This is a genomic window from Bacillus sp. NMTD17, assembly GCF_002998735.1.
Lineage (GTDB): Bacteria > Bacillota > Bacilli > Bacillales > Bacillaceae > Bacillus.
Genome location: NZ_PVRH01000002.1, coordinates 517,920 through 748,605, shown reverse-complemented (window position 1 = coordinate 748,605; position 230,686 = coordinate 517,920). Strand labels below are relative to the sequence as shown.

238 protein-coding genes, 1 tRNA gene, 5 pseudogenes, 3 riboswitches and 1 other annotated feature (2 of these 248 only partly in view) are annotated in these 230,686 nt (G+C 41.2%); of the genes and pseudogenes, 161 read left to right on the top strand and 83 right to left on the bottom strand.

Annotated features, from left to right (window positions below; all coding sequences use genetic code 11):
• Positions 1-918 carry the 3' portion of a lysine N(6)-hydroxylase/L-ornithine N(5)-oxygenase family protein gene (locus C6347_RS08950; RefSeq protein ID WP_106071590.1) on the top strand. It extends 357 nt beyond the left edge of the window, so 918 of the gene's 1,275 nt are visible here — the last part of the coding sequence; its start codon lies beyond the left edge, outside the window; the stop codon is at positions 916-918.
• Between the two features lie 36 nt (positions 919-954).
• Here the strand turns inward: C6347_RS08950 and C6347_RS08945 are convergent, their stop codons facing one another.
• Together C6347_RS08945 and C6347_RS08940 are read right to left on the bottom strand one after the other, a co-directional pair.
• Positions 955-2,178, bottom strand: a complete 1,224-nt coding sequence (locus tag C6347_RS08945; RefSeq protein WP_106071589.1) for a cation:proton antiporter — start codon at positions 2,176-2,178, stop codon at positions 955-957.
• Positions 2,179-2,181: 3 nt separating this feature from the next.
• Positions 2,182-2,679, bottom strand: coding sequence for a cation:proton antiporter regulatory subunit (locus tag C6347_RS08940; protein WP_034663613.1), 498 nt, complete (start codon positions 2,677-2,679; stop codon positions 2,182-2,184).
• A 569-nt stretch (positions 2,680-3,248) separates the two neighbouring features.
• Between C6347_RS08940 and C6347_RS08930 the strand changes: the two genes are divergently transcribed.
• Positions 3,249-4,022 (top strand): enoyl-CoA hydratase, encoded by a 774-nt coding sequence (locus C6347_RS08930; RefSeq protein WP_081311426.1) that lies wholly within the window; start codon positions 3,249-3,251, stop codon positions 4,020-4,022.
• A gap of 31 nt (positions 4,023-4,053) precedes the next feature.
• On the opposite strand, the gene C6347_RS08925 is transcribed toward C6347_RS08930, so the two are convergent.
• Positions 4,054-4,242: a YhzD family protein gene (locus C6347_RS08925; protein WP_034663606.1), complete on the bottom strand. Its 189-nt coding sequence runs from the start codon at positions 4,240-4,242 to the stop codon at positions 4,054-4,056.
• 172 nt (positions 4,243-4,414) lie between these two features.
• Here C6347_RS08925 and C6347_RS08920 point away from each other — a divergent pair, with 172 nt between their 5' ends.
• The 4 genes from C6347_RS08920 (at position 4,415) to C6347_RS08905 (ending at position 9,789) form a co-directional block, all read left to right on the top strand.
• Complete coding sequence (locus C6347_RS08920) at positions 4,415-5,629, top strand: metallophosphoesterase family protein (RefSeq protein WP_060595911.1); 1,215 nt, start codon at positions 4,415-4,417, stop codon at positions 5,627-5,629.
• A 16-nt stretch (positions 5,630-5,645) separates the two neighbouring features.
• Positions 5,646-8,435 (top strand): ATP-binding protein, encoded by a 2,790-nt coding sequence (locus C6347_RS08915; protein ID WP_106071588.1) that lies wholly within the window; start codon positions 5,646-5,648, stop codon positions 8,433-8,435.
• 62 nt (positions 8,436-8,497) lie between these two features.
• A complete protein-coding gene (gene yhaM / locus C6347_RS08910; RefSeq protein ID WP_034663598.1) occupies positions 8,498-9,445 on the top strand; it encodes a 3'-5' exoribonuclease YhaM in 948 nt (315 codons plus the stop codon).
• A 116-nt stretch (positions 9,446-9,561) separates the two neighbouring features.
• Positions 9,562-9,789: a sporulation YhaL family protein gene (locus C6347_RS08905; protein ID WP_034663596.1), complete on the top strand. Its 228-nt coding sequence runs from the start codon at positions 9,562-9,564 to the stop codon at positions 9,787-9,789.
• 53 nt (positions 9,790-9,842) lie between these two features.
• Here the strand turns inward: C6347_RS08905 and C6347_RS08900 are convergent, their stop codons facing one another.
• Positions 9,843-10,727, bottom strand: coding sequence for a peptidylprolyl isomerase (locus tag C6347_RS08900; RefSeq protein ID WP_003211354.1), 885 nt, complete (start codon positions 10,725-10,727; stop codon positions 9,843-9,845).
• A 161-nt stretch (positions 10,728-10,888) separates the two neighbouring features.
• On the opposite strand from C6347_RS08900, the gene C6347_RS08895 reads away from it, so the two are divergent.
• Positions 10,889-10,975 carry a YjcZ family sporulation protein gene (locus C6347_RS08895; protein WP_106071587.1) on the top strand — a complete coding sequence of 29 codons (87 nt, stop codon included), beginning with the start codon at positions 10,889-10,891 and terminating at the stop codon, positions 10,973-10,975.
• Between the two features lie 145 nt (positions 10,976-11,120).
• Entirely contained in the window at positions 11,121-11,210 is a 90-nt protein-coding gene (locus C6347_RS08890) for a YjcZ family sporulation protein (protein ID WP_017360317.1), read from the top strand.
• Positions 11,211-11,263: 53 nt separating this feature from the next.
• On the opposite strand, the gene C6347_RS19435 is transcribed toward C6347_RS08890, so the two are convergent.
• Positions 11,264-11,449, bottom strand: a complete 186-nt coding sequence (locus C6347_RS19435) for a hypothetical protein (protein WP_072368131.1) — start codon at positions 11,447-11,449, stop codon at positions 11,264-11,266.
• An 82-nt stretch (positions 11,450-11,531) separates the two neighbouring features.
• Complete coding sequence (locus C6347_RS08880) at positions 11,532-12,050, bottom strand: DUF3267 domain-containing protein (RefSeq protein WP_060595916.1); 519 nt, start codon at positions 12,048-12,050, stop codon at positions 11,532-11,534.
• A 233-nt stretch (positions 12,051-12,283) separates the two neighbouring features.
• Between C6347_RS08880 and C6347_RS08875 the strand changes: the two genes are divergently transcribed.
• Entirely contained in the window at positions 12,284-12,628 is a 345-nt protein-coding gene (locus tag C6347_RS08875; protein ID WP_034663590.1) for a YhaI family protein, read from the top strand.
• On the opposite strand, the gene C6347_RS08870 is transcribed toward C6347_RS08875, so the two are convergent.
• Positions 12,606-13,226, bottom strand: coding sequence for an HTH-type transcriptional regulator Hpr (locus tag C6347_RS08870; RefSeq protein ID WP_034663587.1), 621 nt, complete (start codon positions 13,224-13,226; stop codon positions 12,606-12,608). The genes C6347_RS08875 and C6347_RS08870 overlap by 23 nt on opposite strands.
• 187 nt (positions 13,227-13,413) lie before the next feature.
• Positions 13,414-13,770: a YtxH domain-containing protein gene (locus C6347_RS08865; RefSeq protein WP_034663584.1), complete on the bottom strand. Its 357-nt coding sequence runs from the start codon at positions 13,768-13,770 to the stop codon at positions 13,414-13,416.
• 128 nt (positions 13,771-13,898) lie between these two features.
• Here C6347_RS08865 and yhzF point away from each other — a divergent pair, with 128 nt between their 5' ends.
• Positions 13,899-14,090, top strand: coding sequence for a membrane protein YhzF (yhzF, locus tag C6347_RS08860; RefSeq protein WP_003211362.1), 192 nt, complete (start codon positions 13,899-13,901; stop codon positions 14,088-14,090).
• A gap of 48 nt (positions 14,091-14,138) precedes the next feature.
• Here the strand turns inward: yhzF and C6347_RS08855 are convergent, their stop codons facing one another.
• From C6347_RS08855 to C6347_RS08845, 3 genes are all read right to left on the bottom strand, one after another.
• Entirely contained in the window at positions 14,139-14,657 is a 519-nt protein-coding gene (locus tag C6347_RS08855; protein WP_024425455.1) for a tryptophan transporter, read from the bottom strand.
• A 125-nt stretch (positions 14,658-14,782) separates the two neighbouring features.
• Positions 14,783-15,862, bottom strand: a complete 1,080-nt coding sequence (gene serC, locus C6347_RS08850; protein ID WP_060595918.1) for a 3-phosphoserine/phosphohydroxythreonine transaminase — start codon at positions 15,860-15,862, stop codon at positions 14,783-14,785.
• 159 nt (positions 15,863-16,021) lie between these two features.
• Entirely contained in the window at positions 16,022-16,450 is a 429-nt protein-coding gene (locus tag C6347_RS08845; protein ID WP_034663580.1) for an HIT family protein, read from the bottom strand.
• 486 nt (positions 16,451-16,936) lie between these two features.
• On the opposite strand from C6347_RS08845, the gene C6347_RS08840 reads away from it, so the two are divergent.
• From C6347_RS08840 to C6347_RS08830, 3 genes are read left to right on the top strand one after another with little or no spacing between them, the layout of a single operon-like run.
• Positions 16,937-17,677: an ABC transporter ATP-binding protein gene (locus C6347_RS08840; protein ID WP_003212171.1), complete on the top strand. Its 741-nt coding sequence runs from the start codon at positions 16,937-16,939 to the stop codon at positions 17,675-17,677.
• Positions 17,670-18,890 (top strand): ABC transporter permease, encoded by a 1,221-nt coding sequence (locus C6347_RS08835; RefSeq protein WP_060595920.1) that lies wholly within the window; start codon positions 17,670-17,672, stop codon positions 18,888-18,890. Before C6347_RS08840 ends, C6347_RS08835 begins: the two co-directional genes overlap by 8 nt.
• Positions 18,891-18,943: 53 nt before the next feature.
• The gene (locus C6347_RS08830) at positions 18,944-19,651 is read left to right on the top strand and encodes an EcsC family protein (RefSeq protein WP_060595922.1); all 708 of its coding nucleotides are present in this window, start codon (positions 18,944-18,946) and stop codon (positions 19,649-19,651) included.
• Positions 19,652-19,877: 226 nt separating this feature from the next.
• Here the strand turns inward: C6347_RS08830 and C6347_RS08825 are convergent, their stop codons facing one another.
• Positions 19,878-21,065 (bottom strand): M20 family metallopeptidase, encoded by a 1,188-nt coding sequence (locus tag C6347_RS08825; protein WP_060595923.1) that lies wholly within the window; start codon positions 21,063-21,065, stop codon positions 19,878-19,880.
• Between the two features lie 283 nt (positions 21,066-21,348).
• Here C6347_RS08825 and C6347_RS19430 point away from each other — a divergent pair, with 283 nt between their 5' ends.
• Positions 21,349-21,501, top strand: a complete 153-nt coding sequence (locus C6347_RS19430) for a hypothetical protein (protein ID WP_223249501.1) — start codon at positions 21,349-21,351, stop codon at positions 21,499-21,501.
• A 64-nt stretch (positions 21,502-21,565) separates the two neighbouring features.
• On the opposite strand, the gene C6347_RS08815 is transcribed toward C6347_RS19430, so the two are convergent.
• Positions 21,566-22,051: an antibiotic biosynthesis monooxygenase family protein gene (locus C6347_RS08815; RefSeq protein WP_060595924.1), complete on the bottom strand. Its 486-nt coding sequence runs from the start codon at positions 22,049-22,051 to the stop codon at positions 21,566-21,568.
• Positions 22,052-22,178: 127 nt separating this feature from the next.
• Here C6347_RS08815 and C6347_RS08810 point away from each other — a divergent pair, with 127 nt between their 5' ends.
• The 7 genes from C6347_RS08810 (at position 22,179) to C6347_RS08780 (ending at position 32,235) form a co-directional block, all read left to right on the top strand.
• Positions 22,179-24,314 carry a transglycosylase domain-containing protein gene (locus C6347_RS08810; RefSeq protein ID WP_060595925.1) on the top strand — a complete coding sequence of 712 codons (2,136 nt, stop codon included), beginning with the start codon at positions 22,179-22,181 and terminating at the stop codon, positions 24,312-24,314.
• A gap of 124 nt (positions 24,315-24,438) precedes the next feature.
• Positions 24,439-25,497, top strand: coding sequence for a uroporphyrinogen decarboxylase (hemE, locus tag C6347_RS08805; protein WP_106071586.1), 1,059 nt, complete (start codon positions 24,439-24,441; stop codon positions 25,495-25,497).
• Positions 25,498-25,529: 32 nt separating this feature from the next.
• On the top strand, positions 25,530-26,468 hold the full coding sequence (gene hemH, locus C6347_RS08800; protein ID WP_034663560.1) for a ferrochelatase: 939 nt from the start codon (positions 25,530-25,532) through the stop codon (positions 26,466-26,468).
• A gap of 22 nt (positions 26,469-26,490) precedes the next feature.
• Positions 26,491-27,903: a protoporphyrinogen oxidase gene (gene hemY, locus C6347_RS08795; RefSeq protein ID WP_106036611.1), complete on the top strand. Its 1,413-nt coding sequence runs from the start codon at positions 26,491-26,493 to the stop codon at positions 27,901-27,903.
• A 174-nt stretch (positions 27,904-28,077) separates the two neighbouring features.
• Entirely contained in the window at positions 28,078-28,656 is a 579-nt protein-coding gene (locus C6347_RS08790) for a TetR/AcrR family transcriptional regulator (protein ID WP_034620016.1), read from the top strand.
• A gap of 64 nt (positions 28,657-28,720) precedes the next feature.
• Positions 28,721-31,030 carry a YhgE/Pip domain-containing protein gene (locus C6347_RS08785; RefSeq protein ID WP_060595928.1) on the top strand — a complete coding sequence of 770 codons (2,310 nt, stop codon included), beginning with the start codon at positions 28,721-28,723 and terminating at the stop codon, positions 31,028-31,030.
• A 143-nt stretch (positions 31,031-31,173) separates the two neighbouring features.
• Entirely contained in the window at positions 31,174-32,235 is a 1,062-nt protein-coding gene (locus C6347_RS08780; RefSeq protein WP_066031081.1) for a M42 family metallopeptidase, read from the top strand.
• Between the two features lie 17 nt (positions 32,236-32,252).
• On the opposite strand, the gene C6347_RS08775 is transcribed toward C6347_RS08780, so the two are convergent.
• Positions 32,253-33,542 carry a glutamate/proton symporter GltT gene (locus C6347_RS08775; RefSeq protein WP_034663550.1) on the bottom strand — a complete coding sequence of 430 codons (1,290 nt, stop codon included), beginning with the start codon at positions 33,540-33,542 and terminating at the stop codon, positions 32,253-32,255.
• A gap of 339 nt (positions 33,543-33,881) precedes the next feature.
• Entirely contained in the window at positions 33,882-34,019 is a 138-nt protein-coding gene (gene yhfH, locus C6347_RS08770) for a protein YhfH (protein WP_008359029.1), read from the bottom strand.
• 156 nt (positions 34,020-34,175) lie between these two features.
• Here yhfH and C6347_RS08765 point away from each other — a divergent pair, with 156 nt between their 5' ends.
• From C6347_RS08765 to C6347_RS08755, 3 genes are all read left to right on the top strand, one after another.
• On the top strand, positions 34,176-34,919 hold the full coding sequence (locus tag C6347_RS08765) for an MBL fold metallo-hydrolase (protein ID WP_181185453.1): 744 nt from the start codon (positions 34,176-34,178) through the stop codon (positions 34,917-34,919).
• Between the two features lie 2 nt (positions 34,920-34,921).
• Positions 34,922-35,911 (top strand): lipoate--protein ligase, encoded by a 990-nt coding sequence (lplA, locus tag C6347_RS08760; RefSeq protein ID WP_060595930.1) that lies wholly within the window; start codon positions 34,922-34,924, stop codon positions 35,909-35,911.
• A 171-nt stretch (positions 35,912-36,082) separates the two neighbouring features.
• Positions 36,083-37,636 (top strand): fatty acid--CoA ligase family protein, encoded by a 1,554-nt coding sequence (locus C6347_RS08755; RefSeq protein ID WP_060595931.1) that lies wholly within the window; start codon positions 36,083-36,085, stop codon positions 37,634-37,636.
• A 114-nt stretch (positions 37,637-37,750) separates the two neighbouring features.
• Here C6347_RS08755 and C6347_RS08750 read toward each other — a convergent pair whose 3' ends face one another.
• Complete coding sequence (locus C6347_RS08750) at positions 37,751-38,158, bottom strand: YhfM domain-containing protein (RefSeq protein WP_066031080.1); 408 nt, start codon at positions 38,156-38,158, stop codon at positions 37,751-37,753.
• Positions 38,159-38,335: 177 nt separating this feature from the next.
• On the opposite strand from C6347_RS08750, the gene C6347_RS08745 reads away from it, so the two are divergent.
• On the top strand, positions 38,336-39,619 hold the full coding sequence (locus C6347_RS08745) for a M48 family metallopeptidase (protein ID WP_034663538.1): 1,284 nt from the start codon (positions 38,336-38,338) through the stop codon (positions 39,617-39,619).
• Between the two features lie 43 nt (positions 39,620-39,662).
• On the opposite strand, the gene C6347_RS08740 is transcribed toward C6347_RS08745, so the two are convergent.
• The 5 genes and pseudogenes from C6347_RS08740 to C6347_RS08725 all read right to left on the bottom strand — a co-directional run bounded on the left by C6347_RS08740 (position 39,663) and on the right by C6347_RS08725 (position 44,761).
• The gene (locus tag C6347_RS08740) at positions 39,663-40,808 is read right to left on the bottom strand and encodes a serine alkaline protease SapB (protein ID WP_106048745.1); all 1,146 of its coding nucleotides are present in this window, start codon (positions 40,806-40,808) and stop codon (positions 39,663-39,665) included.
• A gap of 387 nt (positions 40,809-41,195) precedes the next feature.
• On the bottom strand, positions 41,196-41,780 hold the full coding sequence (locus C6347_RS08735; protein ID WP_066031078.1) for a histidine phosphatase family protein: 585 nt from the start codon (positions 41,778-41,780) through the stop codon (positions 41,196-41,198).
• A gap of 61 nt (positions 41,781-41,841) precedes the next feature.
• Positions 41,842-42,357, bottom strand: coding sequence for a methyl-accepting chemotaxis protein (locus tag C6347_RS19705; protein WP_407707228.1), 516 nt, complete (start codon positions 42,355-42,357; stop codon positions 41,842-41,844).
• A gap of 240 nt (positions 42,358-42,597) precedes the next feature.
• Positions 42,598-43,137, bottom strand: a pseudogene (locus tag C6347_RS19700) (protoglobin family protein); the annotation flags it as partial.
• Positions 43,138-43,228: 91 nt separating this feature from the next.
• Positions 43,229-44,761, bottom strand: coding sequence for an FAD-dependent oxidoreductase (locus tag C6347_RS08725; RefSeq protein ID WP_106071585.1), 1,533 nt, complete (start codon positions 44,759-44,761; stop codon positions 43,229-43,231).
• A gap of 145 nt (positions 44,762-44,906) precedes the next feature.
• On the opposite strand from C6347_RS08725, the gene C6347_RS08720 reads away from it, so the two are divergent.
• Positions 44,907-45,767: an SDR family oxidoreductase gene (locus C6347_RS08720; RefSeq protein WP_106061818.1), complete on the top strand. Its 861-nt coding sequence runs from the start codon at positions 44,907-44,909 to the stop codon at positions 45,765-45,767.
• 56 nt (positions 45,768-45,823) lie between these two features.
• Here the strand turns inward: C6347_RS08720 and C6347_RS08715 are convergent, their stop codons facing one another.
• Complete coding sequence (locus C6347_RS08715; protein WP_060595937.1) at positions 45,824-46,060, bottom strand: IDEAL domain-containing protein; 237 nt, start codon at positions 46,058-46,060, stop codon at positions 45,824-45,826.
• Positions 46,061-46,349: 289 nt separating this feature from the next.
• On the opposite strand from C6347_RS08715, the gene C6347_RS08710 reads away from it, so the two are divergent.
• From C6347_RS08710 to C6347_RS08700, 3 genes are all read left to right on the top strand, one after another.
• Complete coding sequence (locus tag C6347_RS08710) at positions 46,350-46,928, top strand: competence protein ComK (protein WP_060595938.1); 579 nt, start codon at positions 46,350-46,352, stop codon at positions 46,926-46,928.
• A 168-nt stretch (positions 46,929-47,096) separates the two neighbouring features.
• Positions 47,097-48,203, top strand: a complete 1,107-nt coding sequence (locus C6347_RS08705; protein ID WP_066031076.1) for a D-TA family PLP-dependent enzyme — start codon at positions 47,097-47,099, stop codon at positions 48,201-48,203.
• A 354-nt stretch (positions 48,204-48,557) separates the two neighbouring features.
• Complete coding sequence (locus tag C6347_RS08700; RefSeq protein ID WP_066031075.1) at positions 48,558-49,040, top strand: hypothetical protein; 483 nt, start codon at positions 48,558-48,560, stop codon at positions 49,038-49,040.
• A gap of 32 nt (positions 49,041-49,072) precedes the next feature.
• On the opposite strand, the gene pdxR is transcribed toward C6347_RS08700, so the two are convergent.
• Entirely contained in the window at positions 49,073-50,512 is a 1,440-nt protein-coding gene (gene pdxR, locus C6347_RS08695) for a MocR-like pyridoxine biosynthesis transcription factor PdxR (RefSeq protein ID WP_106036674.1), read from the bottom strand.
• A gap of 145 nt (positions 50,513-50,657) precedes the next feature.
• On the opposite strand from pdxR, the gene C6347_RS08690 reads away from it, so the two are divergent.
• From C6347_RS08690 to C6347_RS08660, 7 genes are all read left to right on the top strand, one after another.
• On the top strand, positions 50,658-51,827 hold the full coding sequence (locus C6347_RS08690; RefSeq protein WP_106036675.1) for an MFS transporter: 1,170 nt from the start codon (positions 50,658-50,660) through the stop codon (positions 51,825-51,827).
• A 64-nt stretch (positions 51,828-51,891) separates the two neighbouring features.
• Positions 51,892-52,167, top strand: coding sequence for a barstar family protein (locus C6347_RS08685; RefSeq protein WP_060595943.1), 276 nt, complete (start codon positions 51,892-51,894; stop codon positions 52,165-52,167).
• A 165-nt stretch (positions 52,168-52,332) separates the two neighbouring features.
• Positions 52,333-53,283 carry an ABC transporter permease gene (locus C6347_RS08680; protein WP_066031073.1) on the top strand — a complete coding sequence of 317 codons (951 nt, stop codon included), beginning with the start codon at positions 52,333-52,335 and terminating at the stop codon, positions 53,281-53,283.
• Positions 53,276-54,226 carry an iron chelate uptake ABC transporter family permease subunit gene (locus tag C6347_RS08675; protein ID WP_106071584.1) on the top strand — a complete coding sequence of 317 codons (951 nt, stop codon included), beginning with the start codon at positions 53,276-53,278 and terminating at the stop codon, positions 54,224-54,226. Before C6347_RS08680 ends, C6347_RS08675 begins: the two co-directional genes overlap by 8 nt.
• The gene (locus tag C6347_RS08670) at positions 54,217-54,975 is read left to right on the top strand and encodes an iron ABC transporter ATP-binding protein (RefSeq protein WP_106071583.1); all 759 of its coding nucleotides are present in this window, start codon (positions 54,217-54,219) and stop codon (positions 54,973-54,975) included. Before C6347_RS08675 ends, C6347_RS08670 begins: the two co-directional genes overlap by 10 nt.
• A gap of 22 nt (positions 54,976-54,997) precedes the next feature.
• A complete protein-coding gene (locus C6347_RS08665; protein ID WP_095284990.1) occupies positions 54,998-55,942 on the top strand; it encodes a siderophore ABC transporter substrate-binding protein in 945 nt (314 codons plus the stop codon).
• A 137-nt stretch (positions 55,943-56,079) separates the two neighbouring features.
• A complete protein-coding gene (locus C6347_RS08660; RefSeq protein ID WP_106036676.1) occupies positions 56,080-57,036 on the top strand; it encodes an LCP family protein in 957 nt (318 codons plus the stop codon).
• Positions 57,037-57,104: 68 nt separating this feature from the next.
• Here the strand turns inward: C6347_RS08660 and C6347_RS08655 are convergent, their stop codons facing one another.
• The gene (locus tag C6347_RS08655) at positions 57,105-57,467 is read right to left on the bottom strand and encodes a YhjD family protein (protein ID WP_060595947.1); all 363 of its coding nucleotides are present in this window, start codon (positions 57,465-57,467) and stop codon (positions 57,105-57,107) included.
• 156 nt (positions 57,468-57,623) lie between these two features.
• Here C6347_RS08655 and C6347_RS08650 point away from each other — a divergent pair, with 156 nt between their 5' ends.
• Complete coding sequence (locus C6347_RS08650) at positions 57,624-58,241, top strand: TVP38/TMEM64 family protein (protein WP_034663493.1); 618 nt, start codon at positions 57,624-57,626, stop codon at positions 58,239-58,241.
• A complete protein-coding gene (gene lepB, locus C6347_RS08645) occupies positions 58,241-58,753 on the top strand; it encodes a signal peptidase I (protein ID WP_034663490.1) in 513 nt (170 codons plus the stop codon). Before C6347_RS08650 ends, lepB begins: the two co-directional genes overlap by 1 nt.
• Positions 58,754-58,787: 34 nt before the next feature.
• On the opposite strand, the gene C6347_RS08640 is transcribed toward lepB, so the two are convergent.
• Entirely contained in the window at positions 58,788-59,933 is a 1,146-nt protein-coding gene (locus C6347_RS08640) for an AbrB family transcriptional regulator (RefSeq protein WP_060595948.1), read from the bottom strand.
• A 266-nt stretch (positions 59,934-60,199) separates the two neighbouring features.
• On the opposite strand from C6347_RS08640, the gene C6347_RS08635 reads away from it, so the two are divergent.
• Genes C6347_RS08635 through C6347_RS08625 form a run of 3 tightly spaced genes read left to right on the top strand, consistent with a single transcriptional unit; the run spans position 60,200 to position 61,922 of the window.
• A complete protein-coding gene (locus C6347_RS08635) occupies positions 60,200-60,622 on the top strand; it encodes a BlaI/MecI/CopY family transcriptional regulator (RefSeq protein WP_024425495.1) in 423 nt (140 codons plus the stop codon).
• Positions 60,615-61,454, top strand: coding sequence for a M56 family metallopeptidase (locus C6347_RS08630; RefSeq protein WP_060595949.1), 840 nt, complete (start codon positions 60,615-60,617; stop codon positions 61,452-61,454). The genes C6347_RS08635 and C6347_RS08630 overlap by 8 nt, the downstream gene beginning before the upstream one ends.
• Before the next feature lie 57 nt (positions 61,455-61,511).
• Positions 61,512-61,922: a DoxX family protein gene (locus C6347_RS08625; RefSeq protein WP_034663477.1), complete on the top strand. Its 411-nt coding sequence runs from the start codon at positions 61,512-61,514 to the stop codon at positions 61,920-61,922.
• Positions 61,923-62,118: 196 nt separating this feature from the next.
• Here the strand turns inward: C6347_RS08625 and C6347_RS08620 are convergent, their stop codons facing one another.
• Positions 62,119-62,565 carry a ferritin-like domain-containing protein gene (locus C6347_RS08620; RefSeq protein ID WP_034663474.1) on the bottom strand — a complete coding sequence of 149 codons (447 nt, stop codon included), beginning with the start codon at positions 62,563-62,565 and terminating at the stop codon, positions 62,119-62,121.
• A 167-nt stretch (positions 62,566-62,732) separates the two neighbouring features.
• On the opposite strand from C6347_RS08620, the gene addB reads away from it, so the two are divergent.
• From addB to C6347_RS08595, 5 genes are read left to right on the top strand one after another with little or no spacing between them, the layout of a single operon-like run.
• On the top strand, positions 62,733-66,242 hold the full coding sequence (gene addB, locus C6347_RS08615) for a helicase-exonuclease AddAB subunit AddB (RefSeq protein ID WP_106036678.1): 3,510 nt from the start codon (positions 62,733-62,735) through the stop codon (positions 66,240-66,242).
• Positions 66,220-69,924, top strand: coding sequence for a helicase-exonuclease AddAB subunit AddA (gene addA, locus C6347_RS08610; RefSeq protein WP_106071582.1), 3,705 nt, complete (start codon positions 66,220-66,222; stop codon positions 69,922-69,924). Before addB ends, addA begins: the two co-directional genes overlap by 23 nt.
• A 26-nt stretch (positions 69,925-69,950) precedes the next feature.
• Complete coding sequence (sbcD, locus tag C6347_RS08605) at positions 69,951-71,126, top strand: exonuclease subunit SbcD (RefSeq protein ID WP_060595952.1); 1,176 nt, start codon at positions 69,951-69,953, stop codon at positions 71,124-71,126.
• Positions 71,123-74,518, top strand: a complete 3,396-nt coding sequence (gene sbcC, locus C6347_RS08600; protein ID WP_106071581.1) for an exonuclease subunit SbcC — start codon at positions 71,123-71,125, stop codon at positions 74,516-74,518. Before sbcD ends, sbcC begins: the two co-directional genes overlap by 4 nt.
• Before the next feature lie 19 nt (positions 74,519-74,537).
• Positions 74,538-74,837 (top strand): hypothetical protein, encoded by a 300-nt coding sequence (locus tag C6347_RS08595; protein WP_060595954.1) that lies wholly within the window; start codon positions 74,538-74,540, stop codon positions 74,835-74,837.
• A 46-nt stretch (positions 74,838-74,883) separates the two neighbouring features.
• On the opposite strand, the gene C6347_RS08590 is transcribed toward C6347_RS08595, so the two are convergent.
• The 8 genes from C6347_RS08590 to C6347_RS08555 form a co-directional block, all read right to left on the bottom strand.
• Complete coding sequence (locus C6347_RS08590) at positions 74,884-75,102, bottom strand: spore germination protein (protein ID WP_003211468.1); 219 nt, start codon at positions 75,100-75,102, stop codon at positions 74,884-74,886.
• 22 nt (positions 75,103-75,124) lie between these two features.
• Positions 75,125-75,556 carry a spore germination protein GerPE gene (locus tag C6347_RS08585; protein ID WP_060595955.1) on the bottom strand — a complete coding sequence of 144 codons (432 nt, stop codon included), beginning with the start codon at positions 75,554-75,556 and terminating at the stop codon, positions 75,125-75,127.
• A complete protein-coding gene (locus C6347_RS08580) occupies positions 75,556-75,732 on the bottom strand; it encodes a hypothetical protein (RefSeq protein ID WP_060595956.1) in 177 nt (58 codons plus the stop codon). The genes C6347_RS08585 and C6347_RS08580 overlap by 1 nt, the downstream gene beginning before the upstream one ends.
• Entirely contained in the window at positions 75,729-76,343 is a 615-nt protein-coding gene (locus tag C6347_RS08575; RefSeq protein ID WP_066031066.1) for a spore germination protein GerPC, read from the bottom strand. The genes C6347_RS08580 and C6347_RS08575 overlap by 4 nt, the downstream gene beginning before the upstream one ends.
• Before the next feature lie 31 nt (positions 76,344-76,374).
• A complete protein-coding gene (locus C6347_RS08570) occupies positions 76,375-76,608 on the bottom strand; it encodes a spore germination protein GerPB (RefSeq protein ID WP_060595958.1) in 234 nt (77 codons plus the stop codon).
• 14 nt (positions 76,609-76,622) lie between these two features.
• Complete coding sequence (locus C6347_RS08565) at positions 76,623-76,844, bottom strand: spore germination protein (RefSeq protein ID WP_003211745.1); 222 nt, start codon at positions 76,842-76,844, stop codon at positions 76,623-76,625.
• Positions 76,845-76,971: 127 nt separating this feature from the next.
• The gene (locus C6347_RS08560) at positions 76,972-77,133 is read right to left on the bottom strand and encodes an aspartyl-phosphate phosphatase Spo0E family protein (protein WP_012009503.1); all 162 of its coding nucleotides are present in this window, start codon (positions 77,131-77,133) and stop codon (positions 76,972-76,974) included.
• A 122-nt stretch (positions 77,134-77,255) separates the two neighbouring features.
• Positions 77,256-78,350: a CotH kinase family protein gene (locus tag C6347_RS08555; protein WP_066031065.1), complete on the bottom strand. Its 1,095-nt coding sequence runs from the start codon at positions 78,348-78,350 to the stop codon at positions 77,256-77,258.
• A gap of 205 nt (positions 78,351-78,555) precedes the next feature.
• Here C6347_RS08555 and C6347_RS19695 point away from each other — a divergent pair.
• The 4 genes and pseudogenes from C6347_RS19695 to C6347_RS08540 form a co-directional block, all read left to right on the top strand.
• Positions 78,556-78,630: pseudogene (locus C6347_RS19695) on the top strand (CotG/ExsB N-terminal domain-containing protein); the annotation flags it as partial.
• 232 nt (positions 78,631-78,862) lie between these two features.
• Positions 78,863-79,201, top strand: a complete 339-nt coding sequence (locus C6347_RS19690; protein WP_181185448.1) for a hypothetical protein — start codon at positions 78,863-78,865, stop codon at positions 79,199-79,201.
• 41 nt (positions 79,202-79,242) lie between these two features.
• Complete coding sequence (locus C6347_RS08545) at positions 79,243-80,148, top strand: fumarylacetoacetate hydrolase family protein (protein ID WP_060595961.1); 906 nt, start codon at positions 79,243-79,245, stop codon at positions 80,146-80,148.
• 92 nt (positions 80,149-80,240) lie between these two features.
• Entirely contained in the window at positions 80,241-80,609 is a 369-nt protein-coding gene (locus C6347_RS08540) for a YisL family protein (RefSeq protein ID WP_066031063.1), read from the top strand.
• 38 nt (positions 80,610-80,647) lie between these two features.
• On the opposite strand, the gene C6347_RS08535 is transcribed toward C6347_RS08540, so the two are convergent.
• Positions 80,648-81,175, bottom strand: coding sequence for a DUF2777 family protein (locus tag C6347_RS08535; protein WP_066031062.1), 528 nt, complete (start codon positions 81,173-81,175; stop codon positions 80,648-80,650).
• Positions 81,176-81,331: 156 nt separating this feature from the next.
• Here C6347_RS08535 and asnB point away from each other — a divergent pair, with 156 nt between their 5' ends.
• The 4 genes from asnB (at position 81,332) to C6347_RS08515 (ending at position 87,142) form a co-directional block, all read left to right on the top strand.
• Complete coding sequence (asnB, locus tag C6347_RS08530; RefSeq protein ID WP_106071579.1) at positions 81,332-83,173, top strand: asparagine synthase (glutamine-hydrolyzing); 1,842 nt, start codon at positions 81,332-81,334, stop codon at positions 83,171-83,173.
• Positions 83,174-83,320: 147 nt separating this feature from the next.
• Positions 83,321-84,838: a phytoene desaturase family protein gene (locus tag C6347_RS08525; RefSeq protein ID WP_106031482.1), complete on the top strand. Its 1,518-nt coding sequence runs from the start codon at positions 83,321-83,323 to the stop codon at positions 84,836-84,838.
• The gene (locus C6347_RS08520) at positions 84,835-86,310 is read left to right on the top strand and encodes a phytoene desaturase family protein (protein ID WP_106071578.1); all 1,476 of its coding nucleotides are present in this window, start codon (positions 84,835-84,837) and stop codon (positions 86,308-86,310) included. The genes C6347_RS08525 and C6347_RS08520 overlap by 4 nt, the downstream gene beginning before the upstream one ends.
• On the top strand, positions 86,303-87,142 hold the full coding sequence (locus C6347_RS08515; protein WP_060595965.1) for a phytoene/squalene synthase family protein: 840 nt from the start codon (positions 86,303-86,305) through the stop codon (positions 87,140-87,142). Before C6347_RS08520 ends, C6347_RS08515 begins: the two co-directional genes overlap by 8 nt.
• A gap of 25 nt (positions 87,143-87,167) precedes the next feature.
• Here the strand turns inward: C6347_RS08515 and C6347_RS08510 are convergent, their stop codons facing one another.
• Positions 87,168-88,544, bottom strand: coding sequence for an MATE family efflux transporter (locus tag C6347_RS08510; RefSeq protein WP_060595966.1), 1,377 nt, complete (start codon positions 88,542-88,544; stop codon positions 87,168-87,170).
• 113 nt (positions 88,545-88,657) lie between these two features.
• On the opposite strand from C6347_RS08510, the gene C6347_RS08505 reads away from it, so the two are divergent.
• The 3 genes from C6347_RS08505 (at position 88,658) to C6347_RS08495 (ending at position 90,470) form a co-directional block, all read left to right on the top strand.
• Complete coding sequence (locus C6347_RS08505; protein WP_060595967.1) at positions 88,658-89,524, top strand: AraC family transcriptional regulator; 867 nt, start codon at positions 88,658-88,660, stop codon at positions 89,522-89,524.
• 14 nt (positions 89,525-89,538) lie between these two features.
• Positions 89,539-90,096 (top strand): GNAT family N-acetyltransferase, encoded by a 558-nt coding sequence (locus tag C6347_RS08500; RefSeq protein ID WP_106031485.1) that lies wholly within the window; start codon positions 89,539-89,541, stop codon positions 90,094-90,096.
• 113 nt (positions 90,097-90,209) lie between these two features.
• The gene (locus tag C6347_RS08495) at positions 90,210-90,470 is read left to right on the top strand and encodes a hypothetical protein (protein WP_044139886.1); all 261 of its coding nucleotides are present in this window, start codon (positions 90,210-90,212) and stop codon (positions 90,468-90,470) included.
• Here C6347_RS08495 and C6347_RS08490 read toward each other — a convergent pair.
• Positions 90,465-91,001 (bottom strand): serine O-acetyltransferase, encoded by a 537-nt coding sequence (locus C6347_RS08490; protein ID WP_034663405.1) that lies wholly within the window; start codon positions 90,999-91,001, stop codon positions 90,465-90,467. The genes C6347_RS08495 and C6347_RS08490 overlap by 6 nt on opposite strands.
• Positions 91,002-91,386: 385 nt before the next feature.
• On the opposite strand from C6347_RS08490, the gene C6347_RS08485 reads away from it, so the two are divergent.
• The 6 genes from C6347_RS08485 to C6347_RS08460 are packed head-to-tail and all read left to right on the top strand — an operon-like array spanning position 91,387 to position 99,697.
• Positions 91,387-92,733: an aspartate aminotransferase family protein gene (locus C6347_RS08485; RefSeq protein WP_034663402.1), complete on the top strand. Its 1,347-nt coding sequence runs from the start codon at positions 91,387-91,389 to the stop codon at positions 92,731-92,733.
• Positions 92,720-94,216: a pyridoxal phosphate-dependent decarboxylase family protein gene (locus tag C6347_RS08480; RefSeq protein WP_106071577.1), complete on the top strand. Its 1,497-nt coding sequence runs from the start codon at positions 92,720-92,722 to the stop codon at positions 94,214-94,216. The genes C6347_RS08485 and C6347_RS08480 overlap by 14 nt, the downstream gene beginning before the upstream one ends.
• Complete coding sequence (locus C6347_RS08475; RefSeq protein ID WP_066031055.1) at positions 94,213-95,994, top strand: IucA/IucC family protein; 1,782 nt, start codon at positions 94,213-94,215, stop codon at positions 95,992-95,994. The genes C6347_RS08480 and C6347_RS08475 overlap by 4 nt, the downstream gene beginning before the upstream one ends.
• Positions 95,991-96,545, top strand: a complete 555-nt coding sequence (locus tag C6347_RS08470; protein WP_060595973.1) for a GNAT family N-acetyltransferase — start codon at positions 95,991-95,993, stop codon at positions 96,543-96,545. The genes C6347_RS08475 and C6347_RS08470 overlap by 4 nt, the downstream gene beginning before the upstream one ends.
• A complete protein-coding gene (locus tag C6347_RS08465; protein ID WP_106071576.1) occupies positions 96,520-97,869 on the top strand; it encodes a lysine N(6)-hydroxylase/L-ornithine N(5)-oxygenase family protein in 1,350 nt (449 codons plus the stop codon). Before C6347_RS08470 ends, C6347_RS08465 begins: the two co-directional genes overlap by 26 nt.
• A 13-nt stretch (positions 97,870-97,882) precedes the next feature.
• Positions 97,883-99,697 (top strand): IucA/IucC family protein, encoded by a 1,815-nt coding sequence (locus tag C6347_RS08460; protein ID WP_106071575.1) that lies wholly within the window; start codon positions 97,883-97,885, stop codon positions 99,695-99,697.
• 41 nt (positions 99,698-99,738) lie between these two features.
• Here the strand turns inward: C6347_RS08460 and C6347_RS08455 are convergent, their stop codons facing one another.
• The 4 genes from C6347_RS08455 to C6347_RS08440 all read right to left on the bottom strand — a co-directional run bounded on the left by C6347_RS08455 (position 99,739) and on the right by C6347_RS08440 (position 106,734).
• Complete coding sequence (locus tag C6347_RS08455; protein WP_106071574.1) at positions 99,739-100,596, bottom strand: GNAT family N-acetyltransferase; 858 nt, start codon at positions 100,594-100,596, stop codon at positions 99,739-99,741.
• 114 nt (positions 100,597-100,710) lie between these two features.
• Positions 100,711-104,139 carry a methionine synthase gene (metH, locus tag C6347_RS08450; protein WP_106071573.1) on the bottom strand — a complete coding sequence of 1,143 codons (3,429 nt, stop codon included), beginning with the start codon at positions 104,137-104,139 and terminating at the stop codon, positions 100,711-100,713.
• Positions 104,123-105,964 (bottom strand): bifunctional homocysteine S-methyltransferase/methylenetetrahydrofolate reductase, encoded by a 1,842-nt coding sequence (locus C6347_RS08445; RefSeq protein ID WP_106071572.1) that lies wholly within the window; start codon positions 105,962-105,964, stop codon positions 104,123-104,125. Before C6347_RS08445 ends, metH begins: the two co-directional genes overlap by 17 nt.
• A 78-nt stretch (positions 105,965-106,042) precedes the next feature.
• A riboswitch (SAM riboswitch) is annotated at positions 106,043-106,161 on the bottom strand.
• Between the two features lie 81 nt (positions 106,162-106,242).
• Positions 106,243-106,734, bottom strand: coding sequence for a YajQ family cyclic di-GMP-binding protein (locus C6347_RS08440; protein ID WP_034663377.1), 492 nt, complete (start codon positions 106,732-106,734; stop codon positions 106,243-106,245).
• A gap of 237 nt (positions 106,735-106,971) precedes the next feature.
• Between C6347_RS08440 and C6347_RS08435 the strand changes: the two genes are divergently transcribed.
• The 3 genes from C6347_RS08435 (at position 106,972) to C6347_RS08425 (ending at position 110,677) form a co-directional block, all read left to right on the top strand.
• Entirely contained in the window at positions 106,972-107,820 is an 849-nt protein-coding gene (locus C6347_RS08435) for a CvfB family protein (RefSeq protein WP_060595980.1), read from the top strand.
• 233 nt (positions 107,821-108,053) lie between these two features.
• Positions 108,054-109,031, top strand: coding sequence for a BMP family lipoprotein (locus C6347_RS08430; RefSeq protein ID WP_060595981.1), 978 nt, complete (start codon positions 108,054-108,056; stop codon positions 109,029-109,031).
• Positions 109,028-110,677: a methyl-accepting chemotaxis protein gene (locus tag C6347_RS08425; protein WP_060595982.1), complete on the top strand. Its 1,650-nt coding sequence runs from the start codon at positions 109,028-109,030 to the stop codon at positions 110,675-110,677. The genes C6347_RS08430 and C6347_RS08425 overlap by 4 nt, the downstream gene beginning before the upstream one ends.
• A gap of 48 nt (positions 110,678-110,725) precedes the next feature.
• Here C6347_RS08425 and C6347_RS08420 read toward each other — a convergent pair whose 3' ends face one another.
• Entirely contained in the window at positions 110,726-111,583 is an 858-nt protein-coding gene (locus C6347_RS08420) for a DegV family protein (RefSeq protein ID WP_106071571.1), read from the bottom strand.
• Between the two features lie 140 nt (positions 111,584-111,723).
• On the opposite strand from C6347_RS08420, the gene C6347_RS08415 reads away from it, so the two are divergent.
• Together C6347_RS08415 and C6347_RS08410 are read left to right on the top strand one after the other, a co-directional pair.
• Positions 111,724-112,566 carry a YitT family protein gene (locus C6347_RS08415; protein ID WP_034663360.1) on the top strand — a complete coding sequence of 281 codons (843 nt, stop codon included), beginning with the start codon at positions 111,724-111,726 and terminating at the stop codon, positions 112,564-112,566.
• Positions 112,567-112,580: 14 nt separating this feature from the next.
• On the top strand, positions 112,581-113,036 hold the full coding sequence (locus tag C6347_RS08410) for a BsuPI-related putative proteinase inhibitor (protein ID WP_060595983.1): 456 nt from the start codon (positions 112,581-112,583) through the stop codon (positions 113,034-113,036).
• Between the two features lie 60 nt (positions 113,037-113,096).
• On the opposite strand, the gene C6347_RS08405 is transcribed toward C6347_RS08410, so the two are convergent.
• The 3 genes from C6347_RS08405 to C6347_RS08395 all read right to left on the bottom strand — a co-directional run bounded on the left by C6347_RS08405 (position 113,097) and on the right by C6347_RS08395 (position 114,338).
• Entirely contained in the window at positions 113,097-113,288 is a 192-nt protein-coding gene (locus tag C6347_RS08405) for a DUF3813 domain-containing protein (protein ID WP_024425070.1), read from the bottom strand.
• Positions 113,285-113,437 carry a competence protein gene (locus tag C6347_RS08400; RefSeq protein ID WP_106055886.1) on the bottom strand — a complete coding sequence of 51 codons (153 nt, stop codon included), beginning with the start codon at positions 113,435-113,437 and terminating at the stop codon, positions 113,285-113,287. Before C6347_RS08400 ends, C6347_RS08405 begins: the two co-directional genes overlap by 4 nt.
• An 88-nt stretch (positions 113,438-113,525) precedes the next feature.
• The gene (locus C6347_RS08395; RefSeq protein ID WP_012009535.1) at positions 113,526-114,338 is read right to left on the bottom strand and encodes a Cof-type HAD-IIB family hydrolase; all 813 of its coding nucleotides are present in this window, start codon (positions 114,336-114,338) and stop codon (positions 113,526-113,528) included.
• A 136-nt stretch (positions 114,339-114,474) separates the two neighbouring features.
• Between C6347_RS08395 and C6347_RS08390 the strand changes: the two genes are divergently transcribed.
• The 11 genes from C6347_RS08390 (at position 114,475) to C6347_RS08340 (ending at position 126,931) form a co-directional block, all read left to right on the top strand.
• The gene (locus C6347_RS08390; protein WP_106061801.1) at positions 114,475-115,260 is read left to right on the top strand and encodes an alpha/beta fold hydrolase; all 786 of its coding nucleotides are present in this window, start codon (positions 114,475-114,477) and stop codon (positions 115,258-115,260) included.
• A 45-nt stretch (positions 115,261-115,305) separates the two neighbouring features.
• Entirely contained in the window at positions 115,306-115,614 is a 309-nt protein-coding gene (locus C6347_RS08385) for a metal-sulfur cluster assembly factor (RefSeq protein WP_024425066.1), read from the top strand.
• Positions 115,615-115,846: 232 nt separating this feature from the next.
• Positions 115,847-116,884, top strand: a complete 1,038-nt coding sequence (gene argC / locus C6347_RS08380; RefSeq protein ID WP_060595988.1) for an N-acetyl-gamma-glutamyl-phosphate reductase — start codon at positions 115,847-115,849, stop codon at positions 116,882-116,884.
• Positions 116,885-116,904: 20 nt separating this feature from the next.
• Positions 116,905-118,125 (top strand): bifunctional ornithine acetyltransferase/N-acetylglutamate synthase, encoded by a 1,221-nt coding sequence (gene argJ / locus C6347_RS08375; protein WP_106061800.1) that lies wholly within the window; start codon positions 116,905-116,907, stop codon positions 118,123-118,125.
• A 14-nt stretch (positions 118,126-118,139) separates the two neighbouring features.
• Positions 118,140-118,916 carry an acetylglutamate kinase gene (argB, locus tag C6347_RS08370; RefSeq protein ID WP_034663330.1) on the top strand — a complete coding sequence of 259 codons (777 nt, stop codon included), beginning with the start codon at positions 118,140-118,142 and terminating at the stop codon, positions 118,914-118,916.
• Entirely contained in the window at positions 118,913-120,064 is a 1,152-nt protein-coding gene (locus C6347_RS08365) for an acetylornithine transaminase (protein WP_060595989.1), read from the top strand. Before argB ends, C6347_RS08365 begins: the two co-directional genes overlap by 4 nt.
• Positions 120,065-120,133: 69 nt before the next feature.
• Positions 120,134-121,195: a carbamoyl phosphate synthase small subunit gene (locus C6347_RS08360; protein ID WP_066031043.1), complete on the top strand. Its 1,062-nt coding sequence runs from the start codon at positions 120,134-120,136 to the stop codon at positions 121,193-121,195.
• On the top strand, positions 121,188-124,268 hold the full coding sequence (locus tag C6347_RS08355) for a carbamoyl-phosphate synthase (glutamine-hydrolyzing) large subunit (protein ID WP_106071570.1): 3,081 nt from the start codon (positions 121,188-121,190) through the stop codon (positions 124,266-124,268). The genes C6347_RS08360 and C6347_RS08355 overlap by 8 nt, the downstream gene beginning before the upstream one ends.
• A complete protein-coding gene (gene argF, locus C6347_RS08350) occupies positions 124,265-125,215 on the top strand; it encodes an ornithine carbamoyltransferase (RefSeq protein ID WP_060595992.1) in 951 nt (316 codons plus the stop codon). Before C6347_RS08355 ends, argF begins: the two co-directional genes overlap by 4 nt.
• Positions 125,216-125,317: 102 nt before the next feature.
• Positions 125,318-125,497, top strand: coding sequence for a YjzC family protein (locus C6347_RS08345; protein ID WP_034663316.1), 180 nt, complete (start codon positions 125,318-125,320; stop codon positions 125,495-125,497).
• A gap of 168 nt (positions 125,498-125,665) precedes the next feature.
• Positions 125,666-126,931, top strand: coding sequence for an MFS transporter (locus C6347_RS08340; RefSeq protein ID WP_106071569.1), 1,266 nt, complete (start codon positions 125,666-125,668; stop codon positions 126,929-126,931).
• A 118-nt stretch (positions 126,932-127,049) separates the two neighbouring features.
• On the opposite strand, the gene C6347_RS08335 is transcribed toward C6347_RS08340, so the two are convergent.
• Complete coding sequence (locus tag C6347_RS08335) at positions 127,050-127,244, bottom strand: YjzD family protein (protein WP_003211779.1); 195 nt, start codon at positions 127,242-127,244, stop codon at positions 127,050-127,052.
• A 211-nt stretch (positions 127,245-127,455) separates the two neighbouring features.
• Between C6347_RS08335 and C6347_RS08330 the strand changes: the two genes are divergently transcribed.
• The 4 genes from C6347_RS08330 to C6347_RS08315 all read left to right on the top strand — a co-directional run bounded on the left by C6347_RS08330 (position 127,456) and on the right by C6347_RS08315 (position 130,105).
• Positions 127,456-128,196: an alpha/beta fold hydrolase gene (locus C6347_RS08330; protein WP_060595993.1), complete on the top strand. Its 741-nt coding sequence runs from the start codon at positions 127,456-127,458 to the stop codon at positions 128,194-128,196.
• Between the two features lie 75 nt (positions 128,197-128,271).
• Entirely contained in the window at positions 128,272-128,844 is a 573-nt protein-coding gene (locus tag C6347_RS08325; RefSeq protein ID WP_106041568.1) for a nad binding enzyme, read from the top strand.
• 90 nt (positions 128,845-128,934) lie between these two features.
• On the top strand, positions 128,935-129,897 hold the full coding sequence (locus C6347_RS08320; protein ID WP_034663299.1) for a BMP family ABC transporter substrate-binding protein: 963 nt from the start codon (positions 128,935-128,937) through the stop codon (positions 129,895-129,897).
• 10 nt (positions 129,898-129,907) lie between these two features.
• On the top strand, positions 129,908-130,105 hold the full coding sequence (locus tag C6347_RS08315) for a ComZ family protein (protein ID WP_003211983.1): 198 nt from the start codon (positions 129,908-129,910) through the stop codon (positions 130,103-130,105).
• 9 nt (positions 130,106-130,114) lie between these two features.
• Here the strand turns inward: C6347_RS08315 and C6347_RS08310 are convergent, their stop codons facing one another.
• Positions 130,115-130,348 (bottom strand): hypothetical protein, encoded by a 234-nt coding sequence (locus C6347_RS08310; protein ID WP_034663296.1) that lies wholly within the window; start codon positions 130,346-130,348, stop codon positions 130,115-130,117.
• A 169-nt stretch (positions 130,349-130,517) separates the two neighbouring features.
• On the opposite strand from C6347_RS08310, the gene C6347_RS08305 reads away from it, so the two are divergent.
• From C6347_RS08305 to C6347_RS08265, 9 genes are all read left to right on the top strand, one after another.
• A complete protein-coding gene (locus tag C6347_RS08305; protein WP_012009552.1) occupies positions 130,518-131,456 on the top strand; it encodes a beta-ketoacyl-ACP synthase III in 939 nt (312 codons plus the stop codon).
• A gap of 21 nt (positions 131,457-131,477) precedes the next feature.
• Positions 131,478-132,719, top strand: a complete 1,242-nt coding sequence (gene fabF / locus C6347_RS08300) for a beta-ketoacyl-ACP synthase II (protein WP_106048727.1) — start codon at positions 131,478-131,480, stop codon at positions 132,717-132,719.
• A gap of 77 nt (positions 132,720-132,796) precedes the next feature.
• Positions 132,797-133,591: a DUF2268 domain-containing putative Zn-dependent protease gene (locus C6347_RS08295; RefSeq protein ID WP_034663290.1), complete on the top strand. Its 795-nt coding sequence runs from the start codon at positions 132,797-132,799 to the stop codon at positions 133,589-133,591.
• Positions 133,592-133,759: 168 nt separating this feature from the next.
• Positions 133,760-134,740, top strand: a complete 981-nt coding sequence (locus C6347_RS08290) for an ABC transporter ATP-binding protein (RefSeq protein WP_045210037.1) — start codon at positions 133,760-133,762, stop codon at positions 134,738-134,740.
• Entirely contained in the window at positions 134,737-135,759 is a 1,023-nt protein-coding gene (locus C6347_RS08285; RefSeq protein ID WP_034663288.1) for an ABC transporter ATP-binding protein, read from the top strand. The genes C6347_RS08290 and C6347_RS08285 overlap by 4 nt, the downstream gene beginning before the upstream one ends.
• Before the next feature lie 83 nt (positions 135,760-135,842).
• Complete coding sequence (locus C6347_RS08280; protein ID WP_060595998.1) at positions 135,843-137,477, top strand: peptide-binding protein; 1,635 nt, start codon at positions 135,843-135,845, stop codon at positions 137,475-137,477.
• 225 nt (positions 137,478-137,702) lie between these two features.
• The gene (locus tag C6347_RS08275; RefSeq protein ID WP_060595999.1) at positions 137,703-138,653 is read left to right on the top strand and encodes an ABC transporter permease; all 951 of its coding nucleotides are present in this window, start codon (positions 137,703-137,705) and stop codon (positions 138,651-138,653) included.
• A gap of 33 nt (positions 138,654-138,686) precedes the next feature.
• Complete coding sequence (gene opp4C / locus C6347_RS08270) at positions 138,687-139,586, top strand: oligopeptide ABC transporter permease (protein ID WP_081311422.1); 900 nt, start codon at positions 138,687-138,689, stop codon at positions 139,584-139,586.
• A 178-nt stretch (positions 139,587-139,764) separates the two neighbouring features.
• A complete protein-coding gene (locus tag C6347_RS08265) occupies positions 139,765-140,517 on the top strand; it encodes a YjbA family protein (protein ID WP_060596001.1) in 753 nt (250 codons plus the stop codon).
• Positions 140,518-140,552: 35 nt separating this feature from the next.
• On the opposite strand, the gene trpS is transcribed toward C6347_RS08265, so the two are convergent.
• On the bottom strand, positions 140,553-141,548 hold the full coding sequence (gene trpS / locus C6347_RS08260) for a tryptophan--tRNA ligase (RefSeq protein ID WP_060596002.1): 996 nt from the start codon (positions 141,546-141,548) through the stop codon (positions 140,553-140,555).
• Positions 141,549-141,601: 53 nt separating this feature from the next.
• Positions 141,602-141,820, bottom strand: a binding site (T-box leader).
• A gap of 481 nt (positions 141,821-142,301) precedes the next feature.
• On the opposite strand from trpS, the gene C6347_RS08250 reads away from it, so the two are divergent.
• The 8 genes from C6347_RS08250 (at position 142,302) to spxA (ending at position 149,632) form a co-directional block, all read left to right on the top strand.
• Positions 142,302-143,939: a peptide ABC transporter substrate-binding protein gene (locus tag C6347_RS08250; RefSeq protein WP_034666712.1), complete on the top strand. Its 1,638-nt coding sequence runs from the start codon at positions 142,302-142,304 to the stop codon at positions 143,937-143,939.
• Positions 143,940-144,055: 116 nt separating this feature from the next.
• Entirely contained in the window at positions 144,056-145,000 is a 945-nt protein-coding gene (locus C6347_RS08245) for an ABC transporter permease (protein WP_060596003.1), read from the top strand.
• Positions 145,001-145,003: 3 nt separating this feature from the next.
• Entirely contained in the window at positions 145,004-145,921 is a 918-nt protein-coding gene (locus C6347_RS08240; RefSeq protein ID WP_034663265.1) for an ABC transporter permease, read from the top strand.
• 12 nt (positions 145,922-145,933) lie between these two features.
• A complete protein-coding gene (locus C6347_RS08235; RefSeq protein WP_374955728.1) occupies positions 145,934-147,013 on the top strand; it encodes an ABC transporter ATP-binding protein in 1,080 nt (359 codons plus the stop codon).
• A 1-nt stretch (position 147,014) separates the two neighbouring features.
• Positions 147,015-147,935 (top strand): ABC transporter ATP-binding protein, encoded by a 921-nt coding sequence (locus C6347_RS08230; RefSeq protein ID WP_034663259.1) that lies wholly within the window; start codon positions 147,015-147,017, stop codon positions 147,933-147,935.
• A gap of 105 nt (positions 147,936-148,040) precedes the next feature.
• A complete protein-coding gene (locus C6347_RS08225; RefSeq protein WP_060596004.1) occupies positions 148,041-148,328 on the top strand; it encodes a hypothetical protein in 288 nt (95 codons plus the stop codon).
• A 136-nt stretch (positions 148,329-148,464) separates the two neighbouring features.
• On the top strand, positions 148,465-149,043 hold the full coding sequence (locus C6347_RS08220) for a GNAT family N-acetyltransferase (protein ID WP_060596005.1): 579 nt from the start codon (positions 148,465-148,467) through the stop codon (positions 149,041-149,043).
• A 193-nt stretch (positions 149,044-149,236) separates the two neighbouring features.
• Positions 149,237-149,632: a transcriptional regulator SpxA gene (gene spxA, locus C6347_RS08215; RefSeq protein WP_003211421.1), complete on the top strand. Its 396-nt coding sequence runs from the start codon at positions 149,237-149,239 to the stop codon at positions 149,630-149,632.
• A gap of 39 nt (positions 149,633-149,671) precedes the next feature.
• Here spxA and C6347_RS08210 read toward each other — a convergent pair whose 3' ends face one another.
• Entirely contained in the window at positions 149,672-150,337 is a 666-nt protein-coding gene (locus C6347_RS08210; RefSeq protein WP_060596006.1) for a TerC family protein, read from the bottom strand.
• A gap of 175 nt (positions 150,338-150,512) precedes the next feature.
• Between C6347_RS08210 and C6347_RS19640 the strand changes: the two are divergent.
• The 5 genes and pseudogenes from C6347_RS19640 to pepF all read left to right on the top strand — a co-directional run.
• A pseudogene (locus C6347_RS19640) lies at positions 150,513-150,633 on the top strand (hypothetical protein); the annotation flags it as partial.
• The gene (gene mecA, locus C6347_RS08205) at positions 150,600-151,265 is read left to right on the top strand and encodes an adaptor protein MecA (RefSeq protein WP_012009573.1); all 666 of its coding nucleotides are present in this window, start codon (positions 150,600-150,602) and stop codon (positions 151,263-151,265) included. The pseudogene C6347_RS19640 and the gene mecA, both read left to right, overlap by 34 nt.
• Positions 151,266-151,350: 85 nt before the next feature.
• Positions 151,351-152,871: a cardiolipin synthase gene (gene cls / locus C6347_RS08200; RefSeq protein ID WP_106071567.1), complete on the top strand. Its 1,521-nt coding sequence runs from the start codon at positions 151,351-151,353 to the stop codon at positions 152,869-152,871.
• A 161-nt stretch (positions 152,872-153,032) separates the two neighbouring features.
• Entirely contained in the window at positions 153,033-154,193 is a 1,161-nt protein-coding gene (locus C6347_RS08195) for a competence protein CoiA (RefSeq protein WP_060596008.1), read from the top strand.
• A 214-nt stretch (positions 154,194-154,407) separates the two neighbouring features.
• On the top strand, positions 154,408-156,234 hold the full coding sequence (pepF, locus tag C6347_RS08190; protein ID WP_282959334.1) for an oligoendopeptidase F: 1,827 nt from the start codon (positions 154,408-154,410) through the stop codon (positions 156,232-156,234).
• A 103-nt stretch (positions 156,235-156,337) separates the two neighbouring features.
• On the opposite strand, the gene C6347_RS19425 is transcribed toward pepF, so the two are convergent.
• From C6347_RS19425 to C6347_RS08170, 5 genes are all read right to left on the bottom strand, one after another.
• On the bottom strand, positions 156,338-156,511 hold the full coding sequence (locus C6347_RS19425) for a hypothetical protein (protein ID WP_034663238.1): 174 nt from the start codon (positions 156,509-156,511) through the stop codon (positions 156,338-156,340).
• A gap of 296 nt (positions 156,512-156,807) precedes the next feature.
• Positions 156,808-157,719 (bottom strand): ClpXP adapter SpxH family protein, encoded by a 912-nt coding sequence (locus C6347_RS08185; protein WP_034663234.1) that lies wholly within the window; start codon positions 157,717-157,719, stop codon positions 156,808-156,810.
• Complete coding sequence (locus C6347_RS08180; RefSeq protein WP_008355333.1) at positions 157,716-158,114, bottom strand: globin domain-containing protein; 399 nt, start codon at positions 158,112-158,114, stop codon at positions 157,716-157,718. The genes C6347_RS08185 and C6347_RS08180 overlap by 4 nt, the downstream gene beginning before the upstream one ends.
• Positions 158,115-158,390: 276 nt before the next feature.
• Positions 158,391-159,158 carry a lytic transglycosylase domain-containing protein gene (locus tag C6347_RS08175; protein WP_106048720.1) on the bottom strand — a complete coding sequence of 256 codons (768 nt, stop codon included), beginning with the start codon at positions 159,156-159,158 and terminating at the stop codon, positions 158,391-158,393.
• A gap of 21 nt (positions 159,159-159,179) precedes the next feature.
• Positions 159,180-159,758, bottom strand: a complete 579-nt coding sequence (locus tag C6347_RS08170) for a CYTH domain-containing protein (RefSeq protein WP_106048719.1) — start codon at positions 159,756-159,758, stop codon at positions 159,180-159,182.
• Positions 159,759-159,994: 236 nt separating this feature from the next.
• On the opposite strand from C6347_RS08170, the gene C6347_RS08165 reads away from it, so the two are divergent.
• From C6347_RS08165 to C6347_RS08150, 4 genes are all read left to right on the top strand, one after another.
• Positions 159,995-160,360 (top strand): UPF0738 family protein, encoded by a 366-nt coding sequence (locus tag C6347_RS08165; protein ID WP_034663228.1) that lies wholly within the window; start codon positions 159,995-159,997, stop codon positions 160,358-160,360.
• Between the two features lie 33 nt (positions 160,361-160,393).
• Positions 160,394-161,023 carry a GTP diphosphokinase gene (gene yjbM, locus C6347_RS08160; RefSeq protein ID WP_003211990.1) on the top strand — a complete coding sequence of 210 codons (630 nt, stop codon included), beginning with the start codon at positions 160,394-160,396 and terminating at the stop codon, positions 161,021-161,023.
• Positions 161,024-161,088: 65 nt separating this feature from the next.
• Entirely contained in the window at positions 161,089-161,889 is an 801-nt protein-coding gene (locus C6347_RS08155; protein ID WP_060596013.1) for an NAD kinase, read from the top strand.
• Positions 161,890-161,906: 17 nt separating this feature from the next.
• Positions 161,907-162,800 carry an RluA family pseudouridine synthase gene (locus tag C6347_RS08150; RefSeq protein WP_181185451.1) on the top strand — a complete coding sequence of 298 codons (894 nt, stop codon included), beginning with the start codon at positions 161,907-161,909 and terminating at the stop codon, positions 162,798-162,800.
• Between the two features lie 42 nt (positions 162,801-162,842).
• On the opposite strand, the gene prpE is transcribed toward C6347_RS08150, so the two are convergent.
• A complete protein-coding gene (gene prpE, locus C6347_RS08145) occupies positions 162,843-163,586 on the bottom strand; it encodes a bis(5'-nucleosyl)-tetraphosphatase PrpE (protein ID WP_034663218.1) in 744 nt (247 codons plus the stop codon).
• 162 nt (positions 163,587-163,748) lie between these two features.
• Here prpE and C6347_RS08140 point away from each other — a divergent pair, with 162 nt between their 5' ends.
• The 10 genes from C6347_RS08140 (at position 163,749) to C6347_RS08095 (ending at position 172,805) form a co-directional block, all read left to right on the top strand.
• A complete protein-coding gene (locus C6347_RS08140; RefSeq protein WP_066031033.1) occupies positions 163,749-165,590 on the top strand; it encodes a monovalent cation:proton antiporter family protein in 1,842 nt (613 codons plus the stop codon).
• A 59-nt stretch (positions 165,591-165,649) separates the two neighbouring features.
• Positions 165,650-165,759: riboswitch (TPP riboswitch) on the top strand.
• Positions 165,760-165,837: 78 nt separating this feature from the next.
• Positions 165,838-166,548 carry a thiaminase II gene (gene tenA, locus C6347_RS08135; RefSeq protein ID WP_066031032.1) on the top strand — a complete coding sequence of 237 codons (711 nt, stop codon included), beginning with the start codon at positions 165,838-165,840 and terminating at the stop codon, positions 166,546-166,548.
• A complete protein-coding gene (tenI, locus tag C6347_RS08130) occupies positions 166,523-167,140 on the top strand; it encodes a thiazole tautomerase TenI (protein WP_106061792.1) in 618 nt (205 codons plus the stop codon). Before tenA ends, tenI begins: the two co-directional genes overlap by 26 nt.
• Positions 167,124-168,236: a glycine oxidase ThiO gene (thiO, locus tag C6347_RS08125; protein ID WP_106071565.1), complete on the top strand. Its 1,113-nt coding sequence runs from the start codon at positions 167,124-167,126 to the stop codon at positions 168,234-168,236. Before tenI ends, thiO begins: the two co-directional genes overlap by 17 nt.
• Positions 168,233-168,436, top strand: coding sequence for a sulfur carrier protein ThiS (gene thiS / locus C6347_RS08120; RefSeq protein ID WP_034663206.1), 204 nt, complete (start codon positions 168,233-168,235; stop codon positions 168,434-168,436). The genes thiO and thiS overlap by 4 nt, the downstream gene beginning before the upstream one ends.
• A gap of 4 nt (positions 168,437-168,440) precedes the next feature.
• On the top strand, positions 168,441-169,208 hold the full coding sequence (locus C6347_RS08115; RefSeq protein ID WP_066031031.1) for a thiazole synthase: 768 nt from the start codon (positions 168,441-168,443) through the stop codon (positions 169,206-169,208).
• Positions 169,205-170,218 (top strand): thiazole biosynthesis adenylyltransferase ThiF, encoded by a 1,014-nt coding sequence (locus tag C6347_RS08110; protein WP_034663202.1) that lies wholly within the window; start codon positions 169,205-169,207, stop codon positions 170,216-170,218. The genes C6347_RS08115 and C6347_RS08110 overlap by 4 nt, the downstream gene beginning before the upstream one ends.
• 16 nt (positions 170,219-170,234) lie before the next feature.
• Complete coding sequence (gene thiD, locus C6347_RS08105) at positions 170,235-171,041, top strand: bifunctional hydroxymethylpyrimidine kinase/phosphomethylpyrimidine kinase (protein WP_106071564.1); 807 nt, start codon at positions 170,235-170,237, stop codon at positions 171,039-171,041.
• 150 nt (positions 171,042-171,191) lie between these two features.
• Positions 171,192-171,968, top strand: a complete 777-nt coding sequence (gene fabI / locus C6347_RS08100; RefSeq protein ID WP_003211867.1) for an enoyl-ACP reductase FabI — start codon at positions 171,192-171,194, stop codon at positions 171,966-171,968.
• 114 nt (positions 171,969-172,082) lie between these two features.
• The gene (locus tag C6347_RS08095; RefSeq protein WP_106071563.1) at positions 172,083-172,805 is read left to right on the top strand and encodes a CotO family spore coat protein; all 723 of its coding nucleotides are present in this window, start codon (positions 172,083-172,085) and stop codon (positions 172,803-172,805) included.
• A gap of 35 nt (positions 172,806-172,840) precedes the next feature.
• Here the strand turns inward: C6347_RS08095 and C6347_RS08090 are convergent, their stop codons facing one another.
• From C6347_RS08090 to C6347_RS08070, 5 genes are all read right to left on the bottom strand, one after another.
• A complete protein-coding gene (locus C6347_RS08090; RefSeq protein WP_034663193.1) occupies positions 172,841-173,284 on the bottom strand; it encodes a CotY/CotZ family spore coat protein in 444 nt (147 codons plus the stop codon).
• Positions 173,285-173,490: 206 nt separating this feature from the next.
• Positions 173,491-173,982 carry a CotY/CotZ family spore coat protein gene (locus tag C6347_RS08085; RefSeq protein ID WP_060596022.1) on the bottom strand — a complete coding sequence of 164 codons (492 nt, stop codon included), beginning with the start codon at positions 173,980-173,982 and terminating at the stop codon, positions 173,491-173,493.
• 146 nt (positions 173,983-174,128) lie between these two features.
• On the bottom strand, positions 174,129-174,635 hold the full coding sequence (locus C6347_RS08080; RefSeq protein WP_095285024.1) for a spore coat protein: 507 nt from the start codon (positions 174,633-174,635) through the stop codon (positions 174,129-174,131).
• Positions 174,636-174,723: 88 nt separating this feature from the next.
• Complete coding sequence (locus C6347_RS08075; protein ID WP_066031768.1) at positions 174,724-175,059, bottom strand: spore coat protein; 336 nt, start codon at positions 175,057-175,059, stop codon at positions 174,724-174,726.
• A 43-nt stretch (positions 175,060-175,102) separates the two neighbouring features.
• Positions 175,103-175,489, bottom strand: a complete 387-nt coding sequence (locus tag C6347_RS08070) for a spore coat protein (RefSeq protein ID WP_034663185.1) — start codon at positions 175,487-175,489, stop codon at positions 175,103-175,105.
• Between the two features lie 177 nt (positions 175,490-175,666).
• Between C6347_RS08070 and C6347_RS08065 the strand changes: the two genes are divergently transcribed.
• From C6347_RS08065 to spoVIF, 5 genes are all read left to right on the top strand, one after another.
• Positions 175,667-176,017: a DUF1360 domain-containing protein gene (locus C6347_RS08065; protein WP_034620057.1), complete on the top strand. Its 351-nt coding sequence runs from the start codon at positions 175,667-175,669 to the stop codon at positions 176,015-176,017.
• 71 nt (positions 176,018-176,088) lie between these two features.
• Positions 176,089-176,217 carry a hypothetical protein gene (locus tag C6347_RS19420; protein WP_258182060.1) on the top strand — a complete coding sequence of 43 codons (129 nt, stop codon included), beginning with the start codon at positions 176,089-176,091 and terminating at the stop codon, positions 176,215-176,217.
• Between the two features lie 86 nt (positions 176,218-176,303).
• Positions 176,304-176,525: a hypothetical protein gene (locus tag C6347_RS08060; RefSeq protein ID WP_060596024.1), complete on the top strand. Its 222-nt coding sequence runs from the start codon at positions 176,304-176,306 to the stop codon at positions 176,523-176,525.
• An 84-nt stretch (positions 176,526-176,609) separates the two neighbouring features.
• On the top strand, positions 176,610-176,747 hold the full coding sequence (locus C6347_RS08055) for a YjcZ family sporulation protein (protein WP_003212017.1): 138 nt from the start codon (positions 176,610-176,612) through the stop codon (positions 176,745-176,747).
• A 138-nt stretch (positions 176,748-176,885) separates the two neighbouring features.
• Positions 176,886-177,143 carry a sporulation-specific transcription regulator SpoVIF gene (gene spoVIF / locus C6347_RS08050; protein WP_003212292.1) on the top strand — a complete coding sequence of 86 codons (258 nt, stop codon included), beginning with the start codon at positions 176,886-176,888 and terminating at the stop codon, positions 177,141-177,143.
• Between the two features lie 16 nt (positions 177,144-177,159).
• On the opposite strand, the gene C6347_RS08045 is transcribed toward spoVIF, so the two are convergent.
• A complete protein-coding gene (locus C6347_RS08045) occupies positions 177,160-179,472 on the bottom strand; it encodes a UvrD-helicase domain-containing protein (protein WP_106071562.1) in 2,313 nt (770 codons plus the stop codon).
• A 126-nt stretch (positions 179,473-179,598) separates the two neighbouring features.
• Here C6347_RS08045 and C6347_RS08040 point away from each other — a divergent pair, with 126 nt between their 5' ends.
• A complete protein-coding gene (locus C6347_RS08040; RefSeq protein ID WP_034663177.1) occupies positions 179,599-179,856 on the top strand; it encodes a hypothetical protein in 258 nt (85 codons plus the stop codon).
• A gap of 79 nt (positions 179,857-179,935) precedes the next feature.
• On the opposite strand, the gene C6347_RS08035 is transcribed toward C6347_RS08040, so the two are convergent.
• The 3 genes from C6347_RS08035 to C6347_RS08025 are packed head-to-tail and all read right to left on the bottom strand — an operon-like array spanning position 179,936 to position 181,685.
• A complete protein-coding gene (locus C6347_RS08035) occupies positions 179,936-180,370 on the bottom strand; it encodes a GNAT family N-acetyltransferase (RefSeq protein ID WP_058014269.1) in 435 nt (144 codons plus the stop codon).
• 6 nt (positions 180,371-180,376) lie between these two features.
• Positions 180,377-180,892 (bottom strand): YjcG family protein, encoded by a 516-nt coding sequence (locus C6347_RS08030; protein WP_034663172.1) that lies wholly within the window; start codon positions 180,890-180,892, stop codon positions 180,377-180,379.
• A 52-nt stretch (positions 180,893-180,944) separates the two neighbouring features.
• Positions 180,945-181,685, bottom strand: a complete 741-nt coding sequence (locus C6347_RS08025) for an alpha/beta hydrolase (protein ID WP_066031027.1) — start codon at positions 181,683-181,685, stop codon at positions 180,945-180,947.
• 221 nt (positions 181,686-181,906) lie between these two features.
• A riboswitch (SAM riboswitch) is annotated at positions 181,907-182,028 on the top strand.
• 77 nt (positions 182,029-182,105) lie between these two features.
• Between C6347_RS08025 and C6347_RS08020 the strand changes: the two genes are divergently transcribed.
• The 3 genes from C6347_RS08020 (at position 182,106) to C6347_RS08010 (ending at position 184,601) form a co-directional block, all read left to right on the top strand.
• A complete protein-coding gene (locus tag C6347_RS08020; RefSeq protein ID WP_106071561.1) occupies positions 182,106-183,224 on the top strand; it encodes a methionine biosynthesis PLP-dependent protein in 1,119 nt (372 codons plus the stop codon).
• On the top strand, positions 183,221-184,399 hold the full coding sequence (metC, locus tag C6347_RS08015) for a cystathionine beta-lyase (protein WP_066031025.1): 1,179 nt from the start codon (positions 183,221-183,223) through the stop codon (positions 184,397-184,399). The genes C6347_RS08020 and metC overlap by 4 nt, the downstream gene beginning before the upstream one ends.
• Before the next feature lie 129 nt (positions 184,400-184,528).
• A tRNA-Val gene (locus C6347_RS08010) sits at positions 184,529-184,601 on the top strand.
• 255 nt (positions 184,602-184,856) lie between these two features.
• On the opposite strand, the gene C6347_RS08005 is transcribed toward C6347_RS08010, so the two are convergent.
• The gene (locus C6347_RS08005; RefSeq protein ID WP_066031024.1) at positions 184,857-185,843 is read right to left on the bottom strand and encodes a YhdH/YhfP family quinone oxidoreductase; all 987 of its coding nucleotides are present in this window, start codon (positions 185,841-185,843) and stop codon (positions 184,857-184,859) included.
• Between the two features lie 112 nt (positions 185,844-185,955).
• Here C6347_RS08005 and C6347_RS08000 point away from each other — a divergent pair, with 112 nt between their 5' ends.
• Both C6347_RS08000 and C6347_RS07995 read left to right on the top strand, forming a co-directional pair.
• Positions 185,956-186,375: a MarR family winged helix-turn-helix transcriptional regulator gene (locus C6347_RS08000; RefSeq protein WP_060596031.1), complete on the top strand. Its 420-nt coding sequence runs from the start codon at positions 185,956-185,958 to the stop codon at positions 186,373-186,375.
• Between the two features lie 182 nt (positions 186,376-186,557).
• Positions 186,558-186,719 (top strand): annotated as a pseudogene (locus C6347_RS07995) (porphobilinogen synthase); the annotation flags it as partial.
• A 200-nt stretch (positions 186,720-186,919) separates the two neighbouring features.
• On the opposite strand, the gene C6347_RS07990 reads toward C6347_RS07995, so the two are convergent.
• Positions 186,920-187,861 carry an acetyl-CoA carboxylase carboxyltransferase subunit alpha gene (locus C6347_RS07990; RefSeq protein WP_066031023.1) on the bottom strand — a complete coding sequence of 314 codons (942 nt, stop codon included), beginning with the start codon at positions 187,859-187,861 and terminating at the stop codon, positions 186,920-186,922.
• 32 nt (positions 187,862-187,893) lie between these two features.
• The gene (locus C6347_RS07985) at positions 187,894-188,340 is read right to left on the bottom strand and encodes a MarR family winged helix-turn-helix transcriptional regulator (protein WP_060596033.1); all 447 of its coding nucleotides are present in this window, start codon (positions 188,338-188,340) and stop codon (positions 187,894-187,896) included.
• A 273-nt stretch (positions 188,341-188,613) separates the two neighbouring features.
• Here C6347_RS07985 and C6347_RS07980 point away from each other — a divergent pair, with 273 nt between their 5' ends.
• Together C6347_RS07980 and hag (C6347_RS07975) are read left to right on the top strand one after the other, a co-directional pair.
• A complete protein-coding gene (locus C6347_RS07980) occupies positions 188,614-188,799 on the top strand; it encodes a hypothetical protein (protein WP_060596034.1) in 186 nt (61 codons plus the stop codon).
• Positions 188,789-189,742, top strand: a complete 954-nt coding sequence (gene hag / locus C6347_RS07975) for a flagellin Hag (protein WP_106071560.1) — start codon at positions 188,789-188,791, stop codon at positions 189,740-189,742. Before C6347_RS07980 ends, hag (C6347_RS07975) begins: the two co-directional genes overlap by 11 nt.
• A 228-nt stretch (positions 189,743-189,970) precedes the next feature.
• Here hag (C6347_RS07975) and C6347_RS07970 read toward each other — a convergent pair whose 3' ends face one another.
• The 3 genes from C6347_RS07970 to C6347_RS07960 form a co-directional block, all read right to left on the bottom strand.
• On the bottom strand, positions 189,971-190,159 hold the full coding sequence (locus C6347_RS07970) for a hypothetical protein (RefSeq protein ID WP_059377832.1): 189 nt from the start codon (positions 190,157-190,159) through the stop codon (positions 189,971-189,973).
• Between the two features lie 50 nt (positions 190,160-190,209).
• Positions 190,210-190,716: a hypothetical protein gene (locus C6347_RS07965; RefSeq protein WP_060596045.1), complete on the bottom strand. Its 507-nt coding sequence runs from the start codon at positions 190,714-190,716 to the stop codon at positions 190,210-190,212.
• Between the two features lie 461 nt (positions 190,717-191,177).
• Positions 191,178-191,597 (bottom strand): hypothetical protein, encoded by a 420-nt coding sequence (locus C6347_RS07960; protein WP_060596046.1) that lies wholly within the window; start codon positions 191,595-191,597, stop codon positions 191,178-191,180.
• 166 nt (positions 191,598-191,763) lie between these two features.
• Here C6347_RS07960 and C6347_RS07955 point away from each other — a divergent pair, with 166 nt between their 5' ends.
• The 5 genes from C6347_RS07955 to C6347_RS07935 all read left to right on the top strand — a co-directional run bounded on the left by C6347_RS07955 (position 191,764) and on the right by C6347_RS07935 (position 195,790).
• Complete coding sequence (locus tag C6347_RS07955; protein WP_106047662.1) at positions 191,764-192,594, top strand: sialate O-acetylesterase; 831 nt, start codon at positions 191,764-191,766, stop codon at positions 192,592-192,594.
• A gap of 112 nt (positions 192,595-192,706) precedes the next feature.
• The gene (catA, locus tag C6347_RS07950; RefSeq protein WP_060596047.1) at positions 192,707-193,366 is read left to right on the top strand and encodes a type A chloramphenicol O-acetyltransferase; all 660 of its coding nucleotides are present in this window, start codon (positions 192,707-192,709) and stop codon (positions 193,364-193,366) included.
• A gap of 199 nt (positions 193,367-193,565) precedes the next feature.
• The gene (locus C6347_RS07945) at positions 193,566-194,684 is read left to right on the top strand and encodes a Rap family tetratricopeptide repeat protein (RefSeq protein ID WP_060596048.1); all 1,119 of its coding nucleotides are present in this window, start codon (positions 193,566-193,568) and stop codon (positions 194,682-194,684) included.
• A complete protein-coding gene (locus C6347_RS07940; RefSeq protein WP_060596049.1) occupies positions 194,674-194,850 on the top strand; it encodes a hypothetical protein in 177 nt (58 codons plus the stop codon). Before C6347_RS07945 ends, C6347_RS07940 begins: the two co-directional genes overlap by 11 nt.
• Positions 194,851-194,959: 109 nt before the next feature.
• Positions 194,960-195,790 (top strand): SMI1/KNR4 family protein, encoded by an 831-nt coding sequence (locus tag C6347_RS07935; protein WP_106071559.1) that lies wholly within the window; start codon positions 194,960-194,962, stop codon positions 195,788-195,790.
• Positions 195,791-195,832: 42 nt separating this feature from the next.
• Here C6347_RS07935 and C6347_RS07930 read toward each other — a convergent pair whose 3' ends face one another.
• A complete protein-coding gene (locus C6347_RS07930) occupies positions 195,833-196,081 on the bottom strand; it encodes a DUF2651 family protein (protein WP_060596051.1) in 249 nt (82 codons plus the stop codon).
• Between the two features lie 597 nt (positions 196,082-196,678).
• Here C6347_RS07930 and C6347_RS07925 point away from each other — a divergent pair.
• Positions 196,679-197,575 (top strand): macrolide 2'-phosphotransferase, encoded by an 897-nt coding sequence (locus tag C6347_RS07925; RefSeq protein WP_060596052.1) that lies wholly within the window; start codon positions 196,679-196,681, stop codon positions 197,573-197,575.
• A gap of 45 nt (positions 197,576-197,620) precedes the next feature.
• On the opposite strand, the pseudogene C6347_RS07920 reads toward C6347_RS07925, so the two are convergent.
• From C6347_RS07920 to C6347_RS07910, 3 genes and pseudogenes are all read right to left on the bottom strand, one after another.
• Positions 197,621-198,496, bottom strand: a pseudogene (locus tag C6347_RS07920) (LysR family transcriptional regulator).
• A 23-nt stretch (positions 198,497-198,519) separates the two neighbouring features.
• On the bottom strand, positions 198,520-199,218 hold the full coding sequence (cuyB, locus tag C6347_RS07915) for a cysteate racemase (RefSeq protein ID WP_060596053.1): 699 nt from the start codon (positions 199,216-199,218) through the stop codon (positions 198,520-198,522).
• 202 nt (positions 199,219-199,420) lie between these two features.
• The gene (locus C6347_RS07910; protein ID WP_106031527.1) at positions 199,421-200,311 is read right to left on the bottom strand and encodes a LysR family transcriptional regulator; all 891 of its coding nucleotides are present in this window, start codon (positions 200,309-200,311) and stop codon (positions 199,421-199,423) included.
• 127 nt (positions 200,312-200,438) lie between these two features.
• Here C6347_RS07910 and C6347_RS07905 point away from each other — a divergent pair, with 127 nt between their 5' ends.
• From C6347_RS07905 to hag (C6347_RS07855), 10 genes are all read left to right on the top strand, one after another.
• Entirely contained in the window at positions 200,439-201,596 is a 1,158-nt protein-coding gene (locus C6347_RS07905) for an MFS transporter (RefSeq protein WP_106071558.1), read from the top strand.
• Positions 201,597-202,012: 416 nt separating this feature from the next.
• Positions 202,013-202,534: a ClbS/DfsB family four-helix bundle protein gene (locus tag C6347_RS07900; protein ID WP_060596056.1), complete on the top strand. Its 522-nt coding sequence runs from the start codon at positions 202,013-202,015 to the stop codon at positions 202,532-202,534.
• Between the two features lie 244 nt (positions 202,535-202,778).
• Positions 202,779-203,912 (top strand): Rap family tetratricopeptide repeat protein, encoded by a 1,134-nt coding sequence (locus tag C6347_RS07895; RefSeq protein WP_106036712.1) that lies wholly within the window; start codon positions 202,779-202,781, stop codon positions 203,910-203,912.
• Between the two features lie 224 nt (positions 203,913-204,136).
• A complete protein-coding gene (locus tag C6347_RS07885; protein WP_106071557.1) occupies positions 204,137-204,370 on the top strand; it encodes a hypothetical protein in 234 nt (77 codons plus the stop codon).
• Between the two features lie 228 nt (positions 204,371-204,598).
• Complete coding sequence (locus C6347_RS07880) at positions 204,599-205,057, top strand: AraC family transcriptional regulator (protein WP_106071556.1); 459 nt, start codon at positions 204,599-204,601, stop codon at positions 205,055-205,057.
• Positions 205,058-205,200: 143 nt separating this feature from the next.
• Positions 205,201-205,821, top strand: coding sequence for a hypothetical protein (locus C6347_RS07875; protein ID WP_106071555.1), 621 nt, complete (start codon positions 205,201-205,203; stop codon positions 205,819-205,821).
• Between the two features lie 167 nt (positions 205,822-205,988).
• The gene (alr, locus tag C6347_RS07870; protein WP_106071554.1) at positions 205,989-207,170 is read left to right on the top strand and encodes an alanine racemase; all 1,182 of its coding nucleotides are present in this window, start codon (positions 205,989-205,991) and stop codon (positions 207,168-207,170) included.
• A gap of 98 nt (positions 207,171-207,268) precedes the next feature.
• Positions 207,269-208,810, top strand: coding sequence for a Kelch repeat-containing protein (locus C6347_RS07865; protein ID WP_106071553.1), 1,542 nt, complete (start codon positions 207,269-207,271; stop codon positions 208,808-208,810).
• Between the two features lie 228 nt (positions 208,811-209,038).
• Entirely contained in the window at positions 209,039-209,950 is a 912-nt protein-coding gene (hag, locus tag C6347_RS07860; RefSeq protein WP_106071552.1) for a flagellin Hag, read from the top strand.
• A gap of 398 nt (positions 209,951-210,348) precedes the next feature.
• Positions 210,349-211,269 (top strand): flagellin Hag, encoded by a 921-nt coding sequence (gene hag, locus C6347_RS07855; protein ID WP_099727518.1) that lies wholly within the window; start codon positions 210,349-210,351, stop codon positions 211,267-211,269.
• Between the two features lie 31 nt (positions 211,270-211,300).
• On the opposite strand, the gene C6347_RS19415 is transcribed toward hag (C6347_RS07855), so the two are convergent.
• The 3 genes from C6347_RS19415 to C6347_RS07845 all read right to left on the bottom strand — a co-directional run bounded on the left by C6347_RS19415 (position 211,301) and on the right by C6347_RS07845 (position 213,183).
• A complete protein-coding gene (locus C6347_RS19415; protein ID WP_258182059.1) occupies positions 211,301-211,807 on the bottom strand; it encodes a hypothetical protein in 507 nt (168 codons plus the stop codon).
• 150 nt (positions 211,808-211,957) lie between these two features.
• Positions 211,958-212,641 carry an NAD(P)/FAD-dependent oxidoreductase gene (locus C6347_RS19410; RefSeq protein ID WP_258182058.1) on the bottom strand — a complete coding sequence of 228 codons (684 nt, stop codon included), beginning with the start codon at positions 212,639-212,641 and terminating at the stop codon, positions 211,958-211,960.
• Between the two features lie 170 nt (positions 212,642-212,811).
• Positions 212,812-213,183, bottom strand: coding sequence for a DUF5412 domain-containing protein (locus C6347_RS07845; RefSeq protein WP_034663103.1), 372 nt, complete (start codon positions 213,181-213,183; stop codon positions 212,812-212,814).
• Between the two features lie 247 nt (positions 213,184-213,430).
• Here C6347_RS07845 and C6347_RS07840 point away from each other — a divergent pair, with 247 nt between their 5' ends.
• Entirely contained in the window at positions 213,431-214,054 is a 624-nt protein-coding gene (locus tag C6347_RS07840) for a poly-gamma-glutamate hydrolase family protein (protein ID WP_034663100.1), read from the top strand.
• Positions 214,055-214,078: 24 nt separating this feature from the next.
• Here the strand turns inward: C6347_RS07840 and C6347_RS07835 are convergent, their stop codons facing one another.
• The gene (locus tag C6347_RS07835) at positions 214,079-214,627 is read right to left on the bottom strand and encodes an ImmA/IrrE family metallo-endopeptidase (protein WP_060596065.1); all 549 of its coding nucleotides are present in this window, start codon (positions 214,625-214,627) and stop codon (positions 214,079-214,081) included.
• Between the two features lie 310 nt (positions 214,628-214,937).
• Here C6347_RS07835 and C6347_RS07830 point away from each other — a divergent pair, with 310 nt between their 5' ends.
• The gene (locus tag C6347_RS07830) at positions 214,938-215,837 is read left to right on the top strand and encodes an N-acetylmuramoyl-L-alanine amidase (protein WP_060596066.1); all 900 of its coding nucleotides are present in this window, start codon (positions 214,938-214,940) and stop codon (positions 215,835-215,837) included.
• 220 nt (positions 215,838-216,057) lie between these two features.
• Here the strand turns inward: C6347_RS07830 and C6347_RS07825 are convergent, their stop codons facing one another.
• The 5 genes from C6347_RS07825 to C6347_RS07805 form a co-directional block, all read right to left on the bottom strand.
• The gene (locus C6347_RS07825; protein ID WP_012009650.1) at positions 216,058-216,228 is read right to left on the bottom strand and encodes a type II toxin-antitoxin system SpoIISB family antitoxin; all 171 of its coding nucleotides are present in this window, start codon (positions 216,226-216,228) and stop codon (positions 216,058-216,060) included.
• Positions 216,203-216,973: a type II toxin-antitoxin system SpoIISA family toxin gene (locus C6347_RS07820; RefSeq protein WP_106071551.1), complete on the bottom strand. Its 771-nt coding sequence runs from the start codon at positions 216,971-216,973 to the stop codon at positions 216,203-216,205. Before C6347_RS07820 ends, C6347_RS07825 begins: the two co-directional genes overlap by 26 nt.
• A 146-nt stretch (positions 216,974-217,119) precedes the next feature.
• Positions 217,120-218,118, bottom strand: a complete 999-nt coding sequence (locus C6347_RS07815) for an inorganic phosphate transporter (protein ID WP_034663089.1) — start codon at positions 218,116-218,118, stop codon at positions 217,120-217,122.
• A 15-nt stretch (positions 218,119-218,133) separates the two neighbouring features.
• Entirely contained in the window at positions 218,134-218,751 is a 618-nt protein-coding gene (locus tag C6347_RS07810) for a DUF47 domain-containing protein (RefSeq protein WP_003212390.1), read from the bottom strand.
• Between the two features lie 206 nt (positions 218,752-218,957).
• Positions 218,958-219,416 (bottom strand): ASCH domain-containing protein, encoded by a 459-nt coding sequence (locus C6347_RS07805; RefSeq protein ID WP_060596067.1) that lies wholly within the window; start codon positions 219,414-219,416, stop codon positions 218,958-218,960.
• 227 nt (positions 219,417-219,643) lie between these two features.
• On the opposite strand from C6347_RS07805, the gene ggt reads away from it, so the two are divergent.
• From ggt to C6347_RS07750, 11 genes are all read left to right on the top strand, one after another.
• Positions 219,644-221,395, top strand: a complete 1,752-nt coding sequence (ggt, locus tag C6347_RS07800) for a gamma-glutamyltransferase (protein WP_106061921.1) — start codon at positions 219,644-219,646, stop codon at positions 221,393-221,395.
• Between the two features lie 494 nt (positions 221,396-221,889).
• Positions 221,890-222,357, top strand: a complete 468-nt coding sequence (locus C6347_RS07795; RefSeq protein ID WP_060596068.1) for a PTS sugar transporter subunit IIA — start codon at positions 221,890-221,892, stop codon at positions 222,355-222,357.
• 54 nt (positions 222,358-222,411) lie between these two features.
• A complete protein-coding gene (locus tag C6347_RS07790) occupies positions 222,412-223,785 on the top strand; it encodes a PTS galactitol transporter subunit IIC (protein WP_106071550.1) in 1,374 nt (457 codons plus the stop codon).
• A gap of 19 nt (positions 223,786-223,804) precedes the next feature.
• Positions 223,805-224,083, top strand: coding sequence for a PTS sugar transporter subunit IIB (locus C6347_RS07785; protein ID WP_003212259.1), 279 nt, complete (start codon positions 223,805-223,807; stop codon positions 224,081-224,083).
• Positions 224,084-224,144: 61 nt separating this feature from the next.
• Entirely contained in the window at positions 224,145-224,591 is a 447-nt protein-coding gene (locus C6347_RS07780) for a hypothetical protein (protein WP_003211419.1), read from the top strand.
• Positions 224,588-225,619: an alcohol dehydrogenase catalytic domain-containing protein gene (locus tag C6347_RS07775; RefSeq protein WP_060596070.1), complete on the top strand. Its 1,032-nt coding sequence runs from the start codon at positions 224,588-224,590 to the stop codon at positions 225,617-225,619. The genes C6347_RS07780 and C6347_RS07775 overlap by 4 nt, the downstream gene beginning before the upstream one ends.
• A 180-nt stretch (positions 225,620-225,799) precedes the next feature.
• A complete protein-coding gene (locus C6347_RS07770; RefSeq protein ID WP_066031003.1) occupies positions 225,800-226,783 on the top strand; it encodes a thiamine pyrophosphate-dependent dehydrogenase E1 component subunit alpha in 984 nt (327 codons plus the stop codon).
• Between the two features lie 31 nt (positions 226,784-226,814).
• Positions 226,815-227,795 (top strand): alpha-ketoacid dehydrogenase subunit beta, encoded by a 981-nt coding sequence (locus tag C6347_RS07765; RefSeq protein WP_034620051.1) that lies wholly within the window; start codon positions 226,815-226,817, stop codon positions 227,793-227,795.
• Positions 227,796-227,812: 17 nt separating this feature from the next.
• Entirely contained in the window at positions 227,813-229,135 is a 1,323-nt protein-coding gene (locus C6347_RS07760; protein ID WP_106071549.1) for a dihydrolipoamide acetyltransferase family protein, read from the top strand.
• A 12-nt stretch (positions 229,136-229,147) separates the two neighbouring features.
• The gene (gene lpdA / locus C6347_RS07755) at positions 229,148-230,530 is read left to right on the top strand and encodes a dihydrolipoyl dehydrogenase (protein ID WP_106071548.1); all 1,383 of its coding nucleotides are present in this window, start codon (positions 229,148-229,150) and stop codon (positions 230,528-230,530) included.
• A gap of 25 nt (positions 230,531-230,555) precedes the next feature.
• Positions 230,556-230,686: the start of an SDR family NAD(P)-dependent oxidoreductase gene (locus C6347_RS07750; RefSeq protein WP_223250447.1), read on the top strand. The gene runs 571 nt beyond the window's last position; only the first 131 of its 702 coding nucleotides appear in the window; it begins with the start codon at positions 230,556-230,558; its stop codon lies beyond the right edge, outside the window.

Here is a 230,686-nt window from a genome sequence, read left to right as displayed (position 1 = left end):
ACGGACTGCCAAGGTGGTTATCTTGTGAAAGTCCGGCGATTGAAGGATGGATCGCTCTCTGAGTATCGGGCAAAGCATGTCGTGCTTGGAACAGGGAGCAAACCGATGATTCCTGTCGATGTGCCTGATGCTGCACTGCCATATGTGACACATAGCAGCCGTTATTTAGACCAGCAGGAAGAACTTCATGAAGCTGAGTCGGTGACGGTGATTGGCTCTGGGCAGAGTGCAGCCGAAATCTTCTTAGACCTGCTTCAGCATCAAAAGAAAGGACAGCAGCTTTCGTGGTTTACGCGATCTAGTGAATTTAGAGAGCTGGAGACGGCAGAGCTTGGCCAGGAGCTATTTACACCGAAGTACGTCGAATATTTCCATTCGCTTCCTTATGAAGAACGAATGAACACATTGCCTAGGCTGACTGGATTAAGAAATGGTATAGATACATCGACGCTCTCGCGTATTTATCAGGAATTGTATCATCGGTCTGTTACAGGTGAAGAGCCATCTGTGGTGATTCAGCCAATGACCGAGCTTGAAGCGATTCAGGTGGAGGAGAATCAGTCCCTGAAGCTGCACCTAAAGCAGTGGCAGCTAAAGAAAGAAAAGAGCATCACAGCTGATCGTGCCCTATTGGCTACAGGGTACACTCCGAATATCCCGGCGTGGTTTAGTGCGTATGAACCTTTGATTGAATGGGAAAGTGAAGAGCATTTTAAAGTGACAGAAGACTTCAGGCTTGTGTTCAAAGACAAGCGCCCTCATCATTTCTTTACATTCACGCATCTTGATCACTCTCATGGAACAGCGGCGACCAATTTAAAACTATCCATCTACCGCAACCAGAAAGTGATTCAAACGATTCGCGGGATGAAAGAAGCGTCAGTCAAGCAAGAAACAGCCTTTCAGCAATTTGAATAAGAGATAAAAAGGGCCCAAGTATAGGGCCCTTTTTCATTAGATTGTCGTTTCTTTTTTCACTTTTGGTTTTTCTGTTTGCCATTTGAACATTTTGTTCAGAATTTGATAAATTCGCTTAGATTCCTTCGTCACAAGCGGTCCTAAAATCGCAAGGATTAAGACGTACAATGCAGCAAATGGCTTCAAGGTAGCGGCAAGTCCGCCCGCAATACCGAGCTCGGCTACAATGATTGAAAACTCTCCTCGTGATACGATGGTTAATCCAATATTAGAAGAGGCTTTATGAGAAAATCCAGCTCTTCTTCCAGCGAACATTCCAGCAGTGAAGTTCCCAATGAAGGTGAGAATCACAGCGCCGATCGCAAGCCAGAAGGCATCATCTAATGTAAATGGATCAATGCTGAGACCGAAGCTGAAGAAGAACATGGCCCCGAAGAAATCTCTAAATGGAACCACAAGATGTTCGATGCGGTCAGAGTGCTCTGTTTCTGAGAAAACAAGACCAAGTAAGAGTGCCCCAATGGCCTCTGCTACATGGATTGTCTCTGAGAAACCAGCGACAAAGAATAAAGCCGCAAAAATCACAATGATGAACACTTCGTTCGAACGGATATCGAACAACTTGTTTAATCGTTTTGGCAGCTTACGTGCGATGATAAAGAAAAGCATCATATAACCAAAAGCAATGAAAATGGATAATAAGGCACCGCTAACCGTTGTGGCATCTCCAAGGACAAGACCAGATACGACGGATAAATAAACAGCGAGGAAAATATCCTCAAACATAATGATCCCAAGAATTAACTCAGTTTCAGGGTTCGCAGTCCGTTTCAAATCAACAAGGACTTTGGCCACAATGGCACTGGATGAAATCGTGATAACTCCTGCCATAATGAGAACCTCAAGGAACCCAAACCCTGTGATAAAACCGTAAAGCAGTCCTAAGCTGAAGTTAATCAAAATATAAATAGATCCGCCGACAGCAATGGATTTGCCCGATTTAATAAGCTTTCCGACAGAGAACTCAAGTCCAAGATAGAAAAGAAGGAACAAGACGCCCATTCTGCCAAAAAACGAAATAATTTCGGTGCTTTCGATAAATTTTAGATCAATAATCCCGATGGTTGGAGCATGCGGCCCAACGATCATACCGAGGACAATGAGAAAAGGGATGATAGAGAATTTCATTTTATTGGCGATTAAGCTGGCGATGGCGATGAGAATCAGCGCCGTCCCAACTTCAAAGACTAAATGATCCATTCATCACTCTCCCCCTCTAGAAAGAAAATCACGTATCAATCGCTTTAAGTGTTTTCTTTCGCCTGAAATGACCATCGTATCATTTGCTTCAATAATCGAATCGGCACCAGGGTTCAGTAATTTTTCATTTGTATGTTTAATGATCGCAATGACGGTGACTTCATAGTTTTGCCGCACATCTAAATCACCGAGTGTATGTCCAACCGCTTTTGCGCCTTTTTCCACCTTAAACCATTCAATCATCAAGTCATTGAAGGCCATTTCAATGGTTTCAAGTGCCTGCGGTTTATACACCATGCCGCCGATAATCGCAGCGATTTGCCTTGATTCAGCATCATCGAGAGAAATGGTGGACAGCACTTCATCTGGATCATCATCGTCAAAACGATAAATCTCCCGTCTGCCATCATCATGAATCACTATCGTCATTTTTTCTCTATTTCTCGTTTCAATTTCAAATTTCTTTCCGATCCCAGGAAGATCATTTTCTTTAATATTCATTTTATCCCTCCGAATATGATAGGTTGTGTTTTTCATATAGTAATACGGATGAAATAAAATGAATCAGTAGAGGTAATTTGATTGACACATAATGGGGATCGCACACTTCATTTCCAAAAAACATAGATCAATGGATAACGCAGCTGATGGAGCAGGCTTGAGTAGAAAAACCTTTGAATCAGCCAGTGATAATCTGTTCTTTAACAGAATAGAGGAGGCATGTTTTTTTGAAAATGGAGGTGTCTTCACAGCTTGAATTTCTTCATCGTAGATGGATGGAGAAATAAGACTAGGTGCACTCGCTTCTGCCTGTGGAGCAAAAACGACATTTGAAAAAGGAGAAAACATGACGATGAAACTAACCAATATGAATATGGAACACCTTATCAATCATCCTCCCCCTTTCAAAATCATTTCTTTCTTCATTTACTATATAAAAATATATTTCTTGTTTCAACAATTATGCTTATTTTAGTATCAATTGATCTTGAAATTTTTCATGCAGAGGAAAAGGAATTATTCGGGTTGAAATGGAATTAAGTCATGAGTTTAAAAGAAAAGGGGGATGGATGATGACATATATCAATTGTCAGTTAAACGGGGATATTTTTGAAATCGTTTTCAACAGGCCTGATGCTTATAATTCATTTCATGTGGACATGTTTGCTGAATTCAAAGAGGCATGTGATGCAGCGGAAGAAAGCAGTGCAAAAGTCGTTGTGATCAAGGGAGCGGGGAAAGGGTTTTCTGCAGGCGGAGATATTGGCATGATGCTTAAGCAGGAAAGTGAAGAAGATTTCCATCGTGTGATGGATTTGATCGAGGGAATTACACTTTCTCTAGCCGGTATGAAAAAAGTGACGATTGCCCTTGTCCACGGGTCAGCGGCAGGCCTTGCTTTTAGCTTTGCTTTAAGCTGTGACTACTTGTTTATGCATCAGGATGCACAGCTCGCCATGAATTTTAATGGAGTAGGATTAATTCCAGATGGCGGAGGGCATTTTTTTCTCACAAAAAGAGTCAGTGAACAAACCGCGAAACAATTGATTTGGAGCGGACAAAAGCTGCCGGCTGAAGAAGCGTTAAAACTGCGCCTTGCAGACGGGGTGTTTCAGGATGAAGTCGATGCGTATCAAAAAGTATGTGTGAAGCCGTTTATGAACATGCCGCTTCAAGCATTTGTCGAAACAAAGCTGATCTATTTTCAGCAGTCAGAACCTGAGCTGCTAGCCGTTCTTCAAAAGGAGAGGGCAGCACAGGCAAGACTGAGGCAAAGTCATGATCATAAGGAAGGCATTCAGGCCTTTTTAGAAAAAAGACGACCTGTGTTTCAGAACGTATAAACGAATGTGAGACCGGCGAATGCCGGTTTTTTTAACGTTCAAATAAAAGAAGCTTGCCTGCATCATCAACGAGCCGGTGGGAATGCTTCGTGTATTGCTGTTCGATTAAGCGATGGCGCCCTAATTCCTTTGCCTTTTCATCACTATCCGTTGTGATTTTTTCATTTAATAAGGTCTCACCCGACCGGTCAAATACAGTTAAAAAGTATGTCTTCTCCATTCCTCATCTCCCTTTCCTCTGCTTTTCTATGTAATTAAACAATGAATAAGACAAAACCTCTTTTTTAACTCTTAAAAATGTGTTTTTTAGAATGAAAGCGATAGAACGTGCATTCGTAAAAATGGCATGATAAAATATGGACAATGACAGTATCGGACAAGGAGATAGACGTTTGACTAAGCTTACCTTTATTCATGCCGCAGATTTACATTTAGACAGTCCATTTGCAGGAATGTCGAATATCCCTAGCTTACCATTTAAGCGGCTCAAAGAAAGTACATTTCAAAGTGCGAAGAATATGTTTGATCTCGCCATTGCTCGATCAGTAGACTTTGTGCTGCTGAGCGGAGATTTATTTGACGAATCAAATCGCAGTCTGAAAGCACAGCTGTTTTTAAGAAATCAGTTTCTAAGACTGCAAACTCAAGGGATTGACGTCTTTATTATTTATGGTAATCATGATCATTTAGGCGGTGAATGGACACCGATTGAGTGGCCTGAGAATGTGCACGTTTTTTCAAGCAGTACACCAAATGAGCAATCCTACTATAGAGGGGGGCAGCTTGTTGCAAGTATTTATGGGTTTAGCTACAAAGAGCGGGCTGTCTATGAAAATATGACATCTCATTATGTCAAAACGACAGATGCTGCCTATCACATTGCGATGCTTCACGGTACATTAGCCGGACAAGAAGGGCATGATGCGTATGCACCATTTCAGCTTGAGCAGCTTCTTTCACGGGATTTCGATTATTGGGCGCTTGGACATATACATAAGAGAGCCCTTCTGCATGAAGACCCGTTGATTATTTACCCTGGTAACATGCAGGGCAGACATATAAAAGAAACAGGAGAGAAAGGCTGTTACGTTATTCAACTCTCCGAGGATTCTGAGACAGCGGAATTTATTAGCTGTGCGGATGTGATGTTTGAGACACTTGCAATAGACATGACAGAAACGGTTCATATGACGGATCTTGTGACACTTGTGGATAGCAAAATCAGTGAGCTGAAAGAGGAGGGCGTCCCTCATTTTGTGAAAATTGAATTGACGGGTGATGCTCCTCCTTACTTTGAGCGTACTCAGCTTGAGGTTCTTGAGGAGCTGTTGACCGTTCTTCATGAACAGGAAGAAGATGAAGAGGTATTCGTTTGGGTGATATCGATTGACTGCCGAACAAACGAGGATGTGATCTATTTAGAAGATTCTTTTTTGAAGGAACTCACTGCTGAAATTTCACAGTTTGAGGCATATGAAGAGCTGTTATCACCGATCAAGCGTCACCCAACCTATAGAAAATCAGGAAAAGCTCTCACAAAAGAGGATGAAGTGGATATAAAAGAAGAAGCACAAAGGCTGCTGACAGAACAGCTAAAGCAATTATGAGAAAAGGAGAGGCACAATGAAAATACGTTCACTCCATATCGCCCATTTCGGGAAATTTTCAAATCGGACCTTTCACTTTTCTGATGACGGTTTTCAGCTAGTTTACGGCCTGAATGAATCGGGGAAAACGACATTGAAAACGTTTATTGAATCGATGTTATTTGGTTTTCCGAAAAACAAGATGTACAAGACGAAACAGGGTTCTTTTTATGGTGGTTCCCTCACTTGCCAAGATGACGAGTTAGGCGTTATTCATATTGAAAGAACGTCCGATCGAGGTGGTCAAGCACAGGTGTTTTTACCGAATGGTGAAGTGAAAGACGAAGTTTTTCTACAGACACTTTTAAAGGGAACGGATCGCAGGTTATATCAATCAATCTATTCATTTGATGTGTTTGGACTGCAAAATGTCCAAGCCTTAAACCAGGACCAAATAGGCGAATTTCTACTTTTCTCAAGTTTATTTGGCTCGGATGCAGCCACCAAGATGGATAGCAGGCTGCTAAAGCAGCAGGAGCAGCTGTTTAAACCAAATGGACGCAAGCCGGAATTAAATCAGCAGCTTGATCGTTTAAAAGAGCTGACAGGTCAGCTGAAACAAGCCAAATTGGTAGAAGGCCGTTATACCGAAAAGAAACGGGAGCAATCTGAATTAACGGAGACGATCGAAATGCTTCAAAATGAAATGAAGCAAGCTGAGGAACACATTCAGAAACTGGCTGAATCCATTCAAGTTTATCCCATGATCGAGAGAAAAGTGGAATTAAAAAAGGAATTAGCCCGCTATCCAGACCGAGTCAAACGTTTTAGAGCAGAAACAGAGCATGAGCTGGATAAACTAGAATCACACCTTCACCCGAAAAAGGCTCAATTGACTGCACTGAAGCAGAAGTTAGCCCATTTGCAAACCTCACTTGTACAAGTTCAACCGCTCTATGACAAGGATACCATAATGGAGATGAAACGAGTCGTAGATGAAGCATCTGATGCTGAGCCTGTGAAAAAGCGCATAGCAGAGTGTCGAGCAAACCGTGATTCATTGAAACAAAAAATAGACGAAGCGGTAGCAAAGCTAAAGTGGGAGTACCCGATAAAGTTCGAACAAATCGACGATTCGCTTGAATTTGAGTGGGAATTAAAGGAGACTGTCACTCAATACGTTCGTCTCATGGATAGAAAAGCGCAGTTAGATGAACGATTTGATCACGCAAGACATGAGCTGGACGAAGCAGAAGCCGCTCTAAAAGGATTAAAGGAACAGCAAGTCAGACAGCACGGAGCAGAAGACGATGCGAAGGGGACAAGATCGAAAAAGAAACCGATTCATTCCCGGGCGTTGTTATTCCGAGGCTTGATCGCATTTGATGTGGTGCTTCTGCTTGTTCTATTCTTTTTAACAGAGTGGTGGATCACGCTCTTGTTTGCGGGATTTTCTGTTTTTCTCTTCTTTCTCATTTACCCATTCAGTCAAATGAGCCCGATGAAACAAAGAAGCGGCGAAGGGGCCTTTGATTCATTTCAAGTGCAGGCAGCTTCAGCTGAAACACTTATGAGGCAGAAGGAGCTTCTGTACGAAAGAATCATTCGGCAATATGAAGACTGGGAGCTAGAGCTGGAACCTGTCCAGCAGCAAGTAGAGGAAAAGAAGAGACAGCTTGGCTTGTCGTCTGAGCTTTCTTTCCTAGTAGAGGCCTTCCATATCCTAAAACAATTAAAAATGAATACAGCGGCATATGAGGAGCTTCATCGTGAAATAGGCGTGCTTTCCGATCAGCAATCGATTTATGAGCGCAGGGTTTCAGCGTTAAGCAGTATCCTTCAAAAAAAGGAAGGAACCATTCAGGAGAATATCTCAGCTTTTCAAGAGATATTGAAAGATGAGGCGAGAAGAGAAAAAGAACGCCAGACATTGCACGTATCCATTCAACATGCGATCCAGCAGCTCACGACACTAGAAGGGGAAATTCAATATTACGAAAAACAAACTGACGAGCTTTTTCGTCAAGTAGAAGCAGAGTCCAAAGAAGATTACCAAGTGCTTTCTCATCTATCTAAAGAATACCGGGAACGGCTTTCCCATTTGCAGCAGCTGAATCAAGAGCTTCATAGAAGCGGTTGTTTTGATGAGGAGGAATGGATTGTTCGCAAAGGATTACCTCTCCTTGAAGAGGAGTGTGCAGAAGCAAAGCAGCACCTTCATGACGTTCAATTGAATGCGGAGAATATGGAAAAACGTTTAGCAGAACTAGCGGTGGAAATCCGGCAAATAGAAGCTTCTGGAACGGTGTCTGATTTGACTCATCAGCTTGCCGCAGAGCAGGAGCATGCGAAGCACCTCGCAAAAAAATGGGCGGCAATTCAGCTTGTCCGCTCCGTCATACGAGAAAAATTGAATGAGCATAAAGAAACAAGGCTGCCTGCATTGCTTCAAACAGCCTCAAGTTTTATTCAACCGTTAACAAATGATCGTTATGAAGCGATTTTATTTTCACCTGAAGATGACTTGCTGATGGTGAAAAGAATGGATGGACGAATATTCCGTCCAGAGGAGCTTTCACAGGCAACGTGTGAACAGATCTATCTGGCGATTCGTTTTGCGCTCGCTTTGTCTCATCAGCAAGATTGTCAGCTTCCGTTTATGATGGATGACAGCTTCGTTCATTTCGATCACGTTCGTCTAGGAAGAGTGCTGGAGATGATGAACGAGCTCACACGTTTTGAAACACAGCTGTTTTATTTCACCTGTCATGAGCATATGAAGCAAGCAGCAGAAGATGGACAGATTACGAGTTTAGCAGTTGAATGATTGACAAATAATGACTTATGTTATACTTATATGAGCAGAAACATGGAAGGAGCTTTTATTGAATGGCTAAAGGGATCATGACCTATGATGTCGGCGAACAAGTTGACCTGCATTTATTAATTAAATCATCTACTAAAGGGATTGCGAGTAATGGCAAACCATTTTTAACGTTAATTCTTCAAGATCAAAGTGGAGATATTGAGGCGAAACTATGGGATGCAAAGCAGAATGATGAACAAACCTATGCCGCGCAAACCATTGTGAAGGTAGTAGGCGATATTCATCATTATCGCGGGAGGAATCAGCTGAAACTTAGGAATATACGCCCTGTTGCTGAAAATGAGCAAATTCGAATTGATGATTTTCTCGAAACAGCTCCTATTCCAAAACATGATATGATGGATACGATTATGCAATATATCTTTGATATGAAAAACCCTAATATACAGCGTGTTACAAGGCATTTGCTGAAAAAATATGGACAGGAATTCGCTGACTATCCAGCAGCGACAAAAAACCATCACGAATTTGTCTCTGGTCTTGCTTATCACGTGGTGTCCATGCTGCATTTGGCTAAATCAATTGTTGACCTATATCCATCATTAGATCGAGATCTTTTATATTCAGGCATCATTCTTCATGATTTAGGGAAAGTCAAAGAGCTTTCGGGCCCAGTCTCAACCACCTATACGGTGGAAGGGAATTTAATTGGTCATATTTCGATTATGGTGACAGAAATTGCGAAAGCTGCAGAAGAGCTTGGCATTGATTCAGAAGAAATTCTGATTTTACAGCACTTAGTACTGAGTCATCACGGAAAAGGAGAGTGGGGCAGCCCGAAACCACCAATGGTGAAGGAAGCCGAAATACTCCACTATATTGATAATTTAGATGCGAAGATGAATATGATGGATCGTGCGCTTGAGCATGTGAAGCCAGGAGAATATACAGAACGTATTTTTGCGCTAGAGAATCGTTCATTTTATAAACCAACCTTTCATCACGAATAACCATGTCAAAACGTCCGTTTATTGCGGGCGTTTTTTTCATAACTTGTCTTCTTTTCGCATAAGCATGTAACACAAAGGAAGAGAGAGCTGTTCTGAAAAAAGGAGGCGATGAAAAAATGTTGTTTTTTCCATGGTGGGTGTATGCATGTATCATTGGCATTATTTTCTGTGCGTATAAATTAATGACAACGGCCAAAGAGGAGCAAGAGATTGATCAATCCTTTATTGAAAAGGAAGGAGAAATTTTTATCGAGCGAATGGAACAAGAAAGAGAGCGTAGACGTCAGGATCAGCAAGTGAAAAGATCACATGATACGGCGGCACATGAAGACTCGATTGCTTAATCAGGTCATATAAAAACCCCTCTGCACGATCACGGCAGAGGGGTTTTTTGTGATTACTGGTTTTGTTGAGGTTGTTGATTTTGTGCGGGTTGTTGAGACTTTTCTTTGAATGTGTTTTCAAGTTCTTTATCTTTTACTTTCACATCGGCATCTTTCACCAATTTGTTTAAGATCGTTTGGATTTCATTTGTGTCTGCTTGTTTTTGATTAAGCAGTTCTTTTTTCAAGTCTGCTTTCATGTCATCGTATTTACCGCGTTCTTCGGTCTTTTTAATGATATGGTAGCCGAATTGTGATTTCACTGGTTTGCTGATTTCATTCACTTTTAGTTTGAAAGCAGCTTTACTGAAGTTCTCGTCCATTTGGCCTTCTTTTGCGAACCAGCCTACATCGCCGCCTTGTGCTGCTGAAGCGGTATCAGTTGAATATTCAGACACAACGGCATCCCATTTTTCACCTTTATCTAATTTCTTTTCCACTTCGTCAGCTGTTTTCTTATCAGCTACTAAAATGTGGCTTGCGCGGATTTTCCCTTTTAGGTCATCGTAATACGCTTTTACTTCTTTATCAGTGATTTTGATGTTAGCTTTGGCAGCCTTTTGAGTCAGCAGCTCATATTTCACTTGATCTTTGATGTAATCTTTTCCGAATTCATCTTGAAGTTGTTTTAAACGATCTTCACCAAGTGTCTTTTTATATTCTTCCATTTTCTTATCAATTTCTTTATCAGATACTTTGTATTTGTCAGCAAGAACCTTTTGTTGAACAAGTAGATTTAAAGCATCTCCACCTGCTTGTTTCTTAAGAGTTGTATAAAGCTCTTCTTTTGTGACATCTCCTGATTTTGTTGTTGCGATGACATCTTTATCACCGCTACTGCATGCGCCAAGAGTTAAAACACTAACTGCTGTTACAGCTGCTAAAGCCATTTTTTTCATTCAAAAAACACTCCTAATCTTTCCAATTTATTTATCATTGCTTGTATCATAACATATTGTGACACGCTGTAAAAAGAAATGCAAATGGGAGGGCATTCGTCTAGTCAAAAATTTGCGCGCGACATACACATATAGTGATCACAAAAAGGAGGCTGAATTATATGGGAGCAGGATATTCTAATGGGTTTGCTTTATTGGTCGTGCTATTCATTTTGCTGATCATCGTTGGTGCAGCATATATTTACTAATTAAATCGCTGTGACAGAAAGGAGCCGTCCTGCCATGCGTGCGGGCGGTTCTTTTTTCAAACGATGACAGGTGCCTAAACGTTTTCATTTTTTTTGCATACACTGAGCTTAGAACAGAGCAAGAACTGGCAGGAGGTGTTTTTACATGGGAGGAGAAGTCTTTGCTGGCGGTTTTGCACTAGTCGTCGTGTTATTCATCTTATTGATCATTATCGGTGCATCTTGGATTTGCTAATCAATCAATATACACAAAAAGCTGCCCTCAAACTGGCAGCTTTTGCTTTGATCTTAAATAGAAATGGTAATTTCAACAAATGATGAGATCAGTAAGATCAGTATCGATACATTGATAAAGCGAAACACCTTATCTTGCCGTTCTTCAGGAATCTCTCTGACAAGGCATAATGTATTAGTAAGCCTGTTTATTGAATACACAATAAACGCGGCAAAGACGATGAAGTAAAATAAAACTATCGGAGATCCCCCCTCTCTATGCTATTCCCATACTACATTACCAAATTTTTTATGAAAAAGATAGAAGTTGGCTTTAAAAACCTCATGATGAGGAAGTTTGGTCAACTAAAATATCAAACTCGTCTTGGGCTTGATCGATGATGCAGGATTTAGGTGCTTTGAGCAGTTTCCATGCAAATAAAAAGTCAGGCAAACAATAGCCTGCATGAATACTTGCGATGATGATAAAATAGTGTGCATACATTGGAAACGCCACGCCTAACACAAAGTAAAGCAGTGAAATCAAACAAAATGGACTGAGAAGTGAATAAAGCATTACTTTCTTTGGCACACGCTTCCAGCAATTTCGTTTAAATAGCGTCATTTTTTTCTTGTTTTTCATCACTGGGATCAAGTGAACCACACGGTGGACAAGCAATGTCACAAGTAAAAGCACAGCAAAAAGCGGTGCGTTGTGGCTGCTTAGTCTCGTTTCAGGATGAGTCAGTTGAAAACATAAAAAAGCCATAATGAAAAAAAGTATAGCAAGACTTATGGCTGAAATCAGCAGTCTCGTATAACCATAATCCTTTTCAAGATTAATGGTCTTCCAACAATTCATTTTTCATCCTTCCAATCTTAAAAAACTAATTGAATATCTCAAGATAATTTACTCTTCCTGAGGATAAAAATCAATGGTTTTGTTGAAAAAAAATAAAATGTTGCCTTCATATGGAATAAAGAGAGGAAACTTTGGGTTTTTCAAGAAAAAAAGACAGAAGAGGGAGGTTCGTCTCTTTCGTCAATGAGTAATTTCGGCTAAAATAGAAAGACTAAGAGAAAGAGGGAACGTACATGAGTATTGAGGAACGAATGAGCCAGCTCGAATATTATATGGAACTTTTGCTGACGGCGACCGATATGAGCCGTTATCCATATTATGCATTATTGATCAGGCAGCGGGTATCGAAAGAAGAGGCGAAGGAAATTGAGCGTATTTGTGCTGAGCTTTCAGAGGAAATGGACAAGCAAAAAGCACAAGGCTACGTCATGTTTGACGATATGCTTGCGCTTTTTGCAGGACAGTTAATTGAAAAGCTGGATGTGCATGAGACGATATTTGCATTGCATGATCAAGGGCTGTTTCAGCCGTTAATGAATGAATTTATAAAGATCATTAAACAATTTGATTTGCTTTAGCCGCTTTTTCTGCTGCATCAGCTGAGTCTTCAAGTTCCTCAGGCTTTTTCGTGACTTTTCCTCGCTCATTCAAAAAGTCCTTCTCAATGTTTGAAAACGATTTCTCAAAAATCTCCATGAAATCCTCACCATAGATGTTTCGGATAATACACATCATTTCTAAAATCTCAGGGAACTTTCCGTAAATGTCATGAAGCGGCTGTGCGCCTTTGACAATACCAGTTCGTGCCGGGTCATAATCTTCAAGTAGTTTATGGAATGTCTCTTCGCCTTTTGGCGTTAGCTCAATATACGTATTGCGTTTATCGTTTAACTTTTTAGAAAATTTTAAAAATCCTCGTTCCTCCAGTTTCTTGGAGAAGTTAAACGCCGTTGATACATGCATGACGCCAAACTTTGCAATTTCTGATATTGAAGCTCCTTTTAATTGATACGCAATCCACAAAATATGATGTTCATTGATATTTAGGTTATACGGTTTGATCCACTGCTGCCAGTCCTTTTCAATGGATTTCCAAAGAGCTTTGCTCAATTGGGCCATTCTTTGACTGAATAAAAGTGCTTCTTTTACATCGAAAGGCTGTTCCGAATGATTCATCCATTTCACCTACTTCTCTTTTTCTTGTAATTCTATTATGCCAATAAAATAAAGATTAATAAAGCTGAAAATTCAAGAATTTTTAAAACTCATGAAAAACATTGACAAAATAACCTTTTTTCAACAAAAAAAGTGCGGGATACGCACCCCGCACACTTTTGTAAACGAATATTTTTTCGTGAGTATATTAGTTTTGTAAGGTTTTCTCCAGTTGTTTGAGCTTTTCCTCAATTTCCTGAATTTCCTTTTGCAAGTCCTGCTGGTGAGGTTTGATTTCTTCGCGCCATTGCTGAATCGATGCTTGTAATTCAGTTCCGACTTCTTTAATGACCTCTGCGCTTTCTTTTGCTGTTTCAACAATTTGCTCTTTTAAAGCTTGTCCATCTCTTTTTAATCTTGTCAGCGTATCTTCGAATTTGTCATAGCCGTCTTTCATCTTTCCGCGCACATCTCTGCCAGAAGAGGGAGTCGTCAGGAGCACTGCCGCACCTCCGAGGAGACCGCCTACAAATAATCCTGTTAATAAAGAACGTCCACTAGCCATTCAAATCACCTCTAGTCAAATTTTACACATTCGCATGTTCTCTCTGAGCTGACGATCAGCTTCATTGAACTTCCATACATAGCTTGCTTTATTTTAGCATACTTTTGAAGAAAAGGGAGGGGAGAAGGTTGTCTGTCTTTCTGTTCGTTTTTACGTGTATCGGTGTCGTTTTTACAGGTGGTTCTATTCATTATGCAAGACAGCTGGGGTATGCAGGGTCTTATCCGCCAAAACATGTATTAAAGCAAAAAGCACTTGTGTGTGCGGCAGGTGCAGGGATTTCGCTCCTCATTTTGCTGCTGACCCTTTTTCTTTTATAAAAGCATGAAAAAACCTCTTCATCTATTATGAAGAGGTTCGATTATTCGTTAAGCAACTTCTATCATTCTTGCACGCCTTAGAATGGACTGAGCAATTGGGAAGACAAATACCATGGCAATGGTATTAATCACGGCTGCTGGAAGGACAACGCCCACAAGAAGTGCCGGTAATGCAGCTGGCAGTCCAGTAATCAGTAAAGCGGCAGATAGGAAAATCACGCCGGATACGATGGTTCCAATCGCAGTTAACACAGCGGTCAGCACCACTTTGTTCTTTATCTTCAAGCAAGATAAGAAAAGGGCTAGGAAGATAAAGGCTGTCACTGGTTTATCAATCATATTTGGAATTTGTCCGCCTGGGAAACCCGTTGTTAATGCAGAAATGACGCCAGTCACTAGGGCAATAACCACTACATGCTGTACCTTTGGGAAAAGGATGATGCTTAAAAACATCATGACCAGCATCATATCAGGTTTCATTCCGAAAAAGATGGGCGGGAAAATCGTATGCAAAACAGCTCCCATTGCTGCAAGCAATGACATAATCACTAATTCTTTTGTTTTCATTTCTATGCTCTCCTCTGCTAAGCTCTTAGGACTCTTCAATAATATGGCTCATCATTTATTGCAAGAGTCATCACTTTATATTTCTCGTTATTATAACAAATTTATTTCTCTATAGAAAAGCTTTTTTACTCATTTTCTTGCTGGAACTTTTTCATAAAGTCCGCAAGCTTTTGGCAGTCTTCAATCGATACCGCATTGTAAATAGATGCTCTGCATCCACCGACAGAACGGTGGCCGGCAAGTCCAACCATTTGTTCCTGCTTTGCTTTCTCTACAAAGGAAGCAGTGAGCGCATCATCACGAAGGGTAAACGTGACATTCATATGCGAACGGCTGTCAGTGCGTGCGTGTCCTTTGTAAAAACCGCCGCTTTGATCAATTGTGTCGTAGAGAATGCCTGCTTTTTGTTCATTGCGTTTTTCCGCTGCTTCTACGCCGCCAGCCTGTTTGACATGCTCAAGGACAAGAGACAGCATATAAATCGCAAAAGTCGGTGGTGTGTGATAAAGAGAGTTGGCTTTTGCGTGTGTTGAATATTTTAATATTTTCGGTGTGCTGCTTTTCTCTTTCTCTAATAAACGTTTGCGCGCGATCACAATCGTGATACCAGAAGGCCCTAAGTTTTTTTGTGCCCCAGCATAAATGAAATCAAATTGAGAAACATCGATTTTTTTGCTGAGAATATCACTGGACATATCTGCAATAAGCGGTAATGATGTACCAGGGAACGTTTTCCACTGAGTGCCGAAGATCGTATTGTTTGATGTGATGTGTAAGTAAGCGCCATCTGTTAAACCGGAGGCATCTACTTCTGGAATATACGAGTAGTTGTCGTCTTCACTTGAAGCAAACACAGATGTTTCACCAAACCCTTTTGCTTCTGATAATGCTTTTTCTGACCAAGCGCCTGTTTGAATGAAATGAGCCGTTTCGCCTTCATGTAAGAAGTTCATAGGAATCATCGCAAATTGAAGACTAGCTCCGCCCTGTAAAAAGAGGACTTCGTAATCTTCTGGAATGTCCATCAGTTCCACCAACAGTGCTTTTGCCTTATTGTGGACTTCTTCATATTCACCGCTGCGATGAGACAGCTCCATCACAGACATCCCAGTTTGTTTAAAATCAACAAGTTCTTCCTGTGCTTTTTGAAGCACTTCTAGCGGCAGTGCCGCCGGACCAGCATTAAAATTCGTCGTTCGCTTCATCACAATCTCTCCCTATTTCTCGCGTTAATGGATCAAAAGATAAAACCATCCTATCACAAATTTGAAGCAATTGGACGAAAAATTTGAATCGTTTTAAATATCTTACTATTAAGAGTTGAAAGCGATAAAAAGGGGCAGAAATAAGAAAAACCTCATCTATTAAGATGAGGTAAGCCGCGTGTGGATGGCAGAAGAAATATCTTTTAAATCCTCTGACGTGTATTGCTCTTGATGTGATTTCCATACAGCACCAAAGCCATCGCCTTTTCCGTAGCGCGGAATGATATGCATATGGTAATGGAACACAGATTGTCCGGCTTTTTCGCCGTTGTTGTTTAGAAGGTTTAACCCAATTGGTTCAAATTCCTGTTTGATTGCTCTTGCAATTTTCGGAATCGCTTGGAAGTAGTGATTAGACACTTCTGGTGTCATCTCGTAGATATTTTCTTTATGTATTTTCGGGATTACAAGGGTATGTCCTTTTGTTACTTGGCTAATATCTAGAAAAGCCAATACATGCTCGTCTTCATATACTTTTGCACATGGAATGTCTCCATCAATGATCTTGCAAAAAATACAATCGCTCACGTCATGTCACTCCTCATTCATTTTCCTTCATCGTATCACAAAAAGAAGCAAAAAAGAAAACAGGACAAGCGAACTCCTTTGGTCGCTCATCCTGCTCCTGCAGAAGAAATGCTGATGCTTTCATTCGATATGCCTTTTGAATTCTCTATTTACTGAAATAAAGAATTCGTATGCCTGCTATTTCTGCCGTAAACACCTCATTTGACGTTTTGGTTTGTCGTATACATATTGTATAGGACACAAAAATCAAGAATCAGTGAAGCAAAACAGAAGCTAAGGTTTTTAGATGAAAAACCAACTTGTCATGCGGTTCTTTGCCTTTAACAAACACCTCATTTACTTATTGGTCATCAAGTTCATTTCTTCTACATACATTATGATGACCAAAGCGCCTATTTTTTATTCATGCCGCGATTAAGGTAAACATTTCAAATTACCTTTCGTTTTTGTTACTATAAAGGAAAAAAGAAAGAAAGGAACGAATTCATGTCCCTTCTCACTGTAAAAGATGTAACGGGTGGATATACGAAGAATCCCGTTCTAAAAAATATCTCATTTGAATTAGAAAGAAATCAAATCGTCGGTCTCATCGGCTTAAACGGGGCGGGGAAAAGCACAACCATTCGCCATATCATCGGGCTCATGAAACCGCATAAAGGTGTCATTGAATTGAATGGACGAACTCTTCAAGACGATCAAGAGGCGTATCGTTCGCAATTTACGTTTATTCCAGAAACACCTGTATTATATGAAGAATTAACCTTAAAAGAGCATTTAGAGCTGACAGCGATGGCTTACGGTCTGTCAAAGGAACAATTAGATGAACGTCTGCCGTCATTGCTGAAAGAATTTCGAATGGAGAAACGTTTGAAATGGTTCCCTGCTCATTTTTCAAAAGGAATGAAACAGAAGGTCATGATTATGTGTGCATTCCTTGTTGAACCAGAACTGTATATCATCGATGAACCGTTTTTAGGGCTTGATCCTCTTGCGATTAATGCACTTCTTGAACGGATGAATGCTGCGAAGAAAAACGGCGCAAGTGTCCTGATGTCGACGCATATTTTGGCGACAGCTGAGCGCTATTGTGATTCCTTTATTATTTTGCACGAAGGGGAAATCAGAGCGAAAGGAACACTGACAGAGCTGAGAGAACAGTTCAATATGAGAGATGCGACACTCGATGATCTTTATTTGGAATTAACAAAGGAAGAAAGCTATGAGTAAAATGACGCAAACCATTTGGAAATCCCGATTAGAGGAACACATGCAAGATACAAGAAAATATTTAAAATACATGTTCAATGATCATCTTGTCATTGTGCTCATTTTTTTTCTTGCAGGCGGAGCGAGCTGGTATAGTAACTGGCTCAAACAGATTCCGGCTCACTTCCCATCCTACTGGGTCATGGCAGTTGTTTTTTCATTGGTGCTGACAAGCTCTTACGTGCGTACGTTGATCAAAGAAGCAGATCTCGTGTTTTTGCTTCCCTTGGAAGGGAAGATGGAGCCTTATTTAAAACAAGCTTTTAATTTTAGCTTCATTTCTCAGCTGTTTCCTCTTATTGCCGTATCCATTGTTGCACTTCCGCTTTATTCTGCGGTGTCTTCAGGCGGCCTCAAGATGTATGTGCTGATATTGGCGCAAATGATTTTGATCAAGGGTGTGAATACAGCAATTCAATGGAGGATCACTTATTTTCAAGGAAAACAGATCAGATGGCTTGATGCAGTCCTTCGTTTTCTATTGAATATGATTTTGGTATATACCGTTTTACAGGCATCCTATGCAATCGCAATCGTTTTTTATCTGATCTATGGTGTCTATCTCGTTTACTTAACCAATGCAGTAAAAAAACAGCCTTTTCAATGGGAATTGCATATTTCTGACGAATTAAAACGAAAACAGCGCTTTTATCGTCTGGCAAACTTATTTACAGATGTGCCTCATTTAAAGAAACAGGTGAAAAGAAGAGCATACATGGACTGGCTCTTGCAGTTTGTTCCGTATGACCAGCGTAAAACTTTTTCTTACATGTATGTGAGGGCGTTTTTACGTTCAAATGACTATTTTGGTCTCGTGTTTAGGCTAACCGCCGTGTTTGTGCTGATTATTTTGTATACAGGTGCAGCAGGCTGGGTGGGTGCGCTGCTTGTCTTGTTCACCGTGTTTATCACAGGTGTACAGCTTGTGCCGTTAACGAAGCACTTTTCCCATCTTTCATTACAGGCACTTTATCCAGTTGCTCAGCAAGAAAAGGATCGGAGCTTTTTTGTTCTCGTTCGTAATGTGCTTATTATTCAATCGATATTGCTGAGCTGTGCAGTACTCCCGGCAGGAGGATGGCAGGGAAGTGGACTTGCCCTTCTGATTTCGCTGGCATTTGTACTTGTCCTCTTCAAGCCTTACGTACTCAGTCGATTAAAAAAGATGAGATAAGCGGAGATATGTTTCTGACAGCAAGCGTATGATGACATCAAGGAGGGGTCCGGATGAATGCAGCTGAACGGGAGTTGTATGAAGAAGCCATTTTTTTTCAAACGCGTTTTTTAAGAAAACCTTCGAAGATCGAACGGTTTTCAAAAGGAGTTCAGCAGCAGGTGAACCGCCGAATCCCTGCTCGATTTCATCAAGTCATCACAAGTGCGGTCAAAACAATGGTTGAATCCACCGTATCAGGATCGCACTTCACTTCATTTTCGGTGATTGATGAGCAATTATCTATCATCGAGCGAAATGAACTGGCAAAGGAGAAAGTGAAGTACTATCAAAAGGCAGCTGCGATCGAAGGAATTGGAACAGGTGCAGGTGGTATATTGCTCGGTATGGCAGACTTTCCGCTGCTGCTTAGCATTAAGATGAAATGTCTTTATGAGCTGGCATGTATTTATGGCTTTGATTTGTCTCAAAAAGAAGAAAGACTCTTTTTGCTCTGTATATTTCAACTCGCCTTTTCCGGCAGTGCACATCGTCAAAAAATGATGAACATCATAGATGATTGGGAAACGAGCTGCGAGGAAATGGATTGGTACAGCTTTCAGCAGGAGTATCGAGATTACATTGACCTAGTGAAGCTATTTCAATTAATGCCGATCGTCGGAGCCGCTGTTGGCGGTGTGGCAAATCATCAGCTGACAGGACAGCTCGGAGATGTCGCTCGTCATGTGTTTCACTTACGAGTGTTGAAAGAAATGAAATAGAAAAGCCGCTGGCGACAGCGGCATCAGCGTGTAGACAAACCCTCGCATTCGTTGTCAGGGCTGCGTTCCGGTGCTCACGAATGTTCAATTCGCTCCGCTCCGGTACTCGTCCTTCCTAGACTTCAAAGGTTTTCTATCACACTGAAAAGAAGACAAAGGGCTAAAATAAAAATCATTTTAGCCCTTTGTCAATAATCTAAAGCCGCTGGCGAGAGCGGCTTTTTTTTCATTCATCGTAGGAAAGGACGGCACGGGCGAGTACCTTTGCTGCGACAGGCATTGCTTTTTCGTTGATATCAAATTTTGGGTGATGATGGGGATACACGTCTTGGCTGTTTTCAGGCATGGCGCCTGTGTAAAAGAAGGTACCAGGGACATGCTGAAGGTAGTAAGCAAAATCTTCTCCACCCATTTGGGTTTCCGCTTCTTTTACTTCTGTGACACCTTCTGTCTGTTTTGCGATGTCAGCAATATATTCAGTCGGCTTTGGATGATTTTTAACAGCAGGATATCCTCTCACATATTCATATGTGTAGTCGGCATCATGCATGTCGCACACCCCTTTCACGACCTGTTCAATTTCTCGTTCGATGGTGTGTCGTGCACTTTCTTCAAAGGATCGTGCAGTACCAGTTAAAACAGCTGAATCTGCAATGACGTTAAAAGCATTCTCTGCCACAAAACCTCCAACAGATACAACAGCAGAATCAACTGGATTGACTTTACGGGCAACGACTTGCTGCAGGTTTGCGACGATTTGTGAACCGATGAGTACGGCATCTTTCGTTAAGTGAGGCTGTGCGCCGTGTCCGCCTTTCCCCTGAACTCGAATAGAGAAGCGGTCGGCGGCTGCCATAAAGTTCCCGCTTTTATAAAGAACGGTGCCACAAGGCTCTGGAGACCAAAGGTGCGTACCGAATATGACATCGACACCGTCTAAGCAGCCGTCTTCAATCATTGGTTTTGCACCGCCTGGCGCATATTCTTCTGCGTGCTGATGAATGAGGACGATTTTCCCTTTTAATTGATCGCGGTGCTCATTCAAGATTTTCGCTAAGACAAGTAGTGTCGCTGTGTGCCCATCGTGCCCGCATGCATGCATCACACCTGGCTTTGTTGATTTGTAAGGCACTTCCTTTTCATCATGGATGGGAAGTGCATCAAAATCAGCCCTGAGGGCAATCGTCGGCCCCGGAGAAGCTCCTTCGATAAAGGCGAGTACACCATGGCCGCCCACCTGTGTACGTGTTGGTATATGTAATGTGTCATAGTAGTTGGCGATGAAAGCGGCTGTTTCTTCTTCCTGGAAAGAAAGTTCAGGATTCATGTGGAGATGGCGTCTAATTTCAACCATTTCCTCATAATGTTCATCAAGACGTTCATTAATGCTTTTTTGTAAAGTGGATATTGTCATTGAGTCGAAAACCTCCTTCATGCTCTTTTACTGATTGTATGGTAATTGTTAGAATCTTTCAACAGAAGAGGATTTCGCATGCTGCATCAAAAGGTCATTTTACATAAAAGTCGAAGTTGATATGAAGCGGGGAAAGGGAGGAATCGTGTTGGGAAGCTGTCCAAATTGTTCAAAAGCATTTTCTTTCGTTGAAAAGTTTCAATTATCACATACGAAAATGATGATGTGTCCAAGCTGTCGTCATCAAGTCAAAGAAACCTTTGTCTCCAAGATGAGTTTTTTCATGATCTGCTTGATTCCGCTATTGGTGATGCTCATTCAATTGAAAGGTGCTTCACCTATGTTGAAGTGGCCGATCTTATTAGGATGGATACTATTGAATTTTTATGTGCTTCAGCCGATCATTCATCGGTACGAGCTGACATCACGACGATAAAATGAAAAGCCCAGCTATTGGGCTTTTTTTCATGAAAAAAAGAAGTGCTGCTTTCAGCACTTCCTTAATTGTCTGTAACGGCATGATAGGATGTGAGAAAAGCAGGACGAGAGAAGATGGAGCCAGTATCCTCGTTTGGCTGAAAGAACGCTTCTGATTCTTGAAAGTCTTCAAATAAGTCCTCTGATTCCCAAAGTGTCATAATCAAATACACTTCTTCATCTTTTTTCGGTCTTAACACTCGAAGAGCCTGGAAGCCCCGCTGATGTTCCGAGATGTTCGTCTTCTTCTGAAAAGTAGATTCAAAAAGTGCTCTGCTTTCAAGCTTCACAGGGATATGATTCAAGGTGACGAAGCCAGATTGGACTAGCTCACCTTTCGCATAAATCACATCATAGGCATGAGGGGCTTTAAAAACAGTCTCGCCCTCCGTCTCATGGAAAAGAGCTGCTTGTTCTTTTCCGACCATATAAAGCAGATTTTCCTGATCGTGTTTCTTTGTGATTTTATGCAAGAAATCTGCTGTTCCATATGTGATATAGACATTCATCTAAACCGCCTCCTGCTTGATAGTATAACAAAAGAATGATATATAATTCTTTGGTAGTCAATCCATAAAACATATTATGAAGCAATACATCCCATACTATCCGTATAAAGGAATGAGGTGACCTAATTTGAAGAAAAAGAAGATAATCATTCCATTAGTCATTGCAGGAAGTACCATCGTACTTTCATTTATTGGCTATCTGACCATTTTATTTTTAGGACATTATGTCATAGATGAAAAGAAGCTTGTTTTTCACGCTTCATCCCAAATCATTGATCAGAATGGAAAAGAACTTACAAGTATGTATTCAGAAAATCGGGACCCTGTCTCATTAAAGGAGGTACCTGATAAAGTAGCGAAAGCTTTTGTGGCTGTCGAGGACAAACGATTTTATGAGCATCATGGTATTGATGCACAGTCAATTTCAAGGGCGGTTTATCGAGATATATTAGCAGGAGGAAAGGTAGAGGGCGGCAGTACAATCACTCAGCAGCTCGCAAAAAATATTTTTCTCACAAATGACAAAACCTTTCTTCGAAAAACAAAAGAAGTCATTATTGCCATTAATTTAGAAAGAGATTATTCAAAGGATAAACTGCTCGAGATGTATCTGAATCAGCTTTACTTCGGTCATGGCGTCTACGGTATTCAGGCAGCAGCCAATTATTACTTTAGTAAAGATGTGAAAGATTTAACTGTCAGCGAAGGGGCTACACTCGCTGCGATGCCAAAAGCGCCGTCTACTTACTCGCCTGTTTTACACCCTGATAAAAATAAACAAAGGCGGGACACCATCCTTAATTTAATGAATGAGCAAGGATATTTATCATCAACAGAAACAGTAGAAGCAAAAGGGAGAACACTAGGCATTCATTTGAAAAAGAAATCAGAAACGCCTTGGGTCGACAGCTATGTCGATCTCATCATTAAGGAGGCAGAATCAGAGTATGCCATTTCACATGAGCAATTGCTTCAAGGTGGTTATACCATTACAGTTCCGATCGATATGAATCTGCAAAAGGTCGCTTACGATGCGATGAAAAACAACCGTTATTTCCCGGGAAAAAGCGGTTCTCCTGAAAGCAGTGCCATCTTTATTGATAATGAGTCTGGCGGAGTAAAAGCAGCGATTGGAGGACGAGAATATCAAGCGAGGGGCTATAACAGGGTGACCGCTGTTAGACAGCCTGGATCTGTTTTCAAGCCGATCGCGGTATATGGTCCGGCAATGCAGGAGAAAAAATTCCGACCTTATTCCCTGCTTGAAGACAAAGAAAAAAGCTATGACGGCTATTCACCAAAGAATTACGATGGGCAGTATGAAGGCAGGGTCACAATGGTGGATGCGCTCATGAAAAGTAAGAATACAGCTGCGGTGTGGACATTAAGCGAGCTTGGTATTGATACCTCGAAATCATATCTCGAGAAAATGGGAATGGAGATTTCGGATAAAGGACTTGCCATGGCACTTGGCGGCTTAGAAAAAGGGGTTTCTCCACTTCAAATCGCTGGAGCTTTCCACACATTTGCAAATGAAGGCGTATATAAAAAGCCTTTCTTCATTCAAAAAATCACCAATGATGAAGGAGAAACGGTAGAGAAGAATCGCAGTAAGCCAGAACGAGTGTTTAGCGTGCAGAATGCTTGGAATATGACAAGAATGCTGCAGCAAGTCGTCAAAGGCGGAACAGCCCAGAGCGGTTCATATGCTGGAGATTTAGCAGGTAAAACAGGCACGACCACATATTCAGGTGTGAAAGGTGCAACAAAAGATGCTTGGTTTGCCGGCTATACGCCTAGTACAACGGGTGCGATCTGGATGGGGTATGACACAACCGATAACAGTCACTATTTAACTGGCGGCAGTCAATACCCAGTGCAGCTGTTTAAAGATATTTTAACGACAGCCCAAATCACCAATGAAACGTTTGAAAAACCAGAGGGAATTAAAGAACTTCAATCGCCAATCCATTTAGAGGGACTTTCAGGATTTGAAGCCCGCTATGCGTTTAAAATCAAAGGATTGTTTACATTAGAGCTTTCTTGGGACAAGCAGGAGGATAAACGGGTTGAATACCGTATTTATGAGAAGAGAAATGGAAACGAGACGCTGATCGATTCAGTGACAGGCGTGGGCAGCTACACAATGCCGTATGCCAACGTGTTTTCAGATGCGGAGTATAAGGTTGTTCCATATAATACCCAAACGCAAGAAGAAGGAGAAGGCAGTCCGTATGTCAAGCCAGAGGCTTTTGGACGTTAATATTCGGCGAATTTTTGAACATTGAGCCGCTTTAGTATACCGTGCCTTGAAAAAGCGGTATAGTAAAAGCAGTGTTTGAGCCTTATACAAAGAGCGTGTAAGGCGAAAGGTGGAATGAAAGGTAATGGGAAAAACGAAGGCTTTTAATGACACGTTCTTAAAGGCGTGCAAAGGGGAAAAAACAGACCATGTACCAGTTTGGTATATGAGACAGGCAGGACGCTCACAGCCTGAATATCGTGCCCTTAAAGAAAAATACGGGCTATTTGAAATTACGCATCAGCCAGAGTTATGTGCTTATGTAACAAGACTTCCTGTAGAACAATATGGTGTAGATGCCGCTATTTTATATAAAGATATTATGACCCCGCTTCCGGCTATTGGAGTGGACGTTGAAATTAAAAATGGAATTGGACCTGTGATTGATTCACCGATTCGGACAAAAGCAGATATTGAACGTCTTGGGGAGCTTCATCCTGAAGAAGACCTGCCATATGTGCTTGATACCATTCAGCTTTTAACGAAGGAGCAGCTGAATGTACCGCTCATTGGTTTTGCCGGTGCACCATTTACGATGGCAAGCTATATGATTGAAGGCGGCCCATCTAAAAACTATCATAAAACAAAAGCGCTGATGTACAGTGAGCCTGAGACATGGATGCTGCTCATGAACAAATTAGCTGATATGACGATCACGTACATACGTGCGCAGGTAGAAGCAGGGATCAGTGCGTTTCAAATCTTTGACTCATGGGTTGGTGCTTTAAATGCAGCAGATTACCGGACATTCATTAAACCTGTCATGCAGCGAATTTTCACAGAGTTGAAGAGTGAAAATGTACCAATGATCATGTACGGAGTTGGGGCAAGCCATCTGGTGAAAGATTGGCATGACCTGCCGCTAGATGTCGTTGGACTGGATTGGCGTATGAGTGTAGACGAGGCTCGAAAAGAAGGGCTCACAAAAACGTTACAAGGGAATCTTGATCCAACGATCTTACTTTCTCCTTGGGAAGTCATTGAAGAGAGAGCAAAAGATATTTTAGATCAAGGGATGAAATCAGATCACTTCATCTTTAACTTAGGTCATGGGGTATTTCCAGATGTTTCACCAGATACGTTAAAGAAGCTGACCGATTTTATTCACGACTATTCAGCTAAACATAAAAAAACATCCATCTAAACTATTTCAAATGATCTGAAGGAGTGTTGGTTGTGGAGAAAAAGAAAATGGGGCTTCTTGTCATGGCATATGGCACCCCATATAAAGAAGAAGACATTGAGCGTTATTATACACATATTCGTAGAGGCAGAAAGCCGGAGCCAGAAATGCTGCAAGATTTAAAGGATCGCTACAAGGCAATCGGCGGTATTTCTCCTTTATCAAAAATTACAGAGCAGCAGGCAAATGGTTTGTGTGAGCACTTGAATGACATTCAAGACGACATTGAATTTCATGTCTACATTGGCTTAAAACATATCGAGCCTTTCATTGAGGATGCAGTTGCTGAAATGCACAAGGACGGCATTACAGAAGCTGTGAGTATCGTTCTTGCGCCGCATTTCTCAACCTTTAGTGTGAAATCGTATAACAAACGTGCACAAGATGAGGCAGACAAGCTGGGCAATTTACAGATTACGTCTGTTGAAAGCTGGTACGATGAGCCGAAGTTTGTGGACTATTGGGTGAAACAAGTGAAGGATACGTATGCATCAATGAGTCAAGAGGAACGAGATTCCGCGGTACTTATTGTGTCTGCACACAGTCTGCCTGAAAAAATTATTGCAGCAGGAGATCCATATCCTGATCAGCTCGCACAATCGGCCAAAATGATTGCGGAAGGTGCGGGAATTGAACACTATGAAATTGGCTGGCAAAGTGAAGGCAACACGCCGGATCCATGGCTTGGACCAGACGTGCAAGACTTAACGCGGGATTTATTTGAACAAAAAGGCTACCAAACATTCGTGTATGTGCCTGTTGGTTTTGTCGCTGATCATCTTGAAGTGTTATACGACAACGATTATGAATGTAAAGTCGTGACAGATGAAATTGGTGCAGCCTACTATCGTCCAGAAATGCCAAATGCGAAACCAGCATTTATTGATGCTCTGGCAACAGTCGTATTAAAGAAGCTTGACGAAAGCAAGTAATCATATAAAAGAAGGCGATCCTATGTATGACAATCAAAAACACCTTGTCATCATTGGCGGTGGCATCACTGGTTTAGCCGCCGCCTTCTATTTGGAAAAGGAAGTCGAAGAAAAAGGTCTTCCGATTCAAATATCTCTTATTGAAGCGAGCCCTAGGCTAGGTGGAAAAATACAAACATTATATAAAGACGGCTACATCATCGAACGTGGACCTGATTCATTTTTAGAAAGAAAAGTCAGTGGACCGCAGCTGGCTAAGGATGTCGGTCTGTCCGATCAGCTCGTCAATAATGAAACTGGGCAAGCGTATGTACTAGTCAACGAAACCCTTCATCCGATGCCAAAGGGTGCTGTGATGGGTATTCCAACTCAAATCAGCCCATTTATTACAACTGGTCTTTTTTCAGTTGCGGGAAAAGCGAGAGCGGCGATGGATTTCGTGTTGCCAAAAAGCAAGCAGACCGAAGATCAGTCGCTTGGTGAATTTTTTAGAAGACGTGTGGGTGATGAGGTCGTTGAGAATTTAATCGAGCCGCTTCTATCAGGCATTTACGCAGGGGATATTGACCGCCTGAGCTTAATGTCCACCTTCCCGCAATTTTATCAAACAGAACAGCAGCATCGCAGTTTGATTCTTGGGATGAAAAAATCACAGCAGCATGCGAAAGCACAGCAAGTGACTGCGAAAAAACAAGGACAGTTCCAAACGATCAATCAAGGACTGCAGTCGCTTGTGGAAGCAGTAGAAAGTAAGCTCAAGCTGACAACGGTGTATAAAGGGACAAAAGTGAAGCAGATTGAAAAAACAGAGGGAGGCTATGGTGTGCAATTAGACAGCGGTCAAACGCTTTTTGCCGATTCAACCATTGTCACGACTCCGCATCAATCGATCTATTCCATGTTTCCTAAAGAAGCAGGGCTTGAGTATTTGCATGACATGACCTCTACTTCTGTTGCAACGGTAGCACTCGGTTTTAAAGAAGAGGATGTTCATAATGAATATGACGGCACTGGTTTTGTCATCTCAAGAAACAGTGATTTCTCTATTACGGCCTGTACATGGACAAACAAAAAATGGCCGCATACAGCTCCGAAAGGAAAAACGCTATTGCGTGCGTATGTCGGAAAAGCTGGCGACGAATCGATTGTCGAGCAGTCAGACAGTCAAATCGTCAGCATCGTGCTTGAAGATTTAAAGAGAATCATGGATATTAAAGCAGATCCAGAATTGACGACAGTGACTCGCTGGAAGACCAGTATGCCGCAATATCACGTCGGTCATCAAAAAGCTATTTCGAACATGCGAGAAACGTTTAAGCAATCATATCCTGGTGTTTATATCACAGGTGCTGCTTTTGAAGGTGTTGGAATCCCTGATTGTATTGATCAAGGAAAAGCCGCCATCTCAGAAGCTGTATCGTATCTATTTTCATAAAAAACAACTCCCTTTTCTGTCATGGAAAGGGAGTTTTTCATGTTCGAATCATTCGAAAAGAGTTGGGAATCATAAATGTGAACAAAGTTGTTGCATCCGGGGAAAGGGATATGGTATATTACTTTCTGTACTTAATGACCAAAACGTTCAAATAGTCATTTCGGGAGTGAGATCATGAGTGTTGATAGGAGACAAATGATTTTAGATGGTGCGACGAAGGCATTTACTCAATTCGGGTATAAAGCGACCACAATGGACCTCGTGGCGAAGCTTGCCAACGTCGGGAAAGGTACCATTTATACATTTTTCAAAAACAAAGAAGAGTTGTTCGATGAAATTTTCACATCCCTTTTACTAGAGATGAGGAAAATTGCGGATGAGGCGATTGATGAGAAGAATAGTTTCTCTGAAAACCTTCACTTAGCACTCTTTGCAATTTTAGAATTTCGAAAAAACCACCAGCTCACAATTAAGATTTTTCAGGAAAATGCGGAGCTTGGCACGTCAGCGGTCAAGGAAATGATCGAAAAGATGGAGCAGATGATCATTCGCTATATCAAAATGAAAGTACAAGAAGCGATGGATAAAGGCGACATTAAGCCTTGTGATCCTGAATTGACTGCATTTGTGATGGTGAAACTATATATTGCACTGATTTTTGATTGGGAAAAGCGATACGAGCCTTTAACAAAAGAAGAGGTAGCCGAATCGCTGGAGCTTTATGTCTTAAAAGGACTATCTGCAACAACATAATTTTTTTTGAGTTCATATGACCAAATTTTATATTTAGTCATTCATCTATGGGAGGAAAACAGCAATGAATTTAATTCGGAATCAATGGAAAGACATTGTAACGAGCAAAAAACTACTGATCCCGATTTTAGCTGTCTTATTTATTCCGCTGATTTACAGTGGTGTATTTTTAAAAGCATATTGGGATCCATATGGTACAGTTGATCAACTGCCTGTAGCGGTTGTCAACTTGGATGAAGGCAGTCATTATGACGGGAAAACCCTTCATGTCGGCGATGATTTAGTGAAGGAATTAAAGAAAAACGATAATTTCAAATGGAATTTTGTCGATAGTGAAGAAAAGGCCGTAAAGGGATTAAATAACGAGGATTATTATCTCGTTGTGGAAATACCAAAAGACTTCTCGAAAAATGCAAGTACAGTGTTAGATAAACATCCGAAAAAATCGAATCTGAAATATTATACGAATCCAGGCGCAAACTATGCGGCGTCACAAATTGCGAATAATGCCATTATCAAATTAAAAGATTCGGTTTCAAAGGAAGTCACAAAAAATTACGCCGAGGTCATCTTTGATAACTTCAAAACGATTGCAAAAGGATTAGATCAAGCAAGCGATGGCGCGAAGAAAATTGATGACGGAACAAAAAGCGCAAAAGATGGCAGTACAAAGTTAAAAGACAACTTAGCCAAATTGGCTGAAGGTACGTTAACCTATAGCGAAGGTGTTCATCAGTTCGCAGGGAAAATGGGTGAACTGAACACAGGCATACAGTCTCTAGACAGTGGGCTCGGTCAGCTCTTAACAGGCTATCAAACCATTGATCAGAAATTTGGAGATCTTGGTACAGGAATTGATACATTAACCGAAGGATTAAACACAAGCCGTGAAGGACATCAGCAGCTCGCTTCTAAAATGCCGCAATTCACAGCGGGCATTGAGCAGCTAAACAATAAAGCACAATCCTTTTCAGAAAAAATTGCAGCAGTAGAAAAAGTCTTATCGTCACCAGAATTAGCGAATCTTGAAAAGATGGCGCCTAAACTCGATCAGGTGAAAAAAGACGCAAAAACGTTCAGTACAAAACTTGCTTCATTAAAAGAAGCATTATCAAATCGAGATGCTAAAGTAAAAAGCATTATCCAAAACAGCTCCATGACAGATGAAGAGAAAAAGGCGGCAATGGATCAGCTGAACAGTCTGCCTAAAATCGAACTGCCTGATCTGTCTGGACTCGAACAAAGCTTAGCGGCCTTGCAGGAACTGCCTGATGCAAGTGAGGTACAGTCTGCGGTTGCATCTGCAAAAGCTCAGCTGCAGCAAGTCAAACAGCTGCCAAAGAAAACAGAACAGCTGTACACGTCTACAGTCGCGATACAAAATGCGATCGACCAAATGACATCTGGTACGAATAAATTATATCAAGGTGCATTGAAGCTTCAAACAGGTCAAGGCCAATTACAAGATGGCCTGCAAACAGCAAATGGAAAGCTTGATACGGCGAAAAGCGGAGCGGATAAGCTTGCAAATGGATCAAGCCAGCTTAGCGCAGCGTTAAATAAGCTGGAAAGTGGTTCAACAAATATCCAAAGCAATACATCTAAGCTTGCCGAAGGCTCAAAATCGCTTGATAAAGGATTGGGAGATTTAAAGAGCGGTACAGGTAAGCTGTCCAATAAATTGAAAAGCGCCGCTGATGAAACAGGGGAAATTGATGCAAATCAAGACAATTACAATATGATTGCAAGCCCTGTTAAAACAGAGAATGATACAGCGAAAAAGATTGATAATTATGGAACAGGGCTCACGCCTTATATTTTATCCATGGGACTCTTTGTTGGGGCTCTGATGCTCACCGTTGTATTCCCAATGAAAGACCCTGCTGGACGCCCTAGAAATGCGTTTGAATGGTTTGTCAGCAAATATAGCGTGCTTCTGCTTGTCGGTATCCTGCAAGCAGTCATTGCAAGTACGATGCTCATCTTTGGGCTTGGTCTTGAGGTGGAAAGCCTCTGGCGCTTCTATCTCTTTGCAATCATCGTCAGTCTGACATTCTTAGCGATCATTCAGCTGCTAGCGACAACAATGGGGAACCCAGGACGCTTCATTGCCGTCATTATCTTAGTTCTTCAGCTCGCAGCAAGTGCTGGTACATTCCCGCTTGAGCTTGTCCCTAAATTCTTCCAAGTCATTCATAGTCTGCTTCCAATGACGTATACAATCAATGGATTTAGAACGATCATTGCAAGCGGTGATGACAGCTATTTATGGCACCAAGCAGCGATTCTTGGAACAGTTGCGATCATCATGATGGCGGCAACAACAGCTTACTTTGCTTGGAACGTAAGAAAAATGAAACAAGACGAAGCTTAATCAAGAAATCCTTTCTCTTTATAGAGGAAGGATTTTTGATTTGAAATTAGACATCTTGAACCCGAAGCGATATATTTTAAGAAGGGATGCTATAAAAGGCATACATGGAAGGAATTGCTTTCAGACAAAGGAGGAAATGCCGAATGACAACTGAAGTAAACGAAACCGTTCAGCTGATTCAAAAGCTCGTATCGATCCCAAGTCCGTCAGGGAATACAGAAAAGGTGATTGGCTTTGTTGAACGCTTTTTACAGGATGTAAATATTGAGACAAAACGAAATCGAAAGGGCGGCTTAATTGCCACTATTAAAGGAACCGATGATAAGGAACACCGCATGCTGACAGCACATGTCGATACGCTTGGTGCGATGGTAAAGGAGATTAAATCAAATGGACGGCTTCGTCTTGCACTCATTGGAGGCTTTCAGTATAACTCAATCGAAGGTGAATACTGTGAAATTGAAACCGCTTCAGGCCATACATACACAGGAACCATTCTCATGCATCAAACGTCAGTTCATGTCTATGCGGATGCGGGAAAAGCAAAACGAAACCAAGAGAATATGGAGATCCGACTCGATGAAAAGGTGCAAAATGCAGACGATGTCAAAGCACTTGGCATTCAAGTAGGGGACTTTATCTCATTTGATCCTAGAGTGGAAGTGACGTCTTCAGGTTTTATTAAATCAAGACACCTTGATGACAAGGCAAGTGTGGCGCTCTTGCTGCGACTCATCCACCGCATTCAAAAGGAAAACATCACATTGCCGCATACGACGCACTTCTTAATTTCCAATAATGAAGAGATTGGCTACGGTGGAAATTCCAATATTCCAGAAGAAACGGTGGAATACCTCGCTGTCGATATGGGAGCTATCGGCGATGGTCAATCAACAGATGAATACAGTGTGTCTATTTGTGTGAAGGACTCAAGCGGTCCTTATCATTATGGATTACGCAAGCATTTAGCCGCGTTAGCAGAGGAGAACAATATTGATTACCGTCTAGATATTTACCCTTATTACGGCTCTGATGCATCAGCAGCCATTAGAGCAGGATATGATATCATTCATGGACTGATTGGTCCTGGCATAGATTCCTCGCATGCATTTGAACGAACACATGAAGATTCTCTCGTCCATACAGCGAATCTCCTTTATCACTATGTTCAATCAGAATTAATCACGAAAAAAGAACCCCGATAGATGGGGTTCTTTTTTCGTTAGCTTGAAAGCTGTGTCGGTTCAGGTACTTCTTGTCCAGTCATCACGCGATGTCCTTTTTCAGGGTCATATTGTCCTTCCCATTTAGACATCACAACAGCTGCAAGTGCATTTCCTGTTAAGTTAACAACTGTTCGCGCCATATCCATGATACGATCCACACCTGCAATAAATGCAAGACCTTCAGCAGGTACACCGATCGTTCCTAATGTTGCGAGTAATACAACAAAGGAAGTGCCAGGAACGGCAGCCATTCCTTTAGATGTCACCATCAGTACAAGAACAAGTGTGAGCTGCTGGACGATCGTGAGGTCAATGCCATATACCTGTGCAAGGAAAAGCGCAGCAATAGCTTGATACAGTACGGAGCCGTCTAGGTTAAACGTATAACCGATTGGGATAACGAAAGAAACAATTCCCTTCGGACATCCAATGCGTTCCATTTTATCCATGACTCTTGGTAAAACTGTTTCAGAGCTGGATGTACTAAAGGCAAGAAGCATTTCGTCTTTCATGTAAGCAAGAAATCTGAAAATATTGACGCCAATCATCTTTCCAATAATTCCGAATACAACGATAAGGAAGAGAGCGAGCGCAAAATAAACAAGACCTACAAGCTTACCTAATGAAATAAGAGATTCAAGACCAAATTTTGATACAGTCACACCAATGAGTGCGAAGACACCAAATGGTGCGGCTTTCATCACAACATTGACGACATGGAACATGGCGTGTGATACACCTTCGAAGAAGGCGAGCACTGGTTTGCCGCGTTCACCAATGGCTGAAACGCCAAGAGCAAATAACACAGTGAAGAAAATAATCGCAAGCAAATCACCTTCCGCCAATGATTGGAAGAAGTTCGTTGGAACGATATGAAGGAACGTATCAGCAACTGATTTGCTGCTTTGCTCTTTTTCCGTTTCAACATACTGGCTAATATCTTGTTTTTCCGTATTTCCAAAGTCAACGCCTGCACCAGGTTGAACAAAGTTTGCAAGCGCAAGACCAAGAATAATCGCAAATGTTGTGATAATTTCAAAATAAAGAATAGTTCTAAAACCAAGTTTCCCTACTTTTTTACCATCACCGGCACCTGCAACACCTAAAATTAAGCTAGATACGACAATTGGTATAACAATCATCTTAATGAGTCTTAAGAAGAAGTCTCCAATTGGTTTTAAATAAGTCTCAACGCCTGGGTTACCGAAAAAGATTGCCCCAACAACGACACCGAGAATAAGACCGATTAGGATTTGTGTAGCTAATCCAAATTTTAATTTTTTCATAGATTTCCTCCCTAACATATTCATTAAAGGAATATTCCCATCATATTAAGTTTTAATATATGAATTAAAGTATAACTAAAATTAAAGAGGCTCGTCCACGATTAAATTATATTAAGAAAATACAAAATTGTTTGAAAAAATGAACATTTAGAACCTCCTTTATTAATTCAAGTCAATAAAAAGTGTCTTCAGAACTAAAACTCATCATATGAAAATACTAAAAAACCCTTTTAGGACAAGGGTTTTACCTTTTTACCTATTTTTTAGAAAAAATAAAAAGCACTTTTGACTCCAACTGACGATGGAGGAAAAAAGTGCTTTTTAATTCAATTTTTTACCTTATTTAAGATAACTTACTTGTGAGCATTCCTCACATTCATTACCGTAACACTCGTGTTGTTCCATTAAATCATTTCCACATTTTGTGCATTTCTTTGAGGGCAAATTTCTAAAAAACTCAGTGATTTTTCCTAGCATTTGTCATCCTCCAATACATTTTGTTGCTATTATTGTATTATAACAGATTGATAATTGTCAATCTGTTTTGCAACAATAGGCAAGAAGAATGCTTTTTTCATGAAAAATGGGTATATTGTAAGAAGGGGATTTTTAGAAAAGGAGGGAAAAATGACGATGAAATTAACTGTCATTGGATGCTACGGAGGGTTTCCGGCCGCTGGTGAAGCGACGTCAGGGTACCTTTTTGAATCAGATGGCTTTCGTCTGCTTGTAGACTGCGGGAGCGGTGTTCTTTCCAAACTGCAGCAATACATGGATATAGAAGAACTAGATGCTGTTCTCCTTTCTCATTATCACCACGATCATATTGCGGATATCGGACCACTCCAATATGCGAAGCTAGTGGGATATCATTTAGGAAAAAGCAGCGGTCCGCTTCCGATCTATGGACATACGGGTGATCAAAAAGCATTTGGGCGACTTGCGGATGATGTACATACTAAGGCAGAGGCTTATCAGCCAGAAGAGGGTATTCAAATTGGTCCATTTCAAATTGATTTTTTGAAAACGGTTCATCCGGCAGAATGCTATGCTATGAGAATTCAGGCAGGGGATGCTGTGGTGGTGTATACAGCAGACTCAAGTTATCAGGACGCATTTATCCCATTTAGCAAGGATGCAGATCTACTGATTGCTGAAAGCAATTTTTATGCTGGACAGGACGGATCGGGTGCAGGACATATGAACAGTACAGAGGCGGGCAAGCTTGCAAGGGAAGCAAATGTTGGGGAACTCATCATCACGCATTTGCCCCATTTTGGTCGTCATAAAGACCTAGTCAATGAAGCACAGGCGTTATATACTGGCAATATACAGCTTGCCCATTCAGGGCTTAGATGGAACAAGGAAGGAAGATAGAGATGCTGTTTATCGATAACGAACAACATTATGATCCAATGATTAATTTGGCAATAGAAGAGTATTGCTTAAAATATTTAGATCCTGATGAAACGTATTTGCTGTTTTACATCAATCAGCCGTCGATTATTATTGGAAAGAACCAAAATACAATAGAAGAAATCAATACGAAGTATGTGGAAGACAACGGCATCAAAGTTGTCCGCCGCCTGTCCGGTGGTGGTGCAGTTTACCATGACAAAGGAAACTTAAACTTCAGTTTTATCACAAAAGATGATGGGGACAGCTTCCATAACTTCAAAAAGTTCACCGAGCCAGTCATCAAAGCGCTTGAAAAGCTTGGTGTCAAAGCGGAATTAAGCGGGAGAAATGACATTATGGCAGATGGACGAAAAATTTCTGGAAATGCCCAGTTCGCTACAAGAGGACGTATTTTCAGCCATGGCACGCTGCTATTTGATTCAGAAATCGAACATGTCGTTTCGGCTTTAAATGTGAAAAAAGAAAAGATTGAATCAAAAGGCATTAAATCCATTAGAAGCAGGGTTGCCAATATTAGTGAATTGATGGATCAAAAGATGACAACAGAAGAATTTAGAAAAATTCTTTTAAGCTACATTTTCGATACGAATGGGGATGTCCCTCAATATCAGTTGACTGAGAAGGATTGGGAAAAGATTCACGAGATTTCTCGGGATCGATATCAAAAATGGGAATGGAACTACGGCCGTTCACCGAAATTTAATTTACAGCATTCTAAAAGATTCCCAGCAGGCTCCATTGATCTTCGATTAGAAGTGAAAAAAGGCATCATCCAAGACTGCAAAATCTTTGGTGATTTCTTTGGTGTAGGGGATATTGCTGATATTGAAAAAAGACTCATTGGGCAGCAATATGATCGCAAAACGATCAGCGACGTATTAGAAGATATGGATATGCGCCACTACTTCGGCAACGTATCAAAAGAGGATTTTCTTGATTTGATTTATTAAAAGGGACAAGCACGGCTAGAGATAGCGGTGCTTTTTTGATTGAAAGAAATGAAAGCGATTCACATTTGATCTTGTGGATTTTTTCGATTGTCTATTATAATAGAAAGGAGGAATGTTTGGCCATAAAATGAATGGCTATTCATTCATTAATGACGTGTAAGGGGTGGGAGAATGGATTTGATCAAAAATCTAGAGCAGACGGCGATGACGAAAGGAGAAAATATCGCACTGATCTTTGAAGGAAATAAGTGGACCTATCGAGAGCTGATGACAAGTATCGAGCGATTTGCAGATGGATTAGTCAACGAAGGGTTTCAAGCTGGGGACCATATCGCGCTTATTTTAGGAAATTCACCGCATTTTGTCATTTCTTTTTTTGGTGCCTTAAAGGCAGGACTTGTCGTAGTACCAGTCAATCCAACATACACGCCTAGTGAAATTGGCTATATGCTGATTACAGGTGATGTAAAAGGCATTGTTGCCCCTGAACAGCTACTGCCAGTGTACGAGCAGGTGTACGAACAGCTTCCGTCTATTGAACGAGTGATTATTTGTGCAGAAAATGAATCTGCATGCAGATCAAGTTTTAAGGAAGTATCTGATCGTCTTGTCTTCTTTGGAAAGCTTGTGTCTGGTCATGCGAAAGAGAACGTGCATCCTTCTATTCATCAGGATGATACGGCAGTTATTCTATTTACATCTGGCACGACAGGAAAACCAAAGGGTGCGATGCTGACTCATTTCAACCTTTATTCAAATGCCAGAGACGTCGCTGAGTACCTATCCATTGATGAAAAGGACAAGGTCATCGCCGCTTTGCCGATGTTCCACGTATTTTGTTTAACGGTTTGTATGAATGCACCATTGATTCATGGCGCGACCATTTATGTCATGCCGCATTTCAGCCCATCGGAGCTTTTGCGTATGATGGAAAAAGAGAAGCCAACGTTATTTGTTGGTGTTCCCACTATGTATAACTATTTGTACTGCCAGGAAGGGCACGAGGAAGCGATGTCCTCAGTGAGGATTTGTATATCTGGCGGTGCCTCAATGCCTGTTGCCTTACTTCACGGTTTTGAGAAAAAATTTGGTGTCACGGTGCTGGAGGGCTACGGATTATCAGAGGCTTCCCCAGTAACTGCATTCAATCCTCTTGATGGAAAAAGAAAACCCGGTTCAGTTGGGACCGACATTATGAATGTGAAGAATAAGATCGTGAATGAACTGGGAGAAGAAGTCGGTCCAAATGAAGTCGGAGAGCTGATAGCAAAAGGACCAAACATTATGAAAGGCTACTATCAAATGCCAGAAGATACTGAAGCTGCACTAAGAGGCGGCTGGCTGTATACCGGTGATTTAGCGAGAAGAGATGAAGAAGGATACATTTATATTGTCGATCGGAAAAAGGATATGATTCTCGTTGGCGGGTATAATGTTTATCCAAGAGAAGTAGAAGAAGTGCTTTATCAACATGAAGCTGTAGCAGAAGCCGTCGTCATCGGTGTGCCAGACCCGAACACCGGAGAAGCTGTCGTCTGTTACATTTCCCCTAAGAAACATGCTCACATCAATCAAGAAGACATCATCACACATTGTTCACGCTTTTTAGCGAAATATAAGCAGCCCCAAACGATCCATTTCATAGATGATATTCCAAAGAACACAACAGGTAAAATTTTAAGAAGAGCACTAAAGGAAAAGTATCAAGCAGAGGAAAGTAAATAAAAAAAGGGAGTCTCTTATGAGGAGGCTCCCTCAGCGTGTAGACAAACCCTCGCATTCAGGTCTGAAAAGGTTTTCTATCACGCTGAAAAGAAGACAAAGGGCTAAAATAAAATTTTAACTCTTTTGAATCGCTTCTTTTAGCTGTTTCTGAAAAGAATTAGACTGTTTTTGATTCAGTTCATAATAAGTCCCATCTACTAAAAAAACGACCTGTGATCGGCTCGTCCAGAGCTGAAAGGTGGTGCCGTTTGTTCGGCCGTACATCACCTTGGCGATATAATCTGGTTCCTTTAAATTTTTCTTAAGATGATTGCTTGTTTGTTTGCCTTTGTTTAATTCTTCTATTAAATCTTCTGCTGTGTCCTTATCATCTATTTCATAAGAAGTGGACTCGTTTGCAGGTGAAAGCAGCAATTTTTCTGCTCGATTCTCATCAAAGATTTCGCTCGTCCGGCTGAACACATAAAAGAAGGTAATGAGTAAAAGTCCAAAGATCACAACTCCTGCAAGGATTTTCTTCATTTTAATCCTCCAACTCTCTGTTTTATATGTAGCATCTCCGATTTTCGAGTAGCATAATCATTTTTTTCGCGAAAGCTTTTTCAGATGGGGCATGCTATGATGGAGCCACATGAGACAGGTTCTAAACAAAAAAATGGTTGATTAGAATAGAGAGAGGGATGGAAAGGAGGCTGACCAGTGCGAGTACGTAAATGGGTAGCTCTTGCAACGGTAGCTTACATATTGTACGGTCTTTTTATTTATTCTTATTTGTTTCTATTTGGGGATTCATCGGTTCCTGAAAGTGTAAAAGGAACAAGTGCAGATCCGCATACCTTTATGACAAGCCATGAACTTGTCATCAGCGAGAATTTCTCGAACATACGTAATCTGCTGTATTTCATGACAATTCCATTAGATTGGTATGTTTTTTTTCTTCTGCTCATTTCAGGGTTTTCACGAAAAATAGCAGACTGGAGCCTGGCAGCAGCTCGTTTCACATTTTTAAGCAAACTTGTATATGTGTTTGTGTTGTCGCTTTTGACAATGCTGATTTCATTGCCCATTAAGTGGATTGGCTATCAGCTGTCTTTGCACTACGGAGTATCTGCTCAAAGTACGGCAAGCTGGTTTAAAGATCAAATACTGGATTTCTGGATTCAATATCCACTTCTTGCCCTATGTGCTATTGTATTCTTTTGGCTCATTCAAAAAAGAAGAAAGCGTTGGTGGCTGTATGCTTGGTGTTTGACAGTCCCCTTCACGCTATTTCTCTTCTTTATACAGCCGGTCGTCATTGATCCGTTATATAACAATTTTTATCCACTAAAGGATCAAGCTCTTGAGAACAAGATCTTAACGCTTGCAGACAAAGCACATATCCCGGCAGATCATGTATATGAGGTCAATATGTCTGAGAAAACGAATACAATGAATGCTTATGTCACAGGGATTGGTGAAAATAAGCGTATTGTGTTATGGGATACGACACTGCAAAAGCTGAAAGATCGCGAAATTTTATTTATTATGGCACATGAAATGGGACATTACGTCATGAAGCATGTCTATATAGGATTAGCAGGATATCTAGTGCTGTCACTTGCCGGATTTTTTGCGATTGACCGTCTCTATTTTTATTTTTATCAAAAGGGAGCAGTTCCATTTCGGCTGAGGGTGTCAAACGACATCGCTGCTCTTCCGCTTCTTCTCATTATCGTATCGATGCTGTCATTTGCAGCTTCACCTTTTACAAATGCAGTTTCAAGACATCAAGAACGAGCAGCTGACGAATATGCGGTAAACCTGACAAAAGACGGAGAGGCAGGGGTGACGTCTTTTCAAAAGCTTGCAAAATCAGGGCTGTCTCAGGTGAATCCACCGCTTTTAGTGAAGGTCTTCCGCTATGGACACCCAACCATGATGGAGAGAATCATGGAGATGGAAAATGCAGCGGAAAAAGAGGAAACGTCGAGGAAGCAATAAATAAAAAAACCGGCTGGATCAGCCGGATTTTTTTCGCGCTTGTTTAGTTAGAAGCCGCTTGAGCGTTGATTAACCCTTTGCCGTAATAGAAGGAGTTACCAAGCGGTGTTGCCGTGTTTTCTAAGCGCTGGCGAACCTGTGAATTTGATAGGTTCGGATTTTTAGAAAGAATAAGCGCTGCTGCTCCTGCTACATGAGGAGACGCCATAGAAGTTCCAGTATAAGATGTGTATCCACTGCTTGGTACTGTACTTAAAATAGAAGTACCAGGTGCAGAAACATCTAATTCAGGACCTGCGCTGGAAGACGAGTTTCTGACATTGCTGCTGTTTACATTGGCAACGGCAATTGTAGAATCATATTTTGCTGGATAGCCAACTGTACTTGTAGAGCCAGTGGAACCTGAATTACCTGCGGCCGCCACAACAACGACTCCGCGGTTATTTGCTGTATCAACGGCATTTTTAAGCGCTGTTGAACCGTTTGGTCCACCTAAGCTCATATTGATGACATCCATGTTATTGGCTACAGCCCATTCAATACCGCTAATGATCCAGCTGTATTGTCCGTCGCCATTGCGGTCTAATACTTTAACAGCATATAGGGAAGCACTTGGAGCGACCCCAAGAACACCAATTGTGTTATCAAGGGCAGCAATGGTTCCGGCTACGTGAGTTCCATGTGATTGAAAGTCTTGGGTGGCATTTGGCTCTGAAGGGACGAAGCTGGCACCGCCTGCAACATTTAAGTCAGGATGTGCAGCGTGGATTCCAGTATCAAGGACAGCTACTTTGACATTAGAACCTTTATAACCTTGAGCGTGTACAGCTGGAGCTTTGATTTGAGGGATTCCATAAGGGACGGTTTGTGCATATGCTTCTGCTTTGTGGTCTTCTTCTACGTAAGCAATGCTAGGGTCATGTTCAAGTTTTTTTGCGGCTTGTTCGGACATCTTTACTTGTGCGGCATTAATAAGACGATATTGCTTTTCTAGTTTTCCGCCATTTTGAGTGACGGCTTGTTTCTTAGAGCTGTTTGTGGTGGCAGAGGCTTTAAAGCCAACAATATAGCTCTTTTCACTATCTGACTTTGAGACCGTCTCGGCATTTGCCATGGAGCCTCCAAACCCTGCTGAAAACAGAAGAGGGACAGCCAATATAACACTTGTCATTACATTTTTCTTTTTCACGCACAATCCACATCCCTTTTTTCTTATTTCAGAATAATCATTCGTAGTCTATAAGAATGATTCGTTTGATTATTCTGTATATTCAGTTTAAGGGAAGTAGGCAAATAAGAGTAGACCCGAATTTTTGTGAAAGTCCTAGCGAAAATTGGGGAATTAAGTCACTTGGAAACGTTGGGAAAATATGTTTGTTCTACTGTTTCAGCGGTTATCTATTAAAAAGGAAGTGTGCTTTTTTTCTTATGATCCATTTTCGGACAAATATTCGATACCCGAAAAGCCTTAAAATAGGTAGAAACGTCTAGCATCTATTTCGAATTTCGATATAAAAAAATATTATTTTATTTTGTTTTTGTCGTTTAAAAAGAACCTGTTACAATAACAGGTTCTTTAAGAAGGGGAGGATTGAGTTAAATGGCTGACCACGTTGTAATCAAGGACCTTCCATTCACCATCTTTCCATTCCACATAATTTAAGCAAGCATTGACAAGTCTCGTGTTCTCTAGACCCAGATGTTCATCCGCTAAGGTGGTAAGTAAAGCATGGATAGCAGCGCCGTGTGCCACGATCAGGACTTGTTGATTTGGATAGGCTGCTCTGACTTTCTCAATGCCTTCTACCATTCGATCTTGAATCGCCTCAAGCGGCTCCATGTTTGGATACTGTTTATCTGGAAACAGCTTTTGGCGCTCCTCAAGCGACATGCCTTCAGCGTCACCATAATCACGTTCAATGAAATCATCCATGATGACAAGAGGCGCATCTACATGTTTTAAAATCAAGTGAGCCGTTTCTTTTGCCCTTGTGAGTGGACTGGAAATGACAACATCCCAATGGACATTCTTTAAGTAAAGTCCCGTTTGTTCAGCCTGCCATTTACCAGTGTCGTTTAAAGGGATATCTGTTCGTCCTTGAATTCGTTTCGCTGCATTCCAATCTGTTTCCCCGTGTCTGACTAGGCAAATTGTTGTCAAGCAAATCCCGCCTTTTCTATCTTTTCTTCTATTATACTAAAGCAGAAAAAAAAAGACTGGATCAGCGATTTGTGAGACTTGTTAAGGATTCGACTGAGCTGGCAACTTGGGACACCGTTTGTTTGACTTCCTTCAATTCGTTAAGGAAGGTTTGAAGGTCGATTTCAATTTTTCCATTTTGGTTTTTACTTAAGTTCATGCTGCTGACGATATCATCGAAGAGCGAATTGATTTGAGTCATTTTTTCTTTACTGTCTGTCACGAGTAAATTCACGTCCCCAATGTGCTGAGACACAATGGAGATTTGTGAATTGGTATTGTTGACGAGTTCAGACACGGTTGAAACCGTTTTCTTTGTGTCCTCTGACAATTTACGAACCTCGTTTGCGACGACAGCAAAGCCTTTACCATGTTCACCAGCTCGTGCAGATTCGATTGAGGCATTTAAAGATAACAAATTCGTCTGCTCTGCAATGCCTGTGACAATCCCAAAGATTTGTTCAATCTGTTTGGCGATTTCTTCTAAACGCTTAATTTCTGTTTCAATCTTTGTCATGCTGCCATCAATTTGGTTCATTTGTGTTTGTTGAATTTCTAATTCTTTTTTACCGCCGATCGATTTTTCCTCGACCTGTGCTGAAATTTGCGTTCCAGCTTGCGACATGTCCGCCATCTCATCAGATTTTGATACAAGCTTGTCCACTGCATTTGTTGTGTTTGAGAAGAGAGAAGCAAGCGAATTTGATGTTTCTGTGATTTTTGTATGAAGCTCCTGCTGCTGCTGTTCTGCTTCATCACGAATTTTAGAATATTCATTTTGGAATGTATCCAGGACAAGCTGCTGCTCTAAATTTAAGATTTTCGTCGTCGCTTTGACTGCTGTCTGATATTCTTTGAAATCTTGGATATGCTGAGCAAATAAATCCATAATCGATAGCAGAAGATCCTGGAATGCTGCCATATACCATTTAGGCTGGAGGCCAATCCGTAAATGAACTTGCGCAATTTTAATTCGTTTTGCCACATAGGCTTCATCAACCACACCTGCAAACATTTCACTAATATGAATGCGGAGTGTTTTTTTCAAACGTTCGACAGAACTATTATCTTGAATGATATGCATCAAGGAAGATTCGACTTCTAAATTTTTATAAAATTTATCAACGATATGTGCAATATCCTCCTGAACAATTGGATTGAGCTGTTTTAGAATAAAGAGGTCATGCTGCGTCAGGTCTATCATTTTGATTTGTTTCGCGATATCCGTATTGTTTAAAAAGTTGATTCGTTTTATCCCATCATCCTGCTGTGTGAAAAAAGCAGTGTTTTTTCTTTTCGTCTCTTTTTTAAATAACAATGTTTTGGTCCCCCCATAATCATCACAAATTATCAGACTTTATATTATTTATCGGATAATATTGGATTTTTTAAAGGGAATCAGTAAAATTTTACTGTTCTTTATAAGACCTTTTTAGTGGTTTCTTTGCTGGGCCTTCTACTACCTCTCCAGTAATGGAAAAACGTGAGCCGTGACACGGGCAATCCCAAGTGCGGTCGCTATTATTCCAAGCGACTTCACAGCCTAGGTGAGTACACGTTGTATCCACAAGAAAGATATTCCCGTCCTCTGATTTAAAGGCGCCGCATTTTTTATGTTCGTAAGATACAATACCGCCTTCACCTGGCTTTAAATCATCAATTGTTTGATCGGTTCGTTTTAATTTACCACTGATCAGCTTGGCAGCGACATTGCTGTTTTCTTTAATAAAATCTTTGACGAAAGAGTCAGAAACAGGTCTTGATGGCGTAAAAATCGATTCGTATGGATTCGATTTTCCCTCAATCAAATCACCGATAAGAGTGGCTGCGACATGGCTTGTCGTCATGCCCCATTTTCTAAAACCGGTTGCAACGAAGATATTTTGGTGGTGTTTGGTCAGGCGGCCAATGTAAGGGATTTGATCCATTGTGACCATATCGTGTGTCGACCAGCGATACAGCACCTCTTCAATTCCAAGGGTGGCGTCTCCAAACCTTTCTAATCCTTCATAGTGAGCAGATTCAACCACGCCTTGTCCAGTTTTATGGCCTTCTCCTCCGATGAGAACCACTTCCTCACCATGCCATTCTGCGGTTCTTAAAGAATGAGCAGGCTGGTCGATTCCTAAATACATCCCGTCTGGAAGCGGCTTCGTTGTTTTGGCTGCTACCACATAAGATTGTTCTGGGTGAATTCGTGTGAAATAAAGTCCTTTCCCGTCATAAAAAGGGAAGTGCGAACAGGAAATGATATAGCGTCCTGTCAGGTGATGTCCGTCTTGTGTGACGACAGCAGGCCGGTTTCCTTCTTTCACGTCAACAGCAGTTGTCTGTTCATAAATATTTACACCTCGCTCTAGGAGCTGGTCGATTAGTGCATTTAGATAATGAAGGGGATGAAACTGTGCCTGCTGCGTCATTGCTAGGGCAGCTTTGATGTCAGCATCAAAAGGAAGCGCTGTTTTCCATTCTCGGTCAATCCCAAGCTGTTTGTAGGCATCTAATTCCTTCTTTAACTTTTTTACACCGCTTTCTTCCTTTGTATAAAGGTAAGCATCTTTTATCTCTAGCTGACAATCGATGTCGTACTCTTTGACACGAGCTTGAATCAGCTCTTTTGCTTTCTCGTTTGCTTCTACATACAATCGAGCTTTGGGCATGCCAATTTGCTGAATCAGCTCATGGTAGTACACATCGTGCTGTGAGGTAATCTTAGCTGTCGTATGTCCGGTCGTACCTTGCAGCAGTTGATCGGCATCAATGATGATGACATCCAGCCCGCGCTCTGTCATTTCAAACGCAGTAGCGATACCGGTAATGCCGCCGCCAACAATGATGACATCTGCTGTGAGATCCTCATGTACAGCAGGAAAAGAATGCTTCCGACTTTCTGCTATCCATAACGATTTTGCCTGTTCCGATCCTTTATGTTCTTGCTCCATATTGTCGCCTCCAGTTAGTGACTTGTTGTGTATAATTTTTCCACAATGATGAAAATCATACATTCGTAAGGAAACTAGTTTGACATACATAAAAAAATAGCCAACACATAAAAATAAACAAGATAAAAGGAAGGAGTGGACAGACGTGTCAACAAAGCAGCCGAAGAAAACATTGCCGCCTCAGCATCAAAATGAACGTCCAGGTCTGGAATATAAAATGAACCCTAGACCTGTTTTTGATCGAGAGGTGCCGGATAAAAAGTTAGCAGGGAAAACAGCCATTGTGACAGGTGGAGACAGCGGGATCGGAAGAGCAGTCTCGGTCTTGTTTGCGAAGGAAGGAGCCAATGTCGCCATTGTTTACTTGAGTGAACACCGCGATGCAGAGGAAACGAAGGACTATATTGAAAAGGCGGGAGGCCGCGCCATTTTAATTGCAGGTGATTTAGGAGATGAGGCGTTTTCAAACGAGGTCGTCAAAAAAACGAAAGATGTTTTCGGTTCCATCGATATTTTGGTGAACAACGCCGGGGAACAGCATCCGCAAAAAAGCATTGAACAGATTACCTCGCATCAGCTTCTTCGAACATTTCAAACGAATATTTTTGCCATGTTTTATTTAACAAAAGCGGTTCTTCCTCATTTAAAGAAAGGAAGCAGTATCATTAATACCACATCTGTTACAGCCTATAAAGGGCATGAAACCTTGATCGACTATTCATCTACAAAAGGGGCAGTCGTGACATTTACGAGATCATTATCTTTATCGCTCATTAAACAGGGGATCAGAGTGAATGGGGTAGCCCCAGGGCCTATTTGGACACCGCTCATTCCATCGACCTTTACGGAAAAGGAAGTCTCAGAATTTGGCGGAGATGTTCCAATGGAACGTCCTGGTGAGCCAGTAGAGCTTGCGCCGAGCTATTTGTTTTTAGCGAGCGAAGACTCCTCTTATATGAATGGACAAATCCTGCATGTAAATGGCGGAACCATTTTAAATGGATAAACAAAAAACTTGCGGTAAAGAGACGAGTTGCTGTCTCTTTGCCGCAAGTAAAATCATCATGATTGATGTAAGCAGTGTTCTGCATATTGAGCTGACAGGTCGTTGAATCGCTTTACATCACGCTGATCCAGCGCCTTATCAATCTCTTCTCTAAGGAAGGTTAAGCGCTGTTTATAAAGCGCCTCATCTAAAACCATTTGAATATAGATGTCTAAAATAGTGACGCCGTTTTCTTCGGTTTTTTGGGTGTTGCGGGACTTCATGAGCTCAGCATACGTTTTTTTCTCTTTCATAAAGAATCCCCCCGATGCCTTTTTTATAGTATATGGATTGGCGGAGAAAAAATCAACAAGAATTTATAATTTTTAGACAATTTATTTTTGAGCGAAATCGACATCTCTTGTCCGATCGACAGGATGTGATATATCATTAAAAAAGGCTTTTCGATAGATCGAATGGACTAAAAAATACGATAAAAAGATGATTTTTAATAAATTTTGAAAAAATCCTGTCGTTTCTTATATGTTGGTGATAGATTAATAGTATCTAAAATAACCAAAAATTAACACAGGAGGAAATGAAGTGTCAGGAATTAGTGAAACACCTTTAGATTCATACGTCATTAATCAAACAACAATGGCGATCCTTCCGGTTGAAGAAGGAAAAAGAGTATATTCAAAAGTCATAGAAAGAGAGACAAGCTTTTACGTTGAATTAAAGCCCCTGCAAATTATTGAACGCAGTTGCAGATTCTTCGGCTCAAGCTATGCGGGCAGAAAAGCGGGAACATATGAAGTAACAGGAATATCTCACAAGCCTCCAATTGTGATTGACTCATCCAATCATTTGTATTTCTTCCCAACCTATTCATCCAACCGTCCTCAGTGCGGCTGGATCTCCCACAAATACATTCATACCTTCCAGGAATCATCCCTCGGAGACACGGTGGTCATCTTTACAAATGAGCAAACCGTCGAACTCGATGTCTCATATAAATCATTTGAGAGTCAGGTGCACAGAACAGCGTATCTCCGAACGAAATTTCAAGATCGCCTTGATGGAGGTCTTCCTAAAAAACAAGAATTTATGCTGTATCCAAAGGAACAACAGCTCAACCTTGTATACGATTTTATATTAAGGGAGCTTCGGAACAGATATTAACTAAAACCAGCGGCAGGACAGCCGCTGGACTCCTTATGAAGCGAGGGTTTAGCATATCGTCTTTCTTTCTCGAAGAAAAAAACATTGATAATTATATAAAAAATTATATAATTCAACTATAACGTATAAAAATTTATATAACGAGCAGCAGTGAAAGGGGATATGATAATGACTTATGATGAACTAGATACACCGGCGCTATTAATTGATAAACGGGTAATGATGGAGAATCTAGCTGCTATGCAGCAGTATGCGGACCGTCAGCAAGTCAAACTGCGTCCTCATACGAAAACACATAAAACACCTAGTCTTGCGAAGGTGCAGGAGGAGATGGGCGCATCTGGCTTAACTGTAGCGAAAGTAGGAGAAGCGGAAGTAATGGCGGCGCATGGGCTGACAGATATCTTTATCGCCAATCAAATTGTAGGCGAGACAAAGCTCAAGCGAATTCGAAAGCTGGCAGAGTCGATACAAATTTCATTTGGAATAGATTGTGTAGAGCATGTGCATCAAATTGAACATGTCTTTCGTGGAGCAGAGAAAAAAGCGGAGGTTCTAATTGAGATAGAAGTTGGAGAAGAAAGATCTGGTGTCATTGAAGAGAGTGATTTCCGTCAAATCTTGCAGGCGATTCAAACATGTGACTTCGTTCATTTAAAGGGGATTTTTTCTCATGATGGACATACATATAAGGCGGAAAGTAAAGCGCATTGTCACACATTATACGAAGACGCTGTGAATCGCACGCTTCAGTTTGCACAGATTGCGAAAGAAACAGGCATGCTGCTAGAGGTAGTGAGCATAGGATCAACACCGCCGTTCTTATTTCAATTTGATATTCCAAAGGGAGTCACCGAAATCAGACCAGGCACTTACATCTTCATGGATGCCTCTCAATCCAATGTGATCGGCACTTTTTCACATTGTGCGGCAGCTGTGCTGACGACGGTGATCAGTAAGCCAACAAAGGCCCGTGTCATTACAGATGTTGGAGCCAAAGGGCTCACGGCTCAAACCCGTACAAAAGGGCTGACGAAAACAAAAGGACTAGGCAAAGTAAAAGACTATGATGATGTATTTGTTTCAAGTGTATTTGATGAGCATGCCATCATCTATCACGAAGGCTTCCGTCAGACTGTCCAGATCGGTGAGAAGGTGCAAATCATTCCAAATCATATTTGTCCCGCTGTCAATCTCCATGAAAAAGCATATCTCATTCAAGATGGTGAAGTAGTCGAAGAGCTTGAGATTGCTTGTAAAGGTAAACTTCAATAAATCAACAGGATGTATAATTTAAGACTTGGAAAATACAAGGCGACTTCGTTTGGCATCATCATGATGACACGAACGAAGTATTTCTTTTCATTAGAAAACATCCACCATGAACTTATTGAAACCAAATCCATATATCCAGTCGTCTATTAAGTGTATCGGTAGACTGTCAACCAAATGACAGGAAAATGTGGATCCTTAGACGTATTTTCATCCATTTACTCATAAATCGCAGAAGTGACACGAGCCGTCTGTTACAATAAAAGAAATCATTTCTTGCAAAGTGTTCGTATGTGGTAAAGGATACTCCTATTTTGACCGATATGAACGAATGGGAATAAGAAATGGAGGCTCTGTATGAAAAAACAATCGCATTTGATGCTGCTATTCACCTTGACAGTGATATTACTAGCAGCCTGTCAGCAAGCAGGTCAATCGCCTTCAAAACAAGACACAAAAGAAGCTGCGTATGAACAATGGGTTCAGCGTTATATGGATGAGTTAAATGAAGCTTATGAAAACATGACCGACCAATTTATTTCAGATGGACATGGAAAGATCCAAGTAAATAAAAAATTGAAAAAAGCGACGAAAGCCTTTGATCGTGTGATTCAAAAGGGGCTTGCTCATCAAGAAGTTCCAGCCGCTTATCAAAAGGCGGATCAACAATTAAAGACAGGTCTTCATTCATTTGAAAAAGGAATCGGTCAGGTGGAGCAGCTATTAAAGCACCCAGGTCAAGAAAAGCTGTTTATTTCCGCTACCCATCATCTGCAAGATGGATTGCAGCAGACAGCTGCATTTATTGAAGAAGTAGGCCGCATTCAGCAATCAACGTAAAAAAGCTTGGAAGGCGGACTTCCAGGCTTTTTTTACATATAAAGTATTTGCTTTAAGCGGCGGACACCCTCTTGAATCATGTTTTCGTCCGTACAGGCGAAGCCTAGCAGTAATCCCTTTCGATTGCTCTCAAAACAATAAGGACTTAATGGATAAATGCCAACGCCCGCTGCTTTGGCTGCTTCAATACTGCCTTTTTCGTCAAAGTCTGGCGCTCCTTCTAAAAAGACATGAAGACCCGTATCGGTTCCATAGATATGAAAGTGCTTGTCAAAGTGTTGTGTCAAAAGGGCATCCATCATAGCAGCCTGTCTTTTTTTATACAGCTGTCTCATTCGCCTGACATATCGCGTGAATTCTCCTTCTCTGAAAAAAGAAGCGAGTGTGATCTGTTCCATAATGGGCAGCTGTCTTTGAATGAGTGATTGCAGGGAAGCGATTTCTTTTATGACCGCTTTGGAGCCGATAATGGCAGCAAGGCGGATGCCGGGTGTCAGCACCTTGGAGAAGCTTAAGATGTAAATCACATGGTCGGGTGCTTCTGAAAATAATGAAGGAAGCGGTCCGCCATGATAACGATAATCTCCATCAAAATCATCCTCTAGTATATAAGACTGATGGCTGACAGCAAATTTCAGCAGCTGCTGCCTTCTGTTGACACTCATACATACACCGGTTGGACGCTGATGGGAGGGCGTCACCGCAATCAGCTTTGTTTGCCGTGGCAATGTATTCACCATGATTCCTTCTTCATCGACGGGTGCGGGATAAATGTTCATTTCACGATGCATAAATGAAAGCCTTGCCCCAGGAAAGCCTGGATCTTCAACAGCTACTGTATCTCCTTTTTTAAGCAATACCTGTGAAATCAAATCAATGGCTTGCTGCGTGCCACCTGTTAACACCATTTGATCTTCTTCTACATCGATTCCGCGTTCTACAGATAAGTATTGGCGTATTTCTGCACGTACTTCCCATAATCCGTGCGGGGAGGAATAGCCCCAATCTTTCATATCTAATCGCTGTAATGCTTTCGTGAGCGACCGTTTCCATATATTTTGAAAATGTTCATCGATGGCTGGCTCCTGATGTCGAAAATCAATATCGAGTTTCTCATGAAATTGATTGGCCGACAGCCAGTGGTCCATTTGTTTCTCCGCCTCTTGAAAGTGTGGTCTTACCGGAAGAGGGAAAGGCGGCTCACTTTGATGGGGAGTGGAGGCTGCATAGTGGTCACTCGAAATGACCTTTGTACCGCCTCTTCTAGATGTGCTGACATATCCTCTTGCCAGCAGTTCATCATAGGCAAGCTGTATAGTTGATCTTGATACATTGAGCTCCTGTGCTAATACCCGTGTTGGTGTTAACTGATCGTCAGGATTCAGTTTTTGTGAATGAATTTGTTGAATGATCCCAGTCACGATTTGCTGCCAGAGCGGGGTTGTACTTGAGCGGTCTAAATAAATATACATCGGACACCTTCTCTCATTGTCACATATAACTTGATGATGACACGGAATTATGGAGTGGTCAATAGCATCATTTTTGGATATAGGAAGTAAGCCAAAAGGTGTGTACACTGTTCTCATATGCTTATGACATAGAGGAGAGAGTCAAATGATCCCTGCATCTAAAGAAGAAACAGCACACCTATCCATCATTCCATTTATATTCGTTTTATTTGGTCTTTTTATGATTACGACCGCAGTGAATCTGCAAGTGCCCCTTTATACGTTGTATGCGGAACAAGCAGGGTACGGAAAGGCGGATACAGCACTTGTATTTGCTGCATATGTCTTCGGACTGATTCCAGTCTTGCTTTTTCTTGGTGGCATATCTGATCGGGCTGGACGCAAACCGGTTTTATTGGTCGCGCTAAGCTTTTCGTTATGTGCTACCCTATTGATGATCGTGCACCCTACCATACAAATGCTCTTTGCAGCCCGGCTGCTGCAAGGGGTGGGGCTTGGTCTGAGTGTTGGCACATGCACCGCTTATTTGATTGCTTTATATCCAGAAAAATCAAGCTGGATTCCAACTTTTATTGCGTTATGCAGTTCGGTTGGCTTTGGGGGCGGTGCTCTTTTTACGGCACTGCTTTCTTTTCAGCGTATGTCGCTTGCGCCTCTTAGCTATTGGATTGTGCTGGGCCTTTTAATCCTAACCATCGTGGGTGTCTTCTTTTTCGTTCCGCCTGTACAAGGAGATTCAGGTAAACCGATGATGAACATGCCAACATTTCCAAAAGGAACAATGCCGGCGAATGCAGCGATTGCCATCGCGTGGTCGGTGTGCGGCCTCGTCATTTCGGTTTTGCCAGCACAGCTTAAATTGAATGGATATGAATTATGGGTAGGGCCGGCACTCTTTTTGATTAATATGGCAGGTGTCCTGATGCAGCCTTTTGTTCGCAAGATGAATAGCACAGTAGCGCTCTTTGCCGGGTTTATCTGTCTTCCATGCGGATACGGCCTTTTGCTATTTGGAGCAAATAGCGGGTCCATCTTTCTTGTGCTTGCCGGAACGATGCTTGCGGGTACTGCCTGCTATGGATTTACTTATTTAGGTGGTCTTCAGCTTATTGTCGAACGGGGGAAAAAGGAGGCAGCTAGAGCCGTTGCAGGGTTTTACTTGTTTGCCTATTTAGGCCTGGGTATTCCGAGTGTTTTTATCGGTCTTTTTGCTGATCTGTACGGGACCCAGATGGTGTTAACCGTCTTTTTCTTGGTCGTTTTGGCTGCTTGTCTCATCCTTTTGATCTCAAGTGTCAGACAGAAACAAAAGTGAGGAGTCCCGCTTTCTCTTTTTCCTTCTGTTCGTTTAAAATAAAGGCATGAGAGGGGAAGATGACATGAAAAAAGTGCAGCTGGACGGCGCATCGTGCAGGTCGCAAGAAGAGCTTCATGACCAACTAAAAACAGTTTTACACCTTCCTGACTATTACGGGAAAAATCTTGATGCCCTATGGGACTGTTTGACAGGAGAAGTAAATCTTCCAATAGAGCTGACATGGGTAAATTTTGAAACGAGCAAAGACGCTCTTGGCGAGTATGCAGAAAGCGTAAGGCAGTTATTTCAAGAAGCAGAAGAGGAATTGAAAGGACAATTTCAAGTGAGCATTCAATAATGGTGAAAAACCAGCCGCTGCCGCAGGCTGTTTTTTCATGAGTTTCCGTCTTTCTCAATCTGCTATTGAATATTTTACTAGATATGATAATATATGAACTGTCGCTTAATTGATAATGATAATCATTTTTAGCGGAAAGAGCTTGATAGAAAGAGAGAAACCAGTATGAAGTTGTATCAATTAAGTTTATTATTTGTATGTTTGGCATGTGTATCACTGTTTGTCGGTGTACAGGATCTGTCCATTTTACAGATGTTTCATTTAACAGATGAACAATTACATACGTTAGTTTCAAGTCGCATCCCGCGTCTCATGAGTATTGTGCTTGCTGGCATGAGCCTTAGTTTATGCGGCTTTATTATGCAAAGCATGACGAGGAATAAATTTGTTTCACCAACCACTGCAGGAACGATGGATTGGGCGAAGCTTGGTATTTTAGCAGCAATGCTTGTTTTTACACATGCGAGCCCGCTCATGAAAATGGGAATCGCGTTTCTATTTACTTTAGCTGGGAATCTTCTTTTCTTAAAAATCCTGCGGCATATTAAGGTGAACGATACGATCTATGTACCGTTAGTCGGCTTAATGTTTGGCGGGATTGTCAGTTCAATATCTACGTTTATAGCCTATAAATATGATCTGATCCAAAACGTATCTGCATGGCTTCAAGGGGATTTTTCTCTTATTGTTCAGGGGCGTTATGAACTGCTCTATGTGAGTGTTCCACTATTGATCATCGCGTATTTATATGCTGACCGCTTTACAGTGGCGGGTATGGGTGAGAGCTTTGCCATCAACTTAGGTTTAACGTATAAACGTGTGATGGCGGTTGGTTTGGTGATCGTTTCGATGATTACATCTGTCACCATATTAACTGTCGGAATGTTGCCATTCCTAGGCTTAATCATTCCGAATATTGTATCGATCTACCGCGGCGATCACTTGAAAAAGAGCCTTCCGCATACAGCCTTACTAGGAGCCATTTTTGTTCTGATTTGTGATGTGCTCGGAAGGGTGATCATTTATCCATATGAAATTTCAGTTGGGCTCATGGTAGGCATCGTCGGAAGTGCGATCTTCCTGTACATGTTATTAAGGAGGAAACGCTATGCATAAGAAACGTACATTATGCCTGATTGCAGCCATTGCAGCCGTGCTGATCGTGATTTTCATTACCTTTCAAATGGGGTACTGGCCGTACACAGTGCCAAGTCGTTTAAAGAAAGTGCTGGCGATGACATTGACGGGAGGCGCGATTGCCTTTTCATCTGTTGTCTTCCAAACCTTGACCAACAATCGAATCTTAACGCCGAGCATACTAGGTTTAGACGCACTGTACTTGTTTTTGCAAACAGCGATTATTTATCTGTTTGGCTCGACCAATTTTATGATCGTCAATAAAAACCTGAATTTTTTCCTTTGCGTTGGGCTGATGATTCTATTTTCTGTGCTGTTATATACGGTGATGTTCAAACGCAAAAATAAACACATTTTCTTGCTTCTGCTTGTTGGTATTGTCTTTGGGACATTGTTCAAAAGCCTTTCTTCTTTTATGGAAGTGCTGATTGATCCAAATGAATACCAGGTCGTACAAGATAAATCCTTTGCAAGCTTTAATCACATGAACACAGATATCTTACTCATTGCTTCTGTTTTATTTGCGGCGCTGTGCCTTTACATTTGGACATTCCGCTCCAAATTAGATGTCATGTCACTTGGGAAGGAGCATGCGGTGAATCTGGGAATTGACTATGACAGCATCACAAAAAAGATGCTGATCGTGATAGCCGTTCTTGTGTCCATCGCAACAGCACTTGTCGGACCGATTACGTTCCTTGGCTTACTCGTCGTGAACGTCGCACGAGAGCTCTTTCGGACGTACCGGCATACATACTTGCTGCTAGGCTCTTTTTTCATCAGTGTGATTGCCCTTGTAGGCGGGGAGTTTCTTGTAGAAAAGGTATTTACTTTTCAAACGCCGCTGAGTGTCCTGATTGATTTAGTAGGCGGATTGTATTTTATTTACTTACTTTTAAAGGAGAGTCGTTCATGGTCGTAATGAAGGGAGTCAGTAAGACATATAACGGAAAAACAGTGCTTCACAAAACAACTGTCAGTGTGAAAAAAGGACAGCTGACCTCTCTCATTGGTCCAAATGGTGCGGGTAAGAGCACGCTTTTGTCCATCATGAGCCGCTTGATTCAGCCAGACACAGGTGCAGCTTATTTACAGGACAAACCATATAGCGCGTATCCTCCGCAGGAGCTAGCGAAAAAGATGAGCATTTTAAAGCAGGCCAATCACATGAGTGTGCGCCTGACCGTACGGGAGCTTGTCAGCTTTGGCCGTTTTCCTTACTCACAGGGCCAGCTGACAAAAGAAGATGAGAAGATGATCGATTTGTCTCTTCAATACATGAGGCTTGCCGATATCCAGCATCAATATGTAGATGAACTGAGCGGCGGACAAAGGCAAAGAGCCTTTATTGCGATGGTGCTGGCTCAGGATACGGATTATATTTTCTTAGATGAGCCTTTAAACAACTTGGATATGAATCATTCTGTTGAGATGATGAAGCTATTTAAGCAGCTCGTCAAAGATCTTGGGAAAACAATTGTTGTGGTTCTCCATGATATTAACTTTGCATCTGTGTATTCCGATCATATCGTCGCTTTAAAAGATGGACAGGTGATCAAAGAAGGCGGAGTAGAAGAAGTGATTCAAACAGATGCACTTGAACAAATTTATGACATGCGCATACCGATTGAAGTCATTCACGGTGAGCGTATTTGCTTATATTTTTCTTGAAAAAATGAAGAGGTGATCAAGTATGAAAAAATGGATTTGGATGATGACTGTATTAACAGCGATTGTTGTACTCGCTGCCTGCGGGAACCAAGGAAAAACAGAAGGAACAAAAGAGGAAACCGTCACGGTAAAAGACATGCTCAATAAAGACGGCGTGAAGATCAAGAAAAACCCGAAAAAAGTCGTCGTGTTTGATATGGGAAGTCTTGATACGCTGGACAAACTAGGTGTGGATGTGACAGCTTTACCAAAACAAGTCGTGCCTAAATATTTATCCAAATATGAAGGTGACAAATATGAGAATGTCGGCGGTTTAAAAGAGCCGAACTTCGAAAAAATTGCAGAGTTAGATCCTGATTTGATCATTATCCAGAACCGTCAATCAGATGCATTCGATGAATTTTCTAAAATTGCTCCTACGATTTTGATGGATGTAGACACTGCCAACTATATGGAATCATTTAAAAAGAATGCCACGACGTTAGGGGAAATTTTTGATAAGGAAGACGAAGTCAAAAAAGAACTAGCAGCCATTGATCAAAAAGTAGATGCATTAAAGAAACAGGCAAAAGAGTTGAAACAGAATGGTTTAATGATCATGGCCAACGACAGTAAAATGACAGCCTTTGGTGCTAAGTCAAGATACGGACTCATCCATGATGTGTTTGGTATCACGCCGGCAGATCAAAAGCTTGAGCCATCTGACAAACACGGACAAAGCATTTCATATGAGTACATGGTCAAAACGAATCCGGATTACTTATTTGTCATTGATCGAGGCGCAGCGATCGGAGAAGAAACTTCTGCGAAACAGCTTGTTGAAAATGATTATGTGAAATCAGTCAAAGCGGTCAAAAACAACCATGTGGTGTATTTGAACTCTGACATGTGGTATTTATCTGGCGGCGGCCTTGAATCATTGACTGCCATGATTGATGAAGTAAAACAAGGAATTGACCAAAAATAATGGAAGAAAAGCTGCTCATACTGAGTGGCTTTTTTATTGTATTCATAAAAATATGTTGCGTGCAGGAAACTTTCATCAAAATATGTTATAGTGGAACCTACATTGATAGACTAAGATAGAGTGAGGGTTCGGAAAGGATGAAGGAAAAAACAAGATCAAAAAGAAGGCTGAGACCTTGGGTGAAAGCCGTGCTGTTTATCATGGCTTTTGTCATGGTGATGGCAGTGTCCGTGACAGGATATGCTTACTATAAAATTTCAAAAGCGTCGGATAAGGCGCAAGTGTCATTAGAAAGAGGAGACACCTCGCAAAAGCGTGTGAAAGCTTTTGATCCAGGAAAAGACAGCTTCTCGGTGCTCTTGCTTGGAATTGACAGCCGTCCAGGTGAAACGGTAGACGAAGCAAGAAGTGATGCGGTCTTACTGGCGGCGGTGAACCGAACAGAGAAAACCATCAAGCTCCTCAGTATTCCTCGTGATTCTTATGTTGATATACCGGGAAGAGGATATGATAAAATCGCCCACGCCCATGCGTTTGGGAGTGCAGATTTGTCAGTCAAAACGGTCGAAAACTTGCTGAACATTCCTGTAGATTATGTGATTTCAGGGAACTTTAAGGCGTTTCAAGACATTGTGGATGAGTTAAATGGAATTGACGTCACGATTGAAGATGAAGGTATCGCAAAACAAATGGAAAAGGATTCAAAGGGAAAAGTTCATGTGCAGACAGGCGCCCATACATTAAATGGTGAAGAAGCATTAGCCTTTGTGAGAACGAGAAAGGCAGACAGTGACCTCATGCGCGGAAAGCGCCAAATGGAAGCACTTCAAGCCATCTTTGAAAAATCTAAATCCATTTCTTCGATCCCGTCATATGACAACATCATTGATACACTTGGTGATAATGTTTCAACCAATCTGTCCATGAAGCAGTTTATCGGTCTTTTCCCGTTATTGAGCTCATTGAAATCAGTGGATACCATTCAGCTGAAGGGCCATGATTATCAGCCTGGGAATGTGTATTACTTTGAGTTAGATGGCGCTGGATTAGACGAAGTGAGAACAGAGCTGAGAGAACAGCTTGAATTATCATAAATAAGTAGGAGCCTGCCGCTGTGGCAGGCTTTTTGCTTTGAATGGGTAAGCGCGACAATGAAGCAAATTCAGTTCGCTTGATGAAGAAAATACTGAGTCAGCAGTTCCTCTACCCGGTGGCGTATACGTGGATTAAAGTATTTATGCTTTTCTTCATAGCCATCTATGATAAATAGATAAGTTGTAAATCCTTCATCGTGTTCAATTTGCTGTACCTTCATTTTTTCTTTACGTAAATGCTGCTTCAGTTCATAAAGTGCTTTCTGTGCTTCCTTTAAGGCAGAGGTCACAAGCTGAATGTATGGTTCATTTAGTTTAAATGTTTGATGTTGTTTTAAGTGAGTCAAATCACGATTGAGGATGGAGATGACCATTGGAAGAAAGATGGCCTGTTCCATCATCTGAAGCTGTATTCTTGATAGTCTCGTCATGTCCAAGCCTGCTTTCTTTATTTATGGAACACCTGTTCTTATTTATTATATCGGATGAGTCAACCAATCTCAAGGGGGCAGGGGGGATTCATTTGTATATTTTTATGTTTTCCATGTAAAATGAAAAGTAGACAAACCTTGAAGGAGTCAAAGAAGTTGACATCATTTCTTTCCCTATTTACTCATGAAAATATCACATCATTTTTTGAAAGCTACAAGGCCTTTGGACCGATTGTGGCCATATTGCTACCCTTAATAGAAGCATTTCTTCCGTTTTTACCACTCGTTGCGTTTGCTGTAGCGAATGCAAATGCATTTGGCCTTTGGGAAGGCTTTTTATTGACCTGGATTGGCGCAAGTGCAGGGTCTATTCTTGTCTTTTTGCTGATCAGAAAATTTGGACAGATGAGAATGCTCAACTTTATCAGTAGGCATCCTTCCATTAAAAAATTGATGCTTTGGGTGGAGAAGCGAGGGTTTGGTCCGTTATTTATTTTACTTTGCTTTCCTTTCACGCCCTCTGCTGCTGTCAATGTTGTAGCGGGTTTATCAAGAATTAGCTTTTGGCAATTCTCATTAGCTGCTTTATCTGGCAAGTGTGTCATGCTTTTTATCATTAGTTTTATTGGCTATGATCTTTCTGCTTTAGTTAAGAATCCGTTAAGAAGTGTTTTTGCGGTTCTAGTTATCGCGTTATTATGGTATGTTGGAAAGAGAGTAGAAAATAGGTTGAACATTCGAATGAGCAAGCGTGAGGACAAAGGAGGCTCTTAATGAAAAAGAAGCCATTGCTATGGTTGATGATTATTACAGGCATCGTCTTATTGTTCCAAGTAAAGAATTTCATGTTTGTCACGTACAAAGTAGAAGGGGTTAGTATGGACCCAACTTTTACAGATGGAACAGAATTATTAATCAATAAGTTCTCGCCAAAACTCACGAAAATTAGCCGGTTTGATTATGTGTTATTTCACGGACCTAAAAATCAAATCTTGATCAAACGGGTCATTGGACTCCCAGGAGAAACGATCAAGTATGAAGATGATCAGTTATTTGTCGATGGTGAAAAAAAGAAGGAACCTTATTTAAAAGAGCAGAAAAAACATAAAATGGGGAACGTCCTGACAGGAGATTTTCAGCTGAAAGCCATCACAGGAGACGATAAAATCAAAAACAATCATTACTTTGTGGTTGGAGATAACCGAATACATAGCTTTGACAGCCGGCATTTTGGCACCATTTCAAAGGATCAAGTCGTCGGTGTCAAAAGGAATACCAGCGAATAAAAAAGGCGCTCTGCATATGCAAAGCGTCTCTTTTTTATTTTGCGGCTTTATAATCAGGCTGCCTTTTTGCCCAGACATGATGTAAGAACCGGAAAAACGGTGGCAGCATTGCAATGACGAGAATAATTCTGACGACTTGTACAGCCACAACAAAGGTAGAATCCTCGTGAAGTGTGACCGCTGTTGTTGCCATCTCTGCAATACCGCCAGGCGAAAAGGCAAGAATGGCTGTAATGACAGAAATGCCTGTAATCTCAGCAATGGCAATAGAGCTGAGGACAGTCGCAGCAATTAGCCCGGCTGAGCTGACGACAGCCACAATGAGAGTGTTTTTTAGTCCAACAAACATCTGTTTATTCATTTTTGATCCGATGGTTGCACCTAGAAATACTTGAGACGCAATGTTCGCTTGTGCCGGCCAATAAGGAATCAAATCATAACCTATGAGTGCGCCCGCACCAACTTGAAGAGCTGCGACGCCTAGCATGCTGCCGATCAGCCAAGGGGCAGGGAAATGAAGACGAACTGCCAGGCGTGACATGAGCCAGGCACCTAAAATAAGTGCAGCGGTCCAAGAGATGTTTGACAGGGTGAAAACGCCCGAAGAGAAGGCACTTCCTTGCGTAGCTACAACCGCATCCGCTTCGTTTTTTGTATTTAAATAAAACACTGTAAAAGGGATAGTGAGTACAACCATTAATACACGTATCGTTTGCACGAGACTCACAACAGCTGTATTTGCTCCCACCTCTTGGGCAATCCCCGGCATAGCGGATAAACCGCCGGGGGCAGTTCCGACAAAGCTTGTCAGCATATCTGTTTTGCTCAGCTTCCATAAGACAAAGCCTGAGAGCATCGCCAGTAGAATAGAAAAGACGAGCATGAAACTCACAGGGAGCCAATTTTCAGCGAAAATGTGAAGGACCTTCATATTCATTTTCTGTCCGAGTTCGATTCCGAGAATGAATTGACCAAGGAGCAGCCATCTGCTGTGAATACGTAAGGTGCTGGTTCCTTTACGCTGAAACAGGGTGGGGCGGCGCATGGCAATAAAAGCTGCTGTGATTAATGTACCAACCATCCAGCCAATAGACATTCCTGTTAAAGACAAAAGAAATCCACCTAAACCGCTTATCGCAATCAGAATGAGATCGGTTCGAAGGCTGTTTCCTTGTTTCATCACATGTAAACCTTCTTCCTATATGTTTGTTCAGTAAGTGAAATGTTGTTATCTTCACTATAATACAAAAGTCTCTATAAATAAAATACGATTTTTTTTACCATTTTCATAAGATTATCTTATCAATAAATGGTTAGCAAATTCTTATAAAGAAAGAAATAATTTTTACCAAAAGCAAAGTCAATATACAACGATTTTCCCCTATTTATCTTATCAGTTGACTATCATTTTCAATTACACTACAATGCTTAGTGTGGGGTGATAACATGAAAATTCCTTCTTTTAAATATAATGAAAAGGGATTGAATCGTTTTTTTGGTCCTTTAGAGGGAAGAATTATGGAGATCCTTTATCAAGGTGAGGATATGCCGATTAAAGAGGTGCAGCAGAAGCTGTCAGATGAAAAGCCGATTAATTTCAACACGGTGATGACTGTGCTGAACCGCTTAACCGAAAAAGGAATTGTGGAGAAAAAAACAAAAGGGCGCTCATCTATTTATAATCCCATTTTAACAAAAGAAGAATTTCTAAATGAGCAAACAAAATGGATTACGCAAGGATTGATGGACGATTTCGGTCCATTGGCAGTGAATCATATGGTGGATGCGATTGAAAGTGCTGATCCTGAATTACTCAAAGTTCTAGAAGCAAGGCTAGCATCTAAAAAAGAGGAGCAGCAAAATGAATAAAATGAAGTCGAGTCTGCTGTTTTTAGGCGGTATATTGATTGGTTTAGCCATTTTTTATCAGATGGGGTATTACGTGCTTTCAAGCTTTTTTGGCTGGAACCAAGCATATAACCTGATCCATGTATGCCAGTCCGTGCTCGAATTTTATGGATTCACTCCTTTAAAGTATTTTCTAGATGCCTTAGTCCTCTACACATTGGGATTTGCAATTTTCTATATGGCAAAGCAAATCAGCAAGTACATTCAATTCAAACGACATATGATGTTGGCAGTCGAACAACAGTCAACCGAATCTCTGTCAGAGAAATATCAAAACGATATCATTGTGTTTCACTGTCAAGAACCGCTTGCCTTTGCAATGGGGATGCTTCACCCAAAGGTTTATTTATCAACAGCCCTCATGGACATGCTGGATAAAGAGGAAATTGACGCTGTTGTTCATCATGAATTGCATCACAAATACAGCTATGATCCCTTAAAAGCTTTCATGTTCTCAATGCTCACAAAAGTCATTTGGTACATTCCAGTGTTAAAGCATATGAGACAAAGCTACTCTGTTTTTCGCGAAGTGATTGCAGATGACTATGCCATTCAGCAGACAGGTACTGAGCTTGGAGTAGGGCAGGCCCTTTTGAAACTGATTAAAAAGAAAACCCAGTTTCAAAAACAAACAAAGTTTGCGGTGTCCTTTGGAGATCGGGCATTGAATTTAAGAATACAAAAAATCTTAAATCCAACTTACAATATTCCTTTTAATGTACCAATTATTCCAATTGTCACATCAGCCATTCTGATGGTGGTCTTAATGATTATGCTCAACTTAAATTACTAATTTTTTTTACTTATTAACATTACATTATGTAGTGTAAAAACAGGAGGAATTCACTATATGAAAACGAATCAAGAAATAGGAACACTTTTTGTACGCGTTATTTTAGGTATTATTTTCTTTTTACATGGACTTCAGGCATATCAAGGAGGACTGGGAGGAACAGCAGCATTCTTTGGGCAAATCGGTTTACCCGAATTTATGGCCTATATTGTCAAGACAATTGAGCTAGTCGGGGGTATCGCTTTGATTTTAGGTCTAGGAACACGTATTTTCGCAGCATTATTTGTACCAATTATGGCTGTAGCGATTATTACTGTTGGTTTTTCTAAAGGATTTGTTGGCGGTTATGAATTTGAACTTTCGCTGCTCGTCATGGCGCTTTATTTAACACTTAGCGGCAGTAAGCTGCTGTCAATTGATGGGGTTCTCAAGCATCAGCAGCAAAGCAATGAAGCAAAATTTCATTAAAAGATCGTGAAAAAACTCCTTCTGCATTTGTGGCAGAGGAGTTTTTTTAATGGTCAAATTCTCATTTTCTCGTTTGAAAATGAGGAAGGGATGTGAGACTTTGCTGCATTTAGCGCTAACTTTGACATATTGAAGGAACGAAAAATCGATTTCATTTTTTGACGGAACATACGATCTCCTATTAAAATAGGACTATCTAAGACACATGGTGCGTTAAAAGGTATAAAAACCATACAGCATGCTGCTGTTCATCTTGAGCGATACGTTTCATTAGCTCTTTTGTTCCTTGGTCACGGACATAGTCTGATACGCTTAAGTAAAAATCGACCGTTTTTTGTTCATCTTTAAAGGCAAACATAAGTCCTTCTCTGAATTGTTCTGGACAAGGTTCTGTTACGCTTGGTTTGTGGTTTCTACCTGTTAAAGAATAATATAGCTTTGAAAATAGTTGATAGTGTCTGACTTCATCCTGACGTATTTCTTGAATGACCTTTTTCGCCTCAGGGTTTTTTGCTTTTTGGGCAAGTTTTTCGTAGCATTGGATCGCAGAATATTCACCATTGATCGCCTTCTCAAGGTCTGAAATGATCCTTGTGTTTTGGCGCATGTCATATGGCGAGTAGTCATAGTAATCGTAATACATGATATTGCCAGCCTCCTTTTTGTTCATGATGGTTTATGATATGAAAAGAGTGAGGAAAGGTGCCTATGTTATTTCAATCAGATAGGAGAACGGGAACGTGATAGGAAAATAGCTATTTCCCTTTATTTTCGCTAGAATATGAGTACATAAGAAAGGTGTTGTGGAACGTGGAGATTCAGTTTTTAGCAGGCAGATCGGGGAGTGGAAAAACGACTGCAATCTTAGAGGAAATCAAAGAACAGCTTCGGCTTGATCCGTTGGGTCCGCCAATCATTTTTTTAGTCCCGGATCAAATGACATTTTTAATGGAATATGAGCTTGCAAAAACGTCTGAAGCTGGCGGAATGATCAGGGCCAAAGTATTTAGTTTCACACGTCTTGCTTGGTCTATTTTACAGCAGACTGGCGGAGCGAACCGGCAATTTGTGACAAGCACAGGAATTCAAATGCTTTTAAGAAAAGTGATTGAAGAGCAGAAAGAAAAGTTTAAAGTGTTCAAAAAAGCGAGTGATAAGCCGGGATTTGTGGAGCAAATTGAAAAGACGATGGCTGAATTCAAAAGGTATTGTATGTTGCCGGAGGATATTGAAAAAATTTCAATGTCGAGCATGTATTCAGAGTATACAGAAGAAAGACGGGCAGCCGAAAAATTGCATGATCTGCATGTTCTTTATCAGCAGATGGAGCAGCATTTACAAGATGAATATGTGCACTCAGAAGACTATTTGACACTTCTCACGCAGCAAATTCCTTCATCTGAAGAAATAAAAGGAGCACACATTTATATAGATGGTTTTTATCAATTTACACCGCAGCAGCTTCTTGTCATTGAACAGCTCCTGCTGCATGCAGCAAAAATAACTGCTGCTTTCACAGTGGATCGCTCCTATCATGATAGGCAGCCAAATGAACTTGATTTATTTCGTATGACAGGGAAAACGTATTTCCAGCTCTATCAGCTTGCTAGAGAGTGCGGAGCTGACATTTCTGAAAACGTTTTGGAAAGAAATAAACGACACATTTATACACCAGATCTTGCTTATTTAGAACACCAATATGAGCAGAGACCAGTGCAGCCATATCAGGAAAACACCCCTCATCTCACAGTGTCTAAAAGTGCAAATAAACGAGCTGAAATTGAGGGTGTAGCGAGAGATATACTTGATTTAGTGAGAGAAAAAGGACTTAGATTGAGAGATATCTCGATTGTTGCACGACATGTAGACGACTATAAAGACACATTAAAAGAGGTTTTTCGAGATTACGATATTCCTTTTTTTATTGATGGAAATGAATCGATGCAGTATCATCCGCTCATTGAATTGATTCGTTCGAGCTTGGATGTCATAAAGGGAAACTGGCGGTATGAAGCGGTATTTCGCTGCGTGAAAACAGAGTTCTTATTTCCGCTTGAACTCGCTAAGAACAAAGCGAGAGAGCAGGCAGATCAGCTCGAAAACTATTGTATTGCTTATGGTGTAAAAGGAGAACGCTGGACAAACGGTTCCCGGTTTCATTACAGGCGCTTCCAATCATTAGATGAGGATTTTGGACAAACAGATCAAGAAATTGAAATGGAACAAATGCTAAATGACGTCAAAGAATGGATCGTGCCCCCGCTTTACCAGTTGCAGAAAAGGCTCAAAAAAGCGCAAAAGGTAAAAGACATGGTAGAGGCTGTCTATGTCTTTTTAGAAGAGATACAAGTACCAGATAAGCTTGAAAAAGCGAGGCTTGACGCTGAAGAAGCAGGTAGATTAGCTGAAGCAATGCAGCACGGACAAGTATGGGATGCGGTTATTCAATTAATGGATGAATTTGTTGAAATGCTAGGTGAAGAAGAGCTCTCATTTCCTTTATTCCAACAAATGATGGATACAGGATTAGCTTCTCTAAAATTCGCTTTGATTCCGCCTTCACTCGACCAAGTATTTATTGGAAGTATGGATTTATCGAGAATGTATCAAGTGAAGTGTACGTTTATCGTTGGTGTAAATGATGGCGTTATTCCCGCACGCCCCTCTGATGAGAGTGTATTGTCTGAGGATGACCGTGAATGGTTAAAACGAGCAGGAGCAGAGCTGGCAGAGACAGGAAAGGAACGGCTGCTAGATGAGCAATTTTTAATTTACCAAGCGTTATCGAGTCCATCACGTCATTTGTATCTATCCTATTCGGCTGCTGATGCAGAAGGACGTTCTCTTTTGCCTTCGACACTTATCAAGTATTGCCAAGAGCTTATGCCAAATCACCAGCAGGCTCTTTATGTGTTAGATCCAGAACAACTGGATGACGAGGAGCAATTAAAATTTGTAGCGAATGAGCATGTTTCGTTATCGTATACCGTTTCACAGTTGCAGCAATGGCTCAATCAATATCCCATTAGTGGTGTATGGTGGAGTGTCTATAACTACTTAATGACATCTCCTCATCGGGATGTATCAAAAAACATCATGTCAAGTTTGTTTTTTACAAATCGAGCGAAGCCATTAAAGCCTAATGTCACAAAAGAGCTTTATGGTGATCATATTCAGGGCAGTGTTTCAAGAATGGAGAAATTCAATGCGTGTGCATTTTCTCACTTTGCTTCCCATGGGTTAAAACTAAAGGATCGACAATTTTACAAATTGGAAGCACCTGATATCGGCCAGTTGTTCCACTCGGCTTTAAAACATATTTCAGATACGCTTGTTGAACAAAAAAAGGATTGGAAAAACCTAACGAAGGAAGATTGTGTCACTTATTCAAAACATGCGATTGAACAGCTTGCTCCGCGTCTTCAAAAGGAAATTCTATTAAGCTCTAATCGGCATGCTTATATTAAAGAAAAGCTCCAGAAAATCTTGATTCGAGTCTCTTCTATATTAAGTGAACATGCCAAAGTGAGTGGATTTTCTCCAGTAGGGTTAGAGTTAGGTTTTGGGGGGCAAGGGCCATTGCCGCCGTTTACTTTTCAATTAAAGAATGGCTGCACGATGGAGCTTGTCGGAAGAATTGACCGGGTAGATAAAGCAGAAGGTTCAAAAGGGCTGCTCTTGAGAATAGTCGACTACAAATCCAGTGAGAAAGGTCTTGACTTAGCAGAAGTATACTATGGGCTGGCCTTGCAAATGCTCACTTACTTAGACCTGACCATTACGTATTCGAAAGAGTGGCTCGGGGTTGAAGCGACGCCTGCTGGCATTTTATATTTCCATATCCATGATCCGCTTATTCAAGCACCTATTCCGCTTGCAGAGGATGACATTGAGCAGGAAATATTCAAGAAATTTAAAATGAAGGGTTTATTGCTTGAAGATGTAGAAGCAGTAAAGCTCATGGATCAAACGCTTGATTCAGGTAGATCACAAGTCATTCAAGCCGGCTTGAAAAAGGATGGGTCTTTCCGTTCTGACTCTGCAGTTTTAAGTGAAGATCATTTCCATATACTCACACAACACGTTCGGCGCACATTTGAAGAAGCAGGCGAAAGAATTACAAATGGAGAGGTCGCAATTAATCCATATAAATTGAAGGATCAAACACCTTGCCGCTTTTGTTCATTCAAGTCTATTTGCCAATTCGATGAATCAATAGAGGATAATGATTTTAGGGTGCTCACCTCTGAGAAAGATGATGTTGTGATAGACCGGATCAAAAAAGAAGGGGATCAGTATGCAAATACCAAAACCGAATAACAGTACGTGGACGGATGACCAATGGGAAGCCATCGTTTCAGAAGGACAAGATATCTTGGTTGCGGCGGCGGCAGGGTCAGGAAAAACAGCTGTTTTGGTTGAACGGCTGATTCGAAAAATGACCCGGCCTGAACATCCAGTTGATGTGGACCGTCTGCTCGTTGTGACTTTCACAAATGCATCTGCGGCAGAGATGAAGCATCGGATTACAGAAGCACTTGAAAAAGAATTAGCCAAAAACCCTGGGTCCCTTCATATGAGAAGGCAGCTGTCCCTCATGAATCGTGCCAATATTTCTACCTTGCACTCCTTTTGCTTGCAGGTTTTGCGCACCTTTTACTATGAAATTGATCTTGACCCAGGCTTTCGTTTGGCAGATCAAACAGAAGGAGAATTATTAGGAGATGAAGTGTTAGATGAACTGTTCGAGGATGAATATAAGGCTGGAAAGCCATCATTCTTTGAACTGGTTGATCGTTACACTTCTGACCGCCATGACTTAGATTTGCAATGGCTTGTGAAGAGAATTTATGAGTTTTCTAGGTCTCATCCTTTACCTGAGCAATGGATGAGGGCATTCCTTTCACTTTATGATGTAGATGCACAAACAAAAGTAGAAGAATTACCGTTTTATCCATATATCAAAGAAGATCTTTCTCTCGTTCTCCGGAGCTGCCAGGAGCTGCTTGAACGAGCTCTTTCGCTATCAAAAGAGCCGGGCGGCCCAGCACCGAGAGCAGCGAATTTTATAGATGATTTAGAGCAAGTCAATGAATTAATCTGTCATCAAGATGATTTTGAGGAGCTTTACGAGCTTTTGCCGAACGTCAATTTTAAAAGGCTCAAAACGTGCAAAGGGGATGAATATGACCCTGTTTTGTTAGAAAAGGCCACAGATGCACGTAATCAAGCAAAAAAACAACTAGAAAAGCTAAAAGATGAATACTTTATGCGCAGTCCTGCCCAGCATTTAAAAAGCTTAGCTGAAATGAAGCCAGTTGTGGAGACGCTTGTAGAGCTTGTGATCCAATTTGGTGTGCGTTTCGAGAGAGCGAAGCAGGAAAAGTCAATTGTCGACTTTTCGGATTTAGAGCACTATTGCTTACGCATTTTAGCGGAGCAGGATGCAGAAGGACATTTGATCGAAACAGAAGCTGCCAAGTACTATCAACAGCAGTTTGAAGAAGTGCTCGTTGATGAATACCAGGATACAAACCTCGTACAAGAAACGATTTTAAAGCTTGTGTCTAAAGGGGAACATTCTGCAGAGGGCAATCTGTTTATGGTTGGTGATGTAAAGCAGTCCATTTATCGTTTTAGACTGGCTGAGCCCATGCTCTTTTTAAACAAATATAAACACTTTCAACCAGACGGCAAAGAAACAGGGAAGAGAATTGATTTAAATAAAAACTTCCGAAGCCGTTCAGATGTTTTAGATAGTACGAACTTTTTGTTCAAGCAGCTGATGGGGGAAACAGTTGGAGAAATTGAATATGATGAACAAGCTGAATTAAAGCTTGGAGCGAGTTATCCAGAAAGCAAAGATACAACGACAGAAATGCTCCTTGTCCACTTAGATCAGCAGGAAGCAGAAACCGGCGAAGAGCGAGAAGAACTTGAGACCGTCCAATTTGAAGCGAGAATCATTGCTAAAAAAATAAGAGAATTGGTGGAGCAGCCATTTCAAGTGTACGATGCAAAACAGCAAATGACCCGTAACTTGCAGTATCGTGACATTGTCATTTTGCTTCGGTCTATGCCGTGGGCCCCGCAAATGATGGAAGAATTAAAGAAGCAGGGAATCCCAGTATATGCGAATCTTTCCTCTGGTTATTTTGAAGCAACAGAGGTGTCTGTCATTCTTTCTTTGTTAAAAGTCATTGATAATCCATATCAGGATATTCCGCTTGCAGCTGTTTTAAGATCACCTATTGTTCATTTAGATGAAAATGAAATGGCACTTATTCGAACGAGTGATAAAAAAGGCACTTATTATGATGCTGTAAAGGCATTCATGAGTGTGACGCATTCTGATCACCCTACATGCAAAAAATTAGAGCGATTTTTCCAATTGCTGCGTAAGTGGCGTGATTTCTCCATCAATCATTCGGTGGCAGAATTAATTTGGGAAGTATACCGAGATACGCAGTATCTTGATTATGTTGGCGGGATGCCTGGAGGTAAGCAGCGGCAGGCGAATCTTCGTGCCCTTTATGATCGAGCCAAGCAATATGAAAAAGCTGCCTTTAGAGGGCTATTTCGATTCCTTCGTTTTATTGAAAGAATGCAGGAGCGTGGAGATGATCTTGGTGCGGCAAAAACGTTCGGTGAAACAGAGGACGTTGTGCGCATGATGACGATCCACAGCAGTAAAGGATTAGAATTTCCAGTCGTCTTTACTGCAGGACTCGGCAGGAACTTTAATATGATGGACTTAAACCAGTCCTACTTACTTGATAAAGAGCTAGGCTTTGGAAGCAAGTATATCCATCCAGAGCTGAGAATTAGTTATGCGACATTACCGCTTGTGGCGATGAAAAAAAAGATGAGAAAAGAGTTATTATCTGAAGAGCTGAGGGTCTTATATGTGGCGCTCACAAGGGCTAAGGAAAAATTATTTCTGGTCGGCTCTGTCAAAAATCAGGTGAAAGCATTAAGCAAATGGCAAAATGCCGCGACTGGAGAAGAGTGGCTGCTCCCTGATTTTGAACGTTATCAATCGAAAACATACTTAGATTTTATTGGCCCTGCCCTTATCCGTCATCAAGCGATGTCATCTGTTTTAGAAGAAACAGGCGATGTTGTTCTTTCGCATCCGTCTACATTCACTATCTCGTTTACGCAAGCTTCTGATCTTCTAAAGGAAGATATGTCACTTGAAAAGAAGCAGCAAGACGAGGTAGTACAAGCATTGATGGATGGTCTGCCTGTTGAAGGATATGGTGATGCTGATGAGAAGGTGGCAGAGAGACTTTCATGGAAATATCCATATCTAGCGGCCTCGCAAGTCGGCACAAAGCAGTCTGTTTCCGAGATAAAAAGGATGAAAGAAATACAGGATGAGTACAGTGTTCCTTCTTCTATTCGAAAAGCTCGTGCAACATTGTATGACCGGCCGGCTTTCATGAAGAAAAAAACACTCACTGCCGCAGAACAAGGCACCGCAATGCATACAGTCATGCAGCATATCACGCTTCCTTCTGAGGAGCCCTATGATGAATCACGTATAAGGCACCTGCTCAAATCCTTACAGCAGCGAGACTTGCTAACAGATGAGCAAGTCCAGTCAATTGATCAAGAAGGAATTGCTGCTTTCTTCTCTACTTCAATTGGTCAAAAACTGCTGAAAGCGGACTGGGTAAAACGAGAGGTATCATTTAGTATGGTGTTACCTGTTAAAGAGGTATACAGTCATATTGATACTGAGGGAGAGCCTGTTCTGATTCAAGGAATGATTGACTGTTTATTTGAAACAGATGGAAAGCTATTTTTACTAGATTATAAAACGGATAGAGTGCAAGGCAGATATACAGGTGGACTTGACGCTGCTGAACCTATCTTGAAAAAGCGCTATGAAACCCAAATAGCGTTATATGCAAAAGCAGTAGAGCGTTTGACAAACAGAACATTAGAGGAGAAAATTCTCTATTTCTTCGATGGGAATTTAGAAATCTCTTTATAAATGTATCGGAATGAGAGGTGAATCACATGAGGATTCTGCATACAGCGGATTGGCATTTAGGGAAAACCCTTGAAGGTCGAAGCCGGCTTGATGAGCAAGCACAGTTTTTAGATGAACTGTATCAAATCGTGAAAGACGAACACATTGATGTCATTGTGATGGCCGGTGATGCCTTTGATACAGTGAATCCGCCTGCTAGAGCAGAGCAGCTTTTTTATGAAAGTCTATCTGCCTTATCTGATAAAGGAAAACGGCAGGTAGTGGTCATCTCAGGCAATCACGATAATCCGGATCGCTTATCAGCCGCATCTCCTTTAACAAATGATCAGGGTATTCATTTAATTGGATATCCGACAAATGACATCATCCGTGTCGATGTTCCTTCTTCGAGTGAACGTTTATCCATTGCAGCACTCGCTTATCCGTCTGAGGCTAGACTAAATGAGGTGCTGGCTGAAACATTTGAAGAGAAAGTGCTTCGTGATCATTACAATTTAAAAATTCAACAAGCGTTTCAACATTTAAGTACTCAATTCCAGCCGGATACAGTTAATATTGCAACAAGCCACATTTATGTGGCAGGAGGAAGTCAAACAGATTCAGAAAGACCGATTGAAGTAGGCGGCGCATATACCGTTGCGGCTGAAAGCCTGCCAGAAGCAGCTTGCTATGTTGCACTTGGTCATTTGCACCGCCCGCAAACGATCAAACGTGCCAAAACGATTGCCCGGTATTCTGGATCACCTCTTGCTTATAGCTTTTCTGAATCAGGCTATGCCAAATCAGTCACAATTGTAGAGGCAAAACCTAATGAAAAGGCAAGCTGGAAAGAAGTGTTTTTATCAAGCGGAAAACCACTTGTGAAATGGAAGGCGACTGAGGGACTGAGTCAAGTGCACGAGTGGCTGGATGAAAAACGTGATCTTCAGGCGTGGATTGATTTAGAGATTCATTTAACAGACCAGCTCTCTATTGAAGAGATTCATCAGCTCCGTAAGCAGCATAGTGGGTTTGTTCACATTCGACCAAAGTTCAAAGAACTACAGCAAATAGAAGAGCAAAAGCAAGTGGAAAAGCTCTCAATCGAAGAGCGGTTCGTGAAATTTTATGAGCGCCAGACAGGTGGCGGTCTACCCGATGAAAAAACAGTCAAACTGTTTTTAGAGCTAGCCAATGAAATGCAAGAGGAGGAAGCGACTTGAAGCCGATTACGCTGACCATTAAAGGACTTCATAGCTTCAGAGAAGAACAAACAATTGACTTTAGCTCATTATGTGGTGCAGGTGTGTTTGGCATATTTGGACCGACAGGAAGTGGAAAGTCGTCCATATTAGACGCCATGACCCTGGCACTCTATGGCAAAGTGGAACGTGCGTTAAATAATACACATGGTATTTTGAACCAAGCGGAAGAAAAGCTGTCGGTTTCCTTTACATTTGCTTTGCAAAAGGAACACCATATTTCTTATAAAGTTGAACGTGCTTTCAAACGAGCGGATGAAATGAAAGTCAGAACGACATTATGCCGCCTGATTGAAATCGGTGATACGCAGACCGTTCTCGCAGATAAAGCGAGTGAGGTCAATCGTAAAGTAGAAGAATTACTCGGATTAACCATTGATGATTTTACGCGAGCGGTTGTCTTACCTCAAGGGAAATTTGCAGAATTTCTCTCCCTAAAAGGGGCAGACAGACGTCAAATGCTTCAGCGGTTGTTTAACTTGGAAAAGTATGGGGATCAGCTCGTCAAGCGTTTGCGTGCAAAAGCTCAGAATCAATATGGGCAAAAAAATGAACTGCTGGCTGAACTGAATGGTTTAGGGGAAGCTGGCCCAGAGGCGCTGGCAAAAGCAAAGGAAGCAGCAGAGCAGGCAAAAGCCATTTTTCATGAGAAAAAACAAGCGCGGGACGAAGCGTTCACTGCTTTTACAAAGGCGCAAGCGATCTGGCAGTATCAAAAGGAACAAGAAGCTTATGAGACTGAACAAAACAAACTGAATCTACTGGCACCATCAATGGAAGAGAAAAAGGCCAAGCTCAATATCGCAGAGCAGGCAGAGGCGCTAAAGCCCTATGCGGATGCATTAACAAAGGCTGAAAAACAGCTTTCTCAAGCATCAAAGGAGAAGCAGGAAGCAGAAAAGCAGCTGCTGCATCAACGAACGATCTATGATCAAATGACGCATGAGTATGAGCAAGCCCGGCAAAAGAAAATAGAGACTGAGCCAGAACTTCTCCAAAAGAAAGAGCAGCTGATTCATCTAAAGGAAATTGAACGAAAAAAAGAGACAGCTTTTCAGGAAAAGACAGGAATAGAACAGCAAAAAAATGAAAAAACGCAGCAATTCATACAAAAGAAAAAAGAAGCGGACAATCTTCAATCTCTATTAGAGCGTGCACTGACGAAACAAACACAGCTGAAGCATGAGCTGGAGCAGTTACAAGTCTCAGTAAAAGAACGGAAAAGTGTACAGGATGCTTTACGTTTAAGTGAAAATGTTGAAAGAATAAACCGCAGCATTCAAAAAGAAAAGCAAAAGCTGGAGGAGCTCAAAAAGCGAGCCTCACAGACTTCAGAAGCATATGAAAAGCTTCAAAAACAGCAAAACGACCATCATGAAAAAATAGACCAATCGTTTCAAGCAATTGAACACCTCTATTTTTATGTATGTGAATTCGAACGAGCTCTAACAGAATGGAGTAAAAAAGAACAACATCAGAAGCTCGAAAAATTAAAACAGCGTGATGTTGTAAGGGCGGCTGAATTAAGAAAAGAATTAGCGGCAGAGCTAGTAGATGGTGAGCCATGTCCGGTTTGTGGATCAATTCATCATGATCCAAAGGCTTTGGAATCCAATGACCATGAAGAAACCGTGGCACAAGTCGATGAAGTCATTCAACGGATGGACAAAGAGCTCAAGCAGGCAGAGGAGTATGCGAGAGACATGTATGCCGCAAAGCAGCTCCTCGAAACGAATGCCAATCAATTAGTGAAACAATTCGCTTTCTTATCTCAGAAAGCCCCGGGAGCAGAAGTAGCTGCAGCAGTAGAAACCGTACAAAATCCGCAGTCTTTGCAGGATCTGATGCAAGAATGGAGAGGCATAAAGCAGGATATTCAAGAAGTTGAACGTAAACGAGCTCGTTTAATGGATGAAACGCATAATCAAGCAGCAGAGATGAGCAAGATGAAAGAGCAAATGACTTTTGAACAGCAGCGCATCGAAGAATTAGAGGTGCTGATCAAAGAGCTTCAATCTGAGCTTTCAGAGCAAACGACTCAATTTGAACAGGCCTTCCCTCATTTTACATTGAATCAAGTACAAGAGCTGCAAAAGCAAATCGATGAAAAGGACCAACAAGCGGAAGGCTATAAAGAACGTATTGAGAAAAGCATTTCGTTTTTGGAAGAAAAACAGCTAGCAAAAGAGCAGCTGCAGACAGCGATATACAATGTCGAGAAAGAACTTGATAAACTAGCGCATCAGCTAGAAAGTCAGCATCAGCTTATCCATCAATATGAAACAGATTTAGGCCGATATCCATTAAAAGCTGCCTCTATTTCTGATGAACTTATTGAGGTTGAACATTCTCTTGCTCTTCTTAATGAAAAAGAACAGCAATCGTACAAGCAATTGCAGCACGCGCAGCAGTTGTTTAGTGAGGCGCAAAGCCATTTTTCAAGCAGTGAGCGTCAGCTTCAAGAGGCGAACCGGCGAAAACAAGAAGCAGAAGCAGCATGGGAAAAAGAAACAGAATCCTCTCCTTTTCATATGCCGCAGGAAATTGAGTCTGCTTCAATGGAACAGGCAGTACGTCAATCGGTCAAACAGGAAATGGAGGAATTTGAGGATAAAAGAAAGGAATGTGCCGCAAACTTAAAGCGAATTTCTGAATTACTGAAAGAAGAGTCACTGGATGAAAAGCAGTGGACTGACATTCAGCACAGAAAAGATGCAGCTGAAAAAGCATTGGAAGAAGCGACAGCAATGAGTGGGTCCGCACATGAACACCTGCGTGTGATTGAAGAAAATCATCAGCGCTTTGCAAGTATTCACGAACGCTTGGAAGCACTGCAGCAAGAAATTGATCGCCTCGATAAACTGCAAACCGTTTTTAAAGGGAATACGTTTGTTGAATTTTTAGCAGAAGAACAGCTGGAAAGTGTCAGTCGTGATGCATCCGCCCGCTTGGGTATGTTGACGAGACAAAGATATGCGATTGAGGTCGACTCAGAAGGCGGCTTTGTTATGCGTGATGATGCAAATGGTGGTGTCAGGCGTCCTGTGTCCAGCTTGTCCGGCGGGGAAACCTTCCTGACATCGCTGGCGCTTGCCCTTGCTCTTTCTGCACAAATTCAGCTGAGAGGTGAATTCCCGCTGCAATTCTTTTTCCTTGATGAAGGATTCGGTACGCTCGATCAAGACTTGCTTGATACGGTCATTACCGCATTAGAGAAACTGCAGTCTCACAATTTAGCAGTTGGTGTGATTAGCCACGTGGAAGAATTGAAAATGAGACTGCCGAAGAAACTGATTGTCCATCCAGCAGATCCAAGCGGGAAAGGGACAACGGTCTCAATGGAATTAATGTAATTGTTGAGGTGATGACAGGGTGGCAAAGCAAACCATTGGATTATGTGAGCTGTGCGGAAGACAAAATGTCCTGCTCACAGAACACCACTTAACACCAAGAGAAGAAGGTGGGGCTTTTTTAGCGACTGCCTTCCTGTGTATCCCCTGCCATAAACAAGTGCATGCACTCTTTACAAACCAGGAGCTTGCCGCACGCTTGAACACACTTGATGCACTAAGGCAGGATGAAAAGCTTGCTTCGTACATCAAATGGATTCGAAAACAGCCGGCAAGCAAGCTGGTTAAAACAAAAAAATCGAGACAACGCAGAAAAAAATAAGCATAAAAAGCGCTCCTCTAAATGAAATGACTGTAGAGGAGCTGCTTTATGCATTGCCTACCATATTCTGATCATTTAAGTCAGGATCCACATAGTTGGTGGCGCTGATGCCATTATTTAATATCAAGAAATCTCCGGTATTTCCCGCTCCAGAGCCTAAAGCAGATTTTGACGAACTTTTAGGCGACAGGTAGAATGAGTCACCGACGTTTACGACGCCTCCAGAAATAGAGTTAATGTAAATGGGTCCGACAATTGCTGGCATAATCGACATCCTTTATTCGAAGTCATATCACCATCATATGCGTAGGTAGGTCCATTTGTGAGTTTGGCGGACTTTCGTCGTTGCTAAATAACTCTCGAATATGCTTCACTCTTGCAACGCCATTCACTCCACACGTAGAGCCAATTTGAAACACAGAGGAGGAAGACACCCCTTCTACATGTATTGAAGACACTTTAATCACAGGCTTTTCATGGTAAAATGCTGTTCTGACGGATCGTTCCGGCAGCATCAATGGAATAGGCTCATAATACACTTCAAATTCTTTCGCATTTAAGTTTTCTGCTTCATTGCCATAAAACAAACTAATGGTTCGTTGAACAGCTAACACCTTAACCTTCGGGCATAGCTCCTGCGTATCACCGATTTGAACAACACTTGAAATCCCCACAGAATTCACCTTCGTGAAACTCACTTGAGATGTGCGCTTTATCATTATCGAGGTGCCAGAGGAACAAACGGGCCAATGATAAGAGATTCTGGCGGTGTATCAAAAATGGAGGATAATTGTACATGATCTGTGTCCCCGATGATAAATAGGGAAGAGGACGAAACCCCAACTACTTTAATGCATCCGGTCTCGATGTTGCGGTTGACGACTGTGAAATTCATCCGTTTTCCTCTCCTTTCGTTTCATTTGGAATATGGGCTAAGAAATGCTCAATCGCTCGTTTGACATCATGCTTCACATATTCAGCAATTTGCTCTGAACGCTGCAGCGGGGTCATATCTTCCCGGTGCGGGAGCTGTCCTGCATAGTATTTGATTCTGCTGTCAATTTGCTTGCGAATGTCCTCAATGATGTGGTGTTTGTTGCTCTCATCAAGAGACCCTTCATATCGCTGCTCTAGCTCTTCAAGAAGTTCTGGCGCTTCTTCATTTAAGAATGCGTCGACAAGCTGGCGTGTTTGATTGAAAAATTGATCAGCCATTTCTTGCTGCATCATTCCAATACCCGGGGTTGTTGTTTGGCCCACTTCAAAGTTTTGAACACTGTTTGGATCAGATGGATTGAGGCCGATGTTCAGTGTGCCTTCAAGCCGCTCGATTTTCAGTTGATCAAATTGATAATCAATCCGTTCAATCGTCGTTGTCGGTTTATCTTTGATCATTTGCATTTCCTGCTGAAGTTCGTTAAGCCTTTTTTCAAGCATCATAATTTGTTGTGTTTGCTTTTGAATGATGCCATGCACCTGTGAAGCGTTGCTTTGATAATCATACATTGACATACACCTCCGGGGATAGCAGATGAACTTAAGTTGTTGGTGACTGAAGCGGTACAAAAGGTGTTGTGATTGCGCCTTGGGATTCTTCAATTCCTTGTGTACCTGCTGCGGCAGGTGCTGCTTCTACGTAGCTGCCCGTGTTATACAGATTAGAAAGAGCTTTAATTGAACCAGCGCTCCCAATTTGCAGCACAGAGGAGTTACTGACAGACTCTACACGCAAATAATTAATTTGTATCGCTTGATTAATATAGAAGTTCAACGGATTCTCACTCCTTACAAGTTACCAACAAGCGGTTGATCAATGACATCACTGTCGTACGTATTTGTCACACTTTTATAGTTGCTAATGCGCAATTGATCACCAGTGTTAAAACTGCCTGCGCCAGCAAACGTTTTAACCTGACTATTTGGAGAAATGGTGATACAGTCTCCAACATGAACGACTCCGCTCGTTCCGACGGCATTTACTTTAAAGGCTCCAACAATAGCCGGCATAGCGGTGCACATCCTTTATAAAAATAAGGCACTTTGTTTTTGGGCGTTTCACCATAGCTTATGATGGGTCTTTTAATGTGTGATTGTCTTTTTGAAAGCTTTTGATGAGAGGAATTAGGTGTATGGTTTACCCTTTTTTAGAGCATTCATTCGAGGTGTATTTGATGCCTTTATTTAAGAGTGTATCAAGCTCTTGACTGCACCTGATGGTTTCTTCGGCATTCATCCCGAATTTTTTTGCTGTCTCAATTAAATGTAATCTTTTTTGTTCAATTTCATAATTGATCATAACGGACGCCAACTCTCACATTTTTTATATAATAGAAGGATATGGTTAGTATACCCTATTTTTCTATAAAAAAAGCTGTTTCGTCAATATGAGTAATAAAGTGACAAAATTCGAAAGCGTCCTTACGTGCCATATATCTCTTTTCTTATTTCAGCCTGTAAATAACGTCGTCTTTTGTTGATATACTGCCGGATGACCTCTCGTTCTGATTGTAGGATGTCTTTGCGGTCTCTCGTATAAGGATCATCTCCAATTCGGTTCTCGATAGAAGCATGCCATTTTTCGATGATTGGACAAAGCCGGTCTTCTAAAAAATGAGTATTGAGTACATGCTGAAAAAGCGTGTAATAGGCTCTCTTAAATGAAGGGATATCTAGTAACCTAGCAGTTAAAGTATTAAAGCCGTTTACTGGAATATAATCAAATGCCATTTCTTCTCCATGAATGTCACGGCCCCATGTCGCATCATAATCCCAAGGAAGTACTTGAAATTTTCCTTGTTCATTCACATAAAGAGCGTAGTTATGGACAAAGCCGTCAAAGTTTTGTGTGCACACGACACCAATGAGCCAGCGGAAATACTGTGTTACATCTAGGTATTGCTCAATTTTTTCTGCAAATATGTCATCTTTCGCTGTGTTGAGAAAGTAAATAAATTCACTCAGCTGCTGATCGTGTTGAGAAGTCCCCGTTTTTTTCTCGTACCCGAGGAGGAGGTGTTTTTTGGGCTTTTTATCAAACGAACTCAAAAGGGAGAAGTTGGCATCGTCATCGACTGCATAATAAATGCCGCCTCCTGAAAGCTGCCTTTTCTGAAAAAAGTGCTCATCAACAGATTCTATTTTTAAATAAATGCCTTCTTTTCTTCCGTTTATAGTGAGAAACACATGAGACGCAGCCGGGCTTAGCACCCCTATCTGCTCGAAGAAATAAAAGGACAGTCTGTTTCGGATAAACGAGGGGTCATTGTATTCTGCATTTAAATGAAAGATAGATTCGCCTTGTCTTTGCTTTGGCTTTCGATATTCAATTTGATAGGACTTTTTTTTCAGCTTTCTAATGTGAGACCCGCGGTATGAAGCATAAATGTGTGATTTGGTCTGGCCGGTTTTCAAAATGGCCTCAACAGGTTCATCGTTCCATATGTCTTTTCTTAATTCAATCAAGTCCTTTGGATGAATCCAAATATCTATTTGCTTTAAAGGTTCTGTGGTCATGCGTTCATCAGCCTCCTATGCTCTTCTTTACGATATGAAAGTGAAGGAATGTCCTGTACCCGCTTGTTAGGTATTCATGGAGTTTTAAAAGAAAGGGGCATCCGCCAAGAACACTTGTCTACCAAGTCTCGTAACATAAAGCAGAGAAGATAAACAGCTTGATCTGTTTGTTTTGTCAAAGTATAGACTGGGAGGGGAATCGTTCGTGAGCACATTTGATCATTCACATATTGAACATGCAGTGGATTCACTTCGAAGTGAAGGACGTGATCATCACTTAGATCGTGAACCAGAATCGAGACGATCGCACAAGTCAGCACGTTCTCGCCATTCAAAACGCCGTCATTGGTTCTTTGGTGGAGGCGAATGCCGTAAATCACACCGCAGTAAAAAAAGCTGTAAGAGCTATCGTTCGAAAAAAAGTCGCTGTTCAAAGAAAAGCGTGAAAAGTGAGAAACCATGCAAAAGTAAAAAGTCGTGCAAAAGCAAGAAATCTTGCAGAAGTAAAAAGAGTGAACCGAAAAAATCATGCCGCAGCAAACACAGATCCCATCATAAGAAAAGCTGCCGCAAGTCACATCGCAGCCATCGATCTAAACGATCTCATCACCATAGAAGCTGCCATCGATCTAAACGTTCTCATCACCATAAACGCAGCCGCTCTTGCAAAAGATGTGGAAAGAAAAAGCATCATTCCCACAGCAGAGGAAATGTTGATCGCAAATGGGACCAAGGGAACATGTGGGAGTATCGCCGCTACCGCTAAACATCAGATCATCTTTTTTGAAACCCTTTTTAAAAGAGAGTATGATAAAAAAGGGTTTTTTTTATTTCATAGAGAAATAAAATGAGACATCATCACTTAGCGAAATGAAGATTGTGAGGGGAAGACATGAAGTTTTTTACAGGTGAGATACATAGCAGAATGTTTATTGGGGTAGTGATTGATGATGAATGGGTCATGGACGTCAAAAAGGCAGAAGCCAAATTATTTGAGCTTGAGACACTGCCAAACTCTTTAGCTGAATGTATTAATATGGGGGACAAGTTTGTTGAGCATGTCAAACAGCTCCTTGACTGGGCTGAGAAAAAAGAAGAAGACCGCGGTTCTTATGTATATCCGCTTTCGGAAGTGAAACTCCATGCGCCGATTCCAAAGCCAGCTAAAAACATCATGTGTGTTGGAAAGAATTATCAAGATCATGTCATGGAGATGGGAAGTGCAGCGGATATTCCTAAAGATGTGATGATCTTTACAAAGGCACCTACTTCAGTCGTTGGACATGAAGCGGATATTCTCCTTCATGAAGATGTGACCAGTGAGCTGGACTATGAAGGGGAGCTTGCGATCGTGATGGGCAAATCAGGGAAGAATATTGCACCTGAAGAGGTCCGTGATTATCTATTCGGTTACACCATTTTAAATGACGTAACGGCAAGAGATTTGCAGAAAAAACACAAACAATTTTTCATAGGTAAAAGCTTAGATACAACCTGCCCGATAGGACCTTATATTGTGCATAAGTCAGTGGTCGAGGATCATGGTGCGCTCCATGTGGAAACAAAGGTAAACGGAGAGGTTCGCCAGTCTGCCAGTACAGAATTAATGATTTTCTCCATCGAGAATATTGTTTCTACTCTTTCAAAAGGGATGACACTAGAAGCTGGTGACATCATTGCAACGGGAACACCTTCTGGGGTTGGCAAAGGCTTTGAACCGCCTAAGTTCTTAGCTTCAGGGGATCGAATTGACATCACGATTGAGCCGATTGGAACGCTATCGAATCGCGTCAAATAAAGAGTGCGATGACACAGGATTGTCGCTTTGTGTTCGACTTATTTCGTGGTACGATGAGAAGGTAATTGTTCTGATAAAGGGGGAAATAACAGATGGGAACGCATTTACATATTACAGCATGGGTGCTAGGGATTATTTTATTCTTCGTTGCCTTTGCTCTAGCAGGTAAAAATGACAAAGGTGCTAAAATTGTGCACATGATTGTCAGACTATTGTACTTGATCATTATCGCAACAGGCGTAGAGCTGTATGTTCGCACAGGAATGAAAATTCCAGGTTTCGGTGGCGAGTATATCGGTAAAATGATTCTCGGTATCCTTGTGATTGGCTTCATGGAAATGGTTCTTGTACGCAAGAAAAAAGGAAAATCGGTGACTGGTGTATTGATTGGTTTTATCGTATTCGCCATTGTGACCATTTTTCTCGGTTTACGTCTGCCGATCGGTTTCCATATCTTTTAACATAAAAAGGGCATTGCTTATACGAAGCAGTGTCCTTTTTATATGCCATCAAACTGTGAAACCGACCGGTGACCGTCAGAAGTGGTCCATTCAAAACGAATTTGACCTGCGGCGGAGTCATGGTGACATTGAAGGGCAAGTGATTGTGAATCTGTCGAAAACTGAAAGAAAGAAACTCGTTGAAAAGAATGAAAGGAGGAGAAAACACAATCGTAGACGGAAAAACCAAGCTGCTCTACCTGTGCAATGATTTCATAAAAAACGTTTTCAGGAACGAACATCAGGAGGTCAAGCCATCCTTTGGCAAGTGATGCCGTATATTGAATCGCTTCACCGCCTTGTACTTCTACTAGCTGCCCACTTTCATGAAGTATCATGGACCCGAGCAGTTCCCCTTTTGTCCACCTGCCATTTTCCTTCAAACAGATCATCGTGCTTTGAAGACTTTCTGGCAGCATGATGTCTCCTTCTTCATCTTCAATCAGACAATACCCGTTTTCAATCAGTAAATACCCGCTGCACCATCTTCGACTGCAGCGTTCAAGCTGCTTCATTCGTTTTTCCATTTGCAAAAGCTCCTTTCCTCTTTCTTTTCTTACCAAATCATGCTTGTCCTATACGCCCGAGAAAAAAAGGACAAATCAACTATCAAGGAGACGATGCATAAACTAAGAAAGGCTGAATGAGAACACTTGAGGAAAAACGGATGGGAGCTGATGATGATGTGTGGAATAACAGGCTGGGCAGACTTTAAAAAGCAGCTCATCCAACAGGATCATGTAATCAATCAAATGACAGATACATTATCTAAAAGAGGGCCAGACGATACAAATACGTGGAAAAGTGAGCACGTTCTATTTGGGCATAAAAGGTTAGCGGTTGTAGATGTAGAAGGCGGAAAACAGCCGATGACATATACACATCAAAACCATGCTTATACCGTTGTATACAATGGAGAGCTCTATAACACAGAAGATATAAGAAAAGAATTGTTAAAAAGGGGCCACCGCTTTCTTGGGCATTCTGATACAGAGGTTCTTCTTCACGCCTACACAGAATGGAAGGAAGAGTGTGTGACCCATTTTAATGGTATTTTTGCATTTGTGATCTGGGATAGTGAGCGTGAATTATTATTTGCAGGGAGAGACCGGCTCGGCGTCAAGCCATTTTTCTATACAGAACGTCATCATTCCTTTTTATTTGGTTCGGAAATCAAAGCGCTACTTGCTCACCCTGATATGAAAGCAAAAGTCGATCATGAAGGATTATCGGAGATCTTTGGTTTAGGACCGTCTAGAACACCAGGGCAAGGAGTGTTTAAAGGGGTAAAAGAGCTGAGACCTGCTCATGCTTTGACTTTTTCAAAAGACGGACTGCGTGTGTGGAGATACTGGAATGTCAAAAGCAAGGTGCATACGGACTCACTTGATGACACCGCACAGCACGTCAAGCATCTCTTTACAGATGCCGTCACAAGACAGCTCGTTTCTGATGTGCCTGTTTGTACATTTTTATCGGGTGGCGTCGATTCGAGTGCCATTACCGCCATTGCCGCTAAGCACTTTGAGAAAATAGGGAAAGCACCGCTTCATACGTATTCGGTTGACTACGAAGGAAATGATCAATTCTTTGAAGCAAGTCAATTCCAGCCGAATGCTGACGGTCCATGGATTGACCGCATGACCAAGGCGTTTCAAACGAATCATCACAGCTGCGTCATTGGACAAAAGGAGCTGGTTGCTTATTTGAAGGAAGCGGTTGAGGTCCGAGACTTACCGGGTATGGCAGATATTGATTCTTCTTTGCTTTGGTTCTGTCGAGAAATTAAAAAGGACTTTGTTGTCGGTTTGTCAGGTGAATGTGCGGATGAAATTTTTGGAGGTTATCCTTGGTTCCATGCGGCAAATGAAACGAATGGTTTTCCTTGGATGAGATCGACGGAAGCCAGAACGCAGCTCTTACAAGATTCGTGGCAAAAGAAGCTGTCACTAAGAGAATATGCACAAAGCAAATATGAAGAAACCGTGGCTGAAACGCCTCTTTTAGATGGAGAAACTGGAGTGGATAAAGCCCGGAGAGAACTTTTTTACTTAAATATGGTCTGGTTTATGACAACGCTGCTAGATCGAAAAGACCGAATGAGTATGGGGGCGAGTCTTGAGGTACGAGTGCCATTTGCAGACCATCGCCTTGTCGAATATGTGTGGAATATTCCTTGGGAAATGAAAATGCATGGAAATCGTGAAAAAGGGGTTTTACGAAAAGCATTAGAGGGAATTTTACCGAATGAAGTGCTTTATCGCAAGAAGAGTCCTTATCCGAAAACACATCATCCAGCCTATACCCAGGCTGTGAAAGAGATGTTAACAGATTGCCTTGCGCAAAAAGATTCTGTCCTTCACGAATTTCTAGATCCACATCAATTAAACCAGCTGATTGAAACGGAAGGAGCCTCCTTTCAAGTGCCTTGGTATGGCCAGCTCATGAAGGGCCCGCAGTTAATCGCTCATCTGGCGCAGATTCATCATTGGTTTGAAACGTATCGAATTGATATAGAAGCGTAATAAAGGGTCGGCTTTCTTACATTTGTTGAAGGGAAGCCGGCTTTTTTAATACATAGCATGAGACGAATAGAGCACATCAAAAGTTGATCTAATCTTTCTAATTTGTATAATTAACTTAAAGTGAATTAATTTGGAGGAAAAAGGATAATGAAAATCATTGTGATCGGAGCAGGACCAGGGGGACTTGCGGCAGCTATGATGCTTCAAAGCAAAGGACATGATGTTCAGGTATACGAAAAACAGCCCTTTGTTGGCGGACGTAACTCTAAGTTTCAACTCGGTGATTTCACGTTTGATACGGGTCCTACCTTTCTCAGCATGATTCATATTGCAGAGGAGCTGTTCACCTTTGCTGGTAAAAATCTTTATGACTATATTGATGTGATCGAATTAAAAGAAATGTATAGATTGATTTTTCAAGACGATCAGCTAGATATGATTCGAGATCGTGATGAAATGTATAGACGGTTAGAAGCCTTTGCACCTGGTGAGGGCGAAGGGTATTTACGATTTATGAACGATACAAAGCGCAAAATGGATCAGCTTACACCTATTTTACAAAGTAAAATGGATCGTTTTCATCACTATTTGCGTCCAAAGGTGCTCAAAGCACTTCCGCAGCTTTCATTGAATAAGAGTTTATATGATGTGCTGTCAGATTATTTCTCAAATGAATCAGTGAAATATGCGTTTACATTTCAATCAAAGTATTTAGGCATGTCACCGTGGGAGTGCCCTGGTGCTTTCTCCATTCTATCGTTTATGGAACATGACACAGGTGTTTTCCATCCGAAGGGCGGGGTCAATCAGCTGTCAGAAGCGATGGCAAAAGCAGCGGTTGAAGCTGGAGCGACGATTCATCTGTCAGCTGGCGTCGAAAAATTGCTGACGGAAGGCAGGAAAGTAAAAGGCATTCGCTTAGAATCTGGGGAAGAAATACAGGCAGATGAGGTTGTCGTAAATGGAGACTTTGCACATGTGATGACAAAGCTTGTAGAGCCAGGACTTTTAAAGAAATATAGCGAGAAAAAATTAAAAAAGAAAAAATTCTCATGCTCCACCTTTATGCTTTATTTAGGATTAGATACCATGTATGAGGAGCCGCATCATACCATCGTATTTTCCGATGATTATGCTCAATTTGTCAAAGGCATAACGAAAACGTATGAGCTGCCAGATGATCCTTCTATTTATATTCAAAATGCAAGTGTCACAGATGACTCGCTTGCGCCAAAAGGAAAGTCAGCTCTTTATGTGCTGGCACCTGTTGCCAACAATCAAAGCGGTATTGACTGGGAAGCGCATCAAGATGAATTTAGAGAACTTGTGCTGGACACACTTGAGCGAAAAACCGGTTTTAAGAATGTGAGACAGCATATAGAAGTCGAACGGATGATCACACCGAAGCGATGGGAGGAAGACCTTTACGTATACGAAGGAGCTACATTTAACCTTGGCCACCAGCTGACGCAGATGATGGTCCTAAGGCCGCACAATGAATTTGATGAATTGGACCATTGCTGGCTCGTAGGAGGAGGGACGCACCCAGGAAGCGGGCTGCCGACCATTTTAGAATCAGCACGTATCACGACAAATGCGATTCTTTCAAAAGAGAAACATACGCACAAAACATTGCCGCACCAAGAAAAGGGGAGTGCCTCATGAAAAAACATATATTGATTGCAGGTGGCGGGATTGGCGGGATGATCTCAGCACTTTATTTAAAAAAAGCTGGACATGATGTCACGCTTGTCGAAAAAAATGAGCGACTTGGCGGAAGACTTGCTTTTGTACGTGAGAAAGGATATAAAGTAGATGAAGGTCCGACCATTGTCCTACTTCCTGATATGTTAAAAGGTATTTTACATGAGGTTGGAATGGACGAAGCATCTCTTGATCTTTTGCAGCTTGATCCGCTGTATACGATTCAATATCAAGATGGAACCTCCTACACGAAGTACTCTGATGCATTTCGTCAGCTAGAGGAAATCAGACGTGTATTTCCAAAGGAAGATCAAGGATTTCTAAGGTTTATGGAAGAAATGACAGACCGTTTTCAAGAAGGGCAGCAAGCCTTTCTAGAGAAATCATTTCATGAAAAACGTACATTTTTTACAAAAGCAAACATGAAGATTTTAATGAAATTAAAGGCGTATCGAACGGTTCAAAGTGCTCTGAAAAAGTATTTCTCAGACGAACGCCTGCGAGATGCATACGCACTGCAAACCCTCTATGTCGGAGGGAACTCGTATGAAGCATCTGCTATTTATTCGCTCGTTTCATATAGTGAGCACGCACATGGAATCTACTATTTAAAAGGCGGCTATGCGAGCTTAGTAGATATACTGGAGAGGCAGCTCATAAAAATGGGTGTGCATGTAAGAAAAAATGAAGAAGTCACGGAGCTAGAGTTTGAGGGGAAACGCGTGGTTAGAGCAAAAGTCAGTGACGACCGTATAGCAGCTGATGCATTTGTGATCAACGGAGATTATCCAGCTGCGTTAAAACAGCTTGGTTTAGACGAACAAGATCGGCGTAAATACGTGCCGTCTTCTGGCTGTGTGATGGTGTATCTAGGGTTAAACAAGATGTACCATGATGCGCCTGTTCACCAATTTTTTATGGGAGAACACTTTGATCAGCATATGAAAGAGGTTTTTCAAACGAAGACGATCCCTCAAGATCCGTCGTTTTATACGTTTAATCCATCGATCATTGATCCATCTCTTGCCCCGGAAGGCTGTAGTGTTTTATATATGCTGATTCCCGTTCCCACAGGAGATCATATCAACTGGGAAGAGGAGACAGATTTTGTAGAGAAAATGGTGGATCGTCTTGAGAAAAGAGGCTTTCCAAGATTGCGAGAGTCGATTGTCTGGGAAAAAATCAGAACACCAAATGATTCCTTGCGAGAAGGATTGTTTGAAGGCGGCAGCTTTGGACTTGCGCCTAACTTGTTTCAATCAGGTGTGTTCCGCCCGCAAGTGAAGGTAGCTGAGACGGGCAATCTTTATGCAGTAGGTGCTTCCATCCATCCTGGGGGCGGAGTGCCGATCGTGATGCAAAGTGCGAAGCTGATGGCTTCTGTGCTGTTAAAAGATTTGAATGACAGAAAGGAAGTGAAGCTAAGTGGTTGATGTACAAACAGCATTGAAATTATGTGAGGAGACGATTCAAACCCATTCTAAAACGTTTTACCGTGCCTTTTCCATGCTGCCTAAAAAGAAAAGACAGGCCGTCTGGGCTGTGTATTCCTTTTGCCGGAGAGCAGATGATATTGTAGATGAGTCCCCCTCGCCAAAAGAGGAGCTTGCATCCTTTCGAGAGACGTTTGATCGATTTTTACATGGTGAGGTAGATCGGAATGATCCGATGTGGGTGGCGCTAGAACATACATTTCAAGAGTTTCGTATGGATGAAGCCCCGTTCCGTGACTTGCTCCAAGGTCAAGAGATGGATTTAGAGCAGCATCGGTATGAAACGTTAGATGAACTGCTCATCTATTCCTACCATGTGGCTAGTACCGTTGGGCTTATGCTGCTTCCCATTATTGCACCGCGTAAAAAAGAACAGCTGAAAGAAGCAGCCATTTCATTAGGGATTGGCTTGCAGCTGACCAACATCCTTCGTGACATCGGCGAGGATAAGGCTGAAAGAGACCGCATTTATTTGCCAAAGCAAGTCATGGATCAATTCGGATATACAGAGCAAGAATTGCAAGAAGGCATTGTCAATCAAGCATTTCAGCACGTATGGGAGTACATTGCCTTTGAGGCAGAGGCATACTACGAGGAGTTTTTTGACCATCTTCATGAATTCCCGCTTTATTCACGTATATCAGTGAAAGCAGCTGCTCATTTTTATAAAGCCATTTTAGATAAAACAAGAGAAAATGAATACCGCGTGTTTACACAGCGATCATTTATTTCAAAGCAGGAAAAAGAACTTATTTTAGAAGATATTACGTAAAAAAGGACTGCACCCGCAGTCCTTTTTATGTGGAAGAAAAGCGATACTCTGTCCATACCCTTGAACGCCACCGCCTATACATAAAGATGCCTCTTACCCATTCATCCACGATAAAAGAAATCCAAACTCCAATGAGACCCATCTCAAGCTGAATGCCTAAAAAGTAAGCGATCGGAAGCCCAATGCCCCACATTGAAATCATCGCCATATACACTGGAAACTTCGCGTCACCAGCAGCCCGCAAGGAATTAATAATGACCATATTAAAAGAACGGCCCGGCTCCAAAATAATTGTCAATAGGAGGAGTGTGGCGGCGATTTGAATGATCTCGCTGTTGCTAGTGAAGAAAGCAAGCAAATGCGTCGATGATAAAGATAAAGCAGTGGAAGAAAGAAGGGAGATGCCAATGGCCCAGTATAAGCTTTTCATGCATCTGTGATAGGCAGCATCGAATTCCTTCGCCCCAATATGGCGCCCGATTAAAATTTGTGTCCCTTGGCTAATGGCTGCACCAAATAGCATAATGAACATCATTAAATTTTGAGTATAGACCTTTGCTGCTAATGCCTGCGTCCCCATAAACGTAATAAACAGTGTAATGATCATTTGAGAGCCGTTATAAGAAAGCTGCTCTCCAGCAGAAGGAATCCCGATTTTCAGAAGCTTTTTTAAATGTGTCCGCTGGATGTGAAACATCTTCTTCAGTGAAAAGCGTAATCCAATTCGGCGGCGTACAATGAGGATCATTGCCATTAATCCGATCAACCGAGCAAGTGAGGTAGAAAAAGCGACCCCCATCACACCTAATACGGGGAAGCCAAACGGACCGAAAATGACCAGATAGTTACCGGCAACGTTTAGCAAGTTCATTCCGATGGTGACATACATCGTATCTCTTGTATATCCATAGCTTTTTAAAATAGCACTATACGTCATAATGAGCGCTTGAATAAAAGAAAGCAGTCCGACAATTTGTAAAAATACCGCCGCATCCGGCATGAGCTCACTTGATAGGCCCATCAGGTGTAAAATGGGAACAGCTAATACAAACATGAGAAGACTAATGACAAAGCTAATCAAGAAGTTGGTTCCTAGTGAGACATAGGCGACTTGAGTCGCTTCCTGCCTGCGGCTAGCTCCTAAAAGCTGCGCAATCACAATCGTCGTTCCAGTTGTAATGAAACTGAACATGACAATCAATAAATTCAGGAGCTGGTTGCTTACACCAACTGCGGCAACACTATTATCGGAATATTGACTGAGCATGAGGGTATCCGCGCTTCCCATGAGCATATATAAAGAGATTTCAATAAAAATAGGCCAAGTTAATGCAAATAATGAAGGATGGGTTTTCTTACCCCTAGCTTGAACCTTTTGAATTGGCAGTGATTGAGGTTTCATCAATCAACCTCCTTTCGTATAAATCCGATTTATAGTGTACCTTGCATCGACTATAATAAGAAGAGATGAAACCGAAACTTATTGGAGAAATCCGACTTCATAAGGGGATGAATATGAATCGATTTATTACATTTACTGTACCGCCGTTCCCGGTTTATATTGCTTCAGGCAAAGGTGTATTTCATCAAGGAGAAAGACATATCTCTAGAACCTTCACTGTGTTTGATCTTCTTTATGTCACAAAGGGGGAACTATGGATCACAGAAGACAGAGAGGCTCATCACGTAAAAGAAGGAGAATATATCATTCTCTCACCTGGCTTGTCTCATGGGGGACACCTGCCATGCGAAGAAGAAACTCACTATGAGTGGCTGCATTTTTCAATTGATCCATTTGAGTTGACGAATCGGCTGAGAGAACACTGGTTTGATATGAAACAAAATCAAGCCACCTTTGAAAAGCCGGCAACATATGAATTTAGCCTGCCTCGTATAGGAAAAGTGAAAGGAAGAAATGTGTTCGAAAAACATCTTTCAGCAATGCGTGCACTAAATGATGACGCGTCTGAACTGCCGCTGAAAAAGCAGCTTCAGTTTGAGGAAATGCTCATTCATTTACAAAAAGAAGCATTTCATATTCCAAGTGCAAAGGAGAATGTCGCCTCAGAAGTGGTTCATTATCTTGAGCGTCACTTTATGAAGAAACTACAAATGGAAGAGCTTGCAGAGAAGCTGCATTATCATCCTGATTACATGACAAGGTGCATGCAGACGGTATATGGACTGACGCCAAACCAATACATCAATCGTCTCAAGGTCGAAAAAGCCAAAAGCATGCTTGCCTCAACGAATGATAAAATCGCAGCTATTGCTGATCACGTAGGCATTGACGACCCTACTTATTTTTCTAAACTGTTTCGGCAAAACGAAGGCATGACGCCTATCGAGTACCGTCATCTAGCAAAAAGAACGACAAAGTAAAGGAACGTGAACAGATGAAAAGGGAAAAGGAAGAGCATGTGAGCATACAAGCATTAAACGAAGCCGATTTAGAGATGGTATGGCATTTAAAATTCAAAGCACCAGATCAGTCCTATCGAAAGTGGAATGCCCCATATTTTTATGAACACGAAATCCCGCTTGCTGCATTTAAAAAACGATACTTACAGGACACATCCATTCCGCCAAAGCTATATGGCATTGAAATAGACGGCGAAATCAAAGGCACCGTGTCATATTATTGGGAGAATGAACGTACACGGTGGCTTGAATGCGGCATTCTCATTTATGACTCGCGCTTTTGGAGCGGTGGCGTTGGGACAAAGGCGTTAAGTCTATGGACTGATGAGTTATTTACACACATTGATATCCCTCGAATTGGTCTTACCACATGGTCGGGAAATGAACGGATGATGCGGTGCGCAGAGAAATGCGGATTTGTCCTTGAGGGGAGACTGCGAAAGGTCCGTTACTATCAAGGAGAATATTATGATTCGATGCGCTATGGGATGCTGAGAGAGGAATGGAAAAGCCTCCCGCGACATGCTACTTAACAATGATGAATCGTTTTAGGACAAAAGGATCGAATGTTTGAATAAACTGAAGAAGAAGGGGGGCTAAAAAGCATAATAGAGAACATGTAATTTACATAAGGAGGAGTTTGAACGTGAGAATTACGGGGTTATTCGTTTCACTTGCTGTTGCCATTTATTTATGGTTTGATGCGCCAAAGCATGATAAAGACAAATGGCTGTGGGCCATTTTAGGTGTCCTATTTAGTACCATCGTTCTCGGTATTTATTTGATCAAGACAGAGAGGAAGGGACTTGGCTGGACCATTCTCATTTTAACGATCTTGTTTTATCTCATGCTGCTCATCTCTGTTTTGATCGGTATCATTCTTTTTTATCAGGTGGGTCCTTCATGAAGAAGGGCTTTTTTCTTTTACCTTTTGCGCAGGCACACCTGCAATAACAATCTTCTCCTCGTGAAAAGAACGGTTTACAACAGCATTTGCTCCGATTGAAATATGATTTGCAATATAGATGTCCCCAAACAGCTTAGCACCAGGGCCAATCCATACATGATCCCCAATGGTTGGCACATCCTTTTCATGATGGTTCTGACCAATATTCACCCCTTGATGAATATCACAAAATGCCCCAATTTTTGCATGCTTGTTCACAATTAAGAGACCCGTATGATTGATTCTAAGGCCAGGGCCGAAGACACCAATCGGAATATCAAAGCCAAGCTGCATGCCTTTCTTTTTATGTAAATAGCGATAAAACCATTTGCGAAGTGTAGCGCCGCTATTAGAATAGTATTCATATTTTCGTAAAATCCTTTGATATTTCCATATATCATCCCCAAACCACTTAGGTCTTTTGCGCTTAATGGCTAATGCTTTCTTATCCTGTGCCAAGTAGTGGTGAAGATCGTGCTTCGTTAAAATCATCAGATCCCTCTCCATTCCCTTTTGTTTCAGAGAAATTATACCATTATAACCATTTATATCAATATAGAGAGGCGTTTATTTCTTTCTTTTTCTACATCACTTTCATCCAGTTTCCTGTATAAAATAAGAGCTTCGTCATGAGTAGAACAAAAGAACCAGGAAGAATGATTTGTAATTTTTTCTACACCATTCCGTCTCATCCGTTTGATCTTCTTATGGCAGTAGAGGTTTGTAAAAATTACACGAAAATACTCCCTAAAAAGAGAATATAGCATTCATATGCTTTTCGAATCATCTTTTTGAATACAATTGACTTTCATATCTCACATCCTCTAGGCTAGTAAATGAAAATGATAATCTTTATCAATTGGAGGAGTGTTTTATTATGTCCATCAAAACCGTTTCTAAAAATCAGCAATTTTTAGAGCAGCAAAGTCAAAGAGAATCTAATGCAAGGTCTTACCCGAGACGGTTCCCATTAGCCATGCAAAAAGCCGAGGGTATGATCGTGACAGATGCGGATGGCAGAGAGTTTTATGACTGCCTGGCAGGCGCAGGAACACTTGCACTTGGTCACAATCATCCAGTTGTTATAGAAGCTATTGAACGTATGCTTCATGAAAAAAGACCGTTGCATACGCTGGACATAACCTCAGAAATTAAAGAAGAATTTGTGAATGAAATCTTTTCTCACTTGCCAGAAGAGTTTGCAAAAAGAGCCAAAATTCAATTTTGTGGGCCAACTGGTGGTGACGCCATAGAAGCAGCTATTAAATTAGTCAAGACAGCGACAGGTAATCGTTCCATTCTTTCATTCCACGGTGCGTATCACGGTGCGACACATGGCACGATGTCATTAAGCGGGAATTTATCTCCAAAGGAAAGAGTGCAAGGGTTAATACCTGATGTTCATTTTATGCCTTACCCATATGAATATCGCTGCCCATTTGGAATTGGAGGGAAGGATTCGCACCGCATTTCAAGTTCGTATATTGAGCGCGTATTAAATGATCCTGAAAGTGGTATTCTTCCGCCAGCAGGTATGATCTTTGAAGCAGTGCAGGGCGAGGGAGGCTCCATTCCAGCATCTATTGAATGGATGAAGGAAATGAGAAGAATCACAAAAGAAAAAGGGATTCCGCTCATTATTGATGAGGTTCAATCAGGCATCGGCCGAACAGGTAAGATGTTTGCCTTTGAACATGCAGGAATTGTACCTGACGTCATTGTGCTGTCAAAAGCCATTGGTGGAAGCCTGCCGCTTTCAGTTGTGATTTATGATAAAGATTTAGATCAATGGAATCCAGGTGCACACATCGGGACATTTAGAGGGAATCAAATGGCGATGGCTGCAGGAACCGCTACGCTTAAATTTATAAAAGAAACCAACCTGCTTGATCATGTAGAACAGTTAGGAAATCGTATGCAGGCTCACCTAAAAGACATCCAAAAACAAGTACCTGCTCTCGGTGATGTTCGAGGAAGAGGTTTAATGATTGGCGTTGAAGTAGTCAATCCAAATGAGAAACAGGATGTGGACGGAAGCTATCCAGCGAATCCAGAGCTGGCCAGTCTTATTCAAAAGAATTGCTTCGATAAAGGCTTAATTGTGGAGACAGGAGGCCGTTTCGGAAGTGTGATTCGATTCCTGCCGCCACTCATTATGACAGAAGAACAGCTTGAAAAAGTCATCGCTATTTTTAAAGAGGCCGTGTACGATGCAATCAACTAAAGCTTCTGTTGATTCATTATTTATGAATCAAAGCCAGCTTGGAAGAGAGTCCTTCCAAGCGGCTCTTCATACATCTATCGACAGCTTACTGGAGCAATGGCAAAAAGACACAGGACCATACAGCGGAATATTGCCTGGGAAATTAGCGGCTAGTGTCGAATCGTTATTCCGATTTCAACCGTTTGGAGAATCAATTGAATCTGTCTTTCAAGATATAAAAGAACATCTTTTGCCGCATTTGATTGATGTATCGCATCCTAAATGCTTGGCACATCTGCATTGTCCGCCGCTCATTCCTGCACTTGCCGCAGAGGTGATGGTGAGTTCCTTTAACCAATCAATGGATTCCTTTGATCAAAGCGGTATTGCTTCTTTGGTTGAGGAGGAAATCCTCAAGTGGCTATGTGCAAAGTTTTCTTATGGCGGCTTAGCAGATGGGACATTTACAAGCGGTGGAACCCAATCTAACTATATGGGGCTGCTTCTGGCGAGAGATGCCTTTTGTGAAAACACATGGCAGTGGAATGTTCAGCAGAAAGGCTTACCAAGTGAAGCTCACCGCATGAGAATTCTTTGCTCTAAAAATGCTCATTTTACGGTGAAAAAATCTGCATCCCAGCTCGGTTTAGGGGAGCAGGCTGTTGTACTGGTCGAGACGGATGAGCATCACCGAATGGACCTCAATGATTTGAAAAAGAAGATGGTTGAATTAAAGGATCAGAACCTGCTTCCTTTTGCGGTAGTAGCGACTTGCGGGACAACTGATTTTGGAAGTATTGACCCGGTTCGAGATGTGTATGACATCGTCAAACCAGACGGTCTGTGGATTCACGCAGATGCTGCCTACGGCGGAGCACTTGTATTAAGCGAAACCTACCGAAGTAAATTAGCCGGTATGGAGCTTGCTGATTCAATCACGATCGACTTTCATAAGCAATTTTATCAGCCGATTTCTTGCGGGGCATTTTTGCTGAAGGATAAAAGACATTTTGGTTTGATCGATTATCATGCAGATTATCTTAATCCAAAGGAAGATGAACTAGATGGTATTCTACATCTCGTCAATAAATCTATCCAAACGACGCGCCGGTTTGATGCTCTGAAGTTACTTCTCTCTCTTCGTCTAATTGGAGAAGAAGGATTTGGTGACATCATTGACCATACCATTCATTTTGCGAAGGATGTGGCCGCGCTTATTGAGAGAAATGATCACCTTGAAGTAATCAATCCTGAGCCAGAAATCAATGCGATTGTGTTCCGATTTAAGGATGAGCACCGAACAGATGACATCAATAAAATCATTCATCGGACATTGTTCAAAACGGGAACTGCTGTCATTGCGAAAACAGTGGTTGATGGCCGAACATGCTTAAAATTCACTTTGTTAAATCCGAGAACGACAATCACACATATTGAGGAAATCCTTTCTGACATCGTTGATATCGGGATCGCTCATATTCAATCCGGGAGGGTACTACGTTGAGTCAATATAAACAAATGGCTGAAAATGCAACTATGCAAAGCTTTTTAAACTGTTTTTTACGCGAAACAGGAATCGATCGATCTGCAAAAAAAGAGACGAGAGCAGATGGCTCGCTTGTATTCATCGCAAAACTAGCAAAGCAAGATCTAGAGCTTGTGATTCCGATCCGATATGTTTCATCTGTTGGCCGCCATCTCTTTGATTTTCCGATTCGCTTCCGTCCGCAAGGCAGTGAACAAGAGGGCGCAATCGCCGATTACACGACACTTGTTGCTCTATGTTCAAAGGAGCTTCTCATTGAATATGGCCGCACAGATGCAGAGGATGAATTCATGCTTCGCATCATTTTAAGCTGCCGAAATATTGAACGATTCTTAAAGGAGCGAGAAAGTGATCGAGCAGCTCTTTCTGAAGCCGATTTTGAGTATATCGAGGCTGAGCAGTCACTTCTTCTTGGACATTTAACGCATCCCACTCCAAAAAGCAGACAAGGGATGACGGAGGAGGAAGAGGCGGTCTATTCTCCTGAGCTGAAAGGGGCTTTCCAGCTTCATTACTTTAAAGCGCACCATTCGATTGTGCTTCAGGATTCGTCTATTGCACAGTCTGCGGCAAGCCTCATGTTAGAAGAGCTCTTGCGCCAGGTACCAGAAGAAACAGAGAGACTGAATACGTTAACAGAAAGCGGAGAATATGTGCTCATTCCGATTCACCCGCTGCAAGTCAAAGTGGTCATGGAGAAAGCGTTCGTCCAGCGTTATATAGAGGAAGGGAAACTGACTTATTTAGGACCGCTGGGGTCTGAATACACAGCGACCTCATCCTTTAGAACTGTCTATCAAAAAGATTCTGCTTACATGCTCAAATTCTCTGTTCCTGTGAAAATTACAAACTCCTTACGTGTCAATAAACAAAAGGAACTGGATCGCGGAGTTGAGATGTCTCGCATTTTAAAAACAGAATTAGGCATTTCTTTATACGATAAATTCTCTGGATTCCGGGTCATTGAAGATCCTGCCTATTTATCCATTCAAGGAGAAGAGGCGGAATCTGGCTTTGAAGTAGTCATTCGTCAAAACCCATTTTTGCATCGTGAAAAAGGGGCAAGCTTAATTGCTGGATTATGTCAGGATCATGCGTTTGGTGGAAAATCGCGATTAGCAGGGATCATTCATGACCTTGCAGACGCAGAAGGCCGATCAACAGATGCTGTGAGCCAAGATTGGTTTAAGCAATATTTAACCATTTCGTTAGAACCGATGCTCTGGCTGTTTGAAACATATGGTCTTGCACTGGAAGCCCATCAGCAAAATGCTGTTGTGCAAATGAAGGCTGGTTACCCGGACACCTTCTATTATCGTGACAACCAAGGCTACTATTATAGTGAATCGAAAAAGGATAAACTCGCAAACCTTGTCCAAAACTTGAGCGTGAGAAGTGAAACCATTTGTGCAGATGATGTAGCCGTTGAGAGACTGCGTTATTATTTCTTCTTTAATCATTTATTTGGTCTCATTAACGGCTTTGGCACAGAAGGACTGGCAAAGGAAGAAGACTTGCTGGCACTCGTGAGAGACACATTGCTCGCTCATGAGGAAACATACGGGGCATCTGAACTGACAAACAGCCTTCTCCGCTCAAAGGAACTGCCTTCAAAAGCGAATTTGCTAACACGGTTTGAAGATATGGATGAGCTGACAGGATCTCTGGAAACACAGTCTCGTTACACAGCTGTCTTGAATCCGCTCTTTTTACATAAGGAGGCGCTGATTGGATGAGGCATCGTATTAGGTTTATTCGCGCTGAATATGAAAGGGATGTCCGGCTTGTCCACAAGTGGATGCAAGAAGAGTATGTTCACCCATTTTGGCATTTGAATATTCCGTTTCCTGCTTTTGAAAAGCATTTTTATCAGGCGATTCATGATCCGCATCAAACTCTTTATTTAGGAACAATTGATGGGACGCCAATGAGTTATTTTGAGGCATACAACGTCAAAGGTGACGTCATTGAATCCTACTATCAGCCTTCTCCGCATGATCAAGGAATCCATCTATTAATAGGGGAGCCGGATTATGTGGGAAAAGGATTTGCGGCCCCGCTGCTTCAGGCAATGACAGCCTTTCAATTTGAGCAGAACAAACGAACAGAAAAAATCGTCGCTGAGCCGGATATTCGCAATGAAAAAATGATCCATGTATTTGAAAAATGCGGATTTGAACGTGTAAAACCAGTCAATTTACCCGATAAAACAGGTCTTTTGATGTTTTGTGATCGAGAACGATTCGAAAGGAAGTATAACCATGACGCGGTTCAACAAGCAAAATAATGTAGTGGATGTAATTGGAATCGGCATTGGTCCGTTTAACCTGGGACTGGCCGCATTATCTGAAGAGGTAAATGAAATCGACGCTTTGTTTTTTGAAAGAAGTGAAGCCTTTCATTGGCACCCAGGTATGCTCATTGAAGGGACGACACTGCAAGTCCCCTTTTTAGCGGACCTTGTCAGCATGGCAGATGTGAAAAACAAATATAGCTTTCTTAACTATTTGCAGGAGCAAAACCGTTTGTATTCATTTTACTTTCTAGAGGATTTTCATATCCCGCGCAAGGAATATAGCCATTATTGCCGCTGGGTCGCAGATCAGTTAGACTCTTGCCGATTTGGCATGAACGTCGAATCTGTCTCATTGATTGAGAAAGCAGGAGAAAAGCGATATGAAGTGCATGTCCGTCATGTGAATGATCAAACCGTAGAGGTATTTGAAAGTAAGCATCTCGTCTTAGGAATTGGTACACAGCCGGCGATACCAGCATCGCTCCAGCCAGCTTTAGGAGAGAAAGTTTTTCACTCTGCTGACTATTTAAAACGAAAGAAAGAAGGCTGTTTTAAAGGGAAATCTGTGACAGTTATCGGCTCTGGCCAAAGTGCGGCAGAAGTGTTTTATGATATTTTATCAGATGATGAGGTAAAGGATATTCACTGGTTCACACGCTCTAAAGGATTTTTCCCAATGGAATATTCAAACCTTGGTCTTGAATATTTCTCTCCAGATTATATTGATTTCTTTTATGAGCTTCCCCAAACAAAAAAGGATGCTTTGTTAAAGCAGCAAGACTTGCTGTATAAAGGCATCAGCTCTGCAATGATCCGTGATATTTACCATTTGCTTTATGAACGTTCTGCCTGCGGAGAGCAGTTGAACACAGTGCTTCAAGCAATGACAGAGGTCAACTTGATTGAGGAAACAGCGGACGGCTTGTCCCTTTCATGCATGCAATGGGTCAAAGAGGACACCTTTACCCATGAGACCGATATTGTTGTGCTGGCGACTGGCTATCAATCGGTACTGCCGCCGTTTATCAACCCAATTTCTCATCATATTCAATGGGACGATCAAGGACGATTCCAGGTCGAACGTGAATATCGTTTAAAAACAAATACAATGGGTGAAAATGATATTTTTGTGCAAAATGCTGAGCTTCATACACATGGGGTTGGCGCTCCGGATTTAGGGCTTGGTGCTTACCGAAACAGTGTAATTATCAATGAACTTGCTCGTCAAACCGTGTATCCACTTTATCAAAAGCACGTCTTCCAGACATTTGGTACACACAAGAACGTCAACACATTTGAAGAAATCAAAGGTTAAGGAGGATGAAGCGATGAGTGTACAAGATGAATTGAAAAAAGCGGTGAATCCTGCTGCTTGGAAAAAGGCAAATCAGCGAATGGTGGCAAAAATGCTGTCTGAATACATGTATGAGGACATGCTTCATCCCGTGCAGCTAGATCGTAAGGATGGCATCGCTCAGTATGAATTAATCATTCATGAACATAAGAAATATCGCTATCTCGCAAAACCTCGTTTGTTTGATAGTTTTGATACAATCGCTGAATCAATCGAGTGCTGTCAAGACGGAAAATGGTCAAAGGATGTCAGTGCGATTGTGTTTTTACTAGACATTCAGCCGCTCATTCCAATGTCTTCTGATACAACAGGCCATCTTATCAAAGAGCTTCATCATACCCTGTTAGCAGATGTACATTTGCTGTCGAAAAAAGCAATTCGTGCGGATGAACTGACAGATACAGATTACGCTTGGATTGAAGGAGAGATGACAGGCCATCCTTGGATTGTGTATAACAAAGGACGAATTGGGTTCAGTTACGATGACTACCTAGCCTATGCACCTGAAAGGCAAGAAAGTGTGCAGCTGTCTTGGATTGCTGTTCACCGGGACCTTGCGACATTCCATGCGGTCGATCATGAAAATTATGAGCAGGTGATCGCCAAAGAATTAGATGAAGTCACGATCCGTCAATTTCACCGCGTGTTAAAGGATGAAGGATTGAATGCAGCTGATTATTATTTGATGCCTGTTCATAAGTGGCAGTGGACGCATATGATTATTCAGCATTTCCCGGAAGATTTGGCCTTGCGCCGGATTGTGTATGTAGGAGAGGGACTGGATCAATATATCCCGCAGCAGTCCATCAGAACCTTTACAAACATCTCAAATAAAGGCAAGCATCATATTAAACTGCCAATGAGTATTTTAAATACACTCGTGTACCGGGGACTTCCGTCAGAACGGACAGTCATTGCCCCTCGTATTACAGCGCATATTAAAGGGATTGCGGATCAAGACTCATTTTTATCGGATGTCTGCCGCGTGATTTTACCTGGTGAGAACGCAAGTATCAATGTCGATCATCCTTACTACAGCAAACTGCCTGGTGCGCCGTATCAATATCTTGAGATGCTCGGTGTGATTTTTAGAGAAAGCATTTATACGTATTTAGATGAAGGAGAGAGCCCTGTTACACTTGCAGCACTCACTTATGAGGATCATGAAGGTGAGCCATATGTGAAACAGCTGATTGAAAAATCTGGTCTCTCAGCAAAGGAATGGATGGCGAAATTTTTCCATGTGGTGATGCCGCCGCTGCTGCACTTTATGTATCAATACGGCACCGTCTTTTCACCGCACGGACAAAATACGATTCTTGTGTTAAAAGATCATCAGCCGCATCGTTTGGCGATCAAAGATTTCGTTGATGATGTGAATATTAGTGATCAGCCGCTGCCTGAATTGGCTTCATTAGAAGAAGATTTAAAAGAAGTGCTGCGGAGTGAGCCGCCGGAAGGGTTAGTGCAGTTTATCTTTACAGGACTGTTTATTTGTAACCTGCGTTACGTATCAAATGTGTTAGACAATCATCAATTGTTAGATGAAACGACTCTTTGGCGCTTGCTTGCAGAAGAAATTCAGCATTATCAAAAACAATTCCCGCAGCTGAAGGACCGTTTTGAACTATTTGATCTATTCCAGCCGAAGCTGACAAAGCTGTGCTTAAATCGTAATCGAATGATTGATTATGGGTACGGAGATGGAGATGACCGCCCGCATGCGTCAGAGCATGGGAAGGTCAAAAATGCACTCGCTCATGTTCTTTCGTCCGCCTGTGAGAAGTAATAGAAAAGCTGTAGACATCAACTGTCTACAGCTTTTATTTTTTACGAAAATGCTTGAGAGGCAAGGAAATAAAGAAGTGCGGGATCGTTCTGCTTTTCTTTTCCGCGAATCATCATAAAATGCGCTTTGTTTGTTTTCGTAAAACCTGCTTCAACAAGTGTTGCGTGCAGGCGCTCAGCTGTTTCCTCCTGCATATCTAAACGAATCGCACCCGAATAAGACGAGATGAGCGAATGGATGAGCGAAAGAGCTGTAAGTTCATCAATTGCTGCAAGCGGTCCAATCATTAAATTGGCAGGCGTTTCAACGCCAAACGCAAAGCCAGTTGTTTCGTGATGTTCATTCTTTGCAATGATACGAAATGCTGCCCGGTTCATCCGGTTTTTTAAAAAGCTTGATCGATTTGTACCTGCGCCTTTTTCATCAAGTGCTTCAATGGACGGAAGGTGCGTTTCATCGGCAGGAGACAGGTGAATGTCATCTGACACACGAAGAGCCTCTGGGTTCGGTTTTTGCGCTTTGTAAGTATGAATGTAACCAGCCGTGTGAAACCCGATTTTTTCGTAAACAGGCCGCCCTTGGACAGTAGCGGTTAAAACGACAGGAATGCTCTGATCACTTTGACCTATCAGGGTGTCAATCATTTTCCGTGCAAGACCTAATCCGCGATGTGTCTCAGATACAATGACTGCCCCAATTGACGCCAATTGATCATATTGGAAAAGTCCCGCACATGAGATGACTCGTCCATCAATTGTTGAAAAACCTGTAAAATATCCATTTGTTAAAAGAGATGTGAGTTCTTCCGCATTGTAATCAGGCCAGTCTACCTCTTTAGACAATGCGATGAGATCTGGTATGTCATCAATTGTTAATGCTCGTTGAACAACGTTTGTCATGACACGCAACTCCTTCTTAGCTGAATTCATTTATATGTATCGTACCATAAGAAGCATAGTGTAAAAATTGGTGTTTACAATCAAAAAAGAACCTCCAATTCCGGAGGCCCTGCATTAATGAACATTAAAATATCGAGCTTCAGGATGAGAAACGACGATTGCTGAAACAGATGCTTCAGGTTCCATCATGAACCCTTCTGTCAGATGGATGCCAATTTTTTCAGGCTGAAGCAGCTTGAACAGCTTTTCTTGGTCTTCAAGATTTGGACAAGCGGGATAACCAAAGGAATAGCGCTGCCCTTGATATTTTGCCTGAAATCGTTTTTCCATTGTGAAATCGACTGGGTCAGGGAAGCCCCATTTGTCACGAATCACTTGGTGGGTTCTTTCGGCTAATCCTTCTGCAAGCTCAAGCGCCAGAGCTTGGACCGCATGCATTTTTAAATAATCTCCTTCTTGCTTAAATTGCTGCGCAACTTCACGTATACGCGCACCAGCTGTGACGGCAAATAAGGCAATATAATCTTTCTCGTTTTCGCCGCTTTTCCGCACATAATCAGAAATAGAGCGGTACGGAAGCTTCTCCTGTCTTGGGAATTGGAACGTTTCAAGGATGCGGTCAGGCGCTTCGGGATCATAAATACGCAGATCATTTCCGTTTGAACTGGCAGGGTAAAATTGATATACAAATGCAGGCGCAAACCAGTTTTTCTCTCTGCCTTCGTTTAGAAGGTCTGTGACAAGCTGCTTTAATTCCAATGCTTTTGGATGCTGGTTAGCTAACAATGTTTTGACCTTTCCTTTTAATCCGAGGTGGTGACCAATGAGCATTTGTTCATTCACATAAGGCATAATGTGATGCAAATCGATGTCCCGCACATAATGACGTGCCGTAGTCTCTGGCGTAAAAATAGATGCCTGCGGGAGTGCCGCACGTTTTTCTAGTAATTCAATGACAGCTTGTGGCTGCTTTGCTTCTTTCTCTTTAAAAGGAGCCGCTGGCTCTTCTCCGGACTTTGTTTGAAACTGAAGAGGATTCGCTTTTAACTCATTGGCTAAAGATAAGCCGTCCATGGCATCTTTTGCATAAAGAACCGGTCCGTCATAATGAGGCGAAATCTTCATTTTCGTAAATTTCCGAGAAAGTGCAGCGCCGCCGACCAAAATGGGCACGGAAATATTCGCTTTTTGTAAATCCTGAGCGGTGAGTACCATTTGCTGAGCTGATTTCACAAGCAATCCTGATAATCCAATCATATCTGGTTTTTCCTTTTGCACAGCTTCGATCAATGTTTGAGGTGTCACCTTGATGCCGAGATCGACCACTTGAAAGCCATTATTGCTCAAAATGATGTCGACAAGGTTTTTCCCGATATCATGGACATCTCCTTTTACAGTTGCAAGTAGAATCTTACCTTTCCCGCTTGCATGCTGCTTTTCCATATATTGCTCGAGATACGATACAGATGCCTTCATCACCTCTGCCGATTGAAGCACTTCCGCCACAATCAGCTCGTTTTGATTAAAAAGACGTCCAACCTCAGCCATTCCCTGCATTAACGGACCATTGATGATATGAAGTGGTGATTCAAATTGCTCTAGAGCAAGGGATAAATCATCGATAAGTCCTTCTTTTGTTCCTTCGACGACGTAGAGTGCCAGCCTTTCATCAAGTGATAAGGAGACCTTTGGTTTTTTCTCCGTTTTCTTTTTGCCTCGGTAAAATTGGGTGAATTCAGCAAGTGTTTGATCATTTGTTTCATAGAGTAGCGTTTCAGCCAGCTTGATTTCTTCCTTTGGAATGGAAGCGAAGCGTTCAAGCTTTTCCGTATTCACAATGGCGTAGTCAAGTCCTGCTTGGACGCAGTGATACAAGTAGACGGCATTCAAGATTTCTCTGCCAAGAGGCGGGAGTCCGAAAGACACGTTGCTGATGCCTAAAATCGTCAGGCACTCAGGCAGATTTTCCTTGATCATTTTGATGCCTTTGATCGTTTCTTCGGCAGCCCCAATATACTGCTCATCTCCAGTGCCTACTGGAAAGACAAGTGGATCAAAAATGATGTCACTTGCGGGAATTCCATATTTCTTCGTTAATAGATCATGAGAACGTACGGCAATCTCGAGCTTTCGTTCTGCTGTTACGGCCATCCCTGTTTCATCGATCGTGCCGACAACAAGTGCACCGCCGTACAGCTTCACAAGAGGGAGAATTTCTTCAAACCGTTCTTCGCCATCCTCAAGGTTAATGGAATTGATGATGGCTTTCCCTTGGGAATACGTGAGCGCCTTTTCAATCACGTGTTTATCTGTTGAATCAATGACAAAAGGGGCTTTGACTTTTTTCATGGCCTCTTGTAAAAAACCTTCCATGTCAGCTGCCTCGTCACGGTCTGGATCAGCGAGACACACATCAATCACGTGAGCGCCGTTTTTTACCTGTGCGCGAGCAATTTCTGACGCTTCTTCAAATTTTTGTTCCGCAACGAGTCGTTTGAACTTGCGTGAACCAATAACATTGGTCCGTTCTCCTACAAAAAGAGGACGCATTGATTCCTCATACATAAGGGGCTCAATTCCTGATACGGTATGCTGAGACGATTCATGCGCGATGTGACGCGGCTGAATCGTGCGTACTTCATCTGACAAAGCTTGAATATGTGCAGGTGTTGTTCCGCAGCAGCCGCCAACAATATTTAACCAGCCTTCCTTCGCAAAAGCGGCGATTTTTTTAGCAAGAGAAACAGGGGATTCGTGATATTGACCTTCTTCATCTGGAAGACCAGCATTTGGATAGCAGCTAACCGCTGACTTGGCGATGGAGGAGAGCGTGCGGATATGGTCTGTCATAAATTCAGGACCAGTCGCACAGTTAAGGCCGACACTAATTGGTTTCATATGTTCAAGAGAGATATAAAAGGCTTCAATATCCTGACCAGCAAGGGTGGTTCCCATTGGTTCAATTGTACCTGATACCATGAGTGGTAATTGAATGCCTGCCTGCTGAAAGGCTTCCTGAATGCCTTTGAATCCAGCTTTTACATTCAGCATGTCTTGGCTTGTTTCTAAAAGAAGGGCATCACATTTGCCATCAATCAGGGCGCGGGCCTGCTCTTTGTAGTTTGCGACGAGTTCATCGAAGGTTGTGCCGCCTGTCACAGATAATGTTTTTGTTGTGGGTCCCATTGCGCCTACAACAAATCGAGGCTGCTCCGGCGTGGAGTAACGGTCAGCTTCGTCCTTTGCCAGCTGGGCAGCCCGTACATTGAGTTCATAGGCAAGGTGGCCAAGCCCGTATTCATCAAGGACGAGCTTTGTAGCCCCGAATGTATTTGTTTCAATGAGATCGGCACTTGCTTCAAGGTATTCCCTATGAATCGCGCGGATGATGTGAGGGGCTGTTACATTCAAATACTCGTTACAGCCCTCATACTCTTCTCCGCCAAAGTCTTCTGCTGTGAGATTGGCATTTTGAATCATGGTCCCCATTGCACCATCAAGGACGAGGATGCGTTTCTTTAGCTGTTCAGTGATAGTTGACATGGATGTTTGACTCCTTTTCTTTCTGATGAATGTAGGTGGTCAGTTCTGCTGTTAAATCTGATCGAAGGAAAGGGGTAATTAAATAAATGCCATTAAACAATTCACAGGCTGTATCTAATAAAGAGCGGGCAATCGCTAAGCCTTCTGCTCGCTGCTTTTCCTTATCCTCGCCAGCCTTGGCCATAATGTCACGAATGGAATCAGATAATTTGATGCCTGGAATTTCATGATGAATAAACTCTGCATTTCGGCTGCTTGTTAACGGCATAATGCCAATATAAATCGGTTTATCCAAATGACGGCTCTCCTCATGAATTTTCACAAGCTGTTCCTCAGAATAAACAGGCTGTGAAATAAAATAATCAGCGCCGTATTCGATTTTTTTCTCAAGACGTTTGACCGCTTTATCAATGTGACGAACATTCGGGTTAAACGCGCCAGCTACTGAAAAATTGGTCTTTTTACCAAGCGGCTTCCCTGAGAAAGAAAGACCTTCGTTAAACTGCTTGATCAGCCGGATCAAATCAAAGGAGGTTAAATCATAAACCGACGTTGCACCTGGGAAATCTCCAATCTTAGAAGGATCGCCTGTAATGGCTAAAATATCAGTTAAACCAAGGGTGTCGAGACCCATCAAATGGGATTGAAGCCCAATCAAATTACGATCACGGCACGTAATATGGACAAGTGAACGCATATCAAGCTGCTGTTTCAATAATGCGCCGCAAGCCACATTGCTAATGCGCGGGGTCGCAAGAGAATTATCAGCTAATGTCAAGGCATCAATGCCTGCATTCTTTAACTCATTTGCCGCGACGAGAAATTTTTCGAAGTTCAGCTTCTTCGGCGGATCAAGTTCTACAATAATCGTCCGTTTTTCCGCAGCCAGCTCATCAAGACCTGGTTCAGTCCGCTGATCTTGAATCGAAATGATTTCTTCTTTTAATACTTTCACTTCTTTTTCAGTGATCGGCGCTAAATCCTTGACCGCTTCAGCCATTGCGTGAATATGCTGAGGCGTTGTTCCGCAGCAGCCACCGATAATACGTGCGCCTTGATTTCTAAATTCAAGTGCACTTTTTCGAAAATAATCGTTATCTGTATCATAGACGAGTCTGCCTTCTTCAAGAGAGGGAAGACTGCTGTTAGGATAGACTGATAAATGGGAATTTTCTAAAATCGGTACGCCTTCGAGTGCCTGAATCATATGATAAGGGCCTAGCCTGCAGTTGATGCCGACGACATCTGCGCCAAGAGAGGACAATTCAGATAAACCATCCTTGAGCGGGGTTCCATCCTGCAAAACACCTTGTTCATGCATGGAGACGTTCATGACAATCGGGAGAGTCGTTTCTTTGCGTGCAATTTGGAGAACGGTCTTCGCTTCTTCCATGTCATAGTACGTTTCTAGCAATAATCCGTCAGGCTGTTCATTTAATAGAATGTACAACTGCTCTCTAAAGCTTCGTTTAATTTCTTCAATAGAGTAGGCATTTTTGTTAAATGTTCGAATGCCGCCGATCGTTCCGAGTACATAAGCGGAGCCTGCGGCTGCTTTTGCGATTTGTACGGCCTTTGTATTGATGCGCTTCGTTTCTTCCTCTAAGCCGTAGCGGGATAGTTTAATATAATTCGCACCGTACGTATTTGTTTGGATGATGTCAGCACCAGCCTGCACATATGCCTCATGCACGCGCTTTACTTCCTCTTCTTTCGATAAATTTAATTCTTCAAAGCAGCGGTCAATGCCGTAAGAGTATAAAAGTGTTCCCATTGCACCGTCAGCAATCAGTACGCGGTTTTGTAAGTCTTGTAATAGGCCCATTGGTTTCCTCCTTATTTCTATGTAACAAAAAAAGCCTTCTGATAAGAAGAAGACTTTTTGGCTGTATCGTAATTCTTCTCCTTATCTTCCAAGCAGTTGCTTGCTGGATTTAGCACCTTGGTCATAGAAAATATATTTCTACTACACCGGTTGCTGAGGCTTCACAGGGCCAGTCCCTCTGCCTCTCTTGATAAGAAAGTGATATGAACATGTCAATGAATTGAACTTCCATCAACTGTATCGAAAAAATCGGAAATAATCAATGGAAAATTTGAAATTTATCGAAAATTTATAAATTGAACGTCAATCGGTAAATCTGCCTTGCGCATAAGAGAAATAACCTCTTGTAAATCATCTTTATTTTTCCCTGTTACACGCACTTGGTCATCTTGAAACTGTGACTTCACTTTGATGCCGGATTGCTTAATGAGTGCATTGATCTTTTTGGCGTTGTCTTGATCAATCCCGCTGATCAGCTTCGCGCGCTGGCGTACTGTTCCGCCAAGGGCATGCTCGGTTTTTCCGTAGTCGATGTTTTTGGTAGGAACATCTCGTTTGATCAGCTTTGTCACAAGCACATCTTTTAGCTGCTCCAGCTTAAAGTCATCATCAGAGATGAGAACGAGCTCTTCTTTTTCAAGAGAAATATCACTTTTACTTCCTTTAAAATCATAACGGTTTTTAATTTCTTTCAGCGCTGCTTGAACAGCGTTTTGCACCTCTGGCAGTTCAACCTTCGATACAATGTCAAATGAGCTTTCTTTTGCCATAACACATGACCTCCATGTATAGATATTGCGTCTATTTTATCATGCAAATAGGAGAAGAAGAAACTTTATCGAAGAGACGAGTCAAAGAGTTCAGCCGGCAGCGGTATAAATCGTGTCCAGTTTGTCCACTTTAGCTAACAGAACTAGAGATGTTCATGTGAGGAGAAGTATAGTAGAATAAAGTGAATCAAAAGATGAACGAACGCTCTTTTATGGGCAGATAGGAAGGAAGAGAACATGAGACCAGGTGAGCAACTGACCTTGCAAATAGAGAACGAGATGGAATACGGCTACTTTTTGACAGATGGTGAAGATTCGGTCCTCTTGCACCGCAGTGAGATGACAGAGGATATTGGTGACCGAGATGAAGTAGAGGTCTACTTATATGTAGATCATGAAGAAAGACTGGCTGCCACGATGAAAATACCTACAATCAATGCGCATACATATGGCTGGGTAGAAGTCGTAGACGTGGTAGAAGACATGGGCGCATTTGTCGATGTCGGGCTGTCAAAGGATGCACTTGTTGCAACAGAACACCTCCCGCCTTTTGAGGAAGCATGGCCAAAAAAAGGAGACAAACTCTACTGTATGCTGAAAGTCACAAGCTACGGCAGAATGTTCGCAAAGCCAGCCACTGAAGATGTGATCAGTGAATTGTTTACTGAGGCACCTGAAACCTTAATGAACAAAGAAATCACTGGAACCATTTATCGCTTAATTGCGACAGGCTCTTTTATGCTGACAGATACAGGCGTGCGAGGGTTTATCCACCGCACGGAGCGAAAGGAAGAACCAAGATTAGGATCGACCGTGACAGGACGCGTCATTGCCGTGAAAGAGGATGGAACCGTGAACGTTTCTCTGCTTCCTAGAAAACAGGAAGCGTTATCTGTCGATGCAGAAGAAATCTTAACCTATATGAGAACGAGAAATGGTGCCATGCCTTATGGGGACAAAAGTGATCCAGAAGACATCCGCGAACGATTCCAAATGAGCAAGGCAGCCTTTAAACGAGCATTAGGTCATATGATGAAAAATGACTTAATCTACCAAAAAGAGGGCTGGACATACGAGAAAAAATGAGCAGCGTGAAAACAAACCCTGACTTCAAGGGTTTTCATATCTCACTGAAAAGAAGAAAAAGGGATAAAATCATCATGATTTTATCCCTTTTTTTATATTTGTTATAAATAATGGGTTTTTTCAGTGAAAAAAGTCATGAAAAAAAGCTGAAAAACCTTCACTTAATCATTGAAACAACGCCTCTCAAATCCGATAAGAAAGGAGTAAGGATGATAAAAGGAGTGTGTGTGTGGATGAAAGTGAAAATTTCATTGCTTCTGGTGGCAGCCCTGCTTATGGTGCTCGCCGCATGCAGCAATCAGCAAGGGAAACCACCGGCATCAAATGCGAAGCATATTGGCGTTATGCTCACAGATGATGGTCTTGGTGATCAATCATTTAATGATTCATCATTTAAAGGATTAGAAAAAGCACGTGATGACCTAGGGGTTGAATTTGATTATAGAGAAATTGCAGAAACCGATACATATGAAAAAGGACTGACCGAGCTCGTAAAAGATGGCAATGACCTCGTCATCGGAGTAGGCTTCAGTATGCAAGAAGATTTAGAAAAAGTCGCAAAGAAATATCCGAAGAAGCAGTTCCTTCTCATCGATGCCGTATCTGAGCTGAAAAATGTGACCTCCGTGACGTTTAAAGAAGAGCAAGGCAGCTATTTAGCGGGCGCACTTGCTGCCATGACAACGAAAAGTGATGTCATTGGATTTGTTGGCGGTGTCGATGCGGATTTGATCCATCGTTTTGAAAAAGGGTTTCAAAAAGGCGCCAAATCAGTGAATCCGAACATCAAGATCTTATCCACCTATGCTAATACGTTTAGTGATGCGGGCAAAGGCAGTAAAATAGCTAAAGGCATGATCAAAAAGAAAGCTGACGTTTTATATGCCGCAGCTGGCTATACAGGTGTCGGTGTATTAAAAGAAGCGCAAGCGCAGGGCAAATATGCCATTGGTGTAGATAGTGATCAGTACTACACCGCTGAAAAAGCGGTAATTTCGTCCATGGTAAAAAAAGTCGATGAAGTGGTCTATCAATTCAGCGAACAGCTCGTCAAGAACAATCAGATCAAAAGTGGGCATGTTGTCTACGACTTAAGCAATGACGGAATCGATATGGCAAGAATTCGGGTGCTGAAGAACGCTGAGACATTGACCAAAAAAGTAAATGAGCTGAAGCAGAAACTTCTGAAAGAAGAGGGGGACGCATCATGAGCTTACGCATCAAAATTTTACTCAACTCACTCGTCTCACTTCTTTTAGCAGTTGGCGTCATTGCCTTTATCATTGTCAGTATGACAAAGATCCAATCATCAAATGAAACAGAAGTTCAAACCTTATTAAACGTTCAAAAAACAAAAGCAAGCTTTGAAAGTGTTGAACAAGCCATGACCAATTACTCCATGACACTTTCTGATGAACAGCTAGAAGTAGTTCAAACCGATATTTCTACAGCAAAAAAACAGCTGCAAACGTTAAACAAACATGCAGGTAATATCAACAAAGATGCACTAACAAGGTTAAATACAAAATATGATACGTGGACCAAGGAAGCGAATGGTGCCATTGGTGAAAAAAATGCATCAGATGCAAGACGGGTCGCTGCAAGAATTGATGGTGTTTTAAACGACGTCCATACAATGAATAAAAGAGCAGAAGAAGCGTATAAACAAAATCTAGAGAATACATCTGATAACGTGCAATGGATCATCACCAGTGCACTCGTTGCAGCCCTCACACTAATTGTCATTGCTGTCTTTTTAAATATTGGGTTAACAAGATCCATCGTGACCCCTATCAAATCACTATCCTACCGAGCGAAGCAGATCGCAGAAGGCAACCTTGCTGTCGAACGGATGGACATTCAGCGCAAGGATGAAATCGGCGGCTTGAATGAATCCTTTAATCAAATGACAGATCAGCTGATTAGTCTGATTAAAGAAATCAGCAATGTCTCAAGTCAAGTAGAGACATTCTCGATCCAGTTAGATGATGAAAACAAAAAGCTGATGGAATCTGCAAATCAAGTATCTGTCTCGACAGACGAAATGGCAAATGGGTCACAAGCCATTTCAGAGGATCTCCAGCATGGCGTCAGTTTGATTGAAAAGATGGATCAGCATGGACGTAAAAATTCCGAACGTTCACAAACAGTCATCCAAAGTACTGAGGATGCCATAGAAGCAGTGGAAAGTGGAAAGCACACGTTAACAGAAACAAAAACTGCGATTGAAAAAAATACACATGCCACAAGGCAAATCGAGCAGTCAGCAGGAGAATTCACGCAATACGCCAGCGGCATCTCGGCCATGGCCAAAACTGTTTCTGACATTGCGGATCAGACAAACTTACTTTCGCTAAATGCGGCGATTGAAGCGGCAAGAGCAGGTGAAGCTGGAAAAGGCTTTGCTGTTGTTGCAGATGAAATTCGTAAGCTTGCCGATGAATCATCTAACGCTACAAGACAAATCTTTGATATGGTCAGTCATATTGAAAGAGGCATTCAATCCATTAGTCAAACTGTCAAAGAAGGAGTCAAGCTTTCACTTCAACAGCAGGATGCGATGGACAAAACCTCACACTCCTTTGAAGATATAGAAACAAAAGCGCAGCACATTAAACAAGAAATGGCTGTCTTAAATGACCAAATTGTTCAATCAACAGAGCTTGGCGGACAAGTGCTGAACTCGATTGAAAATATTAGTGCGGTTGTAGAAGAAACAGCAGCTGGCAGCGAAGAAATTTCTGCCTCTGCCAATGAACAGCTGCAATCATTCCATCAAATGAACAAACAGGTAGAAGAACTGATGAGTATGACGGCAAGGTTAAATGAAACCGTCCATCGGTTTAAACTTTCATAAGTCATAAGAAAAGCACCCTTCCCGTGATGTGTCAGGGAAGGGTGCTTTTTATGAGGGTTTGCCTGTAAAGAAGATGGCAAGCGTGCCTGGGCCTGAATGGGACCCAACAGCCGCGCCGACAATCTGAATATCAATTTCTTTTGGATGAAATTCGGCTTCAATCAATTGTCTCATGTCTTCTGCAAGTGCAGGATCATCACCATGACTAATGCCCACAGTTTGATTTGGCCAATCCATTCCACGTTCTTTCATCAGTTCAATAATGCGTTTCAACAGCTTTTTACGTCCGCGGATTTTCTCAAGTGGTATGAGCTTTCCATCCTCGACGTGTAAAATGGGCTTAATGCTTAATAAACCGCCAACAAATGCGGACGCTTTACTGATTCTTCCGCCTCTTGCTAAATACGATAAATCGTCTACAGTAAAAATATGTTGTAAAGATTCGCAAAAATGCTTTACAGACGTTTCAATTTCTTGTATTGTATTTCCGTCAATGGCAAGTGATTGAGCGTGTTTGACAGCAAGCCCATAGCCGAGTGAAGCACATTTAGAATCAATGATTCGCAAATCAAAATCAGGGTATTCTTCCTTCACTTCGTTTGCCATCATCACAGCTGTTTGGTATGTACCGGAAAGCTCTGATGAAAAGGCAACATAGATTGCAGATGTATGGGTTTGTGCGACAGAAACAAAGGCTTCTTTGATTCGGTTTGGTGAAGCTTGTGACGTTTTTGGGCTGGCACCTTGTCTCATCGCATCAAATACTTGTTTTGGTTCAATGGTGATCAAATCTTCAAATTCCTGCTCGCCAAGTAACACACGCAGCGGAATGAGCGTCATGTTATGTTCATCATAATAAGAAAGAGGCAGATCAGCAGCACTGTCTGCTATGATATGAACAGTCATCAAAATCCCTTCTTTCTAAAAATATCAGCCATATTTTACATCTTTTTAGCCTAACTATATCACAGAAATCATCTTTTCGTGTTCAAATTCTAAATTTTAGGGAAAACCATAGAGAGAATGGTAAGTGGAGGAATGACAATATGTTCATTGGAGAAGCAAAAAAACTCATTGTCGTCGTCATTGGTGCACTGCTCAATGCGATTGGACTGAACTTATTCTTAATCCCAGCTGATGTATACGCGAGCGGGTTTACAGGGGTAGCCCAGCTGTTATCCAGCTTAATGGATCAATATGCGCCATTTTATATATCAACAGGGATCCTATTATTTATTTTAAATATTCCAGTCGGCATTTTAGGCTGGATGAAAGTTGGCCGTTCCTTTACGTTATACAGCATCATCAGTGTTGCACTGACGACCATTTTCCTCGGCATCTTACCAGAAACGAGTGTTTCACAGGATATATTACTAAATGCTGTGTTTGGCGGCGTCATATCTGCACTCGGGATTGGGATCACCCTCAAATACGGGGCATCAACAGGAGGGCTCGACATCCTTGCCATGATCTTAGCGAAGTGGAAGGATAAACCAGTCGGCACATATTTCTTCATTTTAAATGGAATCATCATCTTTACAGCAGGATTATTACAAGGTTGGGAGAAAGCATTATATACCCTTGTCACATTATATGTGACCACAAGGGTCATTGATGCCATCCATACAAGACATGAGAAGCTGACCGCGATGATTGTGACGAAGAAAGCTGATGAAATCAAAGAAGCCATTTATGGAAAAATGGTCAGGGGCATTACGACTGTACCTGCAAAAGGAGCTTTTACCAACGAGCAAAAAGAAATGATGGTGATCGTCATTACAAGGTATGAGCTGTATGAACTTGAACAAATTATTAAAGAAGTCGATCCAAAAGCCTTTACAAATATTGTGCAAACAACCAATATTCTTGGATTTTTCAGACGAGATTAAAAGGTGGGTAGCAAATGAAAAAAGGGTTGGTGCTTCTTCTCGTTTTATTGATTTTAGCCGCTTGTGGACAACAAAAAAAGGATGAACCAGACAAGGAGGTATCCGGTCAAATGGGAGAAAAAACGGTTGTACTCACAGTAGACCCCGTCCAGAAAGGTTCTTCGGTTCAATTTAACATGTCGCTGAAAAATGAATCAGATCGAGATATTGAATTTACTTTTAACACAAGCCAGAAATTCGAACTCAGTGTGTATGACGAAAACGGAAATGAACAATACCGCTATTCGAAAGACCGTATGTTCACACAGGCCATCCAATCTTTTGTACTGAAGAAAGGCGAAGCCTATGATTTTCAAGATACGTGGTCAAACGGTGTCAAGCCGGGAATGTATGAAGCGGTCGTCACATTTAAAGGAAAAGCAGAAGGGCTGAAGCAAATCACGGAAAAGAAAACGTTCCAAGTAAAATAAGTGCTTCCTGCTTCATGAGAATCAGAAAAAGCTGTCCAATGGTGGACAGCTTTTTTTATGTTAGAGATCATCGAGCAAGTCTTGGAAGGTATGCAGCTGGTTTCTTTCTGCATCTGTCGAATTGGCAAATGCAGAAGATACGGCATTTTTGGCTCGTTTGACCGCCTGTTGACGCTCTAACCCAGATGAAAATGAAGAAGTAAGGGCTTCTTCAGTAAATGATTTGGCTTGATCAAAAAGTTCGTTTCTCACAATGAACCTCCAGAAGCATCAGTCTTCATATTTCCCTTGTCCGCCGCCGCTTCTTCAAGTGTCGAACGATAAGGAAAACGTGCGTCATGCAGACTGACTGAATCTTTACCTTGTTGTATAAAGCGTTTCGATTTGCTTCTTTTACCCATTCGGAATCCGCCCCTTTACACAAGCTGACAGGACAACCTGTCTAACGGTAGTATGCCCGCTTCCTTCGGTTATGTATGAATGGAAAAATTAAAGCGAGAAGTAATTCGTTAGAAACTTTGCAATCCCATCTTGTTCGTTCGTATCAGTGACTTCATTTGAAACACGTTTCACCGCATCGATTCCATTGCCCATTGCCACGCCGCATCCAGCAAATTCAAGCATTTCTAAATCATTGTCTTCATCTCCGAATGCCACAATCCGCTCCTGGGGAACGCCGTAATAATCACTGATCTTTTGCAGTCCAACGGCCTTATTCATGCCTGTTTTAATGATTTCAATCACGTGCCACGGAGCAGCCCATCGCCGGTGATCAATCACTTCTGCATGAACATCTGATAAATAGCTTCGAATGGCTCCGACGTCCTCTTCTTTTGCATGGATTAACACGCTCGTCACATTTTCTCCAAGGTTGTCCCGAAGGTCTCCCACGGTGACTTTATTTGCATTCATATTAAATATATCAATGAGCTTCTCATCATGGTAATGGAAATACAAATCGTCTAACACTTCAGCTAGCACATTGTGCACTTTATACTCCTCACTAATGTCTACAAGCTGTTTAACGACTTGGAGATCAAGTGACGTATGAAATCTGCCCCATTTTTCATCAAGAGGATGATGGACAAACGCTCCATTAAAATTCACAATGGGTGAATCAAGCTGTAATTGCTGATAATAAGGAGAGCTGGAACGAAATGGCCGGCCGGTTGAAATACAGACATGATGCCCGCTGTCTTTCACTTTTTGAATGACGTCAAGCGTGTGTGTAGAGATGGTTTTATCATCTTTTAATAACGTGCCATCCAGGTCAAGTGCGATTAGATAAGGTTTAGTCTCCATAAAATCTCCTTTGATCTGTAAGTGATAGGAGGCAGTTCGTGCGGCGCCTCTACCTATAGTGTATCTTTATCACATCTTTGTTGTCTACATGTTAAAATAAACAAAGACGGGAATGATAAAGGAGGATTCATAGGCTGTGATCACCATTGATGAGCAAACTGAACACGATATTCCATTTTTACATATCGTAAAAGCTGAAAATAAAGACAAACCGCTTCCGCTTGTATTTTTCATACACGGATTTACAAGTGCACGTGAGCACAACTTACACTTCGCCTTTCATTTGGCGGAAAAAGGCATGAGAGTGATTTTGCCTGACTGTGCTTATCATGGTGTAAGATCAGAAAACCTCAGCTTAGAGGAACTGGCATCAAAGTTCTGGGAAATTGTCCTGAACGAAATACGTGAAATCGATATACTCAAAACATACTTTCAAGAAAAACAATTGATTGAAGCCGATCTGATAGGTGTTGCGGGTACTTCCATGGGCGGCATCACCACCTTTGGTGCACTGGCCAAGCATGATTGGATTAAAGCAGCAGTCAGCTTGATGGGCAGTCCGAAATATACGACGTTTCTACAAGCACAAATCATGGATATGCGGCACAAAGGGTTGATGAAAGATATTACAGATGAAGAGGTTCATCAGCAATTAGACGCCCTGCGCCTTTATGATTTAACGCTGCAAACGGATCGATTAAACAAAAGACCACTGTTATTCTGGCATGCAGAAAACGATCCAGTTGTCCCTTACCGGCATGCAAAGGCTCTTTATGACGAGTTAGCAGCAACCCAATATAAAGAAGACCCGCACCTGATTCGTTTTATCACAGACGGACAAGCTGGCCATAAGGTCTCAAGACAAGCAATGTTTGAAACGATTGACTGGTTTGTGACACATCTGAAAAGCACAAACGTTTAGTCAAAGGAAAAAGTACGTTATACTAATGGAAAAGGAGTGGATATCATGGATGAAGCATTGAAAGAAAATATTTTAGGCGCCCTAGAACAGGTGATTGACCCTGAGCTGAATGTCGACATCGTCAACCTTGGACTTGTCTATGATGTCGATCTTGATGAGAATGGAAAAGCGGATATCACGATGACCTTAACATCAATGGGTTGTCCTCTTGCACCAATTATCGTGGATGAAGTCAAAAAAGCATTAAGTGATCTTCCAGAAGTAAAAGAAACAGAAGTTCACATCGTATGGAATCCGCCTTGGACACGGGACAAAATGTCAAGATACGCAAAAATTGCGCTCGGTATTCAATAAGCACATATGAAAAATGCCTGGTATGAGTTGAACTCATGCCAGTTTTTTTATGAAAAATTAAGGTAGAGGAAGAGAATGGATTGATATAAAGATAAATCCGCATGTCTCATGAAGATATGCGGATTTTTTGTTGAAAAAAAATGAAAACAAATATTAAATATACAATTGAATTAATTTTTATACATGTTATAATGTTAAATAATTTCACAAAGATCAAGAGGGTGTATTGACGTTGAAAATAGGTATTATAGGTGCTACAGGGTACGGTGGTGCGGAATTGGTTCGTATCTTCAAGCATCATCCACATGTGGAGGAATGTATATTGTATTCATCAAGTGGTGATGGGCAATTATACAGTCAATCTTATCCGCATCTGACAACTATTACTGATCAAACATTAAAAGCCATTGATCCAGCTTCCATTGTGCGAGAAACAGATGCTGTGTTTTTAGCGACACCAGCAGGCGTATCAAGTGAACTTTCGCCGAAGCTCATGAATCAAGGAGTGCCCATTATTGATTTATCAGGTGATTTGCGCATTCAAGATGGCGCAACCTATGAAGCTTGGTATAAACGAAGGGCAGCTGATCAAGCATCTGTTCAACAAGCTGTGTACGGATTATCTGAATTAAATCGTGAAACAATTGAGCAGGCTGAAGTTATTGCAAACCCAGGGTGCTTTCCTACCGCAGTTCTTCTCGGTTTAGCACCGCTGATGAAACAGAATCTAATCGATGAATCTATGATCATAATAGATGCAAAAACAGGCGTGTCCGGTGCAGGACGATCTGCCTCACTTGGAACACATTTTTCAGAGCTAAACGACAATTTCAAAATTTATAAGGTAAATGAACATCAACATACACCTGAAATAGAGCAAATATTAAGAGAATGGAATCCGCAAACGGCGAACATCACATTTTCAACGCATCTTGTCCCGATGACAAGGGGGATTATGGCGACGATGTATACACAGCTGAAATCAGATATCACAAAAGAGGAATTGATGAAGCATATGAAAGGCTTTTATGAAGATTCCTATTTTGTCAGAGTGAGAGATCACGGCGTGTATCCGCAAACAAGGGAAGTCTACGGCAGTAATTTCTGTGACATTGGCTTTCATTTAGATGAACGTACAGGCAGACTCACGATTGTGTCTGTGATCGACAATCTCATGAAAGGCGCAGCCGGCCAAGCGGTTCAAAACTTCAACATCATCAAAGGCTTAGATGAAGAGGCGGGCCTCACAATGACACCTCTCTATCCATAAGAACAGGGGAGACAACAAACATGATCGAATTGAATGAAAAAGGCATTGTAAAAATAGACGGTGACGTATCATCACCAAAAGGCTTTGAAGCAAAGGGGATTCATATTGGATTACGCTATTCAAAAAAAGACCTTGGACTGATTGTCAGTGAGGTGCCGGCAGCGAGTGCAGCGGTATATACACAAAGTCACTTTCAAGCTGCACCTCTACAAGTCACTCACAAAAGCTTAAAAAAGACAGGGCAATTAAAAGGTGTCATTGTCAATAGTGCCATCGCCAATGCATGTACTGGTGAGCAAGGTTTGAAGGACGCATACGAAATGCAGGCAGCCTGCGCAGATATGTTAGGGGTAGAACCTGATTACATTGCTGTTTCTTCTACTGGTGTCATTGGAGAGTGTCTCGATATGGATAAAGTCAAAAAAGGCATCTCGCAGCTGAAAGAAGCAAAAGCAGGAAATGGTCATTTTGAAGAGGCAATCTTAACAACAGATACAGTCATTAAAAATACAACATACACCCTGACGATAAACGGCAAAGAGATTCTGATTGCAGGTGCAGCAAAGGGCTCTGGCATGATTCATCCGAACATGGCAACGATGCTTGGCTTCGTGACAACGGATGCAAATGTCGAACAGGAAGCCCTGCAAAACGCACTTCGTGACATTACCGATGTGACCTTTAATCAAATTACCGTCGATGGGGAAACATCGACAAACGATATGGTACTCGTAATGGCAAATGGCATGGCAGAAAATGAAGCACTCAATGAAAAGCATCCAGAATGGCCATTGTTCAAAGAAGGATTAAAGCTAGCTTGTGAGGATCTTGCCAAAGAGATTGCAAGAGACGGAGAAGGTGCAACGAAATTAATTGAAGCGCAAGTTGCTGGCGCCAAAAATAATTTAGAAGCCGGCATCATAGCGAAGAAAATCGTTGGTTCAAGTCTTGTGAAAACAGCCGTCTACGGCACCGACGCCAACTGGGGGCGAATCGTTGGAGCCATTGGTCATAGTGCAGCTTCCGTCACACCACAAGAGGTAGAAGTTTATTTAGGCGGACAATGTCTGTTTAAACATAATGAACCGCAGCCATTCTCAGAAGAGGAAGCAAAAGCGTATCTAGAGCAGGATGAGATCACAATTTTGATTCAAATGAATGAGGGAAATGGTAAAGCAGCAGCATGGGGCTGTGACCTTACCTATGATTATGTGAAAATTAACGCGAGCTATCGCACATAATGAAGGAGATAGACATGGATAAAACGATCGTATTTAAGTGTGGAGGCAGTGTCATTCGAGAACTTTCAGATACCTTTTATGAAAATGTCCGCTCACTTCAAGCTGCTGGATTTAAGCTGGCTATCGTCCATGGTGGAGGTCCTGAAATCACTAGCATGCTGCAAAAATTAGAAGTGAAAACAGAATTTGTTGACGGGCAGCGCAAAACAACGAAGCCTGTGTTAGAGGTAGCCGAAATGGTCCTCTCGGGAACGGTCAATAAATACTTTGTGTCAGAGCTCGCAAAGCATGATATCTCATCTGTCGGCGTGTCTGGGAAAGATGGGCAGATGCTTGTCGCGGATTTCCTCGATCAAGACGTGTACGGATACGTTGGTGAAATCAAAGAAGTCCATCCAGAGATGGCAGAAGCATTAATGGAAAAACAATTTATTCCTGTGATTGCACCGCTGTCTATGACAGAAGAATGCCAAACGTTAAACGTAAACGCTGATTTAGCAGCATCAGCTGTCGCAGGAGCCATGAAAGCTGATAAGCTCATGTTTGTCACAGATGTGGAAGGCATTTTAAAAAATGGTGAGCTTTTAGATGTCGTCACCGAACAAGAAGCCCTTTCACTCATTGATGAAGGCATTATTTCCGGGGGAATGATTCCAAAAGTGCAATCCGCTTTGAGTGCTTTATCAGGAGATGTGGATGAAGTCATGATCGTGAATGGCAAAGGCAGTATCTTTACAGGGGAAACCTTTAAAGGAACAAGAATTGTGAAACAAAAGGAGGCGGTCCTGTGAGTCATCTCTTTCAAACGTATGGACGGTGGAATGTTGAAATTAAAGAGGCAGCAGGTTCTTGGGCAGTCGATACAAATGGAAAAAAATACTTAGACTTTATACAAGGCATTGCGGTTACAAATCTAGGCCACAATCACCCAAAGGTCAATCAAGCCATCAAGAAGCAGCTTGATCACGTCTGGCATGTATCGAATCTATTTGAAAATGGACTGCAGGAAAAAGCAGCAGAAAAGCTTGCGGCAAACAGTTCAGGAGACCTCGTGTTTTTCTGCAATAGCGGAGCTGAGGCAAATGAAGGTGCGATCAAATTAGCGCGTAAAGCAACAGGGAAAACAAATATCGTGACATTTTTGCACTCTTTTCATGGGCGCACGTATGCTGGTATGGCTGCTACAGGTCAAGATAAAATTAAAACTGGCTTTGGCCCTATGCTGGAAGGCTTTCATTATGTACCGTTTAATGACCCAGACGCTATTGCCGCGTGTGAAGTCGATGATGTGGCAGCGGTGATGCTTGAGGTTGTGCAAGGAGAAGGTGGAGTAAATCCAGCGACAGCAGAATTTCTAGAAGCCGTTCAAGCGTTTTGCCAAAAGCATGAAGCACTGCTGATCGTAGACGAAATTCAAACGGGTATTGGACGTACAGGAACAGCGTTTGCATACGAACAAACGGGACTTGATCCTGATATTATCTCTTCTGCTAAAGGCTTAGGAAACGGCTTCCCAGTCGGTGCGGTCATAGGGAAAAAGGCTTTAGGAGATGCATTCTCACCAGGTTCACACGGAACAACCTTTGGTGGCAACATGCTTGCCATGGCCGCAGTGAATGCAACACTCGATGTCATTTTCAAAGAAGAGTTTCTTTCAGAAGTCAAAGAAAAAGGCGCTTATCTGTTAGAAAAGCTGCAAGATCTGAAACAACTGAATATTGTAAAAGAAGTACGCGGAAAAGGATTGATGGCAGGGATTGAATGTCATCAGCCAGTCGGTGATTATATCACAGCTCTTAGAGAACAAGGGTTGCTGGTACTTCCAGCTGGTCCAAATGTGATTCGGTTATTACCTCCGCTGAATGTAGAAAAAGCAGAAATAGATCATGCAATAGAAGCGATTACTCAGGTTTTAGCAAATGAAGCAGTGACGGTATAAATTTTTTTACACCGAAACGCATAAAAATGCATTTATATTACTAATTATTCAATTTGGGGTGACACAAGCATGAAAGGTTATTTAAATTTAGAAGATGGAGCCTCTTTTGAAGGAGATCTGACAGGAGAAGCTGGCATGACAGGTGAAGTGGTTTTCTTTACAGGGATGACAGGTTACCAAGAGGTGCTCACAGATCCTTCTTATAAGGGACAAATCATTGTTTTCACATATCCACTCATCGGAAATTACGGTATTAATCATGAAGACTTTGAGAGCAAAAAACCACAAGTGAAAGCTGTCGTTGTGTATGAAGCAGCTGATCATTTCTCTCATCATCTTGCAGCGGTTAGCTTAAAAGATTATTTACAGAAGTGGAACATTCCGCTTCTGACACATACAGATACACGTGCAGTCGTGCAAAACATCCGGGCTAATGGGACGATGAACGCTGTGATCAGTGTAGACGAAAACGAAACACCGCCGGCCATGAAACAAGACAATGTGGTCGCACAGGTGACAGAGGACGAGATCTACACACAAGGCAGCGGCGAGGAACATGTAGCGCTCATTGATTTTGGCTTTAAAAAATCAATTGCAGATTCGCTTGAAGCGCGCGGCTGTAAAGTAACCGTCATTCCGTACAAACAGCTGGAAAAGGTGTTTGAGATCAAGCCAGATGCGATTCTGCTGTCAAATGGACCTGGTGATCCCAAAACAATGAAGCCATATTTAAAAACCATTCATGACATCATGATGACCTTCCCGACACTTGGAATCTGCTTAGGTCATCAATTAATCGCTCTCGCACTTGGCGGGGATACGTATAAGCTTCCATTTGGCCACCGCGGGGCGAATCACCCTGTACAAGATACAGAATCCAAACGTGTTTTCATGACAAGTCAGAATCACAGCTATGTGGTGAATGAAAAAAGCATGAATGACAAAGAAGTGGACGTGAAATTCCTTCATGTCAATGATGGATCTGTAGAAGGTTTCATTCATAAAGAGAAGCTAATTATGTCAGTTCAATTTCATCCAGAAGCACACCCAGGTCCTGCTGAAAGTGAATGGGTATTCGATGATTTTATTGAGAAAGTGAAACAAGCAAGGAGAGAAGTTGCACATGCCTAAAGATCAAAGCATACAAACCATTCTAGTCATCGGGTCTGGTCCAATCATCATTGGTCAGGCAGCAGAATTTGATTACTCAGGAACACAAGGATGTATGGCCTTAAAAGAAGAGGGCTACAAAGTCATTTTAGTGAATAACAACCCAGCAACCATTATGACAGACGAATCATTTGCTGATGAAATCTATTTTGAACCGCTTTCAGTTGATTCAGTGACAAGAATCATCGAAAAGGAAAAACCAGATGGTCTTTTAGCCAACCTTGGCGGACAGACCGCTTTAAACCTTGCTGTCGAGCTAGAAAAAGCCGGTGTGCTGAAGAAGCATGGGGTAACCCTGCTCGGAACGTCAGTTGAAACAATTGAAAACGGTGAAGATCGAGAGAAATTCCGTGCTCTCATGAAGCAGTTGAACGAACCTGTGCCAGATAGTGAAATTGTGGATAATGCGAAAGATGCCCTTCAATTTGCAAAAGAAGTAGGCTTCCCAGTCATCCTAAGACCAGCATACACACTTGGCGGAAAGGGCGGCGGAATTGCTTTAACAGAAGAAGCGTTTAAACCGCTCATTGAAGGAGCCCTTTTAGCGAGCCCGATTCATCAGTGTTTAGTTGAAAAAAGCATCGCTGGCTTTAAAGAAGTCGAATATGAGGTCATGAGAGACCGTCAAAATACGTGTATTACGGTTTGTAATATGGAAAATATCGATCCAGTTGGTGTGCATACAGGAGACTCGATTGTCGTTGCACCTTCCCAAACATTAACAGACCAGGATTATCAAATGCTTCGTTCAGCGAGCCTGAAAATCATTTCAGCACTGGATGTAGTCGGCGGATGCAACATCCAATTCGCCCTTGATCCACTCAGTAAAGAATACTTTGTCATTGAGGTGAATCCACGGGTCAGCCGTTCATCTGCTCTTGCCTCAAAAGCAACAGGCTATCCAATTGCTAAAATGGCGGCAAAGCTTGCGGTAGGCTACACACTAGACGAACTCAAAAACCCGCTCACAGGCACAACTTATGCTAGTTTCGAGCCGGCACTCGATTATGTCGTCGTGAAATTCCCACGCTGGCCGTTTGATAAATTTAAACAGGCAGATCGTCAATTAGGAACAAAAATGAAGGCGACTGGCGAAGTCATGGCGATTGACCGTAATTTAGAGTCAGCCATTCAAAAAGCCGTCGCCTCCCTTGAAATCAAAACAAAGGGCTTCCATCTGCCAGAATTGAAAGACCAATCGACTGAACAACTATTTGAACTGATCAAAACACCAGACGATCGACGTTTCTTCGCTGTCATGGAGCTTCTTTCAAGACAAGAAACGGTCGAAACGATTCATCAAGCGACGAAAATTGATCTATTTTTCTTACATGTGTTCAAGAATATGATCATTCTCGAACAGGAATTGAAGAATCATGAGGGAACGCTCTCAAAAGACACCTTGAAAAAGGTAAAGGAAAAGGGCTTCCTTGATGAAACGATTGCTCTTCTTACAGGCCACAGTGAAGAGGCCATTAGACAGCTTCGTCAAGAATATGACATTACGGCTTCATTTAAAATTGTCGACACATGTGCGGCAGAATTTGATGCAAAAACGAACTACTTCTATTCCACATACTTTGGCAAAAGTGATGGAGAGCATCAGGAGAAAACAAAGCAGCGTGCACTCATCATTGGCTCTGGTCCGATTCGAATTGGGCAGGGAGTCGAGTTTGACTATAGTGCAGTTCATGGCGTTCTTACCCTGCAAAAGCTTGGCTTTGAAACCATCATGATGAACAACAATCCAGAGACGGTCAGTACGGATTATGAGATCGCAGATCGTTTATATTTTGAACCCATTACATTAGAGCACATCTTAAACGTTGTCGAAGCAGAAAAAATTGATTTCGTCATCGTCCAATTTGGCGGACAGACTGCCATCAATGTAGCAGAAGGCTTAGAAAAAGCCGGTGTCACGTTGTTAGGTACATCCTTTGACACGCTAGATGCGCTCGAAGATCGTGATTTGTTCTATCAGCTTCTTGATGAACTGAATCTTCCTCATGCAGAAGGAAATACGGCTGACTCAAAAGAAGAAGCACTCGCACATGCCAGAATCATTGGTTACCCTGTGTTAATTCGCCCATCGTATGTCATTGGCGGAATGGGGATGATCGTTGTCCAGTCAGAAGCACATTTGACATCATTGCTTGATCAGCCAGATCATTTGCCGTACCCGATCTTAATTGATGAGTATGTCACTGGAAAAGAAGTTGAGGTGGATCTGATTTCTGACGGAAAAACGACCTTCATTCCAACGATCGTGGAGCATATAGAGAAAGCGGGCGTCCACTCAGGTGACAGCTTTGCCATTTTACCAAGTGTCTCCATTAGCGAAGACATCAAACAGCAGGTGCATGCTGCGTCCGAACAAATAGCGAAGAAATTAGCGTTTAAGGGCATTATGAATATCCAATTTGTGATCAAAGGGGATCAGGCGCTTGTACTAGAGGTAAATCCGCGGGCAAGCCGGACGGTTCCAGTCGTCAGCAAAGTAATGGGCATTGACATGATTCCGCTTGCGACTCAATTATTAGCGGGTGCGACGCTTGAAGAACTGAACCCTGCAACGAAAAACAAAGGGGGAACAGCGGTCAAATTCCCAGTCTTCTCATCACATGCCATTCAAGATATTGACTTAAAGCTGACACCTGAAATGAAAGCGACAGGAGAAGGAATGTGTGTAGGCAAGAACGCCGAAAGCGCCTTGAAAAAAGTGTTTGCGTCAATCTGGCATCAGAAAGGCAGCCTCTTTATAAAAGGCAGTGAACAATTGGTAGATAAAGCGAAACATGCAGGCTTTGACGTCTGGACGGACAGCTTTGAAACTTGGCTGCAAAACGAAGATAAGTCGCTTCATATCCATTTAGGGGAAGATGAAGAGGCAAAAGAGCAGCGTGTAAAAGCACTCACACATGGCGTCCAAGTTCTAACCGAATATGAAACAGCTCAAGCATTCCTGCAAGGGAAAAATGGAGATGTATCACCAGTATCGCTCAAAGAATTATATAAAAAGGAAGTGACGGCATGAGTCAAGTCGACGTGCAACCGGCATTATACGGAAAAGACTTTTTATCGTTAAAAGATTTCTCAATCAATGACATTGCTTATTTAATTGAAAAAGCGGAAGAAATGAAACAAAATCCCTATCAGGATTTATTCAAAGGGAAAACGTTAGCGATGATCTTTGAAAAATCGTCAACTAGAACCCGTGTATCGTTTGAAGCGGGAATGACGCAGCTAGGAGGACATGCGCTCTTCCTCAGCTCAAATGATTTGCAAATTGGCAGAGGAGAAACGATCAGTGATACGGCACAAGTGCTGTCTGGCTATGTAGATGGCATTATGATTCGGACCTTTGAACATGAGAAGGTCGAGGAGCTAGCACAATACGCGTCTATTCCTGTCATCAATGGACTGACTGACTACTCCCATCCATGTCAGGCACTTGCTGATTTATTGACAATCAAAGAAGTAAAAGGAACATTAAAAGGAATCAAAGTAGCCTATATTGGTGACGGAAATAACGTGGCTCACTCCTTGATGGTTGGCTGTGCGCAGCTAGGCTGTGACATTGCTGTTGCATCACCAGAAGGCTATGAACCGCTCCAAGAAGTAACAGACACGGCACGTGAGTTTGCAAAACAATCAGGCGCAGAAGTCATCGTTACGACAGACCCTGTCGCTGCTGTTCAAGATGCAGATGTCATTTATTCCGATGTGTTTACAAGCATGGGGCAGGAAGAAGAAACAGAGAAACGTCTTGCTGAATTTAAAGAATATCAAGTCAATGACGAACTAATGAGTTATGCAGCAAAGGATTATATTTTCCTTCATTGTCTCCCGGCACACCGCGGAGAAGAAGTGACAGCAGACATTATTGACGGGCCGCACTCAAAAGTTTTTCAGCAGGCAGAAAACCGTTTGCATGTACAAAAAGCGTTAATCAAAGAGCTCATGTATCAACAAACCAATTAAATGAAAAGTGTCCCTGACTCGTAGGAGCAGGGACTTTTTGCATAAAGGATTGGAGAGGCAAGTGACGGGACATAATAACATCATCGAGAAAGGAGGATGGGAATGGGTCAGAAGCATCAATTTAAATCAGGGAATAAAGCACCGAATAATGGTGTGTATATCGAGATCGGTGAAACCGGCAGTATGGTGAAAGATCCTTTAAAGATTAAGCTTCAAGCAGGCGACGTCTTTCCGGATAACTCGAACCATAATCGTGTTTGGACCTACCAAAGAAAGCCATAAGCAATTGACTAAGAGTCAGAAGGAATAAGTCTTTAGAGGCATGTGTCATGCCTCTTTTTTCTTTATAATAAAAATCAATTAAGTTCCAATTTTCAAAAAATAGTATGAAAAAAAGAAAATTTAAGGTAAAATATGTAATTGGAATATATTGTTGAAAGGATTTGTGTGATGGAAAAGACGAATCTCAGTGAAAGTGTTTGGAATAAACGCTTCACCTCATTATTCATATCAAGACTGATTAAAAACACAGGAGAAAGTTTTGCTTTTACATCCGTCCTTTGGCTATTGATTTTGAGAGGGGATGGAGCACTCGGTACAGGACTTCTCCTAGCAGTAACCGTTCTTCCTTCATCTTTGTTAGCCCCAATACTAGGACCTCTTATGAAAAAGCACCATTTGTCTAAATGGATGTTCGCTTCAGACGTCGTTCGAGCAACAATTGTACTCATTATTCCGCTTCTGCATTTTTCGCATCTATTGCCTTTATGGTTATTGATCTCATTAATGGTTATTCAATCGGCAACAGGTGCAGCATATAATCCAGCCTCTGTGGCCATTTTACCGCAGATTGTTCCGAAGCATCTGATTCAAAAAGCAAATGCCATCCTGCAATCTTCTTTTGAGATTATCGCACTTGCAGCAGTCATGGTGGCTGGTCTCTTGGTCAAATTAATCGGACCTGCAGATACCCTGCTCATCACCACTGCCTTATTCATCATATCCGGCCTGTTTATTATCGGCGTCAAACTAAAGAAAACCGATGAAGAAAAAGCAGCAGGCATTAAACAAGCAAAGAATACATATTTGTATAACTTAAAAAGAGGTTTTCTCGTCGTCAAAAATCATCACATTTTATTTGCACTGACGCTGTATTGTATTTTAATGAATGTCGCCGCAGCACCGTGGCAGGCACTATCTGCTGTATACGTAGCAGAAGCACTGCAAAGCGATTCCATGGTGTATTCCATTTTAAGAGGTGTTGCCGCAGTCGGCGCGTTTATGATGGGCTTTGCTCTAGCGAAAGTGAAAATTAAGAGATTTGGTTTGTTCTTTATTGTCGCTGGTATGATTGAAGGAGCTGCGTTCTTTATCACAGGGATGAGTACATGGCTGCCGGTCGTTCTACTTGCATCCTTTATATTCGGTGCCGCCGTTAGTGCGATCAATGTACCGGAAATGGTCATTATTCAAACGTCTGTCGACCAAGACGATCAGCCGCAAGTATACGCCGTGATCAATGCTTCATCAAATGTTTTTCTCCCGCTTGCAGCTGTCGTATCAGGTGTTCTGGCAGAAAGGTTTGGAGCAGGACCTGTCATTGCTGGCGGTGGGGTCCTTGAAATTTTATCTGGTATCGCGATCTTCCTGTTTACAGGGCTTGCGAAAAGCCATTTGACAGCAGACAAACAGAAGTCCGAAACCGTCGAGGTGTAATCGATAAAAAAACCCCCTGTGGCTGCAGGGGGTTTTAGCGTACCGCTTTTCAATCAAAAAGAAAAAGAGCTAAAATCAACATCATTTTAGCTCTTCCTCAGCAATCAAGTCTTACGTATTAAGAGTGTTTTGTTGAACTTTCCGTTTCTTTCATTGGACTTACTTCAGCAAAGATGAATAAAATAACCGTAAACACCACTGCAAGAATAGAAGTCAAAGTAAAGTCATAAGCAGCGCCATTCATCGAGGCAACGATGTAACCAGCCATATGTGTCAGCAGAAAAGTCCAAATGAGGGTGATAATATAATGCATAATCCCACCGTCCTTTATGTAACAATCTATTGATTATCATACCATAGATACGAGTGAGGGGAAAAGACTGTTTTAGCCTTTATGTGACCATTTTAAGACCTTCTGCTATAAAAATAAAAAGAATTCTTCTCTCTTTAGGGGATTTCCTTATTCCTACAAGAGTTGTTGTTCATATCATAGAAAGCAGAATCACTGAAAGGAGGCTGGCCATATGGGTGTAAGCGAACGGTTTTTCCAGCTTGGTTCCCAGTGGAACGTCATTCACCTTCCTCAAAAACCAAATGGCTTTGGCATTCTTATCCTCGGTGACCGAAATCACTTTGTGCAGGAAAATACATCATTCTGGCTTCAGCACTATGGAAGAAACCAGCTTTTAACTGCCTTAAAGGATGAAGGATATACATTGTTTAATAGTCATCTTCATGGGAATCACTGGGGATGCGAAGATGCTGTTTTTAGTGCAAAGCAGCTCGTTCATCACACATTAAAACAAGAAATATTAAACCGGGAAATTCATGTGCTGGCAGAGGGGATGGGCGCACTCGTTGCCATGAGCCTTGCTGAAGAGATGCCAGAAGTGCTAAGGTCCATTGCGCTCGTGAATCCATGTCTGCATCTCTATGCACAACGAGAAAGAGAAAAGGAACACAAATTCTTTTATAAACAGCTGATCAAAGAATTAGCGAAAAGCTACGGCTGCTCTGAAAAGGAAGCGGAAACGTACCCGCTCCCTGCTTGCCCTGTTCATTCTGCTCATGTACCGATTCACATATGGCAAAGACTAAACGGCGCACCGTATGCATATGAACTGCATGCAAAGCCTTTTATAGATCAGCATATGAAGAATCCAGAGCATTGTCAGATCGATCTCACCTTGCATATGTTTGATCATCCGAGAAGAATCTTTCAATCCATTCACAAGTTTTATAAATCGCATGAAAGAGAATTGTGATGAATAGGATGATAACAGCCCTTCATGGAAAGGGCTCTTCTTTTTATTCGATAAGCTAAAAAAGGGGACATGAACATGGAAACAGGACTGATCATAGGGGCAGATGAATTTTTTGGTCTAGCGCTGTGTGAATATATGATGAAAGAGGGCATTCAAGTGGATATCACATGTCCTCATGATCATACAGAAGAGCAAAAGATGTTATTAGAAGAGCGAATGATGTGGCTCGGCAGAAATGATCTCTTCCGTGTCATTGACCTTCAGGATGGAAAAGACACGTATGACCTCATCTTTATTCAATCAGAGGAATCAGATAAACGACACAAAGACATGAAAGCGAAGCATGGCATGTACCGGGTTCTATACGAAAAACCCGAAGACGAATCGTCCAATCAGAATGTGCCGGCTGTTATTCTCCCTCGCATGTTCGGACCATGGGCACTTAATAAAGAAAGAACTAAGCGTGATGAAGCATTTTTTGTAGAAGATGTGGCAAGGGATTTGTTCAAGTGGGCATCGGGCACTGAACAAAGACAGGAAACACATGAATTGAAGGTAGAAAGACAAACGGATGACAAACAAGCAGAAGAAATGATGGTAGAATGGAAAAGACAAAACTCAACATTTTTCGACAAAAAGCAAGAATGATCTTCCATCTTATCTTTTTTCAGTATAAAATAAACCTATATTTAACATACAGGTTCATGCCTGCATGTGGCAAAGGGAGTTGAACATGGCATGAAGTATCAGCGGCTTGTCATGATCTTTTCGTTCCTTCTCCTATTATCTGCCTGCTCACAGGCACCTTTAAAAGGACAGATTGAGAAGGTGGGTTTACTCGTCCCCGATACAATTAATGATCAAGTTTGGGGAACGAAAGGTTATAAAGGCTTATTAAATATTCAATCAACATTTGGTGTAGATGTTTATTATAAGGAAGGAATGGTCGACAAAGAGAAAATCGTTGATGCCATTGAAGAATTTCACAAAAAAGGAGTCAATTTGATTATTGGCCATGGCAATGAATACAGCGAAATTTTCAACTTAATTAGTGAAGATTATCCGAAAACACAATTTATCACGGTAAATGGAAACAAGCCTCAGGCGGATAATGTCGCGAATGTGACGTTTAAAGGTGAAGCGATGGGCTTTTTCGGAGGCATGACAGCAGCACATATGTCAAAATCAAAAAAGATTGGTATTCTTGCTACATATGATTGGCAAAGCGAAGTAGATGGCTTTATCAAAGGTGCAAAATATCAAGATGAACATGTACAAGTGCTTGCCGAGTTTGTCGAAAACTGGGATGATGCTGACAAAGCCGTGGAGCTCTATCAAAAATTGAAAAAGCAGGGCGTAGATGTTGTATATCCAGCAGGCGATGGTTATAATATCCCTGTCATTGAACAAATCAAAGCCGATAATTTATCAGCGATCGGATATGTCACTGATCAATCCAACCTCGGCAGTCATACCGTCTTAACAAGCACAGTCCAGCATGTGGATAAAGCGTACACTATTATTGCGAAGAAATTTAATGAAGGCAAGCTAAACGAACAAGGTGACTACTCCTTTGATTTTAAAGAAGGAGTGATCGAAATGGGGAAATTTAGTTCCACCATTGACCGTGCTTTTGTGAAAGATATTGAAAGTGATATTGCGACTTACAAAAAAACTGGCAAACTGCCAAATGAAAAGTGAGGATACGACGATGCAGCACGAAAAATCGATGGAGTTTTTACAAATTGCCATGAAGTATTTTCCGCAGGCAAAAGAAGAATTAGATAAAGCGGGTATTCAGCTTGAGCCCGAAGCTCTTCAGCCGCTTTTATCATTGTTTACATCTGTCATGCAAGAGGCATATGAGCTTGGGAAAGCAGATGCAGAATCAGAAAAAGCCACAGAATAGTGGCTTTTTTTATGATAATTTTTTCTTGAAGGCACTAATCATAGGGCCAACATCTTTAAACACAGGCTTCAGTTCATCGATGGAGTTCATAATGTTCCCAATTTGATTCATGACATGCATGTAATCAATTGAGTCTTCACTTGGAGATGTCTCCTCACGTTCCTCCTTTGCTTCTGTCTTGCTTTTCTCCTTTTCAAGCGGCTGGCCAAACATCATAGCCGAAAAAATATCTTTTTGCGCCATATCACATGCTCCTTTCTACTATCGGTATATCAATAATCTATGAAAAAAGTGAGAGGAAAGGTTAGACGTTTGTATTGCCAAGGAGAAAAAAATAAGGTAAAATTAGTACCAGATACTAATATAAGATCACAATATCACATGCTCGTATGAGTAAAAGGAGTCTTATTCAATGAATGCTGGAATTATTGGCCTTGGCCGCTATATACCTGAAAAAGTGTTAACAAATCTTGATTTAGAAAAAATGGTTGAAACTTCTGACGAATGGATTCGTACTAGAACAGGTATAGAAGAAAGAAGAATTGCTTCTGATGATGTCAATACATCTCATATGGCGCTTGCTGCTGCAAAAAAAGCATTAGCTGACGCAGATGTGGCTGCAGAAGATATCGATATGATTCTTGTGGCGACAGTCACGCCAGATCAAGCATTTCCGACAGTCGCTTGTATGATTCAAGAGCAGCTCGGTGCACATAAAGCATGTGCAATGGATATTAGCGCTGCGTGTGCTGGCTTTATGTATGGGCTTGTTACTGGAAAACAATTTATCGAATCAGGAACTTTCAAGCACGTGCTCGTCGTTGGCGTTGAAAAGCTTTCTCGCATTACCGACTGGGATGACCGCAATACAGCTGTTCTGTTTGGAGATGGAGCAGGTGCTGCTGTGTTAGGAGAGGTCAGCGAAGGGAAAGGAATTCTCTCATTTGAGCTTGGAGCCGATGGAAGAGGCGGGAAGCACTTGTACTTAGATGAAAAAGATCATACAATCATGAATGGACGAGAAGTATTTAAATTTGCTGTAAGACAAATGGGCGAGTCAAGCGTAAACGTCATCGAAAAAGCTGGACTATCAAAAGAAGACGTTGACTTCTTGATTCCGCATCAAGCAAATATTCGCATTATGGAAGCAGCCCGCGAACGCCTAGAGCTGCCAGTTGAAAAAATGTCGAAGACAGTCCATAAATATGGAAACACATCAGCAGCATCTATTCCAATTTCACTATGTGAAGAAATCGAAGCCGGAAAAATTCATGACGGCGATGTGATTGTAATGGTTGGTTTTGGTGGCGGATTAACGTGGGGCGCAATCGCTATGCGATGGGGCCGATAAAAGAGTGAGGTGCACAAATTAATGGATAAAAAACGAGTAGTTGTTACAGGATTAGGTGCTTTGACACCTCTTGGCAACGATGTAGAGTCAACATGGAAAAATGCTGTAGCAGGTGTATCAGGAGTTGGACCAATTACACGTGTCGATTCAAGTGAATATACCGCAAAAGTAGCAGCAGAACTAAAAGATTTTAACATTGAAGATTACATGGAGAAAAAAGAAGCACGAAAAATGGCACGCTTCACGCAATATGCAGTCGTTGCTGCTCAAAAGGCGCTAGAAGATTCACGTCTTGAAATCACAGATGAAATCGCACCGCGTGTTGGTGTATGGGTTGGGTCTGGTATTGGCGGACTTGAAACATTTGAAGAGCAGTTTGAAGTGTATTCAAATAAAGGAGCAAGACGCGTAAGCCCATTCTTCGTTCCAATGATGATTCCAGATATGGCAACAGGCCAAATTTCAATTGCACTTGGCGCAAAAGGGGTTAACTCTTGTACAGTGACAGCATGTGCAACAGGGACAAACTCAATTGGTGATGCATTTAAAGTCATTCAGCGCGGAGATGCAGATGCGATGATCACAGGCGGAACAGAAGCGCCGTTAACAAAAATGTCATTTGCTGGTTTCTGTGCGAACAAAGCTCTTTCGACAAATCCTGATCCAGAGACAGCAAGCCGTCCATTTGACAAAAACCGTGACGGATTTGTTATGGGAGAGGGTGCAGGGATTGTCGTTCTTGAAGAACTCGAGCATGCGTTAAAACGCGGTGCGACAATTTATGCAGAAATTGTTGGATATGGTTCAACTGGAGATGCGTATCATATTACAGCGCCGGCTCCAAACGGAGAAGGCGGCGTCCGCGCAATGAAAGAAGCGATTCGAGATGCTGGTTTGTCTGTGGAAGAAATTGATTATATCAATGCACACGGAACAAGCACACCGTACAATGATAAATTTGAAACAATGGCGATTAAAGAAGTGTTCGGAGAGCATGCGAATCAGCTTTCGATCAGTTCGACAAAATCGATGACAGGTCACTTACTTGGCGCAGCAGGCGGAGTAGAAGCTATTTTCTCTGTGCTTGCGATTAAAGACAGCGTCATTCCTCCAACTATTAACCTTGAAACACCGGATGAAGAATGTGATCTAGATTATGTGGCAAATGAAGCACGTTCAAAAGAAGTACAAGTGGCTCTAAGTAACTCACTTGGCTTTGGCGGACATAATGCGACAATTATCTTTAAAAAATACGAAGCGTAATATTTCCTAAGAAGGCGGCGATCTATAAACAGATCGCCGCTTTTTTGCATATGATGAAAATGGAGGTGTTTAGCGGTATGGGTCTAGTCAATACACAATATCTCATTCATCAATCATCATCATTTCAGGAGCTGGCATCGCGCTTTATTCCTTATTTTAAAGGGGCAGAGGAAAAAGAATGGTCCTCTATTCTCTCCCACCTGCAGCATCACGGAATGATTCGGTCTTTTAGATCATGCAAAGACATGATCGACAAGCTCAAAGAAAAAGGGTACTTCCAGCTCGTCATGAAAGAATACCAAACGCTGCAAAAGCAGTGGAAAGGTCCTGACATTCCTGTCTTTATTTTGCCAGTCAATGAGAGCAGCAAAGAAATTAGAGAACAATTTTATTATCAATCCGGCATGGCATTTGACGACAAGGTCTTTCTCTTTTTGTCGCCAAATACTCCGAAAGAACGTATCGGTACATTGCTGACTCATGAATATCACCATGTATGCAGGTTGCATTTTCTCACGAAAGAAGAAAAAGATTTTACATTCCTTGATACAATCATGATGGAGGGGCTCGCTGAATATGCTGTGTATCATAGATACGGAGAAAGCTATACAGCCAAATGGACCACTCTCTATGACGAAACGCAGCTTCAGCACTTGTATAAGAAATGGGTATCCAGTCATCTTGATCAAAAAGTGCAGGACGACGAAAGACTGATACAGAACCTCCTTTATGGAAAAGGGAACTACCCCAAAATGCTTGGTTACGCCACCGGGTTTTATATCGTGAAAAAGTATTTCAGTGAGCACCGAATCAGCGAGGAGTCTATGATTGCAGAGCCGTCCGAAACTTTTTTAAAGGCGGTAGACTCATAAAATGAATGATTGACATAAAAAGAGACATATTACAAATTTACTAAATTCTTCTTGATTTCGTCATAACAATGTAATAATATACAAATATAAATTTTGATAATTCTTTTTATTCAAAAAAGACAGAATTTTTTATTCATTTCTATTGTCTATGGAGAAAGGGGCGAATGAATGACCAAGCTGCTCGAAGTGCAAAACTTAAAAACATATTTTTTTCGAAAAAAAGAACCGATACCTGCTGTTGATGGCGTTGATTTCAGCATCAACAGAGGAGAAACTGTCGCGTTAGTCGGTGAGTCTGGATCTGGTAAAAGCATTACGTCCTTATCCATTATGGGGTTGATAAACGGCACTGGTGGAAAAATTATGGACGGTTCCATCAAGCTTGATGGAAAGGACCTAGTTACATATGGTGAAAAGGAATTATGCAGCATTCGTGGTAATGATGTATCTATGATCTTTCAGGAACCGATGACCTCACTTAATCCCGTCCTAACCATCGGGGAACAAATAACAGAAATCCTCATCTATCACAAAAAACTTTCAAAAAAAGAAGCGACGAAAAAAGCGATTGATCTGCTGAAGATTGTTGGTTTTTCCAGACCGGAACAAATCATCAAAGATTACCCGCACCGTTTATCAGGCGGCATGCGGCAAAGAGTGATGATTGCCATTGCGCTAAGCTGCGATCCGAAGCTTCTCATTGCAGATGAACCGACAACTGCCCTAGATGTAACGATTCAAGCCCAGGTGCTCACATTGATGAAAGATTTATGCACGACATTTGGTACATCTATTCTTCTCATTACTCATGATCTAGGTGTCGTGTCTGAAGTGGCAGATCGAGTCATTGTCATGTACTGCGGACAGGTTGTTGAAAATGGGACCGTCGAAGAATTATTTGATCAGCCGCTTCATCCTTACACAGAAGGGCTGCTTGAATCGATTCCTGTCATTGACGGAGACATACAGCCGTTAACGGCGATCAAAGGGAATGTCCCTGCGCCAGATCAGCTTCCGGCTGGCTGCCGCTTTGCTCCTAGATGCCCGCAAGTGAAGGAGCGCTGCCTAGGAGAGCTGCCTAAGCTGAGGACATTTGAGAATGGCAGAAGCGTCAGATGCTTCTTATATGAGGAGGCAGACCATACATGACCCTTGCTCAAAATCAACCACAGCCAACAGATCTAACAGAGAAAGAAACCATCCTTGAACTGAAACAGATCCGAAAACATTTTCCGATTAAAGCGGGCGTCTTTCAGAAGAAAGTCGGTGCAGTCAAAGCTGTTGACGGCATAGACTTGAAGATTTATAAAGGTGAAACGTTAGGCATTGTTGGGGAGTCAGGATGCGGTAAATCTACACTAGGCCGGACAATGATTCGCTTATATCAGCCAACTGACGGTCAAATCTTTTTTAAAGGGCAAGATATCTCCCGCGTATCAGAATCAAAGCTAAGACAATCAACACGAAAAAACATCCAAATGGTTTTTCAAGATCCCTTTGCATCACTCAACCCTAGAAAAACACTTCGAAGCATCATCAAAGAACCCTACAAAACACATCACTTATATTCCTTAAAAGAAAGAAATGAAAAAGTAGAACAGCTTTTATCAAAGGTGGGCCTTCATCCAAGCTTTGCAAATCGCTACCCACACGAATTTTCTGGCGGGCAGAGGCAGCGAATCGGCATCGCTCGTGCGCTTGCCATGAATCCCGAAATGATCATCGCAGATGAGCCGGTATCAGCACTTGATGTATCCATTCAGGCGCAGGTGATTAATCTGATGGAGGAGCTTCAGGAGGAATTTGACCTAACATATCTATTTATCTCTCACGATTTAAGTGTGGTCAGGCACATTAGTGATAGAGTCGGCGTGATGTATCTCGGCAAAATGATGGAGCTTGCCGATAAGCACAGCCTGTATGATGAACCGCTCCATCCATATACACAGGCACTGCTTTCTTCTGTTCCTGTTACCCGTAAAAAGGGTCAGATCAAAAGAGAACGTATCATGCTTCAAGGCGATCTGCCAAGTCCTGCGAATCCGCCAAAAGGCTGCGTATTTCACACAAGATGCCCGCATGCGAAGGGAATCTGTAAAGAAAAAATACCAGCATTTCAGGAATTAAAAACAAACCACTTCGTTGCCTGCCACCTCTACGACGCTTAATCAGCTTGGAAGATCTCATCTTTGAGAGGGGGGATGAAGCGGCATCTGTCGTCATTTCTAAAAAAGGATAGGGGGAATTGTATATGAAAGGTAGAAATAGAAAACCCATTTTGGTCAGTTTACTGCTGATCTTTACACTCATGCTTGCGGCTTGCTCTAGTGGAAATAAAACATCTGGAGACAGTGAAAAGAAATCAACTGGAAAACCTGTACAAGGCGGAGACCTTGTCATCGGTTCAATTGCAGAGCCTACGTTATTTAACTCGCTGTATTCAACAGACGTGGCAAGCTCTGATATTGAGGAAAGAATCTACAGCTTCTTACTTCAAACTGACGGAAAGCTGAACCCTCAGCTATCGCTGGCAGAGGATATTAAAGAATCTGATGACGGCAAGCAGTTTGATGTGACCATTAAAAAAGGCGTAAAGTTTCATGATGGTGAAGAACTGACGGCTGATGATGTTGTGTTTACATACAGCATTCCGATCAATAAGGACTACAATGGAGAGCGCGGATCAGGCTTTGAAGTATTAGATTCTGTTAAAAAGACAGGGGATTACTCAATCGAATTCAAGCTCAATAAAAAAGATCCCTATTTCTATAATGTCACATTAGGAAGCTATGGCATTTTGCCTAAGCATATTTTAGGTGATGTGCCTGTAAAGGATCTCGGTGAAAATGAATTTAACCGAAAAAATCCAATTGGTTCAGGTCCATTTAAATTTGCCGAGTGGAAAGAAGGAGACTACGTTAAACTAGAAGCCTTTGACGATTATTGGGATGGACGTCCATACCTTGATACCGTCACGATTAAAACCATTCCTGATCAGAATGCAGCGATTGCCCAGCTGTCAGCAGGCGATATTGATTTCTTTGCTGTACCGGGAGCAGAGCTGCAAACAGCTGAAAAAGTCAGCAACATTAAAATTGAATCTGATCTAGGGCTCAATTATTCATACATTGGCTGGAACCAGAAAAATGATCTCTTTAAAAGTAAAAAGGTCCGCCAAGCGCTGACACATGCCATTGATCGTCAAACGATTGTCGATCAAGTGTTAGACGGAGACGGCAAAGTAGCCAACATTCCAGAAAGTCCGCTGTCATGGAACTATCCGAAGAATGATCGTGTTCCAGTATTTGAGTTTGATCAAGAAAAAGCGAAAAAGATACTGAAAGAAGAGGGCTGGGAGGATACAGATGGAGATGGCTATCTTGATAAGAACGGCAAAAAATTCTCCTTTGTCATAAAGACCAACCAAGGAAACAAAGTCCGTGAAGACATCGCTGTCGTTGTCCAGCAGCAGCTCAAAGAAATTGGTGTTGAAGCGAAGCCGCAAATTGTGGAATTCAGTGCACTCATTGAGCAGACGACACCGCCTAAGTGGGATTACGATGCGCTGCTGCTCGGCTGGAGCCTTGCCACATTCCCTGATCAATTCAGCATCTTCCACTCAAGCCAGTCAGAAAAAGGCTTGAATAACATCTGGTATAAAAATGAAGAGGTCGATAAGCTGTTAGTGGATGCTAAGAACTTAAGCGATCGAAAAGAATATTCAAAGGCATATGAAAAAATTTATGAACTGATCGCAGAAGATCAGCCATATACGTTCCTTTATTATGCCAACTCACATCGCGCGATGCCATCTAATCTCCAAGGCTACTCTTACCACCCGAAAGATGAGTATTACAAAATCGAGAAATGGTGGATTGAACAGTAGGCTGTTAGTGAAGAGGGGGGGTCTCCCCTTTCAGCGTGAAGACAAACCCTTCTATTCGGCGTCAGTCCGGCGCGCTGGTGCTCACGATGATTTCATTCACCAAGCACCAGTTAGATTTTAAGGGTTCTCATATCACGCTGCAATGAAGACAGAGGGCTAAAATAAAGACTATTTTAGCCCTTTTTCATCACAGTATGGCGATCCGATGAAAAAGGAGTTGTGCATATGGTTACATATATCATTAGAAGGACACTGCTTTCCATTCCCATCTTATTTGGGATTACTATTTTGTCCTTCGCCATTATGAAAGCAGCACCAGGCGATCCAATGTCACTCATGATGGACCCGACCATTAGTGCCGCAGACCGGGAAGCCTTTATTGATAAGTACGGCTTGAACGATCCTGAATATGTGCAATATATGAAATGGCTTGGCAATATGCTTCAAGGTGACTTTGGCACTTCCATTGTTAAAAAGGGAACGCCCGTGGCTGATTTGATTTTTGCCCGGCTGCCAAATACCCTCATCCTCATGATCTTTTCTACATTAGTCGCACTGATTATCGCCATCCCATTTGGTGTTCTTTCAGCAAAACGTCCATATACAAAGCTTGACTATGGCATTACGGTTACATCTTTTATCGGACTGGCTATTCCGAACTTTTGGTTTGGACTCATTCTGATTATGGTTTTATCTGTGAATCTAGGATGGTTCCCGACAGGCGGTGTTTCTACCTTAAATGCCGATTTTAATGTGTTTGACCGGCTCCATCACATCATTTTACCAGCCTTTGTTTTAGCAACTGCTGATATGGCAGGGCTCACCCGGTACACAAGGTCGAGTATGCTTGATGTCATGAGGCAGGATTATATTCGCACCGCAAGAGCGAAAGGCTTTCGAGAAAACAAAGTCATTTTCAAGCACGGGTTAAGAAACGGTCTTATGCCTGTCATTACGATTTTCGGATTGATGGTTCCATCCTTTATTGGCGGCGCAGTCGTGGTGGAACAAATTTTCACTTGGCCAGGGCTTGGAAAGCTGTTCATCGATTCTGCCTTTTCGAGAGATTATCCGGTCATTATGGCGATGACTGTTATTTCCGCAGTGCTCGTGGTGGTTGGAAATTTAATAGCGGATATTCTATATGCGATCGTTGATCCGCGTATTGAATATTAGAAGGGAGCTGAAGCACAATTGGCACAGCCTAATATGGGAACACCTCCTGTCGATCTCAAATTAAAAGAGGGTCTTCCGCCAAAGCCAGAGACGATGCTGCGTTTATTTTGTGAGAAATTTTTCAAAAATAAACTGGCGGTTGCCGGCTCCGTGATCTTATTGGTCATTATCTTTTCAGCCATTTTCGCTCCAGTGATTGCCCCTTATGCACCAGAGCAGCAAGATTTATTGAAGCGGCTCCAGCCGCCAAGTGCTGAGCATTTGATGGGAACTGACAAGTTTGGCCGAGATATTTTCTCAAGGGTGCTTTATGGAGCGAGGGTCTCTCTGCTAGTTGGCTTCGTCTCAGTGGTCGGGGCGATCACCATTGGCACCGTCGTTGGAGCGGTAGCAGGGTATTTCAAAGGATTTGTTGATTCTATCTTAATGAGATTTGTTGATGTGGTATTGTCGATTCCTGACATTTTTCTATTGATCACGCTTGTCACCATTTTCAAACCGGGCATTGATAAATTGATATTAATCTTTGCTTTGACCGGCTGGACCACAACCGCGAGACTGATCCGCAGTGAATTCTTATCACTACGAACAAGAGAATTCGTACTCGCGGCGAGAACCATTGGAACGAAAAACCATGTCATCATCTTTTCGCATATTTTACCGAACTGTATCGGTCCTATTATCGTGTCAGCTACACTTAAAGTAGGTTCCGTCATTTTAGCCGAATCAACGCTGAGCTATCTAGGGTTTGGCATACAGCCGCCAACAGCAAGCTGGGGCAACATGCTGCAAGATGCACAAAACTTCTCGATTATGGTGCAAGCGTGGTGGTATCCGCTCTTCCCAGGTTTACTGATATTGCTGACCGTTTTATGCTTTAATTTCTTAGGAGATGGGCTGAGAGATGCGCTTGATCCTAAAAAGCTAAAGTAATGCCTCATTTTTTATGACAAGATGAAAGGGACTCTGCGACACGCACTTTGTTTTCTTTATAAAAATAAAAAAATGCACGCCATCATTCACTCCGCTTGAAGTTTAATAAAGTTGGAATAATTTCTCTATCCCTTGCCCATACTGTGGACAACAGTTTTTATAAAGTGAGGGATTGGTTATGTTATTTCTTCATGACGTATGGGTGAATTGGTTTGAAGGGGAAGAAAATGGCTACAATGTGTGTCATTTTCATGAGTGGCGTAAGGAGGACAGTGTGGAGCTGTTAGATCAAGTGCCTTTACTCAAGGTGCAGAGTCCTTTGTTTGATTACATAGAGAATGATCTTTCAGAACTGCCGAAGACGCTGCTAGAATCTGTCTTTGAGAAATCATATATTCGAAAAAATCATGAACGGCGTAAACTAGAATATTGCTTTGTGGTCACGGACGGTATCCGGATTATTGCTGTGGATACGATTGGGTATTCCATTCCTGTGAGGAAAAGCCGCTTAATCCCAAGGCAGGAGCAATTGGTGTATGAGATGGTGAAAGATGTGAAGGCTGAGGAATATGAATTTTCTCTGGATAGTCTTGAGTCGGCGAAGGAGTATCATATTTTGTCTTTGCCGCCGCAGCACATCAGCGGATTAACGAGAAAAGAAAGACAGTTGAAGCAGCTAATGTTTATGGCGCTCGATCAATTAAAAGGTCTTCAAAACAGAGCAGAAATTGCGTATTGGTATACGGAATGGAACCCGCGCATGTACAATCAAATCAAACGAATGTCATTCGAAGAGATTTGGAACATGCTTTACAATGAAACCATTGATGGATGGTCAGAGAATCATTTAGCATTTTGTGAAAAAATGATTAAGGGACAGCCGTTTTTTGAAAAGCTTTGGGAAATGGAAAACGAATCAAAAGTGAATTAGAAAAAGCTTGCAGCGTGATGTGCTGCAAGCTTTTTTTATTTGCGTTTTCTGCCAAGACCCATCGCATTCTCCATTTTTTTCAGCATTTTGTTTGCTGCGCGGTTTGCTTTTTCAGCACCTTCGTCAAGAATGCGGTCAAGCTCGTCTGACTCAATGAGTTCATAGTACCGATCTTGTATTGGTTTTAAAGCATCAACGACTACGTTCGCAAGATCTCCCTTAAATTCACCATACCCTTTGCCTTCATACTTTTGCTCAAGCTCTGCAATCGATACGTTGCCTAATACAGAATAAATCGTCAGCAAGTTGGCAATACCAGGCTTGTTCTCTTTGTCATACTTGACGATGCCTTCAGAATCCGTCACAGCACTTTTAATTTTCTTTTCAAGCTGCTTTGGTTCATCTAATAAGGTAATGAAGGATTTTTGGTTCGGATCGGATTTGCTCATCTTTTTCGTTGGATCTGTTAAAGACATAATCCGAGCGCCTTCTTTTGGAATTTTCACTTCAGGTACAGTGAAGATGTCATTGTATTTTCGATTAAAACGTTCAGCAAGCGTTCTAGTCAATTCAAGATGCTGCTTTTGGTCTTCTCCGACAGGGACTAAATCAGTACCGTATAATAAGATATCGCCAGCCATTAATGGGGGATACGTTAATAGGCCTGAAACAACCGCTTCCTTACCAGCGGATTTGTCCTTAAATTGGGTCATTCTTTCTAATTCCCCAATATAAGCAACACATTGCAGCATCCATCCTGCCTGGGCGTGAGCAGGTACCTCTGATTGGATAAACAATGTTGCCTTCTCTGGATCAAGTCCAACTGCTAAATAAAGAGCTGCTAAGCTTCTAATATTTTGGCGAAGAGCTAGCCGGTCCTGACTCACCGTAATCGCATGTTGATCGACTACACAAAAATAGCCATGATAATCATGCTGCAAATCGACAAATTGCTTCATTGCTCCAATATAGTTCCCTAAAGTCACAGAACCGCTCGGCTGAATGCCTGAAAAAATTGTCTTCTTTGTCATACTAAAACCTCTTTTCTTCAATATAAAAAGGCCCACCCGTCTCTTTTCAACAGAAAAGGGACGAATGAACCGTGGTACCACCCTTGTTATTTCACATAGAAATCACTCAAGACGTTGATAACGGAGACTGCTCCGTCTAAGCCTACTTACTTCTAAAAGTGTTCGGTTAGCTGCTCCAAAGCCCATTCCATACATGCCATTATCTGCTCGCACCAGCCGCAGACTCTCTGTAAATGGTGAATATATGTACTCTTCTTTTTCATCGCAACAGTATGTCTATCTATTATAAAGGATGACCATAAAAAAGTCACGAAGCCCTCATGTGACCTTCTCATCATGCCGTTTGACACTTAAAATTTTAGATAAAAAATCAACTATCTGTCAGAATTTTTTAAAAAAGGATGATTAATTATATGTATAAAACATTATTCCTGCTGAATTTGTTAAATTATTTTAATCAATTTACGCTTTAATTTGTTGAAGTGATTGAGACTTTAGTTTATAAAAATCCCTCTTTATCCCCATTTACGTTTTTTTAAAATATATGAAATTGATATTGCAATAAATTATTCTATTCATTATAATTAATTTGTTCACACGTTTGTGCTAGGCTCTTTACATAGTGAAAATTCAGAAAAAACAAAAGAAATAGAAAGTAAGCTATTTAGGGACTTTTTTACGCTATTTCTTAAATCTGAATCTCATCTTCTATCGAGACCTTTGAACTAAAACATATTATAAGGGGGAATACAGTTGAAAAAGCGTTGGTCTGTTGTTACTTTAATGCTTATTTTCACACTTGTATTAAGCGCTTGTGGTTTCAGCGGAAACAAATCAGGCGACAGCACGAGCAGTTCTGGAGAGGCTAAAACAACATTAAATGTGAATATCTCCACTGAGCCTTTTTCTCTACATCCGGGATTGGCAAATGATTCAACTTCAGGAAGTGTCATCCGTCAGACTTTTGAGGGATTAACAAGAATTAACGCTGAAGGTAAGCCAGAAAATGCAATGGCTTCTGATATCAAAACAAGTGCTGATGGTAAAACATACACATTCACACTTCGTGATGCAAAATGGTCTAATGGTGACCCTGTCACAGCTAAAGATTTCGAATATGCTTGGAAATGGGCATTAGATCCTAAAAATGAATCTCAATATGCTTACCAGCTTTACTATATTAAAGGTGCTGAAGCAGCGAACAAAGGGAAAGCGAAAGTTGCTGATGTTGGCATTAAAGCTAAAGACGACAAAACGCTTGTAGTTGAGCTAGAGAACCCAACACCGTTCTTTACTGAACTAACTGCATTCTATACGTATATGCCAGTCAACAAAAAAGTGGCTGAAAAGAATAAAAACTGGTTCACAAATGCTGGTGAAAACTACGTATCTAACGGACCATTCGTTCTTTCTAAATGGAAACATGGCGGTTCTATCACGCTTGAAAAGAACAATGAATACTGGGATAAAGATACTGTGAAATTGAAAAAGATCAACATGTCTATGATCAAAGATACAAACACTGAGCTTAGCATGTTCAAAAAAGGCGAGCTTGACTGGGCTGGTTCACCAACTGGAAGCCTTCCAACTGAGTCTTTAAAAACATTGAAAAAAGAAGGCGGTCTTAAAATCCAAACGATCGCAGGTATCTATAACTACAAATTCAACACAGAAGTAAAACCTTTAAACAATGCAAACATCCGTAAGGCCCTTGCATACTCAATCAACCGTCAAGCGATCGTTGACAAAATTACGCAAGGTGAGCAAGTGCCAGCTATGGCAATCGTTCCTCCAACAATGGAAGGATTCACTGATAACAAAACTGGCTACTTCAAAGATCACGATGTAGCAACTGCGAAAGAATTTCTTGAAAAAGGTGTGAAAGAATTAGGTTATAAGTCAGTTTCTGATCTTCCAGCATTGAAACTTTCTTACAACACAGATGAAGGCCACCAAAAGATTGCACAAGCAATTCAAGAAATGTGGAAGAAAGACTTAGGCGTGAAAGTTGAACTTGATAACTCTGAGTGGAACGTATACATCGACAAGATCCACAGCGGAGATTACCAAATCGGACGTATGGGCTGGTTAGGTGACTTCAACGATCCAGTGAACTTCCTTGAGCTTTACAAAGATAAAGACGGTGGAAACAACGACACTGGATGGGAAAGCAAAGAGTACAAACAATTGTTGAATGATTCTGCGAAAGAAACAGATAAAACGAAACGTGAAGAAATGCTGAAAAAAGCAGAAGAAATCATCATCAACGATATGCCTATAGCACCAATTTACTTCTACACTCAGCTTTGGGTACAAGATCCAAAACTAAAAGGTGTGGTTGTATCTGGACTAGGTGATGTTCAATACAAATGGGCACATTTCGAAAAGTAAGAATTATAGTGTAAGAGATCTACGGCAAGGATCTTAAGGTATATGGAGGATGTCTCTCCATATACCTTTCTTGCTGATTAGAGAAAATGTTGTAAAATCATGGAGGTGCAATTCCGTTGCTTAAATATATCGGTAAGCGATTAATATATATTTTAATCACACTGTTTGTTATTGTAACTGCAACTTTCTTTCTCATGCAGGCAGCACCGGGTGGTCCATTCTCTGGTGAGAAGAAACTTCCTGCTGAAATTGAAGCAAACCTAAACGAGCACTACGGGTTGGACAAGCCCTTATTTGTTCAATATGTAAACTACTTAGGTTCAGTTGCAAAATTAGATTTTGGTCCCTCATTTAAATATAAAGGACAAACTGTAAATGACTTAATCAGTTCTGGATTCCCCGTTTCCTTTACCCTCGGAATTGAGGCAATTCTCCTCGCATTAGCATTTGGTGTATTGTTTGGGGTCCTTGCAGCGCTCTATCATAACAAGTGGCAGGACTATACGATTGCCATTTTAACGATCTTTGGAATTTCAGTTCCAAGTTTCATTTTAGCTGCGCTGCTACAATATGTATTTGCATCTGAGGCAAGCGTTTTAGCGATTTTCCCAGTTGCAGGATGGGAGTCTTGGGCCAGCACCGTACTACCTTCTATTGCACTTTCCTTCATGCCTATGGCATTTATCGCTAGACTTGCACGGTCAAGTATGCTTGAAGTTCTAAACAGTGATTACATTAGAACGGCTAGAGCGAAAGGATTAACGAAATCAGCTGTGACGATTAAACACGCAATTCGAAACGCATTGTTACCTGTCATTACATATATGGGACCAATGGCTGCTTCAGTGTTAACAGGTAGTTTTGTCGTGGAGAAGATTTTCGGTATTCCTGGATTAGGCTCTCACTTTGTCACAAGTATTACAAACCGTGATTACACCGTCATCATGGGTGTCACAGTCTTCTACAGTATTATTCTATTAATCAGTATTCTAGTCGTTGACGTCCTCTACGGTATTATCGATCCTAGAATTAAACTGACGAAGGCGAAGAAAGGGGTCTAACACATGGAAGAGATGAGAAAAGATTTATTTGTTCCTGCGACAGCTGACGCAGCAGAATCTGAAAAAATTTCTAAACCTAGTCTATCTTTATGGAAGGATGCTATGCTTCGCTTCCGTGCAAATAAACTTGCAATGGTTGGTCTTTCAATCATTTTTATTATTGTGATGCTGGCCATCTTTGTTCCGATTTTTTCTAAATATGATTACTCGACGACCGATTTACTGAATGCAGACCAGCCACCTTCAAAAGAGCACTGGTTCGGTACAGATGATTTAGGACGTGACATGTTTGTCCGTACATGGGTCGGGGCAAGAATTTCGATCTTCATCGGTCTTGCTGCAGCGGTCCTTGACGTGATCATCGGTATTATCTGGGGAAGTATTGCTGCGTTCAAAGGCGGCCGTACAGATGAAGTCATGATGCGTATCGCAGACGTTTTATGGGCAATTCCAACACTATTAATGGTTATCTTAATGATGGTTGTTCTGCCAAAAGGATTATTAACAATTATCCTCGCCATGACAGTCGTAGGCTGGATAAACATGGCACGTATCGTTCGGGGACAGGTTCTACAATTAAAGAGTCAAGAGTACGTTCTTGCTGCACAAACATTAGGTGCGAAAACATCTAGACTTTTATTTAAACACTTAATTCCAAACTCAATGGGACCAATTCTTGTCACAATGACACTCACCATTCCTTCAGCTATTTTCACGGAGGCATTCTTAAGCTATCTAGGACTTGGTGTACCGGCTCCATTAGCGAGCTGGGGAACAATGGCGTCTGACGGAATTCCGGCCATGACGTACTATCCTTGGAGATTATGGTTCCCAGCCGCATTTATCTGTATAACAATGTTTGGTTTTAACGTGGTTGGAGACGGACTAAGAGACGCTTTAGATCCGAAGTTGCGTAAATAAGGAGTGATTAGGATGGAACGTGAACGTATTCTAGAGGTGAAAGACCTTGCAATCTCATTTAAAACATATGGTGGAGAGGTTCAAGCCATTCGTGGTGTGAACTTTCACTTAAATAAAGGCGAGACACTTGCTATTGTAGGTGAATCTGGCTCTGGTAAAAGTGTGACATCACAGGCCATCATGAGATTAATACCGATGCCGCCGGGTTATTTCAAGCGCGGACAGATCCTGTTTGATGGGCAAGATATCGTCAAGAAAACAGAAAAACAAATGCAAACCATTCGAGGAAAAGACATCTCAATGATCTTCCAGGATCCGATGACTTCTTTGAATCCAACGATGAAAGTCGGGAAGCAAATTACAGAAGTACTGTTCAAGCACGAACAAATTTCAAAAGAAGCGGCTGCAAAAAGAGCCATTGAATTACTGGAGCTTGTTGGAATTGCAATGCCTGAAAAAAGAATCAAGCAATACCCGCACGAATTTAGTGGCGGGATGAGACAAAGGGTTGTCATCGCGATGGCGCTCGCAGCAGATCCAAAGCTATTGATTGCCGATGAGCCGACGACAGCACTAGATGTAACGATTCAGGCGCAAATTTTAGAATTAATGAAAGAAATTCAGCAAAAGGTGGAAACATCTATTATCTTTATTACGCATGATCTAGGTGTTGTCGCCAACGTCGCTGATCGTGTAGCCGTTATGTATGCAGGACAGATTGTGGAGACAGGGACTGTTGATGAAATTTTCTACAATCCAAAACATCCATATACGTGGGGACTTTTAGCATCAATGCCGAGCCTTGACACAGATGGCGGAGATGAAGGAAAGCTGACTGCAATCCCAGGAACACCGCCAGATCTGACAAACCCGCCGAAAGGAGATGCATTTGCACTCCGAAGCGATTATGCAATGAAAATTGACTTTGAACAAGAACCGCCAATGTTCAAAGTATCAGATACGCATTATGTGAAATCATGGCTACTTCATCCAAATGCACCTAAAGTTGAACCGCCTGCTTCTGTAAAGGCGAGAATGCGTGAACTAGAAGGTAGCTACGAAAAACCTGTATTAGTAAAAGAGGGTGAATAGCATGGCAGAAAAACTGTTAGAAATCAAAAATTTGAAGCAGCATTTCCATACAGCAAGAGGGACTGTGAAAGCAGTTGACGGAGTTTCATTTGATATTTATAAAGGTGAAACACTTGGCCTTGTAGGGGAGTCTGGTTGTGGTAAATCCACTACGGGCCGCTCCATCATTAGACTTTATGATGCGACAGATGGTGAGGTTCTTTATAAAGGGGAAAGTGTACACGGGAAGAAATCAAGACAAAAAATGCTTGAGTTCAACCGTCAAATGCAGATGATCTTCCAAGATCCATATGCCTCACTCAACCCTAGAATGACAGTCCTTGATATCATTGCAGAAGGCATCGACATTCATGGCCTAGCAAAAACAAAGCAAGCACGTAAAGAGCGTGTGTACCAATTACTTGAAACTGTTGGCTTGAACAAAGAGCATGCAAACAGATACCCGCATGAATTCTCAGGTGGTCAAAGGCAGCGTATCGGAATTGCCCGTGCATTAGCAGTTGAACCAGATTTCATCATCGCCGATGAACCAATCTCTGCATTAGATGTGTCGATCCAAGCACAGGTCGTCAACTTAATGAAAGAACTTCAAGAAGAAAAAGGCTTAACGTACTTATTCATTGCCCATGACCTGTCTATGGTAAAATACATCAGCGATCGTATTGGTGTGATGTATTTCGGAAAATTGGTTGAGCTGGCACCAGCGAATGAATTATACGAAAATCCGCTTCATCCATATACAAAATCATTACTATCTGCGATTCCGCTCCCAGATCCAGATTATGAGCGTAACCGCAAACGAATAAAGTATGATCCATCTGTTCACAAAGGAACGAACACCGAGTTCCGTGAAGTGAAGCCAGGTCACTTTGTGAGCTGCACAGAGGAAGAATTCAAAGAGCTTCAAGCTAAACAATCATAAGAAGAAAGAAGCGCTGCTATGTCAGTGCTTCTTTTTTTATTTTACAAAAAAATAAGATGATGGTAATTTCTAGATAACAACAAGCAGGTTCTAGGAGGAAATCAGATGTCCATATGGAAGACGTTTCGCTACTCATTATTTCACTTTCTAATTGTATTCATGCTTTTTTCAACGTCTTTTTTGAGGAAACCAAATGGGGGACAGTGGATGCTCGTGTTTATGGTGCTCATTGGCATTGTGTCTTTTTCGGTGGAATATATGCTTAACCGAAAGACAAGCAATCAGAAGCAAGAAGCACGGCGCATGAAGTATCTTTATTTCATTATGTTTCAAATAGCGATGACACTTATCCTCTTTGTTTGTTTTCAACTACTCATAGACCGTTCGATATAAAACTTTTTTCTGTTGTTTGAAAAAAAGTGAAACTAGTGAAGACTTTGCTGCGTCTTACTAGTACAGGCGTTTAAATAATAGGAAATCGGGAATATCTAAGGAAGTGGTTCTTAACGATATCATAAGGAGCGGATCCATGAATTGGTATGAAAAGCTCAGTGAATACTTCCCGATAGAAGAAATGAAGTCAAAAGAGCATATGGAAGCTTTATTAAAGGAAAGAAGTGATGTTTATCATAAGGAGGAAGGACCTCATCATGTGATGATGTACGCCGAATTTGATTCTTTCATCTTTATTGATTATTTATTTGTTTCCAGAGATGCAAGAGGTGAAGGCCTCGGATCAAAGCTCATTCATAAGCTGAAGGAAAAAAAGAAACCGATCTTGCTTGAGGTCGAGCCTGTAGATGAAGATGATGCAGATACTGCAAAACGCCTAAAGTTTTACCAAAGAGAGCACTTCAAGCACGCAGAATCAATCGGTTATAAACGCAGGTCACTTGCAACAAATGAAGTGAACCGCATGGAAATCCTTTATTGGTCGCCTCTTACAGATAATGAGGAAGAAATGATGGAGGCTATGAGGAAGACCTATGAACGAATCCATACGTATAAAGATGAAGAATGGTATGGGCAGTCGTATGAGGATGTTGATGATGTATTGAAGGTCATTGAAAATAGAAAACAAAAAAATATTTTCGATCATCTCGACTAAATGAGAATGTTCAGACATCAAACGGCACCACAAAATGAATGAAATTGTCTAGTTTTTGTCACAAAAATTGCAAGAAAATCTGTTCACACTTACTTTTTTATAGTATAATCACTATAAAGATTACTTATTTAGAACAATTTTAATTTAAGAATACAGATCAATATTCATTCTACAAATTGAGGAGTGAAGATTTATGGTAACATTATACACATCACCAAGCTGTACATCATGTAGAAAAGCAAGAGCGTGGTTAGAAGAGCACAATATCCCGTATCAAGAGAGAAACATCTTTTCTGAGCCTCTTTCAATCGATGAAATCAAAGAAATTCTTCGAATGACTGAAGACGGTACAGATGAAATTATCTCAACACGTTCAAAAGTATTCCAAAAGCTAAATGTGAATGTTGAGACAATGCCTCTTCAACAATTGTATAAACTGATCAATGAGCATCCAGGTCTTTTAAGACGTCCAATCATCTTGGATGAAAAAAGACTACAAGTTGGCTACAATGAAGATGAAATTAGACGTTTCCTTCCAAGAACGGTTCGTACATTCCAACTAAGAGAAGCTCAGCGACTTGCTAACTAATTGAAAAACGAAAAGCTGCCGATCATTTGGCAGCTTTTTTTATTTGTTTTCAGCTGTTTGTTCGTAAAATAAGCTGGCTAAAATGACCATTACAACCGTTAAAAACGGGAGCATGAATTCAAGAGTCGCATGCTGAGCCATAAATTCATTCAATTTCACATCACGAACAATCATTTCACCGCCAGTAAAAGCCAAAAGAGCACTTCCTCCGTATAAAAGAAACGGGAATTTGGTTAAAGCGGCATGAATTAGCTTACTTCCCCAAATAATAATCGGTACTGAAATCATAAGGCCGAAAGCGGTCAGCAGCATGTTGCCTTTTGCCGCACCTGCAACTGCAATCACATTATCAAGTGACATAAAGAGATCTGCAATAACAATGGTCTGAACCGCACGCCAAAGGGAGCCGCTGCTTTTAATGCGAATCGATTCTTTCTTTTGTTCAATTAACAAATTGTATCCTATATAAAGGAGAAAAAGCCCGCCGATAAATTGCAAATAAGGGATGGTCAATAAATAAACTGCGGCACCTGTCATCGTAATTCTCATCAGCACTGCCAAAAGTGTACCGATCCATATGGCTTTATTGCGTTTGTCATTTGATAAGCTGCGGCTAGCCATCGCAATGATCAACGCGTTATCTCCGCCTAAAATCAGATCTATGCCAATAATCATCAGTAAGGATATGATCCACTCTGTTTCCATCCATTTCACCTCATGTCTAATAGAGCTCGTACAACCAATATATGAGGACAATTCAAATATATGTTTCTGTAAGTTTTCTCTGCAAAAAATGCGTTTTTATTTCTTTTATTCATGTTTTATCATAAAATAGACAGTACGAAGCAATACCTCAATTCTTTAAAAGGTTAACATGTAGACGGAACGGGTAAAGTGTAGTAAAGTACTATTAATTGGGAGCTTGTATGTCCCTTCAACATCTTATATAGAAGGGAAGGTTGGCAAAATGGAAATCGAAAGAATTAATGAACATACAGTGAAATTTTATATTTCCTACGGTGATATTGAAGACCGCGGATTTGACCGTGAAGAAATTTGGTATAATCGTGAACGCAGTGAAGAGCTGTTTTGGGAAGTAATGGACGAAGTGCACGAAGAAGAAGAATTTGCAGTTGAGGGACCTCTTTGGATTCAAGTGCAGGCACTTGACAAAGGTCTTGAAATTGTCGTGACGAAAGCCCAACTTTCTAAAGATGGACAAAAGCTCGAATTGCCGATTCCAGAAGATAAAAAAGATCAAACAGATGAAGAAAGTCTAGACGCACTGCTTGATGATTTTCAAAAAGAAGAGCAGGATCAAGAAGACCATAATGAGAAGGACAAAAAACTTCAACTTCAATTTGTGTTGAAAATGGATGACTTTGAAGATTTGATTGCACTTTCTCAATTAAATATGCAGGATTTTACCACAAGTTTATATTCGTTTGAAAACCGTTATTATCTATATGTTGACTTCCACGAGGATTTGTCAGATGAGCAAGTGGAGAATAAGCTCAGCATTTTGCTTGAATATGCTCATGAATCAGTGGTCAGCATTTACAGACTGAAAGAATACGGTCAGCTGATTATCGAAGGAAATGCCCTTGAAACGATTCAACAGCACTTCTCGTAACCAACAAAAGTCGATTTCTATAGAGGAATCGGCTTTTTTATCTGAATGAATAGGTAAATAAAGAGATCGGCAAGGAGAAAATGAAATGAGAAATTTAGTCAAAGTTCTATTTTTTCTTATCATTACGATAGGTGCTTATTTAGTCATTCAATTAATTGCCGGTGATTTAGCGGTAAGTGTATTAAGTTCTGTCAGTGTTCTCTTCACTTTATCGATTATCTTCATCGGGTTTGTCATATTCTTGGAGAACCGGAATCCATCTCAAACAATAACGTGGCTTGTCCTGCTTGGCAGCTTTCCGTTATTCGGCTTTTTGTTCTATATTTTCTTTGGACGCAATATCAAAAAACGCCGGCTGTTTGAAAAGAAAGCCATTCTAGATGAACAGTTAATCCAGGAAGATGAGCATATTCATAGAGAAGCGATTGAGAAAATGACACATATGGGTGATCATCAGCAGCTCTTATTTAAGCTGGCCCACAGACTCGGACATACCCCTATTACGTATCGCACGTCCTCTAAAGTCCTGACGAATGGAGAAGAAACATTCTCTCATATTTTTGAAGAAATCAAAAAGGCGACACATCACATTCATTTAGAATATTATATTCTCCGCCACGATGACCTTGGACAAGAATTAAAAGATATTCTCATTGATAAAGCGAAAAATGGCGTGATTGTCCGCTTTTTATATGACGATGTAGGAAGCTTAAAGCTCTCTCGTCAATATATTGCTGACCTCGAAAAGGCCGGCGTTCAGATCGTTCCATTTTTACCTGTGAGACTACCCCTGTTAAATAATAAAATCAATTTTCGAAATCACCGAAAAATTGTCGTGATTGATGGAGAAGTTGGATTTGTCGGCGGGCTGAACATTGGAGACGAATATTTGGGCAGAAGCAGACAATATGGATTTTGGCGTGACACGCATTTGATGATTAAGGGGGAAGCTGTTCGTGACCTGCAGCAGATTTTCATGCAGGATTGGTACTATATGACGAATGAGAGATGCGCAGGTGTGGACTACTTCAAAGATTTCAGCCGCCTTGAGAGCACAACAGAAGGCGTACAAATGATTGCTGGCGGTCCTGATAAACAGTGGGAGGTCATTAAAAATCTCTTTTTCTCCATGATTATCTCTGCCAAAAAGTCTATTTGGATCGCTTCACCGTATTTTGTGCCGGATGATGATATTTTGTCTGCATTAAAAATTGCTGCATTAAGCGGAGTAGACGTACGGATTATTGCTCCGAAGAATCCAGATAAACGGATCGTCTTCCATGCGTCCCGTTCATACTTCCCAGAGCTTTTAGAAGCAGGAGCAAAGGTGTATGAGTATGATCAAGGCTTTATGCATAGTAAATTTATCATTGTGGACAGTGAGCTGGCTTCGATAGGAACGGCCAACATGGATATGAGAAGCTTTCATTTGAATTTTGAAGTGAATGCCTTCCTATATAAAACGAAAAGCACAGAGAAGCTCGTGAACGACTTCTTAGGTGATTTAGAGCAGTCGCATGAAATTGTCCCAGAAGAATTTGCAAAGAGACCGTTAAGGGTAAGACTGTTTGAATCCACAGCAAGATTATTATCACCATTACTATAAAGATTGTATTTTCCCCCTTTTTATCAGGGGGTTTTTTCATTTTCCTCAAGAAAACATCAGTAAAATCATGTTTTGATATGATAAAAGTTCAATTTGCCTATTCGCTTCTTAATAGACGAACAAGCTATAATACGGTCATCAAAGAGTAAGGGGCGAGCAGAATGAATACAGCGATCATGGATAATGGAAAGCTTATTCGAATTACACATCATTTATCTAAAAACCGGCTGGAGCATGTAAGGACGACGTGCAAATTTTATTGTCCTGATTGCAGGGAAGAGGTGCAATTAAAGCTTGGTGAACAACGTGTGTATCATTTTGCACATAAACAGCTGACAGCATGTCCACTAGCCTCAAGCGAAACGGCTTATCATCAGGCGGGGAAAGAAGCCATCATGAATTGGCTTCAGCGGCTGGGACATAAACCGGTGCTTGAAAAGTATGTGTCAAAGGTTCATCAGCGTCCTGACGTGGCCGTCTCTATTGGAGGAACAAGTTATGCAATAGAATATCAATGCTCAAATATTTCACGGCAAGAGCTGCGCAAAAGAACAGCAGGGCTCCGTGAAGCGGGGCTCATCCCTATATGGGTAATAGGGGCAAATCGTTTAAAGCGAATATCTGCCCAGCTCTTTTCCTTCTCCTCCATTCATTGGGGAATGTTAAGGGAATCACAGAAAGGGAGTCTGATTTTTTACTGTCCGCTCCAGAATAGATTCATCCATCTTGCTCAACTTCTCGTATTTCAACCAACGAAAATATGTGCCGCCATGACTGTCAGACCGCCAACAGCATACCGCGAACTTTCGGCGCTCCTATCTCCGCCTTCAAGCAAGCGTCCAGTCTACAAGCAATGGCTTAGATGTATACAGCAATTTAGGCAGCGGCCTCCCCGCATTTTATCAAATGAAAGCAAGCGGTTGAGAGACATTTTCTATGAGCATCATCAAATGGCTTTCCCTTTTCTGCCAACTGAATTATTTATCCCGCTGAAAGAAACGTATATTTTTACAAGTCCTGTTTATGTCTGGCAGGGGTGTCTGTATGATTGGATGATGAGGAAAAAAGGAAGCAGTCCAGTAACGGTTCAACTGCTGATGAAAGAAATCAAGCGGTGTGTCCAGATGAAAGAAGTAAAGCTCCGATACGGTGATGTTTCAATAGAAGAAATACAAGAGGTCATCACTGCATATGTTAAGGCGCTTGTCAGACAAGGGTTTTTACACATGACGAAAAAGGGTAATTATGAAGTAGCGTCGAATCAAATGCCGATACGAACAGTAGATGAAGCGTTCAAACGAGATGCTTTCTTATTTCGTTAGCATGTTTCATGCCCACTTTGATCATGATAAGAAAAAGGTGGTGCTGCGATTGAATAGAAAGAAACGCTTTTTTCTCATTTTTTTAGTCTGTTTGGTATTTTTTTCTGCATATGATTTGACAAATATAGTTCAAAACAAAGAAGATAAATACAACACCAATTTCTTTCACTTTCCGAAAGGTTGGTTCAACACAACTTATGCAAGGGGGATTCATATGACTTCACAAAGCAAAAATAACCATTTACCAGACAGAAGCGAAGTAAAAGAAGAAAACAAATGGCGTCTTGAAGATATTTTCGAAAGCGTTGATGCATGGAACAAGGAATTCGAAGCTGTCAAAAAAGAAATTCCTAAGCTAGCCCAATTTAAAGGCAAGCTGGCCCATTCTGCTGATGTACTGTATGAAGCCCTAACCTTTCAGGATCAGCTTTCTGAAAAGCTTGGTAAGCTTTATACATATGCGCACATGAAATACGATGAGGATACAACTAACTCATCATTTCAAGCGCTGAATGATAAAGCATCGAATTTATTTACACAGCTCTCTAGTACTTCTGCTTATATTGTTCCAGAGATTTTATCGATTCAAGAAGATAAATTGCAGCAGTTTATTCTGGAAAAAGAAGAATTAAAACTGTATTCCCATGCTCTCGAAGAAATTAATAAAGAGCGTCCACATATTTTAAGTGAGGAGCAAGAAGCTTTATTAGCTGAGGCCTCTGAACCACTCTCAACTTCATCTACTACTTTTAGTATGTTTAACAATGCTGATATTTCGTTCCCTTCTGTAAAGGATGAAAATGGGGAAGAAAAGAAGATTACCCACGGCAACTTTATCACATTTTTAAACAGTGATGACCGTGAAGTGAGAAAGAATGCCTTTAAAGCTGTGTATAAAACGTATGATCAGTATAAAAACACGCTTGCTTCGACACTGAGCGGTTCGATTAAAAAGGATAATTTTTATGCAAAAGTACGAAATTATAACTCAGCAAGAGAAGCGGCACTATCTCGGAACAGTATTCCAGAAGAAGTATATGACAATCTGATTGATACCGTTCATCAATATTTACCGTTATTACACCGTTATATTGAATTGCGTAAAAAGGTATTAAAGCTTGATGAAGTGCACAATTATGACTTGTATACACCACTTGTAAAAGATGCTGGTATGAAGCTAACCTACGATGAAGCAAAAGATTATATGCTAAAAGGGTTAGCGCCATTAGGAGAAGAATATGTGTCCGTGTTAAAAGAGGGATTGAGCAATCGCTGGGTAGACGTTTATGAGAATAAAGGGAAACGCAGCGGTGCGTATTCATCTGGAAGCTATGGTACAAATCCATATATCCTCATGAACTGGCAAAATAATATTGATAATTTATTTACACTGGCTCATGAATTTGGGCACTCTGTCCACAGCTACTATACAAGAAAGCATCAGCCATATCCGTATGGAAACTATAGTATCTTTGTAGCTGAAGTGGCTTCTACGACAAACGAAGCGTTACTTGGCGAATACCTGCTGAATCATCTAGATGATAAAAAGCAGCGTTTGTATGTGTTAAATCACTTGTTAGAAGGATTCAGAGGAACGGTATTCAGACAGACGATGTTTGCTGAGTTTGAGCATCTTATTCATGTGAAAGCGCAAGAAGGAGAGGCTTTAACGCCGGAATTTATGACGAACCTTTATTACGACCTGAATAAGAAGTATTTTGGAGACGGCATGGTTGTGGATAAAGAAATCGGATTAGAATGGACGAGAATTCCTCACTTCTATTACAACTATTATGTATATCAATATGCAACAGGCTATAGTGCTGCACAGGCATTAAGCAAGCAAATATTAGAAGAAGGAAAACCTGCGGTGGAGCGCTACACAGACTTCCTTAAAGCAGGAAGCTCTGATTATCCAATTAATGTGTTGAAAAAAGCAGGTGTTGATATGGCTTCCAAAGAACCAATCAAAGCAGCATGTCAATTGTTCGAAGAAAAGCTGAAAGAAATGGAAGAGCTCATCTCTAAAACGGGTGAGTGATGAAAAGACTTCTGTCAGACGCGTGAGTGCAAACTCATCTTTTGACAGGAGTTTTTTTCTCATAAAAAAAGACCTCTTCGCATGTAGAGGCCGTTCCTTATCATCAACCTTTAAATCCCTTAAAGGTCTTCCGGTGGTTCATTCGATAAAGTGTAAAAAGAATAGAAGCAAATAAGAGTGGGGATGTTAGATAAAGAGGAAGCATTTTCATTAAGCCTAATATATTTAAAAAGAAACATAAGCCAATGGAAACAAGTCCAATGGTTGTGCTGCGCATGCAGATCCCTCCATCTTTTCGTTACTTTCACTATATGAAAGTGACAACCCTCTTATGTTTTGTGACAAAAATATGAACATATAGTATATCTGTTGTCATAAGTCGACAAAATTTGATATACTACAGATGTGAAATTAATCACATACAAACATTACCCCTTTGTTTGACCGTGAAAAATTTCTCCCATCCCCTTTGTTGTCGTTAAGACATAGTGAAACCGCGCTTATCCCGGCGCGGTTTCTTCGTGCTTAAAAATAGAACGGGTGTTCCTTTTTAGGGTAAAGAAAAAACATGGGTCAGCACCCATGTTCATTCTCACAGCGGTAGAGATCAAGATCTGAATGATGATCATCTACTTTATAGCGCCAAAACATTTCTTGATGTACTTGTACACGTTCTACCTTTTTAGCGAAAGCCAGCTTTTTCATTTCTCGTTCAACTTCTTCAAGTGTCAGGTCATAAACGACAGCAATCTCTTTTGCAGATGCAAATTGAAAGTAAGCAATAAACCATTCAATTGGAGGCCGTTCTGAAGGTGTTGGTTTTTCACCAATCATTTCAAAAAGGATTTCCTCGTATACATCATAAGAGTACGCACCTGAAATTTTTAATCCTTCATCCCCGTTTACTGTATTAAAAAAGGCAAAGGTCGGAAGCTCAGATACGTCCATTTCAGCTGCAATTTTCATATCACATTGTAGTGCTTTAACAGCACTTTGAGAATGAATATCGCGCTGGAATTCCTCGATGTCCAGTCCAGCACTTTTTGCATTTTCTAGCAGCACATGTTCACTTGTCACATCTTGCTGATGGCAAAAAAGTGATTCTTGAATGAGACGCAGAAACTTCATTCCGCATTTTCTGCCTTGAAGCTCAGCCGCTTTTAATGCAAGCGAGGCGAGGTAGGGTGAAGTCACAATTTGTTCGGACAGCATTTGTTCTTTTTTGGTCTGAGTTTTGGTAGCAAATTTCCCCCATGCTTCGGTCAGTAAATGCTTTTTTCGTTTTCGATTCAATGCATTAATACTAGAACTTGTCACCGTTCGTAAAGTGAAAAAACGGCCGTACTTCATTTTCAATTTTTTAATGGATGGCTCTAATAACCAGCAGTCTGGACTTAGAGGGTCAATGAATACATAGATTTCAATCGGCTTTTGAGGATGTCCGTGACAGTGTGAGAAATATTGATCGTGCGTATTGCAGCTCAAGATCGTCCATCCTTTTCAGGTGTTTGATTGACCATATGACGAGCCGTTAGAGAAAGCCGCTCAAATAAAAAGTCACGAATATCGCCGGTTAATCCTACTTGATCCATCGCATCCTCCATGCATTCAAGCCATGCGTCAGCCCGCTCCTCAGTAATCGGAAAAGGGAGATGTCTCGCCCGCAGCATAGGGTGACCATGCTCCTCTGTATAAAGCGGGGGTCCGCCTAAATATTGAGTTAAAAACTGTTTTTGTTTTCTTGCTGTTTCTTTTAAGTCATCCGGGAAAATAGGATGAAGCAAAGGATGACACTTTACATTTTCATAAAAAGTATCAACAAGTTGCGATAGAAGTTCCTCTCCAACCGCTTCGTAAGGTGCGTTAAACGATTGTACCATGTTGACTACTCCTTTTACTCGTAGTTAATAGGATGAAGCGCCCTATTGTGAATTCATTTATTTCAAAAGTGATATTCAGTTTGTTCTATTTTATTGTTTCTATTCTTGTATACTTATTTTAACAACCTCAACTCAATTCCACAAACAAACCGCTTTGGTCTATTGGAAATAAGGGGAGAGGCGGGTTCCGTGATCAATTGACCATATCATAACACATTCAGTCAAAAAAGGGTGAAAAGCGACATACAAAAAACCGAAGAGGTTATTCTCTTCGGTTTAAGCGAAATATTGTGCTGTGATTTTCTTTACATAATTTTGTGTTTCTTTAAATGGTGGAATGCCACCGTATTTATCAACATTTCCTGAGCCTGCATTATAAGCAGCTAAGGCAAGTGAGACATTTCCATTATATTTCTGAAGCATTTGTTTTATATACTTCGTGCCGCCTTCGATGTTTTGGGCCGCATCAAAGGCATTATTCACACCAAGTGACTTAGCAGTAGATGGCATAAGCTGCATGAGGCCAAGTGCTCCTGCATGACTGACCGCATTCGTACGATAGCCGGATTCTTGCTTGATGACCGCATGAATCAGCTTCTCTGGAACGCCATGCTTTTGAGCCATTTGTGACACGATTTGATTAATTTCTTTTGATGATGAGCCGTTTGAAACAGCCTTTTGAAGCGGCGGCGTGTAGCTTTTGTTTAAGACATTCCCAATGCCGTTCGCTGTATTCAATTGAGCGTCATTCGCATATGAAGATGGAGATTGAAGCTGCTCACTGCCAGCGATAGCAGACAAGTATGGGTTTGTACGCGCGTATTGCGTGTTCGGAGCCGTTGATGGGTCCGTTCCCATAAACGCAGAAATAGAAAGCGGCAGGCGTGATAATTCTGATCCGCCTAAAAAATCTTGCAGCAGCGACTGAAATGAAGCTTGTGCATTCGATTCTTGGCCGGCCGGTATTTGTGTTTGTCCAGGGTCTGATTGTAACGTTTTAAGCGCTTGAAGCTGCATAAAGGATTGAAGTTGATTGACGTTCATCATGTTCCTCCTTCAAGGAATTCATCTATTCTGTGTTTTCATTTTCTCTTCATAAAAACGTACGACTTTGTTTTTCGTGTTTCGTACAGGGATTTGGAATTTTTGGAGCAATGCGGAGAATGCGGCTTGTCCGATTTCCAGGTCGCTCACTTCAAATTCAAGTTCATAGTCCTCTACTGTTAAATATCGGCTGTGATCCAAAACAATTAAGCCTTCTTTGATCTTTTTTTCAGCTCTTGATGTTTCAAGTGAACCAAAATACACAATTTGATCCTTTTGAATGTTCAGATGGTCTAACCTGTCAGCTACTTCACCTTCTGGCAGCTGAAAATCGTCAAGGCTTGAAGGAGGAGCGATCGTTTGGTGGGTTTCGAGCAAGCCTATTTCGTGTGGTTCCTTTAACGTGAGAACCCACTGACCGCCTTTTTCTCTCATTCTTAGTGCAGCGAATTGAGATTTTATATCAAATTGAGGTGTATCAAAGTAATAGTTGGTTTGTGTGTGAAAATCCGAATCCTTCAATTGAAAATGTTGTTTCAGCTGTTCAAATTCTTCTTTCATTAACAATTGCTTTAGCTCTATTTCAATTTCCTGTGCCATTTTGACATCAACCTTTCATTTAGAGGAAATATGATTATTGTACATGAAGTGTGTTCATCATGTAAAAGGCTGTTTTTATCTCTTATTTCTCTTTCCGCATGTGCCAAAATAAATGGAGAATCATGTGAAAGGATCATTTATAAGAAGAAAATAGGATTTTCTCAAAAAGTTCGGTTTATCAATATTGAACTTGATATGATAAAATAAAGCTGTACTTTGTTGTAAAGGAGATCATGATGCAAAACCGAATTGAAATCACAGAAGCAACTTTAAAAGAAGACAGGCTAATTTTGACGACCACGTCAGAAGAGCAAATCCAAAAAGCAAAAGCATCAGGACAAATGCTTGTTGATTCTGATCACTTTGCGTTCGTTTACATACTTGAAAACGAGGAGTCCTTTTCGTATCTTATCTTAGGGGAACATACATGGGCTCCATTAAAAGAAGCAATGAATCTTGACATCCCTGTCTATTTGGCAGCGGGAGAACATTCGTTAGAACTCATTCAGCTTCATCAAGAATTACATTATTTAATCGACAATATTAAAGACAATGCCAATTACGGAGATATGGAAGAGAAAGTGAAGAGCACATTCCTCTGAAATAATTAGGTATATGGAATTGGGGGAAGTTTCATGGACAAAAAACAATGGGATCAATTCCTCGCACCGTATAAACAAGCAGTCGAAGAATTAAAAGTGAAACTAAAGGGCATTCGAAAGCTGTATGAATTTGAGGATGACCATTCACCAGTAGAATTTGTCACAGGCCGAGTGAAACCTGTTGCCAGCATATTAGAAAAGGCAAAGCGTAAAAACATCCCGATGCATGAAATCGAAACGATGCAGGATATTGCTGGGCTTCGCATTATGTGCCAGTTTGTAGAAGACATACAAGTCGTGAAAAAAATGCTCCAGTCACGAAAAGACTTTGTGGTTGTTGATAAACGCGACTATATTGCAGAACATAAAGAAAGCGGATACCGTTCGTACCACCTTGTTGTGTTATATCCGCTGCAAACGATCAACGGAGAGAAGCAGCTCCTCGTCGAAATCCAAATTCGTACACTTGCGATGAACTTTTGGGCGACCATTGAGCATTCTCTGAATTATAAATATAGCGGGAATATCCCGGAGAAAGTCAAGCTGCGCCTTCAAAGAGCTTCTGAGGCAGCATCTCTGCTTGATGATGAGATGTCTGAAATTAGAGGGGAAATTCAAGAAGCACAAGTGGCATTTTCCCGGAAAAAGAAAAACGATAGCTGAGCCTGAGCTTGATCAAATATGATGCTGCCCTCTCATAGCAGCAAGGTGGAAAAGGAGAAGAATTCATGAAATTTGCAGTTTCTTCGAAAGGGAATTCTGTATCTGACACACTCAAAAATAAAATTCAGACCTACTTATTGGATTTCGGGATGGAACTCAACGAAGAGGAACCGGATCTTGTCATTACGGTTGGTGGAGACGGCACCCTTCTTTATGCGTTTCACCGTTATAGCGACCGTCTGAATGAAACAGCTTTTGTCGGTGTTCATACAGGTCATCTTGGTTTTTATGCTGACTGGGTGCCAAGTGAAATTGAAAAACTCGTCTTAGCTATTGCGAAAACGCCCTATCACATTGTGGAATATCCGATCTTAGAAGTCATTGTCAGATACAACGACGGCGGCAGAGAAGAGAAATATTTAGCGATGAATGAATGTACCATTAAAAGTATGGAAGGGACGCTTGTGGCAGATGTTGAAATTAGGGGTCAGCTGTTTGAAACATTCAGAGGTGACGGTCTTTGTCTGTCTACACCGTCTGGCAGTACAGCCTATAATAAAGCACTTGGAGGCGCCATTATTCATCCTTCCATTAGAGCCATTCAGCTGGCAGAAATGGCTTCAATCAACAACAGAGTGTTTCGAACGGTCGGTTCACCGCTTATTTTGCCAGACCACCATACTTGTGTCATTAAACCGATGAATGATGTTGATTTTCAAGTAACCATTGATCATTTGACGCTGCTTCATAAGGACGTCAAATCCATTCAATGCCGGGTAGCCGACGAGAATGTCCGTTTTGCCCGATTTAGACCATTTCCGTTTTGGAAAAGGGTGCAAGATTCCTTTATCGGAAAAGGAGAATAAGAAAGAGGTCGTTCTCGCTGGAATACTTTACGCTAAATAAAACCATGACAGCCAAAGAAGAAGGGCTGCTTTTAAAGAATTATTTAATAGATCTTGGCATTTCAAAAAGAATGCTGGCGGATATTAAATTTGATGGCGGTGATCTCCTCATTAATGGAGAGCATGTGACTGTGAGATACAAGCTGCATAACGGAGACAGGCTCACCATTTTATTCCCAGAGGAAAAAGTGAGTGAAGGGCTGAAGCCTGCTCCAATTCCGCTTGATATTTTATTTGAGGATGAGCATGTCCTTGTGCTGAATAAAAAGCCATATATCCCGTCCATTCCTTCTCGGGAACACCCAGAGCACAGTATTGCGAATGGATTGCTGCACCATTATGCAGAGCAGTCTGTTCGGCTGACGGTTCATTTGGTGAACCGCCTTGATCGTGATACATCGGGCGTCATGCTCGTGGCCAAGCATCGCTTTGCCCACAGCCTTTTATCAAAAGCGCAAAAAAGTGGAGCGGTCAAACGAACATACAGAGCGTTTACACATGGCATGATCTCGGAAAAGTATGGAACCATTCGTGCAAAAATTGCCCGAAAAGGAGATAGTATCATCGAGCGAATGGTCGATGATACTGGACAGGAAGCAGTGACGCATTTTAAAGTGCGAGCGGTAGACGCTGAGTTGAACATGTCAGATGTGGCTTTAGCACTTGAAACTGGGAGAACACATCAAATTCGTGTTCATATGAAGTATCTTGGTCACCCGCTCATCGGAGATACGCTATATGGCGGAACGAGTGAGCGGATGGACCGTCAGGCACTGCATAGTGAGACTCTTGTCTTTCCTCATCCGATGACTGGGGAGGAATTTACATTCTCGGCTCCGCTTCCTGAAGACATGAAATCATTGCTGCTTTAAATAGAGAAACCCGGCTACCTGCAAGCGCAGGACCGGGTTTTTTTATGATGTGAAATGTTGAAACCTTGAATCGTCATAAGGCATAGAGGAAGGAACAGAGACCGTTTCAAGCTCAGGATATGTGAGGGCAGACAGCCGGTGGCCAAATACGCAGCCTGTATCAATATTGACGGTTCTGCCAACGAATCGGGGTTCTTTCACTGGTGTATGTCCGTATACAATCCACGGTTTTCCGCGATATTCCTTTGCCCAATCCTTCCGCACAGGTCGTCCATCCGGCCACGTTTCTCCTGTGACCGCGCCAAATAATAGATAGGATCGCATCTGTTTGTTCGGTTTTCTTCCAATGTCCTTTTCCTTCATCGCTGCGTGAGCAATAATCAGTTCATCAGGAATGAGTACATCGTAAAGCGGAGCCTTCTCAAATAGCTGCTTAAATTCATGTGACAATTTGGTTTGTTCATGAAGGGGCAGCTTTTTTATTTCGTTCACTGTGGTTTCGATGCCATGAAGTAATTTCACGGGATTTCCTTTCAAATAGCGATAAAGCTTAAAGCAATGGTTGCCAGGTACGTAGCGGATCGCGCCGTGTGCGTAGGCATGAATGACAAATCGCATCACATCTACTGACTGAGGGCCTCGATCTGTTAAATCACCGACAAGGGCTAGCGTTCTCTTATCAGGATGGACGGGTAATCCATGTTTGAGTTCGTATCCTAGTTTGTGTATGAGGGTAAGCAGCTCTTCGTAGCAGCCGTGGATATCTCCAATGATATCAAATTTCATAAGATTTCCTCCTGATCTTTCTCATCCATTCATCGGGGTTAAAGAAGTTTGAATTTTAGAACATATAACGAATGGCTTTCTTTTCATTTAGGCAATTGTTAGAATCAATGCTTTAATGTAAAACTTAAAAGATTAAACATCAATGTTAGGAGGCTTTAGCCAATGGAGCATACATCTGTTTCATCACTCGTTGTCGTTATTATTGTCGCCTTTTTCACCCCACTTTTATTGCACCGATTTAAGCTGACCATTCCGGTCGTTGTTGCTGAAATCATCATGGGGCTCATCATTGGAAAAAGCGGTCTTCAACTGGTAGTTGAACATGATGCATGGTTAGACACGTTATCCATGCTCGGTTTTATTTTTCTGATGTTTTTAAGTGGACTTGAAATAGATTTTTCTTCTTTTGAGTCAAAGAAGAAAGCACGAGAACTGCCAAATGGTCTAAAAGAACCAAATACGTTTAAGGCAGCCACGATTATTTTTGTTGGCGTATTTAGTATTTCTTTTATCCTGTCCTATGCGTTTGTACTTGCAGGGTTTATCCAAAATGCTTTTTTAATGACGCTCATTATATCGACCATCTCATTAGGGGTAGTGGTTCCCACCTTAAAAGAGGAAAAGTTAATGCAGACGAATATCGGTCAAATCATCTTGCTTGTCGCCGTCATTGCTGATTTGGTGACGATGATTTTACTTGCTGTGTTTTCCTCCATTTATGGCGATGGTACAGGGAATATGTGGCTTCTGCTCTTATTATTTGCTGCGGGCATTCTGCTTTATTTATTTGGCCGCGTATTTAAGACAAAGTCGATTTTTCAGTCCATGTCAAAAGGGACCGTGCAAATTGGGACAAGGGCGATCTTTACTCTCATTATAGTCTTAGTTGCCTTATCTGAATCACTCGGTGCTGAAAATATTCTTGGGGCGTTTTTAGCGGGCGTACTTGTGTCCCTTCTTTCGCCGAATAAAGAGCTTGTCCAGCAGCTGGATTCATTTGGCTACGGATTTTTGATCCCCATCTTCTTTGTGATGGTCGGAGTGGATTTAAATATATGGGCACTGTTCAAGGACCCAACCATTATGATCATGATCCCGCTGCTGTTTATTGCATTACTGGTTAGTAAGCTCATCCCGATTCTTTATTTGAAAAAATGGTATGACATGAAAAAAGTGATCGGTTCTGGCTTTTTATTAACATCGACGTTATCACTCGTCATTGCAGCTGCGACGATAGGGGAGCGGCTCGGAGTCATTGACCATAAAATGTCTGGAGCGCTGATTCTAGTCGCGGTACTCACGAGTATTTTAACGCCTGTTTGGTTTAAAGCGCTGTTTAAAAAAGAACAAGCTGCGAGCCATAAAAAACGTGTGACCTTTATTGGTGCAAATCAGCTGACCTTACCTGTCACACTTGATTTACATCAGGATGAATATGATATTCGGATTTTACATGTCTTTCAAGAAAATAAAGAAGCGCTGCTTGCTGACTCCATCTTTGAAGTCGAATCGATTGAAGAGTACGACGATGAGACGCTGCGAAAGGCAGGCGTTGGCCAGGAGGATGTCCTCGTCGTCGCAACAGGCAGTGAGACGAAAAATAAGGAAATTGCTTTATTTGCAAAGGAAGAAGGAGCGAAACAAGTCATTGCTAGTGTCAACAAAGCTGAGACAGAGCTGACATTGAAGGAAGCAGGCATTGATACGTTTTCTAATTTCCTATCATCTAAAACGGTGCTAAGAGCCTTGATTGAAGCACCGGATGCGATTCGATTATTAACAAATGAGGATACTTCTTTGTATCAAATTCAAATGAACAATCATCGTTATCACAATGTCATGCTGAGGGAATTTCCGTTTACCGGTGATTTGGTCTTTGTCCGTATTTTCAGAGGGGTAGACAGCTTAGTACCACATGGAGATACCACGCTTAGAAGCGGCGACCGTGTGCTTGTGTCAGGCTCTCGTGAGTATGTGGCAGGACTAAGAGCCCAATTAGAGTAAGAATGAACCCTTGACCAATGAACAATTCCTGATTAAGATAGAAGTACAACATCATATATTTGATCCACTAGGGGAGTCCTTTAAAAGGGCTGAGATAAAAGTGTCGACTTTTAGACCCTCATTACCTGAACAGGTTCATACCTGCGTAGGGAAGTGGTGCGGTTTTTGACTATGCTTTTTACAAATTCCAAGCCACTTTCCACGCGGAAAGTGGCTTTTTTATATGGAAAAACAGGAGGAGAGAAACATGACGTTTTCAACTGAATGTAAAGAAGCAGCAGCAACATGGTGGAATGGAAGCTTCACACACCCATTTGTCAAAGGGATTGGAGATGGCACGCTTTCACTCGATCGTTTCACGTATTATGTGATGCAGGATTCATATTATTTAACTCATTTTGCAAAGGTGCAAGCATATGGCGCAGCGATTAGTGAGGACTTACATACGACGGGCAGAATGGCGTATCATGCGCAGGGTACGTATGAAGCAGAGCTGTCGCTGCATAGAAAGTTCACAGAGCTTTTGCAGATTTCAGATGAAGCCATCGAGAACTTTAAGCCTTCTCCGACTGCTTATGCGTATACCTCTCATATGTACCGATCTGTGAAAAGCGGGCGATTTGAAGAGATTTTAGCCGCGTTATTGCCGTGCTACTGGCTATATTATGAGGTGGGTGAAAAGCTAAAACAAACCACACCTGACCATCCGATTTATCAGGAATGGATTTTGACATATGGAGGGGATTGGTTTAAGGAGCTCGTCTTTGAACAGGTCAACCGCTTTGATGAACTAGCCGAAAAAGCGTCAGAACAAGTACGGGCCAATATGAAAGAAAATTTTGTGATTTCAAGCTATTACGAGTACCATTTCTGGGAAATGGCGTATCAAAAAGAAACATGGCAAACAGCATGCTTAGATGGGGTTGGTGCAAATGGAACTCCACGCAGTGACAAATGATTCGCTTCCTGCGGATGAACTGATCAAACAAATAAAAGCCATCGCACCTGAAGTGGATTTTATTCATATCCGGGAACGGTCTAAAACAGCAAGTGAGCTTGTTGATCTCGTGAAAAGACTCTTTTTAGAAGGTGTACCGAAAGAGAAGCTCATCATCAACGACAGAGTAGACGTTGCACTGCTCACCAATATTCACCGGGTACATCTCCCAGGCCATAGCTTTTCGCCAAAAGAGCTGCGGCAAAAATTCCCTCACCTTCATGCAGGTGTCTCTGTTCATTCGATAGAAGAAGCGAAAGCAGCGGAGAAAAATGGAGCAGAGTATGTCATGTTTGGGCACGTATATGACACCACTTGTAAACCAGGACTTCAGGCAAGAGGCGTACAGCTTGTGAAAGAACTGACATCTTCACTGTCTATTCCTGTGGTGGCGATCGGTGGATTGACACCTGACCGCATTCCAGAATTGAAACACGCGAATGTGAAAGGGATTGCTGTCATGTCTGGGATTTTTACTCATCATCAGCCGCGCATGATGGCACAAGCATTTTCTAAACAGGTAAAGGGGCATCCTTATGAAGAAGCATTATGACGTTGCAATCATTGGTGGTGGAATCATAGGAATGTCCATTGCCTATCACCTTGCAAAAGCAGGAAAGCAGGTCGTCTTACTTGAGGCGAATGAGGTAGGGAAGCAAACGACAAGTGCGGCTGCTGGGATGCTCGGTGCACATGCTGAAGGAGAGGGGCATGAGAATATTTTTTTCCAAGCAGGCAGAGCAAGCCAGGCATTGTACGAGAAGTTAAAAGTCGATCTACAGCATGAATCTGGCATTGATATTCGAACATCAGCGGGCGGTATCATGAAGGTAGCTTTTACAGAAGAGGAGAAACAAGCACTTTGCCGGATGCAGCATTTGTCTACATTTGAGTGGCTGGACGCAAGCAACGTAAAAAAATGCATGCCTCAAATAACAGAGAACATCTTAGGCGCAGGTTTGATTAAAGAGGATATTCATGTCGAACCTTATGCGGTATGCCGGGCATTTTGGCAAGCGGCGGTAAGGTTCGGGGCAGATGTGAAAGAATGTACACCCGTGATCGAAGTGAAGCGGGAGAAAGAAGCGTTAGCGATTAGAACAACGAAGGGAACATTCACATGTGATGATCTGACTGTAGCGAGTGGTGTATGGTCTGGCCGTTTTTTTGAAGAGCTTGGATTAACTCATTCTCTTTATCCAGTAAAAGGGGAGTGTGTGTCTGTATGGAATAATGGTCCAGCACTCGCGCACACCATTTACCATGATCATTGTTATATCGTTCAACGAGATAGCGGCAAACTGGTCGTTGGTGCAACGATGAAGCCAAACGAATGGCAGGCTGTTCCAACGCTTGGCGGCATCGAAGCTGTGATTCAAAAGGCGTCTCAGCTTATGCCTTCGATCAAGGAGATGCCGATTGATCAGTGCTGGGCTGGTCTTCGCCCGGCGACAAGCGACCGGCATCCCTACATTGGAAGACACCCAGAAGATCAGCGTATTCTTTTTGCTGCAGGGCATTACAGAAATGGCATTTTACTTGCCCCGATTACTGGAGAGATCATTCGCGACCTGATATTGGGTGAACCGGTCAAAAAGGAATGGCTTCACGCGTTTCGTATTGGCCGAAAGGAGGCACTGTTTGTATGAAAATTCAATTGAATGGCAGAATCGTTGATTTCGATCAAGAGAATGGAACGATCTATGATCTGCTATCAGCCTATCAGCTTGAAAATAGAGTAGTGATCGTGGAAAAGAACCAAGAAATTATTGACAAAGAAGCGTTTCAACAAGTAAAAATTCAATCTAATGACACGATTGAAATCGTTCACTTTGTAGGAGGAGGATGACAACATGCTGCACATTGGCGGAAAAACATTCACATCAAGATTATTACTTGGTACAGGGAAGTATCCATCATTTGAAGTTCAAAAAGAAGCCGTGAACGTATCAGAAGCAGAAATTTTAACCTTTGCTGTGAGAAGAATGAACATTTTCGAAGCATCTCAGCCTAATTTTTTGGAGCAGCTTGATTTATCAAAATATACGCTGCTTCCGAATACAGCTGGTGCAAGTACTGCGGAAGAGGCAGTTCGTATTGCTCGTTTAGCGAAGGCTTCTGGACTGTGTGACATGATCAAGGTAGAAGTCATTGGCTGCTCAAGGTCTCTTCTGCCAGATCCAGTCGAAACGTTAAAAGCATCTGAAAGGCTATTGGAAGAAGGGTTTATCGTGCTGCCATATACATCTGATGATGTGGTACTGGCGAGAAAATTAGAAGAGCTCGGTGTCCATGCCATCATGCCGGGTGCTTCTCCGATTGGTTCAGGGCAAGGCTTACTAAACCCTCTGAATCTCTCATTTATTATTGAGCAGGCGAAGGTGCCGGTGATTATTGATGCTGGTGTAGGCTCTCCAAAGGATGCAGCTTATGCGATGGAGCTAGGGGCTGACGCTGTATTACTGAACACAGCTGTGTCTGGTGCAAAGGACCCTGTGAAAATGGCAAAAGCCATGAAGCTGGCGATTGAATCAGGAAGACTAGGCTTCGAGGCAGGACGGATTCCTTTGAAAAACTATGGGACAGCAAGCAGTCCGCAGGAAGGAATGCCGGCATTTTGAGCACACGTTATTCGCGCCAAGAGCTCTTTCAGCCAATCGGCACAGAGGGGCAAAAGCGGTTAAAAGACTCAAAGGCTGTCATTATTGGTGCAGGGGCACTTGGAACAGCCAGTGCTGAAATGCTCGTTCGTGCTGGCGTTGGATCTGTCACCATTTTGGATCGAGATTATATTGAATGGAGCAACCTTCAGCGACAGCAGCTTTACACGGAGCAAGATGTGCATGATCGGCTGCCAAAGGCTGTGGCGGCTGAAAAAAGACTCAAGCAGGTGAACAGTGACGTACATGTCAAAGGAATTGTCATCGATGTGACCGCTCAACATATTGATGAACTTGTCAGCGGGGCTTCGATTATCGTGGATGCAGCGGATAATTTTGAGGTGAGGATGATTGCAAATGATGCTGCTGTCAAACATCAAATTCCGTTCCTTTACGGAGCCTGTGTAGCCAGCTATGGTATTCAATTCACTGTGATTCCTGGTGAGACGCCATGTTTACACTGCCTGCTTGAACATTTACCCGCACAAGGCATGACCTGTGATACAGCCGGTATCATTAGTCCAGTGGTGCAGCAGGTGGCGGCATATCAAGTGGCAGATGCCCTTAAATATTTAACAGGCCATCAAGTGACGCCAATTTTAAGATCCTTTGATTTATGGACCAATGAACGATCTGACATCCGATCAGCCAGTTCCTTAAAGAAGAAGCAATGTCCAAGCTGTGGGCTGAAGACATATCCTTTTCTCTCCTATGACAAGAGAGCGAAGGCAGATGTACTATGCGGCCGCAATACGGTACAAATCCGCAGTGCTGCTGAAATCCCGCCGCCATTACACGAAGTGGCTATTCGCTTAAAGAAAGCAGGAATGGATGTGCTTGAAAATCCGTATTTACTTTCTTGTCAAAAGGATGAATATAAGCTTGTTTTATTTAAAGATGGCAGAGCACTTGTACATGGTACAAATGATATGGCCAAAGCAAGAACCATTTATCATCAATGGATTGGCTAATGAGAGGTGTGATGAAATGACGATCAAAAAAGCATTCACAATCGCGGGTTCTGATCCGGGCGGTGGAGCAGGCATTCAAGCTGATTTGAAAACCTTTCAGGAGCTCGGTGTGTACGGAATGTCTGCGATCACAGCGATTACAGCACAAAACACACTTGGCGTTCACGGTATATACCCTCTTTCAATCGAGGCGTTAAAAAGTCAAATAGATGCAGTCGCAGAAGACTTGCTGCCAGATGCCGTCAAAACAGGAATGCTGTGGAGTGCCGAAATGATCAATACGGTTGCTGAAAAAACGGTTCAATATGAGATGAAGCTGATTGTCGATCCAGTCATGATCGCAAAGGGAGGGGCCTCTTTATTAAATGAAGATGCGGTCTCTGCGTTGAAAACACACTTGCTGCCTGTCAGCTATGCCGTAACGCCGAATCTTCCTGAGGCAGAAGTGCTGACAGGCATGCGCATTCAGACAAAAGAGGATCGCTATCTAGCAGCGGAACGTCTATATGAGCTTGGTACGAAACATGTCGTGATCAAAGGGGGACACGGCCCCTCTGGCGGTATGATAACAGACCTGTTGTATGATGGAAAAGGCTTTATAGAAGTCACAAACGAACATATTGATACCCCGCATACACATGGCACAGGCTGCACGTTTGCAGCGGCATTAACAGCTGAAATTGCGAAAGGGTACTCCATGAGAGAGGCCTTTGAAACAGCAGAAACCTTTGTCCATGAAGCCATCAAATTCCCTTTGAATATTGGAGCTGGACATGGACCTACCAACCATTTTGCTTATCAGCAAAACAGGCTCAAACGATAAGAGAATCGAACCGTCTTCACTTGCGAGGGCGGTTTTTTGATGAAAAAGAAACTTTCTTTCAGCGGAAATTGTCATTCTCTCATGATCTGTGATAATATTATGATCAGGTACTAATACTATGTCTTGAAAAAATAGGAGGCTTTATTACATATGAACTTTTCTTTAGAAGGCCGTAATATCGTGGTGATGGGTGTTGCCAATAAACGAAGCATCGCTTGGGGAATTGCCCGCTCACTTCACGAAGCTGGAGCTCGTTTGATTTTTACTTATGTTGGAGATCGTCTTGCTGAATCTGTAAAAGAACTTGCAAGCACACTTGAGCGTGATGATTCAATCATTCTTCCATGTGACGTGACAAGTGACGAAGAAATCGAAAAATGTTTCGCTACAATTAAAGAAAAAGTACAAGTCATTCATGGCGTTGCGCATGCGATTGCATTTGCAAACAAGGAAGAACTTGTCGGTGAATACTTAAATACGAACCGTGAAGGTTTCCTTTTGGCGCACAACATTAGTGCATACTCATTAACAGCTGTAGCAAAAGCAGCACGTCCATTGATGACAGAAGGTGGAAGCATTGTCACGCTTACATACTTAGGCGGAGAGCGTGTGGTATCTAACTACAACGTAATGGGTGTAGCGAAAGCAGCACTTGAAGCAAGTGTGAAATATTTAGCAGCTGATTTAGGCGCAGAAGGTATCCGTGTGAACAGTATTTCTGCTGGTCCAATTCGTACGCTGTCTGCAAAAGGCATCAGCGGCTTTAATACAATCCTGAAGGATATTGAAGAGCGTGCACCGCTTCGCCGTACAACGACTCCTGAAGAAGTTGGCGATACAGCTCTATTCTTATTCAGTGATCTATCACGCGGCATGACAGGTGAGAATCTGCATGTTGATTCTGGCTTCCATATCATTGCCCGCTAAACGAATCATTGAATTGCAGCATACCAAAGATGGGTATGCTGTTTTTTTATTTTTCTTCTGATTTGAGACATCCGCTCATATATATAAGGAATGAATCATTCGGGAGGGATTAGTATGTCAAATAAAGGTGATGAGAACCAGAAGCCGCTTATGTATATTGTTCAGCCGAGCTATGATGAATCAATGCCGGCCATGCAAAATATCGTGAGAAAGCGAAAGAAATCAGAAAAACCGCAAGAAAGTCATCAGAGTGCAAAAGACGTGATCGAAGAAAGTACGCACGAGGAACCCGTGGCTCAAGAAATAGAGAAGAAAAAAGAAGTCGGGCCGCCTGAACTTCAGCAAGAACAAGACATCACACAAGAAGCAGAACTTGCACAAGAACAAGACATCACACAAGAAGCAGAATTTACACAAGAACAAGACATCACGCAAGAAGCAGAGCTTACACAAGAACAAGACATCACACAAGAACCAGAGCTTACACAAGAACAAGACATCACACAAGAACCAGAACTTATACAAGAACGAAAACCCCAGCGAGAAGAGGAAAAGCCGCCAGAAGGTGTATTTCATGAAACAAAAGAAGAACCTAGAAGAAAACGAGTGAAAAAGCCTTTAAGTCAGATGAGTATTGACGAAAAAGTCGATTTTCTCACAAGCCTGCCTCATAATATGCCAAGAGCCCTTTGCCTGATTGAAGCTGATGGTAAAACATATAGAGGAATTATCATGGATCGAAAAGAAGATCTAGTGGTCATTCGAACAGCGGGCGGGGGAAATCCAGTTGAATTAGCAATAGATGAAATTTCCTCGATTCATCCGCTTGGCTTTTAACGAATAAAAAAAGTCCCATAGAGGGACTTTTTTTGTTAGCAGTTACGGTTGATGAGTCGTGGATTTAAGCACTCGATTGCGCAGAAGCAGTCAAGATCTACTTCAATGCAATACTTCGATTTTTCTAATCGGAACACATCACATAAGGAATCTTTATCTGTAAAATCTAAAATATGACGGTCTTTGTCAAATGCAATAAGCAAGCTGAGTGTTGCGCAGTGATCACAGATGTGTTCGACTCTGAAAAATGCAGTGCTGAAGCAAGGACCTGCATCTACTTCTCCGACGTTTCCGAATGCGACGAATGGTTTTGATTTGGATGTAAAGAGAACAAACGGGACAGTGTCACCTAATGAATGGGATGTAGAAAGGAGATTGCTGTAACAGCTGGTCGGGCAATCTTCTTCGACGGCACTTTGTAAGTCGTTAATATTTTCAACAGCCTCTGCTACACAGCTCCATGAATGTTTGCGGCTCATATTCAACCCTCCTATACTAGGAAATTTGTTTGAGTGTTTGAGCACTGTCATCATCTACAAGCTTTTTTGTTTTGCCAGTTGATACATCTACTTTCAATCAATGCGGAAGCGGCAGCTCTTATGCTGACTGCTCCGCATGATTGGCTGTCATTCGTAAGGAAGGGGATGCTTTGACTCATGACAAGTTAGGTCAACGGACGATTGGTTTAGCCGTGGTGATGATGCTTTTTATCTTTCGATGGCATGACTCTGTCGACAAGCTCTGGGTTTAAACATTGGATCGCGCAGAAGCAGTTTAGATCAACCTCAATACAAAAGTCCGTTTTTTCTAGACCAAAGAAGTCAGGGTCACAAGGGTGACACACGCTTAGCGTATGTCCGTGTACATCAACAGGTCTTAATACAGATAACGTAGCACAGCAGTCGTGTAATTTTTCAACCCGGAAGAAAATGGATTCGAAGCATTGGCAATCGTCAACAAATCCTCCAATGTTTCCGAAAGTAGAAAACAATCCGCCCTTTTTATCAAAAATTAAAAACGGAATTGTATCTTTTCCAGAAACTGTCGGGCTTAATAAATTACTGTAGCAGCTCGTAGGACATTTATCTTCTACAGCTTCCTGCTCTGCTAAAATCTTTTCAACCGCATCGCATACACAGTTTTCATCATGTCGGCCATGGTGTTTTCCGCAGCTCATGGATTTCAGCTCCTTTAACAAGGTATTTGACTTTAGTCCTTAACAACATATGTATGCGCCCTCTAGTTGGTGTGGGTAAATGACTATTTATATTTGTTGTATTTTTATAAAAGGAAAAGCAGAGCTTTTCGCTCTGCTTTTGGACATTAGAGGATACCAATTGCAACGATTGTCGCAACAAGTGTTTGAGTAAGTGTTTGAATCGCGATCGAGATATCCGCATCGATTGTCGATACTGTAACGTTTCTTGAATTTTCGATGACAAGTTTCTGGCGGTTTGTTTGTTTGTGAGTAGCGGCTTGTAAAAGATCTTGTGTGACGCGGTCAGCCAGATCACCGTCTGCGATTGAGATATTTGTAATGGTGATGATCGCTGTTTGAACAGCTACTTGGATAGATGCTGCAACCTGTGCATCAACAGAAGAGACGTTAATGTCACAAGAGTCTCTGACGATAATGACTTCCTCAGATGTCTGCTTTGTAAAACTCAATTGATCAAAGTCTTGCAAGACATCTTCATCATCATAATAGTGGCCATCACAAACTGCTTTTCTTTCATAGTTGTAATCGCCGTGGTGTCCGTGGTGTCCGTGGTGTCCGTGGTGTGTACAGTTACGATCTAGAGCGACCCAAGAATATGGTTTAGAATCCATTTCTATTCCTCCTTCCGTTTACTTTATTAAATGCTGGAATGCGTGGTTTTGTCTCGGGCATTTACCCTAGCAGGCAACCCATTTTTATTTAATCGTTATTACGCTGCGCATCACGGCGCTGCTGAATACGATCTCGAAGTGAATTTCGTTTTGGACGTACTTTTGGTTCAGGCTGTACTTCTTCCGGATGTTTTGCTGCCTCAGCCTGCCTTTTTTTCTCCTGCTGCTGTTCTACGAAATCATTTGCTTTCTTTTGCAAGTCCTCCACTAATTTCAAAATCATTCTTCTTTGATCATCTGAGATATTTGCTTTCTGATCATCTGTGATATTGTTTTTGTTTAACACATCACTTACAAGAAGACTCGTTAATGGATCAACATCAGTATTGATTTGAAACTCCTTTTTTTCGTTCTCTTCAGCCACGATGATTTCACCTCTTTCATACGTCATGTTAGAAAAGAAAGGGTCAAAGAATGCCGGCTTCAACTAAGAGTACATTCAATGTTTGAGTGAGAATTTGGACGGAGTTCATAATGGATGCATCTGATAATGTAATCGTAATGTTATAGCAGTTGATGATTTGAATCACAGTTTTCTTTTGGACTGTCACTTGTTGTGTGGATAAAAGCTGATCTGTGATGTCTGCAGCCAATTCATCGTCTGGTACAAGAAGTTGAATTAAAAGAGTAATGATTGTCGTTACGGTCGCTTGAAGGGAGAGTGCAGCTGTTACATCTGTTTTATGAATTGTGACATTTTCGGAATCTTTGATCTCAATGAAATCATCATAATTGCTGATTAATTCGTTTAACAGTTGTGTGTATAATAAATCAGCACTTTCTTCAATAGACAATACTTTCACTCCTTTCTTATCTATACATTATTTAATGCAGCAGAGGCTCAAGGTGGAATCGGAAAGCGTGAAAAAGTACAACCCAATTTTATTTCCGCTCGATTCATCATGGCGGTCTTTCTTTTTGCATATATAAAGAAAGGACGCAAAAAAGAAGAAAAAAGGAGGTGGAGGCTCCTGAGTGGTGCTTTGTCATTTGTCGTGTTTGCCCTCGCATCCTTTAGACTGACGAGGCTGATTGTGTTTGATACCATTACTGCTCCTTTCCGCCGTTTATTTCATGAAGAACAGGAAGAGGTAAATGAACAAGGTGAAGTGGAGACATATATCATCATTAAAGGTAAAGGGCTGCGGTCTTGGGTAGGAGAGCTGTTAAGCTGTTATTGGTGTACTGGCATGTGGTGCACTGCTGCTTTACTTCTGATATACATACTATTTCCTGTCATCAGCATGTGGCTTAATTTACTATTAGCAATTGCCGCGGCAGCAGGCATTATTGAAGCGATCGTCTCAAAGCTGGTGAAATAAACAGGCATACTGATCAGACACGCTTTCAAAAAATGCATATACTATCATGGAATAGGAAAGGAAGGGTTGCGATGAAACCAACTGAAACACCGTCACATATGCTTCAAGGTTATCCAGCGCAGTCAAATCAACAATCTGTTTATACGAAGAAAATCAAAAAAGCAGATTGCGGCTGTGGAAAGAAAAAGAAACCTCAATAGAACAAAAAACAAAAGCCGGATTTATCCGGTTTTTTTGTTGCCCTTTTTTTGAGTGATGCATATGTAAGAGAGAAGGGGTGACCAGAATGGATGCATTCGAACAATTAATCGGCTCCTTGTTCACTAAACCTCATGATGGAAAAGAACAAGCGCACGAAAAGGGTGAAATGGATCTAGCGGATAAAGCGAATGATCTTGAGCAGCACTTAAAGGTATTTGGCGAGAAGATGGATGCTTTTGCGAAAGAAACAGAAGCATTCATGATGCGTCATGGAGAGGCAGATTACGTCTTTAAACAGCAGAAATAAAAATTCCGCACTTTTTTATGTGATCGTCCAAACCATTTGTAGTATTTTTCATATTTTGTAAGGGAGAAGAGGAGGTGCTTATATATGAGTTGTTACGGTTACGGTGGCGGTTCTTGCGGCGGCTACGGCGGAGGTTATGGCGGCGGATATGGATCAACATTTGTTCTTGTCGTCGTGCTTTTCATCCTTCTAATCATCGTTGGTGCTTCTTTCTTTAACTAAACAGTAAGAAGGTGAGGGAAGCAATGGGGGAGCCTTTTGCTTTCCTTTCTCTTTGGGCAAACAAGGCTTTAGGATAGGCACATATCTCGCCTATTTTCATATAGTAAGGTGATTACTCCACAAAGAGGAGGCAAATGAATGGATAATAAATTCTTTAAAAGCGTTGAAAATAAAACGGGTGTGAATATGAATGATGTTTTTAAGCTTGCAGGTTCTTTGCAAAATGCCAACTTTAAAGATGAAGCAACGGTTCGAGGCGTCATTAAAAAAGTAGCGCAGCTTGCGAATAAGCGTGTACCTAAAGAAATGGAAGACAAAATCGTTCAATCGATTACAAGTGGAAAAGAAAAGCTTGATTTCAATACAATCGCTAAAATGATGAACAACAAAAAATAAACAACAGGCTCTCCGCTTAAAGGGGGGCCTGTTGTTTTTCTGTGAATAATTCTCGGTTTTTCTTTAGTAGGGGATACAAAAAGCGCGAGCGATGAGCGGTTTTTCCTCGCCTAAATGATGGAACAGATAGATAAAGAGATTGTTCAGCTCTTGTCATGGCCACGTATAATAAACGGCGTTCTTCTTCTAGGGCTTCTTCATCACCGTTTCTTAGTTCATCGAGTGAGAAATCATGAGGCAGTGCTCCGTCGACCACGCAAGTGATGTACACCGTTTGGAATTCAAGTCCCTTTGCGCGGTGAATCGTCATGAGCTGAACACCTGGTTCGTCTGTTTTTTCCTTTTCGGCAGATTTCATATGTTCGGCATGTGCGAGAAAGGCTTCAATCGTTTCAAAGCGTTTGGCGGCGGTTTTTACATCTCGTACATCATCCGCCCCTTTTTCAAGCACATTCGTATCGTTCACTCGTTTTTTTAAGTAATCACCAAGTCCCATCTTTTGTTCAATAAACGTCACAGCGTCAGACGGCTTTAACGTTCGTAACGTGCGGAACAGAGGAACAATGGATTGCAGCTTTTTCTGTTGAAACGGCTGAATATCTGTTAGTTTTCCGAGTGCGTCTACCATTGAACAATCTTCCGTGATGGTCAGTGCCTTCATCGTGTTCAAGGTCTGCTGCTTTAAAAAGAAAACCGGAAGCAGCTGTTTCATAGCAGCCACATCATCGGCATCCTGACTTAAAGAGAGAAAGGCGAGAAGAACCCGAACAATTCGTCTGCTGTAGAAGGCTTTGACACCAGCCTCCGTCTCATACGGAATCGCGGATTGATGCAGACGCTCATAAATCGCGCGGCCTCCTGTATTGGTGCGAAAGAGTACGCAGATATCATTCGGCTTTGCGCCGTTTTTAATTTTCTCCTGAATATCTGCCACGATCATGGTCGCTTCCTCTTCCTCGTCATATGGATAAAAGAGCGTAGGCGGGATTGTCTCCGCACGGACGGCTTTTAACGTTTTTTCATAACGATGTTGATTTTTCTTAATAATGGCATCCGCACTTGCGACAATCGTATGATGCGACCGGTAATTCGCATGTAAATGGACGATTTGAGCCGAAGGATAGTCCCGTTTGAATTCAAGAATGAAAGCAGGATTGCTGCCCCTAAAGGCATAAATGGCTTGATCATCATCACCTACACAAAATAGCTGCTCATATTCTCCAGCTAAAAGCTGAATCAATTGATATTGAACTGGATTAATATCCTGAAATTCATCCACTAAAATATACTTGAACCGTTCTTGATATCGTTTCAGCAGTTCAGGCTGTTCTGTCAGCATGTGCAAGCAGGCGATTGCCATGTCATCAAAGTCAAATTGCTGATTGTCTCGTTTTTGCTGTTCATAAGATTGATAGATCGTCCACATGTGTTTTTCCTTTTCATCCTTCAAATCAGGAAGCTCGCCTGGTAAAAAAGCATTTTTCCAAAAGCCGATCGATTGCAGTACTTGATCGGTAGGGTAGTCTTTTTCATCAAGTCCTTCATTTATGATGGCTTTCCGAATGTACTGTTCCTTCTGCCAGTCAAACTTGATCAGGTGCTGGCCGTTCCATTTGCTTGCATCGTCATGAAGCAGCATTTTATAAAAAAGACTGTGGAAGGTGCCTGTCACCACTTGACTTGCTTGTGATGGGTGAAGCTGGTATTGCTTGCGCAGTCTTTCTTTCATTTCACTGCTGGCTTTTGTGGTGAAAGTCACGAGTAAGATATGGTGAGCAGGAATATGATGATGTGACATGAGATATGCCGCTCTAGCTGTCAAGACTCTTGTTTTTCCGCTGCCAGCGCCAGCCAGCACCAGCATTGGACCTTCTTTATGTGTGACAGCTTGAAGCTGCGGTGTGCTAAAGGTAATATGCGGAAAGAGCTCGATGGTATGTGCTTGTTCATTCTCTTCTAAATGTAACGCATCGCTAAATTGAATCGACCTTGGTTCCTGCCAGTCATATGATTCATTCGTTTGCGAGATGATCTGTTTACCTGTTGGAAAACGGAAGCCCCCAAGTTCTTTATAGGAAGCACTTTCCTCTTGCTCTGCATTTTTTTTCTGATCTTCTTGTTCTTCTGCTTGTTCACACATCTCTTGCTGCGTCATATGTTTATGAATAAAGGCAGGTTCTTCATGTATATTTAATCTGAAAAAGACTGGTTGTCCGCAATATGGGCAGGATAAGTGCCCTTTTTTTCCCTCGTCATGGAGGAATTGATAATGTTCTCTCGAATACGTATGTAATGAGATCGTTCGATCATGTCGTCGTGCGCATTTCAAAGCTAGTCCTCCAATAGTTAATCAATCTTAAAAAGAAACACATCTAATCATATCAAATGAGACGTGTTTCAAACAGTCATAATTAGGGAATAGTAGAGTAGAAGAGAAGCAAAGGAGGCGTTCTTGATGGGATATATAGCCCCGATTCAGCCGGATCTGTATTTTCAATATATCAATCGTCCTGCTCCTCAGGATAAAGAAGACTACGCGAAAGTAACAAAGGTTACTCGCACCTTTCATGACAAGGTATACAGAGAGCTGGAGAAAAAAGAGGACTTAGTGACAGAAGCAGAAACGAAAGTACAGCAAAAAAAGCGGGAACGTTTTGTACGAGATATGTTTATGGAAGAAGGCAAAGGCGTTCATATTAATGCGTATATATAAATGATTACGCTTTCTTCCCTTGACGAACGATGATAAAGAAAAGCCAGGGCATCATGGATGCTCTGGCTTTTTCTTTTGGTCAAACAGATAGTGTTTTTGTCATTTTGACATGTGTGATCCCTGCTTCTTCAAACGGTTCAGAAACGGCTTTGTAGCCTTTCTTTTCGTAGAAAGGAAGAGCTTGGACTTGTGCGTGCATAACCGCTTCCTTCGCTCCATTAGCAATGGCTTCTGTTTCCAGCGCTTCTAATAGTTTGTGGCCAAGGCCGAAAGCGCGCGCCTCTTTTAACACACAAATTCGTTCCAGCTTTGCCTTTGGCCCTTCAATGATCCGCAGTCTAGCGGCTGCTTGAGGCTTCATTTCATCATTATAAATGACAAAATGAATGGCCTCGTCCTCTAGTTCATCTATTTCAATCTCTAACGGGACTTCTTGTTCTTTGACGAACACTTCTTTTCGAACGTAGTATGCATCTTCTCGTTGTGTTTGTGCTGTTGCGATGACTGTTTTCAAATGTCTTTAACCCTCTTCTCCTAAAATAAATGTTTCATAGACGGTCCAAGATCCGTTCTCTAACTGATATAAAAGGTGGAAGCGATCCACGGTTTCTTCATGGTCAATTTTTCTCAGCTTTAATGTACCAAGTACGTCTGAATGCTCATCATCTGATAGTTTTTGAGCTACTGTCACATGCGGAACAAAAGCATATTCAGGTGTGCCAGCAAGTGGATCTGCGTACAACCTTTCATTGAGCGCCATGATTTCCTCGTTCGGTTCTACTTTCATATAAATGACGTTGTTTACAGGAGCGAATGAACTGAATTTTTTAATACGTAACGTAATAGGAGAAGCATTTTTTGCATACTCTCTTAACGTTGAGACGACCTCAGCCGCTTCTAGATCCGTTAATTCAAAAGGTGTTCTTAATGTTAAATGAGGCGGTATAAGTGCATAGTTCGGATCATAACGCTTCCGGTAAGAGTTCGCAATATCTTGCAATTTTTTTGATGGAAATATAACAACTCCGTATTTCATCATGTTCCCTCCTGAATAAGAAAGTATTTATTATTGTTTATTATAACAAAATTCAGTTGATTAACGAATATGGGAGCATTTTTTTTAACGAAGGCGCAATGAGCGGCTGCCAAAACGTCCATTTATGATCCCCTTCGAATGTCTCAAATAAATAATCCGCACCTGACTGTTCAAGAAGCGCCTTTAAATCTTCATTCGGCTGAATAAAATCAAGCACTTGGCCATCTGTCGTTTTCACAGCCGTTTCTTCCAGCCCAATTTGATGGATAATGGCATAAGGGGAAAGGGCTGTCGACTGTTTAACGGCTTCTAGGACTGAATCATCAACGTAAGGAGACTGCAAAATCAGCCCGCCAAATAAAGAAGGATAATCAATCGCTGTCATAAGGGAAATCGTAGCACCTAGCGAATCACCAATAAACGTGCGTCCTGAGCCAATTTGATAGGTTGGATAGTGCGTATCAATATAAGGGACAAGTTCATTTGCTAAAAAGCGTTTATACGCTTCAAACTTTGTGCCATCTGGATGATACGTATTCCGTCTTTCCGAGACATTTTCATAAGGGACACCAATGATAATCGAGCGTTCCATTTCTTTGTTTTGCATCAATTCTTCCGCCTGTCTGCCTATTTTGCCTAAGCGGAAATAATCATGACCATCTTGGGCAATGATGACATGATATGTATAAAGGGGGGAGTAATTGACTGGCAAATAGATCAAAAGGGTCATATCCGCCCCAAGTTCTTTTGAATGTAAGGTTTCTTCTTGAATAATGCCTGTTTTCTTCACCATAATCCATTCCTCCAGCTAACCAATTTCATCACAAAGTGAAACGTTTCCATTCATTGTAACATGAAAAACAGCGTTGTTCCTATATGCTAACATGCAATCCATTCAGTTGACATCGAATCTGTTATAAAATACAGAAAATTTTAATTAATTGGTCCGATTCCTCTTGAAAAATGAGATTTAATGCGTTACAGTATTAAGAATTAGAACAGACAGACAACACATTCTTATCGTGAGAGGTGGAGGGACTGGCCCTTTGAAACCTCAGCAACCGGTATGCATCACTTCATGTGATGTACCAAGGTGCTAAATCCAGCAAGCAGCTTTTTTGCTTGGAAGATAAGAGGAAGCGATTAAACCCCTTCTTCTTATGAAGAAGGGGTTTTCTGTTTTGAAATCAGATTTTACTTAGGATGGTGTCAAATGACAGAACATGTGGAAACGACATTAGCGCAAATTGGAAACCGCAGCGAAGAGGCGACTGGCACGGTCAGTCCCCCCGTTTATCTTTCAACAGCATACAGACATAGAGGCATAGGGGAATCAACCGGATTTGATTACATTCGAACGAAAAACCCAACAAGGCAGCTTGTAGAGGATGCGATTGCTTCACTCGAAGAAGGGACGGCCGGCTTTGCCTTCAGTTCGGGAATGGCTGCGATCCAAACGATCATGGCATTATTTGAAAGCGGAGATGAACTCATCGTCTCATCAGACCTATATGGCGGTACATACCGTTTGTTTGAAAACGAATGGAAAAAGTACGGCTTACGGTTTCTTTACGATGATTTTTCAGATGAAGACTGTTTACGTTCTAAAATCACGCCAAACACAAAAGCGGTCTTTATTGAAACGCCGACAAATCCACTTATGCAGGAAGCAGATATTCAAAAAATAGCAAAGATTGCAAAAGAATATGGCGCTTTGGTCATTGTCGATAACACCTTTTACACACCCGTTTTGCAAAAGCCGATTACACTTGGAGCGGACATTGTCATCCATAGCGCAACCAAATATTTAGGCGGACACAATGACGTCCTTGCCGGTCTTGTGGTGACAAAAGGAGAGCAGCTGTCTGAAGACATGTTCCAGCATCAAAACGCAATTGGAGCCGTTTTATCTCCGTTTGACTCATGGCTTTTAATGAGAGGAATGAAAACACTGGCTCTTAGAATGCGCCAGCACGAGGCAAATGCGAAGGAGCTGGCAGAGTTTTTAAAGAAACAGCCAGAAATTCAAGATGTCCTTTACCCAGGCAAGGGAGGAATGCTGTCATTCCGTGTAGCCAAGGAGGACTGGGTCAATCCATTTTTGAAGCAGCTGAAAACGATCTGTTTTGCTGAAAGTCTTGGCGGAATCGAAAGCTTTATTACGTATCCTGCAACGCAAACGCATATGGATATCCCAGAGGAGATTCGCATTGCAAATGGCGTTTGTAACAAACTGCTCCGTTTCTCCGTTGGCATTGAGCACGTAGATGACCTGAAAGCAGACCTGAAACAGGCACTATCACAAGTAAGAGAGGAGGTACACGCCAAATGACCACACACGATTGGACACTCGAAACCCAACTCGTTCATAATGCGTTTAAAACAGATCGTTCAACAGGTGCAGTCAGTGTGCCAATTCAGCATGCATCCACATTCCATCAAAGCAGCTTCGATGAATTTGGTCAATATGACTACTCAAGATCGGGGACTCCTACACGTCAAGCGTTAGAGGATACGATTGCGGCGCTAGAAGGAGGAACAAGAGGGCTTGCTTTTGCATCAGGCATGGCAGCCATTTCAACTGCTTTTCTACTATTATCAAAGGGAGATCATGTCCTTGTCACAAGAGATGTGTACGGTGGTACATTTCGAATGATCACCCAAGTTCTTTCGCGATTTGGCATCGAGCATACCTTTGTGGACATGACGGATTTGAATGAAGTCAAAAGAGGCATTCAATCGAATACAAAAGTCATTTACATGGAAACACCGTCAAACCCGACTCTAGGTATTACGGATATTGGGAGCGTCGTCCAGCTTGCCAAAGAACATGACTGTCTGACATTCTTAGATAATACATTTTTAACGCCTGCTCTTCAGCGTCCGCTGGATCTTGGCGTTGACGTAGTCCTGCACAGCGCAACGAAATTTTTGAGCGGTCACAGTGATGTACTGTCAGGCTTAGCTGTCGTGAAAGACGAGAAGCTGGGAGAAGAACTCTATTCGCTGCAAAACTCCTTCGGTGCGGTGCTTGGCGTGCAGGATTGCTGGCTTGTGTTAAGAGGGTTAAAAACCCTTCAGGTCAGATTAGAAAAAGCAAGCCAAACGGCCTTCGAACTGGCCTCATTTCTCAAAGAGCATCCTGCGGTGAAAAAAGTGTACTATCCAGGCTTAGATGACCATCCAGGGGCGGACATTCAGCGAAAGCAAGCAAGCGGAGCAGGAGCTGTTCTTTCATTTGAATTAGAAAACCAAGCAGCTGTCAAAGAATTGGTGGATGCTGTCACATTACCAGTATTCGCCGTCAGCCTTGGCGCCGTCGAATCCATTCTGTCATACCCAGCCAAAATGTCACATGCCGCTATGCCAAAAGAAGAAAGAGAAAAAAGAGGGATTACAGATGGCCTGCTTCGATTAAGTGTAGGGGTCGAAAACGGAGAAGACCTCAAACGCGACTTCAAACAAGCACTAGACCAACTAAAGCCTGTTCTTGTCAACCAATCATAAAGGAGAGAAAAAAGCCGGTCCGGCTGCCGGCTTTTTGACCTTTTTTGAATAAAACCATTGACGACGAATCATGATGGTTATATAATAGAGACTGTCAGTAACAGAAAGCCCAGAACTGATACATAACCCGATTCCGTAGCTCAGCTGGGAGAGCGCTACCTTGACAGGGTAGAGGTCGCTGGTTCGAGCCCAGTCGGAATCATCGTTTAAACCCTTGCCTAGCAAGGGTTTTTTTGTTTTTTGCAGGTTGTTTTTTTAGGTTAAAACGATTAAAGTGTTCTGCGGTGTTAAATTCTAATTTGTTTGTGACATGATTATAAATATCTGAGGGTATTTTAGCACTAGCATGTCCTGCTCTTTTTTGAATAGATGTACCCCACCTGTTTGGGATGGGGTATCTGCATCAATACATTCAATATTTGTCTGGTGTAATTTAAATAAATAAAGTTCGTTTATCTTAATATTTAATAATGGTTCTTCCTAAATGTTGACCATTTTTAATGGCTTCAATTTTTTCAGGTAACGTATTGAGAGTAATCTCATTGACTAGGGTCGTTTGGGAGATATTCCATTCGTTTGCTATCTCGTTCCAAATGACTTTGCGTTTATTGATTGGTACATTTACAGAATCGATCCCTAGAAGGTTGATCCCTCTTAGAATAAAAGGTAACACAGTTGTTGTTAATTTAATTCCGCCTGCATTCCCGCACATGCTCATGCTTCCACCATAAGAAATTTGAGGAATGATCACAGAAGCCACATCTCCTCCTACGGTATCTAAGACGAAGTCAAATTTTTGCTTGTTTAATGGTTTTTTTAGCTCTCCTAACTCGTTTGCAAAAATGACATCAGCTGCTCCTAAAGATTTTGCTATATCAACTTGATGATCTTTACGCACTAAAGCAAAAATATTGTTGTACCCAATTTTAGATAATAATTGTATAGCAATGCTACCAACTCCACCAGTTGACCCTGTAACGAGTATATTAGGTTGATTTTTCGTACTCATACCATTTTCCTGTAAAGCCATGATAGAAAGAGCTGCGGTAAAGCCTGCTGTTCCAAAAATCATTGCTTCTTTTAAAGTCAAGTTATTTGGCAAAGGAACAATCCAATCCGCAGGTACTCTAGCATATTCAGAAAAACCTCCAGTGTGGCTCATGCCCATAGCGAAACCTGTGACAATCACTTGTTGACCCTCTACGAAACGATTATCTGTTGTATGAACGATAGTCCCACTTAGATCAATTCCAGGAATCATTGGATAGTTACGAATAACACCTCCATTTTTTTGAACAGCCAGCATATCTTTATAATTGATTGAAGAATATGCTACTTTAATTAATATTTCTCCTTCAGATAAATCATTAACACTTACATTTTGAAGATCATAACTAACTTGATCATTTTTTTCTGTAACTAGAATCGCTTTAAATGAATCCATTGTTTATCTTCCTCTCTAAAAATATATTACAACAAAATATTTCTGGTGCAAAAGTATTTCAATTAAAAAACTACCATGATATTATAGGTAAAGTCAATGTGGGGGAGATAAAATGGAATTATTAGAGTGCATAAATTTTTTACTAAGTGTTAGTCAAAATAAAGTGTTCAAGTACTTTAGTAAACTTTTAGAGGAATGTGATTTGACACCCGCTCAATATGGTGTGTTGAACTGTCTGTGGAGAGAGGGTCAGTTATCTCCTAAACAAATTGGAGAACTTGTATATTTAGAAGCCTCAACAGTTTCTGGAATTTTAGATAAAATGCAAAAAGCTGACTTAATTGAACGCACAATAGATCCAAACAATCGAAGAAATATTTTAGTAGAGGCTACTCAAAAATCTTTAGTCATTAGAGATCAAGTTGAAGCAGCAACAATTGAACTGAACGAGACAGCGCTTCAAAACTTGTCAAATGATGATAAGGTTGTACTAAAGAAAGCATTAAGTACAATTATAAATAATTTTCAATGATGTACTTTTATAAACAAGTTCCATATTAAATCGATAACTATCACAAGGCTCCTTTACAGGAGCTTTTTTCAGTTTCTTTTCGGTGCGTTGTAAATCCTTGGATGTGATAATAAATATAATATTAAGTTTTTTATGGAAATTAGGTAAGGAATGGACAAAATTCTTTCTTCAGTGGAGAATATTCAATGTTGATGGCAGCTATTCAGAATGGTTGGCTTGATGCAAATGTTGTAATTGAAGAATCATTAATGTCGTTCAAACGCGCCGGATGCGATGGCATTTTGACTTATTTTGCTTTAGATATGGCTCGGCGACTGAGAGATGGAGAATCTCAAAACATATAGGCAAAATGAAAACAGACCATGCAGGGTCTGTTTTTTTATGAGGAATTATTTGAGGACCTTCAGAAAAAGTATTGATGGAAGAAATCCTTTTTCATACCGATCACACATCTTTTAATAGTATCAGCATATTCAGTTTAAGAGGTTACTTACAAAATATTTAGAACTATCTTGTAAGAACCCTCCTAAATGTAATACGGACTTTAAATATTTTCTATTTGTCTATACTTTTCATATCGCTGTTGGATAAGCTCTTCTGAGGATAATGGTGTCAATTTTTTTAGAGATGATTCGATCACAGATTCAATCATTTGTGCCTGTGATTTGATATCATTTTGTGCTCCACCTTTCATTTCAGGAATGATTTCATCAATCATTCCTAACTGTTTTAAATCTTTTGCTGAAATTTTCATATGTTCAGCAGCTTCTGGAGCATACTTAGCGTCTTTCCATAGGATAGATGCTGCTCCTTCTGGCGAAATTACCGAGTACCATGAATACTCTAACATATGGATATGGTTACCGACACTAATGCCAAGAGCTCCACCACTTGATGCCTCTCCAATTACAATACAAACAATTGGCACTTTAAGCGTAGCCATTTCAAATAGATTTCGAGCTATCGCTTCAGAAATTCCACGTTCTTCAGACCCTTTCCCTGGATAGGCGCCTATTGTATCAATAAATGTAATAATAGGGCGATTAAATTTATCAGCTTGTTTCATCAGTCTTAGCGCTTTTCTATATCCTTCTGGATGAGCCATTCCAAAATTTCTTTCTATATTTTCCTTTGTACTTCTACCTCTTTGATGACCAATAACCGTAACGGGCATTCCTTTAAATTTTGCAATACCACCTATCATTGCTTTATCATCACCATATAATCGATCACCATGAAGTTCGAAAAAGTTTGTAAACAATAAAGGTATATAATCCAATGTCGTGGGCCGGTTACGTAGCCTTGCAATTTGAACTCGTTGAAAAGCTGTAAGATTAGAATAAATTTCATCTTGCATTTTATTTAAACGTTTTTCTAATAAATGAATTTCTGACGATAAATCTACATTATTTTCTTTCATCATTTTCTTTAATTCATCAAATTTCTCTTTTAGTTCAATAATAGGACGTTCAAAATCCAAACTCATTTTATCCTCCAAAGGTTATGATTTACCTCACTCTAATCAAAAGACTTAGAAATAGAATCAATAAATAATTCAAAACCATCCACAACTATTTTTTGTTCTGATTCTGATAAATTATTGAGGATACGTTGATAAAATGTAAGGGATTGTTCTCTTAAGCGATTAACAGTAATGTGACCCTTTTCTGTGAGGTGCAGAAAAAGTTCTCTTCTATTTTTTTCATTTACTTCACGATAAACAAGTCCCTTTTTTACTAACTTATCTACCAATCTACTTACAGTTGAAGTATCTAGTCTAAGTTTATTGGATAGTTGCCAAACAGTTAATCTTTCCACCTCTAGTTCCTCTAACGCCATCATTTGAGAAGTTGGTAGAGGTTTTTCAAATGGTCCATTCGGCAAATTTTGAGATTCGAAAACCCCAGTTAATATAATCATTTTCTTAATATCTGTTCTTAGTTTTAAGGCATCTTCTCTTTTCAAAAGGTCAACCTCCTACAATTCATGTATCATACATTAATTGTATTATACATCAATGTGGTTTTTTCACAAGCTTAACATAAGCCAATATGACAACATGGACGAGATATTTCTTCTTGTTAAATGTGTCTAATTTGTGAAATTAACAATTTCCACAAACTAAAATATATGGAAGTTCAGTCTATAGTAGGTAACATAATACTCATTGTTATGGCGGGTATCTAGTCTCGTAAAAGTGACAAGACTAATCATTTTGAATGAATAGAAGGAGGTTTCATGAATATTGCCATAACTGATGTTACATACGGTAGTAAAGTAAGAGAGCCAAAAGGTGCTCTGCGTTACTACTATACACATGCCTTAGAAATCGAAAATTCTAAGGAAGAGCTTCTCATCCAAATGGACTTTACAGATAAGCTCTCTAAAAAAAATTACACGGAGGTAATAGGAAATGAGAATTAACCACAATATCGCAGCACTTAACACATTAAACCGTTTATCAGCAAACAACGGTGCGAGCCAAAAGAACATGGAGAAACTATCTTCTGGTCTTAAAATTAACCGTGCAGGAGATGACGCAGCAGGTCTAGCAATCTCTGAAAAAATGCGTGGACAAATCCGCGGATTAGAAATGGCTTCTAAAAACGCCCAAGACGGTATCTCTCTTATCCAAACAGCTGAAGGTGCATTGACTGAAACTCACTCCATCCTTCAACGTGTTCGTGAACTAGTCGTTCAAGCTGGAAATACTGGTACACAGCAAGGTGAAGACTTAGCTGCAATTAAAGATGAGATCACAGCGCTTGTTGAAGAGGTCGATGGTATTTCTAATCGTACTGAGTTTAACGGAAAAAAATTATTAAATGGTACGTTTAATGGAGTAGGCACACCAGAAGTTCCGCCGACAGATCCAGATGATCCAAGTACAGGTACACCAGCAACTGATGGCGATGCTTTAGTATTCCAAATTGGTGCAAATGCTACACAACAAATTAAGGTAAACATTCAAGATATGAGCGCTGCTGCTTTAGGCGTTACAGACAACGATGGTGCAGTTGAGACAGGTAAGTCTGTTAAAGATATCGATGTATCTAAATTTAAAACAATTGCAGCTGATGACGATGGTGGATTTGATGATCAGTTAGCAATCGTTGATGGAGCTATTAAACAAGTTTCTGCACAACGTTCTAAACTTGGTGCAGTTCAAAACCGTCTAGAGCACACAATCAACAACCTTGGTGCTTCTGGTGAAAACTTAACGGCTGCTGAATCTCGTATTCGTGACGTTGACATGGCAAAAGAAATGAGTGAATTCACTAAGAACAATATTCTTTCTCAAGCGTCTCAAGCGATGCTTGCACAAGCGAATCAACAGCCACAAAACGTACTTCAATTATTACGTTAATAAATCAAAAGCCCCTATATATAGGGGCTTTTTTTGTTTGTCTTTATTCGGTTCGATGTCTTATTTTATAGATCGTTCTAAAAGACGCTTCAACGCCAATGAATACGACAAATAATAATACTATCCAACTAACCAAATATTCGAGAGAGTCTTTTGTATTTCTCAGTGTTGGTCATTATCCTGTTTTCACAAACAGGGAGCTACATAAAGCAGCTCACTGACAAGTAATCAATCTTTCTTTTTTTTGTAGTCTTTTATTAAGCTTGAAACAGTTAAACCCATTACACCAAAAGCTACTACATAAAATAAAATATTTGTTACAGGTGTATCAATTTTTCCTAAAATCAACACAATAGCGATAATAGCGGCGGGTAAAGTAATTAACAAACCTTTGGATGCCTTATTTTCCTGTGTCACTAACCAAGCACCTCCTTGTTGTTTTCCATTTAGGTGTGTTTTAGTTCATTTTAAAAAACGAACAACATGATGGTTTTAGCAACCCACCATGCTGCATTTTCACTTCCAGTCACTTTAAGAGCGCCTAAGTAAATACCATGTTCAAGAGCGCCTGTATAGTGTTCGAGAGTGATTAGAATGGTTTCTAACCCTGTTACACCGCCTATCATTACTTTCAGTTTAGTTGGTAATTGGTCATAAGCTCCTTTTATTGCTTTTATAGCCGAAGTGAATTTACCGTGTAAAGTAGCTTCTCCGTATGTTTTTGACTGAGCTTCTTTTATTACTTTTTTGAACTTTACTGTTTCTTCTTCATTTAGATTCCAATACTGTGCAATCTCATCTATTGTAGGCTCTTTTGATTGTTCAAAAGAAAATTTTACAGATGAATAAGAAAAGGACTGTTCTTTTTCGAGAGCTTTAGTAACATTTGCTTCTGCAAAAGGTGTGAATATAAAAACAGAAATTCCTGCAACTGTTGATAAGATTAAACCTTTAGAAGAACTTAGTTTTTCCATAATAAACTCCTACTTTTGAATATATTTTAGACATTAGGCTTTCAAGGAATGTAAGGCTTATTTAGTAATGCAATATTTTGTTTTAGCTGTTAGAAATATTCCTCCTACTCTAATGAATGTTATCATTTGTAAATAAAAGAAGTAAATAGGTTATTTGTTATAAGGTTTGAACGGTACAATATGTATGCATATTGATGAAAAACATGATTAACAAAGAATCAACAAAGATTAAGAATAAAGAGGTAACATTTTTAGTTCTTAAAAAACGAAGGAATACCGGAGGATAAAAAGCTTCTGTAGTAACGGTAGAAGTGAATTAGAGGGTGTCACTGGTAATGACAGAATTCTATACCTCTACCTTGACTGGGTAGAGGTGACAGTTCGATCCAGCTTAATTAGAGACCATCGTAAAGAACCCTTCTTGTTAAAGATTAAAGAAGCAATAAGTAAAAAATATGAAACTATTTTATTTCCTCATCCATCACTTTCTTATATTTTTCAAATTCAGAATCCTTCATTTCTCCGTTCATTTGAAGCAGGAAGTTCCCTTTTGAATATGTGTGAGAGAAGAACATAGATCCAGCATTGCCCAACTCATCATAATAAGATTTGGCCTGGTTAAGGTCAGTTTCATTTCCAAATTTAAAAATCCTTCCACCAGCATTTTCACCTAAAGAAGGAATGAGAATCCTTTTTCCTTCTTCTCTTATATTTCCAAACTCTTTTTGTTCAAGATCAGTTGGTTTTTCTGCTTCAAGTCCAGCACTTTTGAACGCTTCAATCACGTTGTCTGTTGTGAGCTGTTTTTTAGTAGATGCTGCATTGCTACAAGCTGTTAACAATAATAAACATGTAAAAAATAATACAAAATATTTCTTCATAGTCGATCCTCCTGATTGATAGATGCATAAGGATCTTACACTAAGTAATTTCTGTTTACTATCCTTTCGACAAAAGTAGACAAATGTGAAAAAATAAAGGAAGGGTAAAATGATAACGTTCAGGTGAATATATATTTGATAAAATATTTAGCGAGGGTAGAAAGATATGAAGTCATTTTTACTAATTGGACAATCAAATATGGCGGGGCGCGGCTTCAAACATGAAGTGCCTCCGATTTATAATGAAAGAATCATGATGCTGCGAAATGGTAGATGGCAAATGATGACTGAACCCATTCATTTTGATAGGCTGGTAGCTGGCGTAGGACTAGCTGCTTCCTTTGCGGAGTCTTGGTGTATGGATCATGAAGGAGAAAAGATTGGCCTTATTCCTTGTGCAGAGGGTGGCAGTTCCATTGACGAGTGGTCGCAGGATGGAGCATTATTTCGTCATGCTATAAGTGAAGCTAAATTTGCAAAGGAAAATAGCGAATTGGTCGGGATATTATGGCATCAAGGAGAAAGCGACAGCCAAGATGGGAAATACAAAGAATACTATGAAAAAATAATAAGATTATTTCATGAACTAAGAACTGAATTATCTGTACCTAACATTCCGCTTGTAATAGGAGGCTTGGGCGATTTCTTGGGAAAAACAGCATTTGGCGCAGGGTGTGTGGAATATCAACTGATGAATGAAGAACTAAAAAAATATGCACATCATCATGAAAATTGTTATTATGTTACTGCCAAAGGCCTTGCACCTAACCCAGACGGAATTCACATCAATGCGATGTCTCAGAGAATATTTGGTATAAGATATTATGAAGCATTTCGAAAAAAAGAACATATACATGAACCATTACCAAATGAATATGAGTTAGTGAATGAATGTCATAATAGAATGAATACCTCAGCGGAGAAAACATATATAGCACTAGAAAAATTCACGTTGGGCAAGATGACTTACGAAGAGTTGTTGAAGGTTTTATCGTAGGCTCAAGTGATAGACTGAAACATAATATATCTCTTGAAAGGATGATTGTGGTGGTGAAAACAGATAAAGTCTCCTCCTGAATACAGTAAATCACATTCAGGAGGAGATAAAAATGTTTAAACAAATAGATGAAAATTATCCGAGAAAAGAGCACTTTCATCATTATATGAAGGTAACCCGATGCTCATATAGCCTGGTGATCAATCTAGACATCACGAAATTGCATGCAATATTAAAAGAAAAAAAGCTAAAAGTATATCCTGTGCAAATTTATTTGTTAGCAAGAGCTGTGCAAAAAATACCGGAGTTTCGGATGGATCTAGTAAACAATGAACTTGGTCATTGGGAACTTCTCCATCCTAGTTATACGATTCTAAATAAAGAAACAAAGACATTTTCAAGTATTTGGACGCCTTATGACGAAAACTTTGCTCAGTTTTATAAAAGCTGTGTAACGGACATTGAAACTTATAGTGAAAGTAACAAACTATTTCCGAAACCTAATATGCCAGAGAACATGTTCAATATTTCAAGTCTACCTTGGATTGATTTTACTTCTTTTAACCTTAATGTATCTACAGATGAAACTTACTTGCTGCCAATATTTACGTTAGGTCAATTTAAGATGAAAGGAGAAAAAATCACCCTGCCCGTTTCGATTCAAGTACATCATGCTGTTTGCGACGGCTATCATGTCGGTCTATATGTGGAATATTTGAGATGGCTTATAGAACATTGTGAAGAGTGGTTAAGCGAGTCATTGTATATTTAGTTTTCAAAAGGTGTAGTCATTTGATTTTTAGAAAAAGGCAAACTTTGTAGAGTCTGCTTTTTTGTTGTGTGAAAAAAATGTGTAAAATCACTTTATGTTACTCAACTGTTCTTTTTGCGGTTTCTTTTCGGTGATTTGTAAACTCATACATGTGATAATAAATGTAATATAAGGGAAATTAGTGGAAGGGGAATAAGGGATGGAGAAAGTTCTTTCTTCACATGTTGGTGTGAAAATAAATGAATGGTATAAAATGATTCGGCAATTCAGCGTTCCAGATGCAGAGATATTGAAATCTGAGGTAGAACGAGAAATTGAACGGATGGAAGAGGATCAAGATCTGCTCATTTATTATCAATTAATGTGTTTTCGACATCAGCTTATGCTCGATTATATTAAACCTTCAGAAAAACGATCGCCTTCTGTTTCTGATTTGGTTGATAAAATCGAAAATTCAAATCATCAACTTTCTGGTATGCTGCAATACTATAATGCTTTTTTTAGAGGAATGTATGAGTTTAGTAAAAAAGAATACATACAGGCTATCCAATATTATAAGATCGCTGAAAGGCAGCTCGCATTGGTTGTTGATGATATTGAGCAAGCAGAGTTTCACTTCAAGGTGGCTGAAGCCTACTATATTATGAAACAAACTCATGTTTCTATGCATCATATTATAAAGGCCTTAGACATCTATAAGCAGCATGAACAATATAAAGTTCGCCAAATACAAAGCTTGATTGTTATTGCAGGAAATTATGATGATTTCAAGCGATATGACAAGTCATTAGAGCATCTAAATACAGCTTTTTCTATAGCAGAAGAGCTCGCCGATAATATGTTAATTGCTAAAATTCTATTGAACATAGCGAATACATATGATCGACAACAAAAGTACACTGAAGCAATCATACGCTACAGAGAAGTTTTAGACATTATTACACCACGAAGTATTGATATAAAACCAATCACCCTATTTAGTTTAAGTTGGTCGTTGTATAAGTCTAGTCAACATGATGAAGCCGCTCCACTCGTAGAAGATGGTCTTAAGTGCTCCTTAGAGAGAAATGATTCGTTGTGTTTGATGTTATTTAAAGCTTTAAAAGCGATTTATATAGATGGTAATGAGAAAGCAATTCAAGAAGTGCTAGATTATTTTGAGGAAAAGCAACTATATGTCTATGTCGAGGCATTTGCTCAAAGTATAGGATTATCTTCTGAAAAAAAGGGGGACTTTGAAAAAGCTGCCGAATATTATAGAAAGGCTCTTAAAGCTCAAAATGATATTCAAAAAGGAGAGTGTCTGTATGATTATTAAAAAATTACTAGTCATTGTATCCATTGTATTGTTAAGTGTTTCAACAGCAGAAACTTTGAAAATCATTGGAACAAAATCAATTCGGAATACAACAATGGAGGAACAACAAAAATCAAATCGAAACACGACTATGATTGATCGAAATACAACCTCTGAAAACGTATAGACAAGATTAAAACAGACTTTAATAGTCTGTTTTTTTATGAAGTAGAATGAGCAAATGAACAGTTGGTCAATGTTATACTTATCTCAATAGATATAGGGAGGCACCCACTTTGAAGCCATTTTGGGAGAAAGAAGAAGAGAGTCCTTTCACGTTAGAAAAGGTAGATGAGGAAAAAATTCGTGAAGCAGAAGGAAGACTTGGCGTCACTTTACCTGATACATATAAAAAGCTCATTTTAGATTGGAACGGTGGTTTTACAGTTCGTAATGCTTTTCCAACCGAACGGCCAAATTCTTGGGCAGAGGATCATGTTCAATTTGACCATCTAAGAGGAATCGCAAAAGGTGTTGGAATTATGAACAGTCCCCAGTTAAGTGATGAATTGGATCTGCCTGAGGGACTTGTGATCATCAGCGGAGAAGAAGATACATGGATCGCAATGGATTATCGAAAAACGAAGGAACATCCTCCTATTCACTATTTCGATTTAGAGCTGGAAGTAGATTTTAAGCTGGCAGATACTTTCGATGATTTTATTGGGCAGTTATATACAGCTGAAGATGCGATGGTCGAAGTAGTAGAGATTGAGGAGGAAGCTTCGGATTTATATGTCAGTAAAGAAGAGCTTGAACACATATTTGATAGGCAGGACCTTCGTCAGCAGAATCTATTCAAAATGGCACATTATCCGATGGAAGAAACAGAAGAGATCGAATGGTTTTTCAATCGTGTGAAACAATGCATCCAACAGATAAACGATCAACATGTTTTGTATGAAGCAGCGACAACGATTCACTCCATCCTTCTGTTAAACCCGGATATGCCAAGGAATGACCGTATCAATCAAGAGTTGAAAGAAATAGCGGAGTTTCTAGAAAATAGTGGTGAGCCTAATACCGCTTTTTTGGGAGAAGACATTCATCCAGTGAAAAAACGATAGTGAAAGAATAAAAGCCCCTGAAAAGGGCTTTTAAAATGTAGTTTAAGACCTCTTTTTATTTAAAGTTTTCATGATGAATAATGCTATATATGAAGCAATGAATGAGCCTAAAGTGTAAACAACTGACCACCCTAAGAAAGAGCCATTAAAAAGTGTAAATGTCAGGATGAGCAAAATGATAAAGCTCACAACTGGCATGAAATAAACCTTTTGTACAAACAATGTGACGATAAAAGAAGCGATGATCGTACTTACTGGAAGCAAGCCGAATACGAATTCTAAATGAGTCATACCAATTCTCCCTTTAAATGACTTAGCTACATTTGATTTGTTCTAATTGCCTCTCATACACTCAAAATTCATAGTACATCGGGTTTTTGAGTTTAATAAATTTATTAGACAAAAGAATCAATAACCATATCATAACATAAGTAAATGCATTTATTACATTATATGTAATTCGATGGGAAGTCGGATGATTTTAAATCCTTTTTTTTGTAATCTTATTGAAAGTCATATTTAAATAAAGTATAGTAACTTTATATGACAAAGAGGAGGATGGTTAAAGATGATGCATGCAGGAAGATTACGCCAGCAAACTTTGAACAATCAATAATTTCATATGTTCAAAGGCTCTGTTTTCATCAAACAGAGTAAACGGGGTAGTCTGCACATTTTTAAACATCTTCAGCGGTCAAGTATGTAACTTTACTTGAAGACAGACAGATATCGTTTCTGTCTTTTTTTGTAATTTTTTATTGATATAAAGAGAGATATGAGTCTAGCCGTGTTTACTCTAGCCACAGATAGCAGCCTATTTGTGGTTTTTTTGATGATTTTCTTAACGCCTGTTGATCATGAATAAATGAGCAATTGGAGGAAAAGAATATGAATAGACTAGATTTAAAGCAATTAGCCAATCATCACGGATTAGAGATTTTAGAGAATACCATCAAAATAAATGAATCAGGTGTTGATTTCCGTGTCGCACATGTCGAAGATTTACATGGTGATCAATGGATATTAAGAGTGCCTCGCAGACCTGAATCAATGAAACATACCTTACAAGAAAAAAAGACATTAGATCATATTAGTAAGCAGGTTCAATTTCAGGTCCCTCAGTGGTCTATCTTTACAGAAAGTCTGATTGCTTATAAACAATTAGAGGGGGTACCGGCGGCAAGTATTGATGTGGAGAAGCAATCATATGTGTGGAGTTTTGACCAAACGAATGTACCGCAAGCCTATTACGAATCATTAGGAAGAGTTTTAGCAAATGTACATTCCTTAGATCAACAGCCTTTTAAAACGCTCGGTGTGGAGATGCTCAGTGCTCATGAATTAAGAGAATCAATGAAACAGCGAATGGAACGTGTCAAATCGCAATACACCATTAACAGCGGTTTATGGGAGCGCTGGCAAGCATGGCTAGCAAAAGATTCTTTATGGCCGCCTTTCGTGGGGGTGAAGCATGGAGATTTACATCCTGGCCACATTCTGATTGATGAAAATCAATGTGTTACGGGTGTGATTGATTGGTCTGAAGTGGGGGTTGGTGATGTATCTGCAGACTTTTTGTCGCATCAACTTCTCTTTGGGAAAGAAGGATTAACAAAACTTATCCATGCGTATGAAAAAGCAGGCGGGAGAACTTGGCCAGGAATGGATGAACATATAATAGAACTTCTGACTACAAGTGCGATCACTGTGGCCGAGTACGCACAGAGATCAGGTTTGAAAGATATGCATGAAACTGCAGCATACATGTTGGCAAACGAAAGCTAATCAATCAGGACGAATCCAAAAAAAAGCCCCTAAAAAGGGCTTTTTTTAATCTAATTCATGAAAAAACTGTTTGAGTTGATCAATGAAAACGGATTTTGATTTTCCTTTTTTATAAATGAACTCGATATTGATATTGAAATTGATGGATGGATCGATTGAAATTTGTTTTAATGTTCCTTGTTCTACCTCATTTCTAACACAATGATGAGGAAGAAACGATAGTCCCATTCCTTAAAGCACTAAATTTTTTGCGGTTTCCATATAATCAACCTCAATGGAAATGTTCGGTGTGATGTTGTTTTTTTGAAATAATCGGTGGAGCATCAACCAATCAAATGATCCATAGTCAAAGAAAATAAAAGGCTGTTCTTCTAGTTCTTTCATATTGATGTTGTCATGGCTGGCGAGCGGGTGATGAGTTGGGACGAACAGCCCGATTGGATCGCTGAAAATAGGGATTGATTCAATTTGAGGATGTGTTTCAGTTCTGACAATCCCAAAGTCTACTTGGTTGTTAATCACTTTTTTGACAACATCCTTTGAATGTCCTGTTACGATTTTCACTTTCAGGTTTTCGTATTTTTCTTTTAGTGCGGGTAATATGTTAGGCAATAGATTATTGGAAATAGAGGATGCGCATCCAATCGTCAATTCATAAGGGATCATCGTTTGTTTGAGACTATGCTTTGCTTCTTGATAAGAATGGAGGATCTTTTTGGCATGCGGGTAAAACTGTTCACCTTTTTCCGTCAGAGATAGTTTATTTCTCTGTCTATCAAATAATTTCAGGTCTAATTCTTTTTCTAACGATTGAATACGTGCCGAAACAGAAGGCTGGGTTAAATACAGTGCTTCCGCAGCTTTATTGATACTGCCTAGCTGGCATACATAAATAAACACTTCTATATTCTCAATATTCATTTTATCCCCTTATATTACGTTCTTTAAATGTTTAGCTTTTCAAGCTCATACACTAATTTTACAGCTTCTTTCGCCAAAATGACAGTAGGGTCAATCACTTTCACATCTTTAGTTGACCTTAGTACTAAGGGGATTTCTGTACAGCCGGCAATGATGGCTTCTGCTCCTTGATTGATTAAAATTTCTGCAGCTAACGCCAATTCACTTTCGCCTTTACTTAATTTTCCTGCTTTCACCGCATATATCCCATTCATCACGTTTTTCTGAAGATTTTCACTAGGAATCATGACGTCAATCTTGTGATGAGCACAAGCCTTTTGATAGAGCTGGGTTTTTAATGTTCCATCAGTACATAGTAAGCCCACAGATGTATATTGATGTTTGTTCAGGTAATTTGCGGTTTCTAATGGCATATTCATAATAGGGATATGGGTGGAATGTTGTACGTTTTCTAAAAAGAAGTGAGCGGTATTGCATGCAATGAGAATAAAGTCCGCTCTTGCACGTTCTAATCTCTTAGCTGATGCAATCATATCATCTGTAGGATCTTCGCTTTTCCCAAATATGGCATTGGTTCTATCAGGGATTTGAGGATAATTATCAGCAATCACATGGATATGATCCTGATCTTTTATCGCTGGTGTATGAGAAATGATTTTTTTCATCAGATCAATCGTTGCTAAAGGACTCATCCCGCCCATAATTCCGATCGTTGTAAACATATACGCCACCACATTTCTTTTTTTTCTATTATAAAAAAATAAAGCATGGTGAGCGTTATAGAAAAGTTCTATATGTATATAGAAGGTTTATCAAAAGCGTCTTTTAATAGCACTTAGCGGCCCTCTCTGATTGAAATTGGCGAATAACAACCCGGTGTGTCCTTGTAAATATGCTGTTTGCACTCATGTTTAACCTCACTTTTTAGTTTGTTTTTGATTTGAAAAAGTCTATCAGCCATTCAGATAGCTGCTGCTGTGCTTTACTGACAAATCGATCTGCATAATAAGTTAATTCCAAGTGACGAACAGGCGCCGGATCAGCAATAGGAATCGAAACAATATTTGGCCACGTCGAATGGTATTGCAGCAACCCTCGCGGCTGAATGGTTGCACCGATGCCGGCTTCAACCAGCTGCAATAATGAAGATGCGGACCCAACTTCCATGACGGTGTCCAGTTCAACACCCTGTTCTTTACATACGTCATCTACTAAATCCCTTCCTAGATATCCCTTCGGATACATAACCAAGGCATGCTGCGTCAGCTCTTCCAATGTCACTTCACTCTTTTGGGCTAGATCACTTTCTGAATGAACAAATAATTCGTAGGGCTCACTTCCAAGTGGAATTTGAACGAGACGCTTATCCGCAGGCCCACGCAGCCCGATGCCGAGGTCCACTTTATGCGACAGTACTTCTTCACGAACGAAGATCGTTGAATATGCTTTCAGATTGGTTTCGGGATAAAGTGTTTTAAATTCTACAAATAGCGGAACAAGCTGAAAGTCAAGATCGGAGGGGAGTACTGCAAGTCGTACGGTTCCTCGTTTTTCAGATAACAGTTCTTTCATCGCATTTTTTGCATCTCTTTCAGCTTGAAGCATTTTCATACCATATTGATAAAGCAGAGAACCCGCTTCAGTTGCAACGACTTTTTTACCGATTCGATCAAAGAGCGGCATCCCAACTTCTGCTTCAAGCAGCCGAATCTGTTGGCTTAATGTAGGCTGTGATATCCCTAATTGCTCAGCAGCTTTTGTGAAATGTAAATGATCGAATACAGCCATGAAATATGTAATATGCCGAGTATCCATTTGTCATCCTTTCATAATTAATAGTTTTTTACTATCATCATAATACGAATTATTGTATTGATCAATGAATGCGGCAGATTTATACTCAAAGTAACTTCAACAAGATGAGAGAGGAAGAAGAGCATTGATGAAAAAAATATTTTATTTAACCGCTTTATTTTTAGCTGCACTAAACTTGCGCCCAATCATTACGTCCGTGGCTTCTATGATGAGCATGATCCAAACAGACCTTGGTGTCAGTGCACTGACAGCAAGTCTTCTAACTACTTTACCGGTCTTGTGCATGGGGGTCTTTGCACCTGTAGCAACTAAACTAAGCCGCCGTTTTGGTTTAGAGAGAACCCTCTTTTTCTCGATTCTTCTCATCACGATCGCTACTGGATTACGTGGGACGAGTCAAACGGTTGCCATCCTTCTCATCACTGCATTTGCAGGAGGAGTTGGAATTAGCTTTGCAGGACCATTGTTGTCTAGTTTTATCAAAAAGTATTTCCCGAAAAACCCGGGGATTGTGAGTGTCTATTCTATTTCGATGACGATTGGTGCAGCACTTGCTTCTGGCTTCACCATTCCGATATATCTTCGCAGTGAGCATAACCTTCCGCTCGCCTTGTCTTGCTGGGCGGTTTTAGGGATCATCGCATTGATCTTATGGCTAGGGCTGGCTCGGAAAAAACAACAGGCTGATCATGCAGTTTTACCGCTAAGGCTACCGCTGCGAAACAGAAAAGCCATTCAATTCACCTTGTTCTTTGGCTTTATGTCCAGTATGTTCTATTCGTTAACAGCATGGATTTCACCCATCGCCCTTAGTTTTGGAAATAGTCCACAGTATGCCGCCATGCTGCTAACGATATTTACACTGATTCAGATTCCGGTGGCACTACTCGTTCCAGGAGTCGTCACTCGCTTAGGAAAACCGAAATTATTTCTGATTTTATGCAGCGTGTCAGAGCTGATCGGCCTTATTTTCCTTCTACTTCCAATGCCTATTTTGCCAGCCGTCATTTTTCTAGGGATTGGGGCAGGTGGATTATTTCCTTTAGCACTTATGCTGCCCATTATTGAGACGCGTACACCGGAGGAGGCTGGTACATGGTCCGCTATGTCGCAGATGGGCGGATACATCATGGGCGGGTTTGGTCCGTTTTTCATTGGCTTGGTTTTCGATCTAAGCGGACATTTTCAAGCTTCCATTGTCGCAATGCTCGTCATTGTCTCATTGATGATTGGTGTTCAGTTATCAATGAAATTAGGTAGAAAAGAGGAAGAAGTGTCGAGTTAAATCATGCTGCTTCACATTTCAATCAAAACGGGGAGGTTTTATTGCTTAAGAAGGGGAGCCTGGGTAGAGATACTGGGTGCTTGTTTATGATGGAACGTAAGGAATGTCTTCATTTTTCGCAGCCGCTTTTATAGCTTTTCTTTATTGAGTTTGCGCAATAATGGAATATTTCACAAAATAATAGAGTCACCTAAAGGAGGCAAGTATTGTCTCTCTTTTGTTGTTTTAGGAGTAAACACCAGTGATCCTTTCATTTAACCAGAAATGCTATTGCTTTTTTGCTCGATTAAGAGTTTGATTATAATAGAGACTGTAAAACAGAAGGCGATAGAATAATTCAGTATCATGAGCTCCAGTTATTTTTGCAAGATATGTTCCGAGAAAAATTTGCATAAAAAGAACTAGAGGTGAATAATATGACAAGCTATGAGTCGAAAGACATTTTAAAGCAAGCAATCATGAAGACGTACAATCAATACGATGAAGAATTCAATATGATTCCAGAAGAAATGAAAGATGATCGAATAGAGGATGTAAGCCGAACTCCTGCAGAAAATTTGGCCTATCAAGTTGGTTGGACAACCCTGCTGCTTCAATGGGAGCAACACGAAACTGAAGGAAAGGTTGTCCATACGCCAGCAGAAGGTTATAAATGGAATCAGCTTGGCACATTATATTCTCTTTTTAATGAGAAGTATGCCTGCCAATCACTAGTCGCATTAAGAGCTCAGCTCAAACAGAATGTTTTAACTATTTGTGATATGTTGGATCGTATGAGTGAAGAAGAAGTGTTTGAACCTCATCAACGAAAATGGGCGGATGATGCGACAGCAAAGGCTGTTTGGCCAGTTTATAAATTTATTCATGTGAATACCGTTGCTCCTTTTAAAAATTTCCGTACTCAAATTCGTAAATGGAAACGATTAAAACAAGTATGACGTGAAGGATATACGATGTACATATTTCGTTAGAACTAAACTTGATTGTATCATCTTATTTTAGAGAGAACAGGGGGCGCTGATTCGAGCCCAGTTATTCCTTCTTATCAAAATTACGATCACTCACATGGCTTCTTTACAGGAGCTTTTTTTCTTATTTTTGCGGTTTCTTTTCGGTGTCGGACGATTCACAAAATGATAATATATGTCATTATAGGGAAAATAGAGGGAGGGGTAAGGACGGATGGAGAAAGTGCTTTCTTCTCACGTCGGCTTGAAAATCAATGAATGGTATTATCATATTCAAAGATTTAACGTACCGGACGCCGACGCATATAAAGAAGAAATCAAATCAATGCTTGATCATATGGAAGAGAATCAGGATTTATTATTGTATTTCTCACTTATGGAGTTCAGACATAAATTAATGCTTGATTACTTGAATCCTTTAGAAAATGGAAAAGAGCGGGCGAACTTTAGGGAACTCGCAATGAAGATCAAAAGGGATCAAGAGAAATTAACAGGATTGCTCGAGTATTACTTCAATTTTTTCTACGGCATGTACGAATTTGAAAACTACGAATACCTCAATGCGATTACCTTCTATAAGCGGGCAGAAAAAAAGCTGTCTCTTGTCAGCGACGATATTGAACGTGCCGAGTTCAATTACAAGATGGCAGAAATCTATTACCACATGAAACAAACCCATATGTCGATGCACCATATCGCACAGGCAATAGAATGTTATCGAGAAAAAGATACATACACAGTAAGAGAAATCCAATGTTCTTTTGTCATTGGATTAAACTATATAGATATGGGCTGCCCCGAAAAAGCAATACCCCATTTTCAACACGCACTAGAAAAAGCCGCCGACAACTCAACAAAACGATTAAAAGGATCAGCACTTTATAATTTAGGGTTGAGTTATTTTCATAACAAAGAATTAGCACAAGCGATTATTCACTTTAATGACTCGATTAGAGCATTTAGAGAGCAGGGATACGAGCATTTAAATAGAATCTTAGATCCGCTCATTATGTTGTCAAAAGCCTACTTCAAAATGAAAGAACAGGATTTAGGTACATACGCTTTAAATAACGGAATAGAACTATCTGAAAAGCTGAAAGATCATGTTCTATTATTGATATTCAAGTTTTTAAGATCCCTATACATTGACAACAATTTTGAGCAGTTGGAAAAAATAATGGAATTGTTAGAAATAAAGTCAATGTATCCTGACCTAGAAGATTTAGCAAAAGATGCTGCAAAATATTATAATGAGATGGGAGATAAAGACAATGCGATGCATTTCTATGAAAAGATTCTTTATTTCCAAACTCAAGTGAAGCGGGGGGACTGTCAGTATGAAATTTAAAACGTTATCAGTAGTATTCGTGATGATTAGTGTCATAAGTGTTGTTAGTTATTTTACGTCAGAAGTGACAGCAAGTCATGATGAAGCTAGGAGAGGTCATACTGCAAGTATTGGTTATACTGCTTAAGTAAAAAGCCCTTTAAGGGCTTTTTACTATAAAACGGAATATATGCTATGAATAAAGAATATTTTTTCCATAGAAAACATACTGAGGAGGAAGTAAAATGACAATGTTAAAATCAACATTATTTCGAAGGATTTTCATTATATTTTTTGCTTTAACCTTTATGATTAGTCTGTTCAATATGGCTGTGTTTCCAGGGACGCCAGCGTCTTATTATGTTGGCCTGATTTGTAAGATGTTGTTTATCGGTTTGTTAAATGGTCTATTTTTCGGAACAATTATCTATTTGATTGTCACCCTTCTCTTTGCTAAATCTTCAAAGGAAAATCAATAAACAAGTGAGCGGCTAAAGACCGTTCTTTTTTATTTTTAAAAATTGGACATGCTATTTTAAGAGAAAATGAGATGACTTAATTTATGATCTAAATCGCAATTCCTGTAAATGTTTTTCCATCATATATTCAATTATTTTTAATAACTTACTGCATTATATTTTAAAGGGTGTTACCGTTGGATGTAAGGAATGATTGGCCAATCTTCCAATAAGAGTTGGAGGGAAATCATGAATTGCAAAATTGAAATAGTAAGCAATATGAAGATGGTGTATATGAGGAATATAGGACCGTATGGAAGCAAAATGAATATAGAAATGATGAAGCATTTTAAAAAATGGATCAATAAACATCAATTAAATGATGAATTAAAGAAACATGGCATATACGGGGTTCCTCAAGATGATCCTGCAAGGACTTTACCTGAAAAATGCAGATATGACCTCATGATCATGACAAATAGAGATTTCTCTAATGATCAAATGGTTCAGACTGGTCATTTTGAAGGGGGAAAGTATGCTGTTTTTACAATGAGGCATACAACTGAAAAAGTGAATTTGTTTTGGAGTCAATTACCTGACTATATTCAGAACAATCAATTGAACATGCGTCAGGCACCTACTATAGAGCGATATAGAGAAGAGGAAGGCGAAGATAAGGTGTGTGAATTCTTACTGCCTATCTTTTAAACACTTTATCGAAATTCAATGGGAAAGCAGACCTTTATGGTCTGTTTTTCTGCATATCAGATTTACATTCTTAAATCATCTTGCTTCAAATGCTATACTATGGCTAAACCATTCATGAAGGGGCATGATAGGAGGAGCATTGTGTGATATTCATCATAGGCATTGTCATTGCTTTTATGATTGCTATTTTAGGTTTTACTGTTTTCGTAGAAGTAGGAAATGGACTGGGAACGGCTCTCAGCATCATCGGAGGACTGGTCATTTTATTCATAGCCGGTAGATTACAAAGACGAAAAGAACAGAATGATCCCAACATATTATTAGATAAGATGATGATGTTTTTTCACGAAGATGGATTTCAGGCATCTACATATATCTTTTCAGAGCAGGTTGATAAGGGATTTGCGATTGATGATGAGCTAGAGAAATTGCGCTATATTGAACATCAACCTGGCGGCTCATCTAGAAAATATAGATTTGCAGTCACTGAGCTTTCCTTGAAAGATTTGAAACAAGTTGAGATGTTAGAAGATGGTGTGCCAATTGAATATTCAGCTGAGAGTGATGATAAAGAAGAGGTCTCGACGCTTGAATTAAGATTAACTATGAATGATCAAGAATCATCAACGATCACGATCAACTTCTTGCAATTTGATGGACCTGTTCGTAAAAGCAATGCTCAATACTTAACTGAACGGGAAAATTTGCATGAGATTTATCATGATATTGATGCAATGATGAAATCTGCTAATCACCGCTCATAGAGAAGAAATCACAGTTTGATGTGGTTTCTTTTTTTTATGTGTACCCAAGAAAAGCTGGTCCGGTCATTGTAGTTGAATGTTTTTCTCAAAAATGAATAAAGATAGACTAGACGCGAAAGCGAACATGGAGATAGAAAGAACTCTCATGTGATGAGGAGGAAAAATAAATGAAAAAGCTATGCAGGGAAGTTTGGATCGAAGTCAACCTTGACGCGATTAAAAGAAATATCGGGGCCATTCAAGCGCATATTCCGAGGAAAAGTAAGATCATGGCTGTCGTGAAGGCGAATGCTTATGGACACGGTTCAGTGGAGGTAGCGCGGCAGGCACTGGAGAGCGGTGCGACGGAGCTCGCAGTTGCTAGCTTGGAAGAAGGCATTGTATTGAGGAGAGCAAAAATTGAAGCACCGATTCTGGTCCTTGGATTTACGCCGCTTGACTGTGTGAAAAGGGCTGCAGCCTGGAGAATTGACCTTTCAGGCCTTCGTGAAGACTGGATTGTTCAAGCAAATGAGATCTTAGCGGAAGAAGAAAGTCAGCGCCGGCTTGGGATTCATGTCAATGTCGACACAGGTATGGGGCGATTAGGTGTACGAACGAAGGAAGAGCTGTTAAGAGTGGTGGAAGCCCTTGAAAAGAGTGAAAACCTTAGATGGGATGGGATTTTTACGCATTTTTCCACTGCAGATGAGCCTGACCCTGATTTTACGCAGCTGCAGCACAGCATTTTTATTGATTTTCTTCGTTTTTTGAAAAAACAAGGAATTAAGCTGCCGACCGTACATATGAACAATACAGCGGCTGCCATCGCGTTTCCTGAATTTAGCGCCGATATGATTCGACTAGGCATCGGGCTATATGGGCTGTATCCTTCGCAATACATTGAAAGCTTAGACGCTGTTCAGCTAGAGCCCGCTCTCAGTTTAAAAGCAAGGATTGCGTTCGTGAAGGAAATGGTGACAGAGCCAAGGACCGTCAGCTATGGTGCAACGTATGTAGCAAAACCTGATGAAATCATTGCCACCATACCGATCGGTTACGCAGATGGGTACTCACGTGCTTTATCAAATCGGGGATTTATGCTTTTCCGCGGAAAACGAATGCCGATTGCTGGCCGAGTCACAATGGATATGACGATGATCAGTTTAGGAGAAATGAAAGCAAAGCAAGGCGAGGAAGTGGTCATTTATGGCCGTCAAAAGGACGGAGAAATTTCTGTCGATGAAATCGCCGAAATGCTCAATACGATCAACTACGAAGTCATCGCCACCTTAAGCCGCCGCGTTCCTAGGTTTTATCGTCGAGGCGGAAAGATTATTAAAATATCGACGCCGGTGATGTATGTGTGAGGGGAAATAGAGGGAAATGCTTATTATGATAAAAATTAAATTTTATTACAAATATGTCGATAAAAGGAGGGAAATTCAAGATATGGGGGAAAGAAACGATGAAAAAAGGATTATTGTTAGTGCTTTTGACCATTTTTATGATGGTTACAATTCATCCGTTAAAAGCTCATGCAGCAGAGACAAATGGCTGGACGAAGCGAGCGGACTTACCAGAAGAGAGACTTCATTCTAGTTCCGCAGTAGTAGATGGAAAGATTTTTGTTTTTGGGGGAAGTAGTGAAAAATCACATAGTAATAAAAATACCTACATGTATGATCCTCACAAAAATGAGTGGATCTCAAAAGCTGATATGCCAAGAGAAAGAACAGATAGCGCGGCAGTGGCGATAGGTAAAAAAGTATATGTCATTGGAGGAGCATATCAAGATAGCACAAAAACGATTGATATTTATGATACAGAATCCGATACATGGTCGGAAAAACCAATCCTAATACCAACTTTTGCTGTGACAAATGGAGATATTATTGCGACTGGAGAAAACGGAAAAATTTATATTCTTGCAACGAGTAAAAGTCCTCATCAAGAACATAATTTTTACAGTTATGATACAAAAACGGATAAATGGCAACAATTAAAAATGTTTCCTCAGAGTTTTACTGGGATGTCTATGTCAGAAGTCATTAACAATAAAATTTATGCTACAGGCGGATATAGAGGAACCCAAAATACCCAAATATATGAATATAACATTGAAACAAATCAGTGGGTACGAACAAAATCAAAGTTGGAGTTTTATCAAGTAGGAGCAGCGTTTACAACATATCAGGGAAAATTATTTATGGTAGGCGGTCAGCATAGCGTTGACAGATCCAGCCCAATATTACCATATACACAGTATTATGATGTGAATTCTAATTCTGTAAAAAAAAGTATAAATGAATTGCCTGAAGCTAGAGTTGGATCAAGTGCTGTAACACTTGATGGGATGATATATATCATAGGTGGAAGGAATTTCAAAGAATATTATAATTTTAAATACGTTAAAAGCAACTTCAAATCAGTAATCTCTATCTCATTAAAAGACTTGCAAATTGCTGAAGGTGAAACAAAGCCAGACGATGGTTCAGCAGAAGAACCGAAAGATCAGGACGGAACAAAGCCTGATGACGGAACAACAGAAGAACCGAAAGATCAGGACGGAACAAAGCCTGATGACGGAACAACAGAAGAACCGAAAGATCAGGACGGGACAAAGCCAGGTGATGGTACAACCGAAGAGCCAAAAGATCAGGATGGGACAAAGCCAGGTGATGGCACAACAGAAGAACCAAAAGATCAAGATGGAACAAAACCAGATGATGGAACAAGCGAAGAACCGAAAGATCAAGACGGAACAAAACCTGGTGAAGAAGCAACAAAAGGTATACTTTCAATTACCATGATAAACGGACTGCAAAAGGATTATTTGCTATCAACGAAAGAAATCAACGATTTTCTTAACTGGTATAAAGAAAGAAGCTTTGGAATTGGTATGAACTTCTATGAAATCAATGATGAACACAATAAAGGTCCTTTCGCAAGTAAGAAGGATTATGTGGTCTACCAAAATATCCTAATGTTTGATATTAAGCAATACTGATATTTTTAAAATGGTAATGCTGCTGATTTTAAATCAGCAGCATTTTTTATAGAATTGTTAAAGTTAGGATCAACGTCTTGAAAAAAAGCGATATTTTTTAAAAAATCTGCTAAACATCCTATAAACACGTCCGATAATAGAATTGTCAGGGTTGATAAGCCCTAGAATTACGGACTTTTTTCAGACAAGGACGTCTGTCAGGTCCTAAATACATGGAGGTAATAGGAAATGAGAATTAACCACAATATCGCAGCACTTAACACATTGAACCGTTTGTCTGCAAACAACGGTGCGAGCCAAAAGAACATGGAGAAACTTTCTTCTGGTCTTAAAATCAACCGTGCAGGAGATGACGCAGCAGGTCTAGCAATCTCTGAAAAAATGCGTGGACAAATCCGCGGATTAGAAATGGCTTCTAAAAACGCACAAGACGGTATCTCTCTTATCCAAACAGCTGAAGGTGCATTGACTGAGACTCACTCAATCCTTCAACGTGTTCGTGAACTAGTCGTTCAAGCTGGAAACACAGGTACACAGCAAGGTGAAGACTTAACTGCAATTAAAGATGAGATCACAGCGCTTGTTGATGAGGTCGATGGTATTTCTAATCGTACTGAGTTTAACGGAAAAAAATTATTAAATGGTACTTTTAAAGCATCTACACCAGCTGATCCTGATACTGACCCATCTTTAGTTTTCCAAATTGGTGCAAATGCTACACAACAAATTAAAGTAAACATCCAAGATATGGGTGCTGATGCTTTGGGCGTTTCTGACGGTGCTGGTGGAATTACAACTGGTCAATCCGTTAAAGATATCGATGTAACTAAATTTGAAACAATTGCAGCTAAAGATGCAGGTGGATTCGATGAGCAATTAAAAGTTGTTGATGAAGCAATTAAACAAGTTTCTGCACAACGTTCTAAACTAGGTGCGGTCCAAAACCGTCTAGAGCACACAATCAACAACCTTGGTGCTTCTGGTGAAAACTTAACAGCTGCTGAGTCTCGTATCCGTGACGTTGACATGGCGAAAGAAATGAGTGAGTTCACAAAGAACAACATTCTTTCTCAAGCGTCTCAAGCAATGCTTGCACAAGCGAACCAACAGCCACAAAACGTACTTCAATTACTACGTTAATGAAAGGCCCCTTTATGGGGTTTTTTTTATGCAATTAAATAGTACCTCTATTGAATAATTAGTTCTTCTTATGTTCAACCAATCATTCTCCTATTAAAATAGAAAAATTCGTGTATGTCTCACAATATCCACATCATTTCATCTTATTTACAGAAGCTACTTCCAATTTTTATAAATCTAAATGACTCCTTCTAATCGGAGAATAAAGACTCTTAATTTTTCCACTCCCTAGCGAAATGACCATACATCATAAGTCTTATTTCTTATTTATTCCTTTTTTGTTAAACATATTCCAAATCAGTTCGATAAATGGATTGTAAGCCTTACGAAAAATTTCTAATTTAGAACTTTTGGACAAGGATGTCTATTAGGTTCAAAACACATGGAGGTAATAAGAAATGAGAATTAACCACAATATCGCAGCACTTAACACATTGAATCGTCTTTCTACTAACAACGGTTCAAGCCAAAAGAACATGGAGAAACTTTCTTCTGGTCTTCGCATCAATCGTGCAGGGGATGATGCAGCAGGTCTTGCGATCTCTGAAAAAATGAGAAGTCAAATCCGTGGTTTAGAAATGGCTACTAAAAACTCTCAAGATGGTATCTCTCTTATTCAAACAGCTGAAGGTGCACTGACTGAATCTCATGCGATACTTCAACGTATTCGTGAGCTTGTTGTTCAAGCAGGGAACACAGGTACACAACAGGAAGAGGATTTAGCATCAATTCAAGATGAAATCTCAAACTTGCAAGATGAGATTACAAGCATTTCTACTCGTACAGAGTTTAACGGGAAGAAATTATTAGACGGGACTTATTCGTCTAAGGGTGCTGAAGAAGGTGGTGAGGCACAAAGCCTTGTATTCCAAATCGGTGCAAACGCAACACAACAAATTACACTTAACATTGAAAACATGGGTGCTTCAGTTTTAGGAACAGATGGGACTGCTGAAGGTGAAGATGGAGCTGGTTCTGTTGCTGGAATCGATGTGACAAAATTCATTAGTGCAAGTGATGAAGATGGCGAGGAATCTGCTGGATTTGATGCACAACTTGGTATTATTGAAACAGCCATTAAGCAAGTGTCTGCTCAGCGATCTAAGCTTGGTGCGGTCCAAAACCGTTTAGAGCACACAATCAACAACCTTAGCGCTTCTGCTGAAAATTTAACAGCTGCTGAGTCTCGTATTCGTGACGTTGACATGGCGAAAGAAATGAGTGAGTTCACAAAGAACAACATTCTTTCTCAAGCTTCTCAAGCGATGCTAGCACAAGCAAACCAACAGCCACAAAACGTACTTCAATTATTACGTTAATGAAAAAGCCCCATTGAGGGCTTTTTTTATGTCAATCTGATGGCAGCAATTGCTGCAAACGAAAGTCAGGAACAGCTTCATGGAAAAAAGCTTGATTTAATTCATCGTTCTCTTTGTCCCATTGACACCACCAACGAGCAGTTTCACCAGAGGAATCAGCTTGAATCATGTCTTGCAGCTGCTCTAGGTTGATGATATCCCTCGGTTCTATTAAGAAAGAATGCATACGGTGATACGCCTCAAGACGTTCAGCCTGTTTTATTTGAACAGCATATTGTACGTAGCGATTTAAATATTCTTGTACAAATGTCAAATGGGGTATAGGCTTTCCTCCCTTTAACTCGACTCCTTCCCATGCCATATCAGCAATCGCACAAAGCCACCAGCCAGGCTCATTGGCGTGCTGCATTTGTTGTAAGGTGTTCCTTTCAAAAGACAACCGTCCCTTTCCTTGTGCTTGTTTGAGCATACGCTCGAGTGTTTGCGCCTCGAGCGCTGCTTTTGTCATTCCCTGCCCATAATCGGATCTAATGTACACAAGGCATCGCCCATTACCAATAAACCACTTGGCCATTCATGCATTTGTTCATAGTGATTTCTCACACAAGCAGAAAGTCTAAACCCTTTGGCTTTGTATAAGGAGTTAAATGGGTGATGGCTTCTGCTATAGCGCGCAGCGGTTTCTGAATCAAATTTGATCAGCATCCGTTGTTGGATAATGTGAGCCGCCCGCTGCTGAGAGAAGAACAGCTGCTAAATCATGATCTACCCGTTCAAACAATCCTGTCGGAATTTGTTTATGTGGCTGTCCAACTACGACCATTGATTGCAGGTTTGGCGCCTCAGGTGTTATCTGGTAGTATCTTGTGCTGTAGCCAAGAGAGACGCTTAACTCATCTGTCTGTGGCAAGGTCAGTCCTGCATCTTTCAGCCATTTTGGCAATTTAGACATTCTTCCAGACGTATCGATCACTAAGTCTGCTTTCATTTGATGAATGATTCCTGGCTTTACACGCCGGTCTTTCAAAATGAGTCCTATGACTTGATTTGTTCCTTCCTCAAACTGTAGCGAGACCGCCTCATGTTTTTCTAAAAAATGAACACGTTCCTCACTTAACATTCTTTGCATCAGCACCCATTCTAGCATGGCACGTCTTGTGACAGCTGTTTCTTCTGTATCGGTGAGCGCTAATTCACCATCTTTTGTGATAAATCGAGATGTTTGATGCCATGTATTAAACCCGCCCATTGCCAGTAACTCTTTTGTATAACCAGGAAATAGACGCTCAAATATTCGCTTGCCAAGTAGCAGCATTCTATGTGGATGAAAGGCTGTTACAAGTGAAGCCTGTTCCGATGAAGAACCTTTCATGTGGTCCATACTTTCAAGTAATGTATGTATATTGGAGGAAATCCCTTGCAATAGAGTTTAGCGAAATTGTGGAACGATTGACGATCGTAAGTAAAGAAATGAAAGAATTCATGCAGCATGTGATGTCAACGTAAAAAACGAATCCAAGAGGGATTCGTTTTTTTGATGCGCTATTTTCTCTTGTTCTGATCAAAGCGATAATCATACGTGTCGCCCTTCACCACATTTAAAAACTCATGTCCAATTTGAACAAGCTGTCCGTTTTTCCATTTGATGAGAGGGTCTTTGTCAGGGTATTTCCAGTAAATCGTCTTCTTACGGTGGGTCAGTTTGTTTTCAATTTCTGCTCTAACTGCGTTTTCCTTTAGCTTTCCTCCGCTATGCTGATAGGTGTTGATGATGTACATTCCGTCAGGTGATGACATCGAGCGGATGAATGTTCCGTGAGACACGCCTTGAAGAGAGAAGCATTTCCAATAAATAATGCCAGCGAAGCTAAGGAGTAAGATGATAAGGATGAGGGTGGTTTTCTTTTTTAACATGAAAAATTCCTCCAGATGTAGATCACAATATTTCTAATTTATGAGAGAGAATACAAAAAGATTCATATAGTCCAAAAGTTCTATTCGTTTCAATTATCGGTCATTTTTCCTCAAAATTCAACAGAAAGCCGTAAATGTAAGGAAAATTTAAGGAAGAATTCAAGTGGTGTATTTGATTCGAAACCTCTTTACAAAAGAATAAGGGATCAGTAGACTTATGCTCATATAGAGAAATGGGGCAGATGACATGAGACAAATCATCGATACGTATCAAAGTTATGAAGAGCTTTCCGCTCATGAAAGAATAGGAATTGATTATCGAATTCTTCACGAGCGGAAAGGTGACCAGCTTCTGGTTTTGTCGCCTCATGCCGGAGGAATTGAATCCGGCGTGAGTGAGCTCATTCATGAAATATCTAGTGATTATTCTATGTATTTATTTGAAGGCCTTAAAGTAAAAGGCAATCATGTTCTTCATATTACAAGTACACGTTTTGATGAGCCGGTTTGCCTTTCACAGGTGCATACCCATCATTATACGTTTGCACTCCATGGTTACGGAGAAACAGAGGTGCTTCAAACGTTAGTGGGAGGTACGGACAGAGAAAGAGCGGCAGAAACTGTGAAACGTTTAACGCTAAATGGCTTTCACGCATTGCTTCTATCTGAATCTGATCGTTTTTCTGGAACACATCCTGATAATATTAATAACCAATGTCTGACGGGAAAAAGTGTACAACTTGAAATTAGTCAGGCGCAAAGAAGAGCATTTTTTCAAGACTTTAGGCGTCGCTACCGGCGTGATACACAAACTGAACAATTTTATCGGTACACAAATGTACTCAAACAAGTATTAGCCCTTTATGAATAAACTATTATCGTTTTATGTGATGATTTACGTTTGATAAACAGCTTCTTTTTCTGCGACCTTTTCTGCTTTCATTAAATAAGACGTAAACTCCTGTTGAAAGCGAATGCCTGCTTTTCGCTGTTCGAATAAGGCAAGCCGCTTTTCAGCAAAAGCTCTAGTGACGTGAAACGTTTGAGCAATATGCAAAATGGCTTGCTGCCGAAGGGTTGGAAGCTTCATTTGCAGCAGCATAAAGGTTGGAACACAAAAGTGATACATGAATTGTTTTGCCTGAAACTCCTGCAGTTCTCGAAAAAGTTTGTTCATTTTGAAATGATTGCCTGTATGCTTTAGCACATGACAAAGCTCGTGGGCAAAATCCTGCCATTGTTCTTCAGGTGATAGGGATCTGTTTAATATAATACTGTAAAGACCTTGATGTTGGATCATCATGCTGCCAGTCTCCTCGTAGTGGACCCATACATGAAATTCAGAAGCGATCCTTTGCATCTCTCTATAAGCAGGACCGCTTATTTGTAATTGAGCATATAACCGCTTAATATCTTCTTCTAAATGGGTTAAAAAACCAGTCATTTAAAAAACCTCCATACAAACGTATGTTCTATTTTTGGCGTAAAAGAAAAGTCCATATAGGACTAAATAGCTAATTGAGCTATTACTTACTTTTTATATCGGCTTATTTTTAACAATTTTAACATAAATTCAAGGAAAAATGGAAGTAATTCCTGTTTTTTTCTGTATTTTTGCACTTTCCACTACTAAAAAGAGTGATTGAATTCAAATTTTACCATAGTCTTCTCATGAAAACAAACAAGTATTGTCTTACGAACGCCACCGATTGATGAGAAAGATCAATTCAATCTAGCAAAAGGGAGTGCAGAACATGGTACAAATTTATCAAGATTTTATTCCAGTTGGAAACGGAAACCGCCCAGGATATGCGATGACACCGGAGTATGTGACGGTGCATAACACAGCAAACACGTCAAAGGGAGCGGATGCGAAAAGTCATGCGGCCTATGTAAAACGCCCAGCGACAGAGGTGAGCTGGCATTTTACAGTGGATGATCATGAAATCTTTCAGCATCTGCCGTTAAATGAAAATGGCTGGCATGCAGGGGATGGACATGGGAATGGTAACCGGAAGTCGATCGGAATTGAAATTTGTGAGAATGAAGATGGAAATTTTCAGCAAGCGGTCAAACATGCACAATGGCTTATTCAAAAGCTATTAAAAGAACATCACATTCCGCTAGCAAACGTGGTCACACATCAGTACTGGTCTGGAAAAGCATGTCCACGCCAGCTTCTTTCTACATGGGATGAATTTAAAAAAGGGATTGAAACGGCAGAAGATCCGGAGCCGGTCATCACGTATGTCGTTAAAAGCGGAGATACGTTAACGAGTATTGCGAAAGCTCATGGGGTCACAGTTCAAGATTTACAGAAGTGGAATGACATTAGTGATCCGAATAAGATTCAAATTGGACAGGTTCTCAAAATTTATCGTAACGATGCAAAGAGCACGTATGAGCTGCCAGATGGGGTTTTAAAGGTGACGTCTCCATTGACAAAGGGAGAGCACGTACGCCTCGTCCAACAGGCGCTTGCTGCTGTTTATTTTTATCCTGATAAAGCAGCTGCAAATAAAGGAATAGACGGAGTTTACGGAGAAAAAACGGCGAACGCCGTAGCGCGTTTTCAGCTGGTAAATGGTCTGACAAGTGATGGAGTATACGGACCTAAAACGAAGGAAAAACTTCTGAAGCTGTTAAGTAAGTGAGTGTTTCTGTTTGTATGATTGGATGACTGCTTCACTTTGCTCATTTAATCGACGCATATAAGGCGACGACTTATATTCAGCAAACTGAACATATCTCAATTGTTTGATTTTCTTTTTCATTTATTGGCACCTCAATCGTTGCAACGTATAGATTATTGTATGCAAGTCTATGTAAAAATGGAAGCAGGACGCGGATTTTGTTCCGCGTCCTTTAGTGTAATCAAGCCCTTTTATTTTTATACTCATCCAATAGCTGTTCATTCTTTTTAAAAATACGCTCTGTATGGGGGCTTACCTTGTAATCCGCCATACTGATATGTTGCTTTTTCTTTAAAATCTTAAAAGGGTTTTTCTTGCGATTGTTGTTATCCCCTTGAAGTGCGTGGTCCATCTTCATCACCTTCCTCTTCATCAGGCAAGATTAGGTCATAAATTGTTGTAAGTGACGTCATTAATAAATAGTCGAACTCAGTGACAATGTCATCAGAGGTAAGCTTAATGACGAAGTGATCATCTGCTACAGAAAACGGGATGAGCACCAATTTGCCGAAATCATCGTAATAGACTTCCTGCCTGTCAAGCTTCGCCTGAATAAGAGCTCGCTGGTCAAGTATCCGCAGCAGGTCATCTTTTTGTTCCTGCGTATCGTATGGACAAAGAACCGCTTGAATATTCATCTTGTCGGCAAAAGAATAAATGAGCCGTTCAATTCCCTCTATATATGCCTCTACACTTCCATAATATACATGGATCGGTTCGTTTTTCAATAGGTATTGGTACGTTTTTAGTTTGTTGAGGTAAGAATGAAGTAGATCGTTATTTTGTTCTAGGAGTTGGTGGGTGTCGGTTTCTAGTTCGTGATTTCCGAGTTTTTTAATATAGGAGCTGAGAAAGATGAATGCATCGGTTAATGCAAAAAAAACAGCAATAATCAAGTAGTGCATCCAATCGGTGAAGATTGAAGAAGGGTCATTTGTCCAGTACACAACAGCACCAGCTACATAAATCCAATACCACGTTTTTCGAATGGCAAACATCTTTTCTTTTACTTTTTGTTCAAAACGCCATACGGCAAATACATATACAGCAAGGGCACCTAGCAATAACCACACGGTCAATTGAAAAAATAATAGCATGTTCTTCTCTCCCATAGACAGATGGATACTTATTTATTTCTATGGATATGATTGGAAACCCTGCTTCATGAAAAAATGGCTTGTAGGAACAAGGTGTTGAAGTGTGCGGGCAAATAAAAAAAGACCTGTCAGACAGGTCTTTGATATTAGATAATCGCATTTAACACAAAGTATATAAGAGCCCCTAGAGTTCCTGAAATCGGTAATGTGATCACCCAAGTGACAAGCATGCGTTTTGCCGTACCCCAGTTTACTCCTTTTACTCTGTGTGCAGAACCTACACCTAGAATAGATGATGAGATCACGTGAGTGGTACTAACAGGTAAGTGAATAAATGTCGCACCGAAGATAATCGCTGCACCCGTTAAATCGGCAGATACTCCGTTTACTGGACGAATTTTCATAATTTTACCGCCGACTGTTTTAATAATCTTCCAGCCGCCAATAGAAGTACCTAGTCCCATTGCAAGCGCACAAGAGAATTGTACCCAAAAAGGAATGTCGTCTGTTGTATGCAAATTACCTGCAATTAAAGCCATCGTAATAATTCCCATCGCTTTTTGCGCATCGTTTGTTCCGTGGGTATACGATTGCAGTGCAGCAGTTAAAATTTGAACACGTCGGAATTGTTTATTTGTTTTTGCGAGATTGTTGTTTCTGAATACAAATTTGATAATGGTATACACGATATATCCCAATACGAAAGCTAGGATAGGTGAAAGCAATAGTGCTTGAATGATTTTAATGAATCCCGAATAGTTTAAAGCGCCAAAACCAGCAGAGGCAATAACAGCTCCTGCAATTGATCCGATCAGTGCATGTGAAGAACTACTCGGAATCCCGTAATACCAAGTAAGCAAGTTCCAAGTAATGGCCGCAATTAAAGCAGCCAAAATGACAACAGAACCGTTTTGAAGTGTAAAAGGATCTGCGATGTCTTTTGTGATGGACTTTGCCACACCTGTAAATGTCATTGCTCCTAAGAAGTTCATGAACGCTGCCATAATAATAGCATGTCTAGGCTTTAACGCCTTTGTTGAAACCGAAGTGGCAATGGCATTTGCTGTATCGTGAAATCCGTTGATGAAATCAAAAGCAAGTGCACAAATGACAATAAATATGGTAAGGATGAGTAATGTGTCCATGTTTAACTAACCCCGTTACGCATTCTTCATAATGATTGTTTCTAGATTGTTGGCAACACTTTGACAGGAATCAGCGATTTCTTCAAGTGTTTCGTAAATTTCTTTGTATTGAATGACCTTGATTGGATCAGTTTCTTTTCCAAACAAGTTCTTTAGTGATTTACGATAAAGATTGTCACAATTATGCTCGATCTCTTTGATTTTGATTGCGTGTGGTTGAATATCTTTTAAGCGATTTTCAGCCAGTAAATCAATTGTAATTAAAATTTCCTTTGCACATTCTCTGATGTAGTGGCTGAATTTGTCGATATGTTCGTCAGAGCTTGTCATTGAATAAATTTCCATTGTCGCTGAAAAATGCTCAATTCCATCTAAAACATCGTCGAGGCTATTCGTCAATTGAAGAATGTCTTCACGTTCAATCGGTGTAATAAAGGCTTTGTTCAGCTCTTTAATCATAGTATGAACATGATTATCACCTTTTGTCTCATATTCCTTCAATGTGTCAGAAAATTCTTTCAGAGTGGTTTGATTTGTTACTTTATAGCTAACAAAATACTCAGCAGTTTCATCTAAATTTTTAGCAATTTCCGTTAACAAGACGGAAAACTTGTCTTTTTTCCTTTTTAACATGTAAAAACCCTCCATTGTATAAATGAGACAATGCACACATCAAATAATTATATATTCTTTTGTCGAAAAAAAACAGGTGTAGTCGAAAATTTCTTCACTTTTTCTATTTGATCTTATTCTGACCTAAAGATGTGTTCTCAACACACCTTTTTCAGAAAGGAGAAAAGAAATGAAAAAAGCGGTCCATTTTTGGCGCCGCTTAAAGCTTAAGAAGCTGAATAAACAAGTTTAAATCGCTCGCAAACAAGGAGCATGTCTTCTTTAAATTCTAATCCGTACGGTTTGAGTGCTTCTGTAAAAAATTCTTGATGGGCTCTGTACCAATAGTTATATGAAAGATCGCCTTCACCTTCTGCTTGTGCAAATGATTCTGGAACCTCATTCATTGGCATGACATCTACATGCGTGATCTCTATGATGGCTTTTGGTTCGTCATGGCTGTCCAAAATGACCGCATATTGTCCTGCCTTTGGAAGCGGCTCCTGTTCCTTTTCGTAAAAAAGGTGTCCAGAACAAGTCGCTGTTTTTTTCCCTCGCAGAACAAGGTCAAGCAAATGATCTGGGTCTGCTCCAAATGCCCAAGCGGAAACAGACGCGTCAATTGGTGCACTTTCTGATTTTTCTTCCCAATATGTTTCCCAAAATAAGGTGCTTTTCTGATTCATCATTCTTCCCCCTTTGTGATGTGTTTATTATACCGTGAAATCAAATACATGGAAGTATAGTGTCTTTATCCCTACTGAGTAAGTATGTCATATGTTTTGAAAATCCGATTTATATTTGATGAATATAGGATGATAGAATGAAAATTTTAGAAATTTTAGAATAATCTATTGTATTCTGGTCAAGAAGTCGGTATGGTCAAAGTAAGAATATGGAAGGGGTGTTGTGTATGAAACGCATTTCTTTAACTATTTTGTCCATATGTCTGCTGGTTTTCTCGTTTTTTCTGCCTGTCAGTCAGGTCACTGCAACCGAAACTCATGGGAATAAAGTAGCTGTTGGGAAAGATGGCATGGTGGCTACTGCCCATCCGCTCGCATCAGAAGTGGGGGCAGATGTTTTAAAGAAAGGTGGAAACGCTGTTGACGCTGCTGTTGCCATCCAGTACGCACTGAATGTGACAGAGCCAATGATGTCTGGAATTGGCGGCGGAGGATTTATGATGGTTTATGATGGGAAGACTAAAGAAACATCCATCATCAATAGTCGAGAAAGAGCACCACAAGGCGCAACACCAGACATGTTTTTAACAGATGAGGGGAAAGTCATCCCGTTCGATGAGCGATCCACACACGGTAATGCTGTTGGTGTTCCAGGGACTGTAAAAGGTCTTGAGGCGGCATTAGATAAGTGGGGGACCCGCTCGATGAAGGAATTGATTAAGCCTTCCATTCAGCTTGCAGAGGATGGATTTGAAATCGATTCTGTCCTGGCAAAAGCCATTGATGATCATCAAGGAAAATTGAAAAAAACGGCCGCAGCGCCAATCTTTCTTCCAGATGATCAGCCGCTCAAAGAAGGGGACCTCCTAGTTCAGCCAGGTCTTGCAAAAACATTTAAGCTCATTGCGAAAAAAGGAAGCAAAGCATTTTATGAAGGAAAAGTAGCAAAGGCACTTGCAAATACAGTCCAAGATTTTGGCGGAACGATGACAACTGATGACATTGATCGTTATGAGGTCAAGACTGACAAGCCTATCTGGGGAGACTATAAAGGATATCAGCTTGCAAGTATGCCTCCACCAAGCTCAGGCGGGGTGTTTATGCTGCAAATGCTCAAAATGCTTGATCACTTTAACCTATCTCAATATGACCCCAAATCATTCGAAAAATATCAGCTGCTTGCTGAAACGATGCATCTCTCCTATGCTGACCGTGCTGCATATGCCGGCGACCCCGAATTCGTAGATGTTCCACTAAAAGGACTATTAGACGATGATTACATTTCAGAAAGAGCCTCTCTTATTGAATTAGATCAAATGAATCGTAACCCGAAAGAAGGAGATCCATGGGCGTATGAGGATGAAAAAACCCCATCCCCTATTGTCCCGCAGCCAGAAGATAAAACCATTGGTGAGACCACACATTTTACTGTTGCCGATCAGTGGGGGAATGTTGTGTCATTCACAACAACCATTGAACAGTTATTTGGTACAGGGATTCTCGTCCCGGAATATGGATTTTTCTTAAACAATGAACTAACAGATTTTGATGCAAGACCTGGCGGAGCAAATGAAGTTCAGCCGAATAAACGTCCATTATCCAGTATGACACCGACCATCATATTTAAAGATAACGAGCCTGTCATGACAGTAGGTTCACCGGGAGGAACGACCATCATTGCTTCTGTTTCACAAACCATATTGAATTTGCTTGAATATGACATGGAGCTTCAGGATGCAGTTGAAGAACCAAGGATTTATACAAACAGCCCAACTTCTTATCGTTATGAAGTAGGTGTCCCTCTCGATGTGAGGACAAAGCTTAATGATATGGGGCATCGTTTTGGCAACTCGCCTATTGATATAGGAAATGTTCAAGCTCTACTCATTGATCGAAAAGCAGGAACCTTTACTGGAGTGGCTGACTCCTCGAGAAACGGGACTGCTGTTGGCGTCAATTTAAAGCTCTCTGCCCAATAAGAACATTTCCCGGGAAAAGAAGCGCCTCTTGAGGATGGCGTTTCTCTTTTGTCTAAATATAAGGAAAACAGTAGAAAACTGAGAATAGTTTGAATCATACATAGCTGATCAGACAACCGAAGGCTCTTGGCCATTTGAAGTACAGGACTGTGATGTATTTCAATGGCTAAGGGCCTTTTTTGCGTATGAATGACAAGGTTGTTGCTGACATCAAAGAGCAAGTACATGAGCTTTTAGAGAGAGGAAGTCACATTTAATAAGAAGTAGAGCATAGTTGAAGAAAGATGCAAAAAAGACTGCATCTTTTTTTATAAAATTTTTCCTAGGAACATTGACTTATAATTTAGAATATTATAATATCTTTACAAAGGTAACAACATTGAACATTTTTCGGTAATTATATTTGTAAGCGCTTTATAAAAGGTTCTATTCCAAAATGTTCTTTCTTTTTGTTACATGTGTTCATATTTATGCCAAATGAAAGGGGTGGTTGTTTGAACAACTTGTTTGAGTTAGATGAACAGCTGATCAAGCTGCAGTACGATGCATCTTCGAGAGAGGAGGTGACCACATATTTAGCGGAGCGATTAGAAGCGGGAGGATATATTAAATCGAGCTTTTTACCTGCCGTGCTTGAAAGAGAAAAAACATATCCTACGGGCCTTCCACTTGCGACCTTTGGGGTAGCAATTCCACATACAGATCCTGAGCATGTGAACAAACCTGCGATTAGTGTAGCCACTTTAAAGGAACCTGTTATCTTTCACAAGATGGGGAGCCCTGATGAAACTGTGCTAGCCAAAATTGTGTTCGTCCTAGCAATCTCTGAACCTAGTAAGCAGCTCGTGATGTTAGAGAAGCTCATGACACTTTTTAGAAAAGAAGAGGTGATGACGAGGCTGTCTCACATGACATCGTATGAAGAAGCGGTTGCCGTGCTTGAGCAAGAATTAAACCAATAGCCTTTCACAAAAATAATGTAAGCGCTTTATCTGAGAAATCCAGGAGGTGGATGTATGATCAAGCAAGTTGTCGATTTTATATTAGACCTTGGGCCAACTATTATGCTTCCGATTATTATGACGATTTTCGGTATGATTTTAAGGCAAGGCTTTAAGAAATCCTTCCGAGCCGGTATTACGATCGGAATTGGATTTGTCGGCGTCAACCTTGTCATTAATTTGCTTGTGAGCGGCCTTGGGCCAGCAGCAAAAGCCATGGTTAATTCCCTTGGGCTAAAGCTCGATATTTTGGATGTTGGATGGCCGATTGGAGCTGCTATATCCTTTGGTACACCCGTTGCCCCTTTGATGATTCCTCTTGTGCTTTTGTTAAATGTCATCTTATTGTCCGTTAACTTTACGAAAACGCTGAATGTGGATATTTGGAACTTTTGGCATTTGATTTTCGCAGCCTCCGTGACTTACTACGCTTATCATAATATGTTCTTGGCCCTTGCTGTTGGTTTAATCGTCTCTGCTATCACGCTTAAATTAGCCGATTGGACGGCACCGACAATCGAACACCATTTTGGATTAAAAGGCGTATCGATGGCTCATGCTGAAACGGTCAACTTCGCGCCGCTTATGTATGCGTCCAACCGTATCATTGACAAGATCCCTGGCTTAAACAAAATTCATGCTGATCCAGAAACATTGAAGAAACGTTTTGGCATTTTTGGCGAACCGCTTGTGATGGGTCTCATACTTGGTATCATTATTGGTCTTCTAGGCGGCTATGATGCGAAAGGCGTCATGACGCTTGGTATTCAAATGGCAGCAGTTCTTGTACTAATGCCAAGAATGGTTGCGTTATTAATGGAAGGTCTTATTCCAATCTCTGAGGGCGCTCGTTCTTATATTCAAAAGCGTTTCCCTGGGAAAAATGTCTATATTGGTTTAGATACAGCGATTGTGATTGGTCATCCGGCGAATATGGCGGTAGCCCTTCTCATGGTGCCGATTACGATTTTACTTGCTGTTGTTCTGCCTTACAATGGCATGCTCCCGTTTGCAGACTTATCGGTTCTTCCATTTACAGTTGTTTGGGCAGTAGCAGCCGCTCGTGGAAATATTATTCGCGGTCTTATTAACAGCATTTTTACATTGATGATTGTCTTCTTTATCGCAACGAATCTCGCACCGCTTGCGACAACAATGGGGAAAGCAGTCGGCTTTGATTTCCCAGAAGGGGCCAACATGATTTCAGGTATTGACCTTGGTTCCCACGTCATTCCTTGGATCATGGTGAGACTTCTTGATCCGAGCAACCCGTACTTTATTGCAGCCATCATCTGTGCTCTGGCTTATGCGCTTCTATGGTACTGGGTGCGAAATGATATTAAAAAGCAGTATGCGAAAGAAATGGGCTTAGATAATAAAGAACAATAAACGAGCTGGAGGGATTCTCATGGCAAAGAAAATATTGGTTTCATGCGGAACGGCAGTTGCCACATCGACGGTTGTTGCAAAGAAGGTCGAAGAGACGTTAAAGGAAAAAGGATATGATGTCGTGGTGGAACAGTGTAAGGCATCTGAAGTCCCGCAAAAAGCGGAGGGCGCCGATTTAATCGTGACGACCACGCCAGTGAGTGACACAAAAGGAACGCCTGTGATTCAAACATTATCCTTTTTAACCGGATTTGGCATTGAAGATGATATTGAAAAAATCATAGATCATATTAAGTAAACACTCATTCCATTGAGGAGCTTTCGCGGCTCCTTCCATTTACCTGAAAGGAGGACGTCTCATGCAGCATCATGCTTATAGCCGAACGTCTGCAGTGTTGTCTATTTTTCTTCCAGCCGTGCTCATCTGTCTGTTTTTCCTCTGGTCTCTTTATACGTTAATGTCAGCAGGACCTGAGCCGTTAGCTGTGTTAGGCGTTTATACGCTGCCTATCCTCATGCTTTCTAGTATTACTGGACTGAACCAGCCGACAAACGTCATCATTAGTGAAGATAAGCTGAAAATCGGAGCTTTTGGCAGATGGCACACATATGCGGTCTCTGATATTAAAGGAAAGCTTTTTATCAAGCCGTATCCTCATATCGGGAAAGTCTATGTCAGGGTGGGCCCATCGCGCATATTCGGAGGACGTTACTGGATATCCAGTGAGATGAGTGAGTACAAGCAGCTTGTGCAAACGTTGCAGGATTTTGCGAAGGGTGATGAAAAGGAGGATGCAGCTACATGAAATCAGCTGTCTTTTATTCTTCAGAGAACATTCGGTATGAGGAGCGGAACCGGCCTGCGATTGGTGATGATGAAGTGCTATTAAGAATGCGTGCCTGCGGCTTATGCGGCACGGATATTTACAAGGCAACACATGAGACGGTACCCTCTGGAACGGTGCTAGGGCACGAAATCGCTGGTGATATTGTTGAAACCGGAAAGCATGTGACAAATATCCGAACGGGAGACAGGGTTTATGTTGCGCACCATGTACCTTGCTTTACCTGTGACTTTTGTCAAAAGGGATTTTATACAATGTGTCCGCAGTTTTCAGCCACTAATGTAGATCCAGGCGGATTTTCAGAGTATATCCGCGTACCTGCATTGCATGTCAAGCACACAATGGGTAAGCTCCCGAAGGACGTCTCATATGAGCAAGGGGCAATGGTGGAGCCAGTCGCCTGCTGTCTCCACGGGTTTGAACGAGCACCTGTTCATCCAGGAGATTCTGTGCTGATCCTTGGAGCAGGGCAAATTGGCTGTATCCAACTACAGCTCGCCAAACATTACTTGGCTGGAAAAGTGATGATAACGGATGTGAATGAGAACCGGCTGCTGCAAGCGAGAAATTTAGGTGCAGATGTTGCTTTTCATCCAGCCTCTGAGCCGGTGGAAGACCGGGTCATGAGAGAAACAAATGGAAAGGGAGCAGACCTCGTCATGATATCTGTTGGGAGCAGTGCGCTTTTAAAAGAAGCGTTTCAAGCGGTAGCGAGAGGTGGAACGATTTTAGTGTTTGCTCATTTTCCAAAGGGAGACGTCTCCATTCCGGCTGATCGGTTTTTCCATGATGAAGTGAAAGTCGTAGGAGCCTATTCCTCGCATCCTTATCACTATCGTGAAGCCCTTGAGCTTCTAAGGGCAAAAGTAGTCAACACAGAAAATATGGTGACGCACCGTTATCCGTTAAGTCAGCTGCTTCAGGCGATAGAATGTGCAAGGCACCCTGAAGGAGAAAGTGTCAAAATCATGATGTATCCAGATGAATGAGAACATGGGAGATTGGAAGAGAAAGAGAAGTTCTTTAGAAAAGGGCTTGCCTTTCTCTTTTTTCTGACAAAAAATGAAAACGCTTAAAAATGAAAGAGAATTGCTTGACTTCAATGATACTTAAACGTATGATAATTACAAATGTAACATATAAGAACAAATGTAAAGGGGAGAGAAGAAATGCAAAAACAAATCACTTTGCCTGAACAGATTAGTCATGAGAGATTAGCAGATTTATATAAACAAATGTGGTTAGTGAGATATTTTGATGAAAAGGTCGATCAATTCTTTGCCAAAGGACTTATCCATGGAACCACTCACTTATGTGTCGGACAGGAAGCGTCAGCTGTTGGATCGATTGCCGTATTAAAGAATGAAGATAAGATCGTCAGCACACACCGTGGACATGGTCACTGTATTGCAAAAGGTGCAGAGGTCAATAAAATGATGGCAGAACTATTCGGACGTGAGACTGGCTATTGCAAAGGAAAAGGCGGCTCGATGCATATTGCTGATTTAGAAAAAGGGAACCTTGGCGCAAATGGAATCGTTGGCGGCGGTATCCCGCTGGCAACAGGCGCGGCACTTACATCTAAAATGAAACAGGAAGGCTTTGTTGTTCTTTGTTTCTTCGGAGATGGTGCCACAAATGAAGGCAGCTTTCACGAAGCGCTAAATCTTGCATCCATTTGGGATCTGCCTGTTGTGTTCATTTGTGAAAACAACCAGTACGGCATGTCTGGCCCTGTAAAAGAAATGATCAACATTGAAGACATTTCAACAAGAGCAGAAAGCTACGGAATACCAGGAAAATCGATTGATGGAAATGACATGGTCGAGATTATGAACACAGTAGATGAAGCAGTCAGACGCGCAAGAGCTGGAGAAGGTCCATCACTTATTGAAATGAAAACGTATCGCTGGAAGGGTCACTCTAAGAGTGATGCGAAAAAATACCGTACACGTGAAGAAGAAACAGAGTGGAGACAAAAAGACGGAATCAAACGCTTTAAGTCTCTCTTGATTGAACTGAATGTTTTGACAGAAGAGCAGGCAGCGGTTTTACAGGAAGAAGCGAAACAGGAAATTGAAGCGTCTGTTGAATTCGCCAAAAACAGTAAAGAACCGTCAATCGATACACTATTAGAGGATGTATACGCCTAATTAGGAGGGGAATCACGTGACAAAAACAACAGTGAGAGAGATTTCATATTTAGAAGCCGTTCGAGAGGCTATGAGTCAGGAAATGAGAGAGAACCAAGATGTATTCATTTTAGGTGAGGATATCGGCGTATATGGCGGCGCTTTTGGGGTCACGCGCGGCATGATTGAAGAATTCGGTCCAGAGCGTGTACGTAATACACCGATCTCAGAGGCAGCCATCGCAGGAGGCGCAGTCGGAGCGGCTTTGACCGGTATGCGTCCGATTTTAGAACTTCAATTCTCTGACTTTATTACAATCGCGATGGATCAGCTTGTAAACCAAGCGGCCAAAACACGATACATGTTTGGCGGAAAAGGAAAAGTGCCGCTCGTTGTGAGAACACCAGCAGGATCAGGGACGGGTGCCGCAGCGCAGCATTCACAAAGCTTAGAAGCGTGGATGGCTCATATTCCGGGACTAAAGGTGGTTCAGCCTTCAACAGCTTATGATGCCAAAGGACTTTTAAAAGCAGCAATGGATGATGACAACCCTGTCATTTTCTACGAGCATAAGCTTTTATATAAAACAATCGGCGAAGTGCCTGAAGAGCCTTATTCGATTCCTTTAGGGAAAGCTGATGTGAAAAGAAGCGGGAAGGACGTCACGATTGTAGCAACAGCGATTATGGTACACAAAGCGTTAGAAGCGGCGAAGGAACTAGAAGCAGAGGGAATCGATGTTGAAATCATTGATCCAAGAACACTTGTCCCATTAGATGAAGAAACCATAATCGAATCTGTGAAGAAAACAGGTAAATGTATCGTGGTTCATGAGGCGGTCAAACGAGGCGGCTACGGCGGAGAGATTGCAAGTATGATAGCGGAAAGTGAAGCGTTTGACTACTTAGATGCGCCGATTAAACGACTTGGCGGTCTTGCAGTCCCAATACCATACAACCCGACACTGGAAAAAGCGGTCATTCCACAAGTACCAGATATTATTGAAGCAGCAAAAGAGCTTGTACGCTCTTAAATAAAGGGGAGAAGATCATGCCAAAAGAGATATTTATGCCGAAGCTAAGCAGTACGATGGAGATCGGAACCTTGCTTCAATGGTTTAAAGAAGAAGGAGATTCGGTTGAAATCGGTGAGCCTCTTTTTGAAATTATGACAGACAAGATCAACATCGAGGTGGAAGCCTATGATGACGGCATTTTTCTAAAGAAATACTACGAAGCTGATGATCAAATTCCAGTTAATGCTGTCATTGGATATATCGGAGAGGCAAATGAACAGGTACCAAGCGAGCCGCCAGCACAGGCAGATGAAGATTCCTCAGAAAGCGGCGAATCGTCTTCACCAGACACAGCTTCATCCAGTTCTACTGAAGCCTCAAAAACATCTGATGAAAAAGTACGTGCCACGCCCGCAGCGAGAAAAACGGCAAAGGATCATCATGTGGCGATTCAAGAGGTATCTGGCACAGGGCCAAAAGGCAGAGTCCAAAAGCGGGACGTCGAGGCAGTCGTTCATTCTAGCGAGAAAGACCAGCGCGTCTCACCGCTTGCAGAAAAAGTCGCTGCTCGTGAAGGAATCGATTTAGCAGCAGTTTCTGGATCTGGCGCTCATGGCAAAATCATGAAGAGTGATGTAAAAGCAGCAGCACAAACAGCAGAGGCTTCGCCTGTGAAAACACAAAAACTAGCTGGGATGAGAAAAGTGATTGCTGATCGCATGTCACAAAGTGCCTTTACAGCACCGCACGTCACATTAACAAGTGAAATTGATATGACGAAAGCAAAAGAAGTGCGTCAGCAGCTACTACCAGCGATTGAAAAAGAGACAGGCTACCGATTGTCGTTTACAGAAATCATCATTCATGCGGTCAGCCATGTACTCACGCGCCACCCGCATATCAATATGACATTTGAACAAAATGAGCTCCATTTCCATGAAGATGTACACATTGGTCTCGCTGTTGCGGTGAAAGACGGCTTGATGGTACCAGTCATTTCTCATGCGAATCAAAAAGGATTAAAACAACTGACAAAAGAAGCGAAAGAAATTGGCAAAAACGCACGTGATCAAAAACTGCTGCCAGACCAGCTGAAAGGGTCCACTTTTACGATTAGTAACTTAGGCATGTATGCCATTGATACTTTTACCCCGATTATTAATCAGCCAGAAGTGGCAATTTTAGGTGTAGGACGCATTCAAGATAAACCTGTTGTGGTAGATGGAGAGATTCAGGTGCGGCCAATGATGGGTGTCAGTTTATCGTTTGATCACCGAGTCGTAGATGGCGCACCAGCGGCTGCCTTTTTAACAGACCTTAAAAAAGTGCTTGAACAACCATTTGAATTGCTAATGTAGGAGATGAATCGGATGACGAAAACGTATGATCTGACAGTCATTGGCGGAGGACCTGGCGGGTATACTGCCGCCCTTCAAGCAGCTGAGCGCGGACGGAAGGTTGCTTTGATTGAAGAGGATTTTTTAGGCGGTACTTGTTTAAATCGAGGCTGTATCCCTTCAAAGACCCTGCTGAAACATGCAGAAGTGATTGAATCCATTGAAAAGGCGAAAAGCTGGGGAATCGAAACAGGTGACATGATCCTTTCCTTCGATAAAATGAGAAAGCGCAAAGATGACGTCATTGAAAAGCTCAGAGGCGGAATCGCCTTTTTATTAAAGCAAGGAAAGATTGATGTGTATAATGGCAGAGGCACAGCTGTGACAAAGCATCGGATTGAGATTGAAAAACAAGGTGGATCACAATCGATTGAAACGAAAGAACTGATCATTGCCACCGGATCTACACCGGCCATTCCGCCAATACCGGGGCTTAGAGACATTCAATTTGATACAAGTGATACGATCTTTGACATCTCAGATATCCCAGCTTCTGTCGTCATCATTGGCGGAGGTGTCATTGGGCTTGAGCTTGCATGTATTTTCCAGAGTCTTCAATCAAAAGTCACCATTATTGAAGCAGCACCGTCCATTATTCCGCAAGAGGATGAAGAAGCATCTAAGCTGCTAGAAAGAGAATTGAAGAAAAAGGGCATCCATATCGCGAAGAAAACCACTGTGACAGAGGTAACGGAAAGCGAAGGAGTCAAAGCGGTTCATGCAACAGATGATAAAGGGGAGACACACATCTTTACGGCGGAAAGACTGCTTGTCTGCGTTGGAAGAAGACCGAATGTATCAGCTGTTAGCCAGCTTGATCTTCAACTGGATGGTCCGTTTATCAAGGTGAATGATCTGATGCAGACAAGTGCTGAGGGTGTATATGCAGTTGGGGATGTCGCTGGCGGCTATCAGCTGGCTCATGCGGCGATGGCAGAGGCAGCCGTTGCAGTCAGCAATATTTGTGGTGAGCATGAAAAAATGAATGCTGATATTATGCCTAGATGTATTTATACATTACCAGAGGTAGCAAGTGTCGGTCTTACGGAGAAAGAGGCAAAAGCCAAAGGGCTTCACGTACAAACAGAACGATTTGATTTAGCGGCTAGCGGTAAAGCGCTAGCGGCAGGTGTTCAATCAGGCTTTATTAAATTGGTGTACGATACAGTATATGGTGAAGTAATCGGCGCGACGATGGTTGGTCCGCACGTCACAGAGATGATTTCAGAAGCTTCCTCCTTTATGTATTTAGAAGGAACAGCAGAAGAGATGGCGAAAATGATTCATCCGCATCCGACCATCTCAGAAGGTTTTTATGAAGCAGCTCTTGATATCGTGAGTAAGCTGAGAAAATAAATGCCAAACAAGGGATAGGGAGGAGATGCATGTGCACGTCCAGCTTCATCATAAAGCGGCACTTGTGACAGGTAGCACAGATGGATTTGGAGAAGCCATCTGCCTGGCTTTAGCCCGGGCAGGTGCACATGTTTTTTTACACACATTTTATGATGA

Excerpts from the sequence above, each read along its gene's own strand:
- C6347_RS08945 (WP_106071589.1), bottom strand. The coding sequence starts at position 2,178 with ATGGATCATTTAGTCTTTGAAGTTGGGACGGCGCTGATTCTCATCGCC.
- C6347_RS08940 (WP_034663613.1), bottom strand. The coding sequence starts at position 2,679 with ATGAATATTAAAGAAAATGATCTTCCTGGGATCGGAAAGAAATTTGAA.
- C6347_RS08930 (WP_081311426.1), top strand. The coding sequence starts at position 3,249 with ATGATGACATATATCAATTGTCAGTTAAACGGGGATATTTTTGAAATC.
- C6347_RS08925 (WP_034663606.1), bottom strand. The coding sequence starts at position 4,242 with ATGGAGAAGACATACTTTTTAACTGTATTTGACCGGTCGGGTGAGACC.
- C6347_RS08915 (WP_106071588.1), top strand. The coding sequence starts at position 5,646 with ATGAAAATACGTTCACTCCATATCGCCCATTTCGGGAAATTTTCAAAT.
- yhaM (WP_034663598.1), top strand. The coding sequence starts at position 8,498 with ATGGCTAAAGGGATCATGACCTATGATGTCGGCGAACAAGTTGACCTG.
- C6347_RS08905 (WP_034663596.1), top strand. The coding sequence starts at position 9,562 with ATGTTGTTTTTTCCATGGTGGGTGTATGCATGTATCATTGGCATTATT.
- C6347_RS08900 (WP_003211354.1), bottom strand. The coding sequence starts at position 10,727 with ATGAAAAAAATGGCTTTAGCAGCTGTAACAGCAGTTAGTGTTTTAACT.
- C6347_RS08895 (WP_106071587.1), top strand. The coding sequence starts at position 10,889 with ATGGGAGCAGGATATTCTAATGGGTTTGCTTTATTGGTCGTGCTATTC.
- C6347_RS08890 (WP_017360317.1), top strand. The coding sequence starts at position 11,121 with ATGGGAGGAGAAGTCTTTGCTGGCGGTTTTGCACTAGTCGTCGTGTTA.
- C6347_RS08880 (WP_060595916.1), bottom strand. The coding sequence starts at position 12,050 with ATGAATTGTTGGAAGACCATTAATCTTGAAAAGGATTATGGTTATACG.
- C6347_RS08875 (WP_034663590.1), top strand. The coding sequence starts at position 12,284 with ATGAGTATTGAGGAACGAATGAGCCAGCTCGAATATTATATGGAACTT.
- C6347_RS08870 (WP_034663587.1), bottom strand. The coding sequence starts at position 13,226 with ATGAATCATTCGGAACAGCCTTTCGATGTAAAAGAAGCACTTTTATTC.
- C6347_RS08865 (WP_034663584.1), bottom strand. The coding sequence starts at position 13,770 with ATGGCTAGTGGACGTTCTTTATTAACAGGATTATTTGTAGGCGGTCTC.
- C6347_RS08855 (WP_024425455.1), bottom strand. The coding sequence starts at position 14,657 with ATGAAAACAAAAGAATTAGTGATTATGTCATTGCTTGCAGCAATGGGA.
- serC (WP_060595918.1), bottom strand. The coding sequence starts at position 15,862 with ATGAAGCGAACGACGAATTTTAATGCTGGTCCGGCGGCACTGCCGCTA.
- C6347_RS08840 (WP_003212171.1), top strand. The coding sequence starts at position 16,937 with ATGTCCCTTCTCACTGTAAAAGATGTAACGGGTGGATATACGAAGAAT.
- C6347_RS08835 (WP_060595920.1), top strand. The coding sequence starts at position 17,670 with ATGAGTAAAATGACGCAAACCATTTGGAAATCCCGATTAGAGGAACAC.
- C6347_RS08830 (WP_060595922.1), top strand. The coding sequence starts at position 18,944 with ATGAATGCAGCTGAACGGGAGTTGTATGAAGAAGCCATTTTTTTTCAA.
- C6347_RS08825 (WP_060595923.1), bottom strand. The coding sequence starts at position 21,065 with ATGACAATATCCACTTTACAAAAAAGCATTAATGAACGTCTTGATGAA.
- C6347_RS19430 (WP_223249501.1), top strand. The coding sequence starts at position 21,349 with ATGATCTGCTTGATTCCGCTATTGGTGATGCTCATTCAATTGAAAGGT.
- C6347_RS08815 (WP_060595924.1), bottom strand. The coding sequence starts at position 22,051 with ATGAATGTCTATATCACATATGGAACAGCAGATTTCTTGCATAAAATC.
- hemE (WP_106071586.1), top strand. The coding sequence starts at position 24,439 with ATGGGAAAAACGAAGGCTTTTAATGACACGTTCTTAAAGGCGTGCAAA.
- hemY (WP_106036611.1), top strand. The coding sequence starts at position 26,491 with ATGTATGACAATCAAAAACACCTTGTCATCATTGGCGGTGGCATCACT.
- C6347_RS08790 (WP_034620016.1), top strand. The coding sequence starts at position 28,078 with ATGAGTGTTGATAGGAGACAAATGATTTTAGATGGTGCGACGAAGGCA.
- C6347_RS08785 (WP_060595928.1), top strand. The coding sequence starts at position 28,721 with ATGAATTTAATTCGGAATCAATGGAAAGACATTGTAACGAGCAAAAAA.
- C6347_RS08780 (WP_066031081.1), top strand. The coding sequence starts at position 31,174 with ATGACAACTGAAGTAAACGAAACCGTTCAGCTGATTCAAAAGCTCGTA.
- C6347_RS08775 (WP_034663550.1), bottom strand. The coding sequence starts at position 33,542 with ATGAAAAAATTAAAATTTGGATTAGCTACACAAATCCTAATCGGTCTT.
- yhfH (WP_008359029.1), bottom strand. The coding sequence starts at position 34,019 with ATGCTAGGAAAAATCACTGAGTTTTTTAGAAATTTGCCCTCAAAGAAA.
- C6347_RS08765 (WP_181185453.1), top strand. The coding sequence starts at position 34,176 with ATGAAATTAACTGTCATTGGATGCTACGGAGGGTTTCCGGCCGCTGGT.
- lplA (WP_060595930.1), top strand. The coding sequence starts at position 34,922 with ATGCTGTTTATCGATAACGAACAACATTATGATCCAATGATTAATTTG.
- C6347_RS08755 (WP_060595931.1), top strand. The coding sequence starts at position 36,083 with ATGGATTTGATCAAAAATCTAGAGCAGACGGCGATGACGAAAGGAGAA.
- C6347_RS08750 (WP_066031080.1), bottom strand. The coding sequence starts at position 38,158 with ATGAAGAAAATCCTTGCAGGAGTTGTGATCTTTGGACTTTTACTCATT.
- C6347_RS19705 (WP_407707228.1), bottom strand. The coding sequence starts at position 42,357 with ATGAACCAAATTGATGGCAGCATGACAAAGATTGAAACAGAAATTAAG.
- C6347_RS08725 (WP_106071585.1), bottom strand. The coding sequence starts at position 44,761 with ATGGAGCAAGAACATAAAGGATCGGAACAGGCAAAATCGTTATGGATA.
- C6347_RS08715 (WP_060595937.1), bottom strand. The coding sequence starts at position 46,060 with ATGAAAGAGAAAAAAACGTATGCTGAGCTCATGAAGTCCCGCAACACC.
- C6347_RS08705 (WP_066031076.1), top strand. The coding sequence starts at position 47,097 with ATGACTTATGATGAACTAGATACACCGGCGCTATTAATTGATAAACGG.
- C6347_RS08700 (WP_066031075.1), top strand. The coding sequence starts at position 48,558 with ATGAAAAAACAATCGCATTTGATGCTGCTATTCACCTTGACAGTGATA.
- pdxR (WP_106036674.1), bottom strand. The coding sequence starts at position 50,512 with ATGTATATTTATTTAGACCGCTCAAGTACAACCCCGCTCTGGCAGCAA.
- C6347_RS08690 (WP_106036675.1), top strand. The coding sequence starts at position 50,658 with ATGATCCCTGCATCTAAAGAAGAAACAGCACACCTATCCATCATTCCA.
- C6347_RS08685 (WP_060595943.1), top strand. The coding sequence starts at position 51,892 with ATGAAAAAAGTGCAGCTGGACGGCGCATCGTGCAGGTCGCAAGAAGAG.
- C6347_RS08680 (WP_066031073.1), top strand. The coding sequence starts at position 52,333 with ATGAAGTTGTATCAATTAAGTTTATTATTTGTATGTTTGGCATGTGTA.
- C6347_RS08675 (WP_106071584.1), top strand. The coding sequence starts at position 53,276 with ATGCATAAGAAACGTACATTATGCCTGATTGCAGCCATTGCAGCCGTG.
- C6347_RS08670 (WP_106071583.1), top strand. The coding sequence starts at position 54,217 with ATGGTCGTAATGAAGGGAGTCAGTAAGACATATAACGGAAAAACAGTG.
- C6347_RS08665 (WP_095284990.1), top strand. The coding sequence starts at position 54,998 with ATGAAAAAATGGATTTGGATGATGACTGTATTAACAGCGATTGTTGTA.
- C6347_RS08660 (WP_106036676.1), top strand. The coding sequence starts at position 56,080 with ATGAAGGAAAAAACAAGATCAAAAAGAAGGCTGAGACCTTGGGTGAAA.
- C6347_RS08655 (WP_060595947.1), bottom strand. The coding sequence starts at position 57,467 with ATGACGAGACTATCAAGAATACAGCTTCAGATGATGGAACAGGCCATC.
- lepB (WP_034663490.1), top strand. The coding sequence starts at position 58,241 with ATGAAAAAGAAGCCATTGCTATGGTTGATGATTATTACAGGCATCGTC.
- C6347_RS08640 (WP_060595948.1), bottom strand. The coding sequence starts at position 59,933 with ATGAAACAAGGAAACAGCCTTCGAACCGATCTCATTCTGATTGCGATA.
- C6347_RS08635 (WP_024425495.1), top strand. The coding sequence starts at position 60,200 with ATGAAAATTCCTTCTTTTAAATATAATGAAAAGGGATTGAATCGTTTT.
- C6347_RS08630 (WP_060595949.1), top strand. The coding sequence starts at position 60,615 with ATGAATAAAATGAAGTCGAGTCTGCTGTTTTTAGGCGGTATATTGATT.
- C6347_RS08625 (WP_034663477.1), top strand. The coding sequence starts at position 61,512 with ATGAAAACGAATCAAGAAATAGGAACACTTTTTGTACGCGTTATTTTA.
- C6347_RS08620 (WP_034663474.1), bottom strand. The coding sequence starts at position 62,565 with ATGTATTACGATTACTATGACTACTCGCCATATGACATGCGCCAAAAC.
- addA (WP_106071582.1), top strand. The coding sequence starts at position 66,220 with ATGCAAATACCAAAACCGAATAACAGTACGTGGACGGATGACCAATGG.
- sbcD (WP_060595952.1), top strand. The coding sequence starts at position 69,951 with ATGAGGATTCTGCATACAGCGGATTGGCATTTAGGGAAAACCCTTGAA.
- C6347_RS08590 (WP_003211468.1), bottom strand. The coding sequence starts at position 75,102 with ATGCCAGCAATTGTCGGACCCATTTACATTAACTCTATTTCTGGAGGC.
- C6347_RS08585 (WP_060595955.1), bottom strand. The coding sequence starts at position 75,556 with ATGATAAAGCGCACATCTCAAGTGAGTTTCACGAAGGTGAATTCTGTG.
- C6347_RS08580 (WP_060595956.1), bottom strand. The coding sequence starts at position 75,732 with ATGAATTTCACAGTCGTCAACCGCAACATCGAGACCGGATGCATTAAA.
- C6347_RS08575 (WP_066031066.1), bottom strand. The coding sequence starts at position 76,343 with ATGTATGATTATCAAAGCAACGCTTCACAGGTGCATGGCATCATTCAA.
- C6347_RS08565 (WP_003211745.1), bottom strand. The coding sequence starts at position 76,844 with ATGCCGGCTATTGTTGGAGCCTTTAAAGTAAATGCCGTCGGAACGAGC.
- C6347_RS08560 (WP_012009503.1), bottom strand. The coding sequence starts at position 77,133 with ATGATCAATTATGAAATTGAACAAAAAAGATTACATTTAATTGAGACA.
- C6347_RS08555 (WP_066031065.1), bottom strand. The coding sequence starts at position 78,350 with ATGACCACAGAACCTTTAAAGCAAATAGATATTTGGATTCATCCAAAG.
- C6347_RS08545 (WP_060595961.1), top strand. The coding sequence starts at position 79,243 with ATGAAGTTTTTTACAGGTGAGATACATAGCAGAATGTTTATTGGGGTA.
- C6347_RS08540 (WP_066031063.1), top strand. The coding sequence starts at position 80,241 with ATGGGAACGCATTTACATATTACAGCATGGGTGCTAGGGATTATTTTA.
- C6347_RS08535 (WP_066031062.1), bottom strand. The coding sequence starts at position 81,175 with ATGGAAAAACGAATGAAGCAGCTTGAACGCTGCAGTCGAAGATGGTGC.
- asnB (WP_106071579.1), top strand. The coding sequence starts at position 81,332 with ATGTGTGGAATAACAGGCTGGGCAGACTTTAAAAAGCAGCTCATCCAA.
- C6347_RS08525 (WP_106031482.1), top strand. The coding sequence starts at position 83,321 with ATGAAAATCATTGTGATCGGAGCAGGACCAGGGGGACTTGCGGCAGCT.
- C6347_RS08520 (WP_106071578.1), top strand. The coding sequence starts at position 84,835 with ATGAAAAAACATATATTGATTGCAGGTGGCGGGATTGGCGGGATGATC.
- C6347_RS08510 (WP_060595966.1), bottom strand. The coding sequence starts at position 88,544 with ATGAAACCTCAATCACTGCCAATTCAAAAGGTTCAAGCTAGGGGTAAG.
- C6347_RS08505 (WP_060595967.1), top strand. The coding sequence starts at position 88,658 with ATGAATCGATTTATTACATTTACTGTACCGCCGTTCCCGGTTTATATT.
- C6347_RS08500 (WP_106031485.1), top strand. The coding sequence starts at position 89,539 with ATGAAAAGGGAAAAGGAAGAGCATGTGAGCATACAAGCATTAAACGAA.
- C6347_RS08490 (WP_034663405.1), bottom strand. The coding sequence starts at position 91,001 with ATGATTTTAACGAAGCACGATCTTCACCACTACTTGGCACAGGATAAG.
- C6347_RS08485 (WP_034663402.1), top strand. The coding sequence starts at position 91,387 with ATGTCCATCAAAACCGTTTCTAAAAATCAGCAATTTTTAGAGCAGCAA.
- C6347_RS08480 (WP_106071577.1), top strand. The coding sequence starts at position 92,720 with ATGCAATCAACTAAAGCTTCTGTTGATTCATTATTTATGAATCAAAGC.
- C6347_RS08470 (WP_060595973.1), top strand. The coding sequence starts at position 95,991 with ATGAGGCATCGTATTAGGTTTATTCGCGCTGAATATGAAAGGGATGTC.
- C6347_RS08465 (WP_106071576.1), top strand. The coding sequence starts at position 96,520 with ATGACGCGGTTCAACAAGCAAAATAATGTAGTGGATGTAATTGGAATC.
- C6347_RS08460 (WP_106071575.1), top strand. The coding sequence starts at position 97,883 with ATGAGTGTACAAGATGAATTGAAAAAAGCGGTGAATCCTGCTGCTTGG.
- C6347_RS08455 (WP_106071574.1), bottom strand. The coding sequence starts at position 100,596 with ATGACAAACGTTGTTCAACGAGCATTAACAATTGATGACATACCAGAT.
- metH (WP_106071573.1), bottom strand. The coding sequence starts at position 104,139 with ATGTCAACTATCACTGAACAGCTAAAGAAACGCATCCTCGTCCTTGAT.
- C6347_RS08445 (WP_106071572.1), bottom strand. The coding sequence starts at position 105,964 with ATGGGCCTATTACAAGACTTACAAAACCGCGTACTGATTGCTGACGGT.
- C6347_RS08440 (WP_034663377.1), bottom strand. The coding sequence starts at position 106,734 with ATGGCAAAAGAAAGCTCATTTGACATTGTATCGAAGGTTGAACTGCCA.
- C6347_RS08435 (WP_060595980.1), top strand. The coding sequence starts at position 106,972 with ATGAGACCAGGTGAGCAACTGACCTTGCAAATAGAGAACGAGATGGAA.
- C6347_RS08430 (WP_060595981.1), top strand. The coding sequence starts at position 108,054 with ATGAAAGTGAAAATTTCATTGCTTCTGGTGGCAGCCCTGCTTATGGTG.
- C6347_RS08425 (WP_060595982.1), top strand. The coding sequence starts at position 109,028 with ATGAGCTTACGCATCAAAATTTTACTCAACTCACTCGTCTCACTTCTT.
- C6347_RS08420 (WP_106071571.1), bottom strand. The coding sequence starts at position 111,583 with ATGACTGTTCATATCATAGCAGACAGTGCTGCTGATCTGCCTCTTTCT.
- C6347_RS08415 (WP_034663360.1), top strand. The coding sequence starts at position 111,724 with ATGTTCATTGGAGAAGCAAAAAAACTCATTGTCGTCGTCATTGGTGCA.
- C6347_RS08410 (WP_060595983.1), top strand. The coding sequence starts at position 112,581 with ATGAAAAAAGGGTTGGTGCTTCTTCTCGTTTTATTGATTTTAGCCGCT.
- C6347_RS08400 (WP_106055886.1), bottom strand. The coding sequence starts at position 113,437 with ATGGGTAAAAGAAGCAAATCGAAACGCTTTATACAACAAGGTAAAGAT.
- C6347_RS08395 (WP_012009535.1), bottom strand. The coding sequence starts at position 114,338 with ATGGAGACTAAACCTTATCTAATCGCACTTGACCTGGATGGCACGTTA.
- C6347_RS08385 (WP_024425066.1), top strand. The coding sequence starts at position 115,306 with ATGGATGAAGCATTGAAAGAAAATATTTTAGGCGCCCTAGAACAGGTG.
- argJ (WP_106061800.1), top strand. The coding sequence starts at position 116,905 with ATGATCGAATTGAATGAAAAAGGCATTGTAAAAATAGACGGTGACGTA.
- argB (WP_034663330.1), top strand. The coding sequence starts at position 118,140 with ATGGATAAAACGATCGTATTTAAGTGTGGAGGCAGTGTCATTCGAGAA.
- C6347_RS08360 (WP_066031043.1), top strand. The coding sequence starts at position 120,134 with ATGAAAGGTTATTTAAATTTAGAAGATGGAGCCTCTTTTGAAGGAGAT.
- C6347_RS08355 (WP_106071570.1), top strand. The coding sequence starts at position 121,188 with ATGCCTAAAGATCAAAGCATACAAACCATTCTAGTCATCGGGTCTGGT.
- argF (WP_060595992.1), top strand. The coding sequence starts at position 124,265 with ATGAGTCAAGTCGACGTGCAACCGGCATTATACGGAAAAGACTTTTTA.
- C6347_RS08345 (WP_034663316.1), top strand. The coding sequence starts at position 125,318 with ATGGGTCAGAAGCATCAATTTAAATCAGGGAATAAAGCACCGAATAAT.
- C6347_RS08340 (WP_106071569.1), top strand. The coding sequence starts at position 125,666 with ATGGAAAAGACGAATCTCAGTGAAAGTGTTTGGAATAAACGCTTCACC.
- C6347_RS08335 (WP_003211779.1), bottom strand. The coding sequence starts at position 127,244 with ATGCATTATATTATCACCCTCATTTGGACTTTTCTGCTGACACATATG.
- C6347_RS08330 (WP_060595993.1), top strand. The coding sequence starts at position 127,456 with ATGGGTGTAAGCGAACGGTTTTTCCAGCTTGGTTCCCAGTGGAACGTC.
- C6347_RS08325 (WP_106041568.1), top strand. The coding sequence starts at position 128,272 with ATGGAAACAGGACTGATCATAGGGGCAGATGAATTTTTTGGTCTAGCG.
- C6347_RS08320 (WP_034663299.1), top strand. The coding sequence starts at position 128,935 with ATGAAGTATCAGCGGCTTGTCATGATCTTTTCGTTCCTTCTCCTATTA.
- C6347_RS08315 (WP_003211983.1), top strand. The coding sequence starts at position 129,908 with ATGCAGCACGAAAAATCGATGGAGTTTTTACAAATTGCCATGAAGTAT.
- C6347_RS08310 (WP_034663296.1), bottom strand. The coding sequence starts at position 130,348 with ATGGCGCAAAAAGATATTTTTTCGGCTATGATGTTTGGCCAGCCGCTT.
- C6347_RS08305 (WP_012009552.1), top strand. The coding sequence starts at position 130,518 with ATGAATGCTGGAATTATTGGCCTTGGCCGCTATATACCTGAAAAAGTG.
- fabF (WP_106048727.1), top strand. The coding sequence starts at position 131,478 with ATGGATAAAAAACGAGTAGTTGTTACAGGATTAGGTGCTTTGACACCT.
- C6347_RS08295 (WP_034663290.1), top strand. The coding sequence starts at position 132,797 with ATGGGTCTAGTCAATACACAATATCTCATTCATCAATCATCATCATTT.
- C6347_RS08290 (WP_045210037.1), top strand. The coding sequence starts at position 133,760 with ATGACCAAGCTGCTCGAAGTGCAAAACTTAAAAACATATTTTTTTCGA.
- C6347_RS08285 (WP_034663288.1), top strand. The coding sequence starts at position 134,737 with ATGACCCTTGCTCAAAATCAACCACAGCCAACAGATCTAACAGAGAAA.
- C6347_RS08280 (WP_060595998.1), top strand. The coding sequence starts at position 135,843 with ATGAAAGGTAGAAATAGAAAACCCATTTTGGTCAGTTTACTGCTGATC.
- C6347_RS08275 (WP_060595999.1), top strand. The coding sequence starts at position 137,703 with ATGGTTACATATATCATTAGAAGGACACTGCTTTCCATTCCCATCTTA.
- opp4C (WP_081311422.1), top strand. The coding sequence starts at position 138,687 with ATGGGAACACCTCCTGTCGATCTCAAATTAAAAGAGGGTCTTCCGCCA.
- C6347_RS08265 (WP_060596001.1), top strand. The coding sequence starts at position 139,765 with ATGTTATTTCTTCATGACGTATGGGTGAATTGGTTTGAAGGGGAAGAA.
- trpS (WP_060596002.1), bottom strand. The coding sequence starts at position 141,548 with ATGACAAAGAAGACAATTTTTTCAGGCATTCAGCCGAGCGGTTCTGTG.
- C6347_RS08240 (WP_034663265.1), top strand. The coding sequence starts at position 145,004 with ATGGAAGAGATGAGAAAAGATTTATTTGTTCCTGCGACAGCTGACGCA.
- C6347_RS08235 (WP_374955728.1), top strand. The coding sequence starts at position 145,934 with ATGGAACGTGAACGTATTCTAGAGGTGAAAGACCTTGCAATCTCATTT.
- C6347_RS08230 (WP_034663259.1), top strand. The coding sequence starts at position 147,015 with ATGGCAGAAAAACTGTTAGAAATCAAAAATTTGAAGCAGCATTTCCAT.
- C6347_RS08225 (WP_060596004.1), top strand. The coding sequence starts at position 148,041 with ATGTCCATATGGAAGACGTTTCGCTACTCATTATTTCACTTTCTAATT.
- C6347_RS08220 (WP_060596005.1), top strand. The coding sequence starts at position 148,465 with ATGAATTGGTATGAAAAGCTCAGTGAATACTTCCCGATAGAAGAAATG.
- spxA (WP_003211421.1), top strand. The coding sequence starts at position 149,237 with ATGGTAACATTATACACATCACCAAGCTGTACATCATGTAGAAAAGCA.
- C6347_RS08210 (WP_060596006.1), bottom strand. The coding sequence starts at position 150,337 with ATGGAAACAGAGTGGATCATATCCTTACTGATGATTATTGGCATAGAT.
- mecA (WP_012009573.1), top strand. The coding sequence starts at position 150,600 with ATGGAAATCGAAAGAATTAATGAACATACAGTGAAATTTTATATTTCC.
- cls (WP_106071567.1), top strand. The coding sequence starts at position 151,351 with ATGAGAAATTTAGTCAAAGTTCTATTTTTTCTTATCATTACGATAGGT.
- C6347_RS08195 (WP_060596008.1), top strand. The coding sequence starts at position 153,033 with ATGAATACAGCGATCATGGATAATGGAAAGCTTATTCGAATTACACAT.
- pepF (WP_282959334.1), top strand. The coding sequence starts at position 154,408 with ATGACTTCACAAAGCAAAAATAACCATTTACCAGACAGAAGCGAAGTA.
- C6347_RS19425 (WP_034663238.1), bottom strand. The coding sequence starts at position 156,511 with ATGCGCAGCACAACCATTGGACTTGTTTCCATTGGCTTATGTTTCTTT.
- C6347_RS08180 (WP_008355333.1), bottom strand. The coding sequence starts at position 158,114 with ATGGTACAATCGTTTAACGCACCTTACGAAGCGGTTGGAGAGGAACTT.
- C6347_RS08175 (WP_106048720.1), bottom strand. The coding sequence starts at position 159,158 with ATGAACGTCAATCAACTTCAATCCTTTATGCAGCTTCAAGCGCTTAAA.
- C6347_RS08170 (WP_106048719.1), bottom strand. The coding sequence starts at position 159,758 with ATGGCACAGGAAATTGAAATAGAGCTAAAGCAATTGTTAATGAAAGAA.
- C6347_RS08165 (WP_034663228.1), top strand. The coding sequence starts at position 159,995 with ATGCAAAACCGAATTGAAATCACAGAAGCAACTTTAAAAGAAGACAGG.
- yjbM (WP_003211990.1), top strand. The coding sequence starts at position 160,394 with ATGGACAAAAAACAATGGGATCAATTCCTCGCACCGTATAAACAAGCA.
- C6347_RS08155 (WP_060596013.1), top strand. The coding sequence starts at position 161,089 with ATGAAATTTGCAGTTTCTTCGAAAGGGAATTCTGTATCTGACACACTC.
- prpE (WP_034663218.1), bottom strand. The coding sequence starts at position 163,586 with ATGAAATTTGATATCATTGGAGATATCCACGGCTGCTACGAAGAGCTG.
- C6347_RS08140 (WP_066031033.1), top strand. The coding sequence starts at position 163,749 with ATGGAGCATACATCTGTTTCATCACTCGTTGTCGTTATTATTGTCGCC.
- tenA (WP_066031032.1), top strand. The coding sequence starts at position 165,838 with ATGACGTTTTCAACTGAATGTAAAGAAGCAGCAGCAACATGGTGGAAT.
- tenI (WP_106061792.1), top strand. The coding sequence starts at position 166,523 with ATGGAACTCCACGCAGTGACAAATGATTCGCTTCCTGCGGATGAACTG.
- thiO (WP_106071565.1), top strand. The coding sequence starts at position 167,124 with ATGAAGAAGCATTATGACGTTGCAATCATTGGTGGTGGAATCATAGGA.
- thiS (WP_034663206.1), top strand. The coding sequence starts at position 168,233 with ATGAAAATTCAATTGAATGGCAGAATCGTTGATTTCGATCAAGAGAAT.
- C6347_RS08115 (WP_066031031.1), top strand. The coding sequence starts at position 168,441 with ATGCTGCACATTGGCGGAAAAACATTCACATCAAGATTATTACTTGGT.
- thiD (WP_106071564.1), top strand. The coding sequence starts at position 170,235 with ATGACGATCAAAAAAGCATTCACAATCGCGGGTTCTGATCCGGGCGGT.
- fabI (WP_003211867.1), top strand. The coding sequence starts at position 171,192 with ATGAACTTTTCTTTAGAAGGCCGTAATATCGTGGTGATGGGTGTTGCC.
- C6347_RS08095 (WP_106071563.1), top strand. The coding sequence starts at position 172,083 with ATGTCAAATAAAGGTGATGAGAACCAGAAGCCGCTTATGTATATTGTT.
- C6347_RS08090 (WP_034663193.1), bottom strand. The coding sequence starts at position 173,284 with ATGAGCCGCAAACATTCATGGAGCTGTGTAGCAGAGGCTGTTGAAAAT.
- C6347_RS08085 (WP_060596022.1), bottom strand. The coding sequence starts at position 173,982 with ATGAGCTGCGGAAAACACCATGGCCGACATGATGAAAACTGTGTATGC.
- C6347_RS08080 (WP_095285024.1), bottom strand. The coding sequence starts at position 174,635 with ATGGATTCTAAACCATATTCTTGGGTCGCTCTAGATCGTAACTGTACA.
- C6347_RS19420 (WP_258182060.1), top strand. The coding sequence starts at position 176,089 with ATGAAACCAACTGAAACACCGTCACATATGCTTCAAGGTTATCCAGCG.
- C6347_RS08060 (WP_060596024.1), top strand. The coding sequence starts at position 176,304 with ATGGATGCATTCGAACAATTAATCGGCTCCTTGTTCACTAAACCTCAT.
- C6347_RS08055 (WP_003212017.1), top strand. The coding sequence starts at position 176,610 with ATGAGTTGTTACGGTTACGGTGGCGGTTCTTGCGGCGGCTACGGCGGA.
- spoVIF (WP_003212292.1), top strand. The coding sequence starts at position 176,886 with ATGGATAATAAATTCTTTAAAAGCGTTGAAAATAAAACGGGTGTGAAT.
- C6347_RS08040 (WP_034663177.1), top strand. The coding sequence starts at position 179,599 with ATGGGATATATAGCCCCGATTCAGCCGGATCTGTATTTTCAATATATC.
- C6347_RS08030 (WP_034663172.1), bottom strand. The coding sequence starts at position 180,892 with ATGAAATACGGAGTTGTTATATTTCCATCAAAAAAATTGCAAGATATT.
- C6347_RS08025 (WP_066031027.1), bottom strand. The coding sequence starts at position 181,685 with ATGGTGAAGAAAACAGGCATTATTCAAGAAGAAACCTTACATTCAAAA.
- C6347_RS08020 (WP_106071561.1), top strand. The coding sequence starts at position 182,106 with ATGACAGAACATGTGGAAACGACATTAGCGCAAATTGGAAACCGCAGC.
- metC (WP_066031025.1), top strand. The coding sequence starts at position 183,221 with ATGACCACACACGATTGGACACTCGAAACCCAACTCGTTCATAATGCG.
- C6347_RS08005 (WP_066031024.1), bottom strand. The coding sequence starts at position 185,843 with ATGGATTCATTTAAAGCGATTCTAGTTACAGAAAAAAATGATCAAGTT.
- C6347_RS08000 (WP_060596031.1), top strand. The coding sequence starts at position 185,956 with ATGGAATTATTAGAGTGCATAAATTTTTTACTAAGTGTTAGTCAAAAT.
- C6347_RS07990 (WP_066031023.1), bottom strand. The coding sequence starts at position 187,861 with ATGAGTTTGGATTTTGAACGTCCTATTATTGAACTAAAAGAGAAATTT.
- C6347_RS07980 (WP_060596034.1), top strand. The coding sequence starts at position 188,614 with ATGAATATTGCCATAACTGATGTTACATACGGTAGTAAAGTAAGAGAG.
- hag (WP_106071560.1), top strand. The coding sequence starts at position 188,789 with ATGAGAATTAACCACAATATCGCAGCACTTAACACATTAAACCGTTTA.
- C6347_RS07965 (WP_060596045.1), bottom strand. The coding sequence starts at position 190,716 with ATGGAAAAACTAAGTTCTTCTAAAGGTTTAATCTTATCAACAGTTGCA.
- C6347_RS07960 (WP_060596046.1), bottom strand. The coding sequence starts at position 191,597 with ATGAAGAAATATTTTGTATTATTTTTTACATGTTTATTATTGTTAACA.
- C6347_RS07955 (WP_106047662.1), top strand. The coding sequence starts at position 191,764 with ATGAAGTCATTTTTACTAATTGGACAATCAAATATGGCGGGGCGCGGC.
- catA (WP_060596047.1), top strand. The coding sequence starts at position 192,707 with ATGTTTAAACAAATAGATGAAAATTATCCGAGAAAAGAGCACTTTCAT.
- C6347_RS07945 (WP_060596048.1), top strand. The coding sequence starts at position 193,566 with ATGGAGAAAGTTCTTTCTTCACATGTTGGTGTGAAAATAAATGAATGG.
- C6347_RS07940 (WP_060596049.1), top strand. The coding sequence starts at position 194,674 with ATGATTATTAAAAAATTACTAGTCATTGTATCCATTGTATTGTTAAGT.
- C6347_RS07930 (WP_060596051.1), bottom strand. The coding sequence starts at position 196,081 with ATGACTCATTTAGAATTCGTATTCGGCTTGCTTCCAGTAAGTACGATC.
- C6347_RS07925 (WP_060596052.1), top strand. The coding sequence starts at position 196,679 with ATGAATAGACTAGATTTAAAGCAATTAGCCAATCATCACGGATTAGAG.
- cuyB (WP_060596053.1), bottom strand. The coding sequence starts at position 199,218 with ATGTTTACAACGATCGGAATTATGGGCGGGATGAGTCCTTTAGCAACG.
- C6347_RS07910 (WP_106031527.1), bottom strand. The coding sequence starts at position 200,311 with ATGGATACTCGGCATATTACATATTTCATGGCTGTATTCGATCATTTA.
- C6347_RS07905 (WP_106071558.1), top strand. The coding sequence starts at position 200,439 with ATGAAAAAAATATTTTATTTAACCGCTTTATTTTTAGCTGCACTAAAC.
- C6347_RS07900 (WP_060596056.1), top strand. The coding sequence starts at position 202,013 with ATGACAAGCTATGAGTCGAAAGACATTTTAAAGCAAGCAATCATGAAG.
- C6347_RS07895 (WP_106036712.1), top strand. The coding sequence starts at position 202,779 with ATGGAGAAAGTGCTTTCTTCTCACGTCGGCTTGAAAATCAATGAATGG.
- C6347_RS07885 (WP_106071557.1), top strand. The coding sequence starts at position 204,137 with ATGACAATGTTAAAATCAACATTATTTCGAAGGATTTTCATTATATTT.
- C6347_RS07880 (WP_106071556.1), top strand. The coding sequence starts at position 204,599 with ATGAATTGCAAAATTGAAATAGTAAGCAATATGAAGATGGTGTATATG.
- alr (WP_106071554.1), top strand. The coding sequence starts at position 205,989 with ATGAAAAAGCTATGCAGGGAAGTTTGGATCGAAGTCAACCTTGACGCG.
- C6347_RS07865 (WP_106071553.1), top strand. The coding sequence starts at position 207,269 with ATGAAAAAAGGATTATTGTTAGTGCTTTTGACCATTTTTATGATGGTT.
- hag (WP_106071552.1), top strand. The coding sequence starts at position 209,039 with ATGAGAATTAACCACAATATCGCAGCACTTAACACATTGAACCGTTTG.
- hag (WP_099727518.1), top strand. The coding sequence starts at position 210,349 with ATGAGAATTAACCACAATATCGCAGCACTTAACACATTGAATCGTCTT.
- C6347_RS19410 (WP_258182058.1), bottom strand. The coding sequence starts at position 212,641 with ATGAAAGGTTCTTCATCGGAACAGGCTTCACTTGTAACAGCCTTTCAT.
- C6347_RS07845 (WP_034663103.1), bottom strand. The coding sequence starts at position 213,183 with ATGTTAAAAAAGAAAACCACCCTCATCCTTATCATCTTACTCCTTAGC.
- C6347_RS07840 (WP_034663100.1), top strand. The coding sequence starts at position 213,431 with ATGAGACAAATCATCGATACGTATCAAAGTTATGAAGAGCTTTCCGCT.
- C6347_RS07835 (WP_060596065.1), bottom strand. The coding sequence starts at position 214,627 with ATGACTGGTTTTTTAACCCATTTAGAAGAAGATATTAAGCGGTTATAT.
- C6347_RS07830 (WP_060596066.1), top strand. The coding sequence starts at position 214,938 with ATGGTACAAATTTATCAAGATTTTATTCCAGTTGGAAACGGAAACCGC.
- C6347_RS07825 (WP_012009650.1), bottom strand. The coding sequence starts at position 216,228 with ATGGACCACGCACTTCAAGGGGATAACAACAATCGCAAGAAAAACCCT.
- C6347_RS07820 (WP_106071551.1), bottom strand. The coding sequence starts at position 216,973 with ATGCTATTATTTTTTCAATTGACCGTGTGGTTATTGCTAGGTGCCCTT.
- C6347_RS07815 (WP_034663089.1), bottom strand. The coding sequence starts at position 218,118 with ATGGACACATTACTCATCCTTACCATATTTATTGTCATTTGTGCACTT.
- C6347_RS07810 (WP_003212390.1), bottom strand. The coding sequence starts at position 218,751 with ATGTTAAAAAGGAAAAAAGACAAGTTTTCCGTCTTGTTAACGGAAATT.
- C6347_RS07805 (WP_060596067.1), bottom strand. The coding sequence starts at position 219,416 with ATGAATCAGAAAAGCACCTTATTTTGGGAAACATATTGGGAAGAAAAA.
- ggt (WP_106061921.1), top strand. The coding sequence starts at position 219,644 with ATGAAACGCATTTCTTTAACTATTTTGTCCATATGTCTGCTGGTTTTC.
- C6347_RS07790 (WP_106071550.1), top strand. The coding sequence starts at position 222,412 with ATGATCAAGCAAGTTGTCGATTTTATATTAGACCTTGGGCCAACTATT.
- C6347_RS07785 (WP_003212259.1), top strand. The coding sequence starts at position 223,805 with ATGGCAAAGAAAATATTGGTTTCATGCGGAACGGCAGTTGCCACATCG.
- C6347_RS07780 (WP_003211419.1), top strand. The coding sequence starts at position 224,145 with ATGCAGCATCATGCTTATAGCCGAACGTCTGCAGTGTTGTCTATTTTT.
- C6347_RS07775 (WP_060596070.1), top strand. The coding sequence starts at position 224,588 with ATGAAATCAGCTGTCTTTTATTCTTCAGAGAACATTCGGTATGAGGAG.
- C6347_RS07770 (WP_066031003.1), top strand. The coding sequence starts at position 225,800 with ATGCAAAAACAAATCACTTTGCCTGAACAGATTAGTCATGAGAGATTA.
- C6347_RS07760 (WP_106071549.1), top strand. The coding sequence starts at position 227,813 with ATGCCAAAAGAGATATTTATGCCGAAGCTAAGCAGTACGATGGAGATC.
- lpdA (WP_106071548.1), top strand. The coding sequence starts at position 229,148 with ATGACGAAAACGTATGATCTGACAGTCATTGGCGGAGGACCTGGCGGG.